The organism is Nocardia sp. NPDC058058 (assembly GCF_042885355.1).
Taxonomy (GTDB): domain Bacteria; phylum Actinomycetota; class Actinomycetes; order Mycobacteriales; family Mycobacteriaceae; genus Nocardia.
In genome coordinates, this window is record NZ_JBHVSA010000003.1 from 626,502 (window position 1) to 857,187 (window position 230,686).

General features: G+C 64.0%; 216 protein-coding genes and 2 pseudogenes (2 of these 218 only partly in view). 92 read left to right on the top strand and 126 right to left on the bottom strand.

Going from position 1 to position 230,686, the window contains the following annotated elements; translation table 11 throughout:
- Together ACFVUS_RS26435 and ACFVUS_RS26440 are read right to left on the bottom strand one after the other, a co-directional pair.
- A protein-coding gene (locus ACFVUS_RS26435) for a hypothetical protein (protein WP_387771811.1) crosses the window boundary here: on the bottom strand, window positions 1-180 show its beginning. 213 nt of this gene lie to the left of the window's left edge; the window shows 180 of its 393 coding nt (coding positions 1-180); its start codon is at window positions 178-180; its stop codon lies beyond the left edge, outside the window.
- 517 nt (window positions 181-697) lie between these two features.
- The gene (locus tag ACFVUS_RS26440) at window positions 698-1,279 is read right to left on the bottom strand and encodes an HAD family hydrolase (RefSeq protein WP_387774705.1); all 582 of its coding nucleotides are present in this window, start codon (window positions 1,277-1,279) and stop codon (window positions 698-700) included.
- Between ACFVUS_RS26440 and ACFVUS_RS26445 the strand changes: the two genes are divergently transcribed.
- The 4 genes from ACFVUS_RS26445 (at window position 1,235) to ACFVUS_RS26460 (ending at window position 3,144) form a co-directional block, all read left to right on the top strand.
- Window positions 1,235-1,384, top strand: coding sequence for a hypothetical protein (locus ACFVUS_RS26445; RefSeq protein WP_387774768.1), 150 nt, complete (start codon window positions 1,235-1,237; stop codon window positions 1,382-1,384). The genes ACFVUS_RS26440 and ACFVUS_RS26445 overlap by 45 nt on opposite strands.
- 187 nt (window positions 1,385-1,571) lie before the next feature.
- Window positions 1,572-2,021, top strand: a complete 450-nt coding sequence (locus tag ACFVUS_RS26450) for a hypothetical protein (protein ID WP_387771814.1) — start codon at window positions 1,572-1,574, stop codon at window positions 2,019-2,021.
- Entirely contained in the window at window positions 2,009-2,314 is a 306-nt protein-coding gene (locus ACFVUS_RS26455) for a transcriptional regulator (protein WP_387771817.1), read from the top strand. Before ACFVUS_RS26450 ends, ACFVUS_RS26455 begins: the two co-directional genes overlap by 13 nt.
- A gap of 152 nt (window positions 2,315-2,466) precedes the next feature.
- Window positions 2,467-3,144 carry an HNH endonuclease family protein gene (locus ACFVUS_RS26460; protein ID WP_387771820.1) on the top strand — a complete coding sequence of 226 codons (678 nt, stop codon included), beginning with the start codon at window positions 2,467-2,469 and terminating at the stop codon, window positions 3,142-3,144.
- 18 nt (window positions 3,145-3,162) lie between these two features.
- Here the strand turns inward: ACFVUS_RS26460 and thrS are convergent, their stop codons facing one another.
- Together thrS and ACFVUS_RS26470 are read right to left on the bottom strand one after the other, a co-directional pair.
- Window positions 3,163-4,380, bottom strand: a complete 1,218-nt coding sequence (thrS, locus tag ACFVUS_RS26465) for a threonine--tRNA ligase (protein WP_387771823.1) — start codon at window positions 4,378-4,380, stop codon at window positions 3,163-3,165.
- Window positions 4,381-4,592: 212 nt separating this feature from the next.
- Window positions 4,593-5,273 carry a hypothetical protein gene (locus ACFVUS_RS26470; RefSeq protein ID WP_387771826.1) on the bottom strand — a complete coding sequence of 227 codons (681 nt, stop codon included), beginning with the start codon at window positions 5,271-5,273 and terminating at the stop codon, window positions 4,593-4,595.
- A 335-nt stretch (window positions 5,274-5,608) separates the two neighbouring features.
- On the opposite strand from ACFVUS_RS26470, the gene ACFVUS_RS26475 reads away from it, so the two are divergent.
- The gene (locus tag ACFVUS_RS26475) at window positions 5,609-6,052 is read left to right on the top strand and encodes a hypothetical protein (protein ID WP_387771829.1); all 444 of its coding nucleotides are present in this window, start codon (window positions 5,609-5,611) and stop codon (window positions 6,050-6,052) included.
- A 71-nt stretch (window positions 6,053-6,123) separates the two neighbouring features.
- On the opposite strand, the gene ACFVUS_RS26480 is transcribed toward ACFVUS_RS26475, so the two are convergent.
- On the bottom strand, window positions 6,124-6,411 hold the full coding sequence (locus ACFVUS_RS26480) for a hypothetical protein (RefSeq protein WP_387771832.1): 288 nt from the start codon (window positions 6,409-6,411) through the stop codon (window positions 6,124-6,126).
- A 109-nt stretch (window positions 6,412-6,520) separates the two neighbouring features.
- Window positions 6,521-7,174: a TetR/AcrR family transcriptional regulator gene (locus tag ACFVUS_RS26485; protein ID WP_387771835.1), complete on the bottom strand. Its 654-nt coding sequence runs from the start codon at window positions 7,172-7,174 to the stop codon at window positions 6,521-6,523.
- Window positions 7,175-7,371: 197 nt separating this feature from the next.
- Here ACFVUS_RS26485 and ACFVUS_RS26490 point away from each other — a divergent pair, with 197 nt between their 5' ends.
- A complete protein-coding gene (locus tag ACFVUS_RS26490) occupies window positions 7,372-7,968 on the top strand; it encodes a class II aldolase/adducin family protein (RefSeq protein ID WP_387771838.1) in 597 nt (198 codons plus the stop codon).
- Between the two features lie 57 nt (window positions 7,969-8,025).
- Here ACFVUS_RS26490 and ACFVUS_RS26495 read toward each other — a convergent pair whose 3' ends face one another.
- Window positions 8,026-9,360 (bottom strand): lipase family protein, encoded by a 1,335-nt coding sequence (locus ACFVUS_RS26495; RefSeq protein WP_387771841.1) that lies wholly within the window; start codon window positions 9,358-9,360, stop codon window positions 8,026-8,028.
- A gap of 292 nt (window positions 9,361-9,652) precedes the next feature.
- On the opposite strand from ACFVUS_RS26495, the gene ACFVUS_RS26500 reads away from it, so the two are divergent.
- Complete coding sequence (locus tag ACFVUS_RS26500) at window positions 9,653-10,975, top strand: lipase family protein (protein ID WP_387771844.1); 1,323 nt, start codon at window positions 9,653-9,655, stop codon at window positions 10,973-10,975.
- Window positions 10,976-11,049: 74 nt separating this feature from the next.
- Here ACFVUS_RS26500 and ACFVUS_RS26505 read toward each other — a convergent pair whose 3' ends face one another.
- Window positions 11,050-13,092 (bottom strand): CocE/NonD family hydrolase, encoded by a 2,043-nt coding sequence (locus ACFVUS_RS26505; protein WP_387771847.1) that lies wholly within the window; start codon window positions 13,090-13,092, stop codon window positions 11,050-11,052.
- Between the two features lie 702 nt (window positions 13,093-13,794).
- Between ACFVUS_RS26505 and ACFVUS_RS26510 the strand changes: the two genes are divergently transcribed.
- A complete protein-coding gene (locus ACFVUS_RS26510) occupies window positions 13,795-14,556 on the top strand; it encodes a TetR/AcrR family transcriptional regulator (protein WP_387771850.1) in 762 nt (253 codons plus the stop codon).
- A gap of 14 nt (window positions 14,557-14,570) precedes the next feature.
- Here the strand turns inward: ACFVUS_RS26510 and ACFVUS_RS26515 are convergent, their stop codons facing one another.
- The gene (locus ACFVUS_RS26515) at window positions 14,571-14,990 is read right to left on the bottom strand and encodes a Dabb family protein (protein WP_387771853.1); all 420 of its coding nucleotides are present in this window, start codon (window positions 14,988-14,990) and stop codon (window positions 14,571-14,573) included.
- Between the two features lie 139 nt (window positions 14,991-15,129).
- Window positions 15,130-15,852, bottom strand: coding sequence for an SDR family oxidoreductase (locus tag ACFVUS_RS26520; protein WP_387771856.1), 723 nt, complete (start codon window positions 15,850-15,852; stop codon window positions 15,130-15,132).
- A 102-nt stretch (window positions 15,853-15,954) separates the two neighbouring features.
- On the opposite strand from ACFVUS_RS26520, the gene ACFVUS_RS26525 reads away from it, so the two are divergent.
- A complete protein-coding gene (locus ACFVUS_RS26525) occupies window positions 15,955-16,785 on the top strand; it encodes a helix-turn-helix transcriptional regulator (protein ID WP_387771859.1) in 831 nt (276 codons plus the stop codon).
- A gap of 12 nt (window positions 16,786-16,797) precedes the next feature.
- Here ACFVUS_RS26525 and ACFVUS_RS26530 read toward each other — a convergent pair whose 3' ends face one another.
- Both ACFVUS_RS26530 and ACFVUS_RS26535 read right to left on the bottom strand, forming a co-directional pair.
- Window positions 16,798-17,115: a DUF222 domain-containing protein gene (locus tag ACFVUS_RS26530; RefSeq protein WP_387771862.1), complete on the bottom strand. Its 318-nt coding sequence runs from the start codon at window positions 17,113-17,115 to the stop codon at window positions 16,798-16,800.
- A gap of 63 nt (window positions 17,116-17,178) precedes the next feature.
- The gene (locus ACFVUS_RS26535) at window positions 17,179-17,826 is read right to left on the bottom strand and encodes a TMEM175 family protein (RefSeq protein WP_387771865.1); all 648 of its coding nucleotides are present in this window, start codon (window positions 17,824-17,826) and stop codon (window positions 17,179-17,181) included.
- 164 nt (window positions 17,827-17,990) lie between these two features.
- Between ACFVUS_RS26535 and ACFVUS_RS26540 the strand changes: the two genes are divergently transcribed.
- The 3 genes from ACFVUS_RS26540 (at window position 17,991) to ACFVUS_RS26550 (ending at window position 20,199) form a co-directional block, all read left to right on the top strand.
- Complete coding sequence (locus ACFVUS_RS26540) at window positions 17,991-18,758, top strand: GNAT family N-acetyltransferase (protein WP_387771868.1); 768 nt, start codon at window positions 17,991-17,993, stop codon at window positions 18,756-18,758.
- Entirely contained in the window at window positions 18,755-19,600 is an 846-nt protein-coding gene (locus tag ACFVUS_RS26545) for a GNAT family N-acetyltransferase (protein WP_387771871.1), read from the top strand. Before ACFVUS_RS26540 ends, ACFVUS_RS26545 begins: the two co-directional genes overlap by 4 nt.
- A 251-nt stretch (window positions 19,601-19,851) precedes the next feature.
- Complete coding sequence (locus ACFVUS_RS26550; protein WP_387771874.1) at window positions 19,852-20,199, top strand: HAD domain-containing protein; 348 nt, start codon at window positions 19,852-19,854, stop codon at window positions 20,197-20,199.
- Between the two features lie 63 nt (window positions 20,200-20,262).
- Here the strand turns inward: ACFVUS_RS26550 and ACFVUS_RS26555 are convergent, their stop codons facing one another.
- Both ACFVUS_RS26555 and ACFVUS_RS26560 read right to left on the bottom strand, forming a co-directional pair.
- Window positions 20,263-20,721, bottom strand: a complete 459-nt coding sequence (locus tag ACFVUS_RS26555; RefSeq protein WP_387771877.1) for a DUF6228 family protein — start codon at window positions 20,719-20,721, stop codon at window positions 20,263-20,265.
- A 22-nt stretch (window positions 20,722-20,743) separates the two neighbouring features.
- Window positions 20,744-21,079 (bottom strand): hypothetical protein, encoded by a 336-nt coding sequence (locus tag ACFVUS_RS26560; RefSeq protein ID WP_387771880.1) that lies wholly within the window; start codon window positions 21,077-21,079, stop codon window positions 20,744-20,746.
- Window positions 21,080-21,283: 204 nt separating this feature from the next.
- On the opposite strand from ACFVUS_RS26560, the gene ACFVUS_RS26565 reads away from it, so the two are divergent.
- On the top strand, window positions 21,284-22,483 hold the full coding sequence (locus tag ACFVUS_RS26565; RefSeq protein ID WP_387771883.1) for a helix-turn-helix domain-containing protein: 1,200 nt from the start codon (window positions 21,284-21,286) through the stop codon (window positions 22,481-22,483).
- 9 nt (window positions 22,484-22,492) lie between these two features.
- On the opposite strand, the gene ACFVUS_RS26570 is transcribed toward ACFVUS_RS26565, so the two are convergent.
- From ACFVUS_RS26570 to ACFVUS_RS26590, 5 genes are all read right to left on the bottom strand, one after another.
- Window positions 22,493-22,894 (bottom strand): hypothetical protein, encoded by a 402-nt coding sequence (locus ACFVUS_RS26570; RefSeq protein WP_387771886.1) that lies wholly within the window; start codon window positions 22,892-22,894, stop codon window positions 22,493-22,495.
- Between the two features lie 288 nt (window positions 22,895-23,182).
- Window positions 23,183-24,580 (bottom strand): WD40 repeat domain-containing protein, encoded by a 1,398-nt coding sequence (locus ACFVUS_RS26575; RefSeq protein ID WP_387771889.1) that lies wholly within the window; start codon window positions 24,578-24,580, stop codon window positions 23,183-23,185.
- A 142-nt stretch (window positions 24,581-24,722) separates the two neighbouring features.
- Window positions 24,723-25,055, bottom strand: a complete 333-nt coding sequence (locus ACFVUS_RS26580; RefSeq protein ID WP_387771892.1) for a hypothetical protein — start codon at window positions 25,053-25,055, stop codon at window positions 24,723-24,725.
- Between the two features lie 179 nt (window positions 25,056-25,234).
- Window positions 25,235-25,906: a pyridoxal 5'-phosphate synthase gene (locus ACFVUS_RS26585; RefSeq protein WP_387771895.1), complete on the bottom strand. Its 672-nt coding sequence runs from the start codon at window positions 25,904-25,906 to the stop codon at window positions 25,235-25,237.
- Between the two features lie 64 nt (window positions 25,907-25,970).
- Window positions 25,971-26,891: a phosphotransferase gene (locus ACFVUS_RS26590; protein WP_387771898.1), complete on the bottom strand. Its 921-nt coding sequence runs from the start codon at window positions 26,889-26,891 to the stop codon at window positions 25,971-25,973.
- Window positions 26,892-27,036: 145 nt separating this feature from the next.
- Here ACFVUS_RS26590 and ACFVUS_RS26595 point away from each other — a divergent pair, with 145 nt between their 5' ends.
- On the top strand, window positions 27,037-27,846 hold the full coding sequence (locus ACFVUS_RS26595; RefSeq protein ID WP_387771901.1) for an HAD family hydrolase: 810 nt from the start codon (window positions 27,037-27,039) through the stop codon (window positions 27,844-27,846).
- Here ACFVUS_RS26595 and ACFVUS_RS26600 read toward each other — a convergent pair.
- Both ACFVUS_RS26600 and ACFVUS_RS26605 read right to left on the bottom strand, forming a co-directional pair.
- Window positions 27,833-28,495 (bottom strand): TetR/AcrR family transcriptional regulator, encoded by a 663-nt coding sequence (locus ACFVUS_RS26600; protein ID WP_387771904.1) that lies wholly within the window; start codon window positions 28,493-28,495, stop codon window positions 27,833-27,835. The genes ACFVUS_RS26595 and ACFVUS_RS26600 overlap by 14 nt on opposite strands.
- Window positions 28,496-28,575: 80 nt before the next feature.
- Entirely contained in the window at window positions 28,576-29,733 is a 1,158-nt protein-coding gene (locus ACFVUS_RS26605) for a cytochrome P450 (RefSeq protein ID WP_387771907.1), read from the bottom strand.
- A gap of 140 nt (window positions 29,734-29,873) precedes the next feature.
- Between ACFVUS_RS26605 and ACFVUS_RS26610 the strand changes: the two genes are divergently transcribed.
- Window positions 29,874-30,668 (top strand): ATP-grasp domain-containing protein, encoded by a 795-nt coding sequence (locus ACFVUS_RS26610; protein WP_387771910.1) that lies wholly within the window; start codon window positions 29,874-29,876, stop codon window positions 30,666-30,668.
- 17 nt (window positions 30,669-30,685) lie between these two features.
- Here ACFVUS_RS26610 and ACFVUS_RS26615 read toward each other — a convergent pair whose 3' ends face one another.
- Complete coding sequence (locus ACFVUS_RS26615) at window positions 30,686-30,859, bottom strand: hypothetical protein (protein ID WP_387771913.1); 174 nt, start codon at window positions 30,857-30,859, stop codon at window positions 30,686-30,688.
- An 18-nt stretch (window positions 30,860-30,877) separates the two neighbouring features.
- Between ACFVUS_RS26615 and ACFVUS_RS26620 the strand changes: the two genes are divergently transcribed.
- The 3 genes from ACFVUS_RS26620 (at window position 30,878) to ACFVUS_RS26630 (ending at window position 33,466) form a co-directional block, all read left to right on the top strand.
- Entirely contained in the window at window positions 30,878-31,534 is a 657-nt protein-coding gene (locus ACFVUS_RS26620; protein WP_387771916.1) for a hypothetical protein, read from the top strand.
- A 52-nt stretch (window positions 31,535-31,586) separates the two neighbouring features.
- Window positions 31,587-32,501: a D-alanyl-D-alanine carboxypeptidase family protein gene (locus tag ACFVUS_RS26625; protein ID WP_387771919.1), complete on the top strand. Its 915-nt coding sequence runs from the start codon at window positions 31,587-31,589 to the stop codon at window positions 32,499-32,501.
- 83 nt (window positions 32,502-32,584) lie between these two features.
- Window positions 32,585-33,466 (top strand): alpha/beta fold hydrolase, encoded by an 882-nt coding sequence (locus ACFVUS_RS26630; RefSeq protein WP_387771922.1) that lies wholly within the window; start codon window positions 32,585-32,587, stop codon window positions 33,464-33,466.
- A 24-nt stretch (window positions 33,467-33,490) separates the two neighbouring features.
- Here the strand turns inward: ACFVUS_RS26630 and ACFVUS_RS26635 are convergent, their stop codons facing one another.
- Window positions 33,491-34,393, bottom strand: a complete 903-nt coding sequence (locus tag ACFVUS_RS26635; protein WP_387771925.1) for a hypothetical protein — start codon at window positions 34,391-34,393, stop codon at window positions 33,491-33,493.
- A 54-nt stretch (window positions 34,394-34,447) separates the two neighbouring features.
- On the opposite strand from ACFVUS_RS26635, the gene ACFVUS_RS26640 reads away from it, so the two are divergent.
- Window positions 34,448-35,053, top strand: coding sequence for a hypothetical protein (locus tag ACFVUS_RS26640; RefSeq protein ID WP_387771928.1), 606 nt, complete (start codon window positions 34,448-34,450; stop codon window positions 35,051-35,053).
- An 18-nt stretch (window positions 35,054-35,071) separates the two neighbouring features.
- Here the strand turns inward: ACFVUS_RS26640 and ACFVUS_RS26645 are convergent, their stop codons facing one another.
- The 4 genes from ACFVUS_RS26645 to ACFVUS_RS26660 form a co-directional block, all read right to left on the bottom strand.
- Entirely contained in the window at window positions 35,072-35,611 is a 540-nt protein-coding gene (locus tag ACFVUS_RS26645) for a TerD family protein (RefSeq protein WP_387771931.1), read from the bottom strand.
- An 82-nt stretch (window positions 35,612-35,693) separates the two neighbouring features.
- Window positions 35,694-36,878, bottom strand: coding sequence for an MFS transporter (locus ACFVUS_RS26650; protein WP_387771934.1), 1,185 nt, complete (start codon window positions 36,876-36,878; stop codon window positions 35,694-35,696).
- A gap of 75 nt (window positions 36,879-36,953) precedes the next feature.
- Window positions 36,954-37,433 (bottom strand): RrF2 family transcriptional regulator, encoded by a 480-nt coding sequence (locus tag ACFVUS_RS26655; RefSeq protein WP_387771937.1) that lies wholly within the window; start codon window positions 37,431-37,433, stop codon window positions 36,954-36,956.
- Between the two features lie 146 nt (window positions 37,434-37,579).
- Entirely contained in the window at window positions 37,580-37,933 is a 354-nt protein-coding gene (locus tag ACFVUS_RS26660) for a gamma-glutamylcyclotransferase family protein (protein ID WP_387774708.1), read from the bottom strand.
- A 365-nt stretch (window positions 37,934-38,298) separates the two neighbouring features.
- Here ACFVUS_RS26660 and ACFVUS_RS26665 point away from each other — a divergent pair, with 365 nt between their 5' ends.
- The 5 genes from ACFVUS_RS26665 to ACFVUS_RS26685 all read left to right on the top strand — a co-directional run bounded on the left by ACFVUS_RS26665 (window position 38,299) and on the right by ACFVUS_RS26685 (window position 42,692).
- Complete coding sequence (locus tag ACFVUS_RS26665) at window positions 38,299-39,486, top strand: nitric oxide synthase oxygenase (RefSeq protein ID WP_387774711.1); 1,188 nt, start codon at window positions 38,299-38,301, stop codon at window positions 39,484-39,486.
- Window positions 39,487-39,519: 33 nt separating this feature from the next.
- Window positions 39,520-40,089: a molybdopterin-dependent oxidoreductase gene (locus ACFVUS_RS26670; protein ID WP_387771940.1), complete on the top strand. Its 570-nt coding sequence runs from the start codon at window positions 39,520-39,522 to the stop codon at window positions 40,087-40,089.
- A gap of 141 nt (window positions 40,090-40,230) precedes the next feature.
- Complete coding sequence (locus tag ACFVUS_RS26675; RefSeq protein ID WP_387771943.1) at window positions 40,231-41,031, top strand: SDR family NAD(P)-dependent oxidoreductase; 801 nt, start codon at window positions 40,231-40,233, stop codon at window positions 41,029-41,031.
- 66 nt (window positions 41,032-41,097) lie between these two features.
- Complete coding sequence (locus tag ACFVUS_RS26680; protein WP_387771946.1) at window positions 41,098-41,577, top strand: DUF6461 domain-containing protein; 480 nt, start codon at window positions 41,098-41,100, stop codon at window positions 41,575-41,577.
- Window positions 41,578-41,666: 89 nt separating this feature from the next.
- A complete protein-coding gene (locus tag ACFVUS_RS26685) occupies window positions 41,667-42,692 on the top strand; it encodes a fused (3R)-hydroxyacyl-ACP dehydratase subunits HadA/HadB (protein WP_387771949.1) in 1,026 nt (341 codons plus the stop codon).
- Between the two features lie 36 nt (window positions 42,693-42,728).
- Here the strand turns inward: ACFVUS_RS26685 and ACFVUS_RS26690 are convergent, their stop codons facing one another.
- The 4 genes from ACFVUS_RS26690 to ACFVUS_RS26705 all read right to left on the bottom strand — a co-directional run bounded on the left by ACFVUS_RS26690 (window position 42,729) and on the right by ACFVUS_RS26705 (window position 47,273).
- Window positions 42,729-43,112, bottom strand: a complete 384-nt coding sequence (locus ACFVUS_RS26690; protein ID WP_387771951.1) for a hypothetical protein — start codon at window positions 43,110-43,112, stop codon at window positions 42,729-42,731.
- 981 nt (window positions 43,113-44,093) lie between these two features.
- The gene (locus ACFVUS_RS26695; protein WP_387771954.1) at window positions 44,094-44,657 is read right to left on the bottom strand and encodes a GNAT family N-acetyltransferase; all 564 of its coding nucleotides are present in this window, start codon (window positions 44,655-44,657) and stop codon (window positions 44,094-44,096) included.
- 33 nt (window positions 44,658-44,690) lie between these two features.
- The gene (locus tag ACFVUS_RS26700) at window positions 44,691-46,277 is read right to left on the bottom strand and encodes an L-lactate permease (RefSeq protein WP_387771957.1); all 1,587 of its coding nucleotides are present in this window, start codon (window positions 46,275-46,277) and stop codon (window positions 44,691-44,693) included.
- Window positions 46,278-46,460: 183 nt separating this feature from the next.
- Window positions 46,461-47,273: an AraC family transcriptional regulator gene (locus ACFVUS_RS26705; RefSeq protein ID WP_387771960.1), complete on the bottom strand. Its 813-nt coding sequence runs from the start codon at window positions 47,271-47,273 to the stop codon at window positions 46,461-46,463.
- Between the two features lie 132 nt (window positions 47,274-47,405).
- Here ACFVUS_RS26705 and ACFVUS_RS26710 point away from each other — a divergent pair, with 132 nt between their 5' ends.
- Complete coding sequence (locus tag ACFVUS_RS26710) at window positions 47,406-48,275, top strand: alpha/beta hydrolase (RefSeq protein ID WP_387771963.1); 870 nt, start codon at window positions 47,406-47,408, stop codon at window positions 48,273-48,275.
- 65 nt (window positions 48,276-48,340) lie between these two features.
- On the opposite strand, the gene ACFVUS_RS26715 is transcribed toward ACFVUS_RS26710, so the two are convergent.
- Both ACFVUS_RS26715 and ACFVUS_RS26720 read right to left on the bottom strand, forming a co-directional pair.
- A complete protein-coding gene (locus ACFVUS_RS26715) occupies window positions 48,341-49,369 on the bottom strand; it encodes a helix-turn-helix domain-containing protein (protein WP_387771966.1) in 1,029 nt (342 codons plus the stop codon).
- A gap of 38 nt (window positions 49,370-49,407) precedes the next feature.
- Entirely contained in the window at window positions 49,408-49,944 is a 537-nt protein-coding gene (locus ACFVUS_RS26720; protein WP_387771969.1) for a hypothetical protein, read from the bottom strand.
- Between the two features lie 145 nt (window positions 49,945-50,089).
- On the opposite strand from ACFVUS_RS26720, the gene ACFVUS_RS26725 reads away from it, so the two are divergent.
- Window positions 50,090-51,139 (top strand): helix-turn-helix domain-containing protein, encoded by a 1,050-nt coding sequence (locus tag ACFVUS_RS26725; RefSeq protein WP_387771972.1) that lies wholly within the window; start codon window positions 50,090-50,092, stop codon window positions 51,137-51,139.
- Window positions 51,140-51,257: 118 nt separating this feature from the next.
- Window positions 51,258-52,364, top strand: coding sequence for an alanine dehydrogenase (gene ald, locus ACFVUS_RS26730; protein ID WP_387771975.1), 1,107 nt, complete (start codon window positions 51,258-51,260; stop codon window positions 52,362-52,364).
- Window positions 52,365-52,368: 4 nt separating this feature from the next.
- On the opposite strand, the gene ACFVUS_RS26735 is transcribed toward ald, so the two are convergent.
- Together ACFVUS_RS26735 and ACFVUS_RS26740 are read right to left on the bottom strand one after the other, a co-directional pair.
- Entirely contained in the window at window positions 52,369-52,857 is a 489-nt protein-coding gene (locus ACFVUS_RS26735) for an Lrp/AsnC family transcriptional regulator (protein ID WP_387774714.1), read from the bottom strand.
- Window positions 52,858-52,945: 88 nt separating this feature from the next.
- Entirely contained in the window at window positions 52,946-53,779 is an 834-nt protein-coding gene (locus tag ACFVUS_RS26740; RefSeq protein WP_387771978.1) for an alpha/beta fold hydrolase, read from the bottom strand.
- A 105-nt stretch (window positions 53,780-53,884) separates the two neighbouring features.
- On the opposite strand from ACFVUS_RS26740, the gene ACFVUS_RS26745 reads away from it, so the two are divergent.
- Window positions 53,885-54,550 (top strand): TetR/AcrR family transcriptional regulator, encoded by a 666-nt coding sequence (locus ACFVUS_RS26745; protein WP_387771981.1) that lies wholly within the window; start codon window positions 53,885-53,887, stop codon window positions 54,548-54,550.
- 160 nt (window positions 54,551-54,710) lie between these two features.
- On the top strand, window positions 54,711-56,270 hold the full coding sequence (locus ACFVUS_RS26750; RefSeq protein WP_387771984.1) for a flavin-containing monooxygenase: 1,560 nt from the start codon (window positions 54,711-54,713) through the stop codon (window positions 56,268-56,270).
- Between the two features lie 28 nt (window positions 56,271-56,298).
- Here ACFVUS_RS26750 and ACFVUS_RS26755 read toward each other — a convergent pair whose 3' ends face one another.
- From ACFVUS_RS26755 to ACFVUS_RS26775, 5 genes are all read right to left on the bottom strand, one after another.
- Entirely contained in the window at window positions 56,299-56,631 is a 333-nt protein-coding gene (locus tag ACFVUS_RS26755) for a VOC family protein (protein ID WP_387771987.1), read from the bottom strand.
- Window positions 56,632-56,717: 86 nt separating this feature from the next.
- Window positions 56,718-57,287, bottom strand: a complete 570-nt coding sequence (locus ACFVUS_RS26760) for a hemerythrin domain-containing protein (RefSeq protein ID WP_387771990.1) — start codon at window positions 57,285-57,287, stop codon at window positions 56,718-56,720.
- A gap of 62 nt (window positions 57,288-57,349) precedes the next feature.
- The gene (locus ACFVUS_RS26765) at window positions 57,350-57,493 is read right to left on the bottom strand and encodes a hypothetical protein (protein WP_387771993.1); all 144 of its coding nucleotides are present in this window, start codon (window positions 57,491-57,493) and stop codon (window positions 57,350-57,352) included.
- A 76-nt stretch (window positions 57,494-57,569) separates the two neighbouring features.
- Window positions 57,570-58,235 carry an HAD family hydrolase gene (locus ACFVUS_RS26770; protein WP_387771996.1) on the bottom strand — a complete coding sequence of 222 codons (666 nt, stop codon included), beginning with the start codon at window positions 58,233-58,235 and terminating at the stop codon, window positions 57,570-57,572.
- A gap of 305 nt (window positions 58,236-58,540) precedes the next feature.
- The gene (locus ACFVUS_RS26775; RefSeq protein ID WP_387771999.1) at window positions 58,541-58,861 is read right to left on the bottom strand and encodes a DUF6191 domain-containing protein; all 321 of its coding nucleotides are present in this window, start codon (window positions 58,859-58,861) and stop codon (window positions 58,541-58,543) included.
- 396 nt (window positions 58,862-59,257) lie between these two features.
- Between ACFVUS_RS26775 and ACFVUS_RS26780 the strand changes: the two genes are divergently transcribed.
- Entirely contained in the window at window positions 59,258-59,713 is a 456-nt protein-coding gene (locus ACFVUS_RS26780; protein ID WP_387772002.1) for a hypothetical protein, read from the top strand.
- On the opposite strand, the gene ACFVUS_RS26785 is transcribed toward ACFVUS_RS26780, so the two are convergent.
- Together ACFVUS_RS26785 and ACFVUS_RS26790 are read right to left on the bottom strand one after the other, a co-directional pair.
- A complete protein-coding gene (locus tag ACFVUS_RS26785) occupies window positions 59,631-61,121 on the bottom strand; it encodes a wax ester/triacylglycerol synthase family O-acyltransferase (protein WP_387772005.1) in 1,491 nt (496 codons plus the stop codon). The two genes, ACFVUS_RS26780 and ACFVUS_RS26785, sit on opposite strands and share 83 nt — an antisense overlap.
- Entirely contained in the window at window positions 61,118-61,573 is a 456-nt protein-coding gene (locus tag ACFVUS_RS26790; RefSeq protein ID WP_387772008.1) for a 4-oxalocrotonate tautomerase family protein, read from the bottom strand. The genes ACFVUS_RS26785 and ACFVUS_RS26790 overlap by 4 nt, the downstream gene beginning before the upstream one ends.
- 186 nt (window positions 61,574-61,759) lie before the next feature.
- On the opposite strand from ACFVUS_RS26790, the gene ACFVUS_RS26795 reads away from it, so the two are divergent.
- Together ACFVUS_RS26795 and ACFVUS_RS26800 are read left to right on the top strand one after the other, a co-directional pair.
- Window positions 61,760-62,335 (top strand): TetR/AcrR family transcriptional regulator, encoded by a 576-nt coding sequence (locus ACFVUS_RS26795; protein WP_387772011.1) that lies wholly within the window; start codon window positions 61,760-61,762, stop codon window positions 62,333-62,335.
- Window positions 62,336-62,537: 202 nt separating this feature from the next.
- Window positions 62,538-63,791 carry a helix-turn-helix domain-containing protein gene (locus ACFVUS_RS26800; protein WP_387772014.1) on the top strand — a complete coding sequence of 418 codons (1,254 nt, stop codon included), beginning with the start codon at window positions 62,538-62,540 and terminating at the stop codon, window positions 63,789-63,791.
- On the opposite strand, the gene ACFVUS_RS26805 is transcribed toward ACFVUS_RS26800, so the two are convergent.
- The 3 genes from ACFVUS_RS26805 to ACFVUS_RS26815 form a co-directional block, all read right to left on the bottom strand.
- Window positions 63,788-64,054, bottom strand: coding sequence for a hypothetical protein (locus ACFVUS_RS26805; RefSeq protein WP_387772017.1), 267 nt, complete (start codon window positions 64,052-64,054; stop codon window positions 63,788-63,790). The two genes, ACFVUS_RS26800 and ACFVUS_RS26805, sit on opposite strands and share 4 nt — an antisense overlap.
- Window positions 64,055-64,253: 199 nt before the next feature.
- On the bottom strand, window positions 64,254-65,687 hold the full coding sequence (locus tag ACFVUS_RS26810) for an alpha/beta hydrolase family protein (protein ID WP_387772020.1): 1,434 nt from the start codon (window positions 65,685-65,687) through the stop codon (window positions 64,254-64,256).
- Between the two features lie 17 nt (window positions 65,688-65,704).
- Window positions 65,705-66,262, bottom strand: coding sequence for an ArsR/SmtB family transcription factor (locus tag ACFVUS_RS26815; RefSeq protein ID WP_387772023.1), 558 nt, complete (start codon window positions 66,260-66,262; stop codon window positions 65,705-65,707).
- A gap of 283 nt (window positions 66,263-66,545) precedes the next feature.
- Between ACFVUS_RS26815 and ACFVUS_RS26820 the strand changes: the two genes are divergently transcribed.
- Both ACFVUS_RS26820 and ACFVUS_RS26825 read left to right on the top strand, forming a co-directional pair.
- Window positions 66,546-67,751, top strand: coding sequence for a lipase family protein (locus ACFVUS_RS26820; protein WP_387772026.1), 1,206 nt, complete (start codon window positions 66,546-66,548; stop codon window positions 67,749-67,751).
- 27 nt (window positions 67,752-67,778) lie between these two features.
- The gene (locus tag ACFVUS_RS26825) at window positions 67,779-68,756 is read left to right on the top strand and encodes an alpha/beta hydrolase (protein WP_387772029.1); all 978 of its coding nucleotides are present in this window, start codon (window positions 67,779-67,781) and stop codon (window positions 68,754-68,756) included.
- 55 nt (window positions 68,757-68,811) lie between these two features.
- Here the strand turns inward: ACFVUS_RS26825 and ACFVUS_RS26830 are convergent, their stop codons facing one another.
- A complete protein-coding gene (locus tag ACFVUS_RS26830; RefSeq protein WP_387772032.1) occupies window positions 68,812-69,483 on the bottom strand; it encodes a GPP34 family phosphoprotein in 672 nt (223 codons plus the stop codon).
- Window positions 69,484-69,617: 134 nt separating this feature from the next.
- Here ACFVUS_RS26830 and ACFVUS_RS26835 point away from each other — a divergent pair, with 134 nt between their 5' ends.
- A complete protein-coding gene (locus ACFVUS_RS26835; RefSeq protein WP_387772035.1) occupies window positions 69,618-70,952 on the top strand; it encodes a TerD family protein in 1,335 nt (444 codons plus the stop codon).
- 93 nt (window positions 70,953-71,045) lie between these two features.
- On the opposite strand, the gene ACFVUS_RS26840 is transcribed toward ACFVUS_RS26835, so the two are convergent.
- Both ACFVUS_RS26840 and ACFVUS_RS26845 read right to left on the bottom strand, forming a co-directional pair.
- Complete coding sequence (locus ACFVUS_RS26840) at window positions 71,046-72,638, bottom strand: oleate hydratase (protein ID WP_387772038.1); 1,593 nt, start codon at window positions 72,636-72,638, stop codon at window positions 71,046-71,048.
- A gap of 41 nt (window positions 72,639-72,679) precedes the next feature.
- The gene (locus tag ACFVUS_RS26845) at window positions 72,680-73,651 is read right to left on the bottom strand and encodes a LysR family transcriptional regulator (RefSeq protein WP_387772041.1); all 972 of its coding nucleotides are present in this window, start codon (window positions 73,649-73,651) and stop codon (window positions 72,680-72,682) included.
- A gap of 128 nt (window positions 73,652-73,779) precedes the next feature.
- On the opposite strand from ACFVUS_RS26845, the gene ACFVUS_RS26850 reads away from it, so the two are divergent.
- Together ACFVUS_RS26850 and ACFVUS_RS26855 are read left to right on the top strand one after the other, a co-directional pair.
- Window positions 73,780-75,036 carry an MFS transporter gene (locus tag ACFVUS_RS26850; RefSeq protein WP_387772044.1) on the top strand — a complete coding sequence of 419 codons (1,257 nt, stop codon included), beginning with the start codon at window positions 73,780-73,782 and terminating at the stop codon, window positions 75,034-75,036.
- Between the two features lie 73 nt (window positions 75,037-75,109).
- Window positions 75,110-76,372 (top strand): SGNH/GDSL hydrolase family protein, encoded by a 1,263-nt coding sequence (locus tag ACFVUS_RS26855; RefSeq protein ID WP_387772047.1) that lies wholly within the window; start codon window positions 75,110-75,112, stop codon window positions 76,370-76,372.
- 220 nt (window positions 76,373-76,592) lie between these two features.
- Here the strand turns inward: ACFVUS_RS26855 and ACFVUS_RS26860 are convergent.
- A pseudogene (locus ACFVUS_RS26860) lies at window positions 76,593-78,726 on the bottom strand ((Fe-S)-binding protein); the annotation flags it as partial.
- Window positions 78,727-79,067: 341 nt separating this feature from the next.
- Between ACFVUS_RS26860 and ACFVUS_RS26865 the strand changes: the two are divergent.
- Window positions 79,068-79,916 (top strand): hypothetical protein, encoded by an 849-nt coding sequence (locus ACFVUS_RS26865; RefSeq protein WP_387772050.1) that lies wholly within the window; start codon window positions 79,068-79,070, stop codon window positions 79,914-79,916.
- Here the strand turns inward: ACFVUS_RS26865 and ACFVUS_RS26870 are convergent.
- Together ACFVUS_RS26870 and ACFVUS_RS26875 are read right to left on the bottom strand one after the other, a co-directional pair.
- Entirely contained in the window at window positions 79,864-80,814 is a 951-nt protein-coding gene (locus tag ACFVUS_RS26870) for a hypothetical protein (RefSeq protein ID WP_387772053.1), read from the bottom strand. The genes ACFVUS_RS26865 and ACFVUS_RS26870 overlap by 53 nt on opposite strands.
- Before the next feature lie 63 nt (window positions 80,815-80,877).
- Entirely contained in the window at window positions 80,878-81,699 is an 822-nt protein-coding gene (locus tag ACFVUS_RS26875; RefSeq protein WP_387772056.1) for an amidohydrolase family protein, read from the bottom strand.
- A gap of 39 nt (window positions 81,700-81,738) precedes the next feature.
- Between ACFVUS_RS26875 and ACFVUS_RS26880 the strand changes: the two genes are divergently transcribed.
- A complete protein-coding gene (locus tag ACFVUS_RS26880; protein ID WP_387772059.1) occupies window positions 81,739-82,182 on the top strand; it encodes a MarR family winged helix-turn-helix transcriptional regulator in 444 nt (147 codons plus the stop codon).
- Window positions 82,183-82,229: 47 nt separating this feature from the next.
- Here the strand turns inward: ACFVUS_RS26880 and ACFVUS_RS26885 are convergent, their stop codons facing one another.
- Window positions 82,230-83,060 carry an SAM-dependent methyltransferase gene (locus ACFVUS_RS26885; protein WP_387772062.1) on the bottom strand — a complete coding sequence of 277 codons (831 nt, stop codon included), beginning with the start codon at window positions 83,058-83,060 and terminating at the stop codon, window positions 82,230-82,232.
- A 21-nt stretch (window positions 83,061-83,081) separates the two neighbouring features.
- Complete coding sequence (locus tag ACFVUS_RS26890) at window positions 83,082-83,972, bottom strand: helix-turn-helix domain-containing protein (protein ID WP_387772065.1); 891 nt, start codon at window positions 83,970-83,972, stop codon at window positions 83,082-83,084.
- A 147-nt stretch (window positions 83,973-84,119) separates the two neighbouring features.
- Here ACFVUS_RS26890 and ACFVUS_RS26895 point away from each other — a divergent pair, with 147 nt between their 5' ends.
- Window positions 84,120-84,335, top strand: a complete 216-nt coding sequence (locus ACFVUS_RS26895; RefSeq protein WP_387772068.1) for a hypothetical protein — start codon at window positions 84,120-84,122, stop codon at window positions 84,333-84,335.
- Window positions 84,336-84,392: 57 nt separating this feature from the next.
- Here ACFVUS_RS26895 and ACFVUS_RS26900 read toward each other — a convergent pair whose 3' ends face one another.
- Together ACFVUS_RS26900 and ACFVUS_RS26905 are read right to left on the bottom strand one after the other, a co-directional pair.
- Window positions 84,393-85,352: an oxygenase MpaB family protein gene (locus tag ACFVUS_RS26900; protein ID WP_387772071.1), complete on the bottom strand. Its 960-nt coding sequence runs from the start codon at window positions 85,350-85,352 to the stop codon at window positions 84,393-84,395.
- Between the two features lie 242 nt (window positions 85,353-85,594).
- Complete coding sequence (locus ACFVUS_RS26905) at window positions 85,595-86,485, bottom strand: glycosyltransferase family 2 protein (RefSeq protein WP_387772074.1); 891 nt, start codon at window positions 86,483-86,485, stop codon at window positions 85,595-85,597.
- A gap of 304 nt (window positions 86,486-86,789) precedes the next feature.
- On the opposite strand from ACFVUS_RS26905, the gene ACFVUS_RS26910 reads away from it, so the two are divergent.
- The 3 genes from ACFVUS_RS26910 (at window position 86,790) to ACFVUS_RS26920 (ending at window position 87,533) form a co-directional block, all read left to right on the top strand.
- A complete protein-coding gene (locus ACFVUS_RS26910; protein ID WP_387772077.1) occupies window positions 86,790-87,134 on the top strand; it encodes a hypothetical protein in 345 nt (114 codons plus the stop codon).
- A complete protein-coding gene (locus ACFVUS_RS26915; RefSeq protein WP_387772080.1) occupies window positions 87,124-87,255 on the top strand; it encodes an FHA domain-containing protein in 132 nt (43 codons plus the stop codon). The genes ACFVUS_RS26910 and ACFVUS_RS26915 overlap by 11 nt, the downstream gene beginning before the upstream one ends.
- Before the next feature lie 71 nt (window positions 87,256-87,326).
- Complete coding sequence (locus tag ACFVUS_RS26920) at window positions 87,327-87,533, top strand: hypothetical protein (protein ID WP_387772083.1); 207 nt, start codon at window positions 87,327-87,329, stop codon at window positions 87,531-87,533.
- Between the two features lie 394 nt (window positions 87,534-87,927).
- Here the strand turns inward: ACFVUS_RS26920 and ACFVUS_RS26925 are convergent, their stop codons facing one another.
- The 3 genes from ACFVUS_RS26925 to ACFVUS_RS26935 all read right to left on the bottom strand — a co-directional run bounded on the left by ACFVUS_RS26925 (window position 87,928) and on the right by ACFVUS_RS26935 (window position 90,869).
- Window positions 87,928-88,446: a hypothetical protein gene (locus ACFVUS_RS26925; protein ID WP_364650944.1), complete on the bottom strand. Its 519-nt coding sequence runs from the start codon at window positions 88,444-88,446 to the stop codon at window positions 87,928-87,930.
- A 20-nt stretch (window positions 88,447-88,466) separates the two neighbouring features.
- Window positions 88,467-89,306, bottom strand: coding sequence for a hypothetical protein (locus ACFVUS_RS26930; RefSeq protein WP_387772086.1), 840 nt, complete (start codon window positions 89,304-89,306; stop codon window positions 88,467-88,469).
- 138 nt (window positions 89,307-89,444) lie between these two features.
- Complete coding sequence (locus ACFVUS_RS26935; protein WP_387772089.1) at window positions 89,445-90,869, bottom strand: hypothetical protein; 1,425 nt, start codon at window positions 90,867-90,869, stop codon at window positions 89,445-89,447.
- Window positions 90,870-91,038: 169 nt separating this feature from the next.
- Between ACFVUS_RS26935 and ACFVUS_RS26940 the strand changes: the two genes are divergently transcribed.
- The 3 genes from ACFVUS_RS26940 to ACFVUS_RS26950 all read left to right on the top strand — a co-directional run bounded on the left by ACFVUS_RS26940 (window position 91,039) and on the right by ACFVUS_RS26950 (window position 93,250).
- On the top strand, window positions 91,039-91,929 hold the full coding sequence (locus ACFVUS_RS26940) for a Scr1 family TA system antitoxin-like transcriptional regulator (protein WP_387772092.1): 891 nt from the start codon (window positions 91,039-91,041) through the stop codon (window positions 91,927-91,929).
- A 24-nt stretch (window positions 91,930-91,953) separates the two neighbouring features.
- A complete protein-coding gene (locus ACFVUS_RS26945) occupies window positions 91,954-92,778 on the top strand; it encodes an SAM-dependent methyltransferase (protein WP_387772095.1) in 825 nt (274 codons plus the stop codon).
- A 64-nt stretch (window positions 92,779-92,842) separates the two neighbouring features.
- On the top strand, window positions 92,843-93,250 hold the full coding sequence (locus ACFVUS_RS26950) for a hypothetical protein (protein WP_387772098.1): 408 nt from the start codon (window positions 92,843-92,845) through the stop codon (window positions 93,248-93,250).
- Window positions 93,251-93,283: 33 nt separating this feature from the next.
- Here the strand turns inward: ACFVUS_RS26950 and ACFVUS_RS26955 are convergent, their stop codons facing one another.
- Window positions 93,284-94,330 carry a hypothetical protein gene (locus ACFVUS_RS26955; RefSeq protein ID WP_387772101.1) on the bottom strand — a complete coding sequence of 349 codons (1,047 nt, stop codon included), beginning with the start codon at window positions 94,328-94,330 and terminating at the stop codon, window positions 93,284-93,286.
- A gap of 53 nt (window positions 94,331-94,383) precedes the next feature.
- Entirely contained in the window at window positions 94,384-95,439 is a 1,056-nt protein-coding gene (locus tag ACFVUS_RS26960) for a phage tail tip lysozyme (RefSeq protein WP_387772104.1), read from the bottom strand.
- 888 nt (window positions 95,440-96,327) lie between these two features.
- Here ACFVUS_RS26960 and ACFVUS_RS26965 point away from each other — a divergent pair.
- The 5 genes from ACFVUS_RS26965 (at window position 96,328) to ACFVUS_RS26985 (ending at window position 101,886) form a co-directional block, all read left to right on the top strand.
- The gene (locus ACFVUS_RS26965) at window positions 96,328-97,344 is read left to right on the top strand and encodes a helix-turn-helix domain-containing protein (protein ID WP_387772107.1); all 1,017 of its coding nucleotides are present in this window, start codon (window positions 96,328-96,330) and stop codon (window positions 97,342-97,344) included.
- A gap of 150 nt (window positions 97,345-97,494) precedes the next feature.
- Window positions 97,495-98,466 carry a helix-turn-helix domain-containing protein gene (locus ACFVUS_RS26970; protein ID WP_387772110.1) on the top strand — a complete coding sequence of 324 codons (972 nt, stop codon included), beginning with the start codon at window positions 97,495-97,497 and terminating at the stop codon, window positions 98,464-98,466.
- A 135-nt stretch (window positions 98,467-98,601) separates the two neighbouring features.
- On the top strand, window positions 98,602-100,572 hold the full coding sequence (locus ACFVUS_RS26975) for a gamma-glutamyltransferase family protein (RefSeq protein ID WP_387772113.1): 1,971 nt from the start codon (window positions 98,602-98,604) through the stop codon (window positions 100,570-100,572).
- A 146-nt stretch (window positions 100,573-100,718) separates the two neighbouring features.
- Complete coding sequence (locus ACFVUS_RS26980; protein ID WP_387772116.1) at window positions 100,719-101,039, top strand: hypothetical protein; 321 nt, start codon at window positions 100,719-100,721, stop codon at window positions 101,037-101,039.
- A 412-nt stretch (window positions 101,040-101,451) separates the two neighbouring features.
- On the top strand, window positions 101,452-101,886 hold the full coding sequence (locus tag ACFVUS_RS26985) for a hypothetical protein (protein WP_387772119.1): 435 nt from the start codon (window positions 101,452-101,454) through the stop codon (window positions 101,884-101,886).
- Window positions 101,887-102,625: 739 nt separating this feature from the next.
- Here the strand turns inward: ACFVUS_RS26985 and ACFVUS_RS26990 are convergent.
- The gene (locus tag ACFVUS_RS26990) at window positions 102,626-103,105 is read right to left on the bottom strand and encodes a hypothetical protein (protein WP_387774771.1); all 480 of its coding nucleotides are present in this window, start codon (window positions 103,103-103,105) and stop codon (window positions 102,626-102,628) included.
- A 99-nt stretch (window positions 103,106-103,204) separates the two neighbouring features.
- Window positions 103,205-103,381, bottom strand: a pseudogene (locus ACFVUS_RS26995) (MerR family transcriptional regulator); the annotation flags it as partial.
- 183 nt (window positions 103,382-103,564) lie between these two features.
- Here ACFVUS_RS26995 and ACFVUS_RS27000 point away from each other — a divergent pair.
- Window positions 103,565-103,918, top strand: a complete 354-nt coding sequence (locus ACFVUS_RS27000; RefSeq protein ID WP_387772122.1) for a DUF1707 domain-containing protein — start codon at window positions 103,565-103,567, stop codon at window positions 103,916-103,918.
- Window positions 103,919-103,923: 5 nt separating this feature from the next.
- Here the strand turns inward: ACFVUS_RS27000 and ACFVUS_RS27005 are convergent, their stop codons facing one another.
- Together ACFVUS_RS27005 and ACFVUS_RS27010 are read right to left on the bottom strand one after the other, a co-directional pair.
- Window positions 103,924-106,338 (bottom strand): tetratricopeptide repeat protein, encoded by a 2,415-nt coding sequence (locus ACFVUS_RS27005; RefSeq protein ID WP_387772125.1) that lies wholly within the window; start codon window positions 106,336-106,338, stop codon window positions 103,924-103,926.
- A gap of 86 nt (window positions 106,339-106,424) precedes the next feature.
- Window positions 106,425-107,957 (bottom strand): amino acid permease, encoded by a 1,533-nt coding sequence (locus ACFVUS_RS27010; protein WP_387772128.1) that lies wholly within the window; start codon window positions 107,955-107,957, stop codon window positions 106,425-106,427.
- A gap of 202 nt (window positions 107,958-108,159) precedes the next feature.
- On the opposite strand from ACFVUS_RS27010, the gene ACFVUS_RS27015 reads away from it, so the two are divergent.
- Window positions 108,160-109,194 carry an SPFH domain-containing protein gene (locus ACFVUS_RS27015; protein WP_387772131.1) on the top strand — a complete coding sequence of 345 codons (1,035 nt, stop codon included), beginning with the start codon at window positions 108,160-108,162 and terminating at the stop codon, window positions 109,192-109,194.
- A 74-nt stretch (window positions 109,195-109,268) separates the two neighbouring features.
- Here the strand turns inward: ACFVUS_RS27015 and ACFVUS_RS27020 are convergent, their stop codons facing one another.
- The 16 genes from ACFVUS_RS27020 to eccA form a co-directional block, all read right to left on the bottom strand.
- Entirely contained in the window at window positions 109,269-114,110 is a 4,842-nt protein-coding gene (locus tag ACFVUS_RS27020) for an NAD-glutamate dehydrogenase (protein WP_387772134.1), read from the bottom strand.
- A gap of 97 nt (window positions 114,111-114,207) precedes the next feature.
- Complete coding sequence (locus ACFVUS_RS27025; RefSeq protein ID WP_387772137.1) at window positions 114,208-114,705, bottom strand: hypothetical protein; 498 nt, start codon at window positions 114,703-114,705, stop codon at window positions 114,208-114,210.
- Between the two features lie 182 nt (window positions 114,706-114,887).
- Window positions 114,888-115,901: a discoidin domain-containing protein gene (locus ACFVUS_RS27030; protein ID WP_387772140.1), complete on the bottom strand. Its 1,014-nt coding sequence runs from the start codon at window positions 115,899-115,901 to the stop codon at window positions 114,888-114,890.
- 75 nt (window positions 115,902-115,976) lie between these two features.
- Window positions 115,977-116,330 (bottom strand): helix-turn-helix domain-containing protein, encoded by a 354-nt coding sequence (locus ACFVUS_RS27035; protein WP_387772143.1) that lies wholly within the window; start codon window positions 116,328-116,330, stop codon window positions 115,977-115,979.
- Window positions 116,331-116,352: 22 nt separating this feature from the next.
- On the bottom strand, window positions 116,353-118,014 hold the full coding sequence (gene eccE, locus ACFVUS_RS27040; RefSeq protein WP_387774717.1) for a type VII secretion protein EccE: 1,662 nt from the start codon (window positions 118,012-118,014) through the stop codon (window positions 116,353-116,355).
- Between the two features lie 50 nt (window positions 118,015-118,064).
- Entirely contained in the window at window positions 118,065-119,198 is a 1,134-nt protein-coding gene (mycP, locus tag ACFVUS_RS27045) for a type VII secretion-associated serine protease mycosin (RefSeq protein ID WP_387772146.1), read from the bottom strand.
- Window positions 119,199-119,419: 221 nt separating this feature from the next.
- Complete coding sequence (gene eccD, locus ACFVUS_RS27050) at window positions 119,420-120,943, bottom strand: type VII secretion integral membrane protein EccD (protein WP_387772149.1); 1,524 nt, start codon at window positions 120,941-120,943, stop codon at window positions 119,420-119,422.
- The gene (locus ACFVUS_RS27055) at window positions 120,940-121,851 is read right to left on the bottom strand and encodes a MinD/ParA family protein (RefSeq protein ID WP_387772152.1); all 912 of its coding nucleotides are present in this window, start codon (window positions 121,849-121,851) and stop codon (window positions 120,940-120,942) included. The genes eccD and ACFVUS_RS27055 overlap by 4 nt, the downstream gene beginning before the upstream one ends.
- A 703-nt stretch (window positions 121,852-122,554) precedes the next feature.
- Window positions 122,555-123,412 carry an ESX secretion-associated protein EspG gene (locus ACFVUS_RS27060; RefSeq protein ID WP_387772155.1) on the bottom strand — a complete coding sequence of 286 codons (858 nt, stop codon included), beginning with the start codon at window positions 123,410-123,412 and terminating at the stop codon, window positions 122,555-122,557.
- 51 nt (window positions 123,413-123,463) lie between these two features.
- Complete coding sequence (locus ACFVUS_RS27065) at window positions 123,464-123,751, bottom strand: hypothetical protein (protein ID WP_387772158.1); 288 nt, start codon at window positions 123,749-123,751, stop codon at window positions 123,464-123,466.
- Window positions 123,752-123,790: 39 nt separating this feature from the next.
- Window positions 123,791-124,144: a hypothetical protein gene (locus tag ACFVUS_RS27070; protein WP_387772161.1), complete on the bottom strand. Its 354-nt coding sequence runs from the start codon at window positions 124,142-124,144 to the stop codon at window positions 123,791-123,793.
- A gap of 38 nt (window positions 124,145-124,182) precedes the next feature.
- Entirely contained in the window at window positions 124,183-125,520 is a 1,338-nt protein-coding gene (locus ACFVUS_RS27075; RefSeq protein WP_387772164.1) for a PPE family protein, read from the bottom strand.
- Between the two features lie 27 nt (window positions 125,521-125,547).
- Window positions 125,548-125,865, bottom strand: a complete 318-nt coding sequence (locus ACFVUS_RS27080; RefSeq protein WP_387772167.1) for a hypothetical protein — start codon at window positions 125,863-125,865, stop codon at window positions 125,548-125,550.
- A gap of 113 nt (window positions 125,866-125,978) precedes the next feature.
- The gene (gene eccCa, locus ACFVUS_RS27085) at window positions 125,979-129,983 is read right to left on the bottom strand and encodes a type VII secretion protein EccCa (protein ID WP_387772170.1); all 4,005 of its coding nucleotides are present in this window, start codon (window positions 129,981-129,983) and stop codon (window positions 125,979-125,981) included.
- Window position 129,984: 1 nt separating this feature from the next.
- On the bottom strand, window positions 129,985-131,532 hold the full coding sequence (gene eccB / locus ACFVUS_RS27090; RefSeq protein WP_387772173.1) for a type VII secretion protein EccB: 1,548 nt from the start codon (window positions 131,530-131,532) through the stop codon (window positions 129,985-129,987).
- 29 nt (window positions 131,533-131,561) lie between these two features.
- A complete protein-coding gene (eccA, locus tag ACFVUS_RS27095; protein WP_387772176.1) occupies window positions 131,562-133,259 on the bottom strand; it encodes a type VII secretion AAA-ATPase EccA in 1,698 nt (565 codons plus the stop codon).
- 230 nt (window positions 133,260-133,489) lie between these two features.
- Here eccA and ACFVUS_RS27100 point away from each other — a divergent pair, with 230 nt between their 5' ends.
- A complete protein-coding gene (locus ACFVUS_RS27100; RefSeq protein WP_387772179.1) occupies window positions 133,490-133,930 on the top strand; it encodes a hypothetical protein in 441 nt (146 codons plus the stop codon).
- A 274-nt stretch (window positions 133,931-134,204) separates the two neighbouring features.
- On the opposite strand, the gene ACFVUS_RS27105 is transcribed toward ACFVUS_RS27100, so the two are convergent.
- Window positions 134,205-134,753, bottom strand: a complete 549-nt coding sequence (locus ACFVUS_RS27105) for a threonyl-tRNA synthetase editing domain-containing protein (RefSeq protein ID WP_387772182.1) — start codon at window positions 134,751-134,753, stop codon at window positions 134,205-134,207.
- 74 nt (window positions 134,754-134,827) lie between these two features.
- Between ACFVUS_RS27105 and ACFVUS_RS27110 the strand changes: the two genes are divergently transcribed.
- From ACFVUS_RS27110 to ACFVUS_RS27125, 4 genes are read left to right on the top strand one after another with little or no spacing between them, the layout of a single operon-like run.
- A complete protein-coding gene (locus ACFVUS_RS27110) occupies window positions 134,828-135,079 on the top strand; it encodes a hypothetical protein (RefSeq protein WP_387772184.1) in 252 nt (83 codons plus the stop codon).
- A gap of 33 nt (window positions 135,080-135,112) precedes the next feature.
- Complete coding sequence (locus ACFVUS_RS27115) at window positions 135,113-135,493, top strand: hypothetical protein (RefSeq protein WP_387772187.1); 381 nt, start codon at window positions 135,113-135,115, stop codon at window positions 135,491-135,493.
- A 9-nt stretch (window positions 135,494-135,502) separates the two neighbouring features.
- Window positions 135,503-136,183, top strand: coding sequence for a hypothetical protein (locus tag ACFVUS_RS27120; protein WP_387772189.1), 681 nt, complete (start codon window positions 135,503-135,505; stop codon window positions 136,181-136,183).
- A 41-nt stretch (window positions 136,184-136,224) separates the two neighbouring features.
- The gene (locus tag ACFVUS_RS27125; protein WP_387772192.1) at window positions 136,225-137,541 is read left to right on the top strand and encodes an MFS transporter; all 1,317 of its coding nucleotides are present in this window, start codon (window positions 136,225-136,227) and stop codon (window positions 137,539-137,541) included.
- Here ACFVUS_RS27125 and ACFVUS_RS27130 read toward each other — a convergent pair.
- Complete coding sequence (locus ACFVUS_RS27130) at window positions 137,532-139,103, bottom strand: hypothetical protein (protein WP_387772195.1); 1,572 nt, start codon at window positions 139,101-139,103, stop codon at window positions 137,532-137,534. The genes ACFVUS_RS27125 and ACFVUS_RS27130 overlap by 10 nt on opposite strands.
- Before the next feature lie 18 nt (window positions 139,104-139,121).
- On the bottom strand, window positions 139,122-140,045 hold the full coding sequence (locus ACFVUS_RS27135; RefSeq protein WP_387772197.1) for a C40 family peptidase: 924 nt from the start codon (window positions 140,043-140,045) through the stop codon (window positions 139,122-139,124).
- A gap of 186 nt (window positions 140,046-140,231) precedes the next feature.
- Here ACFVUS_RS27135 and ACFVUS_RS27140 point away from each other — a divergent pair, with 186 nt between their 5' ends.
- From ACFVUS_RS27140 to ACFVUS_RS27155, 4 genes are all read left to right on the top strand, one after another.
- Window positions 140,232-141,308 carry a hypothetical protein gene (locus ACFVUS_RS27140; RefSeq protein WP_387772200.1) on the top strand — a complete coding sequence of 359 codons (1,077 nt, stop codon included), beginning with the start codon at window positions 140,232-140,234 and terminating at the stop codon, window positions 141,306-141,308.
- 131 nt (window positions 141,309-141,439) lie between these two features.
- Window positions 141,440-141,829: a hypothetical protein gene (locus ACFVUS_RS27145; protein WP_387772203.1), complete on the top strand. Its 390-nt coding sequence runs from the start codon at window positions 141,440-141,442 to the stop codon at window positions 141,827-141,829.
- Between the two features lie 33 nt (window positions 141,830-141,862).
- Window positions 141,863-142,234 carry a type VII secretion target gene (locus ACFVUS_RS27150; protein WP_387772206.1) on the top strand — a complete coding sequence of 124 codons (372 nt, stop codon included), beginning with the start codon at window positions 141,863-141,865 and terminating at the stop codon, window positions 142,232-142,234.
- Window positions 142,235-142,313: 79 nt separating this feature from the next.
- A complete protein-coding gene (locus ACFVUS_RS27155) occupies window positions 142,314-144,383 on the top strand; it encodes a hypothetical protein (RefSeq protein ID WP_387772209.1) in 2,070 nt (689 codons plus the stop codon).
- Window positions 144,384-144,573: 190 nt separating this feature from the next.
- On the opposite strand, the gene ACFVUS_RS27160 is transcribed toward ACFVUS_RS27155, so the two are convergent.
- Together ACFVUS_RS27160 and ACFVUS_RS27165 are read right to left on the bottom strand one after the other, a co-directional pair.
- Window positions 144,574-146,406: a type VII secretion target gene (locus ACFVUS_RS27160; protein WP_387772212.1), complete on the bottom strand. Its 1,833-nt coding sequence runs from the start codon at window positions 146,404-146,406 to the stop codon at window positions 144,574-144,576.
- Window positions 146,407-146,538: 132 nt separating this feature from the next.
- A complete protein-coding gene (locus ACFVUS_RS27165; RefSeq protein ID WP_387772215.1) occupies window positions 146,539-147,576 on the bottom strand; it encodes a hypothetical protein in 1,038 nt (345 codons plus the stop codon).
- 951 nt (window positions 147,577-148,527) lie between these two features.
- Here ACFVUS_RS27165 and ACFVUS_RS27170 point away from each other — a divergent pair.
- Window positions 148,528-149,331, top strand: coding sequence for a hypothetical protein (locus tag ACFVUS_RS27170; RefSeq protein ID WP_387772218.1), 804 nt, complete (start codon window positions 148,528-148,530; stop codon window positions 149,329-149,331).
- On the opposite strand, the gene ACFVUS_RS27175 is transcribed toward ACFVUS_RS27170, so the two are convergent.
- From ACFVUS_RS27175 to ACFVUS_RS27205, 7 genes are all read right to left on the bottom strand, one after another.
- A complete protein-coding gene (locus ACFVUS_RS27175) occupies window positions 149,286-149,630 on the bottom strand; it encodes a hypothetical protein (RefSeq protein ID WP_387772221.1) in 345 nt (114 codons plus the stop codon). The two genes, ACFVUS_RS27170 and ACFVUS_RS27175, sit on opposite strands and share 46 nt — an antisense overlap.
- A 43-nt stretch (window positions 149,631-149,673) precedes the next feature.
- The gene (locus ACFVUS_RS27180; protein WP_387772223.1) at window positions 149,674-150,333 is read right to left on the bottom strand and encodes a hypothetical protein; all 660 of its coding nucleotides are present in this window, start codon (window positions 150,331-150,333) and stop codon (window positions 149,674-149,676) included.
- On the bottom strand, window positions 150,330-150,668 hold the full coding sequence (locus ACFVUS_RS27185; protein WP_387772226.1) for a hypothetical protein: 339 nt from the start codon (window positions 150,666-150,668) through the stop codon (window positions 150,330-150,332). Before ACFVUS_RS27185 ends, ACFVUS_RS27180 begins: the two co-directional genes overlap by 4 nt.
- Window positions 150,665-152,122 (bottom strand): hypothetical protein, encoded by a 1,458-nt coding sequence (locus tag ACFVUS_RS27190; protein WP_387772228.1) that lies wholly within the window; start codon window positions 152,120-152,122, stop codon window positions 150,665-150,667. The genes ACFVUS_RS27185 and ACFVUS_RS27190 overlap by 4 nt, the downstream gene beginning before the upstream one ends.
- A gap of 26 nt (window positions 152,123-152,148) precedes the next feature.
- Window positions 152,149-153,717, bottom strand: coding sequence for a hypothetical protein (locus ACFVUS_RS27195; protein ID WP_387772231.1), 1,569 nt, complete (start codon window positions 153,715-153,717; stop codon window positions 152,149-152,151).
- Window positions 153,714-154,148 carry a hypothetical protein gene (locus ACFVUS_RS27200; protein WP_387772234.1) on the bottom strand — a complete coding sequence of 145 codons (435 nt, stop codon included), beginning with the start codon at window positions 154,146-154,148 and terminating at the stop codon, window positions 153,714-153,716. Before ACFVUS_RS27200 ends, ACFVUS_RS27195 begins: the two co-directional genes overlap by 4 nt.
- A 194-nt stretch (window positions 154,149-154,342) precedes the next feature.
- Window positions 154,343-155,551 carry an FxsB family cyclophane-forming radical SAM/SPASM peptide maturase gene (locus ACFVUS_RS27205; protein ID WP_387772237.1) on the bottom strand — a complete coding sequence of 403 codons (1,209 nt, stop codon included), beginning with the start codon at window positions 155,549-155,551 and terminating at the stop codon, window positions 154,343-154,345.
- Between the two features lie 309 nt (window positions 155,552-155,860).
- On the opposite strand from ACFVUS_RS27205, the gene ACFVUS_RS27210 reads away from it, so the two are divergent.
- A complete protein-coding gene (locus ACFVUS_RS27210) occupies window positions 155,861-158,146 on the top strand; it encodes a hypothetical protein (protein WP_387772240.1) in 2,286 nt (761 codons plus the stop codon).
- A 23-nt stretch (window positions 158,147-158,169) separates the two neighbouring features.
- On the opposite strand, the gene ACFVUS_RS27215 is transcribed toward ACFVUS_RS27210, so the two are convergent.
- The 10 genes from ACFVUS_RS27215 to ACFVUS_RS27260 all read right to left on the bottom strand — a co-directional run bounded on the left by ACFVUS_RS27215 (window position 158,170) and on the right by ACFVUS_RS27260 (window position 169,993).
- Window positions 158,170-159,111: a C40 family peptidase gene (locus tag ACFVUS_RS27215; RefSeq protein WP_387772243.1), complete on the bottom strand. Its 942-nt coding sequence runs from the start codon at window positions 159,109-159,111 to the stop codon at window positions 158,170-158,172.
- A gap of 497 nt (window positions 159,112-159,608) precedes the next feature.
- Entirely contained in the window at window positions 159,609-159,866 is a 258-nt protein-coding gene (locus ACFVUS_RS27220) for a hypothetical protein (RefSeq protein ID WP_387772246.1), read from the bottom strand.
- Between the two features lie 697 nt (window positions 159,867-160,563).
- On the bottom strand, window positions 160,564-162,801 hold the full coding sequence (locus tag ACFVUS_RS27225) for a hypothetical protein (RefSeq protein WP_387772249.1): 2,238 nt from the start codon (window positions 162,799-162,801) through the stop codon (window positions 160,564-160,566).
- A 263-nt stretch (window positions 162,802-163,064) separates the two neighbouring features.
- Window positions 163,065-165,581 carry an ATP-binding protein gene (locus ACFVUS_RS27230; RefSeq protein WP_387772252.1) on the bottom strand — a complete coding sequence of 839 codons (2,517 nt, stop codon included), beginning with the start codon at window positions 165,579-165,581 and terminating at the stop codon, window positions 163,065-163,067.
- Window positions 165,581-166,075 carry a hypothetical protein gene (locus tag ACFVUS_RS27235; RefSeq protein WP_387772255.1) on the bottom strand — a complete coding sequence of 165 codons (495 nt, stop codon included), beginning with the start codon at window positions 166,073-166,075 and terminating at the stop codon, window positions 165,581-165,583. The genes ACFVUS_RS27230 and ACFVUS_RS27235 overlap by 1 nt, the downstream gene beginning before the upstream one ends.
- The gene (locus ACFVUS_RS27240) at window positions 166,075-166,338 is read right to left on the bottom strand and encodes a hypothetical protein (RefSeq protein WP_387772258.1); all 264 of its coding nucleotides are present in this window, start codon (window positions 166,336-166,338) and stop codon (window positions 166,075-166,077) included. The genes ACFVUS_RS27235 and ACFVUS_RS27240 overlap by 1 nt, the downstream gene beginning before the upstream one ends.
- A gap of 17 nt (window positions 166,339-166,355) precedes the next feature.
- Window positions 166,356-167,372, bottom strand: a complete 1,017-nt coding sequence (locus ACFVUS_RS27245; protein ID WP_387772261.1) for a conjugal transfer protein — start codon at window positions 167,370-167,372, stop codon at window positions 166,356-166,358.
- A gap of 85 nt (window positions 167,373-167,457) precedes the next feature.
- The gene (locus ACFVUS_RS27250; protein ID WP_387772264.1) at window positions 167,458-168,594 is read right to left on the bottom strand and encodes a GAF domain-containing protein; all 1,137 of its coding nucleotides are present in this window, start codon (window positions 168,592-168,594) and stop codon (window positions 167,458-167,460) included.
- Between the two features lie 162 nt (window positions 168,595-168,756).
- Window positions 168,757-169,647 carry an ROK family protein gene (locus ACFVUS_RS27255; protein ID WP_387772267.1) on the bottom strand — a complete coding sequence of 297 codons (891 nt, stop codon included), beginning with the start codon at window positions 169,645-169,647 and terminating at the stop codon, window positions 168,757-168,759.
- A gap of 49 nt (window positions 169,648-169,696) precedes the next feature.
- Complete coding sequence (locus tag ACFVUS_RS27260; protein WP_387772270.1) at window positions 169,697-169,993, bottom strand: hypothetical protein; 297 nt, start codon at window positions 169,991-169,993, stop codon at window positions 169,697-169,699.
- A 404-nt stretch (window positions 169,994-170,397) separates the two neighbouring features.
- Between ACFVUS_RS27260 and ACFVUS_RS27265 the strand changes: the two genes are divergently transcribed.
- On the top strand, window positions 170,398-171,075 hold the full coding sequence (locus tag ACFVUS_RS27265) for a MerR family transcriptional regulator (protein ID WP_387772273.1): 678 nt from the start codon (window positions 170,398-170,400) through the stop codon (window positions 171,073-171,075).
- A 29-nt stretch (window positions 171,076-171,104) separates the two neighbouring features.
- Here ACFVUS_RS27265 and ACFVUS_RS27270 read toward each other — a convergent pair whose 3' ends face one another.
- Window positions 171,105-172,025 (bottom strand): replication protein RepA, encoded by a 921-nt coding sequence (locus ACFVUS_RS27270; protein ID WP_387772276.1) that lies wholly within the window; start codon window positions 172,023-172,025, stop codon window positions 171,105-171,107.
- A 1,338-nt stretch (window positions 172,026-173,363) separates the two neighbouring features.
- On the opposite strand from ACFVUS_RS27270, the gene ACFVUS_RS27275 reads away from it, so the two are divergent.
- From ACFVUS_RS27275 to ACFVUS_RS27290, 4 genes are all read left to right on the top strand, one after another.
- On the top strand, window positions 173,364-173,822 hold the full coding sequence (locus ACFVUS_RS27275; protein WP_387772279.1) for a YbaB/EbfC family nucleoid-associated protein: 459 nt from the start codon (window positions 173,364-173,366) through the stop codon (window positions 173,820-173,822).
- A complete protein-coding gene (locus tag ACFVUS_RS27280) occupies window positions 173,819-177,295 on the top strand; it encodes a hypothetical protein (RefSeq protein WP_387772282.1) in 3,477 nt (1,158 codons plus the stop codon). Before ACFVUS_RS27275 ends, ACFVUS_RS27280 begins: the two co-directional genes overlap by 4 nt.
- A gap of 130 nt (window positions 177,296-177,425) precedes the next feature.
- Complete coding sequence (locus tag ACFVUS_RS27285) at window positions 177,426-177,722, top strand: hypothetical protein (protein ID WP_387772285.1); 297 nt, start codon at window positions 177,426-177,428, stop codon at window positions 177,720-177,722.
- Entirely contained in the window at window positions 177,706-178,212 is a 507-nt protein-coding gene (locus tag ACFVUS_RS27290) for a hypothetical protein (RefSeq protein WP_387772288.1), read from the top strand. Before ACFVUS_RS27285 ends, ACFVUS_RS27290 begins: the two co-directional genes overlap by 17 nt.
- Before the next feature lie 848 nt (window positions 178,213-179,060).
- On the opposite strand, the gene ACFVUS_RS27295 is transcribed toward ACFVUS_RS27290, so the two are convergent.
- Entirely contained in the window at window positions 179,061-179,738 is a 678-nt protein-coding gene (locus ACFVUS_RS27295; protein WP_387772291.1) for a hypothetical protein, read from the bottom strand.
- Complete coding sequence (locus tag ACFVUS_RS27300) at window positions 179,738-180,616, bottom strand: ParA family protein (protein WP_387772294.1); 879 nt, start codon at window positions 180,614-180,616, stop codon at window positions 179,738-179,740. The genes ACFVUS_RS27295 and ACFVUS_RS27300 overlap by 1 nt, the downstream gene beginning before the upstream one ends.
- A gap of 6,183 nt (window positions 180,617-186,799) precedes the next feature.
- Between ACFVUS_RS27300 and ACFVUS_RS27305 the strand changes: the two genes are divergently transcribed.
- Window positions 186,800-187,741, top strand: coding sequence for a replication protein RepA (locus tag ACFVUS_RS27305; protein WP_364649929.1), 942 nt, complete (start codon window positions 186,800-186,802; stop codon window positions 187,739-187,741).
- Window positions 187,742-187,795: 54 nt separating this feature from the next.
- Here the strand turns inward: ACFVUS_RS27305 and ACFVUS_RS27310 are convergent, their stop codons facing one another.
- From ACFVUS_RS27310 to ACFVUS_RS27325, 4 genes are all read right to left on the bottom strand, one after another.
- Entirely contained in the window at window positions 187,796-188,779 is a 984-nt protein-coding gene (locus ACFVUS_RS27310; RefSeq protein WP_387772298.1) for an LGFP repeat-containing protein, read from the bottom strand.
- The gene (locus ACFVUS_RS27315) at window positions 188,776-189,036 is read right to left on the bottom strand and encodes a hypothetical protein (protein ID WP_387772301.1); all 261 of its coding nucleotides are present in this window, start codon (window positions 189,034-189,036) and stop codon (window positions 188,776-188,778) included. The genes ACFVUS_RS27310 and ACFVUS_RS27315 overlap by 4 nt, the downstream gene beginning before the upstream one ends.
- Window positions 189,037-189,074: 38 nt before the next feature.
- Window positions 189,075-189,968, bottom strand: coding sequence for a YsnF/AvaK domain-containing protein (locus ACFVUS_RS27320; protein ID WP_387772303.1), 894 nt, complete (start codon window positions 189,966-189,968; stop codon window positions 189,075-189,077).
- 124 nt (window positions 189,969-190,092) lie between these two features.
- Window positions 190,093-190,374, bottom strand: coding sequence for a hypothetical protein (locus tag ACFVUS_RS27325; RefSeq protein WP_387772306.1), 282 nt, complete (start codon window positions 190,372-190,374; stop codon window positions 190,093-190,095).
- Between the two features lie 184 nt (window positions 190,375-190,558).
- On the opposite strand from ACFVUS_RS27325, the gene ACFVUS_RS27330 reads away from it, so the two are divergent.
- The gene (locus tag ACFVUS_RS27330) at window positions 190,559-191,434 is read left to right on the top strand and encodes an NAD(P)H-binding protein (RefSeq protein WP_387772308.1); all 876 of its coding nucleotides are present in this window, start codon (window positions 190,559-190,561) and stop codon (window positions 191,432-191,434) included.
- A 235-nt stretch (window positions 191,435-191,669) separates the two neighbouring features.
- Window positions 191,670-193,721, top strand: coding sequence for a hypothetical protein (locus ACFVUS_RS27335; protein WP_387772311.1), 2,052 nt, complete (start codon window positions 191,670-191,672; stop codon window positions 193,719-193,721).
- A gap of 31 nt (window positions 193,722-193,752) precedes the next feature.
- Here ACFVUS_RS27335 and ACFVUS_RS27340 read toward each other — a convergent pair whose 3' ends face one another.
- Window positions 193,753-194,433, bottom strand: coding sequence for a DUF2510 domain-containing protein (locus ACFVUS_RS27340; RefSeq protein WP_387772313.1), 681 nt, complete (start codon window positions 194,431-194,433; stop codon window positions 193,753-193,755).
- An 879-nt stretch (window positions 194,434-195,312) separates the two neighbouring features.
- On the opposite strand from ACFVUS_RS27340, the gene ACFVUS_RS27345 reads away from it, so the two are divergent.
- On the top strand, window positions 195,313-195,684 hold the full coding sequence (locus ACFVUS_RS27345; RefSeq protein ID WP_387772316.1) for a hypothetical protein: 372 nt from the start codon (window positions 195,313-195,315) through the stop codon (window positions 195,682-195,684).
- A gap of 368 nt (window positions 195,685-196,052) precedes the next feature.
- On the opposite strand, the gene ACFVUS_RS27350 is transcribed toward ACFVUS_RS27345, so the two are convergent.
- Entirely contained in the window at window positions 196,053-196,643 is a 591-nt protein-coding gene (locus tag ACFVUS_RS27350) for a TetR/AcrR family transcriptional regulator (RefSeq protein ID WP_387772319.1), read from the bottom strand.
- Between the two features lie 87 nt (window positions 196,644-196,730).
- Between ACFVUS_RS27350 and ACFVUS_RS27355 the strand changes: the two genes are divergently transcribed.
- The 3 genes from ACFVUS_RS27355 to ACFVUS_RS27365 all read left to right on the top strand — a co-directional run bounded on the left by ACFVUS_RS27355 (window position 196,731) and on the right by ACFVUS_RS27365 (window position 204,402).
- Window positions 196,731-197,624, top strand: a complete 894-nt coding sequence (locus tag ACFVUS_RS27355) for an NADP-dependent oxidoreductase (protein WP_387772322.1) — start codon at window positions 196,731-196,733, stop codon at window positions 197,622-197,624.
- A 176-nt stretch (window positions 197,625-197,800) separates the two neighbouring features.
- Window positions 197,801-202,042, top strand: a complete 4,242-nt coding sequence (locus ACFVUS_RS27360) for a HAMP domain-containing protein (protein WP_387772325.1) — start codon at window positions 197,801-197,803, stop codon at window positions 202,040-202,042.
- The gene (locus ACFVUS_RS27365) at window positions 202,042-204,402 is read left to right on the top strand and encodes a SpoIIE family protein phosphatase (RefSeq protein WP_387772328.1); all 2,361 of its coding nucleotides are present in this window, start codon (window positions 202,042-202,044) and stop codon (window positions 204,400-204,402) included. The genes ACFVUS_RS27360 and ACFVUS_RS27365 overlap by 1 nt, the downstream gene beginning before the upstream one ends.
- A 16-nt stretch (window positions 204,403-204,418) precedes the next feature.
- Here the strand turns inward: ACFVUS_RS27365 and ACFVUS_RS27370 are convergent, their stop codons facing one another.
- A complete protein-coding gene (locus ACFVUS_RS27370; protein ID WP_387772331.1) occupies window positions 204,419-204,760 on the bottom strand; it encodes an STAS domain-containing protein in 342 nt (113 codons plus the stop codon).
- Between the two features lie 153 nt (window positions 204,761-204,913).
- On the opposite strand from ACFVUS_RS27370, the gene ACFVUS_RS27375 reads away from it, so the two are divergent.
- Window positions 204,914-205,492, top strand: a complete 579-nt coding sequence (locus ACFVUS_RS27375; protein WP_387772334.1) for a hypothetical protein — start codon at window positions 204,914-204,916, stop codon at window positions 205,490-205,492.
- Between the two features lie 7 nt (window positions 205,493-205,499).
- Here ACFVUS_RS27375 and ACFVUS_RS27380 read toward each other — a convergent pair whose 3' ends face one another.
- The gene (locus tag ACFVUS_RS27380) at window positions 205,500-205,829 is read right to left on the bottom strand and encodes a plasmid stabilization protein (protein WP_387772337.1); all 330 of its coding nucleotides are present in this window, start codon (window positions 205,827-205,829) and stop codon (window positions 205,500-205,502) included.
- Window positions 205,830-205,955: 126 nt separating this feature from the next.
- Here ACFVUS_RS27380 and ACFVUS_RS27385 point away from each other — a divergent pair, with 126 nt between their 5' ends.
- The gene (locus tag ACFVUS_RS27385) at window positions 205,956-206,453 is read left to right on the top strand and encodes a DUF6328 family protein (protein ID WP_387772340.1); all 498 of its coding nucleotides are present in this window, start codon (window positions 205,956-205,958) and stop codon (window positions 206,451-206,453) included.
- Window position 206,454: 1 nt separating this feature from the next.
- Here ACFVUS_RS27385 and ACFVUS_RS27390 read toward each other — a convergent pair whose 3' ends face one another.
- Together ACFVUS_RS27390 and ACFVUS_RS27395 are read right to left on the bottom strand one after the other, a co-directional pair.
- Window positions 206,455-207,639, bottom strand: a complete 1,185-nt coding sequence (locus tag ACFVUS_RS27390) for an AI-2E family transporter (protein ID WP_387772343.1) — start codon at window positions 207,637-207,639, stop codon at window positions 206,455-206,457.
- A 34-nt stretch (window positions 207,640-207,673) separates the two neighbouring features.
- On the bottom strand, window positions 207,674-208,087 hold the full coding sequence (locus tag ACFVUS_RS27395) for a low affinity iron permease family protein (protein ID WP_387772346.1): 414 nt from the start codon (window positions 208,085-208,087) through the stop codon (window positions 207,674-207,676).
- A 167-nt stretch (window positions 208,088-208,254) separates the two neighbouring features.
- Here ACFVUS_RS27395 and ACFVUS_RS27400 point away from each other — a divergent pair, with 167 nt between their 5' ends.
- Both ACFVUS_RS27400 and ACFVUS_RS27405 read left to right on the top strand, forming a co-directional pair.
- The gene (locus ACFVUS_RS27400; protein WP_387772349.1) at window positions 208,255-208,659 is read left to right on the top strand and encodes a hypothetical protein; all 405 of its coding nucleotides are present in this window, start codon (window positions 208,255-208,257) and stop codon (window positions 208,657-208,659) included.
- Between the two features lie 97 nt (window positions 208,660-208,756).
- Window positions 208,757-209,590: a SigB/SigF/SigG family RNA polymerase sigma factor gene (locus tag ACFVUS_RS27405; protein ID WP_387772352.1), complete on the top strand. Its 834-nt coding sequence runs from the start codon at window positions 208,757-208,759 to the stop codon at window positions 209,588-209,590.
- Here the strand turns inward: ACFVUS_RS27405 and ACFVUS_RS27410 are convergent.
- The 3 genes from ACFVUS_RS27410 to ACFVUS_RS27420 all read right to left on the bottom strand — a co-directional run bounded on the left by ACFVUS_RS27410 (window position 209,568) and on the right by ACFVUS_RS27420 (window position 211,643).
- Entirely contained in the window at window positions 209,568-210,272 is a 705-nt protein-coding gene (locus ACFVUS_RS27410) for a PAS and ANTAR domain-containing protein (protein ID WP_387772355.1), read from the bottom strand. The two genes, ACFVUS_RS27405 and ACFVUS_RS27410, sit on opposite strands and share 23 nt — an antisense overlap.
- 29 nt (window positions 210,273-210,301) lie before the next feature.
- The gene (locus ACFVUS_RS27415; protein WP_387772357.1) at window positions 210,302-210,691 is read right to left on the bottom strand and encodes an ATP-binding protein; all 390 of its coding nucleotides are present in this window, start codon (window positions 210,689-210,691) and stop codon (window positions 210,302-210,304) included.
- Window positions 210,692-211,190: 499 nt separating this feature from the next.
- The gene (locus ACFVUS_RS27420) at window positions 211,191-211,643 is read right to left on the bottom strand and encodes a hypothetical protein (protein WP_387772360.1); all 453 of its coding nucleotides are present in this window, start codon (window positions 211,641-211,643) and stop codon (window positions 211,191-211,193) included.
- A 206-nt stretch (window positions 211,644-211,849) separates the two neighbouring features.
- Here ACFVUS_RS27420 and ACFVUS_RS27425 point away from each other — a divergent pair, with 206 nt between their 5' ends.
- The 3 genes from ACFVUS_RS27425 to ACFVUS_RS27435 are packed head-to-tail and all read left to right on the top strand — an operon-like array spanning window position 211,850 to window position 214,211.
- Window positions 211,850-212,986: a YbdK family carboxylate-amine ligase gene (locus tag ACFVUS_RS27425; protein ID WP_387772363.1), complete on the top strand. Its 1,137-nt coding sequence runs from the start codon at window positions 211,850-211,852 to the stop codon at window positions 212,984-212,986.
- Window positions 212,983-214,041 carry an iron-containing redox enzyme family protein gene (locus ACFVUS_RS27430; protein ID WP_387772366.1) on the top strand — a complete coding sequence of 353 codons (1,059 nt, stop codon included), beginning with the start codon at window positions 212,983-212,985 and terminating at the stop codon, window positions 214,039-214,041. Before ACFVUS_RS27425 ends, ACFVUS_RS27430 begins: the two co-directional genes overlap by 4 nt.
- Window positions 213,996-214,211 carry a CDGSH iron-sulfur domain-containing protein gene (locus ACFVUS_RS27435; protein WP_387772369.1) on the top strand — a complete coding sequence of 72 codons (216 nt, stop codon included), beginning with the start codon at window positions 213,996-213,998 and terminating at the stop codon, window positions 214,209-214,211. Before ACFVUS_RS27430 ends, ACFVUS_RS27435 begins: the two co-directional genes overlap by 46 nt.
- Before the next feature lie 3 nt (window positions 214,212-214,214).
- On the opposite strand, the gene ACFVUS_RS27440 is transcribed toward ACFVUS_RS27435, so the two are convergent.
- Window positions 214,215-215,663, bottom strand: a complete 1,449-nt coding sequence (locus ACFVUS_RS27440; RefSeq protein WP_387772372.1) for a cytosine permease — start codon at window positions 215,661-215,663, stop codon at window positions 214,215-214,217.
- Between the two features lie 106 nt (window positions 215,664-215,769).
- Between ACFVUS_RS27440 and ACFVUS_RS27445 the strand changes: the two genes are divergently transcribed.
- A complete protein-coding gene (locus ACFVUS_RS27445; protein WP_387772375.1) occupies window positions 215,770-217,341 on the top strand; it encodes a PucR family transcriptional regulator ligand-binding domain-containing protein in 1,572 nt (523 codons plus the stop codon).
- Between the two features lie 103 nt (window positions 217,342-217,444).
- Here the strand turns inward: ACFVUS_RS27445 and ACFVUS_RS27450 are convergent, their stop codons facing one another.
- The gene (locus ACFVUS_RS27450; protein ID WP_387772378.1) at window positions 217,445-217,996 is read right to left on the bottom strand and encodes a CGNR zinc finger domain-containing protein; all 552 of its coding nucleotides are present in this window, start codon (window positions 217,994-217,996) and stop codon (window positions 217,445-217,447) included.
- A gap of 93 nt (window positions 217,997-218,089) precedes the next feature.
- On the opposite strand from ACFVUS_RS27450, the gene ACFVUS_RS27455 reads away from it, so the two are divergent.
- Genes ACFVUS_RS27455 through ACFVUS_RS27465 form a run of 3 tightly spaced genes read left to right on the top strand, consistent with a single transcriptional unit; the run spans window position 218,090 to window position 220,915 of the window.
- On the top strand, window positions 218,090-219,184 hold the full coding sequence (locus tag ACFVUS_RS27455) for an AMP-binding protein (RefSeq protein WP_387772381.1): 1,095 nt from the start codon (window positions 218,090-218,092) through the stop codon (window positions 219,182-219,184).
- Window positions 219,184-220,602, top strand: coding sequence for an aldehyde dehydrogenase family protein (locus ACFVUS_RS27460; RefSeq protein ID WP_387772384.1), 1,419 nt, complete (start codon window positions 219,184-219,186; stop codon window positions 220,600-220,602). Before ACFVUS_RS27455 ends, ACFVUS_RS27460 begins: the two co-directional genes overlap by 1 nt.
- A gap of 1 nt (window position 220,603) precedes the next feature.
- Window positions 220,604-220,915, top strand: a complete 312-nt coding sequence (locus ACFVUS_RS27465) for a VOC family protein (RefSeq protein WP_387772387.1) — start codon at window positions 220,604-220,606, stop codon at window positions 220,913-220,915.
- Window positions 220,916-220,936: 21 nt separating this feature from the next.
- On the opposite strand, the gene ACFVUS_RS27470 is transcribed toward ACFVUS_RS27465, so the two are convergent.
- From ACFVUS_RS27470 to ACFVUS_RS27480, 3 genes are read right to left on the bottom strand one after another with little or no spacing between them, the layout of a single operon-like run.
- A complete protein-coding gene (locus ACFVUS_RS27470) occupies window positions 220,937-221,302 on the bottom strand; it encodes a VOC family protein (protein WP_387772390.1) in 366 nt (121 codons plus the stop codon).
- Entirely contained in the window at window positions 221,253-221,621 is a 369-nt protein-coding gene (locus tag ACFVUS_RS27475) for a hypothetical protein (RefSeq protein ID WP_387772393.1), read from the bottom strand. The genes ACFVUS_RS27470 and ACFVUS_RS27475 overlap by 50 nt, the downstream gene beginning before the upstream one ends.
- A gap of 27 nt (window positions 221,622-221,648) precedes the next feature.
- Window positions 221,649-221,930 carry a DUF4242 domain-containing protein gene (locus ACFVUS_RS27480; RefSeq protein ID WP_387772396.1) on the bottom strand — a complete coding sequence of 94 codons (282 nt, stop codon included), beginning with the start codon at window positions 221,928-221,930 and terminating at the stop codon, window positions 221,649-221,651.
- 116 nt (window positions 221,931-222,046) lie between these two features.
- On the opposite strand from ACFVUS_RS27480, the gene ACFVUS_RS27485 reads away from it, so the two are divergent.
- The 4 genes from ACFVUS_RS27485 to ACFVUS_RS27500 all read left to right on the top strand — a co-directional run bounded on the left by ACFVUS_RS27485 (window position 222,047) and on the right by ACFVUS_RS27500 (window position 227,669).
- Window positions 222,047-224,623, top strand: a complete 2,577-nt coding sequence (locus tag ACFVUS_RS27485) for an ATP-binding protein (RefSeq protein WP_387772399.1) — start codon at window positions 222,047-222,049, stop codon at window positions 224,621-224,623.
- 235 nt (window positions 224,624-224,858) lie between these two features.
- On the top strand, window positions 224,859-225,620 hold the full coding sequence (locus tag ACFVUS_RS27490; RefSeq protein WP_387772402.1) for a trypsin-like serine peptidase: 762 nt from the start codon (window positions 224,859-224,861) through the stop codon (window positions 225,618-225,620).
- A gap of 83 nt (window positions 225,621-225,703) precedes the next feature.
- Window positions 225,704-226,918, top strand: coding sequence for a hypothetical protein (locus tag ACFVUS_RS27495; protein ID WP_387772405.1), 1,215 nt, complete (start codon window positions 225,704-225,706; stop codon window positions 226,916-226,918).
- Entirely contained in the window at window positions 226,902-227,669 is a 768-nt protein-coding gene (locus ACFVUS_RS27500) for a hypothetical protein (protein WP_387772408.1), read from the top strand. The genes ACFVUS_RS27495 and ACFVUS_RS27500 overlap by 17 nt, the downstream gene beginning before the upstream one ends.
- Window positions 227,670-227,691: 22 nt before the next feature.
- Here ACFVUS_RS27500 and ACFVUS_RS27505 read toward each other — a convergent pair whose 3' ends face one another.
- From ACFVUS_RS27505 to ACFVUS_RS27515, 3 genes are read right to left on the bottom strand one after another with little or no spacing between them, the layout of a single operon-like run.
- Window positions 227,692-228,555, bottom strand: coding sequence for a polysaccharide deacetylase (locus ACFVUS_RS27505; protein WP_387772411.1), 864 nt, complete (start codon window positions 228,553-228,555; stop codon window positions 227,692-227,694).
- Entirely contained in the window at window positions 228,552-229,673 is a 1,122-nt protein-coding gene (locus ACFVUS_RS27510) for an NADH:flavin oxidoreductase (protein WP_387772414.1), read from the bottom strand. The genes ACFVUS_RS27505 and ACFVUS_RS27510 overlap by 4 nt, the downstream gene beginning before the upstream one ends.
- Window positions 229,670-230,299, bottom strand: coding sequence for a DUF1989 domain-containing protein (locus tag ACFVUS_RS27515; protein ID WP_387772417.1), 630 nt, complete (start codon window positions 230,297-230,299; stop codon window positions 229,670-229,672). The genes ACFVUS_RS27510 and ACFVUS_RS27515 overlap by 4 nt, the downstream gene beginning before the upstream one ends.
- A 119-nt stretch (window positions 230,300-230,418) precedes the next feature.
- Between ACFVUS_RS27515 and ACFVUS_RS27520 the strand changes: the two genes are divergently transcribed.
- Window positions 230,419-230,686 carry the beginning of an amidase family protein gene (locus ACFVUS_RS27520; protein ID WP_387772420.1) on the top strand. Its footprint extends 1,031 nt past the window's final position, so 268 of the gene's 1,299 nt are visible here — the first part of the coding sequence; it begins with the start codon at window positions 230,419-230,421; the stop codon falls past the right edge of the window.

The window sequence follows — 230,686 nt, forward strand, 5'->3', positions numbered from 1 at the left end:
GGTCACCGGCAGGATGAACACTCCCCAGAAGACCGTGTACTGACCGCCTTCGAAAACCGCTCCGAGGTAGATCGCGTACCCGATGAAGCCAACTCCGATGAGCCCGTTCAGAACTCGCCGCACCAACGCCAGACCGGATGCGGCGAACGCCAGCCCGACCAGCACAATCCCACTGAGCACCAACAGAATTACGTACGGACCGAACACACATCCCCCGATCGAGCAGAAATAACGCCGCCCAAAATTACGACATCCGCGGCAACGGCGCTACTCGACCTCGATCAGTCTCCCACCACACCATCACCGGACAGCTCGAGCCGAAACTGACTCCCACTCGCATCCGGCCGCCACCCCCGCGCGAGCGCCTCCCGAATGTTATCGGCAACCTCACCGGGCAACACCGGCCGAACCTCCGCCGCACTCCACGCACTCGGATGCGGACGATCCGTGGTCACCAACAGCGTCGTCCCACCCCGCCCCGGCCGAGCAACCGCATAAACACACGGCGACCACCCCATCGCCTGGTTATAGGTCCCACGCCCGCGCAACCTCCACCGATAATCGACACCATCAACCGTAATAGGTCGTGATCCCTTGCGGCTCAACGTCATTACGCCACCTCCAACTCCCTACCGACCTTCATCGTGCCAGTCAGGTATACGGCGACCCCGCAATCAATTCCACCGAATATCCGCTCTCAGACGGCCCGGGTCGGCGCGGGCAACCCGGCGAGGGCGGTGCGCAGGTCATCGATTTGGCGATAGTGGACGCCGATCATGCCGAGTTCACGAGCCGCGATGACATTGGCTTCGGAATCGTCGATGAACAGACAGCGGTGCGCGGGAACTCCGATTCGCTCACTGGCGATCCGGTACACCGCGTGATCCGGCTTGATGTAACCGATACGGGCGGTATTGATTACGACGTCCGCGAGCTCGCTCAACCCCTGCCGAGCCAAGTCGTGCTCCAGCCGTGTGGTCCCATTCGAGACCAGTGCGAGGGGCACGACCGCGCGCACCTGCCTCAGCAGTGTGACAACCTCATGATCGACATGTGGCTCGAGTCTCGACCATTCGGCCACCGCACCCAGTGCACGTGACTGCGATCCACACCGCTCCGCAATCTCGGCAGCGATAGCCGAACGCCACTGTTCATCGGTGATCTCCCCGGTAATGGCCGGACGCAAGCGATCCGGGGCAAACGCCACCGCAGCCAGAGTGCCCCGCGGAAGGTCGTGACCGCGTTCGATCCGATCGGCCGATGGCCAAATCCGCAGCACACCATCGACATCGCAAAGTACAGCGTCGAATCCGCTTGCAGTCATGGCTATCTCCTCGAAATTGCCCAGCTGATCGGCCGTCGTAAGCGCTTCGCGCGCGAGTGACGATCCACTACATGATGCCGTGTTGGATTCATGTCAAAGAAGATCCGTGACCGCGTCATGGGCTGGGTCGCCGGACATCCAAACTTCGTTCCGCCTCAGGAGGGCCGTCTCGCACCGAATGGATCCGGCTTCGGTCTGCTCGGGAAACTGGTTGCCGAATGGAAACCAGTTGATGTACGGTCAGGGTATGCACGACATGCACACGCCGGAGCAGGCGCTGGAAATTGCCGCGGCGACCACTCGCCAGGCGCACGAGGCCGCTGAACTGCCTACCTGGGGACCTGTCGCCGCAGGTGTGCTGGCAGGGCTGGGTGTCGCGCTGTTGTGTGCGGCGGAGGCGGACTTCATCAGTGGGTTCAGCTGGATCGCGTGGATTGCCGGAACCACTTCTATCGCAGCGGCTTTGATGGTTTCACGCTGGTTGGGCAAGGTGCGGCGGGATCGCGGGCTTGTCCCGGCTCCGGTGTCGGAGTGGAAGCTGTTGCTGGTCGTTGTGGTGCTCGCGCCGTCGGTGCCTATGCTTGGTCTCGCGTTTCCGGCCTGGTATGGATTGCTGTGCGGAGTGGCCGGAGTGATTGCGGGTGGATGGATTTGGATGACGCAGGCACGGCCCCGGACCATGCCGTGGATCAACTGAACGAGCTATTCGCCTCGCTGCCCCGGCTCAAGCTCGTGGCATTCCTCGACGGGTGCGCCGAGGCCGAATTCCTGGTCATCACCGAGCTGTGCGAACTGAACAAGTCGACACTGTCAAAGTCGATGACACTGCTCGAATCCGCCGGATACATCAAGGTCACCAAGGGCTACGACGGCCGTAAACCGAAGACCTGGCTTGCCCTTACCCACAAGGGCCGCACCGCGTATCACGCCCACCTCGCGGCCCTGACCGAACTGACGCGCAAAGCGGGCGCAGCGGGCACCCATACCTGACAGCCATCGAACCCACCGACCTCCGTCGTTCCACAGAGCGAACTTCGTTGAGGTACTGCATACTTGGCAGCCGCCAGGGGTGCACCTCACTGGCATCCATGTGTTGAAAGCTCTATCCGGCAGTGATTTTCACTGCTTTCGAGGAATGCCAGATGAGAACGACCAGGCTTGCCGCGAGTGTGCTCGCGGCCCTGTTTCTGCTGTGCGCGTGCAAGTCCACCACGCCGCCGATGGGGCCCAATACCGCTGGGGGACAGGAGGGGACGCTATCGGCGGGCGACGCGATCAAGGCGCTGGCGAAGCTGCCGATCAAGGAGAGCGCGCCCATGACCGGGTATTCGCGGGATCAGTTCGGTCAGGCGTGGACCGATGAGAATGACGCGCCGGGTGGGCGCAACGACTGCAATACCCGCGATGACATTCTGCGGCGGGATCTCACCAAGGTGAAACCCGCCAGCGGATGCCAGGTGGAGACGGGAACGCTGAAAGACCCGTACACCGGCAAGACCATCAACTTCGATCGCGGGCCGAAAAGCAGTGCGGTGCAGATCGATCACATGGTTGCGCTCGCCGATGCGTGGCAGTCCGGTGCGGCGAAGCTCAGCGCGGACAAGCGCCGCGATCTGGCCAACGACCCACGCAATCTGATAGCCGTGGACGGGCCGACCAATGAGTCCAAGGGCGACCGGGACGCGGCTACCTGGCTACCGCCCCAAACCTCCTTTCGCTGCACCTATGTCGAGCATCAGGTACAGGTGAAGACGCTGTACGGACTGTGGGTGACGCAGGCCGAGCACGACGCGATCGAGGGCGTTCTGAAGAGTTGCTGACCGGGCCGGGAGGCGCACTCAGTCGGTCCACAAGGTGATGTCGTGGGCCTGGATCCGGGCTCGGACCCGGGTGAGGGCATCATCGACGGATTGGGCGGGCAGGCGGCGGCCGTCGCGCAGGCGGATCGCCACCTCCCCGTTGACGACCTCGGCCGCGCCGATGATGAATTGGTATGGCACAAGGCGGGTTTGGCGTACTCGCGCCGCCAGACTCCCCGCGTCGGCGGTCACCACCTCGACGCGCAAATCCGAGTTCAGGCATCGGTCGCGGAGTTCGGCGGCGGCCGACTCCTGGGCCTCGGAGACGGGCAGTACCGCGATCTGAACTGGGGCCAGCCAAGCCGGGAATGCTCCGCCGTGGTGTTCGATCAGGTGTGCGACGGCGCGTTCGACGCTGCCGATAATGCTGCGGTGCACCATGACCGGGCGATGCTTGGCACCGTCCGCGCCGATGTAGTGCAGGTCGAAGCGCTCGGGTTGATGGAAGTCGACCTGCACGGTGGACAGGGTCGATTCCCGCCCGGCGTGATCACTGACCTGGATGTCGATCTTCGGGCCGTAGAAGGCCGCTTCACCCGGAACGGCCTCGTAGGGCACGCCGGAGCGGTCGAGCACCTCGCTCAGAATCTTGCTCGCACGCTGCCACATCTCCGGCGCCGCAACATATTTCCCGCCCGGCCCCGGGAGCGAGAGCCGATAGCGGGCACCGGTGATTCCCATCGCCGCATAGGCGGAACCGATCAGTGTGAGTGCGGCAGCGGCCTCGTCGGCGACCTGATCCAGGGTGCAGAAGATGTGCGCGTCATTGAGCTGGATGCAGCGCACCCGGGTCAAACCGCCCAGCACGCCGGATAATTCGGAGCGATACATAGCGCCGAGCTCGGCCATGCGCAGCGGCAGCTCGCGGTAACTGTGCGAACGGGACCGGTACATCACCGCGTGATGCGGACACAGGCTGGGCCGCAACACCATCTGCTCACCGCCGACGTCCATCGGCGGATACATGTCCTCGTCGTAATGTGCCCAGTGACCGGAGATTTCGTACAGTTCACGCTTGCCGAGCACGGGCGAATAGACGTGCTGATAACCCGCCCGCCGTTCGACGGTGCGGATGTATTCCTCGAGACTGTGCCGCACAATCGCTCCGTCGGGCAGCCAATACGGGAGCCCGGCCCCGATCAGTGGGTCGGTGTCGAACAAGCCGAGTTCCCGGCCCAGTTTCCGATGGTCGTACATGTGCGTCTTCCTTCCGGTAGAAGGCGGATGACCACATGCGAAAGCCCCGGGCATCCGCCCGGGGCTTTGATCAGAACAGCATCAGCGCGCCGGGAAGTACTCCGGCGTCGTGGCGAGGTGGGCGCGCTGCATGGCGAGGACGGTACCTCGCACCGAATGCGGGACGCAACGACATATTCGCGTCACCGCTCGAGGATCGGCGCACCGGTCCGTCAGATCCGCTGTTGGTGTGGCACTTTCGCATCCTGACCCCAGGCCGCTTTCCGAGCGTCGATCTCATCGGCGTGGACGTACTCGCGGAACAGCTGATTCGCCCGGTACCCGACGCTTTCCGCGGCACGACCGAGTTCGCCGAGATCCTGCCATCGGTGCGCGCGATCGAGCAGTTCGGCCGCGAGCAGGGCCAGCACGGGAATCGGACCGGCGGTGGCCGTGGCGATCAGAGCCTCCGCACCAACGGTTCCGGCCCACACCCGGCGCAGCTCATCGGCATCACAGCGCCGCACGAATTCCAGGACACTGCCCGGCTTGTGCTGCTCGGCGCAGTCCATGATCAGCCTGATCGCGACCGACCGCTGCCGATGGGCGAGATAATCGGTGACCGTGAGTGCCGGCGGGATGGTGTCCGCAACCGGAACCTCGCGGCGGACAGCCCGATTCGCGTTCCCGACGCCGCTGTAGTCGAGCATCTTCTGCATATCGGATCCGGACAGCGTGAACACCCAGGCGGGCAGACGCGGGCAAACGCGCTTGGGCGGCGCCTTCTCCCCCACCGGTTCGGGCGCCGCCGGTACCGGATCAGCGCCAGCAGCCTGTTCGATCGCCGTGCTGCCCTCGGAGCCACGCCGCAGCAACTGCCGCAACCGCGCCGTTCGAGAAATATTGTCGGACACTGCGAGTCCCCCCTTTGGACCGGACCCCGGCGCACACACGCCGCGGACTCTCCACGCTAGCGCCAGAATCCATCGCCGCCCATCACGTTAACGCCTCAGTTCCGATCGACCGCGGGTCCGGCGCAGCCGCGACGACAGCGACTCGCATGCCACGGCTAAATGATCTTGTGCGGCTTCCGCTCCGAGTTGTCGGACCATCCGGGTAGGTTCCTTCTTGTCGCGGCAAAGGTGTTGCGATGCTTTATATTTCGAGGCCCCAGAGTTCGGGGTGGATAGTGGGTGACGCTGTGGGATCACAGGGACGACGGCCGATGCATATGGTCGTCAAGTGTGGAATGGCCGCTGCGGTGGCGGTCGCCACGGTCACGGTGGGTGGCACGATGGCGACGGCAGGCGCCGACCAACCGACTTCGGGATGCACCTATTCGTCGGGGTCGATACCGGCCAACCAGCCGGCGGTGTCCGGCACCACGTTGCAGGTGAATTCGACCTACACGGTCAGCGCCGCGGTGCTGAATCCGAACACCACCATCGCCTTCAGCGCCGTCGCCCCCGACGGCACCAGCGCGGCGATCGGCTCCCCGATCGTGGTCGCGGACGGCGTCGGCACCTCCGTCAGCGTGCAGTGGACTCCTAAAACCGCAGGCGCACACCGTCTTTACGCGGCCGAATCCGGCCCCGGCTGGAACTTCACCTACGGCCCGACCACCTGCACCGTAGCGGCAGCGCCCTCGGGATCCGGTTCCGCCAACGGCATTCCATTCCTCAGCGGACTCTGATCGCTGACATGCCGCCGCTGTCCCGCACTACGGGCAGCGGCGGTTCAGCTGATTGCGACGGGCATTGCTTATCACTTGGGGGCGCAGAGGAAGGGGCTGCTGGAGCCGAGGGCTTGGCAGACGACCAGATCGAAGACCTTGAAGAAGACTTGGCTGGAGCCCTGGCTCACGGAGAAGCCGACGTCGCCGCCCGCGAGGCGGTCGAAAGAACCGTCACCGCCCGCGATCGCGGGGGCAGCCGGGGCTTCGGGGGCGGGTTGCAGCGTCAGGGGTGCCGCGGTGGCGGTGCCGGCCGTGGCGGCGGCGATCAGACATCCCGCCGCGACGGCGAGAATGCGGTGGGTGGCAATGGCTTTCATGGGTGCTCCTGACGATCCGTGATGTCGCTGGTCACCCTACGCATGTCTGAAGCGTCAGAATTTCAAATGGTTGCCCCCAGTTATGTGGTCAGCACACCACCAACCGGCGTCACTCCGCTTCGGAGAACGAGAGCACGACACGCATGAACAGGTCGGCACGACGTTCCCGAATCAGCGCCTTATCCGGCTCCATCAGGCACTGCGTCATCGTGCCATCCTGCACCGCGACCAGCGCCTGCCCGAAAGCCTCACGGTCCGTGACCTTTCGGCCCACGCGTTCGAGCAAGGTCTCGACCACCGGCAGCAATGTGGCGATGATCGCCTCCTCGCGCGCGACCATCACCGGCCGCAGCTCCGGATTGCGCAGGGCATGCGCGGCGAATTCGAGAGTGATGCGAAACCACTTCTCGTCCATCGGAATCGCATCCAGTACGTGATCGACCATCCGACGCACTTCGCGAATATCGGTGACCGGTTCCCGATCCAGCACCGCGGTCACATCGGCCAGCAACTGTGCGGCCTTCTCCTCCCACAGGGCCAGGAACAGTTCGTCCATCGAGTTGAACTGCGAGTAGAAAGCGCCCCGCGTGTAACCCGCGCGCTCGCAGATCCGTTCCGGCTTGGACCGTCCGAAACCCACCTCGGCGAGCACCTCATAGGCGGCATCCAACATGCGCCGTCGGGTCTCACCGCGCCGCTTGGTGACACGAGGCCCCGCCGGGGGCGCGGAGTCGGACGCGGCGGCTTCGATCGACTCGGTCACTTCATCCCTTCGATTGCCGGTCGCCGTCGCGACCTGCTGAGACCATACCCGCGCATCAGATCCGAAACCCGATCGGATACAGCGATGCCGACGCCGAAGATGAGCAGAAATTAATGTCGTACAAGGGTAAAGGCTTCCGCGTTACCTCGACTTACGCTCCGATACCGACCCCCATCTCATCGGTTCGAGGAGTAACTGTGCAGCATCAGGCGGAGCGGGAAGAGATCGTGGATGCGGTGGCCGACCTGTTCGCATGTGGGGTAATCCCGCCGTCACGGCAGGCGACCTTCTCGGTCCGGTTACCCGACGGCGACATCCTGATCACCAGCGGTGAGAGCTCGCACGGGTCGCCCGCGGCGCAATTCGGACTGCTCGCAGCGGACGGGACCCTGAAAGACGGCAGCTCGAGTGCCCTCTCGGCATCGATGATTCCGATACACCTGGCGATATTCGCGGCCCAGCCGGGATTCGACGCCATCGCGCACACCTATCCCCCGTTCACGACGGCCTTCGCGGTGGCCGACCGCCCGCTCGTCTCTCGCTACGAGCCGCTGCTGCGCGCGGGCCAGCGCAACGAAATCAGTGTGGTTCCGTGGTCCCCGGAAGGCGGCGACACCGCTGAATCCATCCGGAAGATCGTGGCCTCCGAGCCCGGCAACCGGGCGACGTTGCTGGCCAACAATGGGATCATCGCGTATCACTCGACACTGCACGAACTCGTGCAGTTGCTCATCGCCATCGAGGAATCCGCGGCTCTCGAACTCCGCGCGGCCCAGCTCGGCGGAGTTCGCTAACCGAGCCCGGCGGTGTATGTGTGCACCCCCCAGCGGCGCACACATACACCGGCCTCGTCAGGACTCGGGCAGCGGTCGCGGCAGGTCACCCGGCGGCAGCGCACCGCAATTCTGTGGTGCCGGAACACCATTGAAGCGATCGGCGAGCCACCCGATGGTCTTCAATTCCCACACCGAGCCGGCAATGCCGTGACTGCCCGGGTACTGCTCGTATTGCACCGTGACGCCCCGGTTGCAGTACTCCTGCGCCAGTCCGGCGGTGTCTCCGGCGAGCATGATGCCGTCGCCCGCACCGAGTTCGGGTTTGGTCAAGGTTCCTTCGAGTTCACCGATGGTGCCCTGCGCGATGTAGAGCGGAATGGTCGGCGTGCCCCCGGTGCTCATGATCAGCTTGTTCGCCACCCGCACCAGCGCCGGAATCGACTCCGGCCGAGGATATTCCGGCTTGACCATCTGCCCCCACTGCAACAACGGGCCACCGTTCAACGCGGCACGATCCAGGCACCCGTTCTGAACCGTGTTGGTGATGCGCTGCCCGTAATCGGTCAGGTACGGCGTCATATCCACCTCATACGCGCGGGAGATGCCGACCAGCGCCATCGGCAGTACCGTCGACCAGAACAGCGAACCCTCGGCATAGCTGATATTGCGAATCGGATTGGCGGGCAAGCCACCTGACGCCGCACCCACCAGATGAGAGTTGACATCGGGTGCGTACTCCGGAGCCAGCTCGCTGGCCCATTCGGTCCCGATTCCACCGCCCGAATAACCGATCATCCCGATCGGCACATCCGCGGGCAGTCCCACCTCCGGCGAGTTCATCGCGGCCCGAATGCCGTCCAGAACACCCATCCCGGCTTGCGGTCCCACCCCGAAGTCCGGACGCTGACCCTCGAAGTCCGACACGACCACCGTGTACCCCGCGGTGAGCAGCGCGATCACACCCGCCGCCTCGGCCGTGAACGCGGAGCCGAGCGGTTCGTCGAACCCACCGGCCACGTTGTAGGAGGGCTGGCAGGAACTGCTCAGGCTGTCATACGCCGACTGATACGAGACCAGCCGGGTTTGCGCGGTGGGCACGATCGGTTTCATCACCGAGGCCGCTGTCACCGCGGGCGCCCCCAGCGCGCTCGTGGTGCGGTACAGGAGCTGAGTCACCTTGATAGGCAACGGGATTCCGGCCACATGGAAATCCACGGTACGGGTCTTCAGCACCGCGCCCGGCGATACCTCCGCCAATGGATCCGGCCCGTCGTAGGAATAGAAGGGATCGGCCGAAGCCGGTGCCGCCGACGCCATCGGCGCATCGACGACCTGCGCCGACACCGCCACCCCCGCCATGGCCACCACGGCCGCCACCGCACATCGGCTGGCCACATCGAACAACTGCATAGAACGTCCCACCTCACGAACATGACCGAATGACAGAGTCCCCTGCCCGACTGAAGAAGGCCAGGCATCACATGCACTATCCCATCCGATACGGAAGTGAACTGAGTTTTCGGATGGACGCCATTGTGACATGGAGCACTCCCCTATGCGTTCACGCGGTGTCGCGCGTCACATGCTGACGAAAGCGCGGCCCTGTACCAGCGCGGATGAAATATTGAATTCGATACAGACTCGGATCTGATGAGCATTCGGCGATCCGGCATCCAGACAGGTACGTGAGGTGGGACGTTCTATGCGATTGTTCGATGCGGCGCGCCGGTGTGCGGCCGCGGCCGCGGTGACTGTGGCGATGGTGGCGGTGGTCGATCTCGCGCCGGGCGCATCCGCATCGCCCGCCGCCGACCCGTTCTACTCCTACGACGGGTCGGTCCCGCTGGGCGATCTGGCCCCGGGAACCGTGCTCAACTCTCGGACGGTCGACTTGCACCTCTCCGGAAACGCGTTGCCTATCACCATGACTCAACTGCTGTACCGCACCACGAGCGCGCTGGGCGCACCGGCGGTGACGGTGGCCTCGGTCATGAAACCGCTCGCGCCCGCCGCCCAGGCCCGACTCGTTTCCTACAACTCGTACTACGACAGCCTCAGTGCGAGGTGCGAACCGTCCTACCTGCTCGCGGGCGGAGCCGACGCGCCCACCAGCACCGGCTTCGACGCCGAATCGGCGGCGATGATCGCGTTGCTCACCCAGGGTTACACCGTCGTCACGGCCGACTTCGAGGGCCAGCGACCGGATTTCGGGGTGGGACCGCAGGCCGGTATGGGCGTGCTGGACGGCATCCGGGCAGCCCTGAACTCGCCCGATGTCGGATTGCCCGCGGATACACCCGTCGGGATGATCGGCTACTCGGGCGGCGGGATCGGCACCGAATGGGCCAGCGAGCTCGCCCCGGAGTACGCGCCCGAGGTCAACGCCCGGCTCGTCGGCGCGTCCGAAGGCGGCTTGCCCGCCAACCCGATTCGCAGTGTCGCCTACGCCGCCGGTTCACTGTCCTGGTCGGCGATTCTCCCGATGGCGCTGGTGGGCATCTTCCGCGCCTACGACCAGGATCTGACCCCGTACCTCACCGACTACGGCAGGCACATCGCCGACAGCCTGCGGGATGGCTGTGTCGAGCAGTCGAAACAGTATGGCGGTCCGGCGCTGACCTGGCAGGCCATGGTCAAGCCGGAATATCCTCGGCCGGAGTCGATTCCGGCGCTGGTGCGGGTGGCGAACAAGCTGATCATGAGCACCGGTGGCACGCCGACCATTCCGCTCTACATCGCGCAGGGCACCATCGGTGAACTCGAAGGAACCTTGACCAAACCCGAACTCGGTGCGGGCGACGGCATCATGCTCGCCGGAGACACCGCCGGACTGGCGCAGGAGTACTGCAACCGGGGCGTCACGGTGCAATACGAGCAGTACCCGGGCAGTCACGGCATTGCCGGCTCGGTGTGGGAATTGAAGACCATCGGGTGGCTCGCCGATCGCTTCAATGGTGTTCCGGCACCACAGAATTGCGGTGCGCTGCCGCCGGGCCAGCTGCCACAGCCGCTCTCCGAAAACTGACCGAACCCGGTTGTGGCACTGACACCGCCGGCGCTCCCGTTTCCAGGAGCGCCGGCGGCGTGCTATCGGTGCGGTCACAAACCCGCGTTGGGTCCGAGTGGAATGTTCACCCAGCTCGGAGCATTCGGATCCAGTTGCAGATGCTGGGGCGCGAGCTGACTGTCCGCCAACGTCGTTCCCATGGGCACCGATCGGGGGAAGTTGGCGGCGTAGATGTCAACGCGCAGCCGGTGCCCGGGTTGCAGTACCGCGTCGGTGGCTCTCGCACCGATATCCAGGGTGGTCGCCTGGCCCGGTACGGTCGGCTGCCGATCCGCAAGCGTCAGAGTCGGATACGGGTCGATGTAGTCGCCGTTCGCCGAACGGGTGGAATGCGCGTCGTCGATCTTGCGCAGCGACGAGACCAGCTGCCCGGAACTGATCGCGGTCGATCGGCCGTCGGGGGCGACATCGTTGATGCTCACCACCCAGAATCCGTCGTTCGTGTCGTGAACCGTATTCAGGTGCACCGCAATCGGTCCCGACACCACGGTCGGTCCCGCGACCGGCGCGCTGGTGAAGGTGAGCGCACTGACCTCCGCGATCCGGCTGTCGTACGCGCAGATATCCAGGACCGCTGTCGCGCCCGCGGTGATCTGGGCCGAGTCCCGCGAGCAGATGGTTGCCAATCCCGGTGCGACGGTGAGCGTTTGAGTATCACTCGGCACATTCGCGGTGAGGCTGCCGTCGTGCGCGACCAGTGCGGTGGTCCCGCTGGGCGCTCCCGAGAGATACAGCCGCCGATAGTCGGCCTCCGGCCGCGGGAACTGATCGACGCCGGTCCAGCCGCCACCCTGCTGATACAGGGTGTACGGGTCATAGTCGTCGATCCCGTTGTCAATTCCCTTGAGCCACTTGTCGAACCAGGCTCGCTGCAACACATCCAGCCGCGGCGGAGTCCCCGGTTGTCCATTGCGACCCAGCGGGGTGGCGTGATAACCGTCGCCCATGATGAGCTTCTTCTGACTGGACGGCAGTTGAATGTTGTTGAACGCCTTTACTTCCGAATACGCGAACAGGTCGTACCAGCTGCCCACCAGGAACGTGGGCACCTTGACATTGTCGACGCCGCCCAACCAGGCCTTGTACCTGGCGTTGTCGGCGGTCATCAGGCTTCGCGTCGACTCCGGAATCATGTCGGGCTTCAGGCTGAACAGATAGCCGATCAAGGTGTCGATCATGGTCAACGGGCTGCTCACCCTGTCGTTGAACCACTTCCAGTCGAACTGACCGGTGAAAATCGATTCCAGGTCGGGAATCAATTTCGCCATGTTGACCGCGAGCAGCCAGGGCGCGAGGAAGCCGACGCCGAACTCGCCGCCTGTGTTGGCGATGTCGTGCAGGATGTCATTGCCCGGATCGACCGGGAAGATGGCGGCCAGCGACTTGGAGCCCTGCTGTGCCGCGTGCAGCTGATTGATGCCGCAATAGGACACCCCGGTCATGCCGACCTTGCCCGTCGACCACGGCTGCGCACCGGCCCAATCCGCGATCTCGGCCGTGTCCTGCTGCTCACGAGGCCCGAATACATCCCAAACTCCTTGGGAGAAGCCGGTTCCGCGCGCATCGACCACGACCATCGTGTAGCCGCTCTGGATCAGCTTGCGGTCCACGCCGGCGAAGATGCGTCCCATGCCCGCGGGCGCGGTTTGAATCAGATCCGATAAGCCTTTGAATCCGAACGCGGACAGATCGATCATCGTCGCGAGCTTGGTGAGAACGTCGTAGAGCACCGGCATCGAGATGGCGGAGTCCGCGATATTGGACAGCAGCTTCGTGTAGGGCGTCACGTTGACGATGGTCGGCAGCTGCTCGGTGATCGGGCCGTTGGCGTCCGCGGGCCGGTAGACGTTCGCCTTCAGCACCGTGCCGTCACTCATGGTGATCGGGACATCCCAATCGATGTGCACCGCAGGATATTTCGGCGCCGACTCGTAGTCGGCCAGCCACCGGGCACCCGCCGCGCCCCCATCCGGTTCCGCCACCGCGGGCGGAACCGACAACATACCCGCGACGATCACCGCGGGTAGTAGCACGCCCGCGCCGCGCATGAGGCGCCGCCAGCCCTTCATAAGCATTGTTCCCCGTCCCTGCTCCAGTTACGCCACATTCTGCGTCGAATGAGACGCCCGACACAGTATCAGATCAGATCCACAACTACATCCAATGCAGAAGTGGATCGAGTGGTCGAGCGGGTGGGCACTCTCCGAGCAATCCACAGGTGCTGCGACCTCACGCAAAGTTGCTCTCGAGTGCATTTCGACCGCTATCGAGCCTTATGGAGCCCGCCGCAATGAGAATGGACAATGCGGTATTTCTCGCAAGACACTCTCGACTGTCGCATTCGCAGTGCACCTGCATCGCACGATGCGCCTCGGCGACAGATGTCGGGATATGCGAAGTAGCATCGATGACCTTCGACGGCCACGCCTGACAACTTCCCCGTGTCGCGGCCGGTCGGAGCCGCAAAGCATGAAACAGCAGCACTCCCAACACAACCAGCAGCGCGTACACGACCATCATGGCAATGCCCCGGACCATTGGGACGCCATCGATTGGGCGGCTCCCTGGCCGATGAACGGATACAGCGCAATGAATACCAGCATCGACATTTGTGGTTGCTCCTCGGACTGATGCGACGAGGGAATGCATTCACCTCTTATCGGATCGTAGGTGAGTCGATACCGAAGCTTTTTATCTCCCGGCGACGTTTTATTGCACATACAGGAGAAGGAGCCCATGGTTTCGCTACCGGTCAGCTACGCGCGGCAACAGGTTCCATGCCGTCAAGCATCGGATTGCATCTTGAATCTGATGCAAGCGGGGTAACCTGGCGCCGAAGCATTTTCGACAGTTCGACAGAAGGATTCAGCGTGCAACCGACGAGCATCGCCGATCCCACCGCGTCCGTTCCCCCGGCCCCGGGCCGCCGGGTGACCAAGCGGCGCGGCGAAACCCGCCAGCGCATGCTCTCGGCAGCCTACGAGGTGTTCGCCGAAGCCGGTTTCGGCCGTACCAAGCCCGAGATGATCTGCGAGCGCGCCGGTTACACCCGCGGCGCGTTCTATTCTCAGTTCTCGTCGATGAACGAGCTGTTCCTCATACTGTGGGCACAACGCTCACAACAACTTCTCGCCGATATCAACGCGGTGCTGGACGCCGAGCCGATCGCCCAGATCCACGACCCACGCGAGGCCGTGGACCATGTGTTGCGCGCGGTTCCCATGGACGAGAAGTGGTTTCGCATCAATTCCGAGTTCAACGCGCATGCCCAGCGCGATCCGGAACTGCGGCGGATAGTAGTCGCCCAGGAAAAGGAGAACCTGGCCGCCCTGCTCCCCGCCATCGAGACTCTGTTGCATCGCGCCGGGCGGACCATCATCGACCGCGACGAGCTGGGCCAGGCCCTGGCCGCGGTCGAAGACGGAACCGCCATCCAATGCATGATGGAGCCCGACCGGGCGGATCTGCGGGAGCGCCGCGCCAAACTCTTTCTGCATGTCGTGCTCGCCTATACCGCCGAGGTCGATTCCTCACGGTGATCGATTGCGCGGCTTCAGTTTTGGCCGTGCCGACCCGGGGCCGCGCTGCCGTGGTATTCGCCGAGGTCGGCTACCAGCTGGGTGACTTCGGGGTAATTGTCATAACGACGCTGGTGTAGCGCGGCGATTTTCGCGCCGAGTTCAGGATCGAAATCGTCGGCGATATCGAAGGATACGAACTTGTCGACCAAGGGTAGCCCGATGCGGTCCGTATGCAGGTGGGACGGGTGGATGAGGTATTCCCAGTAGCCGTCGAGGTCGTCGATGACATAGACGGCGCCGTAGTCGTATTCGCCGCCATGGTCGGGGCCGACCGTGAAGTGTCGTACCGATGGGATTTGACGGCCCTGATTGCGCAGGCTTTCCAGGGCTTCCTCGAGCTGCGCCGCGGAGACGCCGGGCTTGATGGTGAAGCGATTGCCATGGTAGATCATCGTTTTCAACCTTCTGATCGGTGTTCGTATTGCGAACCTTGCCAGTGTGTGACTGTTCAATCACTCACGTGAGTGACTGTACACTCACTCACCGGGGGCTGTCATCTGTTCCGACGGATATTCATTGCGAGCGCGGCCGTCACCGCTGCCGAGTCGGCCGCACGATGATCTCGTTCACGTCGACATCAGCCGGCTGATCGATCGCGTACGAGATCGCCGCGGCTATGGCGTCCGGGGTGATCGCGTGCGCCCGGTAGGCGCGCATCGCCTGTGCCGCACCGGATTCGGTGATCGAGTCCGCCAATTCGGAGGTGACCACGCCGGGCGAGATGGTCGTGACCCGGACCGAGGGATCGCACTCCTGGCGCAGCCCTTCGGTGATCGCCCAGGCGGCGTACTTGGTGCCGCTGTACACCGCGCTGGTCGGCACCACCTGGTGTGCACCCACGCTTGCGATCGTGATGAAGTGCCCCGAGCCCTGCGCGGTGAAATACGGTAGCGCCGAGGCGATTCCGTGCAGGAGACCGCGAATGTTCACGTCGATCATCCGGTTCCACTCGTCGACAAGGAGCGAGTCGAGCCGGGATAGCGGCATCACCCCGGCGTTGTTCACCAGCACGTCGACGCGGCCGGTTCGATCGTGGGCGGCCTCGACGAATGCGGCGACGTCGGCCGGATCGGTGACGTCGAGCCGGATGGGGTGCAGATCGCCGTTGGTGCGTTCGGCAAGTGCGTGCAGTCGGTCGATGCGCCGGGCGCCCGCGATAACGCGATGTCCCGCATCGGCCAGCCGGGCGGCGACCGCTTCGCCGATTCCACTGCTGGCACCGGTGACCAGCACTGTCTTCTGTTTCGTAATCATGCCGACAACGGTGACCCCGATGCGACCGCGGCGGCAGGCCGCCGTTCTCCTCGGAGTGGCGCACCCAGGATCACCGTGCCGCCGCGGCCTACGATGACCGATATGGCAGCTACCGAACTCGGCGACTACCTGCGCGCCCGCCGCGCGGAACTACGCCCCGAGCAGGTCGGGCTCCCGTCTGCCGGACCGCGCCGGGTTCCGGGTCTGCGGCGCGAGGAGATCGCGCTGCTGGTCGGGGTGAGCGTGGACTACTACATCCGGCTCGAGCAGGGCCGTGAGCGCGGCCCGTCGGCGCAGGTGGTCGATGCCCTGTCCACGGCGTTGCGGCTCGACTCCGACGGGCGGGAGCATCTGTTCCGACTGGCCGGGCTCGCCCCGCGCGCCCGCACTTCCGCCGTGCCCGACCGCGTCGACCCGGGCCTGCGGCAACTCATGACGGCATGGCCCGACAATCCGGCCATCGTCTACAACCGCGCGTGCGATGTGCTGGCCTCCAACGCGATTGCCGACGCGCTCTTCCACGACTGGACCCACTCGCGCAATCTCATGCACATCGTCTTCACCGATCCGGTTGCCCGGCAGTTCTATACCGATTGGCACGACGTCGCGCACAACGCGGTGGCCGGATTCCGGTTCGGCCACGGCGAAGCGCCCGACGACCACCGGATCCGGGAGGTGCTCAACGAATTGCTCAGCCACAGCCCCGAATTCGCGAAACTTTGGACTGCCCAGGATGCTCGGGGAAAGTCCCTGCAGAGCAAGAACTTCCATCACCGCGACGTCGGCCCGCTCACTTTGACGATGCAAACCTTCGATGTCCGTTCCAGTCCCGGACAAGCACTCGTCGTCTACCACGCCGCCCCCGACTCCCCCAGCAGTCATGCACTCACCCTGCTCGGCTCCCTCGCCGCGACCGGTCACCAGGGTTTCTGATCGGGTAGGGATTCAGCTTGCCGTCGCAAGCACACGCCAGACTTTTCTGGAACGCGAGCGGATCTGCGGGGCCGCGTATTCGATTCGGCGACGCGCTTCATTGGCGCTGATCCGGAGCAGGTCGGTCAATAGCTCTACGGTGTCCCGGTAGCCGGTATCGGCGGCGAGGCCGCGACGGTCGGCTTCGGCGACGGCGGCGCGCATGGCGGCGTCCAATCGCCTTCGGCGGCGTTCGGTTTCGACGAGGGTGCGCAGCAGGTCGACATCGGTCAGGTCCGGCCATCCCGGCGCTGGAGCATCCGGCGCCAGCGCGATCGAATGTGAGTTCACGCGAGCCAGACTACCCCAGGATAGAACATATGTTCGACTATTCATCGTGCCGGATCTGCTCGATCAAACCGCCCGCGCGCGGCGCGGCCAAGCCATTGCCGGTAGGGCATAGCCAACCACCGCGATCAGGTAGATGGCCAGCGCGGCGATGGGCACGAACAGGCCCAGCACCGCGATCGCGGCGAGTGCCACGAATCCGATGATCGCCTGGCGAGTCTCGGTCCGGGCCACGTCGGGCGAATAGCCCGGCTTCAGCAGTGTCGGGTCTCGGCGCACAGCCATCCACATGACGATCCAAGCGCCCGCCTGAACCGCGGCGGTGAGGAAGTAGAAAGCGGTGGCGACCCCGGCATTCCAGCCACCATCTTCGAGATGATGGGCCAGCACCGTTGTAGGAAAAGGCAGGAACGCCACGCAGAGCAGCACCAGCAGATTCCCGGCCTGGAGCGGGCCACTCACCTGCCGGATGCGGGCGAAGAAGGCGTGGTGCGTCAACCAGATCACCCCGATGGTGGCGAACGAACCCAAGTAGGCCAGGTAGCTCGGCCACAGCCCCAGGAGCTGCTTCAGCAGGTCGCCTTCGGTTTCCGGCAGGCGAATCTCGATGACCAGCAGGGTGATTGCGATTGCCATGACGCCGTCGCTGAACGCTTCCACCCTGGAAGGGTTCAGGGTCCGAACGGGGACTTCCTCGATCGGCGCGTCGGTCATGGTCAGGACTTTACGAGCACGACTCCGTTCTGTGAGTTCAGCCGCGCCGAGGCCGCGCACCGCTCATCGAGCATGGCCCCGGCGTAACCGAGGGTCATCCCGACCTCGTATTGGGGGCGTGCGGTTGGATGTATCGAGGTGGCGGCGGTTCCGGGAGGGGTCTCATGATGAATGCGAACGAATCGGTTCTCGATGACCGTGGAGTTCCGTGCGCGTTCTTCGAGCGAGACGAACGCGACGGCACGCCGTGGGCTGACGAAATCACCTGTGCGCCAGGCTATTCAACCGACATCGCAGCAGCCACGGTTGTGCGGGCGCTGGCGGGTTGGTGCGGTACCGCTGAAGGGGCATTCGGGTCGACTCTCCTGGACGCGGGTGCACAGCGCCTGCGTGCGTTCCACACCTACACGCTGCCGCTCCCCCGACCCGAACCCGAGCCGCAACTGCCCGCGGGGCTGCGCGCCGTTCCCGCCGCCGAGGTGCGACCCGCCGCTCTGCACGAGGCATTGCTTGCGGCATATCCGCCGAACCATCCCGACCATGATGACGACGCCCTGCAAGCCCTCGACGGACTTTACGACGGGACGCTCATAGGTCCGATGCTGCCGTGCAGCACCGTGGCATTGGACGGCGAGCGGGCCGTTGCCGTAGTGCTGGTCCAAGACTACGAGGGCGAGCCGCCACTCGGAGGCCCATGGATATCCGAGGTCTTCCGTCAGCCCGGCCCCGCCTACGCCGGGATGGGCACGCTCCTGCTGCGCCGCGTGATCGCCCGCGCGAGCACCTCGGGTCTCACAACCCTGGGCCTGGCCGTCACCGAAACCAACCCGGCCCAGGCGGTTTACGAACGACTCGGCTTCACCCGAACCGCCACCTGGACAAAGATGGCATTCCCCGGCAACAGCTTTGATCCGAGTACGGTCGAGCAATGACCCGCTACACGGTCGAAGTGACCAGCGACCCAAAGCAATTCAAGGAACAGGCGTTCGGATTCCTGATGCGCGATCCGCTACGCCACACGTTGATTCTGTCGATTGTGCAGGATCGAGTGGCCGGGATCGTGGTTGATCCCGAACCGTCGTTCTTCGCGGTGGTCCGCGTGGACAGTCAGGTTGTCGGCGCGGTCATACGAACACCGGGTCGGCGCATCCTCCTAGGCGAATTACCCTTCGCCGCAATAGAAATGGCAGTGGCTTCGTTAGCCAAGGTGATCTCGGACGCGCCGGGCGTCTACGGTCCGGGTGAATCGGCCGCAGAGTTCGCACGGCAGTGGACAGCGCTGCGGGGCAACACGTTTCGATTGACCACACGCATTCGCGCCTACTCGCTCGGCGACCTCCGGCCCGCGCAAGCGCCCGGTCACGCACGTCGCGGCAGACCGGATGATCTCGAACTATGCCTGCACTGGACCGAGGAGTTCGCCGCGGAAATAGCCGAACCACCGATGACCCACACGGATGTCTCCGCCCGCCTACAAGCCGGACGTTGGTGGCTCTGGGAACACGAAAACCGCCCAGTGAGCTTGGCCGGACACTCGGTAACCCTCTTCGGCACAACCCGCCTCGGACCGGTCTACACACCACCACCCGACCGCAAACACGGCTACGCGAGCGCACTGACCTCCCATGTATCGACCCACATCCTCACCGAAGGTTCGCACCCATGTCTCAACGCCGACGCGAACAACCCAACCTCCAACAAGATCTACCAGGCATTGGGCTACAACCCTGTCGCCGACTACGTCAACTACGACTTCGCACCACCCACCCGCTGACCGATCCGGTTGTCGTAGTGGCGATATAGCGTGTCGTGATGTGATCCCGCTTCGGCGGGCACACCGCAGAGTTGTTTTCAATTAAGGGATTTCATGTCGTTCGATACCGAATGGGATGCCGCCGAGCGCGCGGTCATCCGGCCTGTCGGTATTGGGTATCCCTGTCACCTGACTTCTCCACTTGATCGAATGTCTTCGTCAGGAGCCGTCGCCGCCGTGATCGGCGGATCAGCGCGGAGAGAGGAGGGCTGATGCCAACAGCCGGTAGCGAATCATTCCGAGCCGCACTGCTGCACGACGTCGACGGAGTGCTCAATCCGATGCGGAGTTCGGACCGGCCCCGACCGGCCAGATATGCTCCACAACTGCTGCGGCCCAAGGTTTTTCCTGGAGTTCCCGCATCCGCAGTCGAGGTGTGGATCGATCCGGACCACGGCCGTCTGCTGCGCGAGCTCGCCGACGCGACCGATGCCGAACTGGTCTGGGCGACCGCATGGGAACACGAAGCCGCACGTCTGCTGGCCCTCATCCTCGAGTTGCCACCACTCGACGTAGAACCCCACCACACCGCCCTGGCAAAGGACTTCCTGTTGCGGTGAATCCCGCATTTGACAGTGGCGGATAGTCTTGCGCCACAATCGATCTAGCAGTCACCACTCGGTCTAGGCGGGCAGCAGGAATCGATGGATGGCGGACGCGAATTGCCGGAGCTGCTCACCTGCTTCCAGATCGGTCACGACTGTCGCGGTCGACGAGATGGATTGGCTCGCATGGCGGTTCAGGCTCCATACGAGTCGAACGTGTCCCAAGGTCAAGTGCTGCGCCTCGATCCGCAATTCGTGATCCATGCTGTCCCACACCCGGATCCCTTGCCAGCCTGCGAAATCCCGCTCCAATGTGTCGAGAAAGCTTGGGAGCGAGCGGCCCGCAACGTAATCGAGCATGAGTCCACGCATTGAGGCCGCCAAACCCTCGGCAGAGAACTCCACGCATACCGCGACAAAGTCGTCGTCGTAAGGCTCGGTGCGATGCCACAACCGAACCCGAGTACCGAGCAAACGATCCACGACCTCGACCGCATCATCTCGGTCGACCATCTCACTGTCGAATTCGCAGGCCACCTGTCGAGCCTAGCCACATCGGTCACCGGCCTCGGTTGGGCCGGTGGTCTGTGACGGTGGTACCTGCGGAAAAGGTCCACCGATGGAAAGACAATCGCGGCAGCACAGTTTCGACGTCGACCACGCTGAGCAAGGCATTCAACGCAAGCGCGTCAAGATGATGCGGTGCCGGAACGATCAAGGCGTCCACGTCGGCCTCGCGAACCACGTCGACCAGCGGAATCGCCGAAACCTCCGCCGCCCAGATCAGCCCAAATCCGAGATGACGGGCAAGCCGTCGAATTCGGGCCCGGTCCCATTCCGGCGCTTCGGTCACACCGATATCGAGCCATCCCAGTGCCGTCGGTTGTTTTCGCATCGCCAAGCCCCCTTTGGTTGTTGGCGGGGTAAGGCTGACCGTACGACCGACACGTAGCTCACTTCATTCCGTCATATTCAGAAACTGCTGGGATATACGAGAATCGGTATATGCTGCGCTCAGCAGCGAAAAACGTTGGTGCTCAATGGCCAATCTGATATCGACCACGAACGCAACGCCTACGTAGCGGGGTATCGAATGCCTATGACGACGGGCGCGGCCATCAGGCGGATACGTGTATCCAACGGAATGACACAGGCCGAGCTCGGTGCCCTCATCCATTTCACACAGCCAGCGATCTCCCAGCTGGAGCACGACGGGCCAGCCGCTTACGACGTCCGGGTTCTGCGTCGGGTAGCCAAGGCGTTGCAAGTACCGTTGTCCATGCTGGTTGTGGAATCGGACGAGGAGGCCGACACGGACCGCCGCAAGTTCCTGAAGGGAGGCCTGGTCGGTGCCAGCGCTGCCGTCGGTCCGCGACGGGGCAGCACGGCAACGACTAGCAACGGGATCGCCGTTGGCCTGTCCGATGTCGAGCGAATTACGAACGGCATCAACCAGATTCACAAGATTCAGCTCATGGTTGGCGGCGACCGACTCTGCGAGCTGGCCGTCAACGAAGCGCGCTACGTGGAGCAGCTACTCGACCATGGCAACTACACGGACAAAGTCGGGAAAGCACTGACTAGCGCAGGCGCAGAGATGATGACCGCAGCTGGGTGGATTCACTACGACGCGGGCAAGTGGAATGCGGCCAGAAGGTACTACGCCGATGCTGCCCAAGCCGCGACGGCTTCGGGCGACGGTATCGCCGCGGCTCACGCTTGGATCAATGCGTGCCTGCTGTCATATCGAGAAGGCTCGCGACCGAAAGAAGGGGTCAAACTAGCCGAAGCGGCTCAACTCGCGGCGAGGCGCGAAGGCGGCCCGAAGTTGCGCGCGTTGGCGGCTATCCGGGAGGCCGAGGCCTACAGCGTGATCGGCGACCGATCAGCCATGGTGAGTGCAGTCCGTCGTGCCCATCGGGCGTTCGATTCAACCCGCGGTCACGATCCAGGGTATCTGGCCTTTCTGTCAGCGGCGCAGCTCAGTGGCCTGACCGGGCTTGCATTCATGAGGATCGGAGACCACGCAGAGGCAACGAATTACCTCGAGCTGGCAATCAGCGGCACGTCCGCCTACCCACGTGAGCGCACAGCGTGGCAAATTCGCCTGGCACAAAACAATGTACGGGCAGGCAAGGTCGCCGACGGATGTACCTTGCTGCTCAACAACTTTGAGGACATCAGCACTGTTGCCTCACAGCGGCTACGGACGGCGATGACCGAATTCGCGGCGGACGTACGACCGTACCTTGCTGTTCGTGAGGTACGCGGCTTTCTGGAGCTGTGGACCGCGCGCTGACTGGCGACCCTAGGCCCCGCCAGCGACGTAATCTGCGATTCGCCTCGCCAGCCTTCGGTATCGCCGCATCATGTCGTCGTACGACAGGCAATAGTCGCGAGTCGACGGAAAGCCCTTGGTTTTGGGCGCCGGCTCAGAAAATTCTGTCCCAGAAGGGAACTGCCGCTCGGTGAGATCAACGCGTCGACCGTCAATGACGTTGAAGTAGTGGGAGACCGTCTCGCCGCTGGGCAGCGTGGCGACTGAATTCAGGATGTCGCCGCCAAGGTAGTCCTGGACCACGCATGCCGTGACCGCACACTGCCCCTTCGCGCGATTGCCTTCACTCCACGAAGCAGAACTGCTTGTATCCGCAGACCAGGACTGCTCGAGCGCGCCCCTCAGGGCTTCAACGGTGACAGTGCCGCTCATATCTACACGATACGTAGATCTGGCCTACGACAACGGCCTCAGTCCACCCGTTTGCCGTGAGACGCATCGCGGCGAACCTGTGACAGTGTTCGTGAACAATTTCCGAGTGATAAGCGGTGATCGACGCTCATCCGTTCGAGTGCCCTGGTCGACCAAATCCAGCACCAACCAGGGCACGGCTCCGTCCTTTGAATCAGAATCACACGATCATCGGCGCACGTTATCGAGTCGAGAGTCGTTCGGCCAGTACATCTTCCGCATAGCAGCGTTGGCGATGTCGCTGCCTGCTCAGCGTGTGAGGCTCCACATCCGGATGGCTCCATCGATGAAAGCGGCGGTGGCGAGCATCGTGCCGTCGGGGCTGAACGCCATCGCTTGTGCCGATGTCGCGATGGTGCGTGTGCAGGTGCCGGTGGCGATGTGCCAGAGCTGGACGCCGGTGGTGTCGGACGAGGTGGCGAGCACGGTGCTGTCAGGGTGGAACGCCATCGTCCTGACTGCGGGCGTGGGTATTTCACGGATTACCTCGTCGGTAACAGTCGAATGCAGCCGTAGCCGCTCTCCTGTGCAGACGGCACGGACGGTGCCGTCCGGTGTGGTCAACAAGCGCCGCACAGGCTTTCCGGGCAGCTCGTCGAGCGTCCCATCGGGCCGGAAGATCACCCCGCGCAGCCCCAACATGGACAGGTTCTGCACGTACAGCTGCGTACCGGAGTCGATGTCCCACACAGCGGCCTGCGCCGATCCGGACCTGAGGCCCCAGACGGCGAGCGATGTACCGTCCAGGTTGAACGCGATCCCGTACATATGGATCGGATCCGGGTGGTCACCAATCTTGATCTCCCGCTGGGGCCGCTCCATATTGAGAATCGTGGTCAAGTCTCGCTGCGCGGATCGGTCGCCGTTCGCGAACAGCGACCGCAGCAAGGTGATTGCGGCGTCGCGCTGGTCTTGCTGCATCAGCAGGGCCGCCCGGGTGCGATGGTAAGCCGCCATCTCAGCAGGCGCGAGAACGTCGATGGCAGCCGCGCGGAACTCGCCGCGCCACCACCCCTGCGAATGACGCACCAGACGCTCGTGCAGCCACTCGTTCGGCCCGATCTCGGGTAGGAGGGCGGCAGCGTCCTCCAGCCGGGGTCGATACGAACCCCACCACAGCAGCACGATCCAGGAAAGTTGTTGTCTCGCATCAATATCCCCCACGGCGACCTCGCGACGGAGTGCATCAATGTACTCGCGGCGCACACCCGCCCGACCGCTGCCCCTGTCGATCAGACCGCGTGAATTCAACCAGGCTTCCACCCGCATCTCATCGAGCGTGCACGGCGGAGCCTGCGCCAGCGCCGCCATAGCCTCCCCATGACGTCCCAGCCCGGCCAGCAGTCGAGCCAAGCGTAGTTGAGCGCCCGGGATCCCGAGCGCGGCCAACGGCCGCAACACATCGACACCTTCCGATATGCGACGATGCCGAACGAGCCAGTCCGAGTACGCCCGTCGCGCGAACCGGTCACCGATGGCCATCCGATCCTGCAACTCGTCCAGACGGTCATCTCGCGCCAGCCAGACCGCCAGTTGCTTCGCCGCATGTACATCGCCGACATCCGCACACGCGCGCAACTCGTCAACGCGTCCCGCGCGCGCCAGCCGCTTCGCGGTTTTCAAGGGATTGTGTCTATCGATCTGCACGCCGATCATTGTGCCGCGCAGGACAAATCGCAGGAAGCGAATATCAGTCCACCCGCAATTCCGTGCTGACCGGTTCGACAAACAACGAAGTGGTGTTTTCGCTCAAGCCCGCACAGATGGACTCCATTGGATGGGAAATACATCAGTTGGTGGAGCGAAGCCGCTCCACGGCGGCATTCAGTATGTGTCGCGTCGGGCTCCATAGGACAGCGGTCTCGTTGCGGTGCGGGAGGTCGATGAGCAAGGAGACGCCGACGCCCTCCAGCGCGGCCGTTCGTGATCGGCCTTCCTTGTGGCTCAGCACCAAATCCTGCGGTGGCTCGGTGGGCGCCTGCCAGGCGTAGAGCCAGCCCTGGTCGCTGTTGTCCAACTCTGGTCCGGCTTGGATGGCTTCTTGCGGAGTCATGCGCAGGTCGAAGCGGATTCGCCGAACCATTCGTGTTTGAAGGGATTCACCATTGCCGGTCAAAGCCATTGGCAGACTGTGCCATCCGGGTGCAGCCGGTGAATGACCTTCGATCACGACATACGGCAGGTCAGGATCGAAGGCTCGGACCAACCTGGACGGTCGCGCGCCGTGGACGGCTACGGACCAGCCCCCATTCGGTTGTTCGACGGGCGAATCAGAATGCACGCACGCAATCTACCGAGCGGTCAAGGCCACAGCACGGCTCTGGACCACTCACCGCCACTCGCGGTATACCGCAAACGCTGGTGCCGACGCTGTGAATCGCCTTGCCAGAACTCGATCTCCAGGGGGCGAACCGCATACGAAGTCCATTCCGCCGGAACCAGATCCGGCGTCAACTCCAACTCGCGCCCGGCCTGTTCGAGCGCGGCGTCCAAGTCACCACTGTCGGCCAGCACCTGACTCTGACGGCGGGTCAGCGCCATTCGCCTCGACCCGTCGGGCCGGGCAAGAAAATCCGCAGCCGCGACTTCGGGCGCATCAGCGACCACCGAGCCGCAAACCCGCACCTGGCGAACCAGCTCCGGCCAATAGAACGTCAACGCCGCCACCGGGCACTCCGAGAGCTCACGGCCCTTCCGGCTCGCGGCATTGATCGCGAAATGCCAACCGTCGCAATCGACATCTTTGAGAATCAGGACCCGCGCGGAGGGCTGTCCTGTCGGGGCAACGGTGGACAAGGTCATCGCGTGCGGCTCACGAACTCCGGTATCCACCGCGAGTCGAAACCACTCGGCGAACAGCGCAACCGGGTCCTCGGGTGCATCACTCGGATCGAATGCGGGCGCGGTGCCTTTGAGGACCGGCAGTCCCCGCAGAATCTCACGCAACCCATCGACAGCAGCCGACTGATCCACCCCACACCCCGATTTCCTTTGGCGTCCAAGATCTTCCGACCACCCTAGCCGCCGGGATCCCCGGTTATTCGGCCTCTGCTAATTCCTCGAGAAGGCCGGAGAAGGCGGTGTGGTCGTCTTCGGTGCCGGTGTGGGGGGCGGCGAACCAGCGTGCGTATTCGGCGATTTCGGAAAGGCGCCAGTCGAGGGTGAAGAGTTCCAGCATCGCGGGGTCGGGGGGCGGCAGGTTGGGTGGCGGGGAGGGGAGGTCTGCGTAGTCACGTTCGCGCGGGGCGAGAGTCAATGACTCCCAGTCGACCAGTCGGATGCCCTCCGGGGTTACGACCTGGTTGTCGTTGTGTGGTTCGCCGTGCGTAGGCACCCAGGAATCCCGTTGGGAGAGTGCGGTTTGCGACAGCTCCAGGTAACGGTCGGTCCAGTCTCGGACAGCGGAAAGATGTGTGGTGAGGGCGAGTCGAGCCTGCTCCGCCAGTGGGCCGCTCGTCCAGGGTTCGGCCGTGTGGGTTCGCAGCTCGTCGGCGAAGCCCGCACCGACCTGCGGGGTCCACGACCGCAGCCCAGCGGGTGGAGCGGCGCGATGCAATTCATCCAGTGCGAGAGCGACTTCGCGCACATGTCCAGGCTCACGCGCCTGCGCCTCGGTGGGACTGTGGCCTTGCAGCCAGGGCGTCACACTGAGCGCACCGGCTCCGATACCGACGGTGAACTGCCCGGAGTGCGTGGGCGTCGGAGCGCACACCGCAGTCAAACCGGAGGCGGCCAGGGTGGCGGCACCCGCGTACGCAGCCTCCAGAGATGCCGCGGTGTGCCGGGGCGCCAACTGGTCCAAGGTGACGAACACGGTTGTGTCCCTGCCGATCACCCGCCAGTGGTGTGCGCCGAAACCCCACGGCAAATAGCTGATATCGCTGATCTCGGGCAACCAATGCGTCGCGACCGCGTGTGAGATCGCCTCATCGGTGATGAACTCGGGACGGGAAAGCACAGGGCCGAATATAGAAGGCGTGCGGGCCGGACTGCACCGGGTTTTCGACCGTGTCTCCTGCTCTGACCGCGCAGCTCGACTGAGATTGGCTGGCGGTGAGTCATATTGCGTCGCCATGTCTGGAAGGTGTCCCTAAAGTGGATCGATGACGCTGCCCCGGCTTATCGCTACCGATCTTGATGGCACACTGTTGCGGGGGGATGGGACGATCTCGCGGCGGACGCTGGATGCTTTGCGGACAGCCGCTGAGGCCGGGGTGGAAGTGGTTGTGGTTACTGCTCGCCCAACGCGTTACGTTGATGCGCTGGCTTCGGTGACGGGGCTGAGTGGGACTGCGGTGTGCAGTAATGGGGCGGTTGTGTATGACATCGCCTCGCGCACGGTGGTGGAGTCGCGGGTGCTGTCCGTCGGTGCCGCGCAAGCGGTGGCGGGCGCGGTCGCAAAGGTGATCGAGGAAGTCGGATTCGCGGTTGAGACAGGCGGTTCGGTGATTTACGAGCCGCGCTATCGGATGCGGTTCGCGGAGCTTCCCGGGTTCGAATCACCGGTGCAGGCTCTGGCTGATCTGTGGGCGCTCACCACTCCCATCGTGAAACTGCTTGCGCATTCGGAGCGCCACGACGCGGACTTCCTGCTGGCGGCCGCCGAGGAAGCCGCGCCGGGGCTGGCGCAGTTCACCCACTCCGGCGGGCCGGGACTGCTGGAGATCAGTGCGCCGGGCGTCACCAAGGCCGGGACGCTCGCCGCACTGTGCGCTGAACGCGGTATCGATGCCGCCGATGTGCACGCCTTCGGCGATATGCCCAACGATCTGACGATCCTGAATTGGGCCGGGACCGGGTATGCGATGGGCAATGCGCACGCGCGGGTGCTGGCGGCGGTGGCCCGGCATACGGTGTCCAATGACGAGGACGGAGTCGCGGTCGTCATCGAGCGACTTTTCAGCGGACACTAGTCCCGGGCTCGCGCCGCCACCGCCAGGCGAATTCGGCCGGTTCGGGTGGGGGGCCGGGCAATTCACCGTCCACGGTCAGGCCCGCCAGCAGCATGGCCAGCACTCGGCGACGCAGTTGCGCGGTGCGCTGTGGGTCGGGCGTGGAGATGGCGGCGCACGATTCAAGGATGAGACCCACATCTTGCGAGGTGACTCCGGGACGCAGGCGACCGGTGGCCTGGGCACGGCGCATGATTTCGTCGTTGGCGGCGGCCGGGCACGTCACTGCGGGCAGGATCGATTCATCAGGGGCGAAGGTGCCCGCGAGGTGCACCGTCAACGAGTGCACGTCGGCGTCGACGACACGTTCGAGGAAGCCGACCAGACTCTGCCAGCCGTCCGAATTCCGCAGTGCCGCATCGGCTTCCAGCTGATAGCGGTGCAGGCCATCGTGGCAGAGCGTGCGCAGCAGGACTTCCTTGCTCGGATAGCGGCGATACAGCGCGCCGATACCCACGCCCGCGCGCTCGGCGACGGCGGCGATCGGGGCATTGGCATCGGCCAGGAATACCGCGCGTGCGGCGTCCAGGATCAGCTCGTCATTGCGGGCCGCCTGCGCTTTGCGGCCGGATAGGGCCTGTCGAGCAGGCGCATCGGGTATTTGCGTCATGATTCAGGCTAACACTTGAAACGGAATACTCCGTTCTGTTCTCCAAACTCGCGGCTACCTCCGCCAGTTCTCGGCCGAGATCAGCTGAAGCGGGCAAGCCGGGCGACCGCTACCCGATCCAGCAGGCCGGGGTCGCGTCGCCAATCGCGGATGGTGACGGGGCCCAAGGTCTGAGCGAGCGCCCTTAGCGCCGTGCGCATTTCGAGGCGAGCCAGGCTGTCGCCCAGGCACCAGTGCATGCCCAGCCCGAATGCGATGTGCGAGTGCGGACGGCCGGGCCGGAAGGTGTCGGCATCGGGGCCGAAGACCGCTGGATCACGGTTCGCGGCGGCGAGCGCAAGTTGAATCGGTTGGGCGGCTTGGAGTTTCGCGCCGCCGGTCAGCGTGATATCGCGGGTGGCAAACATCGGGACCAGCGTGAATGGCGTCGCGTAGCGCAGGGTTTCATGGGTTACCGCGTCGAGCCATTGATCGTCGGCGACGGCTGCCGCCGGGAGCAGGTCGAGTTCGATGCCGAGACCGATAAGCAGACAGATGGCGGTCGCCGTGGTGCTCAGCCCGGCTGCCCAGCAGCCCCACACCAGGGCGTCGCGCTCGTCCAGATCTATGACTCCAGCCTGGTGCGCGGCCGAAAGATCCTCCAGCAGGCCACCTTTCAGCTCCCTGTCGAATAACCCCTGGAAGAACGACCGCAGCGCGGGCGACTCCGGTTCGAGCGCCTCGAACCCCGGACGTTGCTCGTAGGCCTCCACTTCCTCGCGGACAATGGCGGCCACGTCCAGCGGCAGCCCGAGCAGCGAGGAAACCGCTCGTGAGGACAAGGTGCCGGTGAACTCCACCAAATCGAGTTCGCCCGAAAAGTTTTCGACTCCCTCCCGCAGTCCCCTGGCGGCCAATTCGCGGACTGTCGGTTCGAGCCCGGCGATCGACCCCTTACCGAAATGCCTGGCAAGCAACTCGTGCAGCACCGCATGTCTGCCGGGTGACCCATCCACCCGCGTCTCGCCGCGCGTCCACGGAAACAACATGTTCAGATGCGGGCGCTCGGGCATCGGCACGCCCAAACCCCCGACGAACTCGAGCAGATAGCTGAAATCCGTGGTGAACGCGCCCTTCTTCTCCCACCGGAAGATCTCCACGACGTCCGCCATACGGGTGAAATGCAACATCCCCTGCTCCTCGAACGGCTCAGCCGCCGTGTAGAAGCGGGAATCGCGGGGCAGGTCGGACGGCTTCACGGGCATCTCTTTCCAACGCGGCCTGGCCGGCGTCGCGGCCCTTCACCCATATTGCCGCCTCCGCGCTTCGAGCCGACGCTGATTCGGCCCATCGGATAACTCCAGGTCGGCCGGTCCGCATTGCCATTACAGTCGCAATGATGTCGACCTTGATCTTGTCACCGCGCTATTCGGAAGATTCGCGCGTTATGCGGGCGGCCGCTATCCGGGCCGGGTGGAATGTGTTGCGACTGTCGGGCTGGCGCGTTCCCGAGGACGAAACAGACAGTGTGGGAGCGATTTACGGGGAGCCATCGTTCGCAGAGGTGATTGCGGGTCAGCTGGGGATCGCACTGCTGGACGCGCCGCAGGAGTGGCTGCCGGAGCTGCCGTGGTCGTTGCGACAGAGGGACATTCGGGTGTCGACGCTGGGTGAGGCTCGACGGTGCGCTGAGGCAGCGTTCGTGAAACCGGCAGATGGGCGTAAGGGGTTCGCGGGGGCGGTTTATCAGGGCGGGCGGGGGTTGCCGTCGGTGCAGGCATGCCCGGACGAGACCGCGGTGCTGATCGCCGAACCCGTGCGATGGGAGGCGGAGTTTCGGTGCTTCATCAAAGATGGTGCCGTGCTTACCATGTCGCCCTACCTGCGGGATGGTGAGCTCGCGCGCGCCGATGACGGCAGCTGGCCGATGACCTCGGCGGAGGCCGACGCCGTAACCGCCTGTGCGGAGCGGCTGTTCGCGGAGGTGCCGACGCCGCCCGCCATAGTTGTCGATATCGGCCTCGTCGAAGGCCGCGGCTGGGCGGTCGTCGAGGCCAACAGCGCCTTCGGGGCCGGGGTTTACGGCTGCGACCCCGAATTGGTGCTCGAAGTGCTCGCTCGCGGGTGCGTTGCGCGGACCGAGCTGTCCGGCAACGATATCCGCTGGGCACCGCCGAGTGCCGACATCATCTGACCCGGCGAAAAGTCGGGTCAGCGCTGTTCGTCGCCGGTCGGCTCGGATTGGTCGCTCAGGCGCGCGTGCAGCCGGTCCCGGACCTGGTCCGGGGTGTATGCGCGGCGTTTTCGTTCGGACCTGACGATGATGACTCCGGTCGTCGCGACACCCGCCGCACCTGCCAATCCGAGTACCTTCCACCAGCGCATCCGCCTAGGCTAGTCGCTGTGTCACGCGAAGCGCTGTCGAGTATCGGTTTGGATGAAGCGGTCGAGCTCACCCGGACGGGTGATTTGTGGTTGTTCCGTGGGCATTCCGGGGCCGACCGGGCAATCCGCGGGTTGACCAACAGCCCGGTCAATCACGTCGGGATGGCGGTGGTCGTCGATGATCTGCCCGCGCTGATCTGGCATGCCGAGCTGGGGCGGGCGCTACCGGATATCTGGTCCGGAAACCACCATCGCGGTGCGCAATTGCATGATCTGCGGGCGGCGGTGATGCGGTGGTCCAACGAATACGAGCAGCAGGCGTGGATGCGCCAGTTGGATCGGCCGGTCACCCGCGAGATGGAGGACGCCGCGTTGCGCACGGTGGCGCGGCTCGACGGGATGCCGTTCCCGTCGACCAGCGCGCTGGCCGGGCGCTGGTTCCGGGGACGGGTGCCGTGGCCGAAACGGGCCGAGGCGCGTCCTGCCGACGCCGGTCTGGAGAACGCGTACTGCGCCGAGATCGTCGCCATGACGTATCAGGCCATGGGCTTGCTGCCGGAGAAACGGCCCAACTGGTATGACCCGGGCAGGTTTTGGAGTGGCGACAATCTGCAGTTGGCCGATGGATATCACCTCGGCGGCGAAATCGGGGTGAAGGTGCCCGCGGCTCGCTGATCGGGCCGATCAATCCCGGCGATGGGGCTGCGGCGGAGGCACAATATCGCGCATGCGAACATTTGCCCCCTTGTTGCGGGCTGTCGTCGTCGGGGCGCTCGTCGTGGTGGCCGGTCAAGGGGTCGCGGCCGCGCCCGCCGCGAGCGCCCCGCACACCCAGTTCCCTTGGCCGACATCCGAACCCGCCGGTGTGCAGGCGCCGGGAGCGGCGCTGGCGGATGGCGTCACCGGGACGATGCTGTGGTCCCGGGAGGCGAACACTCCCGCACCGATCGCCAGCATCGCCAAGGTGATGACGGCGTTGATCGCGATCAATTCCGGCGATCTGGAGCGGGCCATCACCGTTCCGGCGGAAGCCATCTCATACTGCATCAGCTACGACGGCAGTACCGCCGGACTGGGCGCGGGCGAGGTGCTGACCACGCGGCAGCTGCTCTACGGCTTGATGTTGCCATCGGGTTGCGATGCCGCCTACACCATTGCCGAGGCCTACGGTCCCGGCCAGGATGCGTTCATCGGCAGGATGAACGATACCGCGCGTCAAATGGGCTTGGCGGCAACGAATTTCACCGATCCGAGCGGATTGCCCAATCCGACCGACGGCTCCACCTATTCCACGCCCGCGAATCTGGTGAGTCTCGCGCTGCGGGCCATGATGTCGCCGGTGTTCCGCGAGGTCGTCGGGACGCAGAACTATCACCTGCCCGCCGGTCCGGGCAACCGCGATCACCTTTGGGAGACCACGAATCTGCTGCTGCGGGCGTACCCGGGGACGCTGGGCATCAAGACCGGATCCACCGACGCCGCCGGGGCCTGCCTGCTGTTCGAGACGGTCAGGGCGGGCATTCCGCTGATCGGGGTCGTGCTGCACAGCTCGCCGGGTAGCGGGCGGGCGGCGAAGGAAGATGCCGAGCGCATGCTGAATTGGGCCTACAACCCGATTCTGAGCGCGCTGCCGATCGGCTAGGGCGTTTGTCAGATTGGTGGTTGCGTCGCCCCCGGAACCGCCTTACTGTCTGAGACAGTATTCGTTTCGGATAGGGGCCGCGCATGTCATCGACGCTGTTCTTCGCTCACGAGGGCAACCGGCTCGCCTATACGCGGACAGGATCGGGACACCCGATCCTGTTCCTGCACAACGGCGGAGCCGCGAAGGAGATCTGGATCCGGCAGGCGACCGCGCTCGCCGATCGATACGAGGTCATCTGCCTGGATCATCTGGGATTCGGCGAATCCGATATGCCGGAAACCGGGTACACGATCGGTGAATACGTCGAGAGGCTGTCGGCATTCATCGACCATCTCGCCGTCGACCGAATCTCCATCGTCGCCAACTGTATGGGCAGCGCCATGACGCTCCTGCTCGCTGAACGTCGTCCGGAGTTGTTCCGCGCCTTGGTCTTGATCAACCCGCTATCGGAGAACACCGCGCGCCGCGGCGTAATCGGCCTGGCCATCCCATTCGCCACCCGACTCCCCCGCTTCTCCCGTTGGTTCGCACGGCAGGCGAGCGTACCGAAGCCGTTGACCCGCTTCGTCATAGCAGCCCAATACGGTCCGCGCGGCTGGCGGCGAGGGATTCTCGCACCCCTACCGGGCGCGGTGGACGCGGGTGGCGGCTGGAATGTGCGCGGCCGGTTGGTCTCGATGGTCGAATTGTTCACGGACGTCGCAGCATTGGGGGCAGTGGACCGGCTGCGACCGGGCCGTGAATTCCCTCCACTCGCGGTGGTGTGGGGCAATGCGAACCTCGGATTGTCACCGCGCGCCGGCCGAGTGCTCAACGAAACGCTGCGCCCGGATCGAGCCGAATTCCTGCCCGGCTGCGGACACCTCCCGATGATGGAAGTCCCCGACGCCGTCACCGCGATCATCGTCGAATTCGTCACCAATCCTCCTGTGCGCCTGGCTGATACGACCGTGTCCGCATAGGATTTGGCAGTTCGGATCCGGAGATCACGGGATGGCATGCACGCGCTGGCCCGCCGCCGCGGTGAGTTCGTTCAGGCTGTCCACCCGATCAGAGGGTATGAACGTGATGGCATAGTCGTCCCCTTCCGTGACAAAGGAAACCAGCGTGAAACCGAGCGGACCACACTGCTCACCCACGCGGTTGAGCAACGCCTCGGTGGCATCGCCCGGATGCCAATCGGCCGCAGCGGCGGCGAACTCGGGGAACCATTCCCACGACAGGCCCTGCGGATGGAATATCGAGCGCCGCAACCTGTCTCGAATCACGTCCGCTTCCTGCTTCCAGTGGAACTGCGCGAAGGCGCCGATTCCGCCGTTGTCACAATCACCGAGGCAGTCGAGCAGACGACTCCACGCACCGAATCCACGATCCGTCGCGGGATCGCGCAGCATGTATCGAAGCGTGTCAACCAGCCATAGGTGATCCCCCAACAGCGCCTCCGCGATCGTCACCAGCCGATCGGGCGCACCGTCGTCCACCGCCGTCCCCAGCAATTGCTCGAACGGCACCTGCCACTCATTGCACTCGACCCATCCGTCCAGCGCCAGATCAGCCGGTGAATCAACACCGAAAACCTCGCGCAGCACCGCCACTACCTCGAGCGCGATCCACCGGTAGTCTTCCGGCCCCGGCTCTCTCAGCTCCCGCCCCCAAACCAAATCATCGGGTCCCGGCGCAGACCACCCACGATCGCGCAAATACGTCCGCCCCGAATCACCGATGTCATCGCATACATGAACGCTGAGGTCATGCCCCGCCGTCCTCTCGCCCTTGCTGAAATCCAGGAACCTGTTGCCTGACGCGAGAATCAACGCGGTCCCGATTGGGCATCGACACAACACCCCCGCAAGATTCCTCGCGAACACATCCCAACCCTGGTCACCCATCGATACCCCTCGATTTACCAACTCGACTGCGCCCCAGCATGATCGCATCGACCAATGACAATCGATGAGCCGGCGCCAAACCTGTCGATTACTGTTCCAGCGGTGGAAATCGGCAACCGTTACGAGTCATATGAGATCGAGCTCTGGGAACGGTTGGCGGGGCTGCTGCCATCGGTCGAGGATGCGGCGAATTTTCGGGACTGCCGGGAGATCGGCGAGCAGGAGGCCGGGCTGTGGTTGTTGACGCAGCGTCTGCTGGACCATGGGGTGCCTGTCGATGACCGCACGCGGGCAGAGATCGAGGTGCTTGCCGAGCATTGGGGTGAGCGATACGCCAGACATGACGAGATCGCCTCATGTGTAGGGGATCCCGCGCCCGAGGTCTCCATTCGATTGGTTCCTGATGATCGCGCCGAGGCTATCGAAGCAGCGATCACAGATGCGGTCTTCGCGGGCCGAATTCTTGTGCCGTGGATCGAATGCCCGCGATGCGGGCGCGTGCTCAGCCGAGTTCACTCGAAGCAGCCCTGGGGTGGGCTTTCTGCTGCGGCGGAGCACTACATCCTCTCGCTTGGCCAGCCCAATCTCGATGATGCTCGCCAGATCTTTGACCGAGACGACCTATACCGAGCGTGGGAGTCGTTGATTGCCTGCGATTGAGTCCGGGATGATGAAAAGCTAGAGGTGGTTGGGGATTTCGGTGGTTGCTTCGACGGGGTGTTTGGCGGCGATGCCCTGGTTGATTTCGCGGAATTCCCAGGTGCCGGTGGGGCGGAAGAGGCCGCCCATGATGAAGCCGGTGCCGGAGACCGTGGCGATGTCGTAGCGGGTGAGTTCGGTGGCGGTGGCGCTGTTCACCATGCGGCAGAAGGCGTTTTCGACTCGGGCGAGGGGTTGGCCGGTGTAGCAGGTGACTACGAAGACGATGGCGGTTACCGCGGGTTGGACGCGGGACAGGTCGACGGTGATGATTTCGTCGTCGCCGGGGCCCTCGCCGGTGAGGTTGTCACCGTGCAGGCGGACGGAGGTGTCGGTGGAGAGCATCTGTTCGTGGTAGACGACGTCGATGAGGTCGGTGTCGCTGTAGAGCATCGCCGCGATATTCAGGTCGATTTCGGAAGTCTTGCCCCAGAGTTTGCGGCGGGCGGGATCCCAGCCCAAACCGAATCGGAGATAAACGATTTCGGTGCCGTGCTCATCGCGAAGCGGTTGTGTCACCATTGCAAAGATGCCGTAGGACGGCCGTGTGCGCAATTCGATATGCGGGGCGCGGCGGGCGCGGGAATACCGGTGGGACTGGTCAATTCGGGGTGTGTGTCTTTCGGGAGCCGGTGAGCAGCAGGTACGCCGCGGCCGTGATCGCCAGCGCCGCAGCGGTCGCCGCCATCGTTGCCACTCCCGAAGGGGTGGTCAAACCGCCGAGCAGCGTGCCCGCGCCAATGCCGAGGTAGATGGCGGAGGCGTTCAGGGCGATAACGAGTGGCGCTTCCTGCGGGGCGGCGGTGATCAGGCGGTGTTGCTGGGGTGGGGTCTGGCACCAACTGGACGCACCCCAGGCAATCATCAACCCTCCCATGAGGATTGGGGCTTGGGTGTGCGTGGAAGCCAGGGCGGACCAGATTGCCATCGCCGCCGCCATCGTGAAATAGCCGATAGCCAGTACCCGTGTCGTGGACCAGCGATCGGTCGCGTACCCGCCGCCGAGATTGCCTGCTATGGCACCGATTCCGTAGAGGCCGAGCATCCACGCGGTGCCGGATCCGGTGATGCCGACCGCGCTCAGAGCGGGCACGGCATAGGCGTAGAGGATGTAGGCCGCGGCCATGCCGAGCAGGGTCAGCGGGAGGACCGCGAGCACCGCGGGCTCGCGCAGCACCGCGAGACGGGTGCGCAACGGCACGCGGGGACTGCCGGGCAGATCCGGCATGACGGTGGCGACGCCGGCGGCGACCACCAGGCACACCAGCGCGACCAGACCCAGCGCCCAGCGCCAGCCCATCCAGGCGCCGATCAACGTACCCAGCGGCACACCCAGTGCGGTCGCGATCGTCAGGCCGCCAACGACCACGGACAGGGCACGAGCGCGCAGATGCGGGGCGACCAGCGAAGCCGCTGCCGCACCGGCATTCGGGGTGAACGCGGCCGCACCCGCGGCCGCCACCACCCTGGTCACCAGCAGCACCGCGAAGGTCGGCGACAGTGCCGATCCGAGGTTGGCCAGCGCGAGCACCAGCAGCGCGCCGACCAACAGTGGACGCCGCCCGAATCGCGAGGTCAGTGTCGCCACGATCGGTGACAGCAGCGCGTAGGCGGCGGCGAACACCGTCACCGACTGTCCTGCGGTCGCGGTCGAGACATCGAGTGAAGCCGCGGTATCGGGCAGGAATCCCGCCAGCACGAAGGCATCCGTACCGACCGCGAAAGTGCCGAGGGCCAGAATCAGCGTCGAGCCGAGTCCGTGTTGCGGGGCAGAGTCGGTCGCCACGGTCCGGCGCTTAATCGGGATATTCAGCATCCCGGTTCTCCTCTCGAAAAAACCCGGCCGCAGCCGGGTCGGGTACTACCTACCGAGGCGCTCGTAGAACGCCAGGGCGCGACGGCGTGCGGGCGCGGGGGTCTCGGCGATCACGTCCGCCAGCGTGGTGGCGGCCAGCTCGCGCCGCCAAGCCAGCTCGGCGCGGCGCATGGCGGTGGAAATGCCGCAGGGGCGTTTGAGCTCCGCCGGATTCGCCTCGACGCCCGCGCCGCGCTGGCGAATCTCGGTGCAGCGGAAGGCATCCTCGCGGCCGTCCATCGCGGCGACCACATCCATCAGCGTGATGCGATCGGGCGGGCGGGCCAACTGGTACCCGCCTTGTGCGCCGGGGATGGATTCCAGAATTCCCGCGCGGACGAGAGTCTGCAATCGCTTCTTCAAGTACTCGGGGGGCAGTTCGAACTGGGCCGCCAAACGAGCGGTGGGCGCGGGCCACTGATCCTCGAGCCAGTGCAGCATGACGCAGCAGTGCAGCCCCCACTCGACGCCCTCGCTCATCCGCATAACCGGGACATTACATATCCCGGTTGGTCAACTCAAGGCTTGGAGTGCCGACCGAAGGGAAGAATCTGCGATATCGCAGACCGCGACGCCAACGTCACGTCCGACCGGTCGGTACTTGCCAAGGCGAAATGTATTGCGCCCCTGAACTATCCAGGCGAGTCCGTGGACGCGAGCACGTAAACCCACGCCTTGTCGCCGGAGCGCAGCGGTACCAGCACCCGCTTGTAGTCCGAGACCTCATAGGCATCGGCCGCCGCCAGCTCGGCGGCCGAGACCGCGAACACCGTGCCGGGGACACCGGCGGAGTCGGTGCCGGGCACCAGCATCGGGTGCACTGCACTGCCGCTGGTGGCGATCACCTGCGGATCCGTGATGGTGACCTCGCCGAGTTCATACCCGATGATCTCGTCGGGACGCCCCGGAAGTTCGCGGCCGAAAATCGCACGCTGCACCTCGGGCTGCCGCAGGGTGCCGTACGAGAACAGCAGAATCTCGCTCATGAGGGCCATGGATACACCGCGGAATCCGATCTTGTCGAGCCGCCGCGAGGTGATTTCCGCACCCGGGAAACCGACTGAGTTTCCGTCGCTGGCACGACTGGTCATGACAGATCGCCTGTGTCGCTAGAGATTTGCCAACCGTAGTTCCAGTTCTTATCGGTGATTTCGGGCAAATCTCAGGCACAGCCGTGCGATATTGGTCTGCGGGAGGGGGAAGGTGAAGCAGGCGGTCATGCATGCGGGCCGCCACCGGCACAACCCACGGAGGCACCGGTTCGATGACGACCAATACCGTGGCCGCGCAGTCCGATCTCGTAGCTGCGGCCGAACTTGTTTGCCCGTACCGCAACACACCGGCGCACACGATGCTGGCGCGCCGCGTTACACCCCTCGACGACCGCGTCGCGGAATGCGCACGCTTCTTCGCCGAGCCCGAACTCGTGCACCTGGAGCCCGGGCGGGGGGCCGATGCGACCCGCCGGTTGCGCGCCGCCGGGACCTACTGGCACACCCTCGACGAATTGCGGATCGGCACCAAACTCGCCTGGCGCAACCACGATCGATGCGTGGGCCGAAGACACTGGCGCGCGCTCGACGTCCGCGATGCGCGCACCGCCACCAATCCGGCCGAACTCGCCGCCGAATGCTGGGAGCATCTGCGCCAGGCGACCAACCGGGGTGCGGTCCGCTCCATCATCACCATCGGGCCGCCCGCGGATGCCGACGGCACCGGGTTTCGCATCATCAACTCACAGCTCATTCGCTACGCGGGATATCGCACCCCCCAGGGCATCGTCGGCGATCCGGCCAATCTCGATCTCACCGATCTCGCGTACGAGCACGGCTGGCGCGGAGACGGCGGCCGATTCGATGTGCTGCCCTTGCTGATTCAAGCTCCGGATCTGAGCGTTCAGGTCTTCGATGTGCCCGCCGAACTCGTCCTCGAAGTCCCCCTGCACCATCCGGATCTGCCCTGGTTCGCCGACCTCGACCTGAAATGGCATGCGGTACCGGCGGTTTCGAACATGGACCTCGAAATCGGCGGCCTCACTTACGCTTGCGCGCCCTTCAACGGCTGGTACGTCTCCTCCGAAATCGGCCGCAACCTCGGCGACACCAACCGCTACAACGTGCTGCCCGATATCGCCGACCGCATGAACCTGGACCGCAGCAACGAGCGCACCCTCTGGCGCGACCAGGCCCTCATCGAACTCAGTCGCGCGATCCTGTTCAGCTACAAGCGATCCCGAGTCCACCTCGTCGACCACCACACCGTGGCCCGCCAATTCCTCGACCACGTCGACCGCGAACAAGCCGCCGGCCGCGCCTGCCCCACCGACTGGACCTGGATCAATCCCCCACTCTCGGCCAGCCTCACCCCCACCTTCCACCGCTACTACGACCCACCCAACCCCGACCTCCGCCCCGCCTTCGTCCGCCGCGACACGCCACCGCCCCCGCCGGACGAGCATCCGGAGCCGAGCGACGCGACCACCCGACGCGCACTGTGGCGCAATGCGGTTCGCAAGCTGGGCCTGTCGAACAAGGTCTAGCGGCGAGCTCGTTCCTCGGTAGGGTCGATTCCCATGACGACTGTGCGCCGCCGCGCGATGTACCTACTGGCCGCGATTGCGATCACCGCGGTGCCCGCATGCTCGTCGACGGACAGCGCCGCGGCGCCGTCGACCACGCCCAGTTCGTCCACCGTGCCGACGGCGCCGATCGGCGGTCTCACCATTTCGGGCGCGGTCCCGCATCCGGTCACCCTCACCGCCGACCAACTGCGCGGCTATCCCGTACAAACCCAGGTGGTCACGTTCGACAGCAGCAAAGGTAAGCAGTCACATACGTACCAGGGCGCGGCCGTCGCCGACCTGATCAACGACGCGCATCCGGTCGTGGACCGGGCGGCGAAGAACCCGGAACTTCGACTTGCGTTGGTGGCCAGCGGATCCGACGGATACCAAGCCGTGCTCGCCTGGGCCGAGTTTTCCCGGGACTTCGCCGCCAAACCGATCCTGATCGCCTACACCGAGGACGGCCAGTCGCTACCCAAACCCCGCCTGGTCGTACCGGGAGATATCAAGGGCGGCCGGTATGTCAGCGACCTGACCGATCTTCGGATCGTGGACTTGGGCATTACTCCGGCCAAATAGACTGTGTCCCAATGTGGTTGGCTGGTTCGCGCCATCAACTACGGGATGATCCGACGCAATGGCTCCGGACAATAAGTTAATGTTCATTCCACACTGATCGAGCCGCTCGCCACCGTCGCCGACGGCGTGGAAGGAGCTTTCATGTCCGGAATGTCCTTGGCGTCCGCGAAGATCCTGCTCACCGGAGCTACCGGTGGGCTCGGACACGCCATAGCTCGCGAACTTGCCAGCCACGGAGCGGAACTCACCTTGACCGGTCGCCGCACCGCACCGCTGCACGCGCTGGCCGACGAACTCGACGCCACCATCATTGCCGCCGACCTCGCCGACGCCGACGGGGTGGCGCGTCTCATCGACAAAGCGGGTCCCGTCGATGCTCTCGTCGCGAACGCGGGCCTGCCCGCCAGCGGTCCCCTCTCCGGATTCACCGACGCCGATATCGACCGAACCCTCGCCGTCAACCTCCGCGCCCCGATGATCCTGGCGCGAAACCTGGTCGGCGGCATGCGATCCCGCGCCCGCGGCCACCTCGTCTTCATCGGCTCGGTGGCGGGCTGGGTCCCCACCCCCCGCGCCACCGTCTACAACGCCACCAAATTCGGCCTCCGCGGCTTCTCCCTCGCCCTGCGCCACGAGCTGCACAACACCGGCGTCGGCGTCTCCATCGTCGAGCCCGGATTCGTCAGGGACGCAGGCATGTTCGCCGACAGCAAGATCACCCTCCCACCCCTGTACCGCACCTCCACCCCCACCGACGTAGCCCGAGCCGTCACCCGCGCCATCCGCGAAGACATCGGCGAAATCCTGGTAGCCCCAATAGAAATGCGCCTGGGCGCCGCCCTGTCCTGCCTATCCCCCACCCTCATGGCCCCCATCCAACGCCTCGTCGGCGCAGACCGCATCAACACCCGACTCGACAGCGACTTCCACCACGGGAGCTGATGTGTTGCGGGCTTCGGCTACCGTCCAGTTCGCGGTTGATCACGATGGGCGAGAACGGAGTTCGGCATGGGCTGGAAAGTGAACGGGCTGATTGTGGAGGGAACGCTCGATCCGGGTCGACTTCCAGGTCGACCACGCGATACCGGTGAGTCCGTCGACATCGATACCGTGCACGAGCGCCCCTGCGACTACGGGATCGCCATGGTCGGTGGATGGACACTCATCGCCGACCCCCAGTTTCTGGCGAGCTTCAACGACGATGCGGTACGGGAGATCTCCGATCACGGTCGAGCCCTGGCATGGGTGACCAACAGTGTCTCCACGCTGCACGGGTTCGCCTGGTATGTCGACGGAGCGCCGGTGCGCCGAATCGTGTACGCGGAGGGGGAAATCGTCGATGAGATCGGCGAACCGATTGCCGAAGAAGCCGCTGCACCGGAACCTCTCGATGAGGACTATGTCTTCGAGATGATGACGCGGTTGACCGGACAGGGCTGGGGCGATGGCGCCGATGCCCGCTATCGCGTCTGGAGTCGCACGCAATAACGCAGCCGTCCCGTGAAGAGTTCGCTCGCTCGGTTATTCGGGTGTGTAGGTTCGGGGCTGAGTTCGGTTGGATGATGAAGGGTTGGTTGATGGATACGGCGTTCGATGGTGCTGGGTTGGTTGGGTATCGGTATCGGGTGGATGACTACTACGAGGTGGGGCGGGAGAAGGTTCGGGAGTATGCGCGGGCCGTGCAGGATTTTCATCCGGCGCATTGGAGTGAAGCCGCTGCTCGTGAGTTGGGGTATGCGGGGTTGATCGCGCCTACGACGTTCGCGTCGATTGTGGCTATGCGGGCCAATCGGGTGCTGCTCGAGAGTGTGATGACCGGGTATGACATGTTCGTGCATACGGACCAGGTTTTCGAGATGCACAAGCCTGTGATGGCCGGGGATCGACTGACCAGTGACGTCGAGTTGTCGGCGGTGCGCCGGGTCGCGGGTAAGGATCTGCTCACGATCACCAATACCTTCAGCGATCAGGCCGGTGAGATCGTCCACGTCATGCATACGACGGTCGTGGGGATCACCGGGGATGACGTCGGAGCCGATATCGGCGATGCCGTCGACGGTGTGGTGATGAGCGGGCTGGACGGGTCGTCGCCTGCCTCGTCGGTGCCGCACACATTGATCGACGAGCCGGTACAGGCGACAGCCCGGCACTCGCAGGAATCGCGAACACGGTTGCCGCGCACCGCTATCCGGTTCGAGGACATCGCGGTCGGTGACGAGCTACCGGCTCGGACCGTCAAGCTGACCCGGGGCGATCTGGTGAATTACGCGGGTGTCGCGGGCGATGTGAATCCGATTCACTGGCATGAGGACGTGGCCGCGCTGGCCGGACTGCCCGATGTGATCGCGCACGGCATGCTCACCATGGGTCTGGGAGCGGGGTTCATCACCGACTGGCTCGGCGACCCCGGCGCCATCATCCGCTACGGAGCGCGGCTGTCGAACTACACGGTCATCGAGGCCGCCTCCGCCGGTGACGTCGAGTTCAGCGGCAGGATCAAATCTGTCGACCCCGAAACCCGCACCGCCACGGTCGTTCTCATCGCGAAGTCCGCCGGACGCAAGATCTTCGGTCTGGCGACTACGGACGTTCGCCTCGGGTAGCCGGGCGGCTGATTCCCAATACCCATCCGGGACAATTCATCTGGGCTCGGCGTCGTTCACCGACCGACGAGCCCAGATCTCGCGGATCGCCACGGCGGTGAGCACTCCGAGTACCGAGATCGCCAAACTCGGCTGAAATCCCCAGCGCCCGTCCGGAAGAGCGACCGCGACCAGGCCCAGGCATACGAAGGGCACCGCGATCGTCACGCCCCGACGCCACCACGGGCCGATTGCCGCGGCCTCCACGACCGCCGCCGCAGCGACCACGATGAACGACACCATGCCGAACGCGGAGATACTGTCCAGCGATCCGAACCAACCGTCACCGGTCGGCAGGTAGTCGGCATATCGGCGGACTCCGTCGCCCGTGCTGTAGGAGATGGTGCCCCCGGACCGGTTGCCGATGAAGGCGAAATCCACCTGCCGAGTCGAGCTGTCGGGCAGCCACCACACCCCGCCGAGCAAGCACGAAACTACGATGAAGCACCACCACCCGGCGCGACCGAAAGCTCGGGCACCGCGCAGCAAACGCATTCGGCTCACGATGGTTGCCGGACCGCAGCAATCGGCGGCAGGGGATGAAATCGCTGTACACCGACCATGACTGCCCTCTTCTCACTCAGCGTTCCCGAACGTCGACATCCTGATGAGCTTGCAGGCAAATTATCGGCTATCCGGTAGCACAGTGCGCGCGCAGTGACATACATCAATCCAGTCCAATGTGCCGCACCCAGGACGGCTGAATGAATTGCCCGCACCGCGGGAGGGTCGAGCCGAGGTGGTCGAGGGTTGAAATGCGGTGCCGGAGTGGGATTCCTCCGGCACCGCTCGAAGCATCGCCGCTTTTCACACGGGGCAGCGCGTCCAGCGAACGACCCTCGGGTCCGACCCCTGCCGTTTGCGGGTCAGCAGGGCATTTTTGGTCGAACAATGACTAACTTACAGCGATATATGACGCTGTCAAATCGATACATTACTTGAGAATAGTCATACACATAGCACCATCGGCGGGAGAGTCCGGACATGCACTCCCCCGCCGACGGCCGGGCAACCTCATACTCGGTCACTTCCATGGCTGGCAGAAGGACCATCAGGAGCCGCAGGGCAGGCGGCCCCGGGCATCCGAAGTGGATGCGGTCAAATAGCCAAACGACCACATCCGGTGAGCGCGAGACCAACGCTCTCCCTCGAATCCCCGAGTGCGACAGTAATTGTCATCGCTGGCACAAGCCATACTCAACGCGATCGACGGCACGAAAAGTCGGTCGCCGTGCACTCCCCGTCACCGATCCCTATGCGATAGCTCGGCGCTCGCCCGTGGATTCGGGACTGCCATGGATGTCGCCATCCCTGCGAATCCACCCCAATTCGTCAGTGAGCCAACGACATTGGCCTGCCGAGTCAGGGTTTGAACGAGTGCAGGCTCGCCAGACAAAGCGTTTGGTCGGCGTCGAACCAATCGAAGGTGGTGAAAGGTTCGAATCCCAAACGGGCCGCGAGATTGAGCGAGCGCTTGTTGGCGGTTCGGGTCACTATCAGGACCGGTTGATCGGGGAGTTCGGCGGCGGTCGCACGTAAGGCAGCGGTCGCGGCCTCGAATGCCAGTCCGGCGCCCCAGGTTTCGCGGCGCATCAGATAGCCGAGTTCCAGTTCGTTTCCGGCGTCGAGGACGTGGCCGGGCCAGTCGGGGGCGCGGCGCTTCACCTCGAAGGTTCCGAGCAGAGTGTCGGTGGCCTTGTCCGCGATGACGAAATGCCCCGGGGTGGTGGTCGCATTGGCTGCGCCGCCGATCGCGGCCAGGTGGTGTTCGACATCCTCCCGGCGGCGTGGGGCCTTGAGGTGGGTCCAGATTTCCGGGTCGGTCTGCAGCTCGATGAGACCGGCGTGGTCGGCGGCGCGCGCCTTACGGAGCAGGACCCGGTCCGCTGCGATCGCTACAGCGGACAGCATTGGCAGCTGGTTCATGTGATCCTCCCAGTGCGCGAGGGTATCCGACGGTTACGCGATGAGCACGACTGCGACGGCCGTCAGTGCGAGCAGGAGGTAGATCACGGCGGCTACTCGTAATCCGAAGCGCAGCAATTGGTTTTCGGTGATGCCGGTTGCGCGGTCTCCGGCTACGGCGAGGATGAGCATGATCATGGGGAGGGAGGTGAAGACGGCGTGGCCGGCGGCGCTGTTCTGGAGGGCGGCGAACCAGGTGTTGAGGCCGGTGGGGGCGAGTTGCTGTTGGAGAGACATCATCAGGACGTTGCCGCCTACGTTCGAGCCGGTGACGAAGCCGCTGAGCATGCCGAGGGCGGGGGCGGCCAGCGCCACAACGAGTTCGGGGGCCGTGGCGACCGCCGCGCCGAGTCGAGCGATCATGCCGCTGTCGGCCATGAGGCGGCCGAGGATGACGAACCCGGTCAGGGCGAGTAGGGGGCGGGTTACGCGGGTCAGGGCCGCGCGGGCGTCGGGCAGGTGCGGGCGGCCCCGGTCCAGGAGTAGGGCGGAGGCCAGCAGCGGCAGACCCGGTGAGGTCAGGAGCGCGAAGCTCGCACCGCCCGCGTGCAGAGCCAGGGTGGGTGCGCCGGCGGCAGTGGCTACGCGCAGGATTGCGATGCCGCCCAGGACAAGTCCGTAGGCGCGAAGCACGGTGCCGGGCGGGAGCAACCGGCCCGCCGGCTCGGCCTCAACCGTGACATCGAGGGCGACACTCTCCACGGGAGCACTGCTGCCCGCACGGCCGATACCCTTGTCGGGCACCGCATCCCGCGATCGCATCACGCTGGACGTTGTCGAACGCGGTCGCACCGTTCCTGCCTGCGATTCGGCGCGGTGCGACCTTCGCACCGCGCTCAGCGCCAGCCCCACGGTGGTGCCGAAGAGCCCGGCCAGCACACCGGCGGGCGGAACGACGCCCAGGCGATTCGTGATCAGCAGCCCGATGGAGAGTAGTGCACCCGCACCGGCGGCGAGAAGTGCTGTGCGCAAGCGGTTCTCGGGCTGTGACAGCAGTGCTGCCCAGACCGTCACCAGCGGGAAGATCATGGCACTGGTGACCGCGGTGGCGGTGCCGAGGGTGGCTACGGGCAGCTGAGTGAGTGCGGCGCCGATGACGGTGGCCAAACCCAGTGTGCCCCAGGGGATGATGTTCATGCCGAGCATGGCTTGTCGCAGCGCTGTCGCGGGCGGCGCGAGGGCCAGCAGTACCGGGACGGTGACCAGGAGTGAAACCCCGAATCCGGTGAGCGCCTCCACTGTTGGAGCGATTCCAGCCACGACCAGTGCGATCTTGGCCGGACCCGAGAGGGGAAGCCCGCGCACCCATTCCTGTAGAGAGTGGTGCACGCCCTGGCGGGTGAGTACCTGGCTGAGGTAGACGCCGGGCAGCATGACCGCTGCCGCGTTGAGAACCAGCAGCCCGGCTCCCCCGGCACCCGCGGCCATCGCGTCACCGGAGAGCGTGAACTCCGGACGCCACCAAATCAGCAGTGCCGCAACGACTGTGCCGGTCGCCGCAGCCCAGTGCGCCGGGCGGCGCAATCCCATGATCATGCCCAGCACCACGATGAGCGGCGATACCGCTAATGCCCACATCATTGCCTCCCACGGCGGTCGATCGCTTGCTACTGCGACACAGCCTGACCGTCGGGGTGGGTCGGGGTATTGAACAAAAATCTCATCGGGTGCCGGGCCAATTGGTGATTGCCAATGTCCCGCAGATCCCGCCAGCCCTCACCATCCCCGCATGATCGGCGTGCCCCTCGATCGATCGCACCGAATTCAGGGGCGGATCGCTCCGGGCGTTACACCGAAGTACCGCTTACAGATTCGCGTCAAATGCGCCTGATCGGCGAATCCGGTCTCGGCCGCCACCGCCGCGGGTTGCCCACCGGTCAGCAGCAATCGGCGAGCGTGGTTTGCGCGCAGGCGCAGTAGATAGGCGTGCGGAGGCAGACCGTAGGCCTGACGGAAGGCGGGGATCAGCGTCGCTCGCGAAATCCCGGACACGGCAGTGAGTTCGGCGACGGTGACGGCCTCGCGCCATCGATCGTGCAGCAGTTGGCGCGCCGCCTCGACTCCTTGGCGGGGCAGCGGGATGCCCGCGCGGTCGCGCCCGCCGCGCGCGTGCCGCCCCAGCACCGCACCGAGTCCGGTGAGCAGCAACGATTCCGCGCTCAGCGGATCGGTCGCCCGCTCCTGCGCCTGATGCACGATCCGCAGTCGCGCGAACAACTCGTCATCGCGCACCGCCGTTTCGGGAAACCACACCTCGCGGGTGCCCAGCTGCGCGCCCGCCAACTCCTCGACCAGGTCGGTGTCGAAATAGAACATTCGATAGCGCCAACCGGATTCGACGGCCGCGAACCCGGTGTGCACCTGGCCCGGATTGATGATCACCAGCTGGCCCGCCGGAATCACCACCTTGCCGCCCGCCATGTGCAGGCCCTCCGCACCCTGTTCGATCATCCCGACCGACAGCTGATCGTGGCTGTGCTTGTCGAATTCGAAGGTTTCGAACCGGGCGGCCAGCAAATCCACCTGGGGGCTGGCGTCGGCGGTCCAGAGTCGAGCGTGCTCACCTGCCGATCCCACTCGCGCAGGCTAGCAAATCCGGGGCGGCGCGAACGGCGGCAATGATTCCGGATGGTGTGGTTGGCGTTCCACGTCCCCCCATTGACGCGTGATGACCGTTTGGGGTGACCGAACCCGCCATAGGCTTTCGGCGTGAGAACCGAACACTTCACCTTCACCAACGACGGCGATCAACTGGTTGGCGTCCTGCATCTGCCCGAGGGCGAACCGCTCGCCGCGATCGTCACCAGTGGCCCGCTGACCTCGGTCAAGGAGCAGGCAGCCGGTGCGTATGCGCGGGCGATGGCCGAACGCGGTTTCGCCGCACTGGCTTTCGATCACCGTACCTTCGGTGAGAGCGAGGGCCAGCCTCGGCAGTTCGAGAATCCGATCGGCAAGGCCCAGGACATTCAGCAGGCGGTGACCGCGCTGCTCGCCGATGAGCGGACCGCCGGACTGCCGGTGGTCGCGGTCGGCGTGTGCGCGGGCGCGGGCTACATGGCGCGTGCGGTCGCGGACGATGCGCGGATCCAGGCGTTCGCGGGCGTGGCCGGGTACTACTCCGACACCGCCGACGCCCCGCCGAGCCAGGAGGCGATCGCTCGTGGGCGTGCCGCCGAACAGGTGTGGCGGGAGACCGGTGTCGCGGAGACGATTCCCGCGGTCGCGCCCGATGGCGGCGATGTGGGTATGCCGCTGCGCGAGGCGTACGAGTACTACGGCACCTCCCGGGGCGCGGTGCCGAACTACACGAACGGGTACGCCGTCCAATCCTTCGCCTACTCAGCCGATTTCGACACCATCGAAGCCGCTGCCCGGCTGGCGGTGCCGTTCACGATGGTGCATTCGGAGAACGCGCTGGTGCCTCCGTTCGCCCGCAAGTTCTATGCGACGGTGTCCAGCCCCAAGTCCGAGCTGTGGCTCGACTCGGTCGGGCAGATCGACTTCTACGACGATCCTCGGTTGATCAATGCCGCCGCCGACGCCGCCGCCGAACTCTTCCGTTCGACGCTGGCTGGCTGAACCAGGCGATGAGCCGCCTCGTGTCATTGCGAGGCGGTGTCGCCCGGTTGTTCGGTTCACCGCTGTCAGAGGGGTCCGCGGTGGACCTGAACCGGTAGGCCGGTGCGGAAGTCGGCCGGGCTCTGTCCGGTCCACTGCACGAAGGCGCGTCGCAGCGCGCGGGCATCGGAGAAGCCGACGCGCGCGGCGATCGCCTGCACGGTGAGGTCGGTCTCGCGCAGCAGGTCCATGGCCCGCTGCCGTCGCACCCGGTCGACTTCGTCGCGCCAGCCGGTACCCAATTCGGTCAGCCTGCGCTGCAATGTGCGCGGGCTGGTGAGCATTCGAGCCGAAACCGTGCCGAGGCTCAGATCACCGGACGCGATCGCATCCGACACGGCACCGTGAAAACGGTCGAGCCAGGACGGTAGTGGCCGTGCTCCGGCGAGCGTGAGGCGCGCGTAATCGCAGAGCAGATCTCCCAGGTGCGGATCGCGACCGGTGGGCAGGTTCGCGATATCGAGGAAGCTGATCTCCGAATGTGAGGCACCGAAATCGATTCTGCTGGTGCCGAATTCGTCGATCAGATGCGCGTGCCGCCCACTGGCGCGATGGGTGAACGCGACCCGAATCGGAATGATGTGCGCACCGGTGGCCTCGCGAACCCGGCGCAGCACCAGCGCGAGCACGAATTCCTCGACCGGCACGAATACCGGATCGGCCTCCACCGCCACCCCGACCCGGACGGTCAGCACCCCGCCGTCCTCGAGCACCTGCCAGTCGACCGACGGGTCGGTCACCGCCGAACGCAATTCCATCACCGTGCGCAGACTTTCGCCCAATGTCGCCCGGCTGGAAAACAAATAGTCCCAAACCCCCAGGGACCCGCGCCCGGCCGCGGCACTCGCACACAGCCCCGCACCCGGCCCGCCGGCGAACCCGATCATCTCCCACATCCGCCACGCCGATTCGATCGGCACCCGCACCCGATCGTCCCCCAACGCGACCGAATCCATCTCCACCGCGCCGGACAGATGAGTCGGGGACACCCCGACCGTCAATGCGGTCTGCTGGAGCACGAGCGCGGTGCGAGTGGGGATGGTGCCTTCGATCACCGGCGGAGCATATCGGCAATTCAAGACCGACCGGTTTGCTAGGGATATCCTCGCAACTCTTCAGGGGCGTTCGTGCTCGGGCGCGGCGGCAACTCATGCCGAAGGATCAGCTCGGGTTCGAGGCGAGCGAGCTCGTCATGGCTGTATACCTGGCAACCGCAGATGGTCGCAAGAACTGCTCGCTGACGCGCGGACAACTCGTTGGAGAAAACGACGGCCGCCGCGTTTGCCCGGGTACACGCCTCCGCGATCTCGCGCACCTTGCCGGTGCTCATCAGCGTTCTGGATGAATACGGTTCGGACATGGCCGGTACGCCGCCGGGAGCGTTGCCCTTCTTGCCGCCGGAGACGCCGCGGCGCTGAATGAAGGTCTCGACGACGTGGCCTCCGAGACGAGCGACCTGGGTCGCGACCTCCGCCATCACCGCCAGGTGATCCTTCCGTTTGGCCGAGAACAGGCCAGCCACAATCACATCGGCACCGGCAATGACCTGCTGTGGGTCCACTATTCCACCGGCGGGCCCGGCGCGCCGACGGTTGCGGCCACCATCTCGTGGAGACCGCTTGCCGCTCATGCCGCCCACCGTACTGATAGCCCCTTGGGGCAAGCCAGCAGATTTCCGGCGTCGTGATCGCATCGGGCGCATGGGGTTCGAGAATGGTTGGTGGGCTGGGTGAAACGACCAGGTGGAAGGAAATGGGTGGGGATAGGGTGCTTCGATGATCGAGAACACCATCTCCTCGCGGTTGGCTTCGCTGGTGTGGGAGACGGCGTTGCGGGCTGGGGTGTGCCGGGCGCAATTGGCCGGTGGGCTGGGGGTGGATGCGGGGGTGCTCGGGGATGATTTGGTGAGGGTGCCTACCGAGTCCGCTTGGCGGATGTGGGAATTGCTGTATTCGGTGGTGGGGTATCGGTCGGGGGCGCGGATGGCGGCGACCGCGACGCGGGGGCGGCTCACGGTGTGGGATTACCTGTTCACCAGTGGCGCTACGCTCGCGGAGAGTTTGCGGACGGTGACCGAATTGCGTGCGGTGGTGGCTGATCCGCGCGGTGGGGCGCAGGTGATCGTCAGTGGCGGGTTGTTGACGGTGCGGGATTTATCGTCGGTGGAGCCCGGGCCGATTCTGGGGATGGTCGACGAGTTCACGCTGTCGGTGATGTTGCGGCGGGCGCGGGAGGCCACCGGGCAGCATTTGGTGCCCATTCGGGTGAGCTTCCGGCACGGGGCGCCGCGCGAGCATCGGCATCTGAAGGAGGTATTCGGTACCGGCCGTATCGAATTCGACGCACCGTATGCCGAGATGACGTTTCTCGACGTGGCCGAGTTGCCAACCGGTAGCGATCCGGAGCTAGGGCGCATTCATCGGCGGCATGCCGAATTGCTGATCACCGAGGCGAAACTGCCACCGCACCAGGGTGATCGGCTGCGGATGGCGCTGCGGGAAGCGGTTCGGGGCGGCGAATATCGGCTTGATCAGGTCGCACTGCGGTTGTCGATCAGTCCGCGCACGCTGCAGCGGCGACTGCGGGAGCAGGGCACGAGTTGGCGCGATGAGATCGACTTCATTCGCCACGAGCAGGCAGCTGAACTGTTGCGGGAGACCGATCTTCCGATTCGGTCTATAGCGACCCGCCTCGGCTATACCGACCCGCGCGCATTGCAGCGGGCCTTTCAGCGGCAGACCGGTCGCTCGCCGGGCGAGTTCCGGCGGACGGGCGAAGATCCTTCAGCTGAGCTGGTGACTCGCGCCACAAATTCGCGACTTTGAATGATGGATTCTGTGTTTACAGAATTATGTTCAGAGATATAGCGATTGATTCGAATCATATTCATACTCTCCGTGAGCGGTCGATCGGCCGCAGTCGCTGACGTTCAGGGAGTGCTGAATGAGGATCGGAATCCCCCGCGAAGTGAAGAATCACGAGTACCGGGTCGCGTCCACGCCCGCGGGCGTGCGGGAGTTGGTGCATCGCGGACATGAGGTCTACATCGAGAGCGATGCCGGGATCGGATCCTCGTTCGACAATGCGGCCTATCTCGATGCGGGGGCCCGGGTGCTGGACTCGGCCGATGAGGTCTGGGGTGCGGCGGATCTGGTGCTGAAGGTGAAAGAGCCGGTGGCCGAGGAGTATTCGCGATTGCGGGCCGGACAGGTGCTGTTCACGTATCTGCATCTGGCCGCATCGCGGGACTGCACCGATGCGCTGCTGGCCTCCGGCATCACCGCCATCGCCTACGAAACCGTCACGGGCGCGGACGGTTCGCTCCCGCTGCTTGCTCCGATGAGCGAGGTCGCGGGGCGATTGGCGACCCAATCCGGGGCCTATCACCTGATGCGCAGCGGCGGTGGGCGCGGTGTGCTGCTCGGTGGCGTGCCGGGTGTGCGGCCCGCGAATGTGGTTGTCATCGGCGCCGGTGTGGCGGGGCGCAATGCCATCGCCATCGCGCACGGCATGCGCGCCGATGTAACCGTGCTGGACCTGAATGTCGCACGGCTGCGCGAGATCGACGATCTCTATCACGGGCAGGTTCGCACCGTGGTGTCCAACCGCACCGAGATCGACAATCTGGTGCTGGAGGCGGATCTGGTGATCGGCGCGGTCCTGGTGCCGGGCGCCAAGGCGCCGACACTGGTGTCGAATGCCCTTGTCTCACATATGAAGCCGGGTTCGGTGCTGGTCGATATCGCGATCGATCAGGGTGGTTGCTTCGCGGACTCGCGGCCCACCACCCATGACGAGCCCACCTACCGGGTGCACGATTCGATCTTCTACTGCGTGGCGAATATGCCGGGCGCGGTGCCGCACACCTCGACCGTCGCGCTGACCAATGCGACCCTGCCGTATGTGGTGGCGCTGGCAGATAAGGGCTGGCGTGCTGCGACCGCCGCCGATCCCGGCCTGGCGGCGGGTTTGAGCACCCATGCCGGTGCCCTGCTTTCGGAATCGGTTGCGGCGGCGCACGATTACGCCGTCGAGCGGGTGGCGGTCTAGCGGCTCAGGATGATTCGCGGCCTGCGGTCTGGATGTGTTCGAAAATCAGGATGGTCTCTGTCGAGGCGACCGCGGGATGGGCGCTGAGATTGTCGAGCACGAACCGCCGCAGGGCGTCGGAATTCGCCGTGGCGACGTGGATCAGATAGTCGTCGGCTCCGGCGATGAAGTAGACGTTCTCGACCTCGGGCACCGCGGCCATCTGCTCACCGAACGCGGCGAGCTGGCCGCGAGCGTCCGAATGCACCCGGACCGCGATCATCGCTTGCAGATCGCGGCCGAGGGCGGCCGGATCGATATCGGCGTGGAACCCGCGAATCACCCCGCGCTCGACCAGGCTTCGCACCCGCCCCAGGCAGGTGGAGGGTGCGATACCGGCGGCCGCGGCCAGCGCGCTATTGGTCATGCGGCCGTCGCGCGCGAGTTCATCCAGCAGCACCAGGTCGACGGCATCGAGCGCCGGTGCGGTTCGCGACGGGTCCAACGCTGTCATCGGCACCAAGGGATCGTTTCGCACCTCCGCACAGTATCGAAGATCGTTCGGCGTCGAGCCCCGATGTCATTGGAAGATTCGGGCCGGATCAGCTCTCGCGCAGCACCGCGCGTAGCCGAGTCGCGAATCGGTCGGGATCACCCACGAATCCGGTATGGTCGCCGGGGAACAGCGTGGGTTCGATGCCCAGCGCCTCGGTGAGTGCGCGGGACGAGCGATCACACAGCTGACCCGCCGAATCCTCGCCGATACCGATCACGATGCGGGCCCGCGCGACCCGCAATGCCTCGATATCGGGCTGAAAATGTGTGGTCGCGCGAAGTTCGCGGGTGAACCAGCGATGCTCGTCGGCGACCTGGCGCGGGTCGCGGTCACCACCGAACATCATCTCCAGCAGGCCCTCGGGCAGCTGAATATTGGCCTGGCTCATGAACTTCGCCCAGGCGCCGAGGGTGTCGCCGGTCAGGTGGGTGGCGATGATGTCCTCGGTACCGGCGTGCAGTTCCGCGCGGTCGCCGAGTAGTTCGATCAGCGGCGGCTCATGCGCGATGACGGTGTGCACCTGCTCGGGATGGGTCTGGGCCAGCGCCAGCACCGTGACCGCGCCACCGCTGGAACCGAATACCGTGGCCGGTCCGGCATCGATATGCGCGAGGAGCCGGGACAGATCCCGGGCGCGCAATCGCGGGGTGGATTCCTGCTCGGGATCGTGGACCGGACTGCGGTTGATACCGCGTGGATCGGTGGTGAGCACGGTGTGATCGACCGCGAGCAGCTCGGCCAGCGGCACGAAGGCGGAGGCGTCCATCGGCGCTCCGACCAGGGCGATCAGCGGGCCGGAACCGCGCAGTTCGTAATGCAGGCGCGCATCGTCGACCTCGACGGTGTGGGCGGGCGTGGATACAGCGGATTCGGAAATCATTGGGCACTCCTGTGCGTCAAGCCATGCTGTCCGGCTAACTTAACTGAACGGTACAGGACAGTTGATCCGTACTCAAGAGTTCAGTTGGGGAGTACGATGGGATCCGTGACGACCGATCAGGAGCGGGTCCCCGCCGTGGCCCCCACCGGCAAGCGCGCCGAGCGCAGCCGCCAGGCGATTGTGTCCGCCGCGCGGGAAGCATTCGTGCGCAATGGATTCGACATCGGCATGGACGCGATCGCGGCGTCGGCGGGCGTCTCCAAGGTGACCGTCTACAACCATTTCAAGAGCAAGCAGGACCTTTTCAGCGAGGTCATCGGTGAGGCCATGGACGAGGCCCACGCCACCCTGGCCGATGTCCGGGCCGATCTCGCCGATTCCGAGGACACCCGCGAAGCCCTGATTCGCATCGCCTGGGCCATGATCAATACCGCGAACGATCCCTCGCGGCTGGGGCTGCGCAATGTGGTCACCGCCGAACTACATCGTTTCCCCGAGCTCGGCGACGCCTGGCAGCAGCGCGGCCCCGCACGTTCCGCGGCCAACCTGGCCGGCGCGCTCCAAGACCTATGCGACCGAGGGCAATTGGCCATCCCCGATCCAGAGGTTGCCGTCATCCAATTCTTCGGACTGACGGTCTACCCCCACCTGATCATGGGTTCGTTCGGTAGCTCCATCGACCCCGACCTCACCGACCGTCTCATCCGCGATGGTGTCGATATGTTCCTGAGCCACTACCGCCCCGAGCGTTCCGGGGCGGATTCGGTGTAGCCACCGAACAATTCGTCTCGCACACCCTTGCACATCTGTCTGGGACAGCTTATTTTGATGACATTGCTGTCCGGTAATTGACTGCTGCTCATTGCGCGCATTCGTGCTCGGACACCTACGACCGAGCCGCTGCTGAAACCGATCCCCTAGTGAGACACCCATGAGCACGAAGAGCACACCCTCCTTCGACGTACTCGTCATCGGCGCGGGATTCGGCGGGATCGGAACCGGCGCGGCCCTGCGCCGCGCGGGCGTCGAGAACTTCCTGATCATCGACAAGTGGCACAGCGTCGGCGGCACCTGGAACGCCAATACCTATCCCGGCGTCGCCGTCGACGTACCCTCGCCGATCTACAACTTCTCCTTCCAGCAGCGATCGCGCTGGTCACGATTCTTCGCGCCCGGCAACGAGATTCAGCGGTACGCGGAGGAAGTCGTCGATCGGCAGGGTCTGCGCGGCAAACTGCGCCTGGGCTGCGGGGCGAGCGAGGCCCGCTTCGACGAGGCCGCGGATCTGTGGCGGGTGCGCACCACCGACGGTGATGAGATCACCGCACGCTTCCTGGTGAGTGCGGTCGGCGCGCTGGAACAGCCCAAGCCACCGGCGATTCCGGGCATCGACAGCTATTCCGGGCGGCTCATGCACACCGCGCGCTGGGATCACTCCTATGACTACAGCGGTAAGCGGGTCGCCGTCATCGGCACCGGAGCCACCGCGCTACAGGTGATTCCGAAGCTGGCCGCCCAGGTCGAACAGTTGACGGTGTTCCAGCGCACCGCCATCTGGGTCGCGCCCAAACCCGATTTCCCGATGGGCGCGGTCAGCAATCGCGCCCTCGACTTCCCACCCGCGCAGCAGGCGGTGCGGTTCATCGGGAATGTCGCGGTGAACGCGTTCCTTGGCATCGGCTTCGCATTGTCGGACTATCCGCGACTCACCTCCGCGGTGCTCGGCACCGGCGAAACGGCGCTGAAGGCCTACCTGTTCACCCAGATTCGCGATCCGGAGCTGCGTCGCGCGCTCACCCCGACCTATCGGCTGGGCTGCAAGCGGCCCTCGATCTCGAACACCTACTTCCGGACCTACACCCAGCCGCACGTGGATTTGGTGACCAACCCGATCGAGAAGTTCACCGCCGACGGTATCGCGACCGAGGACGGCACGCTGCGCGAGTTCGATATGGTGGTGACGGCCACCGGCTTCCAGGTCATGGACAAGGGCGCGACTCCGCCGTATCCCGTATATGGTTGCGGCGGAATCGAATTGGGTGAGTTCTGGGATCAGAACAAGTACCAGGCCTACGAAGGGGTCTCGGTACCCGCGTTCCCCAATATGTTCCATATCTTCGGCCCCTACGGCTATGCCCCGGGCTCGGTTATCCCGCTCATCGAGGCGACCGCCGCACATAGCGCCCGGGCCATCAAGGAAACGTTGCGCCGCAACGCCACTCGCGTCGAGATCCGGCAGCAGCCGCACGACGAGTACTTCGCGCGCATGTACGCCCGCAACAAGAACACCTATCTGTTCAAGCAGGGCTGCGCCGAATCACGCACCTACTACATCAACTACCAGGGCGACGGTCCCGCGTTCCGGGCCACGACCCAGGCCGGAATGTATTGGAGCAACCGGCATTTCCCGCTGGACCACTACCGGTACACCACTCGCCCGACGCTGCTCGCCGCCGCCGATCCCGCCAGGGCGTTGGCCACCCACCCCTGATCAAGGGAATTCAGCCGTTCGTTGAGACTCACCAGACCAGGCAGAAAGGATGCCCGGCCGGGTCACGGAAGACCCTGAAGTTCTCCTCCCCCGCGGCGTCGGTCACCCGAGTCGCGCCCAGCGCCAGCACATCTCGCTGGGCGCGCTCGATCTCGTCGACCTCGATATCGAGGTGGAACTGTTGTGAACCGTGGGGGTCCGGGAAACTCGGGGGCTCGTATTCCGGTGCGAGCTGGAACGCGAGCCGGCGGCCGTTCGCGTCGGTCAGGACCGACCAGGTGTCATCGTCGGTCTTGACGGTGCCGCCGAGTACGCGCTGATAGAAGCTCGCCAATGCGGCGGGATCCCGGCTGTCGAGCACTACCGAACGAAGGTTTCCGATCATGTGAGCCGGGTTGCCGATTTGCTCCCAGGTAAACGGGACCACTTGCACACTTGCCAGAAAGATCAGTTCCGTTTCATGCTGCCGACGCTCAGCGATCCACTCGCCGCGCTCCGCTGCCCCTGCTCCACTTCACGGACATACGTTTCCGGATCCTTGTCCACGGGCTCGACACCGGCATAGTTCCTGGCCTCGAACGCCGCGAAGGACACCGCGAGCTGATGACGAGCCTGCAACCCGGCCAAGCGCCGGAAATCGGTGAGCCCTTCTCGCTCTTCCTCGGCCATGTGATCACTATTGGCCAGGTTCGCCGCCGCGACAGCCGCGTACCAATCGTCGGAACCGACCTTATGAGAGGCCACCTCGGCGATCGCGTCCCGAATCTCGTTGTGATCGTGGATGGCGTCGAGCGTCTCGTCCTCGACCCCGGCGGTACGCTTGGCCGCGATACCTACCCGCAGCAGTGCGGGGTAGAAGATCTCCTCCTCGGCAAGCGCGTGCAATTCGAGGAAGGTGGCGAGCCGCGCCCATATCGCCGACAGCACGCCGGTCTCCCCACGATCGATCTGCTCCAGGATCGCGAAGAGCCGCCGCTGCTCCCGATGGTCGTCGAGGATCAAATCGGTGATATCCATTGAGTTCCTCCCTGGCAGGGCATCTCAGGCCAGGATGCCCGATGGGCCATCAAACGCACGGCTCAATGGGGAGTGTCGCCCTCGTAATCCATGTTCGCGGCTTGGTCTTCGGTGGTGCCTTCCGGGTCCCGCTCCGCCGACCGCTTGTCGTCATCGCGCTGGGATTCGTGCTGCCGCTCCCGCTCATTCGTCGATTCCTTGGGCATTTCGAACCTCCTCCGGTGATGTGATTTCGATGCACCAGCGCCATACCCGGGCTCTGGCACAGCAAACCCGGATGCCTCACGCCAGCGGAGTGTCGCCCAGCGCCTCGGCCAGATCGCCCGGGGTGTCGTAGAGCGCCACCGCCCCGGCATCACGGAGTTCGTCATCTCCGAAACCGCCGGACCGCACGACGATCGCCGGCATCTCGGCGCGCTTGGCGGATTCGACGTCCCACACCGAGTCGCCGATCATGACGCTCGGCGCGTCCTGCGGTGCGGACAGCTTCTTCAGGGCCACCTGCAGCAGATCCGGTGCGGGCTTGGAGTTCTCGACATCATCGCTGGTCGTCCATCCATCGACGATGTCTCGGGCCGCGAGCTTGTCGAGGAAGATCTCGACGTGGCGTTGCTGACCGGAGCTGGCGAGCACCAGACGATGGCCGCGCTGCTTGATCGCGATGAGCAGCTCGCGTGCGCCGGGCAGCGGCACCATCTCCTCGATCAACGCGTCAACCTGCTTGCCCTGCTCCTCCCTCACCCGATCGCCGACCCGCCGCTCGAGGTCCGGACCGCCGAGCTCGGTCAGCAGTTGGTCTCCGCCCATGCCGATCAGCCGATGCAGCCGCCAGATCGGATACGTCTCCCCGACCGAGCGCAATGCCCGGAACCAGGCCAGCGCGTGCTGATAGTTGGAGTCGATCAGCGTCCCGTCGATATCCAGAACCGCGATGGTGGATTCGGTCATCTACGACGGCTACCCGCTCATCGTTCCCTCAACCGCCCCCGCGACAGCGGCGGGCAAGCGCGGATCACGCGCCGGGCACTCCGAACAGTGGCAGGCAGCCCGCCACCCCGGTCACTTCCACCGGCACGGTGCGATAGTCCTGCCACCGGGCGATCATTGCCCTCGTGCGGTGTTGCCGGCCATGGGATTTCGGTTCGCTGGGCTGAGCAGCGGTTCGGCACGGTAGCCGTCAGCCGGTCCGATCGGTGGTCGCGGTGCATCCTTCACGCCCGCAATGGGTTTCGTGACCGCTGGCCGTCGGGGCTTCAGTTTTCCGGGGGGTCCGTTCGGTTCGGGTTCGACTTCGCGTCCGGTAGTCGGACGATGCCGTTGGCGAGGTCCACTCCCAGGGGGTCGGCCGTGGTGGCGATTTGTTCGCCACGTAGTTCGCGGCTGCGCCGTTCCTGCTGGGTGTGCTGACTCGACGGGGCCATCAGCGCTTGCAGTTCACCGAACATGCCTGCGGCGCCGCCGCCGGTGGTCTTGGTGCGCGAGGCGATCCACCCGCGGCGCTCGGCTATGACGAAACCGCGGTCCAGGACCACACCGAATACGACGATGCCGACAATTACCCACACCAAGGGCATATCTACCCCTTCCGCCTTCCGTCTCGACGGTACGCCGTCCGGAGATCCGAGATGCGGGTGAGCGGATCGTGCGGCGGCGGGCTCCAATTTCAATACGGCCGGGAAGCAGGTTTAGCTATGAGATAGCTATCTCTTTCCTGTGCAGACCATTGGGCATAGAGAGGCATTTGTGACACAATCTAGCAATCATTTAGCCAATAGCTCGATCGCGGCCGGGGAGCCAGGAGGGGTGGTGTACATAACTTGGACGCTGGTTACTGGTATGGCTGGATCGGAGTTATCGCAATCGGTGCGGCGATAGTGATCGCATTCGGAGCTTTGGTGATCCGACCTAGAAATAGCTTACGGGCACAAGCTGATTCGCATACACCGGCGACGAACGAGCGCATTCAAATTGTGCGCGAACGTATTCGGGCTGTGTTGCGCTGGGCGTGGGTGGCGCTACTGGGGCTGTACGCGGTGTTCTTCGTGTACGCCGGAGTCACCGGTACGCGCGGCCCGGGCGACTCGGTTCATGATCGGGTGTTGTGGGCCGCGCTGTGCCTCTCCGCGGCGATCGGGTTCACCGCCGCGGCGCTGTGGATTCGCCGCCGCGGTACGCCCGAGGCCAGGCCGTGGCGCGAGGGCCTGCGCAACGCGCTGAGCTGGGTGTTGACCTGGCTGCTCGCGATCCTGTCGTTCACCATGCTGCTGAACGTGGTCCTCCCTCTGCGAAGTGACCCCGACCAGTCGTGGTACCTACGACTGGTAGTGAGCGTGATTTATCTCGTCATTGCCTTCGCGATTGGCCTTGGCGCCGTGTGGGTTCGGCGGAAGACCCGGACACCGGAAAGGCCGCTTCCAGTTCGGTGAGGGCTTCGCCGCAGTACGGGGCGAGGCGCTGGATGTGCGGGAGGGCGGTGGCGCACGCGGTGATACAGAGGTTGAGGCGTCCCGCGTAGGACATGATGGTGATGTTGAGGGCTTGGCCGTCGAGCGGAATCGATACGGCGTGCCACTCCTCGAGAGTCATTCCGTTGTAGTGCAACGGGGTTCGAGGACCCGCGAGGTTGGATACGACGACGTTGAACATCGGTTTGACGCGGCTGCCGAGGCCGAGGACCAGGCCGGTTCCGAAGGGGGCCATCAGCATTGCGGTGTACGCCATGACCGCGGTGGCGGACATACGGCTCATATGTTGTTTCGCGTGGACGGTGGAGGCGACGATTGTGGCGAAGCGGGTTCGGACGTCGTCGATATCGGTGGCCAGGGTGGCCAGCGCCATGGTTGTCGCGTTGCCTTCGGCGTCGTCACTGTCCTTGGGGCGGAACGACATCGGCATGCCTGCGATCAGGGCGGCGGCGGGGAGTTCGCCGATTTCGGCGAGGTAGCGGCGCAGGCCACCGGCGCACAGGGCGAGGATGACATCGTTGACGGTGCCGCCGGATCTGGCGGCCAGATCGGTGATGCGCGCGAGATCGAATGACTGCGTGGCGATTCGGCGATCGGCGGTGATCGGGCCGTTGAGGATGGAGCGGGGTGCGGTGTAGGGCTTGATCAACGGGTCATCGTTCGCGCTCATGCCGGGGATGACCTCGCGGACCGTCGCCTCGGCCAAACCGCCGTACATGCGGGTGAGCGCTTGCAGGCCGGTGAGTTGTGCGCGCGCCATGTCGAACGGTGCGCGAAGCATCTGCGAGATCGAATCCATTTCGGTTGCGGCAGAGTCTGTTCCGGCCGCACGAGGCCGTTGCGCACGGGTCTCGCGGTATGCCCAGATCGCGGGCCTGTCGCGCTCGTGGGGATCATCGGACATCACCTTGCGGGCGAGGCGTACCGTCGCGACGCCGTCCAACAGGGCGTGGTGGCCCTTGATGTAGAGCGCTATGCGCCCCTCGCCGATACCCTCGATGACGTGGACCTGCCAGAGCGGATGGGTGCGATCCATCCGGATGCCGTGCAGGCGCGAGACCAGGATGCCCAGTTCGCGTTGGCCGCCCGGCGCGGGCAGGACATGGCGTTGCAGGTGGTAGTCCAGGTCCGGCTCATCGACGCGCTCCCACCGCGGCAGTATGCGGCTGATCCCGGACGACGCCAGTCGACGGTCGAAAGGGGTTGCGGCACTGGTGAAAGCGCGCAGATGATCGATGACCTCGGTGACGTAGCCGGGTCCCGCGTCCGGTGGCAATCGGAAGATGTCCAGGTGCGCGATGTTCATCAGATCCGAGTCCGATTCGCCCCACAGGAACGCCGCGTCGAGCGGGCTCAGCATGGTGGTCATCGGGGGCTGTCGATGCGCTCGTGCTCGGCGGCCGATGCCTGCTTCAGTTGCGCGAAGGCGACCGGGGCCCCGGCTACGCCCCAATTGCCCTCGGGCACTTCACGTATCAGCGTCCAGACGTGCATGGCCTGCGCACTGTGCGGATCCAGTTCAGCCGCGGCGACAACGGTGGCGTGCACATCGGCGATCAGTCCGGTCTTGCGGCGTTCCGATAGCGCGCCCGCCGGGACCGTGATGTCGATCCGGAATCGGGGAGCCCCGCCGGGACGGCCGCCGACCGCGAGCCGGTCCGCGTCGATCTCGTGCAGGTAGACCCAGGTGACCTCGCGGAAGAACTCCGTATCCGGGGCTCCCTCCCAGCGCAGCAGGGTCGTGGCGAGGTCGTCGAGCAGGGCCTGGGTCTTCGGCGGTGCGATCGACCCCCGCACCACTGTCACATCGATCATCGGCATGGCGTCCGTCCTCTCTCGAAGTTATACCGAGCGATATAATTTTGAGGAAGGCTAGGCTGTGAGGTAATTGGTGTCAATGTCCGTCACGGCAAGCTGGACGCGGGGTTAGCGGGGCGCTGCTGTACGCCGCAGGCCAGAAAGCTATGCTGAGCGACATATTTCCGGGCGGCTGGACGAGGAGGCGTGATGACGCAGCGCGGCGAGAGCCGAGACCGGATGCTGACCGGCGCGGCCCTGCTGTTCCGCGAACGCGGGGTGGCGGGCACCGCCCTCGCGGACATCATGGAGCGCACCGGCGCACCGCGCGGTTCGGTGTACCACTACTTTCCCGGCGGCAAAGCGCAATTAGCCGAGGAGGCAACCGATCTCGCCGGGCGCACGATGGGCCGCATGATCAGCGCACTGCTCACCGCCGAGGGACCCGCGGGAGCGGTGAGCGCGTTCGTCGACTACTTCCGCAGCCAACTCCTCGACAGCGACTACATGGCGGGCTGCCCCGTGGCGGCCGGCGGCATGTCCGGCGCGGACACCCCGGGTGCGCGGGAACGCGCGGGTGAGGCGTTCACCGAATGGGAATCCACCCTCGCATCCGCACTCTGGCAGCACGGCATGGCAGTCGGCGACGCCGAGGACACCGCCACCACGGCGGTCGCCGCGATCGAAGGCGCACTTGTGATGGCTCGCGCACAGCGCAGCACCCGGCCATTGGACCGGATAGAAACATTCATGCTCCGCCAGCTGAGTACGCTCGCCCAGCCATAGACAATCACCGATGCGTCCGCAGCATCAATTTGGCAACTCGAGCGGACATTCGGCTCTCGACGGAACCACCAAGGCCTGTCACACCTCGATGTAAACCCCCATCGAAGAATCGGGTTGCCAGTGGTCAGGGCGCGATCCAGCGGTCCGACTCGCCAGGGCGATCCGTGCCACTGTGACAGTCCGGGCTCTAGACTTCGCAGCTGTGGACCATCGCGAGCAGGGGCGCGAAGCGTTGGCGCAGGAGTTGCGGCAACTGCGTGGCGAACGTCCGGAGTTGAGTCTCCGGGCGATCGGTCAACGTGCGCAGGTCAGCCATACCACTGTCTCGCGAGCGTTCTCGGTCGAGGACAAATTGCCCTCGTGGCCCTCGATCGCGGCTATTACCGAAGTCTTGGGCGGTGCGACCGGGGAAATCGAACCATTGTGGTTGTGGGCTTCGACCGGTACTCCACCCACGCGACTCATCACCGCTCCGTTGCCGCCGCGGCCCGCGCCGCGACCGTGGTTCACGCCGGTGTGCGCGGTCGCGACCGTCGGGCTGATGATTCTGGCTATCGCACACAGCGCGATACCGCCGCAAACGAGCGCGGATCGCTGGCTCGGCGACATCGTGCAGGCCGTAATCGCGACCGCGGCCGCGATCGCATTCGGGGTGCGCGCACGGCAAGACCGGGGATCCGATCGCCGATGGCTGATATTCGCCTGCCTGGCGACGGTCTGCTGGACCGTGGGCATGGCGTGCTGGATTGCCGTGCACGAGATCGGCGGTGATCACGACCGTGGCACCGCGATCACCGAACTCGGCTTCCACGCCTACTCGCTATTGATGATCGGCGCACTCTGGCTGCGCAATGCCTGGCCTACTCGGATACCGAATATGACCACGATGCGTTCGGTCGCGCTGATCGCGGTCGCCGCGCTATCGGTTCCGTCGCTGATCTGGTTGCTCGCCGCATTCCTCGACACCGTGTCCACCGGCACCGACGATGCCCAGATCCGGCTGACCTACCTCTACCCGATCGCCGATGGCGCCATGCTCGCCATGGCGTTGTTCGGTGCGTTGACCGGCACCCGGATCATCCAGTCATGGCTTTTCGCAACGGCATTCGGCGTGCACGCGGCCGCGAGCATCCTCGCCACCACGTACATCACCGAGGACGTGTCCACGGACCTGGTCGCCAGCTCGGAGTTCGGGTTCACGACCTTCACCGTGCTGCTCGCGCTCGCGGCGATCGCACCCATGGACAGTCGCACCCGGCCCGAGCGCCATCTCGACCTGGCCATCCGGGCACTACAGGCGGGCGGTTTGATCGCGATCGCGATCTATATCCTCGCCCTCGCCACCGGCCATCTGCCGCCCGCCATCACCTCATACATCGCAGCCGCGCTGATACTGCTGCTGATCGTGGCCCTGGTCGCCGGATTCAACCATCGACTCGGTTCGCCGCAGCGTTAACCGCCCTGTGTCAGTGCGAGTTTGACCGTGATCGGCTGTTGCTCGGTGACCGGGGTGCCCGCGGCCGGGGCTTGATCAATGACGAAATACGTTGGGGTGTCGCCACTGTCGAAGAGCACATTGTGGCCGTCGGGTGCGGTTGCGGTGGTCACGTGGAAGCATGCCCCGTCGCCCTGGATCGCCGAGTCGAAGCGTTGCCCGCGCCAGTCCGGTAGCGCGATCGGCCACGGTTTGGCATGGCATTGATCAGCGACCGATGCCACCGTGGTCGCCACGGACGGTGCCGGTGACTTCGATTCACCGTCTGTCGATCCCCCGCAAGCGGTTACCCCGACCATCAGTCCCGCGCATACGATGCCGACCCCTGCGAATCTTGCGGACACCAAGTCTCCCTTGTCAATTGAGCATTGAACGCAGCGCCATCCTTGCATGCGGGGGCCCGGTCGGATCGCGGACGGGCCGTCAGACGGAGAATAGGCCCCACATGATTGCCCATGCGAGCCAAAGACATCCGGCCAGCAGCGGGACGGACTGTGCGATTCGGTGCCGGGTGGGCAGGCCGGGGCGGGCCGCGGTGATCGCGGTGGCCGCGAGGAATACGGTTGTGAGCACGGCGAGTGATTGCAGGATCAGCCATATCAGGGAACGGGACGCGATGGTCGGACCGGTTGGCTGCGCGTTGAAGACGAGGATCGAGAGCGTGTACGTGAGTGTCGCGAGTATCGATACCACTGCGGTGCAGGACAGTAGGCGGCTGAGCCGGGTTGCGCGGGTGGTGCCGCCTTTCGTCGACGTTCGAAGCGGGTACGCCGTGAAGGCGAGAATCGTTGCGATACAGAGGGCTATCTGTGTTCGCGCGGATGTCGACCAGCCGTGGCCGGGATCGGTACTGGTGACGGTTTGTGAGGGTGGTGCGGCAGCCGATGACGGCGGTGGGGTTCCGTCCGCTGTGCGGTGAATCCATGTGGTCATCGTGTCGAGGTAGCCGGGGGCGAATGCTCCGGGTGGGGCGGCCGCGCCCGGCGCGACGCCGAGTCGATCGAATCCATTGCTGGTCGAGCGACCGTTGTGGGCGGCGTCAGGGAGAAAGTCGATGGTGACCGAGGGTGATGCGGTGAGCGTATTCCGCAGTACCGCAGCGCTTTCGGCGGGCGGGACCTGCATGTCGTACTGACCCCATAGGGCGAGGACGGGAATCCGCAGGGCGGTGAGTGCGGGCAGCGGGTCGAAGTCCGCCGCCGGGAATGCGCCGGTGTCACCGAGTAGGCGGGCGGTGGGACCGGCGATGGTTTCGGGCAGCGATCCGCGTGCGCCTCGATGACGCAAGTTCATTGCCAGACTCCACGTTTGCGTACGAAGTGGACTGAAACCGGATGCGCCGAGGGTGATCAGGAAGGCGATATCGGCCGAGTGCGATGCGGCCAGCGGCGCGACCCAGCCGCCCTCGCTGAATCCCCACAAGCCGACCTTATCCGCGCGGACGCCTGCGGTATGTCGCAGGGCTCGGGCGGCAGCCAGCGCATCGTCGGCCAGTAATGCGAAGTCCCGGTGGGTGAATGAGTAGCCGTCGGTGCGTTTGTCGTAGATGAGCGCGGTGATTCCCGCCGCGGCGAAGGCGCGGGCCTCGAATTGGAGTTGGGTGCGAGGCACGGGGCCGGAGCCGCCCACCAGCACAACGCCCGGCGTCTCGGAAGGCGTTCCGGCCGGGCCTATCACCGTGCCGTGCAGGGTGAGTCCACCTCCACCGGTGAAGGCAACGTCGGTGCAACTGAAGCTCTCGCAATCGACAGCCGTTGCGGCAGTGGCGAAACCGGTGATCGGGAATGTGATGACGGCCAGGAGCACGGTGAGCACGCCCGCGGCGAAGAAGCGGCGGACGAATGAGAAGTGGAGCACGGTAGAACCTCGGCTCGTCAGATTTCGGGAAAGCCGAACATGCGCAGCAGCACAGCTTTTCGGCCGGGATCGGAGTTGTCGGCCAGGCCGTAGCGCTGAACGAGTTGGATGTACTCCTCGAAGAACTCGCGAAGCTGCGCCCGATCGACGCGAATCGTGGCCCGGGAGAACAGGAATGCGTCGGCCCACGGGCCGAGGTCGGGAGCCGCCCGTTCGTACGCCTCATAGAGTTCGACCAGCTCGGCGAGGTTGTGCCGGGTCATTTCCGCTGTGGCCGTGCGCATCTCGTCGGTTTGTTCGCTGTAGGACGGATAACGCAGGTCGCCGGGGACCGCACGCCACCAGCGTTCCTTACCGTTGGCGAGCTCGGGAATCTCCTCGATGAAGCCGTGCTTGGCCAGCTGACGCAGGTGATAGCTGGTGAGCCCGGTGCTCTCCCCCAGCGCCTGCGCCAGCGAGGTCGCGTTCACGGGGCCTTTGCGCAGCTGTTCCTCGATCCGTCGGCGCAGGGGGTGCGCGAGCAAACGGAGTGCGGCGACATCGGTGATGGTCCGAGCGCGAGGTTGGTCTGCCATGGCATTGACGATAGCGCTTGCAAAGATGGTTTGCAAAGAGTCTTTGTACGTATCCGCCTGTGCGGCACGGCAACCGATCTAGCGAGCCGCGCCGCGAGATCAATGGCTTTGATCGAGAATGGCAAGCGATCAGCAAACGGCAAGACCTTCGATCGCAATACGCATAGACGTGTTCAGTTTTCACCTTCCAACCGGTTGGTGTGGTGTAGATCACATTTATTGGCCAACCCTTGGCTACCACCTGGACGAAGTCTTACTCGGGGGGTCACGAACCGAAGGGACAATGATGCTCACCTCGGCTCTACCCAGGGCACTGATCCGGGTGCTGGTTGCCATGGCGGCAGCGACGACGGCGTTCGCCATTGCCGCTCCGGCGGCGCACGCGGGCGCGATCTACCCGATAGCCGAACCCGACGGGTTCTACTACGGTCCGGGGAATCTCGCCGACTTCGCGCCCGGCGACATCCTCGGTTCCCGGCCCGTGGCCGCGCATCCGTGGCCCGGAGCCACGGTGTGGCAGTTGTCCTTTCGCTCCACCAATTCCGCGGGCGCACCGATTCCCGCCGTCACGACCCTGATCATTCCGGCGGGCGGCGGCGCGAACCGACCGCTGCTGTCGTATCAGCCGTTCGTCAATTCCCTGGGCCTGCAGTGCGCCCCCTCGCACGCGCTGTTCGACGGTGGGCTCAAGGAGGCGGGCGCGCTCAATATGCTGCTGGCGCGCGGCTGGGCGCTGGCGGTGCCCGATCATCTCGGACCCACCAGCGCTTACGGTGCGGCGCGCCTCGGCGGACAGATCACCCTCGATGGCATTCGGGCGGTCAAGCGCTTCGCTCCGGCCGGGCTCGCGGGATCTCCGGTCGGATTGGCCGGGTATTCCGGTGGCGCGATGTCCACCGGTTTCGCCGCCGCACTCGCTCCCGAGTACGCGCCCGAACTGCCGATTGTCGGTGCCGCACAGGGTGGTTTGCCGGTGAACCCCGGCAAGATGGCCATCGCGGTGGGTGATACCCCGCATCCGTTGTTCGGGCTCGGATTCGCGGTCGCGATGGGTGTGGAGCGCGAATATCCGTCCGCGCTGCCACTGGATCAGGCGCTGACCCCGGCCGGATTCGCGCTGCGCGATCGTATCGCCAACGCGTGCACCGACGACATCATCTCCGCGGGCGCGGGCCACTCGATCGGCGAAATGTTCAACCGCGGCATGGAGAACGACCCGACCATGATCGCCGCGATGCATGACAACGCCCTGGAGATCGCCCCCGAGATTCCGCGTGCGCCGATCTATCAGTGGCACGGCGGCAGCGATCAGGTGCCGCTCGATCAAGCGCTGGCCACCGCCGGACGCTATTGCGCCGCAGGCACTCCCGTGCAGTTCGACGTCATCGGCGGCGATCACGCCACCGCGATGCTGCCGGGCGCGATGCGGGCCATGAACTACCTGTCGGACCGCTTCGCGGGCATTCCGGCACCGTCCAACTGTCGCTGACACCCTCGAATTCAGAAGGGAAACAACATGACTCGCCGCCTGCTGCGGGGTCTCACGACAATGTGCATGCTGTTGGCGGCATTGCTGCCCGCGGTATCGCACGCCGATCCGGGCGGGGGTCCGGCGCTATTGGGCGTGCGACCGCTCGGCGGCAGTCAATATGAGGCCACCGTCTATTCGGCGGCGATGGATCGGGTTGTCCCGGTGTGGATTTCCCACCCGGGACATTCCGCGCCCGCACTGTATCTACTCAACGCGATCGACGGTGGTGAGGCCGGCGGGCCCTGGACCCAGCGCACCGACGCGGCGGCCTTCTTCGCCGATAAGCCGGTGACTGTGATTCAGCCGATCGGCGGTCGCGCCTCGCTGTACACCGACTGGGTCGCCGATGATCCGGTGCTGGGACGCAATAAGTGGTCGAGCTTCCTGCTCGATGAGCTGCCCGCCGTCCTGGGCGATCGATTCGCGCTGAATGGCGCCAATGCCATTGCGGGCACCTCGATGTCGGCGGGATCGGCCTTGGCGCTGGCAGCCGCCGCGCCGGGCAGGTACGCGGCGGTGGGCTCGTACAGTGGCTGCCCACGCACCGATGATCCGGTCTCGCGCGCGATGGTGCGCGCGCAGCTGCGGCTGTTCGGCGCGAACCCGGACAATATGTGGGGTCCCGCTGATCCCGCCTGGGCAGCCAACGACGCGGTGCTCAATGCCGAGCGGTTACGCGGTGTGGCACTGTACATTTCGGCGGGCAACGGTGCGCCCGGCATTCATGACACCCTCGCCGATCCCTCGATCGGCGGTGATGTCCCGCGTCTGACCGACCGGCTGGCCATCGGCGGCAGTATGGAAACGGTTGTGCACGACTGCACTCGGTCGCTGACCGATCGCCTTGCCGCACTGAGCATCCCGGCCACCACGGTCTATCGCAACGGCACACACGCGTGGCCGTACTGGCAGGACGATCTGCACGACTCCTGGCCGGTGTTCGCCGCCGCACTGGGTGTGTGATCGCGTCCGCTCGGTGCTGATGAACCAGGCACCGAGCGGACGCGTGACGATCCGATCAGGCCGCTCCCGTGAACAGGCCCGCCTGCGTGGTGTGCACGGCTCGTTCGATCACCTGCACCACGGCCGTGCACACACCCTCGCACCGCTGCGCGCGGGCGTGCTTTTCCACCACATCCGGTGCCCAACCGGCACATTGGGCCCCGGTCGCACGCACCGACGACAGCAGCGCGAGCAACGCCGCGATCCGCGCGTCCGCGGGATGGTGATCGAGCAGCACCCGCTGCAACCGCATCCGCAACTGCCGCTTGCCCGCCACATCGACGGTCGGCCAGGTGTCGACACCGAACACGCCCAGTACGCGCGTGCGCTCACACCGCACCCGGCCGCGCGCGGTCAGCCGGGCCAGCAGATTTTCGCGCAGGCCCCGCCCGAGCCCTTCGAGCACTTGCGCCGGAGTCCGCGGCCTCCCCGCGATCGCGGCCCGCGCCGCGAGCAGGATGGCATCGGTATCCGCGAGCGGCGTATCGAGGTTCGCCACCGCGCGGGGTACCCGGCGATTCTCGACGATCCGCACCGCGGGCACCGGCCGATCCGGTGCGACACTGGTCAATTCGAGCAGCACCGCCCCGGCCAGCAACCGATCCATGACCGGCCGAGCGAGCATCGGCTCCCCGGTCCGATCATCGTGCAACAGCCACAGCAGGTCCTCTGCGATCAACGGTGTCATGGCCGCAACCCTGCCGCAGCCCCGCTGTGGACACGCTGAGAGACACAGCCACTCCCCCGGACCGTTATCCACCGGATTCGGTGGCCGGTTTCTCCTACAGTGGCAAGTAACACCGATGCAGCGAAGGGGCGCTCATGTCCGTAACCCTCGTCAAAGGCCAGAACGGTCCGCTCACTACCAATGATGTGGTGATCTCGGCGCAGATCGCCGCGCCCGCGGAGCTGTCCGCGCTATTGGTCACCGCGCAGGGCCGGGTTCGGACGGACGCGGACTTCGTATTCTTCAACCAACCCAGTGGTCCGGGGGTGCGGTTGCAGCCCGGGGCGGCGGGACAGCCTGCGGCGGTGGCGGTTTCGCTCAATCAGGTGCCGAGTGAGATCGATCAGATCAGGGTGGTGATCACGCTCGATCAGGCGGGCGCGACCTTCGGTCGGATCGCGCCGCCGAGCGCGGCGGTCAGTGACGCGATGGGTAATCGATTGTACGAGTACCGAATCGACGGGTTGAGCACCGAATCGATCGTCATCGCGCTGGAGCTGTATCGCAGGCAGCACACGTGGAAGGTGCGTGCGGTCGGGCAGGGTTATGCGGGCGGGTTCGCGGCCCTGGTCACCGATCACGGCGTAACGGTCGAGGACGCGCCGCAGGCGGCACCGGCAGTCGCGCCTGCGCCACCTCCCGCTTCGCACTATCCGCCGCCTCCCCCGCCCACCGCGTCGCACTATCCACCGCCTGCGCCGCCCACCGCATCGCACTATCCACCGCCCGCCCCGGCCGCATCGCCGGCTTACCCGCCGCCTGCCCCGCAGCACAGTTATTCCCCACCGGCACAGGGGTTTCCGCCGCCCCCACCCGCGCCGACGGGCGAGGTGAGTCTGGCCAAGGGTCGCCCGGTCAACCTGGCCAAGGGCCAGCGGGTGACACTGCGGAAGGAAGGCGGGGTCGCGCTGACCCGTATCCGGATGGGGCTGGGCTGGGACCCGGTCAAGAAGAGTGGACTCTTCGGCAGCCGGACCGTGGATATCGACCTCGACGCCTGGGTGGCGATGTTCGCCGACCGGAACCTGGCTGACGTCTCGTACTACGGTCAGCTCACTTCCAAGGACGGGTCTATCCGGCATCAGGGCGACAATCTCACGGGCGCGGGTGAGGGCGACGACGAGGTGATCCTGTTGGATCTCACCCGGGTGCCCGCCCACATCACGACGCTGCTGTTCATCGTGACCTCGTACCAGGGCCAGACTTTCGAACAGGTCAGCAACGCCTACTGCCGTCTCGTGGACGAGACCACCGGCGCCGAACTCGCCCGGTTCGCGCTGGCGGGCGGCATGCCGTTCACCGCGCTCTCGATGGCCAAAATGTATCGGGTACAGGGTGATTGGAAGCTCCAAGCGATCGGCGAAGGGTTCCAGGCGAAGCATCCCGGTGAGGCGGCACCACAACTGGGACGGTTCGTCACCGGCAACTGAATCCATTGCCCGAGAACGGCTTCCAGACACGGCTTGGGCCTGACGCGCGACACCGGGCACGCGAAGACGCGCCCGGTGTCGACAAGCGGTGAGCTATGCCCCGGCGTGAGCGGGCTTATTGCCGTGGCGGTGCAGGGTTTCCAGCGCTTCGACGAGCACCTTCGGATTGTGCTGACCCTTGTAGACCGGCTGGGGCTGGGTATCGAGCCCGAGCAGGGTCGCGACCGCGACTCGTGCGGTGCGTACCGAGTACTCGACGGTGAATACGACATCGTCGGGGACCTCGGCGTACTGGCCGATGAAGGCCAGGTTGGTGGAACCGGCGGGCACCACGTCGGGGCGGTCGCCGTGCGAGCGGACCAGGAATTGGCTGGTGATGTAGGGCATGATCGCCGGGATGACGATCGAGTTGTTCAGTATTTGCTCGCGGTTGTCGATTGCCAAGTGCGACAGCACTTCTCGCAGGATCTCCTGCCCGGTGCAGGCCGACATGGGCTTGTTGACGTTGTCGCCCTTCTTGTCCGGGAACAGGGCATAACCCCACCAGACGAAGGTGTCGGCGGGCTGCTCACGGAAGTGCGGTTGATGGTTCAGCACGATTGTCAGCAGCCAGTTCGAGTCCTTGAGCGTGATCAGGCCGCCCTTGCCCGCCTCGCTGCCGCTGAACTTCTCCATCTCCCGGAAGAATGTCGGATCCTTGGTGGTCACGGTGAAGGACTCCCAGGTGGAGTCCTTGATCGAGGAATCGAAGACCGCGGGGTTGCCCAGGCCCGAGCGCTTGGCGGCGAGGGTGCGCCACAGCTGCCACGCACCGGCGGAACCCGAGGTGTCCAGTGTCGGGGCGGCATCGGTGGAGCCCAATGTCGAATCCGCGGTCATGGATCCGTTGGTGATCATGACCAGATCGTCCGCGCCGACCTCGATCTCCTCGGTCTTGCCGTTGCTGACACAGGTCAAGCCGGTGGCGCTGAACGCCTTGCCCTCGGTGAGCCGCACATCGGTGACCCGGCAGCCGAGCCGGATGGTGACGCCCTGTTCGGTGAGCCATTTCAGCATCGGGCGGACGATCGAATCGAACTGGTTGTATTTGGTCCGGTAGATCCCGGACATGGTGTCGAACGTCTTGAACAGATGCACGAAACGATTGAGGTAGCGGCGGAATTCGATCGCCGAATGCCAGGGTTCGAAGGCGAAGGTCGTGCACCACATCCACCAGAAATTGGTGGTGAAGAATTCCGGCGAGAAGCAATCGGTGATGCGCTTGCCGTCGAGCAGTTGTTCGGGCGTCGCGACACATTTCACCAATTCGAGGCGGTCGCGTTCGCTGAAGCCCATCGAATGCGCGTCGATCGGGTGACCGGCGGAGTCGATCAGCCGGGCGTGATCGTCCCAGGCGAAGTCCCGGTGGAAGGCGAAGGTGTCGTCGGTGACCGATACCGCGGGGTCATCCAGCGAGGGGATCGAGCGCAGCAGGTCGTAGGTGCAATCGAAGTGGATCTCGAACATGCGGCCACCGCGCATGGTGTATCCGGTTTCCGGGGAACCGGCGGCATCGAGACTGCCGCCCTCACGTCCCTGTTCTTCGAGAATTACGATGTCGGATCCGGAGAAACCACCGTCACGAATGAGAAATGCCGCGGCGGACAGTGCCGCGATACCACTTCCGACCAAATACGCCTTCGCCATGATCTACCTCTTCCAGGATTGTTATCGCCGTCAGGGTGTTTCTATGGGAGGTGCACCGGAACTACCGGCGTCTTCACTGTAGGCCAGGACAGATTTGCCGGTAACCAGACGTCGGTGTCGGGTGTGAGCGGGCGTCTGGATTCGAGGTAGGCGCGCAGGGTGGTGAGCCCGGGGTGCGGGTTGTCGGCGCGCCAGATGATCGAGAGCGGGTAGATCGGGGAGGGGTCGCGCAGTGGAATGCGGCGCAGGTCGTAGCTGTCGGGCCAGAGGAATCGCGTGCCTTCACCGATCAGGGTGGCGAGGTCGGTTGATTCGGAGATCTCTTCCAGCAGAGCCTCTTTCGCGAAGACCGGGCCGAGTCTGTCGATGGTGAAATCGAAGGCGGCGGTGAATTCGCTGAAATAGTCGGCTACTTCGCCGTTGGCGGGCAGGCCCGGCATCCAGATTCGGTGGCCGGACAGTTGATGGGGGCTCAGGACGCGGGCGTCGGCCAGCGGGTGGCGCGGGCCGACGAGGAGTTGGTGCGGTTCATCGATTATTCGTGCGGAGCGGATCGACTCGGGAAGGCGGCGGGCAGTGGCGACCGCGTGGAAAGTGGCGTCGATGGTGCCGGCTTCGACCGCGGTGATCGCGCCGTCGAGATCGGCGTCGAGAGTGATGACGTCCAGGTCGATGGCGGGGTGTGCGCGGTGAAAGTCCCGCAGCAGTGTCGAAGTGATGATGCGGCGGGCCACGATATCGACGCGCAGGGCGCGGCGGCCCGGGCGTACGGAGGCGTCGGCGCGGTCCGCGACGCGGAGCAGCTCGCGAGCGTGCGGTAGGAAGGCCTGACCGTCGATGGTGAGTTGTGCGCCCCGGGCGGAGCGGGCGAACAGCCGCACATCGAGGTATTTCTCCAGTGCCGCAATGCGTTTGGATACCGCCTGCTGGGTGATCGACAGGGCGGCGGCGGCTTCTTGGAATTGACCCGCGTCCGCGGCGGTGACGAAGGTGCGCACGGCATTGAGATCCACGGGGTCAACCTAGTCGTACAACCGATGGTTGTGGCTCGCCACCGGTGCCGTTGTTTGATTCCGGCCCTTCGCCCTTGCTTTGATCACTGCGATCAACGGCGGGTTGTTCGGTGGGAGAGGTGGAGATCGTGGCTGGCAGCGGATCCCTGGGCCATCGGTTCCACTGGTTGTGGACCTCGTATGCGGTCAGCGCGTATGGCTCGGGGCTGGGGTTCGGAGCGTTGCCGCTGATCGCGGTATTGGCATTGCACGCCGATCCGATCGAGGTGTCGGTGTTGGCGGCGGTGGGACCGGCGGTGGGTGCGCTGCTGGCGTTGCCGCTCGGGCCGTGGGTGGAGTTTCGGCGTAAACGGCCGGTGCTGGTCGCGATGGATGTGATCCGGTTCGCGGCCATGATGTCGATTCCGGTCGCGTATGCGTTCGGACGGCTCGGATTCGTTCAGCTGCTCGGTGTTTCGGCCGTGGTGGCCGCCGCCAAGATCGCGTTCAACGCGGCGAGTGGGGCGTATCTCAAATCCATTGTGCGGCAGCAGGATCTGCTTGTCGCCAACGCGCGATTCGAGTCGACGAATTGGAGTTCCATCGCCGTCGGCCCGCCGCTGGGTGGTGCGGCGATCGGGGTGTTCGGGCCGGTGATCACCGTGGTGGCGGATGCGGTGAGCTATCTGCTCTCGGCTTTGGCGCTCAGCGTGATTCGCGATCGAGAGGAAGTACCGGCGTGTACCGGAGCTGTCCGGCGTGGCGAGCTCCTCGACGGCTGGCGGCATCTGCTCGCGCATCCCGGGCTGCGGGCGCTGTACCTGAATCAGCTGCTGGTCAGCGGTTTGATCATGGCGACCGAACCGCTGTTGGCGGTACTTCTGTTGCGCGAGTTGGGTTTCGCGCCCTGGCAGTACGGTCTCGCCTTCGCCGCGCCCTGCTTCGGCGGACTCATCGGCTCACGGTTGGCGAGTCGCGTTGTCGCGCGGTACGGCCGGGATCGAATCCTGCGGACGGTGGGAACGCTGCGGGCGGTGTGGCTGATCGGGCTGGTCGTCGTCCAACCGGGGGTCGCCGGTCTCTTAACCGTGATCGGCGTCGAGCTTGCGATCATCATCGGCATGAGCCTGTACAACCCGGTGCTGGCCACCTATCGACTCGAGCACACCCCGAAAGAGCTTGTCGCTCGTACGCTTTCAGCCTGGTCGATCGGCAGCGGGGTCGCCATCGCGATCATGAGCGCACTCGGCGGAGTGCTCGCCGCCGCCATCGGGCCACGCAGTGCGATCGCGGTCGCGGGCGTGCTGATCCTCGCCGGCCCGCTGCTGCTCCCCCGCGCAGGTTCCGGACCTGCGCAAGCGGGTGGTTCAGAATTGATCAAGCAAACGGGAATGAAGTCCCATTAGTCGCGGTTACCCCTCCTGTCTCCACTTAACGGAACTACAGAACCGTTAAGGGATAAGCTGGAAGGACAGATCGATGAAGAACACCTGGTGGGTACGCTTGGCCGCCGGAGCCGCTGCCGTAATCGTCGCGGGCGGAGTGGGATTGGCGGCCACCCGCGCGGATGGGGAACCCGCCGTCACCTGGGATGCCGCGTGGTCCGCCGCACCGCAGCTGCCGAGCATCGGATTCGAACCGAACTGGGCCGAACAGGGTTTCGACAATCAGACCGTGCGGCAGGTCGTACGGATCACCGACGGGGGTTCGGCGGCCCGGATCACCCTGTCCAACCGCTACGGTGCGCACCCGCTGCGCATCGGGCGCGCCACCGTCGCACGCACCGCACAGGGGGCGACGGTCGACCCGAATTCGCTGCGGGACTTGACCTTCCACGGCGATAAGACCATCGATATTTCGGCCGGCGCCACTTTGACCAGCGATGCCGCCGATCTACCGCTCGCGCCGTTCGATTCGGTCACGGTAACCCTGTACCTGTCCGGTGCGACCGGCCCGGCCACGTTCCATTCGCAGGCGTACTCGAGTAGTTATCGCGCGGACGGTGATCACGTCGCCGACGCGGCGGCCGATGCCTTCACCGCGGTTACCCACTCCTGGTACTACCTGACCGATGTGCAGGTCAGTGGTGCGACCGATACCGAAACACGCTCCACGGTGGTGACTTTCGGTGATTCCATCACCGACGGCTTCGGATCGGACAATGACACCAACACCCGGTATCCGGATGCGCTGGCGCAACGACTGGACGCCGCCGGGATTCCGCGCACCGTACTCAACCAGGGCATCGGCGGCAATCTGATCCTGCACGACTCGGCCTGGTTCGGCGAGAGCGGTGTCGCGCGCTTCGAACGGGACGTGCTGTCCAAGCCCGATGTGAAGAGCGTGATCGTACTGGGCGGGCTCAATGACATCGGCTTCTCCGAAGTCGATCTGCCCACCTACAAGCCCAATCCGCAAGTGTCGGTGCAGCAGTTGATCGACGGACATCGCAGCCTGATCGCCGCCGCGCACAACGCCGGTGTCCGGATCGTCGGAGCCACCCTGCTGCCGATGAAGGGCGCGGAGTACTACACCGCGACCTCCGCGGCCAAGATCCGCGAGTTCAATCACTGGATGCGCACCAGCGGCGAATACGACGCGGTGGCCGATTTCAATGCCGCGGTCGTCGACCCGTTCGATAGCGAAAAGCTGAATCCCGCTTTCGATTCCGGCGATCACAAGCATCCCAATGGAGCGGGTTACCGGGCGATGGCGGCGGCGGTCGATCTCGCGGCACTCTGAACCGGACGGCGTCAGCTCTTCTTGCCGGGCGCCTTGGCCATACCCTTCATCGCCAGGCCCGTGACCGTTGCGGGCCTGGCGATGGTGGTGTTCGCGACTGTCGGAGTGGGGGTTTCGCTCGGCGGGGTGGGGATGGGTGCGGTCGGCTCGGGCTGCGGAGTCTCGCGGCGGACCGTCAGGTTCTCGGACAGGGTGGCGGGGTCGATGCGGGTGATCGCGTCGAGCATGAGCTGGGCGACGTCGACCACTTCGACTTTGTTGTCGGCGTCGACTCCGTCCTGGCGGGCGGTGACGCCGTCCGAGAGCATGACTCGGCAGAAGGGGCAGCCGGTGGCGATTTTGCCCGGGGTCGAGGCGGCGGAGAGCGTGGCGAGGGCTTCGTCGGCGCGGTCGATATTGATGCGCTTGCCGAGTTGTTCTTCCATCCACATGCGCGCGCCGCCCGCGCCGCAGCACATGGAACGTTCACCGTGGCGGGGCATTTCGGTCAGCTTGGAGCCCGAAGCGGCGAGCAATTCGCGGGGGGCGTTGTAGATCTTGTTGTGGCGGCCGAGATAGCAGGGGTCGTGGTAGGTGATGTCCTGCGCCACCGGGGACACCGGAATCAGTTTCCGTTGCCTGACAAGTCGATTCAGCAATTGCGTGTGGTGTACGACCTCGTAGGTGCCGCCCACCTGCGGGTACTCATTGTTCAACGCGTTGAAGCAATGCGCACAGGTGACCACGATCTTCTTCTTGGACGCCTCGACACCCTCGAACACCGAATCCAGCACCGCGATGTTCTGCATCGCCAACTGCTGGAACAGGAACTCGTTACCCGCACGACGCGCCGAGTCACCGGTGCAGGTCTCCTCCTGACCCAGCACCATGAACTTCACACCCGCGGTCGCCAGCAACTCGGCCACGGCCTTGGTGGTCTTCTTCGCACGGTCTTCGTACGCACCGGCGCAACCGACCCAGAACAGGTACTCGTACCCGTCGAAGCTATCGGCGTCCTTACCGAAAACCGGGACCTCGAAATCGATCTCGCTGATCCAGTTCAGGCGATCCTTGGCGTTCTGACCCCACGGATTGCCCTTGTTCTCCAGGTTCTTGAACAAACCCGCGAGCTCGGACGGGAACTCCGACTCGATCAACACCTGGTAGCGGCGCATATCGATGATGTGATCCACATGCTCGATATCGACCGGGCACTGCTCCACACACGCACCACAGGTGGTGCAGGACCACAGCACCTCGGGATCGATGATGCCGCCGGATTCGCGGCCTTGCGAGTCACCCACGAGCGGTCGTTCTGCTTCCGCGCGTTGGGATTCCGAGAGCTTGTCGGTGTCGCCGCTCAGCAGGTACGGCGCTTTCGCATAGGTGTGATCGCGCAGGGAGGTGATGAGCAGTTTGGGCGACAACGGTTTTCCGGTATTCCATGCCGGGCACTGGCTCTGGCAGCGGCCGCATTCGGTGCAGGTGGTGAAGTCCAGCAACGCTTTCCAGCTGAAGTCCTCGACCTTGCCCGCTCCGAAGGTGTCCACATCCGGGTCGGCGGCCTCCATATCGAGCACCTTGCCGCCGGACATCATCGGTTTGGCCGCTCCCAGCGCGACACCGCCGTCACCCTCGCGCTTGAAGTAGATATTCACGAACGCCGAAAGGCGATGCCAGGCAACACCCCAGGTGAGATACCGTCCGACGAGATACAGAAATGCCGCGCCCGCAAGCATTTTCACAAAGGCGAAGCAGGAGATGAGCACCGGGCTGGCGGGCAGCAATCGGGCGACCTGCATCGTCAGCGGATCGGTCGCGATATGCCCGCCGCCATAGGTGGCGATCCGCCCCGCCTTGACCAGCACATCACCGAAACCGTGTGTGACAACGATTGTTTCGATCGCGTACGCCGCCAGGAAGTTGGAGCCGCTGAACCGTGACAACCGATCGGCGCGACGCGGATGATTCAGCTGCCGGATGGTGATCAACACTCCGATGCCGACCACGGTGCCGATACTCAGGATCTCCTCGAGCAGGTGATACCCGAAGGTATCCCCCACGATCGGCCATCCGAACTCGGGATCGAAAGTCTGCCCGTACGACTCGAAGTAGAACACCATCCCGAGCAGGAATCCGACCATCACCAGCCAATGCGCCCACCCCACCGTGCGGAACCTATTCATCCGCGTATGGGCCGCCACCTCGACGAATACGGTCTTCAATCGCGGCAGCACCGGCCGCCACCGCGACCGATCCGCCTGCCCCGCCCGCAACACCCGAACCATCCGCGCCACCCCGACGCCGAGCACTCCCCAGCAGTACAGCGTGATGAGCGCGCCGATGATCCCCAACGTGATGGTCGCGGTACCCACACCGACCCCCCGGTCTCGAGAAAGCCCCTGAACAGCAACAACACTCAAGTTACTGCCCGGTAACTTAAATCCAATTTCAGCCATCATGACACCGGCAACCGATTTCGGCAAGATCAGCTAAGCCCCGAACACCGCTGCGGCAGAGCACATATCAGCCCCCGAGCGCTAAGACACTCGGCAACCGTGGACGACACCGCCTCCGAGGCTTCGAATACACAACCGGCACAGCGCCCCACGCGAATACGAACGCCACTCCGACGGCCACTCCGTGTGCGCCAGAAAGTTGCTGATGACTGTAGCGTCGATGTCGGGCCCAATGGTGCTGACATGGGAGCGGCTGCGTGGACGAGAACAAATTGCGTACGTGGCGGGGATCGGTGGCTTATGTCAGGGCTGCGGGGGAGCGGGTGCGGGGGACGGCTTGGGGGCGGGCGGGGTGGCGGGTGGTTGATGGGCTGGTGGAGATTCAGCTGGTTGATCGGTCGTTGGCGTTGGCGGCGCAGATTTTTACTTCGGTGTTGCCGGTGATTATCGCGGCGTCGGTGTTCAGTGGGTGGCGGGTGGCGGCTGTGACGTTGGAGGATCAGTTTGGGTTCGACACTGGGAAGTTGGGTGGTGGGGAGGAGTACAGTTCGTCGGATTCTTCGTTTGCGGCGTTCGGTGCGGTGGGTTTGCTGATGGTGGTGCTGAGCGGTACATCGTTCGCTCGGGCGCTCGGGCGGGTGTATGCGTCGGTGTGGCAGACGCCGGGGATGGGGCCGCGTGATGCTTGGCGCTGGGTGACCACGCTGTTGGCGGTGGCCGTCGCGGTCGGGCTGGTCGGACAGACCCGGGGGCTTTCGGATATTCGATATGCGGGGCGGCCGCTCGCCTTGGCCGGGGAGTTCGTTGTCTGGACCCTGGTGTGGGCGCTGTTGCCGTTCTGGCTGACCAAAGGCGTGTTGCGCGGGCGGCGGCTGTGGGCGTCCGCGCTGCTGACCGCGGTCGGGTTGACCGCGGTGCATGCGGCGGGGCGGATCGCGCTGCCGCGGATCACGGCCAACGCGCAGCAGCATTTCGGGCCGCTGGGTCTCGCATTCACTTCTGTGAGTTGGCTTTTCGTGATGTCGATCGTGATTGTCGGTGCGGCTACGGTGGTCAGGGCGTTCGATTCGGACGAGACGTTCGTGGGCCGATACCTGCGCGGCTGAGGGTTCGGGCGCAGGCGGCGCGAATCGCGATGGCGGAGCGAGCGGAACCGGCGAGGTAGCCGGTGAGCGCAACCACCAGTGCGAGCACGAATACCGTGCACAGGGCCTCGCGCAGGTGAACGAGAAGCGCATCGATCACCGTCAGTGCCGCCCGTGTGGAGAGCGCGTCCGCCGATGCCGGTTGCAGATACACCGCTCTGCCGACCGCCAACGCAATCGCCAAGAACGCCATCGCCACGGCCAGCGACAGTCCGACCAGCGAAACACCTTTCCGCCGTGCGCCTTTCGGCGTCAGCCAAACTGCGCATGCCGCGACGAGCAGCGTTATCCACGGCAGCAGATCGGCGGCTCTGTCCAGGATCGACACCCACCGCTGTGCCCGAACCAACTCGGGCGCGTTGAACAACACGACCGACCTGTCGATGGCGGGGATCGATTCGGCGGCGCTGAATCCTCGATCGATCAGTGCCTGACGGACCCGGGCGATCATCGTGGTGAGCGAAATGCTCACCGCGCCTTGATCATCCATTCCGATCGCGGCCGGCGTGTCACCGGTCAGCACCGCGACCACACCCTGATGGGCCTGCCGATTCACCTGCACCCACAGCGTCTCGAATTGATCCGATGTCAGCACCGACATCGCGGTGTCACGCACGAGGTTTCGACCCTGCGCGGCAATGGCCGGCGCCCGAGCGATGATCGCGTCGGTGATCCGGTCGGCGAGTTCGCCGAGTACTTCCGGATCGGATCCGACGGGCGTGACGGCTTGCAGGTAGCGGTCGGTATCGAGCAGATCATCGCGAGCGAACCGCGCGAGCACCGACGACATCCCGAGTACCGCGACCAATATCAGCAGGAAGGTGGCCGTGACCGTCCGAAGAACACCCCAGCTCGGCATGGCGCGCCTCCCGAAGTCAGCGAATTCCCGGCATACACCCGACCGATTGATTCAAACACAGTCTCAGAGGTTGAAGATTCGCGCCGCGTTGCCGCCGAGGAACAGATCTTTCGCCTCGGCGTCGAGCTCGAGTTTGTCGAGGTGTTGCAGACAGCGGTCCGCCGAGAGCATGGGCCAGTTGGTGCCGAACAGGACCCGGGTGCGCCCGTGGCCGCGCATGTAGTCGATCAATGCGGTGGGCAGCCGGTGCACCGCGTAGGCGGAGGTGTCGACGTAGAAGTTCGGGTATTTGGTGGCCAGTGAGATCACCTCGTCGATCCACGGATACCCGACGTGGCCGCCGATGACGACCAGGTCGGGAAATTCGAGCAGCACATTGTCGAGGTACGGAATGGGACGACCTGGTTCGGACGGGCACAGCGGTCCGGTGTGGCCGATCTGCGTGCAAAAGGGAATCCCCAGCTCGACGCAGACGGCGTACAGCGGGTAGTAGCGGCGGTCGTCCGGCGGCAGGTTCCAGAGCCAGGGCACCACTCGCAGTGCGACCATACCGAGATCGGTTACCGCACGGCGCAATTCGCGAACCGCCTCTACCGGGTAGCGCAGGTCCACCGCGGCAACGCCGCTGAATCGGTCGGGGTGCGCGCGCACGGCGGCGGCGACCTCGTCATTGTCGATGAGCATGCCCTGCGGGCTCGACCAGGCGCACAGCAGCGCGCGGTCGACACCGGCGGCATCCATCGCCGCCAGCGTCGCATCGGCCATGGAGGACGCGGCGAGGGCGCGGTCGTCCTGGCGGGTCCAGCGCAGCAGGGTGGCGAGCCAGGGCTGGCTCAGGAACAGCTCATTCGGTTGCTGGGACCAGGCGTCGATGATTCGTGTCATACCCGACGAACATACTTCACTAGTGTAGTGTCGTCAATCATGGACTCCCCCAGACAATTTCGCTCGGGCAATCGACGCGTGTATTTCAACCTGCAAAAGGTCGCACAGCGGTTGAAAGTGACGGCCGATGAACAGTTCCGGGTGGCCGGGGGGATCACCACATCGCAGGCGGCGGCGCTGGCGATCGTGGTGCGCAATCCCGGCTGCGCGCAGCGCCTGCTCGCTGACGAACTGGGTCAGCGGGAGTCGGCGATCACCACGATGGCGGCGCGGCTCGAAGCCGCCGGCCTGGTGGAGCGCCGACCCAGCGCGGCGGATTCACGGGCGTGGGAGCTGTGGCCCACCGACGCGGGGCGGGCGGCGATGACCGGCTTGCAGCAGGCGCTCGCGGTGATCAACGAGTTGTTGGAGGACGCGATCGGCGCGGATGAGGTCGATGACTTCGCCGACGCGCTGGAGCGACTCGGACGCTCGCTGGACTGACCGCCGATCCCGGCGGCCGATCCAGCGCGGACCGGGCCTCGATCACATCAGGGCTTGCGGCCGATACCCGCCCAGTACCAAGCGCTTTCGGCCTCACCGACCGCCACCGGACGGTCGGTGAGATCGGGTCGCCACGACGCCACCGGCACCAGACCGGGATCGACCAGCGTGGTGCCGGAGAACAGCGCACTGGTGTCGGATTTGCTGCGCGGATGGAACTCGATACCCGAAGCCGTCGCCGCGCCGACCACCCCGGCCATCGCTTCGGGCGCGAAATCCGCTGTGGGATGCGTGATTACGATATAGCTGCCCGAGGGCACCGCGTCCAGCAATGCGGCGACGATGTCCTGCGGGCGGTCGTCGTCACCGAAATACATCATGATCGCGACCAGCATGATCGCCACCGGCTCGGAAAGATCAAGCGTGCCAATCAGATCCGGATGATCCAGGATCGAGCGCGGCTCATGCAGGTCGGCGTGAATGAACCGGGTGCGCCCCTGCGGTGTGCTGTCCATCAGTGCCCGCGCATGCGCCAGCACGATCGGATCCTTGTCGACGTAGACCACCCGCGCATTGGAGTCGAGCTGCTGGGCGACCTCGTGCGTGTTTCCGGCCGTGGGGATTCCGGTGCCGATATCGAGGAACTGGGTAATTCCGGCGTCGGCGACCAGATGCCGGACGGCCCGCGACAGGAAGGCGCGATTGGCCCGCGCCATGGTCTTGATGGTCGGGACGTGTTCGGCGATGGCGTCACCGAGCGCCCGGTCGGCCGGGTAGTTCTCCTTGCCGCCGAGCCAGTAGTCGTAGACCCGGGCCTCGTGGGCGATGGTGGTGTCGATCTCGGTCGGTAGTTCGGTCTCGAAAGCGTTGTCGGGCATGGGATCTCTGTTCCGATCAGATCAGGGGCGGATGGTGCGGAGCGTGTCGAGGTACTGGGCGGTGCGGTCCGGCGCGGCGGCGCACACGCATAGACGCGCCCAGATGGCATTGAATCGATCCACATCGCCGGGCCGGTCCAGGAACTGCGGTCCCGACGGATGCGGAAAGTGCGCGAGATCGCTCAGTTCGGGGGCGGCGAATCGCAGCATGGTGAACGCCGTACCGCTGATGGCGGGACCGCCGATGTGGTCGGGCATGACCTGGACGGTGATATTCGGGCGGGCCGCCAATTCGGCGAGATGCTCCAATTGCCCCTGCCAGACGGCATTTCCGCCGATCGGGCGGCGCAGCGCGGCCTCCTCGATGACGAACCACGCCTTGGGTGCGCCGGGGCGGGTGAGCAGTCGCTGACGACGGGTCAGCAGTTCGATGCGCCGCTGGATGACAACGGCGGATTGCTGATCGGCGATGGCGAATACGGTGTGCGCGTACGACGGTGTCCAGACCAGGTCCGGCGGCAGGCTCGGTGCGTAGCACCGGATCAGTGCCGAGGAATCCTCGAGCGCCAGGTAGGTATCGGGCCGGGCGGTGGTCAGATCCGCACCCACCTGCCAGCGGCCGACCGCATTGGCGCGCCGGGCCAGATCCCGGAATTCGGTGCGGGTGGCGGTATCGCGCACACCGTACGCGGTCAGCAGGTCGTCGATGTCCTTGGCGCGGAAGCTGACCCGGCCCGCCTCGAGTCGGCTGATCTTGGAATGCGAGGCGCGGATCGCTCGCCCGGCCGCTTCGCCGCTGATCCCGGCGGTTTCGCGGAGTCGGCGCAGGCGTACACCGAGCACTCGGCGTAGCAGTGCGGGGTCCTCACCCGGATCGTCTTCGGCGCAGGTTTGGGTCAAGTCCTCGATCACTGCCACTCCTGTCGGCGTCGGTGTCGCGAACACGAGTGTGCCACAACCTATTCCACCGCACCTCAGAAAAGTGTGCACGTGCCAATGCACGTGCATCGAGGTATGATCCGAACGGGCGTCTGCCGGGATTCCCATTTGGGGGCCACCATGGAGAAGAGTCACACCGCCACCGGACGCGGCATGAGCGCATATCACCCGCTCGGAATCGCCGATATCGTCCGATCCTACGGAATCGATTCGGTGCGTCACCGGATCGAGCAATTGCATGTCACCGGAATGCACTACGCCGCAACGGCTATCGAACGTGAGCTGGCGGCGACACAACTGGCCGGATCGCAGGAATTGATCCCTCGATCGGCATGAGCGTAGCTCTGTCGTACTCGCCCGAGTACGACAGAGCTACGGCCCGGCTATATCGCCTCAGATCAAGGCGGCCTGTTTACGCATGCGGCGCTGCACATCTCGCATCATCGACTTGGTGCCCGCGAAACGCAGGAATTTGGGCACGAACCGATTCACGAATCCGACGAACACGAACAGGTGCTCGAAGCGCCGCTGATCGGTCGCGGTCCACTCCACCCCCATCGCCTCCCGGAAATACGGCGCGAGATATCCGGCGGTGAGGAATCGCAGCAGGCCGCCGAAGATCAGCCGCAGGTACCAATGGATCATCCGCAGATGCAGTAGGTCGTCGATGTACGCGCGCACTTCGGGGTCGACCGCGATGCTTCTGCACGCCTCATTCCAGAACACATCGAATTCGGCGCGGGTCTTGGGCCACATATCCTCGGTGACCTGCAATGTGGTGCCCAGCGTCGAGGACGTCGAATAGAACGACTCCGCCTGCTCCGGGCTCATCCGGCCGTGCAGCAGCTGATACGAATCCTCGAAACCGACATAGATACTCGCCGCCACCCAGCGCTGTAGATCCCGGTTGAAGGCGTTGTACTTCACCTTCGCGCCGGGTTCGGACTTCACCTGCCGATGCGCGACATTGACCGCCTCGCGGAAGACCGCCTTCTCCTCGGGCGACCCCAGAATCGCCACCGCAAGATAGGAAGCGGTGGTGCGCAACCGTTTCCATGGATGTGCCATCAGCGAACCGGATTCGACCTTGCTCTCCAGCACCCCGCGCCCGACACCCGGATGCGCCAACTGCATGGCGACATTGGCGGCCGCGCCGGAGAACTGCCAGAAGTCCAACGCGTCCTGCAATTGCGGCGGCCGCTTGGTCTCGGACCGGTGGATCGAGGGAATCGGGATCCGGGTCTGCGCGGTGGTCAGGGGCGGACCGGCCGCGGCGATCGGACCGTCGGGAACAACCGCGAAGCGGCTCTTCGGCACATCCTCGTACTGCGGTTCGGGGTCAGCGGTCATCATGGTTCCCTTGGTCGTACGGGCAGATCGGCACAGCCGAGAATGGCTATTAACTTAATCGGCGCCTGCGACCCACGTCAATGGTCGTCGATTCAAAGCTGACTCGGTGTGGTCCAGCTTCACAAGACAGCTGCATGAAGATTGATCAGTAACATGACCAGCTGCCCGCCGCCGACTCTTCACAGGCAGTGCCACATCGGGCTATCGGCCCGCCGCGAGCCGCTGAAGCAAAGGCTTGACGGTAGTTACTCACCGACGGCGGATATGCGCTCTTCTCCGGGATGTAGGGAGAACCGACGGCGGTCGAAGTCCCAGAGTCGGTAGATCGGCCATTGCGCTGTATGAGAGGTCCACGCTCCCAACAGGACTACTCGATCCACCCACCGAGGTTCGATGCCATGGTCCCTGATGGTGCGCAATCCCGCCATCTGAAACCGCCAGAACCGATGGGGGCTGGTGCGGCGCCTGCGCGCGGAGGTGCGAGCGCGCAGCTTCGTCAGCTGATCAATCCGGAGACCACGCATCGATAGGCAGATAGCCAGGTCGAGGTCCTCCACGACGTCGATGCGCACCCGAGTGTCCTCCCGAATCTGTAGCCACGCGTCGCGTCGCACCGCCATATTCGGTCCGTACATATTGCCAACTCGCCCGCCGAGTTTGCCGAAGCGAATCATCACGGACTGGCCGAACTTCAGCATGAATCCGATCGGAGAATCGAAGTATGTACAGAGACCGGTCACCGCCGCTGTGTCCGGGTGCGTAAGAAGGAAATCGCGGATCGTCGCACTCCAGTTGACATCCACAATCGTGTCCGCATCGGTTCTCGCTATGAAATCGCCACGCGCCTTGTCGAATCCGGCGTTCCGCGCCGCGGCGATGCCGCGCGTCGACTCGTGGATCAGTTCGATGTTGCCGTGAACGGCCGCGATCTCGCTGACCAAGCGCGGGGTGTCGTCGTCGCTGCCGTTGTCGACGACAATGATCTCGTCGATCTCTTCTTGGGCCAGCAACACTCTCAGTGTGCGCTCGATCGAGGCGGCTTCGTTCAAAACCGGAATAACTACCGATAGAGTCGGGGAAGTGGGTTGGGGCGCCATCAGTCTGTTCCAGTTCGCTAAATTGTGATCGGGCTTCATTCGCCCGACACACTATTTCCGAATTCTCTGCGCCAATCGAGACCCGTTCCCAATGCCGGGAAGGCATGGTCGAATCTGCGCCTACGCGTATCTCGGGTTCCGCGACCATGACCAGCGTAACCCGATCGCCGACAGTCATTAAGCGCCAACACTTTTCATGGTCGACACCTCACGGTCCAGTCGCCGTCACGCTCCTTTCGGAGCGGCGGTGCCGCGCCCTGTTCTCGCACGCTCCCCACCGACCACAAGCAATTCTTCCCAGAGCCGGGAACAGTCGTTCGCGCTCGTCGTCACCGGAATTGCGTTGGGGGCACAACTCACCTACGACACGCTACCGTTCTCCCAGGGCGGCGGAATGAAGGCGCTGTCGGATCGACTCACCGCAGCGGCGTCGATGCGGGCGGCGGTCAAGGCCTTCACCGCGGAGATCGCCGAACAGGCGGCGGCCAGCGCGGCACAGCGGATCGCGTTGCACGGTGCGCTACACGTGGCGAAGGTCGGCGTCAGAACTTGCGCGGTGACCAGCGTCGACGCACAGGTATGGGATATCAAGGCCGGACGTCACCGGGCTTCCGCTGCGGTTGATTCCCAGTCGGGAGTAGGTACTGGGCCGAGGCACCGGCGCGCTGCTCGAACATATGGCGAATAGCGGAGTCTCCCGCTCACATGAAACGATACGCGTCGACGATCGGGGCCATGCCTTCTTGCGCGACAACGGTTCCCTGAACGGCATCTTCCTCGGTGGCAAGCAGATCGCCGCTCATCGGTAGGTACGAGTCTTCGACGGCCAGGGCCTGAGGCTGGGGCACGAATTCGATCTGGGTTGAACTTCCAGCAGCAGATGGCCGAGGATATCGGCCGCGAGAAACTGCCGCCCGACGCGGTCGGGCGTTCCACCATGACTCGCGCACATCTGAAGGTGGGCATGGATCAGGACGGGCGTGTATGGATTCAGGACACCAACTCCTCCAACGGAACTCGGGCCTCACACAGCTTCGCGGACTCGCCTGCGGTGACGAGCGCATCGCACGGGAACTGGAAGAAGTAGTTTGAGCAGCCCTTCCAATAACACGGCGGCACCCACCTTTCTCGCATCGGATGGTGTGACCGTCCTGCAGCGCATTGGCGGGACCGGCCCGGACGGCATACTTTTCGACGGCGACGAGGATTTCATCCAGGTGACCCGGAATACGACGAGATGCTCGCGATCGCACACGTGCAGGCGACAGACGACGAGCCACCCGAACGACCGGTGAACAATGACACCCTGGCTCGAATCCTGCGTGAACGGGGTTGAGCGGACGAGATTTCGAGTAGGGGTGAGTCGGGTCCAAGCATGGGCGTCGGCAGTGGCGGGCCGACCAGATTGCCGACAGCCGTTGAGCACTAACACTTTTCATGGTCGAGATCTAGTCGCCGCCCCGGCGAACGCTTCCCCTCCTTCAGGTGGGTCGGATTCCGCTCCAGCCCAGTGGAAGGGCGACGCGCAAGGTACGGATCTCCTCGACCAGGTCGGCGTAACCCTCCTGGATTTGAGCGAAACGCAGGGCGGCGTCGTGCTGTTGCTGGGCGCTGGAGCTGTGCCGCAGGGTCCACTGCATCTGGGCGTAGGTGGCGGCGACGTGGCTGATGACCTCGCCGAGCGAATGGGTATGGCGGCGGCCGGTACTGGGGCGCGGGAGGTGGAAGGCGGACCAGTCGTCGATGAGGCCGATCAGGATATTGATGCGGCCTCGGGTGACGGTGGCGTCGAAACCGGTGGGGCGGCGAGTAGGTGACACCGAGGCGGTCAGGAGGGTGGCGTGCAGGTCGGCCAATTCGCGGGACCACCCGATGAGCGGCGAGCCGCCCTGCAACGTCCCTGCCACGGCCAGCAGTAGGTGACGGGATTCGAGCAAACCCTCGGTGGGGCGGGCACGTTCACTATCGGATCTGGTGTCTTGGGAGGGGGCTGCGCGCATAATCGGTCTGGCTCTCGGTCTCATGTCATGACGTCCGGGGTGGAAATTTCCAAGGGCAGGGTGCAGCGGGTGAAGGTGCGGCCGCCGTCGACGAATCGATGGGTGGACTCGCACAGGGTGGTCAGGCGGGTGGCGACCTCGTCGTCGCGCGGTTGGGGCTCTTCGAGTTCCACGACCAGGCGGCCGCTGGGTGTGCCGAGCAGGCGGATGACGGCGACATCGGCGTCGGGGGTGGCCGGGCGGATGGCGTCGTTGATCAGCGCCGCGTAGATCATGTCGACCGATTGAATGGCCGCGATGCGGCCCAGGCGGAAAAGTTCGGTGGCCGCGTCGAGTTGGGCAACGGCGGGGATCGCGCCGATCTGTGATTCGACCAGTATGTGCACCTGGTTAGCATCGGGCCGAACCAGCGGCTCGGTCGGGTGGGGCGAGTCGAGGTAGTGAATGGCGGTGCCCGCGCGGGCGAATTGCGCCAGCAGCGCCCGGCCGGACGGGCCCAGCGCCATCAGATGCTCCCGGCTGGGCACGATCAGGTGCGTCTGCACCGAATCGTCGAGGGCGTCCAGGATGTGCCATAGCGTGTCGGCGCGGGGCCACGGGTTGAACAGTCGTGCGAGATCGACATTCCACGATTGCGCGACGTGTTCGAGCTGACGCAGCAGGGGCGCTGCGGGATTGCCACGATCTATCTCGCTGAGCATCTCGCGTAGTAGTACTTCCGCGGCAATGGGCTCGAAAATCACAGTGCCATCACTGAACCCGGCGGCGGCGGCGTACTCGCGGATCGCGTGCGCCACCGCACCAGGGGCATCCGCCAGCAACTCGAGGCGGGCGTATCCGAACCACATATATCGAGTCAAGCGGGAACCTGATTCTGCGGCAATGACATTCGATAGGGCAGATGCGATGTAGGCGGATGCGGGGATGACATAGGCCGGATCGGGGCATGACACTTCGAAATGTCATGTGCGCGCGGCCGTGTCATGCCGGTCACCCTCCTACGCCGAGGCGAGCCGGTGTTCGATCGGTGAATACGGTGCGGGCGCCGGAGTTTCGAGGATTTGACGGATCTCCTGACAGACATCACGCACATCCGAGCGCGGTGAGGACAGGGTGGCCGCACGCACCATCCGGCCGAGCCGGTCCGCGGCGCGGCCGCTGTCCACCTCGCCGGTCAAAGTCAGTGAAGCGCTGGCGAATTCCACCGCCTCGTCGATCTGACGCAGCCGGAAAGCACCGGTGGCGAGGGTGATGTTGTCGAAGAGCACGCTGCGAGCGGGGCGTCCCGGCGCATACGCGGCAAGCGAGGCGCGGGCGCTGTCAACGGCTTTGAGCGTGTACTGCTCGGCCTCATTGCCATCGGCGGTCAGGGCGTATTCGTTGTAGATCACCGACTGCATGCCGGTGAACTCGCCCGGGCTGAAGAAGACCCTGGTCCACGGATCGATGAGGTCACCGACGCGTGCGATCTCCTCCTCGGCACGGGCCAGCGCCAGGCGCATGCGACCGGCATCGTTCATCATCGCGTGTGCCCAGGCCTCATTGGCGTACAGGCGAGCGGATTCCCCGCCGTTGGCGGCGTCCTGTGCGGGTAGCTGGCCGAGCTGGAACATGCGCAGCGCGGTGCGCGGATCGCGTTCGATCAGGCTGATTCGGCCCAGCACGTACAGCACCGACGCGACCAGACTGTCCGCACCCGCACGTCGCGCGAAAACCATTGCCATGGTGGCGTATTGGCGGGCGCGGTGTTGGTCACCGACATCGTGGTTGGCCCAGCTGGCCAGGCGGGCCAGATCGGCCGCCGCGACAAGCACGGCATGCTCGCGCGCTTGGCCGCGGCAGCGGGACAGCAGGGTCGTCGACCATTTGAGCAGGTTGGCGGCGGCGGCCACGATGGCGGAACCGCCATGGCGCTGGTCGATTTCGCGCAATCTGGCCGTGGTGGCACGCATGAAGTCCAGGTCGGGTTCGGTTGCGCCGAGCGTTGTCTCGGGATCCCCCAGGGATGGCAGCCAGGGCAGCAGAATGTCAGGTGAACCGACCACCGCGGTGGCCAGAGCCTCCAGAAAGGTGGAATTCTCGGCGTGCAGGGTGTCCGGCGCGGTGGAACATGACATCGGGCCGGAGTCCGACCTGACATTCGAATCCATTGTGGCGGACGCCGAATCAGGCTCCGGCGCGCCGACCGCGGCCAGCAGGTCCCGATATGTTTTGTTCGGTCTGCGCACCTCACCGAGCTCCCAGCGCGCGATATGCCGCTCCGAACAGGCGGCGTTGATGCCGAGGCGGCGCGCGTGCACGTTCACCAGTTCGGCGAAATCCCCACGGCTGAGCCCCAATTGGCCGCGCCGATAGCTGCGTAGTCGTCGTCCCCAGTTGGTCGTGGCTCCCGCGTACGGGTCTCTGGGGTCCGTGACGTCCATGAGTCGCCCCGCCCTTCACCGGCTCACTTACCCGCGACGGCCCGGTCACGGTTCGGTTTCCCGTTCGGGCTTGTTCGCGGAATTATCGTGCCCGATAATCTATCCTGATAATCAGGATTGCGAAACTTGAAGCGGCCCAAGGTGTCACAGCCCGATACGGTGGGGAGCCATGCCTAGAACCGCGCGAAAAGTACTGCTGGGACGGGAAATCGACGCGATGCTCCGGCGCGCGCGGACAACCCAGGCCGAGGCGGGCAAACTCATCGGCGTCAGCCAATCCCGGATAGCCGCGGCCATCGCCGGTACCGGCAATCTCACCGCCGAGGACCTCGGCGAGCTGGCTCGCAAACTCGGCGTCTCCGATGAGGGATACCTGCGAATCCTGTTGGACCTGCGCGAGGACAGCCATCGTCGCGGGTTCTGGAACTCCGGATATCGCCGCGCCTACATCGAGGAACTGCGGCTGCTGGTCGATCTGGAGAATGTCGCGGATCGGTTGCGCGAGACCGGGGCCGAGATCGTGCCCGGACTGCTCCAGCACCCCAGTTACATTCGCGCGCTCCATGAACCGCTGCAACCGGATCCGGACGATCCGGACGCGGTGACCGTCGAGGATTACGTGCGGGCGCGGTCCGCGCGGCAGCAGATTCTGTTCAAGAAGGGCGCGCCCGAGTTCCACGCCATCCTGTCCGAATCCTGTCTGCGCCGCACTTACGGCGGCGACAGCGTGATGCTCGATCAGCTCGGGCATCTCATCGAACTGACCCAGCGCCCGAATATCCAGCTTCAGGTCATGCCGTTCACCCACCAGGCTCCCGGCGCGGGGATGGAGGACCGCTACATCCTGGTTCGGGTCCCCTCCCCCGGCGCGGCGGGCGATCTGGAGATGGTGGTCGTGGAGGCGCAGGGCGAAATCCGTTATATCGACGACAAACCCGCGGTCGGCATTCGCGACCGCATCTTCAACCGACTCGCCATGACCGCCCTGTCCCCCGCCGACTCCCGACAGTTCATGGAACACCTCGTGCGTGGACTGCGCAGCCGCCCCACCGTCCGATGACACCCCAATTGCATAGGAAACACGATGTCCAGCAGTGACTTCGAGCCCCGCCCCATCGACACCCACAAGCCGAGTCCGGCCCGCATCTACCATCACATGATCACCGGCGAGGTGATCTTCGAATCCGATCTGCCGTTCATTCACCGGCTGTACAACGAGATTCCGTTCTATCCCCTCTGGGCGCAACACAATCGGCGCTTCCTGGGCCGCGCCGTCCAGCACATGGTCGACTCCGGAATCCGCCAATTCCTCGATATCGGTTCGGGTTTGCCGACCGGCGGCAATACCCACGAGGTGGCGCGGCGGCTGGCCCCCGACACCCGCGTGGTGTACGTCGACAATGACGAGGAAGCCATCAACCGCGCCCGCGACCTGCTGCGCCAGCAGGATGTGCTGGACAGCACCGCGATGGTGGACGCCGATCTGCGCGAACCGGCGCGCATCCTGGAACATCCCGACACCAAGCGGCTCATCGACTTCTCCGAACCGGTTGGGCTGCTGCTGATCTCGGTACTGCCCTGGATTCCCGATGCCGCCGATCCCGCCGCGCTGCTCGCGCGATTCCGCGACGCCGTGGTACCCGGCAGCCAGCTCGCCATGACCCACGTCTCCCTCGAGGACGCGGGTACCGAAATCAAACAGCAGGTGGCAGCGGGCGCGGCGGTCTTCGGCGACGCCAGTACCCCCGTCACCCTGCGCACCCGCCACCAGTTCGAAACCTTCTTCACCGGTTGGAAATTGGCAGATCCGGGCATCACGTACGCCACGGACTGGCATCCCGAAGCACCGGTGGACACCACCGATTACGCCCGTCCATGCAACTTCGCTGCTATCGGAACCCTCCCCTAGCGCGAATAGATAGGTGCGCGGTGCGGCCGCCGATGTCGCCGGCGCACGTTCGAAAGGATCCACCATGCTGTCGACACCGACCGTCGGACAATTCCGCAAGGCCAGCTCCAGCTCCCCCCAACAGGCCTGCGTCATGGTCTACCGCGACGACCACCGCACCCTGATCTGGGACGACAAACTCGCCGCCACCGTCGACACCCCGCACGTCCCACCGGGACAGTGCCTGAGCTTCGACCACGAGCAATTCGAAGTGATCCAGGAAGCGATCCGAGCGGGTGAACCGGTCGAACGCTTCCTGGTGATCACCCGAAGATTCGACGGGCTCTACGAATTCAGCGCGGACGCGGATTGCGCCGACTCCGCCGGAGCCACCCGCCTGTACTTCGACCACCGCGAGTTCACCGCGTTCGTGCGCGCGGTCGCGGGGGGCGAGTTCGCGCGAGCGTTGTTCGCGGCGGTGGGGACGCCATAGCGAGCGGCTTTCGACAGAAGGGAACCCTCGGCGCTATGGGGTGCCCGGCGGGATTACCGTTGCCCTGAACAGGTATTCGACTCCCGTGTAGTGCTCGCCCGGCGGGTTGCGTACCACCTCGTCGATTCGGTATTCCAGGTCGCGGGGCAGGATCAGTTCGCGCTGAAAGCAATTGCGGCTGCTCGTACCCATCCATAGGCCGTTCGATCCGGCGGGCAGGTCCAGTTCGAGTCGATAGCCGTTCGCGTAGTAGTCGGGGGGTGCCGCGCCCAGGCTGGCGGAGGAGCAGCCGGGTTCGCGTTGCAGGACGCCGCGGAGCAGGGCGGGGTCACGCGCGCCGAGTGGGACGCCTTGACCGTCGACCAGGTGGCCGATGCTCTCGAGTCCGCGTACCGCGCGGACGGAATCGGGCAGTGGTTGCGCCACCGCACGGTCCAGTCGCGCTATTCGCTCCTGCGCCAAAGGCAGCGACGGCCGGGCTTGAAGTACCTCCCAGAAGTGGTCGTAGTTGGCGTAATTCACGTACAGCTGCTCGACTCGCGCCATCGGAGCGGCGTCCGCCAGGATCGATTCCAGGAGTGCTCGGTCCGAGGCGGCAAGGGCGGGATTCCGGAGCACCGCGGTCAAATCCTCGGTCTCCGGTAGATAGGAGTCGGTGAGGGTGCGTAGTCGACCGAATCGCTCATGGTCGATCCGCAGCCGTTCCAGATCGGCGGCGGGATGCTCGAATCGCAGAATCCGATTGAGAATCGGATCGGAGGTGTACGTCAGTGCCTCCTGGAACTCGCTGCGGGGCAAACGATCCCGGATCGGTCCCAGGACCCGCTCGCCATACTCCGCGCCGGCTTCATCGGTGGCGTGGGAAATAACCGCTGGCCGGGTGGATTCAGCCGAGTCCGCGATCCGCCGAACAGCGGCACTCTCGACGCCCTCGACCTCGGCGCACATCGAGCGCATGCGTTCACTGACCTGCCGGTTCACCAGGCTGGGGGCCGCGACCGCGTGTTCGGTCTTCTGAACGAGCTCGCGCACCACGCCGAGCGCCGCGTTCGACAGATTCGGGGAGAACTCGGCGGCCATCAGGATTGCGCGGGAATCCGACTGTCCCGGTGTGGAAGTCGGTCAGTACCGGGTCAGACCGAGATCGCGCTCATGGAGGAATAGATGCTTGCCGCGTTGGCCATGCGCTGGCCGCGGGCCTCGCCGGAGCTGCGTTCGTAGTACTGGTCGAAGACGCTGGCGGCGCTGGCGGCGTCGCCGGTGGCTTTGAGGCGGGCGTAGGCGCCGGATTCGCCGCCCTGCATTTCGCGCATCATGTAGTCGACCTGGACCTGCCAGTCGGTGACGGGTTTGCCCTGGGAGGCGGCGAAGCGTTCGAGCATGGTGCGGCGGCCGCCCTCCCACTGGCAGAGGCCGATTGCGCCTTCGCCGGGATTGTATGCGGCGGTGTTGAATTCGGATTCGACCTGCATATTGCCGAGGATGCCGGCGGCTTGGGCGGGGGTGAAGCCGTATTTGGTGATGAGGTAGCGGTAGATGTCGCTGGCTTGGGCCTTTTTGCCACCGGAGATCGGCTGGGCGTTGGCGGGAGTGCCGGAGCCGGGGGCCGAACTGCGGTGTGACTGACTGAAGTTCGCCGGGTTCGAGCCGCCACCGGAGCCGAGGCCACCCGAAGCCGTATTGAAGCCCGACGGGCCCGAGCCGCCTGTTTCCGGGCTATTCCGTTTGACATTCTCGGACTGGGTGTTGTTCTCGTCCCAAGCATCGGCCACTTCCTGCTTGGCTTTGTCCACCTTCTCGCCGATTTTGTCGATGTAAGCCATCTGTGTGTATATCGGCGGCTTTTCCGGAACGGTATCGAGGATGGAATTTATCGTGTCCCGCAGCCCGGTGACCACGATGCGCGCCATACCCGTGACGTCGGCGGACTTCTTCGCTATAGCGGCGATATTGGTATCAAACGAGTCGAGGTCTTTCTTGTATCGATCTTTCTCGGCATCAGCGACCTGGTAGCTGGCCGCTGTATCGCCACTGCCGACCGACTGCGGCGGCGTGCCGGCCAGCGACCCCACCACAAGTTGCTGGGCTGTGCCCGCACCTAAGATTCCCATCAGTTTTCGCAGGGCGGACTCAGCGTGCACACGGAAGGATTCCAACAGTGGCGCGTCGTTGACGGAGCGCAGCGTCATGTCAGATGTGGTGGGAGATATCGTCAACTGGGTTACCATCACCTTCCTGCGCCGCAACATATTTCGAGTCGGCCTGGTCCGAAGGCTCCGGTCAGAGCATAACCGGCCATTCGCACAGGCCGGCAGTTTGATGATTCCCCACACCTGGGAATCGGGTTCGACCCGAACTGCGGCCTACCCGCACCCCAGTGCATAAGACCCGGAACGTTGACCGACGCTAGAACCCCAACCGCGATAGTGGTGAGTGTTCCCACCCGGGGGAATTGGAGATCAGAGAATGAGCCCGTGCCGGGTAATGTGCCACTGGCACGGGATAAATCCTCCCCACAATTCCGTCCCGTGCCGTCACGGTATGTCTTCGAGCGAACCGAAAACCACGGGATTCTCCCTCATCCCCCATCCTGTGGACGCTCGACGAGCAGGGTGGCCAACTCGAACACCTGCTGCTTAGCGTGGCGCACCACGTTTCCGGGCTCGGAGACTTCAGACACCTCCGAGCCCGGAGACACCCGTACCGCTGGCTGGAACCGACTTCACCATTCGTACTTCCGAACTCGACGATAGCGTCGAATCTATTTGGGTACGCTGGCGATTCGCGGCCGACCAGGAGGATCACGATGGAAGCGGTGGTTAGCCCGGCACCCGCCGAAGCCGACCTAACTCCGAGAGGTTGGACGTGCGCGCGGTCACGCACCCGATGGCGCAAACTGTTCCCATTCGTCCAAGACCAACTTGAACAGCTAGTGGCAGGCTCGCGCCATGACAGAGTCAGCCACTCGGCAGCCCCCACAGATCGGGGTTCGTCTGCGTCGAGATCCGATGCCTTTCCCGGTGGCGAGAGATCGTCGAACTACACGACCGGCGCCCGCACAAACGGCAGGAGCAGTCTTGTCCAACCTCGAGGGCACCGTGTCGTCGCACCTCACGCGTTGGGTACTCGAGGCAGCCGTCCAGGCTGGTGTCACCGACGATGAGATCTCACGAATCGAGGGCCTCGGGCGCGATCTACTCGGCGATGATTTCCTTCGGGTTTCCTCGGCGGCATTGGCCGGTTTGTGGGAAGCGATGTACACGGCCGGTGGGCCCGAAGTCGGTGTGCGGGCGGCCGAGGTGGCGCGTCCAGGGCGACTCCACATCTGGGACTATCTCATCATCGGCGCGTCGAACCTCGCCGAAGGTTTCTCCGACGCGGCGCGATTCGCAGCCGTCATGGCGGACCCGATGGTCGCCCTCATTGTGACGGAAGAGGACGGCCGACTCACCATCGAGTATCGTGGAAAGCGTTACCGCGCCAAGGTATTTGCGGCTGTGAGTGAGTTCGCTATGACCGTGCTGCTGCATCGGGCACGTGCGGTTGCCGATTCCGCCGCCGATCCAATCCGCGTCGAATTCACTCATCCCGCGCCGCCAGATCGTCGATACCTCATCGACACTTTCGGTACCGAAACTATCTATTTCGACCAGGACCGAACTGCTTTGATATTGCCCAATGCCGAACGGGCACCGGGCAAACGGCCATATGATCCGGAAATGCGGCGAATTCTGCATCGGTACGCCCAGTTGATCATCGGCACCGCTCGGCCGGTGCCGACGTGGGCGGACACCCTGCGCGCGGAGATCACCGCCGCACTGGCCGAAATGCAGTTTGTAGAAATAGAGGTTATCGCGCAGCGGCTGGAACTCAGCCCACGCACCCTGCAGCGTCGGCTGGCCGACCGCGGAACATCTTGGCGGCGAGAGCTTGAAATCGTTCGCTGCCAGCAGGCATCTCGACTGCTGCGGGAAACACAGCTGTCTGTCGAGTCCATTGCCACTCGGATGGGGTACAGCAATCAGCGCGCGTTGCGTCGCGCATTCCAGCGGTGGACCGGGCAGACCCCGGACGCCTTTCGACGCGGTTATTGAGCCGACGAATTCGCATCGTGAAAGGACCCGATGAACCCACGTCACGTGACGTTGAAAAATGGGGTTGAACCAAATCCCAAGCAGGCCAACGCGCTCGCCGACACCGTATCGGCACACCTCGTGCGGCTGGTGCTCGATGGAGCTGCGCGCGTGGGTGTTTCACCTCGCGAGATCACTTTGATCAGCGAATTCGCCTCAACCGCAATCGAAGACGATCTCAATCGCTTTCCCACGGTCGCACAACATCGACTCTGGGAACTCATCCAGGGCTCCGGCGGCCCCGGAGTGGGCCTGAGGGTGGCCGGACTCGCCGAGATGGGCCGCCTACACGTGTGGGACTACTTGATCGCCGGGGCGCCCACACTGTCCGAGGGTTTCCGCTACGCCTCCGAGTTCCTGGCTACCGTCGCCGATCCCGCGTTGGTGATAAACGTCGCGCCCGATGGACCACTCCTGACCGTGGGCTATCGAGGGTCCCCATACTCCGAGGCGGTGGACGGGCAGATCAGTGAATTCGTCATGTCGATCCTGATGCGACGAGCCTGTGAGGTCAAAGGTGCCGCCGCTATACCGGTTCGCGTCGGATTCGCACACCGCGCACCCAAACGGCACGGCTATCTCGCCGACGAATTCGGTACCAGCAATATCCATTTCGATCAGGACTCGGACACGCTGACGTTTCTGGATCCCGACCGAACCCCACCGGTCTTGTCACCGGATCCCGAATTGGGACGCATCATGCGGCTCTACGCACAGTCGATCATGGATTCAGCCAGGCCCGTACGCACCTGGATCGAGAACTTTCGCGGTGTGCTAATCACGGTGCTCACCGCAGGCACCCCCGCCGGGAACGTGCTCGACGAAGTCGCACAACGATTGTCGGTGAGTTCGCGCACGCTTCAACGCCGTCTCGCCGAACAGGGGACGAGCGGGCGAGCGGAGATCGAGGTGGTTCGGCACGAGCAAGCCGTACGGATGCTGCTGGATACCGAGATGCAGGTGAGCTCGATCGCCGGACACCTCGGCTACAGCGACCACCGCGCTCTGAGTCGGGCGTTCAGGCGCTGGACCGGACTTACCCCCGATGCCTACCGCAGGCGCACGGACCTGAGCGCGACGTAAGGTATAGACACAAGGACCCCCTGGGAGATCGACTATCCGTATTCCGTTGTCTACAAATTGATTTCGACCACCTGATGGCAACGAACAAACGTGGTCGAGTTCCCAGCCGTGGCCACACCGATAGTGTCCAAATCTATGAGGCGCACACGAGCGCAGATCTGGGGCGCCGCAGGCATCGCCCCGCTGCTGCTGATCGGAATGCTAACCGCCTGCTCGTCCGAATCGGACCCGAGCCGGGCTTCCTGCACCACCATCCCCAACGGCATCGCTCACCATCCAACCCACATGGCCGAACCCGCCAACACTGATCTGTCCCTACATCCCGAGATCGCCACCGGCTACCGCTCGGGAATGGCACCGGTCCGAACAGGAACATACGCGGTCTCGACAGCCAATCCAGTCGCCACCGAAGCGGCGTGTGCGGTGCTACGAGATGGCGGGTCCGCAGCAGACGCGCTCGTTGCCGCCCAGACCATGCTCGGTTTGGTCGAACCACAGGCCTCCGGTATCGGTGGTGGAGCATTTCTGCTCTATTACGACGCCGCCACGGCGAACATCGATGCCTACGATGGTCGCGAGACCGCCCCTGCTGCCGCGAGCCCGGACTATCTACGCTGGACCAGCAAGTCGGATCACACTGCACCACAACCGAATACACGCGCGAGCGGGCGGTCGATCGGCACACCCGGGGTACTGCGGTTACTCGAACTAGCTCATCGCGATCATGGCAGACAGTCCTGGCGCGAACTTTTCAGGCCCGCCACCGAGCTCGCCGACCAGGGGTTCAGGATCAGCCCCAGACTGGCAGCCCAGATCGCGGATTCGGCCTCCGATCTCGCTAAAGATTCCGCGTCCCGCGCCTATTTCCTGCGACCTGACGGCAGCCCCAAAGCCGCAGGAACCACATTGACCAATCCCGCCATGGCCAAGACGCTTTCGGCGATCGCGTCGGATGGGGCGGACGCGTTCTACACAGGGGCTATCGCCGCCGACATCGTTGGCTCGATCAACGACGTCTCGGGTGGGCGGTCTCCCGGACTGGCAACGATGGCTGATCTCGTCGCCTACCAGGCCAAAAAGCGCACCGCCCTGTGCGCGCCATATCGAACACATGAGATCTGCGGGATGCCCGCGCCGTCCTCGGGCGGCACTACAGTGGCGGCCACCCTGGGTATTCTCTCCACAATCGATCTGGCCTCGATGAAGCCCGAGCACACCGGAGGAGACAGCGAGGCCGCCCGCGATGGTGGCAAGCCCACTGCGACCGCGGTACACCTGATCTCCGAGGCGGAGCGTCTTGCCTACGCCGATCGCGACAAGTACATCGCCGATCCGGATTTCGTACCGTTGCCCGGCGGTTCACCGCGTACGCTAGTCGACCGCGAGTATTTGACCTTGCGCGCCGGGCTCATCGATCCCAACCACAGTATGGGCACTGCCAAAGCGGGAGACTTCGGCGCAGTATTGGTCGGGAACGGCACCCAGCAGGTTGAACACGGCACCAGCCACATAAGCATCATTGACAGTTACGGAAGCGCCGCGAGCATGACGACCACGGTCGAATCGGCCTTCGGCTCATTTCATCTGGTCGACGGATTCATTCTGAACAATCAGCTCACGGATTTCGCGGACGAACCGGTGGACCCTGAAGGCGTACCGATGGCAAATCGTCTCGAAGGGGGTAAACGTCCACGGAGCTCCATGGCGCCAACCCTGGTCTTCGATCGTACTCCCGATGGCTCTCGGGGTTCATTGTCCCATGTCACCGGGTCGCCCGGCGGTTCGGTCATCATCCAGTTCGTAGTGAAAACCCTTGTGGCCATGCTCGATTGGAATCTGGACCCACAACAGGCGGTATCGATGATCGATTTCGGCGCCGCCAATTCCGCTACCACCAATGTGGGCGGTGAACATCCTTCCGTGGATGTCACCGGCAACGGCGAACATGACGTGTTGGTACGCCGACTACGCGAACTCGGTCATCAGGTCTCGATCGCACCACAGTCGAGCGGGGCGTCGGCCCTCGCTCGCAACGGCAGTGGCTGGATCGGCGGCGCGGACCCGCGGCGCGAAGGCGCGGTCCTCGGTGACGACGCACCGCGATAGCGGTGCACTGGTGCGCCGACTGCCTGGTCGGACACCGACCAGCTCCCCACCTATGGAAATAGCGCGAGCCTCGAAGCTTGGTCGGCGGCCATAAACTCACCGCTCGCGACCTGTTGCGAAACATGGTCCGATAGAAGGGAACTCCGATGTTCGACACCAAGACACCCGCGATCCGCAGAATTGCGGCGCGGATGTGCGTTCTTGCCGCATTGGCGGCAGTACCGGTCGCCGCGATCGACAGTGCAGCTATCGCACAGCCCGAGGTTCCGGCCACCGGAATCTCCCTCGACCGCCCGCACCATGGCAATGACGGCTGGGAACGAGAAAAATCCGACTGGAGCGGTCGCCTGCCCGGCCCGCCCATCCCGGGCTTGTTTCCCCCTTCATGGGACGGCCCGCGTGACTATCGTCATGGTCGCCCGTTCCTGCCACCACGTGTGTGCAGCGGATCCTTCGGAAGCTGCTGAACCATAGAACATTTGGGTGCGCGGTGGACCTGCCGCGTACCCACAACACATACTCGATTCACCCTCGCACGCCGGGTGTGCCGTAACAACGGCCACCCGGCGTTCGTCGTTCTATCTCGCGGCCACAGGACCGCACTTTGCCGACTCGGCGCCTATGGCGGTCCGCTGACGCGCGTCCGCGCGGCTCCCCAATAGGCCATGGCAGTGGAACCTTCTGCTTCCCAACCGATTTCAGAACAGCCGTTACAACCTTCCCCGACGGGCCGAGGCCTTCTCGTCTCGGGGAATAGTTGGTACACAGATAGTGGAACACTATTTGATGTAACGCTACTCAACGGCCCGTTAGGTGTGGAATACCAACGCTGTCGAGGTGCGTGTGAATTGAGAACCGACAGCATGTAAGGAATCCGCGATGCGCGTGCACACCATCGGTAAATTCTTCGCCTTGGCCCTGCTCACCTGCGCGGTAGCGGCGACACCGGCCCTAGCCGCGACCCCGGCAACAGCAGCCCCTGCGAATCCACTTGCCGTGGTCGTCAGAGAGGGAGGTGGCCACGGCGGTCATGACGGCGACCATTCCGGCGGCAAGAACAACGGCGGCCGGACAGGTCGAGGGCCGCAGGCGAGCGCTAACGCGGACAATCGCCGTACCGACGGCCAGAACAGGAACTCCGGTAGTACACAGGGACGACGAGTCGACGAGCAGACCGTAGATTCGGACACCACCGACAATCGGCGCGGCAGTGACCGCGATCAGCCCGCAGGGGCCGGGGAGGCGCCCTGGGACAACGGCCATAGCGACGATGCGGAAAGCTTGTCTCGGGTGCCGCTTTATCGCGGTCGCTGAGCACCTACGATCGTGCCGGGAGATGATCCTCTCCCGGCACGAGGTGAACTGGCTTCAGCTCAGCACACCGTCGTAACACATGCTGGAGGACCTCCATGTTGGTGTGGGGCGGATGACCGGGGAGTCGAACACCCAATCCGAGATCGGGCCGACCGCACGCCAGAGCAGCACACCGCCAACCGCGAACAGTTCGTAGACGTCATCGGTACCTGGGATGAGCTGACTCCCGACGCAGTAGTCGTTGTAGTCGCTCCCGGGCTGACGAGCTCCGGGCGTGAATTGGCCGGTCGGATTGCCGGTACCCGGGCTGAAAACGGTATCCCCGTGACGGCCGCTCGCAGGACCGCGGAACCAGCGCGCCGCGCCGAAACCATCTGTGCCGCAGGTAAAAGGCGATCCGCCAGCATACACCGTACCTCCCTGCCGATACCCGGCACCGTCCCATAGGCATGAGGCTCGGGCAGGTTGCGCCTGCGCGGGGGCGGCCGCCAGTACGACAGTGAACGCTCCGACCGCCGCCAAGGCCGTAGACAGCAATTGCGGTCGTCGCGGCGAGCGAGGGCGGGCACTGGTTCGAATGCGTGGTGTGCTTTTGAACATCGATGTCTCCGTAACCGTCTGCCGCCGGGCACCGAGCTTCGACCAGTTCCGCGGCACTGTTGCTGACATCGAATAATGTACCGATGAATAACGGCACATTACGTGCTAGCGTGCAACCAGAGCTGGGAAGAAACGACCCTTAGGAATCGGAGCGCAACGTACTGCTTATCTCGGCGTCCTGAGCCAGGTATTGATCGATGAAGCGGTTCACCAGCTCCCCGGCCGTACGGCGGAGGATAGACCGCAGTACATCAACCCGAGCGGTGAATGCTGAAAGATCCTCCTGGGTACGATCCGAGTTCGCGAACGGTTCCCAGGCATTTTCGCGCACCATGTCCACCACTCGCCGGGAAAAACGATCCGAGTCGGCCTTCATTCGTTCGACCTCGTGCAGAGCATCGGCCATAGGCACACCCACGGCCTCGAGCCGGTCGAGCAAACCCGACAGTTCCGCTCCAACGACCCGGTAGGTCGCGGCATCCACCGGCTCGAACACCCCGGCGGCTACCACTCGCGCGAACCCATTCGGCACTTCCGCGAAACGGTTCTGCAGATCGGTAGCCGAGATGATCGCATCGTTCACATCGGACGACTGCGCCAACTGGGCCGCTTCGGGCACACCGAGCAGATCACCCAGATCATCCCCACGATCGAAAGCCGCCAGCAATTCCTTGATGCCGTTGAGCTTGATACCTCGATCGAGCAGACGACTGATAGTCCGGACTCGATTGAGATGTTCCGCGCCGTAGTATCCCGTTCTGCCGCGTACCACCGGAGGCGGTAGCACACCCCGTTCGTGATACACACGGACGCTACGCACAGTGCTGTCCGCAGCGCGCGCGAGCTCGTCGATCGTGTATTCGGGCCCTCCGGTCATACATACAGGAAACCACATCGAGGCCGGGCCGGCTCTACGCCCGGTGTCGCGCTATTCGGCGTGCCGTCACACGACGGGCTGCCGACGATGTCGCCGACTGGAACTCGATCCCGTCTGGATGTCAGGTGTTCCTTGGAACCCCTTCCCGCCGTTGGCAATTCATGCTCAGACTGGGATTCGAACCGGTTCTATTCTGTCTCGATGGATGAATCACCGCATGCACGGGTGAGCGATAGCGAACGTGAGCGCGCATTTCAGGAACTATCTAGGAATTTCACTATCGGACGCTTGACCGCGCCGGAGTTCGACGAGCGCAGTGCAGCGGTCTGGGCGGCGGACACGCGGCGTCAACTGGCCCAAACCTTCGCTGATCTTCCCGCCTCCCCTGCGGTTGTTCCAGGTTCCGAGATCGGCCCGATACCCCAATCAGTGGTGCGCGTTGGAGCGATCGCAGTCTTCGCGCTCACGTTCTGGCTGGTGCTGGACAACACCATGTGGCTATTGGCGCTCGGCGCCATCCCGATCGTACTTTTGCTCTGCCCCCACCAGCGTTGACCTTGCTACCAGCGGGTATTCGGTCGGACATGATTCGCGAGGTCCACGAGCCGGTAACGATGGAATCGATTGGAAACGGTCCGCGCCAGATCGCGCAGGTTCGACTCGAGACCCAGCCGCAACCCCGACTCTGTGCTCGGGTACCCCAGTATCATGGTGTCGGGCCGTTCCGGGCGGCCACTGCCACGAAGACATTCGAGCGCCGCGCCCAGCACAATCACCCGAAGCTGCGCGGCGCGCGGTTCCTCGGCCAGCTCCTCCAGGCGTGCGGCGGCCGCGGCCAGATCCGCGTCGGTGATCTCGGCGACTGGCCGGGAGACAAGTAGCAGACACCCGGTCAGCCGCGTGACAGTGAAATGACGTGATGTTTCCGGTACCTGATCGAGGACTTCAACCGCGCGCAGCTGCACACCATCTGCGACCAGTCGCCGGGCGACACCAACGGCAGCGCTGAGCACACCGTGGTTGACCTGCCATACAGTGCTGTAATGGTCCAACGCGGCAGACCGCCAGAACGACGAATCATCGACGGCGGGAACAGCATCCGCGGTCAACTCGGAACTGGCGGCCAGCGCCAGCAGCGGCGCGAGCTCACCCGGCAACATGGATGCCACCATCTCGAAATGTCGGTACGCACGATCGGGGTGGCGGTCCAACAGAGCCGCCACCCCGACAAACCACTCGATGCGCCAGTCGCGGACATAGCGCGGCATCAAATCGGCGAGCAGTTCACAGGCGGGCAGCGTCTGCCCCAGGTCGAGGTGGGCACGCACTGCGGTCAACGCACCTTCGAGCTCATAGGAATCCGGGGCCATGATGGTGCCGGCCAGAATCCGGCTGTGAGTGCGCCGCAGTGCGTCCAGGGCGTGCCGCGGTTCGCTGTGTAGCAACGTCGAGAAGAGGTCCGCCGAGGGATCGTCACTGTCGATGAGCGGCACGGGAAGCGCGGCGACGATATCACCGGGGTCGACACCGGGGCCCCGTACCGCACCGTTCACGATGCCGTCTGTTTGGGAGAGGAGGGTATTGATCCCGAAATCACCACGCATGGAACCGAATTCGACAGATGGCTGTGGTTGCTCGGTGCCGGAGTCAGTGGCGAGCACCATACGTAGCACACCTGCCAGCTGACAGTACATCGAGTAGGCGGAAGGAAAGCGGCGCTCCGGCACGGTGGCGGTCGACCGAAGCAGCAGACGGTACAGCGCCGGATACCGACGTAGTACCAAGCGATCACCGGGTTCGGGTATACCGGGCAAGTAGTTTCCGTTCTCATCCCGGCCCAAATCCAGCACCAGCGCCGCAAGAGTGCGGCCGACCGAATAGATATCCGAGGCAATCGTGGGGCCGGTGTCGGTTATCTCGGGCGCCTGGTACCCAGGCGTGCCGTAGAGACTGCCGAACGAGTCCATCGCGGCAACCGCACCGAGATCGATGAGTTTCACCTCGTCGTCGGTGACCATCACATTGTCCGGCTTGAGGTCGTTATAGGCGAGCCCGAAGGCGTGCAAATAGTCCAGCGCCGGAAGGACCTCCATCACGTAAGCAATGGCCTCAGCGGCAGGCAGGCGATCACCACGGAGCTCGAGCAGGGATTTGAGCGATCTGCCGCCGAGGTACTCCATCACGATGTAGCCATCCGGCGTACCGGCGCCGGTGCGGTGCTTGACAAAGTTGTAAATCTTGACGATCCCGGGATGCGCTACCTCGGAGAGAAACTGGCGTTCGGCCAGGGCCACCACATTGGCCTCGAAATCGAGTGGGTTCTGTAGACCTTTGAGCACTACCGGACGATCGCTCACATTGTGGTCCACGGCCAGATAGATCCATCCCAAGCCGCCGTGGGCAAGACAGCCCTGCACTTCGTATTGTTCGGCGATCAGGTCGCCCGGTGCGAGCAGTGGGCGAAAGTTGAAGGGAGAGTGGCAATGTTCGCATTCACCCGTTGCCACCGCGGGACGGTCCCGACTATGGCGACCGACCGGCCGATCGCAGTTCCAGCAGAAGCGTTTGTGTTCGGGAACCTCGGGATTGTCCAATACCACTCGCAGGGGGTCGATGGGATCGACCCTGGGTAACTCCACCAAACCACCACCGAGACGACGAACGCTGGGACGTGATCTTGCGCTGCGACCAGAGAATCCGGCAGCATCAAGGTCCCGGTCGGGCAGGCCCGCCGTGATAGCCGTCGAGTTCGAAAACCACTGCGAGACATTGCTTCTCGCTCCCGCAATAGGATTCGGGGCAGACGCGATTTCCGTATGGCCCGGTCGCCGGGTCGCCCAAGGGTTCACCATCCGCTGTGGCACCTCCGTGCCCCGCACCCGCCGATCTGCCCACGGGTTGGTCGAGCGACGATCGGATGTGCTGGGTTGGTCCGGCATGGATACCTCTCGCCCACCATAGAATCGAGGTCCCATTCTGGGGTCTGCGGGAACACCATGCGCACAGCGCATTCCCCACCGTGGGAAGGGATTTCGCCACGATGGGGTACGCGTCGCCGTTACTACTCCTGGTCGTCCTTCGGCTCCGCTGTCATGAGTACGGCGGGCGCGTCCTGCAAGCGAGGACGTCGCTCGACCACCACCGGATACTGGCCGGTGAAGCCCTCGCGCTCGGCAGCCAGGCGCCGAACACGCTTGCGCACCAGGAACCATCCGCCGACCAGAACCGGCGCCATCACCAGCAATGTGCCGAGCACCGCGCCGCGCTGAACCTGATCATCACCGAAAGCCATCAGCGCGACCACGCCTGCCAGGAAGACCAGGGTCGCGACGCTCGTGTACGGCGCACCTATCAAGCGGAATGCTGGTCGCTCGACTTGCCCGGCCCGCCATTGCCGCCACAATTGCAACTGGCACAGAATGATCGCGGTCCACGATGCGACAGTTCCCAACGCGGACATGTTGAGCACGATCTCGAACGCCTGGTTCGGAACCACAGCGTTGAGCACCACACCGATCAGCGCGATCGCCCCGGTGGCAAGGATGCCGACATAAGGAACACCGGTGCGAGACATGCGGGCCGCTACGACGGGGGCGCTGCCATTCATCGACATCGAGCGCAGGATCCGCCCTGTCGAGTACAGACCAGCGTTGAGGCTGGAGAACGCGGCTGTGAGTACCACCATGTTCATGATCGAACCAGCCGCAGGCACACCGAGTTTAGCGAAGAAGGTGACGAACGGGCTCACTCCAGCGTGATAGGCAGTATACGGGAGCAGCAGCGCCAACAGGACCAGCGAGCCGACGTAGAACAGGGCAATACGAGCGATCACCGAGTTGATTGCCCGGGGCATGATCTTCTCCGGGTTCTCCGCCTCACCAGCTGCGGTACCGACCAATTCGACTGCCGCATAAGCGAATACGACGCCTGTCGTGACCAGCACCAAGGGTGTCATACCAACCGGGAATAGCCCGCCATGGTCGGCGATAACGCCGAAGCCGGTGGCCTGGCCATCAACCTTGAACCGCCCCACCAGAATAACCGAGCCGATTATCAGGAACAGGACCAGCGCGATTACCTTGACCAGGGCAGCCCAGAACTCGAGTTCGCCGAACCAGCGCACCGAGATGAGGTTGATGCTCACGACGATCGCGAGTGCGATGAGCGCGATCAACCATTGCGGAATCGCCTGTAGCGCACCCCAGTAGTGAATGTACGTCGCGACGGCGGTGATATCGACGATACCGGTCATACACCAGTGAAAGAAGTACATCCAGCCGACCGCGAAAGCCAGTTTCTCCCCGTAGAACTCACGTGCGTAGGAGACGAACGAACCCGAGGAGGGGCGGTGCAGTACGAGTTCGCCCAACGCCCGCAGTACGAAGAAGACGAACACGCCGCAGATCGCGTAAACCAGGAACAGACCAGGCCCGGCACCGGCCAGTCGCCCGCCCGCGCCCAGGAAGAGTCCGGTGCCGATGGCTCCGCCGATCGCGATCATCTGCAACTGACGCGGGCGGAGCGACTTGTGATACCCCGCGTCCTCGTCGGCCAAGGCGCTACTGGGCGCATCGGGCGGGTGAACGGTAGTCATGTGGAGACCTTTCAGGTGATACGGCTCATATCGCTACATAACGTACCGCTATATAGCGGTACGTACAATAGGTATGGTGAGTTGATGTAACACCGAATCCGCCGTTCAGCGATCCCTCCCCCTGGGAACTCGGGCCCTTGACAAGTGGACCTAGCCGCTATATATCGATACATTCATTGAGTCACATAGCCCGGAGGCTCGCATGTCATGGTTCGAACGCGAGTTCATCGCGGTCCCCGAGACCCAGAAGAACCAGCTCGTTTATAAATGGCCGGATCTGAACATCCGGCGATTCAGCCGCGTCCTGGTCAATGCGGATGAAACCGCGCTGTTCGTCCGATCCGGCAAAGTGATCGCGACACTGGGTCCGGGCCGACATCGAATCGACGCGGATGAACTGCCGGTCCTGGGCGCACTGATGGATACGCTGACCGGTGGCAACTTCTACCGTGCCGAAATGTACTTCGTCTCCGCACGAGAGTTGCCCGGCATCAAGTTCGGCGGACGGCTCACCGATATCGTCGACCCACTCAGCGAACAGGTGGTCACGTTGCGGGCCTTCGGTGAGTTCGCGCTGTCGGTCCGCGATCCGGCCGAATTGATCACCGGGCTCGTAGGCACCGCTGACCCGGCCGATCCGACCGCGGCACCACGCTGGTGCGCAGACCTTCTTCTCAAATGTATGAAAATATTTATTGCACAAGGTATTTCGCGCCGCGACTGGCCGGTGCTCGGCCTGTCTGGGCATCTTGCACAGATCGAGTCCACGGTACTGCGCGAGACCAATGTCCTGCTCTACGATTACGGCCTGCGTGTACCGCGTATGGGCAACTTCGACATCACCCTGGCCGCCGAGGATGCCGATCGACTCAAGCGGCTTGCCAAGGACCGCACCTACGTGCGCCTGACAGGCGACTTCAATCGGTACGCAGCGGGAGAAATGGCTATCGGAGCGGGCCATGGTATGGCGCGCGGCGGAGGAGGCAGCGCGGACATCGGATTCCTCGGCGCGGCATTGGGATTGAACGCTCTGCAGCAACCCACCGGCACGCGCGTGCCGCTCCCGGCCAAGGGATCTCAGGTGTGCCCGCAGTGTCAAAGTCTCAGGTCTGCCGACGCGCGGTTCTGCGGCGACTGCGGTACCGAACTCAATGCGCACCCAGCCTGCCGGAATTGCGCCGCGGAGTTACGAGATACCGCGAAATTCTGCGGTAACTGCGGCACCGCACGGCACTGATCACCGACTCTTGTTTCCCACCAACCCGATTCGCTGTCCGAGCCGGTTTCCCAGCCCGGACAGCGCACCTCATTTCATTCCTGAGCGGCCGAGGTGGCGGCGACCGAATCCGCACCGCCGGCCATGCTGCGCACCTGTCGCGCCGCGACCGAGAGCGTAGCCAGGTCCAGGACACCGGTGGCGAAAATCTCCGCGAGCGCGGCACGTGCCCTGACCAGACGGGAACGGTTGATCGACTCCCAGTACGCGATCTTGTCGGCGGTGCTGTCCTCGGTGGCGGTGGTGTTCAGCACGTCGAGGGTCAGCGCACGCAGCGAGTCGTACAGATCATCACGAACCGCGAGGCGTGCCAGCGTGCGCCAGCGATCGCTGCGCTCCAAACCAACCACCGCATCGAGCAGGCGCTGGATATCGAAGTGCTGGTCGAGGGAGTAATAGAGCGATACGACATCACGCGCCTCACGGTCGGCGAGTTCGGCGACATCGATGACATCCAGTAGCGGATAACGGTGAATAAGCAGATATACCTGCTCCGCCAGATCTCGTGGGGCACCCCGGGTGATCGCGGCCTGGGACCTGGCAAGCAAGGTATCGGCGATACGTCCGGGCTGCCAGGCGGGCACCATCGGGCTCAGCGCTCGCACGCCAAGCCGATAGCGTGCGATATCAGCGCCGATCGCGATCGGCTGCGGCCGGTTCGTCAACAACCAACGCGACGCGCGATCCAGGGTGCGTTTGGTCTCCAACTCCAGTTCATCGCGCACCTTTGTCGGCAAAGGCGTGGTGCGGATGCGATGCCAAAGTGCGTGCAGATCGAAAATCTCCGTGACCGCGGTGAACGCGCGTATCGCGTCCTCGGTCGTGACGCCCATCTCCTCAGCGAGCCGAAAGACGTAGGTTGTGCCGCCGTAGTCGACCACGCGGTTGACGATTGTCGTGGCGATGATCTGCCGGCGTAGCGGATGCCGTTGCAGGGCAACGCCGAACCTTTCGCGCAACGGCTCCGGGAAATAGCCGAGCAGTGCGGCCGAGAACGCAGGATGATCCGGCAGACTACCTGCCAGCAGTTCGCGCTTGATCGAAAGCTTCACATGTGCAAGTAGGTTTGCCAGTTCTGGCGAGGTCAGGCCGGTACCGGACGCGATTCGCCGTTCCATGTCCACGTCCGTCGGGAGCGCCTCCAAGGTGCGGTCCAACCCGAACCGAGTTTCCAGATCGGTGAGCACTCGCCTATGTACCGCGGCCATCTGCGGGGCATGCGCACGCGAGATCCCGAGCCGAAAGTTCTGCGAGATATTGTCGCGCAGAACGAGTTCGGCGACCTCCTCCGTCATCGAGGCCAGCAGTAGATTTCGTTCGGTGATCGGCATCTCGCCGGCAGCGACCACACTGTCCAGTAGGACTTTGATATTGACCTCGTGGTCAGAGCAGTCCACGCCGGCGGAATTGTCAACCGCATCGGTATTGCATTTGCCGCCGCCCAGGCTGAACTCGATTCGACCCAGCGCGGTAATACCGAGATTGCCGCCCTCACCGATCACCTTGACACGCAAATCTTTCGCGTCGACCCGCACCGCGTCGTTCGATTTGTCGCCGACCTCAGTGTTGTTTTCTTTGGCAGCCTTGATGTAAGTTCCTATACCGCCGTTCCAGAGCAGTTGCGCCGGGGCCTTCACAATGGCGCGAATGAGTTCGAGCGGGGACAACATGGCGACTCCGGAATCCAAGGCCAATGCCGTGCGCACAGCGGTGGTGATCGGAATGGACTTCACCGTGCGGTCGAAAACGCCGCCGCCCTCGCTGATCAGCGCGCGATCGTAATCCGCCCACGAAGAACGCGGCAGCGCGAACATGCGCTCGCGCTCGACGAACGAGCGTTCGGCGTCGGGATTGGGATCCAGGAAGATATTGCGATGGTCGAACGCGGCCACCAGGCGGATATGCCGGGACAGCAGCATGCCGTTGCCGAATACGTCGCCGCTCATATCGCCGACGCCGACCACGGTGAAATCCGTTGTCTGGGTGTCGATATCCATTTCGGCGAAATGCCGCTTCACCGATTCCCAGGCGCCGCGAGCGGTAATGCCCATGGCCTTGTGGTCGTAACCCACCGACCCGCCGGAGGCGAATGCGTCACCCAGCCAGAAGCCGTACCGGTTCGCCACATCGTTGGCGATATCGGAGAAGGTGGCGGTGCCCTTATCGGCCGCGACCACCAGATAGGTGTCGTCCTCGTCGAGGCGGCGCACCCGCGCGGGCGGAATCACCTGTCCGGTAGCGCGATCCACATTGTCGGTGACATCGAGCAGACCGGAGATGAAGGTGCGGTAGCACTCCACGCCCTCGTTCTGCAGGGCCTGGCGATCGTTGACCGGATCGGTGGTGGCCAGCGGCGGCTGTTTCACCACGAAGCCGCCCTTGGCCCCGACCGGCACGATGACCGCGTTCTTCACCGCCTGCGCCTTGACCAGGCCCAGGATCTCGGTGCGGAAATCCTCCAGGCGGTCGGACCAGCGCAACCCGCCGCGCGCCACCGGACCGAAGCGCAGGTGCACGCCCTCGACCCGGGGCGAGTACACGAAGATCTCGAATTGCGGACGGGGCTCGGGCAATACGGCGACGCGGCGGGGATCGAACTTGAATGACAGATAGTCCCGCCGGCCGCCGATCCGATCGGTGCGAAAGTAGCTGGTGCGCAAGGTCGCGCCAATCAGGCCGAGCAGGGCACGCAGAATCCGGTCGGTGTCGAGGCTGACCACCGCGTCGATCTCCGCATTCAACTCCTCCTCGAGGGTGATCCCCCGGATAGTGGCGAGCTCGCCCGCCCGAGCTGGATCGAAACGAGCCTCGAACAATTCGGTGAAGGCGCGCGCGATATGTGGATGGCTCTGTAGTACCCGGGTGATGTTGCCGTAGGAGTACGCGAAACCCGCCTGCTGCAGATAGCGAGCGTAGGCGCGCAGGAACGCGATCTGCCGCCAGGCCAGGCCCGCGCGCAATACAAGTTCGTTGAGTCCGTCGATCTCGATAGCACCGAACCACATAGCGGTCACCGCATCAGCGAACCGCTGCCGAATATCGTTGCCTGGCAAGGAATCCTGTGTGTCGATGTCGGCGGCAATCCGCAGCCCGAAATCGTAGATCCAGCGCCGCGAGCCGTCCGCCAGCACCAGCGGGTAGGGTCTTTCATCAAGCACCTCGACGCCGAGGCTGTGCAACATGGGTAGTGCGCGACTCAGAGAAACCTCCGCACCGTGGACGTAGAGCGTAAATCGCCACTCTCCCGCACGTGCGTCCGGAAGCCTGTCCAGGTGGGTGTCGATCTCGCCATCGGCCAGGGCGCGTAGACGCCGCAGATCGGATAGTCCACGCACTGGCGAGAATTCCTGCTGATATGTGGACGGTAAGGCGGCGGCATAGTCGGCGGCGACCTCAGGCGGCACTCCCGAGCCTCGCGCGGCTTCGGCGACTAGTAGATCGGACCAAGACCGGGTGGTGGCGAAGAGCAATTCCTGAATCCGCGCCCGGTTTTCCTCCGAGACATCAGCCGCAGTAGCGCCGACGGGTCGATGCACAGTGAAATAGACAACGGCGAGCTCGGACTCGGTGGCCCGCGCTGAATAGTCGATCTTTTCGCCACCGAACTCAGCACTTAGCACATCGCGCATCCGCAGCCGTACCTCGGTGGAGTAGCGGTCCCGAGGCAGATAGACCAGGCAGTACACCGCACCGCTGCGGGGCTCGGGCCGCAGGAAAAGCCGTACCTGTCGGCGCAGGCCCAGATCCATGACCGCAGACACTGTTTCGAACAAGCGGCTGGCGTCGGTGGCGAACAACTCGGCACGCGGGAAGGTCTGCAACAGTTCAAGCAACTCCTGGCCGGAGAACGAGCTCAGGCCGAAACCCGCCCATTCCATCACCTGGTGCACGCGCCGCGAGATCACTGGAATGTCCAGGATGTTTTCATGCTGGCCGGCAACCGTGAAGGTTCCGATGAAAACGTGCGTGCCGCGACTCGACTCGGTCGAGGCCAGATCCGTGACACTGACAATGTAACCATCGGGGGAACCGGGCAATACTCCATCCAAGGAACCGTTGGCCACGCACAGAACCGGTCGGCCAGGGGTGGCCGCAGGGATGTCCAGCTCCGCGTCCACTCGATCGTGCAGCACTCCCAGTCCAGCCTTGCGCAACAATTCGGGGTGCCCGCTTGCTATGGGATCTTTTGCGGCACTGTGATATCCGTATCCCAGCAGAGTGAAGCGTCCGTCAGCGAGCCAGCGCAGCAGGGGCGCGTAGTCGGTGATCTCGGCGTCGCTTTCGCGGGTTGCGGATCGGTCGAGCGTCGCAGCCACGGTGGACAGCGTTGTCGCCATGGCGGCACTGTCGCGGGCTACTCGGCGGATTGTAGCGAGCAGACTTGGCAGAGCGTGTTCGATGCGATCGAAGAGGGCTTCGTCGATCGCCGAGCTGAGTTGCACATGAATCCAGGATTCGGCGACTATTTGGCCGCTCGCTTCGGGGTGAGCGCCGGTGCCCGGGGCGATAGCACGCAATCGGCCCTGGTTATCACGCAAGACATCGAAAACCGGGTGGATAATCTCACTGACGACGATTCCGAGTCGGCGCAGCAGGGAAGAGACCGAATCGACCAACAGCGGCATATCGTCGTTGACGATCTGGATGGCCGCGCCGAGTCCACTGTCGTCGCCGGGACGGTAGACGCGGGTGACCGCTTTGCCCAGGCGACGTGACGCCGCCAGCTCGAGATGCTGACGGAAGATCTGCCCGGCACGGTCGGTCACCATCGCGACCGTCGCGTCCGGTCGTATCCAGCGAAAATAGACCGCCTCGAGGTCCGCTGGGTCTTCACGGAGCTTCCGCCACGAAAGCATTTGCAGCGTGGTCGCCACCATGGTCCGCACCTTCCCGAGATTCGAGCCGCACCCTGCGGTCACAGCACCATTTCAATGTACCATTATTTAACGGCTCGTTATTCACTGTAACATGCCGTCATCGGAGCAACCCGGATCGCAACAGAAAGCCACGAGCGGCAGCAGCACTGGGTAGCGAGCCAGTCTCGAGTCGCAGGCCCGACTGGGTATCCGCGTACCAGATATTCCAGGTGAGACTGATCGCGATGAATGCCGCGCCGTCGGCTACCACCGTTGGCCGGGCAGATCGCCACTGCCGCACATCATTCGAAAGTTGATCGGCACCCACTACCCGCACCGCGAACGCCAGCTCATGGCCCCCACCGATTCCCGCGGCCAGGAGCGGATCCCCGGCCGCGATCACGCACAGTTCGCCACCTTGTCCGGATTCATGACAGGTCGCGGCGGAGCTCAAGGTCTGCGGCAATGTCTGGACCGCTGTTGTCCAGCCAGCTGGATGCAGGTCCGGCCCCCAGAACCGCATCAGGCAGATGACCACCGCCGCCAACGCCACCACGGCCACCAGCGCGGCGCGCCACTGCTGAACCGGCGAGCTCGCGCCGGTGGCCGCCTTCACCAGGTCTCCAACGGACCTCCCCGCTGGCCCTATCACCTTCTCGGCGCCAGCGATGGCAGGTCCGATCAGGGCCAGAGGATCGCCGGCCACCGCCTTGGCCAGGGGCGCACCGCAGTGCACGCAGCTGGCCGCGCCACCGGGGCTGCGGTGCGCACAGTAGTCACAGATCAGATCAAGAATGGTCAATGTCCCGTGACCACCATCGAAGACAGCGCGATCGAATTGATCGCCGGATCACCCTTGGACTCCAGGACCGTCACCACGATCTTGGTCGTGCTGATCTCCGGGTTTACTTTCGTGACAACCAAAGCACGTTGATCCAGAGTTTGCTGGGTATAAGTGGTCGCATTGGCGTCGTCGAATTTATACGAAATCCGGCTGGCAGTACGGTATTTCGCCCACTGATCCGCACCATCCGAGCCGATCGAGTCCCAGCCGGGCACCATTCCGATCGAATCGACCCGGTAGGAGCGGCCCAGATCGATGATGAGGACCTGACCGTCGACCCTGTAGGCCCGCGGGCACGACCAAGCCTTACCGGTTCCCACGAACGCGTCCATAGCCGGCGTGCCACCGGGCGGACAGTGCGATTGGGCGGATTTGATTTGGATGGCGGAACCAGCAGTCGGGGTGGTGGATGTGGACGGGGTTGGACCAGCCGGGTTCACCGGGCCGGTAGCAGTAGCGATCACGGTCCGATTGCCCGCAGAATCGGGCGAGCCGCCGGAGGTCAGAATCGCCACCACTACCACGAGCAGCAGCGCGCCCCCGATTGCCAACGCAACCTTGGGTTTACGCGCCCGCAAGACTAGATCGCGAATCGGACTGGCGAACCGCGCGGCGCCGGGATCGGAGGCTCTGGACGAGGCCGACGGCTCCGTGTTCTCCTCGGCGGATGGTGCGGGCGCGAGATTCCCTGCGGGCGGCGGCGGGGCATAATCCGGCCAATCGAACCCCGAGTTCGCGCTCTCCCCATTCAGTAGAGCGAGAATTCGCTCACTGGCCTTCGGGCCGCTACCAGAGTTGACCGCCGCATCGGGGAACGCCTCGGGAGCGAACGGATGATCGTCATCGAGTCCACTGAGCGGATCCGCTGCAGGCGGACCCGCCCAACCCAAAGATGGGTCGGACAGCAACGCCTCCAGGACCGCTTCCCGGTGTTGGAGAAAGATATCCGCCGGGTCCGTGTCGGGCATGGCTCGGATCGTATCCAGGCGAACCGCGAATTAGAATTCACGCTATTCCCGCTGCCGAGAAGTTCCTTTCGGCATTCAGCCTCTCCGCTCTCCTGTGACGAAATACTCCGGAGGCACGTCGAATACCCGAGCCAGCGCGATAATCAAATCGAGTCGAGGAATGGCATCACCATGAATAAGTCGATACAGACCTGATTGGGATACAGGTACGTCGGGATACGCGAGCTCCAGGTGCTGTGCAAGTGAATACAAGGTCAGCGATCTGGTGGCTCCGTCCTCTGTCGACACCATCGATTCGGAGATCAACGCCGACAGCTTGCGCGAGAATATCGCCGCAGCCGCCTGACGTGGACTCGGTTCATCGTCCTCGCCGACCGACCGGCCGTCACCATCACGTGATTGAGAATCCGCTACCACGCCCAAGGACACTACTTCCCCACCTCGATTCATTTCATGGATTAGGGACCGAAGCCGGTGAACCCACCGGCGTCGGCAACACTGCGGCAGAGTCGGGCCCGGCGATCGGGAGACCCGGCGGCTGTTCGAAGTACCTGGTCTCGCCGCGAGGCTCGATCAGGTCGACCCGCACCGTACGCATCGGAATACCGATCTCGACCGTGGCCTCATCGACCTGCTCGATCGCCAGATCCGCAGACCTGCGCGGCCGGGTACCCGGATCACCGATGGTGACCGTGGCATTGGCCCCGGAACCGCGCGGTGACATCCGGTCGAACACCTCCAGGGTGGCCGGCGGGGTATCCGGATCTTCCTGGAGGTCACCGGGATCGGCCGCCAACCGTAGCGACAGCGGATCACCAACAGCGCTGACCAGCGGGATCCACGCGTGCGGGCGGGAGGAGTGCACCCGCACGCTGGCCCCTACCACCATCGCACGCAGGACAATCTGCTGCGCGACCGGCAACGCCGCCCGGATATCGACCGACCGGCGCCGCGGGTGATACGGGACCGGATCGAACAATGGCAGCGCCAAGGTGTGCTGTGGCTGACCGCTGATCGCGCCCAGGATCTGGCCGTTCGGGCCGATGGGCACAACGAGTTCGGCGAGTACCTCCGCAGGGGCAAGATCACCGCCTCGATCGGCGCGAGGCAGTTCACGGATCGATCTCTCCCCCGGCAACGTGGCCAGGAAGGCATCGGACTGGCGGCCGATCAGCGGGCGAAGGTACCCGGGCAGTGGACCCTCCGGCTCGGGGCCCAAAAATCGAACCAATCCGCGCGGCCCGTGCTCGCCACTGGACAGTCCGATCACCACGGTGGTCCAGCCACGATTCCAACTCCAGCAATCGTCGAGAACCGCATCGCCGAGACGTGTCCAGTCGACGAGGAAGCTGGCCACCTGCCGTCCCGAATTGCCCATAGCGAGGTGATCCCACTCCTCCCGCAAGTCTGGTAGCCGAACCCCCGTATGCAGCAGCAACGTCGCCTCATGGACCGCGGCGGCGGGCAGCGACCGAGCTAGAATCCCATGCTCGCGCAGCCTGGTCGCGATCCGATGGGTGGCCGCCGCCAAGGCTCGTGGAGCCGTCACCTCGCACGAGCCGCGCCGGGTCAGAGTCTCCAGATTCCGATGCTGATCCAGGCGTACCACCAGCCAAGTCAGCCGGTCACCGATCACCGGATGCGAGCCGATCAACTGGTCGTACAACATGCTGTAGTCGCCGTTCGAGCGGGCACGACGGCCCGTGGTCACGATATCGATATCGACGGTGATGCCGTACTGCTCCAGCAGTGGGAGTAGCAGGGCGATCGGGAGCGTGTCCTCGGTGTATACAGTCTGGTCGGTGATGATTGTCGGCAGATCGAGATTCGGCACGAGTTGGATCATCGCCACCAGTACGGTATCGCCCACACGAATACCGCACGGACCGGCTGCGGTCTCGACATCGATCACCTCGGCCATTGCGGCGCGGCGGGTTACCCGTGCGGCGCGCCCGAAACGATAGCCCCCCCAGATCACCAGCCACTCCACTGGTGTCCGGGAATGCACACGCAGCACGGTCGCCGCCATCGCGACCGAAGCCACGATCGCGATCGTCCACCATGGCGTTCGGGCCGACATCGCGGCCAGCACTGGACCGCCGCCGATAACCACGACTGCCAATGGTGTACGGCCGATCCCACCGACTCCTATACGTGAATCGCTCAACGCCGCCTCCGGTGCGTGCTGAACACCGCGTTCGAGCCAACACCGAGCAGCACAGCCACAACGATGACACAGAGCGCGGTGATGCCGGGACGCTGGTCCTTGGCGCGCGGCGGCGCCGGAATGTCCAGTACCGCACCGCTATACAGCCCAGCTGGTGCGACAGGCGCTATGCGATAGCTCAGAGCCGCGAGCGGATCGATCAGTCCTGCGCCGACACTGTTGTCTATCGTCCGCGCGGGAGCGTGCGCACTGGCTTGCAAACGAGCGGCGATGTCGGTGGGGGATTCGTTCGGGAATCGGGAGCGCAGCAGGGCCGCCACACCACTGGCGTAGGCAGCGGCGAACGAAGCGCCGCCGACCGCCGCGAGTTTGCCGGGCTCACCGCGTCCGTTGATCAAACCACCGCCACCCGGCCCGAGTGACTCGACGCCGGTGCCGGGCGCAGCGACCGACACCCACGGACCGGCCAGCGATTCCGCCATGGCCTCGCCGGTGGCGGTGGTGCAACCGACAGTCAGCACAGCGGTCGAGTACCAGCCCGGACTGGAGATCGTTTTGACACCGTTCCAATTTCGCGGGTCGGCGGGGCGGCCAGGATCGATTTCAGGATTCTGTTCACAGCCGTTGCCCGCGTCGCCGGCACCGGCAACGATAAGCGCCCCCTTGACCTGTGTGGCGTAGTTGATCGCGGCGGACAGCGTGGACTGGTCAACCCCGAGGCCGGCAGGCACACATACCGGCAGCGCGATGGTGATTACGTCCGCGTTCAGCTCGGCCGCTCGCGTGATCGCCCGCGCCATAATTCGAATTTGAGTCGATAGTTGTTGCGCCGCATCGTAGTTGGTGTACCCCTCAGCGGCATACGCCCCGGAGCGGTACCGAATAGAGATGATGTGGGCATCGGGAGCCACACCACCGAAGGCATCAACCGCATCCGGTGCGGCGCCAATGATTCCGGCAATGAGCGTGCCGTGCGCATCGCAGTCTGACAGACCATCACCGCCGGACTGGACATAGTCACCACCACCCACCAAATTGGGCAGCCGGGTGTTCGGGTCGACCCCGGTGTCGATGACCGCGACGGTGACCCCGGTTCCCGAGCTCAGCGCGCGAACGCGCCGCAGATCCAACGCTCGTTCCGGCGGCGGGACCTGGGCCGGATCGCTATCGGGTAATACCCCGACCTCGACGCAGGCCCTGTTCTGTTTGGTTGCGTACTCCGGACCCGGCCTATCATCGTGCGGCGGTGGGGTGACGAGCAATTCGGGCGGCTGAACCGCCGCAGCCGGGGCCGCCACCACTGCCACTGACAACACCGCGGCGAACAGCGCGGGCGCGCCACGCCGTCTCATCACAGCCCTCGCATCGCTGTGTAGATGCCCATGATCCAGCAGGCGAGCACTGGCACGGTGAGAACGAACGCGTACTCGATCAGATCGATGACGCGGCGTATCACCGGTGAGAGGCGCACCGTAGGCAGCCGCGCGCCGGCAACACAGCCAGCGATGGCCAGCGCAGCGATCACTACCACGACCACCAGTCGAGACGGCGCGGTCGAATACGCACCCACCAGCACAAATCCGACGCCGAGGACTATCGTGGCGGCCGCAGTGATCAAAGCCATGGCCTGAACTCGGTCCGGGTACCAGCGGGCCCGCAGGATCAGCACGCCCGAAACGGCCACCGCCAGGACGATTTCGCGAACGCTGCCGGGGCTCTGCCAAGCCGAGAGCACGGCCGCGCCGGCAAGCACGATCGAGGCGGCGACGATCAGTCCGCGCAGCCCGTTGACCGCCAGCCGGGCGCGGTTCTCCAGTGACAGCGTCGCCCGGTTACGCTGTGCGGCAGACTGTTCCTCCTCACCAGGACCAGCGGCCTCGGCGTCGAATATGTCGGTCAGAGTGCCATGGTCGACCTCCCGCCCCGGATCAGGCAGGTCGGGTGGACGAATCCGCGCCACCAATACGGCCAGGCGCGGCGCGGCGGTCAGCAACAACAACCCCGCCAGGACCGCCGCACCGGAAACTTGGCGGACCGAAAACCCAAGGGCGGAGGCGAACCCCGCAGCGACAGTCAGTAGCGATCCGAGGACCGCGGTCCCTAGTAACACGGGCAGACCGACCCGGGTCGAGCGCAGTCGGATCGTGGCGACAACGGTGGCCACGGCCGCACCTGTGGCCAGATTCGAGCCTTCGAAGAGGCCGTGCCGTCCGTAGGGCAAAGGCACCAGCATGGCCGCGCCGGCGGCGAGCAGCGGTATCGCCGTCAGAATCAATCCGAGCCCGAGCCGGGGTGATTGATAGCGGCGCTGCGTCGCGCCCGCCGCGAGCACACAAAGCAGACCCAGCACGAGCGCGGGTAGCGCGCACCAGAGCACCGAGCCGGTGCGCATCCACGACCACGACAGTAGCGCTGTGATCACCAACGCGCCGGACCCGAACGCCGACAATCCCGTCAATGCGGCTGTCCTCGAGTCGAATTCGGCGAACTCCCGGTCATTTACCCGGGACAGGGCGTCGGTAATGTCTTCCACCACCGGGTCGAATACTTCAGCCGACTCGGTGGTGGTCAGCATTAGCAGCGCGCCATCGGCAACATCGTGCTCGGTCAGGGTGCTCCAGCGCGGCAGCGGTGCCTTGCCCGGCCGGGCCAACGTCCAGTGCCCGGTGGCGGCAGTGAAATCCACAATCGGGTCGTCGATAATGGCTGCCAGCACCGACAGCAGATCATCCATGAAGGTCTCGATGCTGAACTTGGTCGGTAGCACCACATCAACCTGGTGCGTAGCGACCATGATCGCGACGCGCGCGCGGGCGACCTCGGCGGGCTGTGGTACCGCGGCGGGGGGTGCGGCCACAGCCGACGGGGCGTTCACTGCCGTCCTCCTCGTTCGGTCCGGCCGTAGCCGGACATCAGATTGTCCGGAAATCCATCGGATACGGTGGCCGCGAGTTCCTCGAACGCCAAGGCGGTATCCCGCTCCAGCAGTCGCAGATCGATCTCGCCACCCTCTGCCAGATGCTCGTCATAGGGAATGACGAAGGTGGGCCGTCCGGCAGTAGCGAATAATTCCTCGATGCGCGAGACCTCCACCACCGGTTTGGCGGGATGCTGTAGCACGATCGCGACAATCGAATTGGCGGCCAGGTTGTGCTGTCCATGCGCGTTCAGCCATTCCATGGTGGCCACCGCACCGGTCACCCCACGCACGGTCGCCGGAGTGGCCAATACGACGGCATCACTGGATTCCAGTACCGCACCTGCGGCCGAACCGAGCACCCCGGTACCGCAGTCGACCATCAGCAAGTTGTAGTGCCGGCGCAGGATATCGGCGGCGGCCAGATATTCCGGACCCGAGAGTGGATCGACGGTAGCGGGCGTCCAGGGTGACGCGACCACAGCCAGATCCGAACTCGTGATCGAGGCGAAGGACTGCACGGAGGAGAAGGCATCCAGGTAACGTTCCTGAGCCAGGTCGCGGAGTGTGAGTCCGTAGGGGTGGCGGCTGGTGCGCGCTGCCAGGTCACCGAAATCGGGGTTGGCGTCGATGGCGGCGACCCGGTCGGGTCGCAGTGCGGCAAAGGTCGCGCCCAGGGTGGCTGCGGTGGTGGTCCGGCCGGCGCCTCCCTTCACATTCAACACCGCGACCTGATACGCCGCGCCGAGTTGACGGCGAATGCGGGCATGTCGGTGCTCGGTGCGCTGCTCGGTGGGAGACAGGCCGATATTGAACCCGACCTTGTTCAAAGCACCACGCATTCCGGTGGTCGAGCGCAATTGCACCTGTCGACTGGCAGCGATATCGGCCAGCAGTTCGTTGGAGGTCAGCGAGATCGGCAGGGCCTGATACCCACTGGATTCGGGATGGGAGATCCAATGTGGCGTCCATGCGACTGGCGGCGCTGGCTGCTGGAACGAATTCGGAACGGGAAGGCGGGGAACGGAAGCGGGATGTGAAGCTGGGTTGGCCGACGATGTTCGTGCGGCGACAGGCGGCCCGGGGGCGGCCTGGACGTCGTGATCTGAGGGTGGAGCGCCAGGCGAGCGACTGCCGTAGACATGGTGTGGCGGAGGCACCGCGGCGGGCGCGAAAGCCGCACTGGGCGTTACTTGTTGGACCGTTTCATCATTGTGTTCCAGATTGGTTTCACGGCCGTGAGCCCGACGCGATTCGCCGCCGATGGCTGGGTGCTCCGACGCGGTGCCGTGGCGGGTGTCATGGGGCCCGGGCGCGAAATCGATGCCGGAATTGGGTGATTTGCTACCCCCCGGTTCGGGCGGGAGGGCCCGGCCCGATGCCGGGTTCGGCTGGTGATGACCGTGCCCCGCGACCGGCGGGCGACCGCTGGTGCCGGTATCGCTCTGCTCCGATGACGCGAAGTAGGCGTCGTAGCCGCCTCGAGCGCGCACCGATCTGGTGGTATCACCGCTGCCGCCCGGTGCAGTGCTCATTTCCCTCATCCTCTCGAAAATCCCAGAGGGACAATCACGTTCGACTGGTTCGGAACCAACTGCCGCCGGGTAGCAGCTCGGCTAGTGCCCGGACGCCGGCACGCAGATTCGCGTCGTCCCCCGGGCGGTAAGTAGAGCGCAACTGAGCGCTCAAATCCCGACTCGGCACGACCGCGATCCGGCCGGAGTGGGTGTCCAGCACGGTCATACACAATTCGGGGGTGGCGACTATGCCGTCATGGTGTTCGATCATCACTACCTCGGCACGCCGAACCACCTCGTCCAGTGCCCGGGTGAGTACGGCGGCGGTCCGGGGTTCCGCACCCAGTTGCACCAGGGCCGAGAGCCGGGACTCCGCGTCGGAGGGAACAGCGGCGAACTCCTCCTGGGTGGCGGTCAGTGGGCTGAAATCCGGTGCGAACGCCGGGCCGATCGCGGCGAGCAGCGCCGCCGCCACCGCCTCCAGCCGCTCCCCCTCGGTGAACACCGATTGGATGACAAGATGGTCGTCACAGCGCACCGCGAGCACGTGAGTGTCCACGCTTCGCACAAGTGAAAGCCGCAGCATTCCTTTGACCTCGCCGGTCTCGTCCCTGTCGATGATGCGGGCAGCCAGTTCCACATCCGGCCGCTCCAGACAGCGCAGCCAGCGCACGATCACCGGGTGGACGCCATCGTCGCCGAGAATGCCCGCCTCGGCGAGCTGTGCGGCGACGACAGCGTTGACCCGGTCCCGATCCTGGATGCTCTCGATATTCGGTAGTACTACCAGCACTGCCGGAAATGCGTCGATACCGACTATGGCCTTCAGCAGTAGAGCGGCATCGATATTCAAGTCGATAGCTACAGGATCGTTATTCAATTCTGCACCGAAACTGGAAGTGGCGCGCATCTCAGCATTCTAATCGGAAATGAGAATTAACCAGGATGGAAGCCAGCGGAATCAGAGAAAGGAGTTCCCGCCATTTCGATCGACTACGTGCATGAGTTGCGCAGCCTCATTAGCCGCTTTCTGGGTTGCACTCATCGTTGTGAGATATTCATCCAGATTCCGGTCCAGTTTTTCCATCGCTACCTTCCAGCCCTCGGCACTATCTCCCGCGAACCCGCTCTCAAGCAGCTGTTTTCTCACCGAGGCGGCACGTGAACCGGTGCCACTCATCGATGCGATGATTCCTCCAAGCTCTGTCGTGTGAACATCGATCAAATCGCGGTCATGAGCAATACGCATCTTTATCTACCTTCCGAACCAAAACGAATTATGAATATATTAAAAATCTCGGAATTTATCACTGGGGGCCCAGGAACTTCCCCCACTCGCAGCGGATGCCGCGTAAATTCGGCTTACACTGTCGGAGTCGGCCGCGTCAATCTTCACTCCGACAACCTGCATTTGAGTGACAATTTCAGAAAGAGTCGCGGACAATTTTCTTCCCGACTCGAAGGCCGTGCCGAGGACGGAATAGAGAGCTCTACCTCCTAGGCCCTGCATGGCCTGGTTCAACTCATTTTGAACATTAGAAAGAGCGGTGAGCCGATTCTCCAATTCAAGGTGACATTCGAATGCAGATTTACCTGCTGCTTGATATTTCGCCTGATCTATTTCTGTTTGATTCATTGGCATTTGCGTATCCTATCGATATCTAGTTCGACCCAGGCAACTTACCGAGGACGTATCGGAGTGTTTGATTCGAGGAGCTCGGGGGAGTTCGTACCGGGACCTGCGTCCGGGTTCTGGTACCCAAGAATCTGTTCGGAAGCGGAGTCCTGCTCGCTCTCGCTGTTGATGTACCCGTTGGCGACCAACGCATGTGGCACTTCAAGAACTGGGACATCTGACGGCGCACCAGGTACGAATACCTTTTCGGGTCGGCGTTCATCTTTTTCACGTCGACGCTGCCGAGCCTGTGGCGCACTGACGCCTCTGGATGAAGTGCGCTGGGCGACCGGTTGTGTGGCAGAAGCTCCCGCACTCATCCCGAATGTCTTAGGAGGCATAGCTGACCAACTGGACGGCATGCGGAATCGGGCCGCGCCGCTCGGCATGGCGCCGAGACCACCGGTCATCATGCCGAGCGTGACCAGACTGCCCACACCGCCGTTGAGTCCTGCCAGAGTCGGAGAACTCGGCGATGTTCCCAGCAATCCGCCTTCCGAAGTTGGGAGCTGCGTAATTCCTTCGTTACTGTCAGCCGACATGGCCGGAATGTCGGGTACAGGCTGTTCAATGGCGGGCGGCTTGGGTTGGCCGCCCGCGCCGCCCGGCTGGCCGGTATTGCCTGGTTGACCACCGGTTCCCGAGGCGGCCGTTCCTCCAGGTGCAGGCGCAGGCGCAGAGCCGACTGGGCCGTATCCCGTCCCGCTGCCAGTGCTGCCAGATAGATTGATCCTTGGATCACCTGCACCGAGGCCATCGGCCGGAACGAGTGCGGTCACATCCGGAGGTTGCCCGAGACCGCCGCTCACAATCGGCGGCGCGGCCGCCGGAGGAGGCAGCTGGCTCAGTAGACCGGTGGCTGTCGCGGCGTACACGAACATGGTTGTCGTCGCTATCGCCGCCAGCGACAGGTAGGTCGCTTCAAGTGCAAAGATGGTGGGAGTATTCTGCGCCATCACGTTGGTGGCTATGGCTGTCGCATGGGCTGCCTGAACCGCGAGTATTTCCGGAAGCTTCGGCATGGTGGCCAACGCCGCCGCGTTGGCGGCAGCGATCTGATTCGCGACGGTAGCGGTGGCTGCGGCCGCCGCAGCCTGCGTTCGCAACCAGTCCGCATGGGTGCGGAAGGCTTCCTGGGCACGATCAGCCGAAGGGCCTCCCCAAGCACCCGCCATCTGGCTCATGCTGCCATCGGAACCCGCCGCGGCGGCGTTCAGGCCATTTGCCATAGCCATATACGCGGCCGCGGTCGCCTGTAGCGGCGCTGGGCCTGGGCCGCTACAGAGGCGGGCAGAATTCACTTCCGGCGGTAGCGCCGCGAAGTCGAGTAGCAAGGGAAACATGGCGTCACTCCGACCTGGTGCCGTAGTTCACCAGGTCGGGCCGGAGCTGGTCGCGGAGATCAAGGCACTGCCGTCGGCATCGCACAGCGCGGTAGCGGCACTCACCTCCGCGAGCTTTTCCGCGCCGGGCAGAAGCTCGGCGCCGCCCGCGATGGTGTCCGCACAGAAGCGGAAGCTATGGCCGCAGATGTGCATGGCTACCGTAAGTCCTACCGAATCAGCTCCGGCTGGAACGGGTGCCGCGAGCGCCTCCGCCGAGGCGACAACAGAGGAGAGGCCCACCTGTATCGCTTGGAGTTGCCCGCCGATGGCTGCAAGCTCCTCGGGAATCATATGAAAAGACACGGTCGTCTCCTTGCAGATATTCGAGGATTCGAATGGAGAGTTACATAAGGAACGTTATGGCATTCCCAAGCCTGGGAATATGACGTGAACTTCGTGGTCCGCAGCAGCGCTGGTCACTCACGCGCATTCGTTATCGCCGCCTGCACGAGGTCGCGGCGGGCGTGCAGGGGTTCAACGAATATGCCGCGGCCCAGAGGCTGCTTGACGGCTTTCACATCGCCGATCAGCATGCCGTCCAATCTCGAGCCATCCATGATGAAGCCCGAGCAGTTCAGATTCTTCATCTGCCCGAGAATGTTGTCGTACATGGCAGAATCGGCTTGTGCGATATTGCGGGCCGCGATGAGATGCAGGCCGGTATCGCGTCCGTCGACAATGAGATCCTTCAACGGATCGAGTGGGTTCATCTGACCACGCTGGGCGACCATATGGTAGTCGTCGATGACAACGAAGATTTCCGGCCCACTCCACCAGGAACGGTCCTTCAATTGTTGTGAGGTCACCCCGTCAGGTGCGCGACGTTCGCGCATGCGAGCGGCGAAGCCGCCGAGCCCGTCGATCAGATCGCGTTCGCTCGTCAAGTATCCGATCGAATGCTCTTCCGGGATGGCGTCCATGTGCTGCCTCCGATAGTCGATCAGCAGGACGCGCGCCTGTTCGGGGGTGAATTGCCGGTGGATGGATTCCAGGAGCGCTCCGACTACCGTCGACTTTCCGCATCCGGACGAGCCGAGTATCACCAGGTGGGTTGAGACGCCGAAGTCGACAGTGGCAGGGGTGAGGTCGGATTCGCGCAGGCCGAAGGGGACTACGAGGCGTTGGGCCGGCGTGGCGGGTGCGGGTAGTCCCGCGGTTACCTCGGCGAGGGTGATGTGGGCAGGCAGCAGTTTCACCTCCGGCGCCCGGCGACCGGGGTACTGGCGGGTGAGCGCGTCGATCGCCGCAGCCAGCCCCCCACTCGCGGATTCCACCTCCGATAGACCGTCGATGCGCGGTAGCGCGGTGAGCATATGCAGCGCGTCGGTGGACACGCAGCGTCCGGGTCTGTTCGCGGGAATGGCGGCAACAGTGTGCCGGTGGGCGGTGAATACGGTGTCGGTGAGATCACCGAGGCGCATCTCCAAACGGGTCTGCAGCATATCCTTGACCGAAGGCCGGATGGCCGCCCAGCGGGAGCTTGTGACGACCAGGTGAATGCCATAGTTGAGACCTTGCAGCGCAAGAGATTCCACGACCGGCTGGTATTCGTCGAAGTACGGGCCGCTGTGTGAGAAACCGATATCCCAGCCGTCGATGACGAGAAAAACGTCGCCGTGCTCATCGCCATAGGCGTCGAGCTGAGCTGATTCCGGCGTGGAGGCGCGGCGACGGCGGAACTCGCGCATCGAGTCGATCCCCAGTTCGCCGAACAGATTCTGCCTCTGGGCAATCAGATTCGTCAGCAGAGCGAAGGTACGGCGGACGCGGTCCACATCCCGAATCGAGGCGATCGAGCCCACGTGTGGCAGTGCGCGGAGACCGGTCAGGCCACCGGAGAAGTCAAGGCAATAGAACTGCACCTGTTCGGGCGAATGTGTCAGCGCGGCGGACAGGATCAGAGATTGCACGGCGGTCGATTTGCCCGACTGTGGTCCGCCGACAATCGCGACATGGCCGCCCGCACCGGACAGGTCGACCGTCCACACGTCCTGGCGCTGCGAACGGGGCTGGTCGACGATCGCCCAAGCCAGCTGCAGGCTGCCCGGTGTCGCATGCTGCACGAGCCGATCAAGAGTGGGCGCGGTGTTCAGCGGCGGTAGCCACATACGGTGCGCCGGTCGCCCACGTCCGGCAAGCTGCTGGAGTACGGTCTCCATCACTGTTACCGGCTCGATCTCGATGACCTCAGGGTCCGGGGCGAGCGAGGGTTCGGGGATGGTGGAACGGGTTTCGGCGATGGCGGCGGCGGTGAAACGCTGCGGCATCCGATAGCCGCCACTGGCCCGGCGCGCACGGTGGGTGCTGGCGGCGACGGTCTGCATTGGTGGGGTGTAGGACGAGCCGACGTAGGCCGCCTGGAAACGCTGCAGATCGCCGGCGCCCACACGCAGGTATCCCGCGCCGGGTTTCTTGGGTAGATGGTAGGCATCCGCGGTGCCGATGGCATCGCGTGAATCGCTGGTCTGGTTGGTGCGCAAGGCGATTCGATATGAAAGATGAGCCTCGAGTTCACCCATTCGACTCGAGGGCACCTTCTGGGACGCCAGCAACAGGTGGATACGCAGCGAACGCCCGAGGCGGCCGATGGCGACGAAGAGCTTGGCGAAGGAGGGATGCTGTTCGAGTAGTTCGGCGAACTCGTCGAGAATGATCAGCAGGGTCGGCATCGGGTCGAACTGCGCGCCCTGCTCGCGCGCCCGCTCGTAGTCCGCGACGCTGGCGAAGTTGCCCGCGTCACGCAAAATGCGTTGCCGCCGTGTCATTTCGCCGTTGATCACGTCCTCCATACGGGTCACGAGATCGGCTTCCTCCTCCATGTTGGTAACCACCGCGGTCACATGGGAGAGTCGGTCGAAGCCGAGAAAGGTCGCGCCGCCCTTGAAGTCGACCAGCAGCAGATTCAATAGGTCGGGTGAATGTGTGGCGACGGCCGAAAGGACAAGCGTGCGAAGGAATTCCGATTTTCCCGAGCCTGTCGCGCCGATACACATGCCGTGCGGGCCCATACCCTCTTCGGCGCTTTCCTTGATATCGAGGTGAACCAGGCCGCCCACCGGGTCGTACCCGAACGGGACATTCAACCGCGACCGGTCGATGTCCCGCCGTACGCGCCAATATCGTTCGATTTGGATATCGCCAGGATCGGTGACCCCGACCATCTCTTCCCACGAGGTGCCGCCAGCCTGTTCGGCAGCGACGGCTTCCACCACGGTGGATAGTCGGTAGGGGGCGAGACTGCGAGCCAGGGCGGTGCTCGCACTGATGGACATGGCATCGGCCCACCCCACCCGGCGCTTACCGCGGGCCGATACTTCATGCAGTGAGCGGTCCTCGTCCACGGCGAACCGTAGAGCACGTGGTAGTGGTTGCTCGGCGACGCCGAGCCGCAGCCAGGTACAGCCGTCGACACCGGAGATATCGCGTTCGTTCGCCGCGCCGCCGACCCCTACGATCAGTAGGAAATGCTTACGCTCCAGGGACGGCTGGCTGTTGGCCGAGAATGGTCCACGGTTGAGTCCCGCCAGCACTTTGGCTCGAAGTTCGCCGACGCTGCGATACACCATCCGACTCGAACCGATTGCGTCCGTATCGCTGGGGTGCTGGGTATGCGGCAGCCATTTGAGCCACGCCCACTCGGGGGCGTCAGGATCCGGCAGAACCGCGGCGATTCCGACCTGATCCGGTCCATGCAGCACAACGACTTCCGCGAGCACCGCGCGGACCAGCGCCGCTACGACGGCGAGATCCCCGTCCAGGCCGATCTCGGGGGCGGACAGCAAGTTGATGGCCACGGGCATGCCGCCGACAGTGGAGTAAGCCTTGGCGAACCTCGTCACCTCTACAACACCGACCGGGTCCAGGTCCGCCAGCGGCGCGGCCTCGGGCACGATGACCCGAACCTGGTTGGCTATCCGCCCACGGCCGACGCGAATCCGCAGGAACTGCGGACTGGCCACCTGCACCTCCCACATCCGCGGACTGCCAACCAGGCGGGCGATGCTATCGGGGCCCGGATGGGTGTGCGCGAGATAGGTCTGAAGCTCGGTCTCGCTGACGCGCACGGATTTACGGTGTTCGGCGATGCTGCGCAGATAGTCTTTGCGCTCCTCGTTGAGGGAAGCCGCACCGCCGGCGCCATTGCCGCTGAGGCCGCCGCCAAGGGTGCCGAACATCGACACCACCATCATGAGGGGGAAGAACAGCGACGTCGGGTTCATCGCCCCACCGCCGCGGAACATCATGACCATCATCCCGGCCATGCCTGCCATCATCACCACGGGCATGATCATCTTGAGCCGGGACGGCGGAACCGGTTTGGGTAGTTCGGTTGGGGGTTGCAGACGTAGTTCCGCCACCGCAGGGGCTTTGGGGCCACGCACCATGCGGGCGGGGCGGACGAATCGGCGCGTGGTGGTCACGTTATCCTCCGGGCAGGGGTGCCGCCGCGCGATCGGCGGCGATGCCGTCGTGCTGGATGCGGGCATCGCGTTGCGATAGGGCTGGTCCAACGGCGAAGAGCGAGACGACATTCCATGGGGCGGGAACAGGATTGCGCAGGGCCAACGCAGTGAGGGTGGGGTCGCCCGTCGCACCGACACGGGCGTCGATGCCGTACCGCACCCCGCTGTCGGAGATCCAGAACAAGCCCTCGCGCAATGGTGAGGCCGAGTCCATTCCGGTGACGCGCACGAAGCTTCCGGTATCGCGGGGCAGATAGGCGGCATCTGCGGTGGCACCGCGCGAACCGTTCGCGGTGACGAGCGGGACTGTACGGCTGAGCTCGTCGGGCGCGAGCGGTAGTTGTCGCCCGACCAGCAGTTCGGTGGTCGCGTTCGGATCGGCGGCGCCACGCGACCAGTGATAACAGGTGGTGCCCTCGCGTTCGGGATCGGCGATCCGCAGAGTGGTCGCGGGATAGCTCGTGGTGCCAGGCCAGCCGCCGGGACGCAGGTTGGCGGCGATGACGTCCGGGCCGACCGCGATCGTGGCAACCGCGCCATGAGAATCAGTATTGCGGACCATAGCCGCCAGCACCGGGCTGATCTGCACCACCCCCTGCTGCGAAACGAGGTAGTAGGCGATGCCGTGGTCCACGGTGGTCACCGAGAGCACCGAACCTACGACCGCAGAGAGCCCTGACGCCAGGATGCTGCTCTGCCCGGATCCTGGTACTGCGGGCACCCGCAAGGGTGGCACCTGGGGAATGGCACGGAGTAGGCCCGGAGAAGCCGGCAGCACCGGTGCGGTGGCATCGATGCCCAGCGCGAGGGTCACGGCGGAGTCACCGAGACCGATTGCGGCCCGCACGATTCCGCGATCATGGTCGCGGTACACCAGCCAGGTGATCCCACCCTCGCGCAGCAGGCGGGCCTGGGTGTCGCCGAGTGGACGGATGGCCTCGCCGTCGACGGTCAATCGACTTCCGATAGCGACGGTGCGGACCGGCGAGCGGCTGGTGGTGGGCAAGCCGGTGGCCGGATCGATCGGACCGGACGCGCCCGTGGCTGTGCTGTCGCACACCGCCCATGAAGAGTCTCGGTCGTTGCCGTCGGAGATGGCGCCGGGTGCGCCCGCGATGCCCACGATCGGGCCTCGCGGGTATTTCGCCAGTTCTTCCTTCGACACCTGCACCGGGTTCTCCGGCGCGCCGATGACCAGTCGTGCCGAGGTCAGGTTCAACGCTGGGTGTAGTCGCCCACCTACACGCACATACAGTGCGCCCGTGCCCTTCTCGGCGACGATGCGTGCGTCGCCGATCGGTTTGGCGGGTTTCAAGAAGGCCAGCACTGCCGATCCGGCAATGATCACGCAAGCCATGGCGATGCCGATCGACAGCGCGGTGGAGCGGCCGCGCTGCGGGTCGTCGATCATCGAGGCATCCCGCCGGACCAGCGCATGTTCGATACGCCGGAACAGGAAGCGCCAGCCGGATATCTGGTGTTTGGTTACCACCCGGAAGCGGGCCACCGTCCTATGTTTCCTTCCCTCGCGCCCGGTCAACGGGTGGCGGCCGGCGCCAAACCCTCCAGGGCCGCGGTGATATCCGCTTCGGAGATTGTCATGAGTTCCACGTCGGTCATCGTCGACACATTGACGCGCTCCCGAGTGAAGCGGTAGTCGCGTTCAGCCTCGGCCGCCTCGACGACATTGCGAACGAAGCGGCCGTTTCCAGCCAGATCGATCAGGCGGCGGCCATTGCGGGCCTGCCCGGATAGCCGTTCACAGCGATCATGCAGCGCACGACGGGCATCATCGGAGAGTATCGAATCCTTGTGCTGGGCAATATGTTCGGCGATGCGCACCAGTTCGTTCGCGTCATAGCTGGCGAAACGGATGCGTTTGGTGAAGCGCGAGGCGAGGCCGTCGTTGGAGGCCAGGAATCTGTCGATCTGGTCTTCATAGCCAGCGATGATCACCACGAGTTTGTCGCGGTCGTTCTCCATCCGGGCCAGCAGCGTGTCGACCGCCTCCTTACCGAAAGCGTCGCCGCCGGAAAGCCCTTCCTGGATCAGGGTGTACGCCTCATCGATGAACAGCACCCCGCCGAGCGCCGAGTCGATCAGAGCATTCGTCTTGGGCGCGGTGTGCCCGAGGTGAGTGCCGACCATATCGTTGCGGGAGACTTCGACGACGTCGGCGTTCTCCACCACACCGAGGCCGGCGAAGATCTTGGCGATAACTCGGGCAATGGTGGTCTTCCCGGTGCCGGGCGGCCCGGAGAAGATCAGGTGGTGGGATCGGGAGTCCACTGCCAAACCGCGCTTTGCACGGATCTGGTCCATCAGCACCCCGGACTTGAGCCGATCCACCTGTTCTTTGACCGAGTCCATTCCGATCTGCGCCCGCAGCAGGTCCGAGGCTTCGGTGAGTAGTGATTCGCGTTCGTCGCGCGCGGCCGAGGCCGCCACCTCCGCCGGATCGTCGCCCGAGCGCGGATCCCATTGGTCTGTGCGAGTCGAGATGACCTCTGCGGTGGTAATTTCGAAGCGGTAGTTCTTGTCCGCGACCGCACTCTGCCAGTCCGGGTGGTGCTGCCACAGGGCGGATCCTTGGAGTCCCTTGAGAACTCGGTCGGCGCCGTCGTGATCATTGTTGTGCCGCAACACCATTCCGAGCAAGAAGTGCGCATCGGCCCAGATGTAGGACAGGCTACCGGAGGAGCTGTCCTCGACGATGCGGTGCGCCCTGGGCATCGCCTCCCCGAAGCGACCCAGATGCGCAAGTGATTGCGCGGCCATCAGTTCGGCGGCGATATCGAGCAGGCTGTCCTGGATGACCGGCTTACTCGCTCGGAGTTCGATGACATCAGGCCAGCGGCGGGTGCGGAAGTACAGTGAGAGTCGCACGAAGTCGGCGACATCGTCACCAGGCAGCTGATCGAGAATGGCTGCCGCTTCGTCCCATTCACAACCCTCGGCGTATTTGCACGCCTGCGCGAGCGCGATCTGATCGCGGTCGGACATCGCCACCCGCAACCCGTACATACCGATCTCGACTTGGCACCATAGCGACCTGTCCGGCATACCGGCTCGCTGTTGATCTCGATAGAGATTGTGTACCGAGCGGTAGGCCCCATAGACGACCTCCGCGGTGACTTCCCCCGCCATGGCCAACCCGAGCCAGGCGTCGCACATATCCGGATCCAGGCCGGTGGCCGCGCGGAATGCCGCCAGGGCATGTTGATCGTTGCGCACTCCCCCGGAAACCAATCCGAGACTTTGAACCCCTGTATAGAACGCGTCCTCGGCCGCTGACAACTCGGACTTCCCTTCCACCGATCTCGTCTGCACGAAGGGTAGAGGTGCCGTCGACGGCGCCTTTCCCATCACTGGGAATACGCTCGGGCTGCCAGCTGGGGTTGGGTGCGATTGTGGGGAGGCATCATGGGTCATTGCCCACTCTCTGATTCCGAAATGGCGGAACAATGGCCATACCAGCGCATATCGACCACTTTCATTCGGTCGCGGTGGCGATCGCCGCTATTCCTGGGGATATGACGCCGGAATCGATCGCCTCCGCGTGTGGCGTAGAACTCAGCGAGATCGCCTGCGCGATACCGGGCGTGCGGGAGTTGCAGGGCTACCCAGTAGGCGGCGCGTTCTCGATTATCTCGCTTCGCGATTCGCTCACCAACCGAGCCGAGCCACCAGCACTGACGTTGACTCCACGGGCCGGGGTCCGGCTCTATCAATCGGATCTGGAGCGCGATTTCACGTTTGGTCGAGATTTGATTCACATCGATCCTCACGTCCCACCGGAGGGCACCGTGACATTCCTGGTGCAGCGCGGCAGTAAGGACCTGCGGTTTGAGTTCACCCGAAAATCGAGAGTGCTGCGCGAGCTGACCGTCCGTCCGTGCGTCTGATCCTGATCCCACGCACGGACGGCTTCCCAGCGGAGGGAATCCCTGATCGTCAGGTGGCGATTTATATGTCAACATACATTGTGCCGTTAAATAGTGGCACAATGGATTGGAGCCACTACTTCCTCATCAAGTGGTGACAGTCCGGCGGCTGTATCCCCCGCGATCCGGTATGCCAGCCGCCCCAGGATATGGCTCGTCGATCCCCTCATCTGACAGCCATGACCACAGACGGCCGGTGGCGTGGGACACCACCGGCCGTTCGGCTCACCGCCCCTCAGGCGCAAGTCGGACTGAAGGTCGGCGCCTTCTCGAGCCGAAACCGTTGCATTGCGGGCACATCCAGCGCTGCGACCACTCCGCCTCCGGCGCCAAGATCGCCGGCATGCAGGCGGAGGCTGTGTTGTGCGTGCGGCCCCTCGGTCACTTCGGCCTGCGCCTTTGAATGCCAGCCGAAGGGGAGCATATGGACATTCTCCCCACTGTGCGTCAGGCGTTCGGTGACCTCGGCGAGTAGATCGAGCGAATCTGCCAGATCGGTAAGCAGATCGATACGCGGGGAGCTGCGCTCGCGATGCGTTGGTAGCCGGAGGTAGCCGTCGATGACAACCGACGTCGCCTTGGTGCGAGCGCCGAGTCTGCGGATGATCTTCGCCGCCGCCGCGCCGAGCACCAGGTCTCCGTGTTCGAGCGCGATGGATACCACCAGGCACTCGGTGAATCGATGCGGCTTCCCGAGCTCGCTCTCGGCCACACCGACCGCACAGGCCGACGGTTCAGTCACCGCATATTCGAAAGTGCGGCAACGGCTACTCTGAATCAGCATGGCGTATGCCCTCTCCCGCGGACAACGAACCTGGGCGGCGATCGACCGGTAGGACGTGCCACCGAATTCGGTTCGTGCTGGTCAACATCATCGAATCTCCGAACCAAGTGATCTGGATCACCTCGCTGACCGGGTATGGCACTACCCAGCATCCGATCAGCGAAGTGTGCATCGAACTCTATGACCACCGCGACCGGCCTTCAGGTACCAGAAGCCGCCACCTCCGGGTCAATTCGCGCCATTCCGACCGCGCGACAACCCATCACCTGCGGTTCGAGCCGGAAACGGGATGGTGCGATCCACGACATTCCCACGCCGGGGAATGAGGATTCCGACAAGGGAGACCGGGCTGGGATCCAATGCTCGACAAGAGCGAGGAGTCGAGCCATCCCATGAACAACACGCATTACACCCCGACGGTGGTTTCGATCTATGAACTGGACCTGCGGGAATGGTATCGGGTCGCCGAATTTCGGCTCACCACAAAGGATTCGGTCGAGCTCACACTGTTCAGCGACAGCAACTGTCCGCTGGCTCTGCACTGGTACCGCCACGGCATCGAGACACCAGCGACAGAGCCGCTGGTAACCTGCGCCAACGGCCCGGAATTCATGCGAGCTCTACTGCGTCCGTTTCAGATGAGCTACTGCCAGCTCGTGGACGAGAGCCCCGGACGGACGAACGTATCCGAGTCGGTCACTCCCCAGTGGTGGCAGTACCCAGCGCTTCACACGCCTTAGGTTGTTTCGATGGTGCAATCGACACCGTCGACGCCCGCCGGCGCGCCCAACGAGCGTGCCCCGCGTTCTACTGTCATCCGCCCGCTCACCGAGAGCTGGCCGTACATCGTCGTCGCGCTGGGGAATACGGTAGTGCTGTTCATGATGTTTCAACCCTGGCTCAGGGCGCACGGATGGGACGGCAGCGCCACCGTCAACGCCTTCGGGCGGTTCAGGCGGTCGACCCGGCACCTGAACCTCTGGTCACAATCTCCGCCGGCGACCCCTGAGCTCGACAGCACCTGTGCGGTGCTGGCGACCGCGGCGATTCTCGTTACGGTCATCGCCGCGTTCCGGGTCATTCGACAACGCGATACGGTGGCCGAGATCGTCACCGCAGCAACAGCTTCGGCGGTAGCTATACTGCTGCTCGTTGATGTGCACAACCTCGACAACAGCATTCCGCAGGTGCGCGCGGCAGTGGGAATGAGCAGTGATTTGACCGCTCAGCTCGGCTTGGCGATCGGTGCACTGCGAGGAACCAACAGCTATCCCTGGCCGGGCCGGGAGTCGACGATAGCGGCTTCCGACTTGACCCCATGGGCTTTCATCTCGCTCGGCATCTCTCTCGCGTCGGCCGCGGTCATGCTGACGCGTTCCTGGCGAGGCGTGGCGCGTGTGCTCGCCGCGCTGATCAGCAAGATTGTTTGAGTGCCGGGCGAATCGATTCGATTCCTACGGAAGTGATTCCGATGTTTGGATCAACCGTCCTGAGAAACCGGGACTTCGTGCTGCTGTGGACCGGCAACGCCGTTTCCCATATCGGCCTGCAGGGTGTACGCATCGCCTATCCATTGTTGACGCTCATCCTCACCGATTCGCCGATCTCGGCGAGTATCGTGGCGTTCGCTATCGCCCTGCCGGGCTTGATCTTCGAAATACCAGCGGGCGTGGCGGCGGACCTTTGGGATCGTCGACAGACTCTGATGTTGTGCCAGCGAGTCGGTTTGACCGCGACCCTCATCGCGCTGCTGGTGATAACGGTCCGGCCGCCTGGACTGACGGTGTTTCTCGCTGTGGCCGCGTTCGCGGAAGGGTCAGCCTACGTATTCTTCCAAACCTCGGAACTGGTGCTCGTTCGTGACGTCGTCACCGAGAGCGACCGGGCCGCGGCATTCTCATTCTTGGAGGTGCAGCAACCGATTGCCAACATGATGGGCCGGATTCTCGGTGCGGCGACCCTCGGTCTGGCGCGTGGCTTGCCCTTTCTCACCAATGCCGCGTCGTATCTCTACTGCCTGTGGACCCTGTCCAGAATTCGTTCCCAGGGCCAACGGGCACCGAAGGCAGAGAGCATCGAGTCGGAGAGCATCTGGGATTGGCAGCAAGCCCGGATCGGTATTCGGAGTCTGTGGTCCGATCAATTTGCCAGAGAGACAACGCTCCTGATAGGTGCGACGAACGCGATCATCCAGACCTTTATTCTACTGCTCACCCTGGAGATCAGAGCGAGCGGGCACTCGGCGTGGGCGGTCGGGCTGGTACTCGGCGCCTCGGGTTTGGGTGGTGTGCTCAGCGCGATTCCGGCGGCAGCGCTCAGTACCCGCATCCCTGTGCGAATCGCTCTCCTGGTCATGCTGTGGGGCTGGGCCCTGCTGTTCATTCTGATGGTCCTGACCTCCAACACGGTGATACTCACCGTGTGCTGGATGGGTGTCGGCTTTCTCGCGGCGATCGGCGGTATCCCGCTTACCCTGTACCGGGTGCGTGCCTTCCCGGACGCGATCATCGGCCGAATCTTGGGAGCACACAAACTCATTGCCCATGGCGGCACCGCGTTGGGGGCGCTCGCCTCCGGATGGCTCATCTCGACGCTGGGCACCGCTACCGTTGGGTGGGTGTTGATTGTGGTCATGATGTTGCTGGCGCGACGGGCGCGACGGCTTCCCGAGCCTCAGCCACCGGCGGCCGTGCGGTCGCGATCTCCCGTGCCTCCGGCAACCTGGATCGTGAGAGTTTCTCGTAATAGTGGGGGGATGGATAACGCCACCGGCCGGAGTCAGTCCTGACCACGTCTGGCTTCGTTTCGCTCCTCGGTCGTCGCGTTCTCCGGACCGACCCTGTTGCGAGGAGGTTCTCCGGGACTGCTGGTTCGGCCCTCACGCACGCGTCGCCGCGCCCCGACCCATGAGGTAGGTAGTGGGGTGTCCGGAGTGAAAACCTTTGCCACGATCTCGGGTTCGTGACCGAGTGACGACCAGGGCGTCGGAACGGCCGGTGATTCCGGTGGCTCCGCGCTCGAAGCTGAGGCAGGCCGCCGGTCGCGCTCGCCGGCTGAGGCCACACGCTTTCGTCGCCTGCCTCGCCCTGGGACGCCATGCCACAGACTCGCGCCGGTACCGCCGCTCGCGGGGCCTGCCATGACCTGCGGATTTGGTTGTCGCGCAACCGATTCGATGTCTTCGCCGATCGGCGAGACAGGATCGGGAGCAGCCAGGGCGACGATGGTCGGCCGGGAACTCTGCCCCGGATCGAATGGTGCTGTTACAAAGTGTGGCGGACCCTGTAATGCGACGGGACCGGTAGGTCCCCCAGTGGAAGCCTGAGCCGGTTTGGCGGATTCTTCCGGGTGGGCCCCGTTGAACTGCCATGGCGACGAGTTCGTATCAGACGCTCTGGTACTCGTAGCGGAGGCAACGGATGAAACACCAGTCGACGGATCCGAGGAAGCGATCGACCTCGACGTCGAAGGCGCCGGTTGAGCGAGCCCCGGCCCGCTTCCCGCCGATATCGCGGGTGCGGCGGCACGCGGCGGAGCCGTTGGGCCCGTGGGCCTTTCGGGCGGGACCATCGGAGTCCGCGAAGAGTCGGTGGCGGTGTCTGGGCGTTCCCGGCCCCTGGCCGTGGTGAAGTCCAGTTGCCCCATCTTGCTCGCGAAATCGGCTGCGTGCCAATGCATTTGGTCCGCGTAGTCGTCCAGTAGATCCGCGAGGCGCTGGACCTCGTCCGGTTCGATCTGTAGCGATTGGGTTGCCGAGCCGCTCGGCGGCGGAATATGGAGGACACCGACGACCATCGAGTGCAGCGCGCCACCAACCATGCGTTCGATGGCGTGCTCCAGTGGTTCGATCGCCTTACCGACTACTTCGGAAAGAAGGTACGCGATGAGCGCCTCCTCCATGGTGGTGAGCAGTTCGCGGGCAATCATAGGTAGCGCTTGGCTGACGACCGCGGCGAGTCCACCGGTTGCAAACGCTCCCGCCAGGGCAGCGAGATACGTATAGGCCAGGGCAACCAATTCGGCCAGCACCACCGCCTTGGTCACAGAGATAACCTCGGCGGCGACGTCCAGCGCGGTCGCGACGCCCTTGCAGGCGCCGTCGAGCTCGGCCACGTGGGTGACGCTTATGCGGGACCAAGCCACGAGCAGCTGCTCATAGGAGTAGCCGGACCAGACCTCGTTCATGTCCTTGATCGTGCCGTTCGCGGCGTCCTGCGTGCCCCGCACGCTGGCGGCGAAATTCCGCACGTGCGTGGCCAATTCGCGGACCTCGTCCTCGTTGATATCGGGGTAATTCACCCCCGCGAAATTGAGGAACAGCGCCACCTCGTGGGGCAGTTCGATGGGCATATCCGTGTGTCGCGCGGATCAGAGCACGCGTACGACGACGGCCTCACTCGACATGCGCGACCATTTGACGGTCGAGCCCGAGTAGGGGGCCTCGATGACCATGCCGTTTCCAGCGGCAAGCTGGACATGTTCCGGACCGCGCGCGCTGAACGAGCCGGCGGGGAACACCAGATCGCCCGGCCGGGCGTCCTGTACCGGGATCCGAACCCCGCTGTGGATTTGCTCATAGGTGGTGCGCGGCAAAATCACCTGGCCCTGGGAGGCCTGGGCGATGGCGTATTGGGTCAGACCCGAGCAGTCGAAGCCGCCACCACTGGGACCGCCCGCGCCGCCGCCGCCCCACACATAGCGGGTACCGAGCCAATCACTGGCCGCCCGAACAGCGTTGCTGCCCGCAGTACCGTTCGAGGGCACTCGGGAGCGTCGGCGGGTACGCAGTCGTGGTCGACGCCTTTTGGTCGAATTCGACCGGTTCGCTATGGATTTCGGCATGGCCGGCGGCATGATCCGCTCAGCAAGCTTGCGCGCGGCGGTGGTGTCCCGGTCGACCTGCTGGGTGGCTGTCGCGATTGTAGTACGCACCGCGTCCAGCAGGGCCGGACCGCTGAATCGAGTGTCGCGGATTCCCGCGATCGCTTGGATACGCGACTGCAGGTCGGAGATCTGATGACTCAACCGATGCCGACCATCGGAGGTTGTGTCGCCGGACACCGCGACCACCTGTCGCACCACGATGTCCTTGCCCTCGTGCGCCGCCGCGATCGACATATGATTGCCGCGTGCGTCCATGTACGCGGACGTACCCAAACCTGCACCATGACTTGTATCTTGTTCCAGCGCAACAATTCTCGAGCCATGCATGGGGTCCGGCGCACCCGCCCCATATAGATTGAGCAATGATTTCAGCACACCGCTCAGGTCGTCGGCCAGAACCGTCACCATTCGCGTCACCCGCCTTCGCGCCTCACCGAGCGTCCGACATTTTCCAATCATCGTGCCGCCCAGTCGATTTCGGGCAAGGGGCGCCGAAGCCGGCCACGGCCGTGTATCGACTATGCCTCAACGCCCCGGCCGCGCCTTCCCGCCCCGGGGAACACCCGACAATTGGTCAGATCAACGAGAAGGTGGGTGACGGCGCAGATGACGACGGACATGGTGGATACGACGAACGCGTCAGACACCGCATTCTCGTCCGCGGTGAGTTCCGATGGAACAGCCTCGACAGATACCGATGATACTTCCTTTCTCCCCCCTGGCCGCAGCAAACCGAGCGGAGCGAAAGGGCAACACTATTGGGCGCTCCCTCCGCTTCCGGTCCCCTCGGGTGCGTCGACAGCGCTCAAGAGCTTCATTGCCATGGCCGAGGCCGCATTGCAGACCGCGATCGATCTGCTCGGGCGTGGAACGACGTTTCCACCGCCTCAGGTCGACGACCTGCTGACCACTGTCGTGTACACCAACCTCGGACAGGGCGAGACCACCGAGCTGTACCAGAAGACACTCGCCGCAGTGGAGGCCCGCCAGGCGTCCCTGCTGACCATGGACGACAAGGTGCTCCAGGTCGCGAATGTGATGTCGGCCGACAAGGACCGCGTGCTGGCCACAATCAAAAACAAGGTCGCCGATCTGACGGCTGCCCTGGGCAGACAGACATCGGCCAAGTTGAAACCCGCTGAGGAAACGGCCCTCATGGACACGATCGCCAAGACGATCGAGGCGGTGTACAAGCTTGTCACCAAGGTCGCCGAGGACAATTTGCGAATGTCGGGCGGCGGCTCGGAAGGTGGCGACCCCGGTAACCCTGGCCCTGGTAACGCCAACCCCGGACCTGGCGTACCAGCGTCAGGTGGTTCAGGTGGCGGCGATGGCGGCCTGGGTTCGATTGCCATGATGATTCCGATGGCGCTGGTCGCGCTGGCACCCACCGTCGCGCCTCTCGTGCAGAAAGCCATCGAAAACCTCAACGGCAAGCGCGATCGGAACGATGATCCAGAGCATCCGGACGGTTCTCACCCCGGCACTCAAGGTCACAGCAGTCCCACTCCCGGCACTCCGGCTCCTCAGCCCGGGCCCGGTGGGGTTCCCGCCGGTCCAGGCGACACTCCGACGCCCGGCCCGGACACCAGCACCCCCGCCCACACACCTCCCGCGCCTCCCCCACCACCACCGCCGCCACAGCCATCTACAGGTTCTGCGGATATATGACGGCGATGGGATAGCTTGCACGGCAAGCTATCCCATGTTTGATTCCAATGAAAGCTCTTCCCACTCAGGGGAAGTCCCACTGGTCCTGGTGTCGCATCCTGAAGAGCAGGCCACCTACGAGTGAGGATCCAATGAGTGAACTACATCCCGACGTGCAAGCGGGGTTCGCCATGAAGCGGGAGTTACGCCAGCGCATGGACGAAACGCTCGAGCGCGCCGAGGGAATCGTCGCCCGTCGACCCTCCCCGTCCGGTCTGGTCATTCCTGAAGTTGACGTGATGAGCCGACTGCGGACCCTGTACCTTGCACCCGGAACCTGCGGCCGCTTCGGCAATCAGGAACTGATCACCGAGATAATGGTCGCCATCGCGGAAAGTGCCGCCGATGTGAAGCGCCAATATGACCTTGCGATGAACGAAACCAGTCGCCTACCCAGACCACTCAGGGAGGCAATGCGGCAATGGCGGACCGAAAGCGGCCCTGAATTCCGTACCCCCAATTTCGGGAGGGCCGAAGATTAATTCGAAATCAGCAAGTGGAAGGACACAGCCGACATGGCCGAATACCTCAATATCGAGCCAGACGAACTACGCAGGTCCGCTGAACAATACAGGCAGATCGCGGCTCAACTAAGGGAATGGGGTAAGATTCCGCAAGCGTACCTCGACGACTGTGCTGCGGCCTTTGGCACGTTCTACCACCCGATGCATAGGACACAGACCGAGTACTACACCGAACGCCGTGAACAAATCGAACGTGACGCCCAGAAAAACGAGCACGCAGCCGAACAATTAACCAGGATGGCGAAAGAGTTCGAAGAAACAGACGACCTCGGCGGTCGGCAGATCACGAACATTAGAAACAATGGCGTCGATCCCGACCGTTCATCGACGCCGACTACTACCACCACTAACCCCTTGGCATAGTTTATTTGCCCATACCGATCAGCCAAATTGTCGGAATTCGCGACAAAATCCGAAACCTCCACATAGACAGGAGTGGCTGATGACTCAGCCGGTCAACAACGCGAGGGTCGACTCAGTAGTAAATAGTTTGAAAAGAATGCGGGAGCGCGGGATCTTCGGCGCCCATTTCACGGCCGACGAGGCTCGGGCTTCATTGAACAGCCTACTCTGTCTCACTTCAGCGGAGTTCGTGGAGGCCTGGAACAGGCTTGATACCAACTTTTGGTATGAAACCTACCTGAGCACCCTAGGCAAAGATGCTCGTTCCCACAGAATCGAAGACCCACAATTCAAGGATCTCTTATATGCTATCGAACATCATGATATGGATCGATACTATCGCGCAAAGAAGGAGCAGGAGACCTCCACTTCACCGGAGCTAGCCAGGCAAACTGGACCGGATCCAGACCTGAGGAAATTCACGCATCCCGAATTTGGATTTACCGGTTTAATTCCACCGGCTGGATGTAGCGCCGAGATGAAAGCCATGGTCGACGATGTCTCGAACACCATGCTGTTCGATCTCAATACACTAGGGACCTGCAAACCAAACGAAGTACCGCCCAAGTTTGCCCCAGACCTATGGGCTACAACCACGAACGGCGACTCGATATTTTTAGGTAAGATTGATGAGTTTGAGAAATATTCGCGTGAAAAGAAGAATTCCTATCTCAGCACACATTCAGATATGGGAAACGCCACGTCCAACTCTGCAATAATACATAGCACTCTATTCATCAAACTGATAGACCTATCGCGCAAACTTCAAGAAGTTCTCAGTACCAAACTAACCGATGGACTAATGCGAGAAGGTTTGGATAAATGGGTAAAAGTCACAGAGAACAAGGATAACCCTCACATCAAACCGAATGGCGGTCTGGTGCCCGATGGCGACGGTGAATGGGTAAGGTCAACAATAACCGAGGAGGGGCCAACGCATATAAAGAGAGAGACAATTTTCGAGAAGAAGGAGGATGGTTTTCACCTGGTCCCACAGGTGGAACTAGAGGTCTACTACAAGCCAATGACAGAGATCGTCAAACAGTGGGCCGCGCTGTACGACGAAGCAACAACGAAATTGCTGCATGAGGCGAAGCCGCCCGGCAACGGCGGAACCACAACCGGCAACAGCGGAACCACAGGAACCACAACCGGCAACAGCGGAACCACAGGAACCACAACCGGCAACAGCGGAACCACAGGAACCACAACCGGCGTGCAGACCAACTATGAGGATCTGATCAACCAGGCACTTGGGGGCAGCTTGGGAGACGGAAACATGGGGGGTACGACTACCGCCGACAATAACGCGGCGAAGCCCGGCTCCGACGGAGCCATTCCGCCACCCCAGGGCATGAACAACACCCCGGCCAATGGCAACGGCTACGACCCGATGACGCAGATGGCCATGCAGCAGGCAATGGGGAACCTTGGGAACCGGAATCGGGTCGATGGTGGAGACCAGATCGGCGAGCGCCGATCGAGCCCGCGCCGCGAACCGAACACCGTCACACCAGTTTCCAACGCACAGACTCCTGCGGCGGCGACCACGACTGGCAGCCCGACAAGCCCGCAACTGGCAAACGGCCTGAAGTCCATCACGATTCCCGGTCTCGATGGAACCCTGAAAGTATCGCCGGTGGTATCCAATGCGGTGGAGTGGCAAATGCGTCACCCGGAGGGCAGCGATGCGCGCGCCGCCTATGAGGGCACCCCGGGCCAGTCCACGCCGAGTACGCCATGGCAGCAACTCCCTCCCGGGGAAGGCAATGCGCCACCGAAGGAACTTCGCACCGGGGATGTGGTGCAGTGGGCAGATCACAGCGCTCTGGTGGTCATGAAGGACAACGATCCATACATTATCCTCGACGGCCGGCCTATCCGATTCGATCCAGCCCATCCAGAGAATCTACCGCCCGACTTGATAGCCGCCTTCCCGAAAATCGACTACTTCCATCCGAGCGGCGTCGACATGATTACCTCTGGGCAGGCTGCCACCGCGCCGAAAACCACCGATTCGCACGCGAATACGCAGCAGCCAGGGACTGCTGAAAGCGTCCCCACGGTGCCCCCAGCGACGGTAACCACCACTCCTGCAACGGAAATCTGACTGTGAGCCTGCCGCGCGGCAACCTGTTTGGTCGCCGCGCGCGGCTGACATCAAGTAGCAGCGCGGCAGTCACGCACCGAATCACCCGGATTCGCCGAGTTGGTGTCGGCACCGAAAAGTGCGGGTTTCGCCGATTGCGCACCAACGGGCTCGGGACCGTCTACCGCTTCCGACAGCCACATCGTTCCCATCATCCGCTCACCCGATCGTCAAACGATGTCACTGTAACCCCGCTGGGCGGACCCGCCACTATCGCCGGCGGTGCCACCCCGGTAGGGGCCGTGGTGGTCGAACTCTCTTCTGCTGCAGTGGTTTCCAGCGAAAGTGGCAGTGCCGTAAACAGCGGATGCCGGACGATCTGCTCGTGGGCGTACAAAGCATCTCGCAGGCTCTGACGGGTGGGCTGGTCCGCGAGCAGCAGAGTCAGCTCGGTGCATCGGCGCTCGAATACCATGGCGCGCAACGCTTCCGACTGATCCTCGACTCGCAGTTGCCCCAAGTCGACTCGGCCCGCGTCGACCCGCCGGGAGAGCATTCCGGCCGCCAGCAGATCGTCGGCGTCACGCAGTTCCTGCCATAGCTGTGCGGGCACCTGCTGCCCAGCGTGCACCAGAGTGAGAATTCGACCGCGGAGAGCGCGGACCCCAGCCGCCTCGACAGGGCTCGAGATAGCGCGGCCTACTTCACTATGCGCCTGTTCGGCCAACTGGACGCGGTGCCCGAGGATAGCCGAATCCGCTATCGCGCCAGAACTTTCCAACGTGGAGAGGGAGGCGGCGAGCGCGAGCCTGTCGGCGGTCCCCGCGGAGGCGATTCGCAGATCGACATCGTAGGCCGGGGGCACCATTCCCTCGACCGCCGTATCGGGCAGTTGCGTGCGCAAACTCGAATCGATCGCGCCAGAGGACACCAGCGCGGTCAGTGTCGACTCGGTCCCGGGCCCCCAGGCCAGCGCGAACTCGGCGAGGACGCGTGCGGGATCGGCGACGCCTTCCCACGGGTCGGTACGCCCGGACTCGAGCATCTCGTCCCACAGCCACGGAGTGGACACCTCTCGCGGCAGATAGAGACCGGCGGGGAGCCAGCCGCGCCCCTCATTGCTGGTGAGGAACAGTCCGATTCCGGAGGGCCCGCGCATCACAGAGACCGCCCAGGTCAAGCCTATGATCGGCTCGTCCATCGCCCCGAGCACCGCCGCGAGCAGGGTGCGAGCGATCACCAGATCCTCGTTGACAGCCTCGTTCACCACATGTCCCGGACCGGACTCCCGGTTCGTCGCGGCGGCGACGGCCGCCGCGAAAGGAGTTGGCAGGAGCGGTGGCACGTTGTCGGCGAACGCACTTGTTCCGCCCGCAGGCGTGCTGTTATGTGTCGAGTCGCCCTGCGTGGCCAGGATCGGCGCGGACCGTGCCATGTCAGCGGCGCCGACCGGGACGTCACGCCCGGACACGGAGCTCGACGTCGGCTGGTCCAGCGCCGTTGTGGCGGGCACAACCGGTGTTGCGGAGCCGGTCGGGACGCTGCCGACGCCAACGGTCGTTCCCGAAGCGGAATCCCCCCGGGAAGGTACTGGCGCAACAGAGTCTGGAGTACCCGCGATCGGGCGTGTGTCGACCGGAAGTCCGAGGGCCGACATCCCGGTACCGCCTGTATCGCCACCGGCGCGTCCTATCGCGACCATGCTGTCGCGGTCGGCGCGCTCGTATTCGTCTGCGGCGGCATCGAGATTGTCCGCGGTTCGATAGTGCTGTTCCGCGAGGGCGATGCCGGCCTGCTGCCTGGCTTGGTAATAGTTCTCCAACGCTCCGTAAACGGGGCTGGCGATGGATCCGTAGGTGTCGGGGAAGGCTTTGAGCCAATCCTCCGGCGGCTTGGCCCATTCCTTGGTGTCATCGCCGACCTGCCGATGCTGGACCGCCAGTCGACGGAGTACCGCAGGGTCGATATGCAATTTCTCGGCCACGTTGAATCGAACTCCCTTCCGCCCTAAGCGATTTGACAATTGTCGAGCCTTCTCACCCACGGGAACGCTCTGAACCTCTGGCGAAGTTGACGCGGAACGGTTCGGCGCCAAGCCTTTCGGTTGGGATCGGTGTGGAATCCGATCGTCAGGCATGCAATCATGCGCTTCGAAGCGTCAGGATCGGCCCCACGATCAGGGGCCTGCCCGCGAGATCGGTATGTTCATCGGCCGGATGACCAGCGGATGTTCGGTGATCTGCGCGTGGACGTACACCGCGTCCCGCAGGCACTGCCGATCCGGGGTGCGGGCCAGCAGCAGCACCAGCTCGTCGCAGCGGTGGTGCAGCTGCATGGCGCGCAGCGCCGCGAGCTCCCCATCCTGTGCGAACCTCAACTCTCCCAGTGGTACTCGGCTGGTATCGAGTCGGCGAGACACCATGCTCGCGGCAAGCAGATCGTCGGCGTCTCGAAGCTCCTCCCACCAGTGCTCCGCGGGCGGAGTGCGCCGCCGTAGGGCGGTGAGGACGCGCTGGCGCAGTTCGGGTGTACCCATCGAGTACGCGGGATCCGGTATTGCCTTGCTGATTCGGATGTGGGCATCGCGGGCGAGGTCGACGCACCGCAGCGCGAGCGCGGGATCTGGTACCCCCGCGACCCGGTCGAGTAGCCGCGCCGACGCGGTCATCCCAAGGCGATCCAACCGATCCGGTGCCGGCACACTGAGATTCAGCTCCGTTGCGGCGACCACCTCGCCATCGAAGCGGACCGCGGGTAGCCCGCCGCGAAGAATCGAATCGATTGGCGCCGACGAGGCCACCGCGGAGAGCTCACCTCCCGAAGTCCGTCCCCAGGCACGGCCGAACTCGACCAGCACGCGAGCCGGGTCGGCCACTCCCTCCCACGCGTCGTCGCGGATAGCTTTCCACACCCAGGGTGTGGAAAGCGCTCGCGGCAGGTACAAACCCGCCGGTATCCAGCCGCGGCCCTCGTTCGAGGTCACGAAGGCACTGACACCACTGTGATGTCGTACCACCGCCACCGACCAGGCGGGCGCGAGAGCAGAGGAGTCGACCACCGCGAGGATGCTGCTCAGCAGCGTGCGCGCCAGGATGGAGTCACCGTCGACACGGTCGCCCAGTACGAACGTGGGGGCGGCAGCGGCGGTCATCGCCGCCCCGACCGCTGCCTGGAACACTCCGGGATCTTGCTCGGTCGCGGTGGCATCTTGCACACCGGCACCCCCGACGCGCGAGCGCGAGGAGTGATCCGTACCGGGCGCGGATACGGTGGTGTTCCCGGGCGGCATGAGTGCCGAAACGGTGACACGAGGTCCACCGCCAGTCGGCGCCGAGACCGAACCAGGACGGCCACTCACCCCCGGATGGGCCGATATCGATTGCGTCGCAACGGGTTGGTGCACCATTGATGGCGCCATCCGAGCGCCGGGTACGGTGGTGGCCATTGGCATGGTGCCGCCCACCACGGCGGGATCGCCGAATACGGGTGTGTGCGGGCCCGGACCTGAGAGCGCACCGTCAACGGCCTGGTCCGCAAAGGACAACACGCCGATATCCGATGTTCCCTGTGTCTCCACGACGGTCCGCGCCCCAGCGTCCGGTACCGGATGCCGGGAGTCAACGATCCCGCGGGTGGCGTTGTTCGCCGACTCGCCCACCGGTCCGGGTGAATCCGCCACGCTGCCAGGATCCCCCGTGGCCGGTCGAGATGAACCCTGTTGCGCTGCTGCGTCGCTCGGCCCATCATCGAGAGGGCCCGCGACCGAGCCGATCCAGCCAACGGCGAGCGTCCGATTTCCTTGTGTTCCCGCACCGTGGGATTTTTCCTGCTCGGACGAAGGGTTTATCCGGTCGTGCCCAATAAGGTCTGTTGCCGACATGCCACCCAGCAAGTGAGCACGTGAACGGGTGGACCGGTCGGACGTGGAGCTGCCCCCGGTGGGAGCACCCGACCCGGTTCGATCCCAGTTCGATTCCGGTCCGCCGGACTGTGGGGGCCGACCTGCGGGTGCGTCCCCGCGCCCTGAGTCACCTGTGTAATGCCCGATACCAGGTTGGCCCAGCAAGGCCGCGAGCGCGGGCAGTTCCGGAAACCCCTGTGCCCCAGCACTATGCGTGGCCCTGGCCAGTACTGTGGCGACCTCGTCACGGGCCCGCTGGATGATGTGGGCGACCTGCGCCCGCCGTCTACTATCCTGACGCTCGGACTGCTCGGCGGGCGGCGCAGTGCCGATTTCGGCCACGGCCTCATCAACGATGTCGTGGATCAGCGAGCAGGTTCGTTCTACCAGCCGCGAAATTTCGCCGAAGAGGTCAGCGGCCAGATGCAGAGCATCGAAGAGCACCCACAACCTGCCTTGCTCCACGCGCAGCGCTTCCTGGGCTCGTTGCAATGCGGCGCCTGCCCGGATGTGCTCGTCGAGGGCTCGGCGCGCCTGTTCGAATCCGGTGACGTCCATGCCCTGTGCCCCGGTACGCGCGGCGAATTCAAGCGACCGCCAGGCCCGGGCGTCGATACCGGGCCAGTTGTCGCCGACGATGACATCCCAGTAGGGGTGGTCACCCCGCAGCTCCATCCGCGTTCAGTCGCGATCGACGGACCGGTCCACGGCGGCGCGACCAAGGTCGTCGGCCGTCGAGAGGGTCTGTGCCGCAAGCGAAATGAAGCGTTGGGTCGCGGTCGAGCTCGCGCTGGTGGACGTGGCCGCGGCGGCACAGCTGTCACGGAACCACCCCAATATCCCGAGCAGGGCGTGGTCGAGATCGCACTGCGCCGCGCCTACCGGTACCAGGTCACCGATCACGGACGTCACGCGTCCGGTTACCGCAGCGGAGGCGGCTTCGACCTGGCCTGCCGCTGTGATGATCTCATCCGGGTCGTCGATGTCGAGCCTGTCGCTCATGGTTCGGTCCTGTCGGCGAGTCAGCGCTGGGCGGTGCCGAACTCGGCGGCCTCGGCGGCGCGGTAGGTGGCCTCGTTCGGAAGATCGAACGAGTCGATGGTGTGCGAGAGGGTTCCGTTGAACTCCATCTCGGCCCGCAGCGCGACTCGTGATTTGAGGTGTGCCAGCCGGGCGAGCCGCAGAATCTCGGCGGCCAGCCAGATATCGCCGTTGTCACGGGCTTCGTCGGTGATGTGTAGGCCGACGATCTCGCCATCACGGTTACAGGCCACGCCTGCGGTGTGATCGGGGTTGAAGACCTCATGGGTCATGCCGCGCCAGTCCGGAACTTGCGGTTGTGCTGTGTCGTAGTCGATGTCGTCCATGGATGCTCCTGTGGTGGTCGTTCGATATCGGCGAATCCGGTGGTCATTCCGGCGGTTCCAGCTGAGCGGTGAGGGCGGCCCAGGTAAGGTCACCAATCCCCATTACGTGCCGTAGCTGCCAGAAGCGGCTGCCGAGGTACAACTCCGCGGAGCCGTCCTGAGCCACCTCGAGTTGATCGATCCCGTCGCCGGGCGGGTTGAGCATGACGGTGGTGACGGGTGGCCGTCGATCGTCGACGGTGAGCAGTGTTCCACCACCGGGGATGAAGGTATGCCGACATCGATTGCCGGCCGGGACCGCAAGATCGGGGCTGTTTGTAGTGATGCTGACCTCCGGATCGAGCAGCAGTTGCGCCACCCAGGCTCGCGCTGTGGTCTCCGGGCGGTCGGCGGTTATACCGAGGGCCGGAATCGCCGCCAGATCCAGTATCAGCACCGACTCGGTAGCGGTAAGACCAACCACCACAAGGCGTTTCGCGGTTTCCGCCGGGGGCGGCAGATCATCGGCGGGCAATGTCAACACATCGGTGCCAGGCCCGGCGACCGCGGCCGGGAAAGCGGTTACGGTACCCGTGGCAACCTCCACGGTGAAGGCCACCATAGGACTGGGCGCGGTACCGCCGACGACGGCCAGGCGTGCCAGGCCCTCATCGTGTAGCCATTGCACGGTGTCGGCGACGGTGACTTCGTGAGCGCCGGTCACGCCGGTCCGTTCGTTGTGCTCTGGGCTGCCGGTTCCGGCCAGGGTTCGACATCCATGATCGCCCGGTATTGGCGGCCGGCGTCAGCGGTGCTCTCGCCGATGGCGGCCATGATCTCGGCGACCAGTTCCGCGTTGCCGAAGCGCTCGGTGGTGCCCGGCGCGAAGTAGAGATCGGTGAGTCGTCCCATGGCATCGACCTCGGGAACCACCGCGTCACCGGGGGAAGGTCTGCGAGCGCGGATGCCGTTGATTCGCTCGCGCAGATCGTCTATGCGATGGCGCAGGTCACGCGCGGCGTCCAAGGCAGATTGCACGTCGGGATGAATATCGGTCATGCGGAGCCTCCGGTGTTGGTCGGCGCCTGATTGGCATGGGTCGGCGTCGGGGGTGTCACGGTCGGGGCAATGGTTGGCTTCTCGCCGATCACCGCATCGGTATGAGGTGTGTCGTCGACATACATGAGCCGGTCCGGATGCCAGGCGACCACCCGGGCGCGATCATTGCCACCGCCCCCCGGCGCACCAGCGCCCATACCGGGAGTTGTTGGCATATAAGGCATGTACGGTGAACCGGCCGGGCGGGCTGCCGGATTCCCCGGCGACAGGTTGGGTACGGCTTCGATGACTGGTGCGCGGGGCAGACCGGTGTTGCCCGGCCCGCCGGGCGCACTGGCGCTGGGCAGGCGGCCCACGTTGTAGGCGGTGAGATCGGGGACAGTCGGCGATCCGAGGTCACCACCGCCCGGGCCCGCGCCGCCACCGGTGAACGACGGTAGTAGCGGTAGGTCGGAGGGATACTCGAGCTCTGTGTCCGGGTCCTCGCTCTCAGTCGAATCATGTTGTGACAGTGAATTAGCCGAGTTCGTGAGGCCGCTCAGCAGGCTCGGCAGCATCTGCATCAACATGCTCATGTCGCCGCCGCTGCCCTTACCAGCGCTGCCCTTCGCGCTGGTCCCATCCTGATCGGCGACTGTCTTTCCGACCTCACCCGTGTAGGTGGTGTGCGTCTGCGCGGAAAGCGCGTTCTGTTCGTTGAATTCGGCGAGCGCCTCGGCAAGGGCGGCGGAGTCCTTCGAACGGCTGGCGGCAAGGAGGCGCTTGCGGGTCGCCACTATCTCCTGCGGCGTCGGATGTTGCGCCTTGGCCGTCAGAAACGCGTCGGCGTAGCCGTCGACGTTGGCCGCCAGTGCGCCCATACTGACGCCGATTTCGCTCAACTGCCGACCAAAGGTGTCGAGGTGGCCGGCTACGGTCGTTCCCACCGGCGTCCAGTTGTTCATGACCGGAATGAGATCCCGGAAGCCGTCGACCGCGTCACGGTGCGGACCGTCCAGATATTGCCGGATCGAGTCCGCGTATGCTCTCGCCGGTGCGGGACCGGGACCCGCGTGCAGTTGCTGCGCGAAGGTGAGCGGATCGACCGCACCCGCAGTGGTGACCGACGGTGGCGGAGCTTGGCGGAATCCGAACTGTTCTGTCCCGGCAATGGGATTCGCGGCGATCGCGCCGCCGCGACCACCGATCATTCGACTTCCCTCATCATCGGCAAGGGTGTAGTCGACTGCGGCGGAACCGATTCGCTGAGCGTGCGCCGCGGCGCGGTTGGCGACGCCGATCACACCGTTGAACGTCGACTCCGCGTGTGCACTGTGCACAGCGGACGCGACGGTGGAGGGCAGGTCGGCACCAGCGGGCGGTACCCAACCGGAAGGCAGCCCCGCATGGGCCTCCTGGACCAGGCGCCACAGCGTGGCGGCCGCCTCGACCAATTCGCCGGGCTCGACATTCATTGGCAATTGGCACCTCCTTTCCGCAGTCAGCTCGCCGGAGCCGCGTTCAACGGCGATGTCCCTGCGCCGATGCTCGTTCCGGGAGCCTGGTTTACCCCGGGTGCGGAGTTCTCGACACGTCCCGAACTCATGCTGGTCATCTCTATTCCGCGAGGATGCGCCCATCCGGCGAAAGTGCCGAAGTCCCCAGTTGACTCCGAAATCTCGTCCGGATATCTGCGCAGTTCGCCATTGACGATGAGATCGAGCGAAGCCTCGGAATCGGAGCCCATGGCGCGCACGATGACCACCCTGTCCGGGTTCTCCCAGATTCCGACGTCGCCGGTCATGAGCTCGTAGGGATCGACCGATCGGCCGATCTGCTTGATGTCCGACCATTTGGCCGGGGTGTCCGCGTACGCCGATTGCGCGTCGCTGTTCTTCTTATCAGCAAACGCCTTATCCAGCGCCTTGGCCACTACGACCGAAACCCGCTGAACCTTGCCGTCAGGGAACTGATAGTCCACTCCACCGTCCGGACCGGGGGTGAGCGTTGCCGCTTGGTTGCTGTTCGGCGCCTGGTTGACGGGCTTGTCAGTAGCCGAGGGCGGGGCCGGGGCCGGGGTCTGTTGGATCACTGCAGGCGGCGCCCCCTGCACGACGGGCAGCATATTCCGCGGATCCTGGTCAGAGGGATCCCGACCATAGCGGCGATCCAACCGATCTGGATCGGCCAGGTTCCGGTTGTACATCTGGCCCATCAGCATCGGCAAGAGGGAACTCATCATATCCATACCCAGGCCCGAACCTGAGGATGTAGGCATAGAGGGGTATTGCTGCTGCCCCGGATCTCGCTGCGAAGTGCCCGGCGGCCTCGAAGGATCTTTTATGTCCGAACTCTTTCCGTTCGCACCGTTCCCCGCCGCCATCCGGGCAAGCATGGCCTCGAGATCGGAGCTCGACAATGTCTTCGTCGGGTCGGCGACGCCACTCGTCAATCTGTTCTCGATCGCCGCCAACCTATCAGCCAGGCCTTTGGGCAACGTCGTGTTGCCATTCGCCTCATCCTTCAGCGAATCATATATTTGTTTCGCCTGCTCGATGGTCGTCGCTGCCTTGTCCGCGGCCTCCCCAAGGAACTTCAGCACCCAGTCATCTTCTTTACCGGACGGGACCATCCCAGCGTTTTTCCGCATTGTTTCGATCATGGTATTCATTGCTCGCTGCGCTTCATGGGACACGTCCGCAGTCTGCTTTGCCAACGGAGCTATTTTCGCATCGGCCGCCCTTAGACTGCGAAATGCAGCCTTGAGCTGTTCGGCGTAATTATTATACGCGGATACACCTACACCGAGCCCCATTAGCAGAGCGTTCACTTCTGGTGGATCAGGCTGAACCGGCGGGGGCTTCGCGGGCCCGGCGCCAAAGCTGTCATAAATTTTCTTATAGTTCGCCGGTAGGGTTCTATAATACGTATCCACCACCTTCGAAAGACGATAATCTTTATACAGGCCCGGCTTTTCCTGTTCTTCGATAGTCATACCCTTATTGCTCGGCATGTAAATGTCGAGCATCAGCTCACGTTCGACCCCTCCGTCGTCCGAGGTATCACTCATGCCGGCAGTGTGGCGAGTTCAATCGGAATGTGGTTGGGCTTGTCGGGAACACCAACCGGCGTCGAGCCGGACCCACCGTTCGAGCTTGATCCACTGAAAATGCTTCTAGCGAGGAAATCAACTCCTGTTGTAGCACCGCTCCTCAAGGTAAAGGGACGCAAGAATTTTCCAGCCCCTCCGGTCGCTCCAGCCCAGGTGGCGACCCCATCGATAGCACCTACCGCAAGAGCTTTCCAGATTCTATTAGAAAGAGAGCTTTCATGATTCGTATTAAACGCAGTGATTCCACCGATCGCTCCGCCGATCACTCCCATAACGGTTCGTCCGACCGGGCTCAATGAACCAAATCGCATAATAGCTGATGGGAGGATGGCAGCAGCCGCACCAACAATCGTACTGGTGGGTATCTTGTTAAAGTCGAAGGAAAACATCTTCAAACCTCACCGGCCCGGAAATAGCGAACATGTTTCCATCCAGAAGCTACAAAACGAATCGGTTTCTGGATGCATCATGTTTCGATTATCCAGGATTCCCAGGAGTGGGGAAACCTACGGCTGAAGCGCGAAAAAGTCTCGACCAGCCGTAGGTCGTCACAGCGCCACAAGCTGTCCACCGACCATGCTTTCTACTGCAGGGCGAGATCAGCACGAACCCGGCGCTCGATATGGGCGATGAGCTTCTTCAGATCGGCGCAGTACACTGACGGATTTCGAAAACCGGCCCCCTCCCGATACCTATGCACGTAATGCCCGCCACCGCATATGTTGTGGATCGAGCAACACCGGCAGGTGTCGTCCAACGCGGCGGCACCGATTTGACGAGCTATGATCGAGGGCTCCCACAGCGCCAAATCGAGCGGACTTCCCTGGCCCCGAATGGGGATTCGAGCAGCATCTTGGAAGGCCGACTTGAGTTCGTCGACTTGTTCGAGCGAGCCGTCGGTTTCGACAACCGCCAGTCGCACTGGTTCAAGCCCGACAATCTCCGATCCAACACGGCCACCGAGCAACAACTCCATGATGTCCCCGAACAGCCGCACCGCGGTTTCGTGTTCGGGCGAGTCATACCACCTGTCAAACACGGCGATCAACCAGTCACCGTAGGGAGCGCGACCCAGGTCCTCGGTGCGCTCCGGCGGCGGCGCTGCCCAATTTCCATGTGGCAGTAGGAAATCGACCATTGGCGGCTCGAACAGCAGCATCGCCTCGTAGGTTCGCACCGGGTCGTTGTCCAGATCGATGGTGCACAGCAGGCCCGAGAAGAGCTGCCGATATCGTGGAGCCAGCAACTCCTCCAGGCCCGCCACGACCCTGGCGTAGCTACCCCGGCCACGGCGGTCGAGGCGATGCCGATCGTGTTCGTTCTCGCCACCGTCAATGCTGACTCCGATCCTGATATTCCACCGATCGCAGATCCGCAGTACATCCTGGTCGATGAGTACACCGTTGGTTTGCAGTCCGATACCCAGATTAACGACCGGATCCAGCATGTCGCGAGCGGTGCGAGCGAAGTATTCGAGATTGCTGGATCCGACCAACAGCGGCTCGCCGCCATGCAAAACCAGATTGACCGTCAGAAGAGAGAAGCGAACCGCATGATCCTTGATCATCTGGCAGGTCTCATCAAAGATTGGCCGGGTCATCGCCTTCGGCTTGACTCGCCAGCTCTGATCCGCCATTTCATAGATATAGCAATAGTCGCAGGCCAGATTGCAACGACCCTGAATCTTGATGATAAACTCGTTGAACGCCATTGGCCGCCATCCGCCGCGACGGATTTCCGCGAAGTCGAGCCCCCAGCCAGGCCACGGCAATTCACCGACGAACTGATCCACGAGACCGACCCCCCTGGGGTTGTATGAAATTGAGCCGAAGCGCATCGCGAAATTGATACCCGAAGTGAAGTTGGACCCTCAGGGGGAATCTCAAGTAGTTGAACGCACTACCATTTCCCAATGATCGTAATGCACTGGAAAGAATCTCAGATCGTGATCTACTCCCAAACGTGGGAAACAGCAGGTAGCGATACGTTTCGGCTGTCGACTACGTGGTGAGCAACAACAGAATCCATGGTTACCAAACGGCAAACAGGAGTTGTCGAAAAGGGTTGAATCGAGGGGCGACCCTCGTCTATCGTCTCCCCTATGGCCACAAGCTTGCGCGGTCGACCATTCCGAGCGCGTCAAAAATCGTCAAAGTCGACGGACTCGGGCATTTTCAACCAATTCAATAGGCGCTTCATTATACAGATTTCTGCATTTCTACGTGACCATCGACACCTGATTTGGATTTTATTGATCCTATTTGCGTTGTTCATTTTTCCCGGCCTGATAGTTGCGGCGGCAAATGCGGCAAATGGATCTGATATCGGCGAATCTGGAATTGATGCCCTGAGCTGGATGAATGTGCGAGACTCGTATGGGACGCCTCTGGTCAACTACCGTTTCGTCGCCGATCACGGGAGCGTGGCCGATCCCGGCGCTGTAATACTCTGGACGCTGGTCTCGCTGTTGTTCATGATATATATGGTGATTGCCATCACGGCGATCTGGGCTATAGGTGAGGCCTTCAGTTTCGAATGGCTACACATCTTCTCAACTCCGCTACGCACCATGGCACGTGCTATGACCACCATGATCGACACGCCCCTCATGCTGGTGACCGCAGCGACGGCCGGCGCGTTCTTCGCTGGGTGGTTCTACTTGCGCGGGTACCCCAAGAAGGCCACCTGGCAGGTGGTGACTTTGATTGGAGTGGCTGTTCTCGGGCCTATGTTCCTAGCCGACCCTCTCTCGGATGTGCTCTCGTCCGACGGATTGCTCATGCAAGGGCGAGACCTGGGAATCTCGGTCGCAGCAGGGCTGAACGGTGACTCCGATCCGATTCCAGCGCAGGTCGTGCCGAGGGTGGAGGGTGAACTGGCCACCAACCTCGTGCGAGGGCCGGTTCAAATCTGGAGCCTCGGGCGGGTTGTAGACAGCTCCCAAGTCTGTAGAAATGCCTGGTCCACTGGTAATGACAAGCAGATCCGTGCTGGATTGGAAATCTGTGATCGGGTCGCATACGAGAGATCCAGAACGATAGGGCTGGGACAAGTAGGCACAGGTTTGGTATTGCTGCCGTCAGCTGGTCTCGAGCTGTGGCTCGCATTGCTTTTGGCGTTGCGTGTGGTCAAGGCTGGGACACGCTCGATCGGGCAGGGCTTCGCAATAATCGCGGGATTCACAGTGGGTGGCTTCATCTACGGCCCGACTCAGACCTTCCTGGTGCGGAGCCTGGTAGATAGCCTGGTAGCAGCTGCGGAGATGACCGCGTACATGATTTTTCTGGGCTTCTACATGATGTTCCTCGGGGAGATCTTCAAAGGGGCAGAGGGACATACGATGTCGGTCCTGATCACCGCCGCCGTCGTCGAATTCGTCGCGATATCACAACTGCAACACCTCAGCGCTGGTATCAGAAGGGGCAACGACTGGATCGCGAATCGGTTCGCTGTGGCGATACAGAATGGAGTACCTCGAACGGCCGATGGTAGCGCCGGGGGTGGCAACGCTCTGGGGATGGGAGCGATGCGCGCGGGTGGCTCGGCAGGAAGCGGCCTGATACCCAAACTCGGGATGCTCAACACTATAAACTCCTCCCCAGTCGCGGCCTGGCTGGCCGGCGGGGTGGTGAGCCCGTTCCTCCCCCTGTCGAGGCAGCGCAGAAGGATGGACAAACGAAACATCGCGGCCGCGGAATGGAACGCGCTCGAACGCGACGGCCTTCTCATCAAGGCCGGGCTGCGTGCCGATGTTCCTTACGGCCCCAGGACCGACTTGGCCGTGGCTAACATCCTGGATGGGTTCGGTGACAGCCAAGCAACCCCGGGTACCTTGATCGCCGCGCTGGTCAAGGCGGGTGCCACACAGGTCCAAGCGAATCAAGCCCTACGAGCGAGTGCTGTGGCCCGAAGCAGCAGGATGAAGTCCCTCGAGGGCGTATCTTCACTGCAAAGTGCGGTTGCGGCGGCCCTCGCTGTCAACAGCCATAACGGGAATGGAGACCCGCGAAGTGTCTTCGCCAGTCACGCTGTGGTGGCCGCCGACAACTTCGCCCGGCACGCGCGCGCCCTTACGCCGCCTGGACCGTTCAACCCAGCACACCAACCTTTTGTGGACATGTGCCTGGATGCAACGACCTCCTTGGATGATCTGCGCGCGATCACCCCCGCGCAATGGCACGCAGTTGGGTTCAACACGCGCATACACATCGGCAATCAGCTGGCACTACAACACCAAACGCTGGCCAAGGACTACCACAGTGCGTTGACCGCCTTCCGCCCAAATCAGGCGCGAATCGACGGCCTCCGCGGTGACCTCCTGAACTCAGCCATGCGAATGTCGGCGATGCACAGTGGGAATCCACTGTCGCCGTGGCACCACCCATGAGTCGGCGACACGCCAGTCGGCAGCTATTTCCACCGAGGTCTGGTAGCGAAAAAACTGGTCGGGAGTCCGGATTTCGTGACCACCTGGCCCGGTTGCGGTGCTTCGATGCATTCCCCACCGCCCAGGTACATCATGACGTGAGTGGGTTCACCACCGTTGTATTGCTCGGCGGGGAAGATCAGGTCCCCGGGCTTGATATCGGCAGAGTTCACCTTGTCTCCCAAGCGATACTGTTCCTGTGACGTGCGCGGCAGGATCACACCGGCTGCTCGGGCCGCGTACTGGACCAAACCCGAGCAGTCGAAGGTCTCGGGACCTACCGCACCGAACACATATGGTTTGCCGAGTTGTTCGGTTGCCACCGCTATCGCTTTCTGGGCGGCGGCGGAAGCACCGGTCCCGATGGTGCCGGCGTACCTCCTGCCGACAAGGTTGTGGATGTACTGCGCGGTCAAGCCATCGATGGCCGCGGCGGTCTCGGCGGCGCTTACCTGCCCGGCACCAGTCAGCGCGATGCCCTGTTGCAGGGCGATGGTGAGGATGTCGTGTACACGTTGCACCCCGGCAGTGGAGTAGGCCGCCGGTCCGAGCGTGATCAATGCCGAATCGAGCTCCCTTATCAGCGACGTCAGTGCGGCCTGGTCGATCCGGTGGCTTCCGGCTAGGCCGGTGAGATATCCGGCGAGCTTGTCATCGAGATTCAGGAAGGAGGCATGGGCGTTGCTCTGATAGAGCTGTGCAGCTTTGAGGGCTGCGGTGGTGCCGCCCTTGGTACCCGGACCGGCCACCGTCGGAGTTCCTCCTGCGGCCGACTTCGTACCGGGACCGGTACTTCCGCCCGCGCCGTAGGCGCCCCGCAATCGGTTGAGTGCACCCACCGTGGCCTGCGCATGGGACGATGGGGATCCGTCCGCCGCAATGGCGCCGCCCCCCGTCCCCGCGCCACCCAATGCGGATGCGAGCATCGGGAGCATAGTCAGTCCGGAGATCAGAGCCGGCATGATATCGGGGAGTCGCTTGGTGTCGTTGTTCGCTGATGTATCGGTGTCACCGCCACCGTGCCGTTGCGGGCCCGGATTCGACAGGGCACCATTCGAATCCGATCGCGCGGTACGAGAATCCCGCTGTGATTCCGGCGCATCGTGCCGCACGCCAGCGGCGCTCGGTCCAGTCGCTTGTGCCGGACCACCGGCGACCGGAGTCTCAGGCGGTCCTGGCACGGCCTTCGTGAGCCCATCGACAATGAAAGGCGACGCCCCGCGCTCGGTTGTAGGCGTGCCATCCGACGTTACGTCGGGCGATAACGGACCGCCGCTCATGCTCGGCGTGCCGGGCAGATCCGAGGATGTCCGCCGACTCCACGGGTTGATCGATTCAGGCAGGAGCTCTTGTTCCGCGGCAACGACTTCCGACTCCGCCGCTACGTCGGCAGCCTCTGTCCCTTCCACCTGGGCAGCCTCCGTCACGCCGCCCCTCCGAGCATCCGTTTCACTCGCACATCCCATCCACTCGGCATGGGTAGCTGAATAAGTCTGTCCGAGCCCGGATCCCAGCTCACCACAAGCACGTCCACAGCGCGTGCGCGCCCGGCGGAGACCGGTCCGGTCTCCTCGACTATGCCTACTCGCGTGGGCGCGTTGTCCCGATAGTCCCAGAACACCAGATCACCCGGCGATTCCGCCCCGGCTGCGACCAGTCGACCGCAGAGGCTTTGTGCCACAACGTTATCCGGCAGATCGACCGCAGCGCGCGCGCTGGGGAGGGGACATCGGTCGGGCTTCCGACCCGATCGGACAGAGACAAGTGCGTCGACCTCCGCATCGGTGAGCGGGCGGCAATAGCCCTCCGAAGCCAAACCCGCGGCATGCGAAAGGATTGCGGCCGTAACCGCGGCGGGCTCTACCGTTGTGGCTCGAGTGGCGGAACCAACCTCACGGCTGGTAGCACCCGAGCTCCGGCTCACGAGCACCGCGAGTATTTCAGCCACGCATCGTGTTGCCGGACCGGTGGCACGTGCGTTCAACGGCGGTCCTTGTTGGTAAGCAGCGGTCCGCATAGTTTCCGCGCATGCCCGCTGCCGCTCGGAGACCGAGGTGTCATCCGGCGCGAAAGTCAACTCCGCATAGGGATTGGAGTCAAGCGGCGGGTCTTCGGGTATCAGCCTCGATCCCTGGTGCTCGAACACCTTCGCGCTCGATGATGGGTTCGGGGTCGCCACGTCGCACTGATAGTCGAAGTCCGACGCGACCGCTGCGTCGATCCCACCACCGATCACGACCACGAACACGACCGCAAGTCCCATCACGGCTACCAGAATCGCCATGGCCAGACGTAGTCTCACCGGTGTTCCCTTCTCGGAGTCGAGCGAGTCCACCGCAATAGTCCGTGTCCGTGCCCGCTGTCCAAGTGCTGAGCTATCAGAGCAGGTCCTTTACCTGGTCCATCTTCGTCCAGTCGCCGTCTGGCAAACGACTTCCGGGTCGTGCCAGCTGTTTCCACGGCGAATACGCCAACTCCTTTGCCAAGACCTCTGTGTCCTGTGTCTCCGCCAGGTGTTCACTGACAGCGCGATGGAAATCACGATTCGTCGGGTCTTTGATGAGCTGTTCCACTGAGCCATGGATGTCCATCGCGTGCTTGTTTCCGATCCATGCCCACATACGCTGGGCATCTGCCAGTTGCACGTTTGCATCCAGCAGTTCCTTCGCTATGGAACCGTCGGGAGGGGTTTCCTGGCCCAATGTCCCCGTTGTTAATATGGTTCCCAGTTGTTCGATGCGCTCACGGGGCCTGTCGCCGGCCATATAAGCGTCAACAAACTTCCTCTGTGGCCCCTGTTTGTGGCCGTCGTCCAGCGTGATATCACCCTGGTTTGCTCGGCGGAATCGATAGGCCGCCGCCTGCAGAGTCGCCAAGTCCGCCGCGACCCCATGGGGATTGTGGGGCTCCCGCCCTCCCGATCCGCCACTCACCAGCCCGTCGGAGCTGTACTCCACCCGTGCCATCGCCGCGACTGTACCGGCCAAGCGCTCGTCGGATATCTTGCGGTCGTTCACATTGCCCATGACAATTCCCCACGAATTGATTGCTCGCTGCACGAGCGGGACATCGGTGAAGCCCGCACCTTGCAACGCACCGTTCAGATCGCCGGGGCTGGCACCTTGGTCAACAGCATGCTGGATCGCCATGGCCGCACCACGGACGGTATTGATACCGCCGGCCATCAGCGCGCCCTCTCGTGCCGCCCCTGCCCACAACTGCCGGTTGAGCGCGGCCTGGATCTGCCAGCCCATCGGACCGCCCAGACCCGCCACACTCCATACACCCCATTGGGCACGTGAGGCTATCGTCTCCGCGTTGGCATCGAGCCGAAGCGGGCTTCGCTTCCCCAAAAGGCGCTCGGCGACAATCGAATTGCCAACCGTATTGATAGCACCAAGAGTGGCAAGCATACCTAAGCCGTTATGGTGCGTACCGATCGTGCCCATTCCTGCTGTGGCTCCACCACCAGAGATCCGGGTCGTATCAACACCGTGCAACGTTTGCGAGAATCGGTTGGCCACCCAATCGTTCCCGCGATCCAGGCTCGCATTCAGTCGCTTCAGCTGCGTGATCGCAAGAAACTCCAGAATCACAGCCATGATGAGGACAGACATCTCGTGTCCGCGCGCATGCTCGAAGATGTTGCCTAGAAAGAGCACATACACGCCGAGGAATGTCACCAGCGCGGCCATCCGCAACGCGGCGAAGAAGGCATGCACGACGTCGCGCACCAGCATCGTCTGCGTTGGTCCGTAGATGAAACCGCCAGCCGCGAAGCCAAGTATGACCTTGAAAGCCCGAAGGCTCACTTCCACGACCGAGCCGACAATGCTGATCGCGAGCCTGACACCGAACCCTAGCAATCCCGCTCCGGAGATCAGAAAGATCAGACCCGCACCGAACTGCAGAGGGCTGGGCTTACGGGTCGCCGCATAGGCTTGACTGTCACCGCATGAGTGGATAGCCTCCCTGACTCGTTCGCCATCGCCGGTGTTGAGGGTGGTCGACCATGCAGCCCCACAGACGGGCCGCTCATCGATCAAATGCTCGAAGTTCCATAGATGTAACTCCTTTCGTCCGAAGTTGTCGGCAAGTATTACGTCCACGGACTCCACCACCGCGTCGGGTTGCGGACTTCGATCACCGTTGAGGCCGGCTGCGATCGCGATACCCAGATCGCGACCCTGGCTGAACCAACCATCCGAGTCCAGAACATCCGCCAACGGATCGGCGAGGAACATCGGGCCGAGCACCGCGACCGCGATCATTGTCACGATCTGTATCACCGCTTTTGCATGTAGCCCGCGTATGACAAACCATGCCACACAAAATGCACCGATCGAGGCCCCTGTGATGAGCACTATCGGAATGCTCACCTGCTCCGAAAATCCCCTGGCGATCGCCCGCAGGGGAGTGGCGAACAGGGCCATCCAACGGAAACTGAGCACGAAGCCGATCAGCCATATGCCGGTGACCACGATCAACATCCAGCCGGCGAATTCCAGCTGGATAGCCATGGCGAGCCCATAAGTGTCTGGGGGCATGAATCCACTGGTATGGGTGACAAACATGTAGTTTGACAGGTTCACCCCAGACGAGTCTCGAATATTCATCCAACCGAGCGCTCCGCCGGTGGGCGAGGAACCCGACGGACCGCTCTCGGCTGTCGCGACCGCACCCAGACAACCGGGAATGACGGCGAGCCCCAGAATTATTCCGACGATCACAACAGTGCGGTGGCGGCGCCGCGACGCTCGGACCCAGTCTCTGCCTCGGTTCAGCATGATCCCAGGCCTCAAGAGCCCCAAAACCAATTCTGTTCCAGCCTCGAGAGACCGTGTCAAGGCGAATAGACCACGTTGCGCGGCAATATCGTTCACAACGTTGCCGGTCCATGATGGATCGCGGTCTTGCCGGCGCCCGGTGTGCTGGTAATGGCAGCCGCGCGATCGGCACGCGCCGGACCGAGAATCTTGCCGCGTCCGATCCGATTCAACGCGTCCCGCATGAACATTTCCCCACGCCGCTCCTCCGGAACCTGACGCCCGGGCCCGATCGGAGGTGAGGTGTCCTCGCGCAGGATCTGCAATAGGTAGGGCGCCTCATCGAGATCAACTCCCAACCATTCGAGGCTATTACGCGCCAGGATTTCATCCCGCTGCCGGAAGACGAAGCGATTCGGAATGAGATTGTGTGCGGCGCCTTGGAAGTCGGTTGCCGGATCATGGGAAGCCAAACCGATCGCGGCAAGATGTTTGCGGCCGTCCCGGCTGAAATCCGAGGTCACCGCCGCACCGACCTGTGTCTGGGTGAAATGGTGGGCCTCATCTCCGATGAGCAGTCCGAAGCGGCCGTTGTCGCGCAGGAACGCTTCTCGCGCGGCAACTCCCACGAGTTCGTAGAGCGCCGTGCCCAGTCGCTTGGTGAGCGGGAGCCGGTTGTATAGGTGTGGGGTGGTCAGTTCCTCGGCCGACGGCAGCGCCACCTGGTGACTACGGATCACCGTGGCGGCCGCGTCAAGCCGCAAGGGTGCCAATGTCGGGTCGAAGAGCACCGGAACCCGGTCGGCGACCGTACCCAGCCTCGATCCCAGGTCCGCGTACTCCTCACCGATTCCGGGCGTATCACGCAGACGCAGCACGACCTGAAACAGATCCACCAACGATCCGATCCGATGTTCGGCCATACCGCGAGGGGTGAGTAGTGAACTCGCCGCAGCACCGGCGCCCGAGGTCGGCGAGAGATCGAGCAGTGGCAGAATCGAATCCAGAGTGCGTTCGCCCGCGATACGTGGATCGAACAAGCGCAATGGGTCGAGGGAGACAGTTGGATTCGCCAGATCGATGACCACCGCGTCATCGATGGCGGAGGCGAAGTGCTCCCACTCCCCCACCTGACTGCGGTCGATAGCCAGGAACTGCCCGCCCATGTCATTTACCAGCGCGGCAATTAGTTTCAGCAGGTACGACTTGCCCGATCCCAACTCACCGGTGACCGCGAACGAGGCTGACAAATCGTGCAGCGCGGCCTCCATGATGCCGAAGTGGATCGGCTCGAAATGCCCCGACATCAGGTTCACCCCGATCACCGGACCGCTGTCGTCCCCGATCTGGCTGCTGGTGAACGGCACGAACCCGGCCCACATATCCGAGGGCACGATGTGGGCGAAATCGTCATACGCGCGACGCTGAGGACTTCCGGGGACCAGCATGGACCACAAATCAACCTGCGCGCCCAGTGGTGCGGTGAGTTCGACCTGGAACCGTCGGTACCGGCGCTTGAGTAGGTTCACGGCGTCCATGGTCGCCTCACGAGTCGAACTTCCGACCGCGATGACCGTCGTGAACGACACCTCTGACTCCGCGCCGTTCACCTCGAAATGGCTGTTGTACTCGCCGAGCATCTGCGCCTTGGACATCAGCGTGTTCTGCGCGAACGAGACTTCCTGGTCGCGTTGGTCCATCTGCTCGCCTAGACGGCGCAGATTGGTTTCGTTGTTCTTGAGTACCTGATCCGCAGGCCGGGTGGAGACCCGGATCCCCCAATCCACGGTGACATCGCCGAGACCCTCGATCACATTGAGGAATTCGCTGCCACCGGGAAAAGTCATGCCCGCGTAGGGAAATGAGTGTGGAGTGAGCATCGCTTGATAGGACGGACGGAACTCGAACTCTGGCTGCACCACCTTGATCACCGGCACGAACGAGGGCCGCAACCGCCGGCCACTATCGGCCTGCGCACCTTCGTCCAGTGCTGCCGACCGAAAGACCGCCGCGGTCGCGTCATCGAGCGCGCCGGCCCGGGTGGGGGCCACCGGATCCCCGGCCGCGCCTCGGGAAAGATAGTGCTCCCACAACCATTGGAACAGCGCCGCCGGAACCGGAAGCGGGTCGAAGTCCCCGCCGATCCTGGACAGGATCTCCGTGGCTTTCTCCTCGTAACCCTCGAGATCGGCACGAGTCAGTCCGGACAGGTCCGCCGGGCTACCGCCACGCCACATTCGACCCAGCGACGACATACCTGGGTTGGCGGAGCCGACCGGCATGGATAGCAGGAAGATTCGCGTCTGCGGGGCGATCGCGCGTACTCGCTCGTACGCCGCGACGACCTCGATCGCATAGGCTTCGGATTCGTCGAGATCGACGCCTTCGACCATTTTGCTCAGCACATCGAGAGTGTTGAGTCCAGCCTGGATCCCCAGCAACAGTGAGCCGTTGGGCAAGCTGTTGATGAGTGCATGGTGGGAGGCCTTGACGTCGAATTTGTCACTGGCCTTGCGCAATCCGTAGCCGAGCGGATTGATGAAGTAGGTAGCGGTCACCAGACCCGCATGCGTGAACTGGAGGTTCCCGCGGATGGCAGCGGTCGGTTGCAGATCGCGGTCGAAGGCCATCAGACGCGCCCGCCGGGAAGTAGTGCTCGGCCGCCATCGGTTGCCGCAATGAGGCTGAGATTCAAGGCCTCGGGACTAGCATTCGAGCCCGCGTTCTGTTCGTGCGAAAGAATGATTACCACGGTCTCCTCGATGAACAACGTGTGCCGGACCGACTCCGCATCGATCGGCATCCCGGAGGCGGACACAGGTTTACGGTGTGTGAGCAGTCGGCCGACCCATAGCGCGCGAGAGGTCATCCGAACGCCGGTGTACGGAATCAGACCCACGGCGAACACGCTCAGCACGGTCACTACCAACCCAGCCACGAAAGTGATCGCTGGATTGATCGGCAGATTCATCGAGCCCACCGCGGTAATCGACAGCAGGCCGGCGGCCGCTGCGATCTGCGGCAGCGTATAGGGACCGAAGGGCAGCTTCTGACCGTTCTGTGCCTTCCCGATCATCGTCGGGACGCGTTTGATCGGAGTGAAGACCTTGATAACCGAAGTCATCAGTGGTACTTACCGATCGGGAAATCCGGCACGATAACGCGAGAGTCCTCGCGGGCGTAGTTGACGATGGTCGGTAGGATCCAAAATAGTACCGCCGCAACGATTGCCGACCCGGTGACGGCGAACACCCTGGCAGGTGAAAGCTTGTTCTTGGTCGCCTCGGAAATGAGAATCGCCATACTGGCGATGGTCAGGATAATCAAGCCGATCCAGCGGAAGATGAGCAGTATTCCGTAAAGAATATTGCCGAGTTGCGTGCCCATGCGGATTCCTTTCCCGGTCAGTTCTGTGTTGCCTGCGGGACCTGTGCCGCGCTCACTGGGCTCTTGGATGTTGCTGAAGTCGACGGAGCAGCGGCGCCGCCGGGTGACTGCATCGATCCCGCGGTCAGCGGAAGTTTGAGTGCGGGAACCGAATCCACCGACCTGACCTGCCACTGCCCGGCTGCGAGAATCATGGCCAGCGGGTAGGTCAGCGTGGGGGTGCCTGTACCGTCGAGCTTCGGATTCACCGAGACGAGTATCCGCGCCGTGGAACCACTCGCACCACAGGAAGAGTTGTCAGCATTGACCATGGTCGTCTCCACGGAGGTGAATGGAGCGGGACGCAAGGTCGCGATCCCTGAGTTCGGCGTGGTGTAGCGGGCGATATCCCCCGTGCCGGTCAGCAACGCCTGCAGGAATCCAGCGGCCACCTGTGCGAGCGGGGTGTCCGCGGCACAGGTCGCGCGGTAGTCCAATGCCAAATCGGGTCCATGGCTGGGTGGTTCGACGACGGCGGGAAGCGAGAGAGCACGTAGCCTGCCCTCGATCACTGCGACCGCTACCTGATAGCACTGCCGTGAATCATCAGCTATCGCACTGGTTTTGCGGACGATACGGATCGACACCGTCACAGACCACACGTCCACCCCGCCGCTGGCTGCCTCACGACTCACATACACCACGATCGGATCCACCACCTGGCGTCCGGTCGTCGGCAGGGTTGCCTGCGGCGCTCCTCCGACGAACTCCAAGATCCGATCCTGTTGTCCGGCAGCGGCACTCAGATATCTGACGATGAATTCCTGCGCAAAGGATTCAACCAGCTGCGATCTGCCGATCAACGATACTGTCGAATTCTCGGACGGACCCGATGGCGGCTGGGAAAACGCATCCACAATCGCGTGCCCACCGCCGAATACCGCAAGAATCGCGAGTACGACTACGACTACATTGTCCCGGCGTCGGCGTGCGGCCATCCTGCGGAGCAGGGCCTCACCTGATTCTGCTCGCCTGCCACTGGATACGCTCACCATCGGAATGGTAGAGAGCAAGTGGCGCACAGCTACTCAGCCGCACTCCCAGCAGTGGGAATGATTTCAGGTGACGACCTTGTCGTTCTCACCCGATCAGCCGATAGCGTAATTGTTCGTCATAGCCGATCGGTACACTGGCCACTGGTGCCCCTGGGCTATCGCACAGCGGTCCGGGCATCGCGGAACGATCTGCGGCGCAAACAAATTGCGCGATCGCCAAGGGACTACTCGTATACCCGGGGTAGGGATACAGCAGTAGAGAACTGGGCGTGTAGCCCCCGCCGTAGTCGAGAGTTCGCACCGTCGCCCCTACTGCGTATCCCGCCCGAACCTGGCTTCCGAGCTCGGCCACCTGAGCACGATCGTTGGGATGGAAGACATCGCTGGGCCGGAACAGGTAGTCCCATCGAATCCACGGGGCCGGATCGGTCAGCCAATGCGCGATAGCAGCGTGTTCGAGCTGGATCACGGCCAGACGAGTGCCCGCGCGGCGGTGCGCTTCACGCAGGGCAGTGTTCTCCAGCGCGCGACCGGTGTTCAATTGGTGCTCGGCGGTGACATCCTCGATCAGCCACCACGCACCCCTGCCCTGCTCATCATCTCGACCGCGAATGCTGAAGCGCCATCGGCCCGCACGTCCTGTGCCACTGGTGATGGTGGCATCGAATTGCAGCTTGGCCCCGGCCTTCGCCTCATACAGCAGATCCAGGACCTCGACATGACGATCGAACCCACAGGCCCGGTGGAACAGCTCCGCGATCGACGTCCTGGGCACGTATTCCTCGGCGGACATCCCGGTCAACTCGGTGATGCCACTGGGCAGGGCGATCGTCTGCGATTCGAGATCCCAGAATGCCCCGATAGCCGCGGGCGGTGCCGGGGCGGGTTCGGCCGCAGGACCCATCCACAGCTGTACCCCGTGCACGTCACCGGCGGGCCCGAGAACCGGTCGCGCCCATAGTATGTGCGGGCCGGATCGACTCGGGACCGTCAGTTTGAACTCGGTGGCCTGCTCGCGAACCGCGAGGACAGCGGTGGTGATGCCGTGGGGTGTCATACCCTCGTAGAGCGCGGGGGTCTTGGCCAGCTGCCGCTGTAGTACCCGCTGCCAGGCAGCGAAGTCGCGTGCTTGGTGACCGACAGAGGAGACCGTGAGGGCCTCGGGCGTCAGGGTTTCCACCGTCAGCCAAGGGGTCGAAGGGGTGCTTCGCATGTCGCCCATTTGCCCCAGCCTCGTCTCAGGACCCGAAGCCTCAGAAGATTTACCCACTCTTTCAATGTACCGTTATATAGCGGCTCATTCAATGTAAGTTGACTTTGAGTGTCCGAAAAGTGTCTGGTTGACCGTTCGGCAGCTGATTCCGCGCGACATGCCCACTGGTGATTACTTGCTCGCGAGGAGAGCCAGCACACCCGCACCAGCCAGTACGCCCAGATCACCCAGTTGCGAGGGCAACACCCGCAATCCGGCGAGATAGCCCGGCCTGGAAGATCCCGCGACCGCCTCACCCAGGGGTTTCCACAACGCTGGGCCCGCCGACGCCATACTTCCACCGACAATCACCAGGTCGATATCAAGTAATGCGGCCGCCGACGAGATCGCCTTGCCGAGCGTGGTTCCAGCTCGGCCGAGTGCCGCGAGAGCGATATCATCCCCTTCCCGGGCGGACGCCAGGAGCGCGCTCAAGGAGTCGCCCGACCACCCTTGTCCACGTGCCCAGCGGCGGATCGCCGCACCGCTGGCCACGGCCTCCACACAACCCCGCCCACCACACTCACATGGTTCGTCGAAGCCTGGCACCAGCATGTGCGCGATGCTGCCGGCATTTCCGGTGCGTCCTACCACCGCGAAGCCTCCGACGGTCACACCACCGGCGATATGGTCCGAGAGTGAGATGGCCAGCGAGTCCATCGCGTCCTGAGCGCCGCCGAAGCTACGCTCGGCCAACGCCAGGCAGACCCCGTCGAGAGCCATACTCACCGCAGCGGTGGGAAAGAGTTTGCGGGCGGCTTCCGCAATCGCGAAACCCGTTCGCCACTGCGGTATTTCGACCGAAGCCACTACCCCGGCCGCCATATCGATCGGCCCCGCGCAGGCGATGCCCAACGCGGTGACCTCGGTACCCGCCGCCACCTCGAGCAGCAGATCCCTACATCCTTCCCAGGGTTCTGAGTCCGGCAAAGGAATGCGCCGTATCGCGTCGGAACCGATATCGTCATCTACCTGGCCGGCAGCGAATCCAGCGGCGCCCACTTCCAGAGCCAGCACGGTCATGAGTTACCCACGATCATGGGGATATTTCCAATCGATCAGCGGAAGTGCACTAGTCGGTGCCGGTGGGCCGTAGCGGCTGGCCGAGCACGAGGTGCCGACGCGGTGGGGGCAGGGCGGACGCACTCCGGTCGGGGCCGGCACCGGTGCGAATAATTCGCATGGGTCGATTGCGATCGACCGATGCGATGCGATGGCGATCGAGATTCTCAACCACCTTGCCGGCGTTGTCGTAACCGACCCCGGCCCAGATCATCGCCCTGGGCGCATCGCCCCTGGCGATGAAAGTCTCTGCCAGCAGCGCACATTGGGTCAGCAGCGGGCAGGTTTGGCAGATCTCCACGGCCATTCGCCATGATTCGGGAGTGCCGATGTCGAGATCCCAAGCATTCGGAACATCCGCGCACGGCGGGTGATTGGATCGGATCGAAGCCGCACTGGCCGTCGAGGTCGCGGGGGAAACCCTGTTCAGGGCAGGGATATGGGTGATACTCATAGCCGTCTCCGGAAAATGCGGGGGCACAGCATGATTCGCTCGTGTCCCACTGATCGGGCGGTCGTCGGGGCTGATCGAGCAGTCCCCGGAAGCGGCTGCAGTAGCCGGTAGAGGCACGTTAACCGAGATGTGTCCAGCCCGCAAGGCTTATGCCGTTACATAACGGGACATTGACTTAGGTTCAGCGGTGATGCATCGTTGTATAGCGGCTCGATAGTTTCGGAACTGCATCCCAGCCCGAGATCTGGATCCCGAGGATGATCGGCAACTTGGAATACACAATCGATGAACTGGCGCGGGTGGCCGACACGACCGTGCGCAGCGTCCGCGTGTACCACGAACGCGGCCTCCTACCCTCGCCCGATGTACGTGGCCGAATTGGCTACTACGGCGTCGACCACCTGAGCAGGTTACAGACAATCAGTCGGCTGCTGAATCGCGGAATGAAGCTAAACGGAATCCGCGAGCTTCTGGAAGCCTGGGACCGCGGTGACGGACTCGCCGAAATCCTCGGCGTGCCGGAGCAGCCCGACGATACGACGCCGGAAACGACCACAGCCAAGGCGCCTGTCCCGCAGCTGCCGGAATACATGCGCAAGGCATTGGCGGCCACTGATCCGCTCGAAGGCTACCGGCTGGCCAATCCGCATTGCTCTGATCTGGCGACCCGGCTGGTCGATGCCGGTCTCTCTACTACGTCCGCATTCGGTCTGGTCGAGCGTTTCAGAGCGGATGTCGACGAGGCTGTCGATCGCTACGCAGCCGAGCTGTTTTTCCATATGGCGGGCAAACCATTCATACAGTCCGCCCGCGAAGTTGGTGACCGCAGTGACTTCGAGACCAATGTCGCCATCGCCCGCCTGATGACCAATCGCGCCGCTGCCGAACTGGTAGATCAGGCCCTGGCCCGGCATACCGAACCACCCACGGTCTGACGGAGTTTCGTCACTGTGGCAAATACCGCTCATTTCGCGCGAGCCAGTATCCGAAATCTTGGCGATATCGGAATGTGCGGCAAACCGGGTCGCAACACGACTCCCCCGTCGATGGTGTCGACATTCGCCTGCGGATACACGACTACCACTTGCCTGAGCGCCGCGGTGAAATCTCGGCGGAACTGGTGCCGCTGGCGCCGATCGGATGTCGCGCCCGCCGAACCGAATTGCATCATCAGGGACTCCCACGGCACCATGGTCTCCTGTTTCACCGAGACCATACGATAGGTGAGCCAGGCATAGATATCCAAGCGAAGCGCCGAACCACCCAGAGCCTTGATCGCGTTCATATCCAACGGGACCGGGTGCGTGGTGACCTCGCGAAAGAACTCGTCGCTCAGGTGCACGGTGGAGGCGAACAGTGAGCGATGCCCATTCTCCGGCCCGCTCCCGCACCAGATGTTGTAAGCGCTGGCCACCGACAGTTTCGCGCCGATACGGCGGTTCGCGTCACCCTGGTATTCGATGGTCAGAGTAGCGTTGAAGAGGCGATGCGACTGATTACGCATCCGAGTGAGCGATCCGTTTCTCCCGCCGGTCGCCGTCAATCCCATCGAGCCCATGAAGTCGGTCAGACTGTCGCCGAGCACGATGTCTTGCGAGCCGGTACGCACAGCCTCCGTGGACAGGAATGTCAGGATGAGCCGAGGCATGGTTCCGAAGGGATATCCGATCGATTCAGGCTTGTTGTTCTCGCATGTGGTCATACCGGGTTGCACTGTCAGTGAGAGATCGCCATTCCGACGACCCCACGCTGGCACATCCCCCGGATCGCGGTAGGGCAACGAGGTTTGGGTGAACACGCGAGCCAGATAACCTACTTCTTGCTCGCCATCCCAGACTTCGGTCGCAGTCCGGATGTCCAGCGGACTGCGTTCGGGTCGTGACACGAGCTCAGCATTGCACGCACCAGCGCACTTCCCATTCATGGGAAGCGTCGAGCGATGGCCGGGCAGTGCGCTTTGCGAATACAGGCCTCATTTCTGCAGGAAGATGCTCAAAATCCGAAACCATGACTTTTCCATGGAATGAATACTTTCACACCTGGCCACGGCTGTGAAAATTCCTGGACAGAGTGACGTTTCCCCGACAGACCTTCCCTGCCGTGGGAATGACCGACACTGGCGGGACTATGTGTCGAGTGTTCAGGGTGGTCTGATGAGCGCGGAGTTTGTGCTCGAATCGGATGAATTCACCAGTCAGGCAACAGCTTTCGCGGCCGGAGGCGATGGCCTCGCACATGTGCTGGATCAGCTGGTACGCACGATCGCAGATGAGGGTCCATGCTGGGGCGACGATGAACCCGGCCGACAGTTTCAGATGACATATCATCCGGATGCGAATCAGACCGTCGCGAATCTGCGAAGCCTGATCGCCACCTTGCGCCTCACCGGAGGCGCTATGAACAATTTCGTAAATGATGCCACGCACATCGATAGCACGAGCCGATCTCTTTTCGCAGATTCGAGCCGCGACACTCTGGGTTCCTCCTCGAACTCGCCGGCGATGCGGCTTGCAGAGAATGCACCTACACGGGCGATCAACCACTCGGATCTCTATACCGCTACAGCACAGGCTGAATCCGGAAAGCCCGCCGAATCGTCCAGGGTGCCGACGTCGGCAGTAGCATCGACCGCGGGGCGCGATCGTAACGAAACATATTGGGCACCAGCGCAGTCCGGTCAACCTACAGCGACACTGCCGCCAAACACGGCGCCAGCGATCCCAGAGGCAGCCACCGCGCGTCCGACAATTGTGGATCCATCGTCCATGACAATCTCTGCACGACATCCGGTGAGTGCTTCAGCGAACCGGACGCCCACCGACCTCGCTGCGAGCGTATTGCCGCCCGTCGATTCGCCAAGTGGCACCCGTTTGAGCGGGGCACAAGTGGCAAACTCTCCTGACCGGGTTCTTCCGCAGCCGCAAGGGCGTCCGTCCGACCCATCGGGTTCAGACAGTCAGTCGCCACGTCTACCTGGAGTGAGAGCGACTCCACCAATCTACCGACGACAGCGGGAAGCACGAATGGGTCTATCCGACACAGCCGCGTTCAGCCCCCGGACAGATTCCGTGCCATATGTGGAACCGGAAATTATCGATGACTCTTTACAACCACCGCCTATGGATCGAGATGGGGGGCACACCACTCCCTGGTCGAATATCCCTCGTATACCAAGTACGCCCAAAGACGACCTGCGAGGAAGCAATCGATGGAAAGACCCAGCATGGAAGATTTGACCGCCACGAACTCCGAGCTGAAGCGGTTGGTCAACTCGCTACTCGACGGTCTCGACGCGCAGAGCGCGGACATCCCGGATATCTGCGAACGTCTCTCGAAGTCGCAATGCTCGGGATATTCCGAAGACAAGCTGGTGGAGATCACCGTCGACGCTTATGGGGTCGTCATAGACACCAAACTCGCTGCTCAGGCGTTGCAGTCCAGATCACGTGAACACCTGGCCCAATCGATCACACAGGCCGCACGTGCTGCGGCCGCAGCTGCCGAACAACAACGCACGGAAATCATTTCGCCGTTAACCGCTACCGTCGAAGGACTGCCCGATCTTTCCGATCTGTTCCCTGGCGCACCGAGCCTGCGTGAGATCAGAGGAATAATCGGCATGGCGACCACACCCGAGACCATCCGCCGAGACCACGATTCGCACCCTGCTGATTTGCGGTGACGTTGGAGATTCCCCCCGAGATCCCGGCATGGGTGGTATCCGCGGTGGCCGGGCCGTGGCCGAAGGGTGATGAGGACGGGCTGAGGCGGCTCGGACACGCCTGGATCGTGTTGGGAGAAGCGATAACCGCTATCTCCTACACCACGGGCCACACGCGACGACGCGCCATCGCCGCGATCGAGGGCCAACTCGCACACGAACTCACGCAACACGGAATCGACCTCGAAGCCAACCTCAACGACGCCGCCAAAGCATGCCACGGCCTCGGCGAACAATGTATACGCGACGCGCTATACACCGAGTGCGGGAAATACGTAATCATCGGTTCGCTGGCCGCGCTTGCCATACAACTGGCAGCGGACCTGTTTATCCCCGGCATCGGACAGGTCCAGGCCACAGCCGCGACAGCCGCCACCCGATTGACGGTGCGCGCGGCTTTTCGCGATCTGATCACTAGCCTCGGCACTGACGGGGCCCGGGCCGCCGCAGCCCGAATGGTGAAAGTGGTCGTGTTCAAAGGCGCCACCATGGGCGCGATCCAGGGTGGATTGATCCCACTCGGCGCCGATATCGCGCAAATGATGCAGGGCAGTCGCCGAAGTGGTGACTTCGATTGGGACCAGATCGGGCTTGGAGCCGTCACGGGTGCCGCGGCCGGCATCGCGGGCGAATTCGTGGGTGCCCGAGCGATGACGCGACTGGAAAAGACCATATCCACCGACCGATTCGTCGGCCGAAGCGCGGTGCGCCTGGTCGGTGCCGCCGCCGGTGGTAGTGCGGGCACCGTATCCGGCGCGGTAGCGACTGTGCCTTTCACCGGCGAACTCGATCTGGGATGGAACCACGTCCTCATGGGCGCGGTCGGCGGGGCACTGGGCAGTATGCCCCACGCCCTCCTAGGACCCACCAGATCAGCAATACCCACCAACACGCACGCACCGGCACAGTCCAAACCATCCATTGACAACGGCCGGGCAACCGTCGCCGGTCCCATCGATCCATCAGGGGTCGGACCGCAGCCGAAAGCCCAAGCACCACAACCGGAATCCTCACCACCCCGCGAGGCCACAACACCGCCGGACGCCCCGAAGGCCACTCCTCGAGTAGAAACTCTCCCAGTAGATAGCGAACCGCGATCGGAAAACCGCACACCCACGAAAACCGAAGCACCACAATACGCGACGAGCACTTCGCGAGAGCAAGCCACCCAGCACCCTCTCACGGGACAACGCCAGGACATCGGCCGCCCAACCCCGATCGACCCTGCGAAGAACCCACAAAGCCGAACCGAAACCACTATCACGCCCACCGCCGAGCCAGACAAAACCAACTTTACGGTTTCCGCACCACAGATCAACCCCCACGAAATCCCACCCGCTGCCATCCACACCGAGTCCCGAACCGAGACCACCAACACCCCAGAGCAATTCGATTCAGTCGCGAACCACGACAACTCGACACGACACAACACAACACCGCGAAGTGAGGGATCTCAGCCGGGGGAGACATCACACCGAGCGGACACTGCCGGCCATCAAGGCGAGCCTCCAAGTTCCGGACGACGTGGTTATCAAGCGGCAAGCCATGGCCAGGTCCCACGTCACGACGAGGGTACCCGTGCGATGCACCCCCTACCGGGAGACCGGGCCGCCTCAAATACCCCAGCCCGTCATCTGCCCAACACAGAGGTGACAACTTCCGCCACACCGAGTCGAGACCGCACCGCCGCGGGCGAGACCAAATCCATGATCACCCCTCGCGACCACGAGCGATTACCGGAGTCTGCGGATATACCACCGACACGAACGTCGGGGTCTCCGCACCTTGCCAGTAGCACGGAAGCTGGAGTCAGCTTCCATCTCAGCGACCCCGTCCTCGCCGAGCTTGCCGCCCAAATTGCCAGGGACCCCAACTACTTCACCGTAGACGTCCACATCACCGCAGACGGCCACGCCCGCGTTGGAGACCGCATCTACACCCCGGAAGAATTTGCCAACCTCCTGCACCGGACCAACTGGGGCGGCGAAAATTCCATCCGACTTATCGGCTGTGAGGGCGCCACCAATGGCTTCGCGTCCCACCTGGCCCGGCACCTCGGCGTAGACGTCTTGGCACCTACCAGGCCCGCCTGGTCGGATACCCGTGGCCGCGTCTACACCAGCAGCGCCGAGATCCAACCCGACGGCACTCGGCGCCCGCGCATTCCACCAGATGGTTTCTGGGAAATCCACCGTCCCGATGGCACCAAATACAAAGCCACAGAGGATGGTTTCGCCCCGGGTAGCCGGGAGAGGGACACACAGAACCTCATCGCGGACGAGCCCAAAGACCGCGGGGACGGTTTTATCTCGGAAGATCCCGTCGCGGGGTATGACCAGGTCGAAAAGGACAGGGTCCTCGCGCAGGACGACCTGGACTTCAATGAACGGTTCGTGGAATGGAACCGCCCCACGCACCAGCCCCAGGACCCGAATAACCCCCATATACCCCGCGAGCCGATCGCTGTTCACGATGTAATCAAGGCTCCACACCGCGAGCGGGATACCGTACCGGACGGCAATACCAACCCTGAAGAGCTCCGCCCGAAGGTTCCTGACACTATGCCTGAGCCGCTCCGGGGGCTTACTGACCATGAACCGCTGAGGCCATGGACGGCATATCCGGTCGAGAATGAGAATACGACACGCACGACATTCTTTACCGATGGTAATGGAACGGTGAAGTGGGTCGAGGCGACCGCTGGCTCTAAGAGCCAAGCTATAAGCAATATGGGAAAGTGGTCCGGATTCAACCCTGACCTGAGCTACCCGTTGCTACCGGAAGCAACGTACAGGGTTCCGAACTTTCGCGACGTAACGAAGATGCTCGACTTCCATACCGATAAGTATGGCCAGACGGACTCGATGACTGGCGACGTTGAGGTGGGTGGACAAGATAGAAACCACCGCGACGATGATCCTCGCAAAGGTGCACAGCAACGCGCCTATCAGGAAGGTGAGGCAGCATATCCGAGCAGGCCGGGAGGCGTAGCGCCTACCGATCCGCAAGCGAAAGCAAATGCGCAGGTCAGATGGGCGGGTGGCCACTTGCTGGCGAATGCACTCGGCGGGCTAGGCGAATATCTGAATATGCATCCACAAATGGCTGCGTCCAACTCCGGCAATGCCCGAGATCGCTGGATCCATGCAGCCTCCTGGCGCGCTAAGGAAGATCAGCTTATTGCCTTTGCCGCTGTTGAGTATCAGAGCATCGGTAACTATCAAGTCAAGATGATCCGCAGGCATGATGGCGTCCCGGATGAGGTAGTCATGCGTTGGCAGGAGATCACATATGAGCGAAACCGGGATGGTGGCGTGCGATGCGATGACGATGGCAAACCTGTGGTCGAGTCCGTTGTGACGAAGGAACGAGTATTTCCCAATAATCCGAATGAGGTGAATTTTGGACCAGATACTCGCTACTCGGGTCGCTGACATCTGCTCCGAACTACGGTCCGTAGCCCCTGCCGGGTGGGCGCTCCTCACGTTGGATGTGCGTGCGAACGTTACGGCCTGTGAGACGGCAGTTTCAGCACAGAACGCCAATGGGCGGTCAGCAGGGGCAATGGATACGCCACTTCTGGTCGATCAACTATGCGCCCTACGCGCGGAAATGTATGAGGTGGACCGTGGCACATGGCTGTCCGCCCGGGTCACACTGCCTCGTGGTGAGCAGCCGCAGTTCTCGTTCAATTATGACGAAAATCCAGGCTGGTTGCCCGATCTGAATCCTATTGCGTACGTGCGTGACCTAGAAGCATTTCCGCGGGCACCACATTACGTTCCGCAGTGGCTGCGCGAGAAGCTCGACCGAGCTCTGCAACTCGAGCGTCAGCATGATGCCGATGAAACAGATCGCTAGACTTGCATCCAGTCATCTGATTTCGAGAGGAACTTACACAGTGTCAAATCTGGTACCATTCAGCCCTATCGAGCAAGAGGCTCGGCTCCGGGCGATCACCGAGGAAGTTCTGCCGACTCTGCCGATAGGGTGGACACGTTTCATTATCCGTGCCAAGGTGATCGGCAGGCACGTTGAGCGGGAAACCGGAGTGAAGCTCCCTGATGGCTCTGTAGTAGGCTGGTTATTCGATCCTGAAGTGTGGCGGATGTTCATGGAGTTAAGGTCCGGAATGTATTTTCCCGACGTCGGCACCTGGGTTGAGTTCAAATTCATGATGGAACCACCTGGACGTTTCAGCATTAAGTACAACCGTGATCAGGCGCCGCAATTCGAAACATATCCGAGCCGCGAGGACTTCGCACTCGATAAAGAGCGATACTCCCGATCGGACGCGAATATGCCCGACTGGTACCGACGCGGCTTGAACGGCGAAGCACCGCAAGACTGACTCTTATAAGAGCTGCGCGATAGCCAGGTGTCCCGTCGTCGAGCAAGTGCAACCGACCGCCTGATATTTTAGATCGGCAGTCAATCGATGCAATTCCAAACACTGACATATCAGCAGAAACTCTTGGTTCGCACCTAGCTCATGCCCGATGAAGGGATGTGTTCGGGACGTCCAGGCACTCGACCCAGCGGACCTTAACTTGTACGCCACCTCCCCTGGGGGCCTCGCCTCGGGTTATAACTGGATGGCCAGGCCGCTGGGACTGGCCAATTGAAAGGCTTTTACGTGTCACATGCCCTATTCCGTCGTCGGTGTCGGAGAAATTGTATTCAGATTTATAGGTATCGATCACAGCCTCTGGAATTCTGGGGTGGGCAACCGCGTACAGTATGTGAGCTTTTTCATTGAAATGGGTATTTACCATGAGAGGGCCGTCTGGTCCATTTTCCCAGCCACCACCATCGTTGATCACCAAACCCTCGTGATGGGCACATCGACCGAAGATGAAACGCACCATAGGTCTCGGATGGTGGTCGGTCCGAGGCCTTCTCAGCACCGGCCTAGATTTATCCCGACTGTCTACAGAATAAACGTACCGCTGTTTAATAGCCCGTTGAATGGAAAATACGATACGCGCAGCGCGGTCCGCCTGGCCGTCTTACGCTGCCTGAGGCAGATGCGGCATGGGCCTCGGGGCTGGATATGCGCGAACGTGAGACCGAACGACGAAGCAGACCCTGAAGCTCATATTTCATCACAGTGACGTTCTAGCCGTCCGGGACACTTCGCGTTCGTCGCTCGGTTTAACACGACCACTAACAGTCAGCGAACAGTGTGTGGCCGTCAATCTACTCGTCGACTAGCTCATCCTCTTCAGGTCCCTCAACGGTGAGCTGGGCAATATCCTCGGCCAGGTACAGCTTGAGCGCCTGATCCACGAGGGCGCTGCGGCTACCCGTCTGCCAGGTTTCGACGAGGTCGTCGATCGCGGCCATATCCTCGGCGATGATGCCGCTGAGGGCGATCTTCACCTGCGGTTCGGAGTGGCGGCGGCGGCGCGGGCGGGCCGCGTCGACTCGTTTGAACAGGCGGCCTGCGGGTTTCGCGGAGGCCGCCGTGGTGAAGTGGTTTTGGAGTTCGAACTCGTGTGCTTCGATCGCGTCCAGGACCACCGCGCCGTAGCTGCGGCCTTCGCCGCGCTGCTGCTTTTCGGTGTGCGTCAGTTGGCGCAGTACCTCGGCCACGACGCCCGCGACGTGTGCCTCGGGGACGGATTGGCCGTTCTTCGCCCTGGTGCGGGGACGCTTGGTCGGCTCGGCGACCGGGCTCGCGGCGGCCTTGGGGGCGGCCTTCTTGGGAGCCTTGGGGGCTACCTCGGGCGAATCCGCCACCGGGGCAGGGACTTCGGCGACATCGGGCACCGCGACCAGCGGGGCCGCGTGTGCGACGGGGCGCGGCGCCGAGGGCGGCAGCAGGTCGTCGATGTCGGTCAGGTCGTCATCGTTGAATGCGCCTTTGCGTGCCATTATGCGGTCTCCTTCGCTCGCTCACCGGTGGCCAGTCGGACCAAGACTTCCTTGGTCAGCTTCTGATAGTCGGTGGCCAGCGGTTCGGTATCACGTGACCACCGCTTGATCACCTCCTCGTCGGAACCCTCGGGGCGCGAGGGGGTGAATCCGACCAGCTCTTCCGCCGTGAGGTGGAAGGCGCGCGCGTCGATCGCCGCGGCCTTGTCATGGCGAATGAAGTTGCGGAACGGCTCGATACCGGTGCCGTCGAGCAATTCCATTATCTTGCCGAGGGTTTCCTCGTTGCGGCGCACCGCGCGCGGATTGCAGTCGAAGAGCACCATGCCCATCAGTTCGACGAGGGCGCCGTTCTTGCGGGCGTGCAGGTAGCGACGGGCCAGGAGTTCGGCGCCGTCCATGCTGCCGTCGTCCTCCTTGGTGGGCACGACGAGCCAGCTGACGATCTGCAGCAGCAGGTCCAGAACCGCACGGTCACCGGGGCCGGAATCGATGAGAACGAGGTCGTAACCCTCGGCGTCGACCAGGGTTTCGAGTGCGGCGCGCAGATTCTGCAGCGGGTTGATCCCGGTCTGCTCGGCGCTGGAGACGACGGTGCCCGCCATGGCCAAATGGCGGCCGCCACAGACGACGTCGAGACCCTCACGGACCTTGCGGACCGGCTCCAGAGCGGTGCCGTACTGCAGGGTCATCGCCAGCGAGCGGCCCTCATCGGAATCGTTCACCCCGAGGTCCCGGATGGTGCAGTTGCCCTGCTGGTCGGCGTCGATCAGCAGTACCCGCTTACCCCGTCGGGCGACGGCCACCGCGATGGCAGCGGCGATCGACGATTTGCCCACTCCCCCTTTTTGGTTGGCCAGCAGGATCGTTCGTCTCACGGCACGGATATCAGGCAGCAAACGAGAACTCGTCACGATCGAGGACAGTACCGCAGCGCACACCACCGAACCAACCATCTACAGGGGGTGTGTCGCGATCTTTTCCGAGCCCACGCATCAGGTGGACGCACCAGCCAATCCCTATCCCGTGCAGGCGATCTGATGACGAGTCGAGAGAGCTGTCTTCGGTTGTGGTTGTGCAATGCCAGGTGAAGGGGCAGCTTGGACTGTCCTGACCTGCGCATAGTGAGATGTATTGGGCTGTGCGGAGACTCGTGTCATCTGCTGTGTGATGGCTTTGCCCGGTCTACGGAACGGATTTCGTACCGATGAGATGGGTGGGGCGAAGACGGTGTCTTGGTCGCAAACCTGGTCCCGATCGCAGACAAGACAGTCCACCGAGATAACTACCCGTGCATCCACCTGATCATGAGTCAGACATGGTGACTCTGATTCGGTCTTGGTCGGTGACCTTTGAACTGCCGCAACACATACGGAATCGGCGTCCTTTGGAGCTACCACGTCAAAGCCCTGGACGCAGACCGGATGTGAGACGGCATTCAAGGCATCGGCATGATCCGAAAGCCTGGTCATCACAGTGCTCGTGAATGCGGCGCTCATAGCGGCATGAGCATCGGTCAGGTCCTGTGCGAGTGGGTCACTCATGAGAAGCGCACTCGTACATGCCCCGTTGACCGCCTTGACATCTGCGGTAGCTACGCCCACTTCGATACCCATTGCAAATGCTGTTGCAGTGGACCAAATGTTGTCCGTACTGCAGTTCCTTTCACCGACACGCTCATGTGCGCGCATGAGGGCAGTTAGCTCAACCCTGATCAAGGTGAGCGGCAAGTCCTGAGACACGAGCGATTTCATGCGCCGATGTTCCGCACTCACATCGCCCGATATCCAACCCAATGTGCAGGGGGCTTCAGATACCGAGCCAAGGGGAGTTGTTCGTGCAGTGATCCAGCCACCATGGAGGGCGCATGTCGACCCACACACACCTGCACATTTCGCGTCATTCGAATATGCCTGAGCGACTGCCGATTCAAGCGCATGCCGTCCTGCAAACATCAGGCCCACAACACCAGCCCGACCAAGAGTCGATACAGAAGCACGTGACAATGCGGACCAGTAGGCAAGTCTTGCTGCATGTTCCAACCCCATGCAATCAACCCGTGTTCGTGGCGTTGTGCAGATCGAATCATCTACCGATACAACAGCAAACCAGCAGCTCAACTCATCTGCCGTCGCTAAGGTCGTGTCGACTGTCGTCTCTAATGTCGCATCCAACGTCTTCTGGTCTGTCGTATCAAATGTCTTGCGTACGACCTTAGTAACGACAATCGCAACGGTGCTCACGTGGGTAGCAGCGTTGGTTTTGTAGTACATCACCAGTTCAGAAGATGTTTTCTCGCCAACAGTGAGTCCCGCTCGATCAGCCAGGAGAGGGGAGAGGGGACTCGATTTCGGAGCTGAGAGTTGCTCTCCACGACAGCTTTTGAGACGCCGAGGAGACGATGAATGCATCCGGTTCATGCAGAGCATTCGCGTCTCCCTTCCTCGTCAGTCATACATCTCGGTGTCGTGTTGGAACTCCAAGGAGTCTAGCGACAGTCCGTCCTGTTCGCGGTCTTCATCCGCGGCCAAGTCGCCAGGTACCGAGGCGAATCGGATGATCAGCCCTGCGTCCGAACCAAGAGTTGATAGATGGCTGATCGGTGCAGAACACTGCACGGGCCCAGCCAAGTACTCAGCCGCAGGTGGCACGTTCACAGTCCACTACCGAGATCGACAGCCCGTCCTCGCCAATCGCACGAGCCGAGACAGCCTGCTGACGTGGGCGATTCAAGAGCTGATCCGGCACGCGAACGCGACTTCCTTCGACGTGCCTTGTCATTGCGACTTCGAGAGATCCGCGGCAAGACCCTGACTCGTCGACCTTCTGCTCGGCGATATCCCCCGCCGGAGACGCATGTGCCCTACGGGTGGATTGCGAAGTATCACCGCGCAATCGATCGCCGCCGATTCCACGGTCTCGATGGAGACGTGATGTGGGGGAGTGGCACCCGCTCCCTTCCACTGCCGAAGACATCGCGCGCCAGACCGCCATAACCTCTCGTAGAGCGGCCCCTGCCCAGAGGTTCGATCCGCGCCATCCGACCGGTGTCCTTCTGGCACGCCCGATCTCGTCAGCGTCAGGCGCTGCCACAGAGACACTCCCAGCGCCCTGCATGTCATGAACATCCCGATAACCCACGACGTCCGACCCAGCGGGATCTCTCAACAGCCCCCTTTGGCCGCAGAGCGACCGTCAAATCAGTGTCGCCGCATGGGAGTCGGCCGGTTCCATCTCATGCCCGCCGAATGCGGGCCACGTGAGAGGAACCGCTCGCCACGGCGGTCCCTCTCACGCCGCTGGCGGATTTCTCCGCATGTCTCGTCAACCCGGACAATCCATCTCGTCGGGGCACCCGCGCGGCGCAGCCTCAACCTCATGACGGGAATCCCGGCTGGCGAATCGAAACCCCTGGACCGCCACACGCTCGACGTCCTTCAGATGCTGCAGCACAGCGACGAACCGAACGGGAGATGCTTCGCATTCGAGGTGTTCGACCAAGCCACCGCAGCGCCGATTCACACCTACCCGCGAAGGTGGTTCCAGCACATCCGAGTGGCTATGACGAGCGCGGAACCCCGCCAAAAGCCGATAACTGCAAGATTGCCAACTTTCCCCTGAAATCAGGTGATTTGACCCGTCTCGCCACCCTTTCAGCACCCTCAGAACCGAAACTGCCCTCCAATTTCCACGCAGATCGATCAAAACCCCATTCACATACCGATGTTCGTTTTGACCACAAAAATGCTTCTACGGACGATTTAGAGCCTGGTGGCGCATGACCTGCGGCTATGCCGCCAACGCGGCGCTGAGACCCCCGATCCCGGCTACCGCGGAGTGCGACACAGCCACTCGGCGGTCAATACCGCCGACCCTGACGCCATCTCCACCGGACCGCATCACCGCGCAGAAGCGCCGGAGAGGGGAGAGGGGAGAGGGGAGAGGGGATGAAGTTCCGGTCGGTTTGGCCGATCCTGCCGCTGTGCAGGCACTTCGTGTCGGCCTGGCACAACTTCCGCGCCGAAACCCTTAGGCTTGAAGCAGGGCAAAACCCGCCCAATCCAGATCACCCGCACAGTCACCTGATAAATATTCGTTCTGGCGCGTGATAATCGGTTCCCGTACGCATCGAAGCGATATATCAGCAGGTCAGCCCCAATTTTAGTCCCGATTGCGTCGAACACCACGCGCCACGCTGACATCATCCGCTCGCAGATCCAGGTCAGCCGAGCCGCCGAAAAAGGTGAATCTGCACGTCACGGCACGATTCGTCGCTCAGACGGCTCGCCTGCCCTCACCTTCGCGATATGGGTCGAAGAACGACCCGGAATTCGATATGCCCGAATCTCCTCGTGGATGCCCACACGCGCTACACCCATGCTCGTTCGGGTGTTGGGCTGTTTCGCACCCTCCGGCGCCTTCCAACCAGCTGGCCGAACTCCCGACGCAGGCTCGCCTCCCGACGCAGGCTCGCCTCCCGACGGGAGGTCGCCGACAGGGCCGCATGGACGACGGCCTGTGCCTCGGGCACCAATTGACCCACGGAATCGCTATGCGAGGCACCCATCGACGCATGCCGAATGCCCACGGCCGCCAAGGCCGGGGGAGTGGACGGCCCACCACCACGGAGTCATCGTGCTCGAGCCGCCGAGAACCAGCCCTGGTCGGCTTCTTATGCGTGGCTCGCGGGCCTGTCTCGGGCTGCTGACCTGCGAAATACCGATACGGCCTCGTCGCGCGCATAAGAAGCCGACTACGTGGGGCTCTGAACGGAATTGCCTGGTCAGCGCAGTGGGCTTCGGGGGAGGTCGGCTTCTTATGCGTGCTTCGTCGAGCTTCCGCATCGAACAGATCCCCCGAGAGAGTGCGCATAGGAAGCCGACTTGCACTCGATGCACCTTCCCGTCGATGGCACGCATTTCTTGCCGACCATCCCCGCGAAGAGGTCTTTGACCTGGCGATATGCCGAAGATCGAAGCCGTCATCCGGCCCGGATTCCGCCGGAATCGGCAAGATCAGCCAGCGGCAGACGCCGAGAGACCACGCATATCTTGCCGACCCGGAGCCCGGGTTCGTACCCCGTCACCCCGGGCTGGGCCGGCTGTCGGGGGAGTGGGTGCGGGACCGATATCACGGAGATCCATCCGTGAAGGCCGCCGCGGTCGGCTTCTAATGCGCACGGCCATCCGACTGCACCAGGCTCTGTATCACGCATAAGAAGCCGACCTCCCCAGGTCAGGGCATCAATTCGCATCCGCCGTCCAGTGCGCGCCCGCCACCGAGGTCGATGCGGACCACGGGATTTCCCAGTGACTGCGCATATCTTGCCGACCTCGGCCACGTATTCGGAGCCGACCGCGCCACGCATTCATCGCCGACCCACGCATTCACGACCGACCCCGCGCATTCATGGCCGACCCCAGCACGCATTGATGGCCGACCGCGCCACGCATTCGCGGCCGACCCTGGCCCAGCAGACGCGTCCGCCGGCGCGCATTTCCCGCCGACCCCGCCTCTGACGTGGCGTTTCCCCATCCCGAGACCGCGATGACCACAGCGAACGATCAAGCTTCGCCCGCAGCCCGCAGCGGGCAGTCGGCAAGATATGCGCACCGCAACCACGCATATTCGGGCGACCCTCGCCCTCGCCTTCCGTGCGCATAAGAAGCCGACCTCCCAGGTCAAGCCCCTATTTCCATGGACGAAAGCGGCGAAACAGTCAGCACCGATGCCGGCGGCCGCAGCTTCGATCCTGCGACTCGAGCCCGACCGAGCACGCATATCTTGCCGACCTGACCTTCTCAGCGCTGGGGAGATGGTCGGCTTCGTATGCGTAGAGCGGCCTGAACGCCAGGTCGGCTTCGTATGCGTGCGTGAGTGCGTACGCATACGAAGCCGACCTCGATGTTGTGGCACTTCACGGACGAATCGGCACACGCGGTAGATAAGCGCAGGTCAGACCGATACAGCTGGTCATAGCGCCAGGTCGGGTGCGCATACGAGGCCGACCCGTGCCGACTTCGCGAACGCGAGGTCGGCTTCTTATGCGTGGTCGGTGGGCTTCTTCGGTGTACACGGTCGGCTTCTTATGCGCACCCGCGCGTGCCCAGCCGTGCGCATAGGAAGCCGACCATCCCAGGTCACGCGCCTGATTCGCTCGTGCGCGCGCCCGGCCGAAGGTCCAGCGCGCAGCCCCGCCGGTGCGCATATCTTGCCGACCCGGGGCGAGATCGGGGCCACCCCGCATTCCGACCGCGGCCGAAATGCGGTCGACGGTCGGAACCCGCCGCAACGCCCCGCCGGAAACAAACTGCCTGATCAGCACCAGAATCGCCGGTTCCGCCGAATGCCCGCGACACGCGGAATTGTGCGCATATCTTGCCGACCTGAAGTTCGCGATCTACTCTTTGAGGAGCTTCCACGCATTTGTTGCCGACTCTGTGCATCAATCTGTGGATAACCCTGTGGACGGCGTATTCGGTCCACACATTTATCGCCGACCGAAAATGGCGCGATTCCGGCTCCTCCACACATATCTTGCCGACCCAGTGCGCATTTGTTGCCGACCGAGGCCTTGGATATGCGCAGGTCAAACGGCCTAAATTTGCCCCTACAAGTAGTTGTTTCTTCTTGTAGAAAAAGATAACTAGTAGTAGTAGGCCGCCGCAGCCTGTGGACAAGTCCGCGCCTCGCGCGTGCTCCGAGCGGCCGTTCGCTGGACTCTCCCCACTCGCTCACAGCTCGCGCCCACCACGCCCTCGCGCCCGCATCCCAGCTCCGATGGCGCATTTGTGACATCACGATGGTCATCATGAGTCAGCATGGTCGGCTTCTTATGCGCACGAGTTGGCTATTGTCGCTGGTCGAATTCCTCACGCGCCCCAACAGTCCGAGTAGTTGCGCATTTCTTGCCGACCGTGGCCATTATGAGAATCTCCCTCGCGCACATATCCTGAAATACGACTTCAGGGGCTATGAAGTCGGCTTCGTATGCGCAACACCACCGACACGCCGATCTCGTCATTGCGAGTTTTGAGGGGGAACGTGGAATGCTAACGCCCATGGCTCGGCCGAAACGAGATGACGCGGAACTCGCAGCAATGGCTGCTGAGCTCCAAGCGCAGCGTGAACGGGAGCTCCAGGAGGTTGGTTACCTGGGGCGGTTGTTCACCCAGTTCAGCCTGCCCTACAAGGATCCCGGCACCGATCGCACGGCGTGGGGTCGCGAAAGCGGTCCGGTTCGCATCACGGTCCAGCCCGGTCTGCGGGTCGAGAACGGTGTCACCCGCTCCTACGGATTCCCCTTCGGTGGCGTTCCCCGCCTGATCCTGGCTCATATTTCGACCGAGGCCGTGCTCACCGGCGAGCCGATGATCGATCTCGGCAGCTCGCAGTCGGAGTACATGCGCAAGGTCGGCCTGGGTCGTGCGACCGGGGGCAAGACCGGCACCATCGGCCGCTTCCAGAATCAGACCGAGCGTCTGCTGCGCGCGACCATCACGATCGACTTCAAGGACAGCTACGCCGAACAGCGCTCGCGCGCAATCAAGCTCAGCGTTGCCAGCAACTGGGACCTGTGGTGGACCGGCGAGCGTCGTGAGGGCCAGCAGTACCTGATGCCGAGTTCGATCACGCTGTCCCCGGAGTTCTTCAAAGAGGTCATCGACCATCCGGTCCCGGTGGACATGAACGTGCTCAACCTGCTTCAGGGCGCGCCCATGGCGATGGATATCTACATCTGGCTCACCTACCGCATGTTCAAGCTCGAAGACCCCGTGCAGCTGTCCTGGCCGCTGCTCATGCTGCAATTCGGCTCGAACCTCGCCGATACCAAGCAGGGCCGCTTCCAGTTCCGCAGGGACTTCTCCAAGCATCTCGAGTCGGTCCGCGCGTTCTACCCCGATCTGCGGGTGACCGTCGACGACAAGGCCGGTCTGACCCTGTACCCGAGCCCGACGCACGTGATCAAGAAGGTCTCGCGCCGACTACGCGCGATCGGCTGAAACGGCAAAGGTGGAGCGCCCACGATCGTGGACACTCCACCCTCGCAAGCCAACTCAGGCGCGCTGACCGCCCGGACCACCGAATGTGAACGAGCGGGCACGCTCACCCGCGGTGGCCATATGCGCTCCGGCAGTGTGAGCCATACCGCCCGCACCGGCGGCCATATTGGTCCCAGAGCGCGGCGCTTGCGGCATACCGGTACCGGATCCCGGAGTCGAATGTTTGCTCCGGGCAGGGCTCTTCGTCACCATCGCGGCGAGACCGCCTGCGATAGCCGCAATTACGAGCCCCAACGGTAGCGCCCACCACTTCCAACCCGAACTGGAACTGGAAGCGGCCTCGGATCCAGTCGCCACGGCCTGTCCGGGCGGCGCACCCGGAACCGAGACATCGAGACCGCTGAGTTGAGTCGCGATCTCAGCCGGAATGGTGGTGAAGCCGCCGGCCTGATTCCAGCTGATCTGAACCGGATCAGCGCCCTGCCCGCGGAACGTCTGGCTGTAGACCCCATTCGCGACGCTGGTGTCGCTCATGGGCGCACCCAGCACCCCGTCTGTCGCACGCAGGTGCGACCACGCGGTGCGAATGGGTCCCTGCACCAGCCATGCGCCGTTCTGCGGACTCCATTCGATGGTCGCGCCCTCGGGTGCGGAGAACTCGCTGAATCGCGCGGTGCCCGCGACCGGGGCATCGGATTCGTCATTGGTCGGATACCCGACGGCGTTCGCGCCGCCGAGTGCCAGGTACTTGTCCAGGATCGCCCCGTACATCACCTTGGCACCGGTATCGGCGGAGTAGATGATCTTGCCGCCCTGATAGTCCTGTGCCGCGCCGTCGGCACCGAATGCGTAGACGCCTCCGGTCTTCGCTCCGAGCGGGGAGGACGCGCCACCCTTGTCCTGGTAGTGCGAGTCGATCGCGTTCTGAGCATCGGCCGGTTGCGCACTCGCCATCGGTGCCAGAAAACCGTTGCCACAGGCCATGATCAATGCGAAGGCCAGCGTCGCGCCGCGCAGCGGCTTCTTCCAGTGCGTCATCGCGCCACTCCCGTCTTGGGTTTGGACGCGATGCCCAGCACCGCCGAGAACAACGCGCCCACCGCGCCGCCACCGGCGACCTGAGCGAGGATCTGACCGAAATCCAATCCGCTACCGGTGGCGGATTCGATGATCGCGCCGGTGATCCCGCCACCGACCGCCCCGGTGACCCCGTGTACGAGCGGACCGAATCGGCTTCGCGCACCGCCGATCCCACCGCCGACGACACCCCCGAGCAAACCTAGCAGCCATTCCATGGTTCCTCCTGGTCTTGATTCGGATAGGGGACGAAAGACTATGCACCGCCACGCTTTTCGGGATTCTCCGGCTCGAAGCCCTCGGTTTCGAAGCGTTCCTTGCGCACCGTGCCCGAGACGGCCTGCTCACCCGCGACGTCCTCGACCTCCAGGCGCACTCGTTCCACCGGGACGGCCTCGGTGTCCATACGTACGCGATCGGCGTGCAGGGTGACCTCCTGGACCGCTTCACCGATATCGGCGCGTCCGGCGGCGCTCGGATCGGTGATGGGCTCGCGCACGACCCGCACTTCCTCGTGGCTCACCGGCACGCTCACCGTCTGTTCTTCCTCCACGACGTACTTATGTAGTCGCGCGGTGCCGACCTCTTCCCGGTCGGTATTGACCACGAGGCGTTCTTCCGAGCGCAGCAAAGATTCGGCATCGCCGTAGCCGTGGGTCATCGGCTCATCCATCGCGGGCTGGATACGCGTGCCCGCGACCGACGCCGCACCGCGACGCTGTCCGCCGCCGTAATGGGCGATCAGTTGCTGTTCGGCCTGCGGGTCGATACGTCCGTCATGGTCGAGATGCGGTGCGGTGGATACCATTTCGCGGTTAACGCGCAAACGAACAGAATTATCCTCAGGCCGGTACTCAGCACCCGCGAGCGGGGCCAGGGCCGCCTGTTCGCCCCTGCCCATCGATACCGCCGCCCAGGTCGGCGCACCGGATTCATCGTCGAGAAAGAAGGATTTGATGCGCCCGATCTCCACACCCGCCGCATCGCGCGCAGTGCTACCGATCAGGGATTCCAACGTCGTTTTCGCCATGATCTCTCCTCCGCTAAGGGGGTGACCATGCCCGGAGCCCGGACATGCCACCGCGTGGGAACGATCTGCTGTCAACGTGCTGCGTGTACGCACATACCCGCAACAATCGCCGTCAAACACCCAGCAAACCTTCACCCCGCTCAGCGTCGGGAATCACCGGCGAACCATCGCTGGCTACGGCGCGGTTACATGAGCGGAGTCGGTGGCAACGATGCCCACCGACTCCGCTCAGTACCCCGAGCGATCAGCTGATCTGGCAGAGGATGGGGTTGGGCAGGTTGCACGGCTTCTGCATGCTGCCGGTGGGGGCTCCCAGGAGGGTCAGCAAGTCGAGTGCGGCGCTGCCGGTGGTGGTTGCCCAGATGGATTCGGCCTGGGTGGGCTGGGCCGCGGGGGTCGCGACCTCGAGGGGGACACCGCCGGTCGTGTCGGGGGTCGCGGCCGATGCGAGTGCGCCGCCGGTCACCGTCGCGGCGATGGCCGCGACCGCTACACCGGTGCGCAGAGCAGAAACAAGCACGTGCATTCGTGAATCCTTTGCTCGAGAGAAAATCCTCGGCAACAGTGTCAAGCTCCGATTGTCTTGAACAGACACGGATTTCGATGCCCCCGGTGCCCGGGGCTCCACGGTGCGGTGGTTATCCCACCGGGTGCGGCTCGGCGCGGATGATGGTGCTCAGTACGCCGGGGAAGCGTTGTTCGATACCTTGATGATCATCGAAGTATCGGAGAAGGCGAGTGCGGGCGTGATTCTGGTGATCGGGGCGACCGGCAAGGTCGGCAGGCAGGTGATGGATCGGCTGATGAGCCTTGGGACGCATCCGCTTCGGGCGCTGGTGCGCTCGCGCGAGCAAGCGAAATTACCCGCGAGCGTCGATATCGTCGAAGGCAGCCTCACCGATCAGGCCGCACTCGCGGCGGCGCTGGTCGACGTCGATACGGTGCTGCTGATGTGGCCGTTCCTGACCCTCGACGACGCCTCCGCCGTGCTGGATTCGATCGAGCAGCGCGCGCGACGAATCGTCTACCTGTCCTCGGTGGGGGTGGGTAGCGCCGAGGAACTCGACGATCCGATCTTCGCCATGCATGCGGCGATGGAGCGGCTCATTGCCCGAACCTCGCTCACCCCAACGATTCTGCGTTCGGACACCATCGCGAGCAACACCCTCGGCTGGGCCGAGCAGATCCGCGCGACCGGTGTGGTTCGTGGTCCGCTGACCGCTCCCACCGCCGTCGTCGACCCGCGTGATCTTGCCGCGGTTGCCGCAACGGTTCTCACCGACGATGCGCACGCGGGCCGGACCTATCTGCTGACGGGCCCGCGTGTAATCAGTCGTCCCGACCAGGTCGACGCGATCGCCGCTGCCCTCGGACGTCCACTGCGCTTCGAGGAAGTGGCGGTGGACGACGCGCGACGGCAGCTGCTCGACGATGGCCGTCCGCCCGCGCTGGTCGACGCGTTGCTGGCGGCCGCCGAGAAGCGGTCTCGCTCAACGCTGCTCACCTCGACCGTCGAAGACCTCACCGGCAGGCCCGCGTCGTCGTTCGAGCAGTGGGCCACCGATCACGCGGCCGCATTCCGCTGAACCGGTTGGCAGCCTCCCAGATCAGCACACCTCTCCGCGCCTTGCGGCCTTCAGAGCGACCGGGTGGCTAAGCTTTCCGGGCATTGACCTTCGGACGCGGGAGCTTGGGTTGCGGGTCGATCGGCAGACCACCACGGAATCGAATACTCGGCGCACCTACGGCTCTGCGTGGCGTCGGTTCGAAAGCTGGTGTGCGGCGAACGGGCACTGCGCATTTCCTGCCGACCCTGCGACGGTGGCGAAGTATCTGACCGAGGCGGCGCGGGAACGCGCGGGTGCGGAATACCGGTATCGGGGTGGGACATTCACCGTCTGGTTGGCGGCGATCGGTGAGCGGCATATGAGCGCGGGATATCCGCATCCAGGGATCGATCCGCTGATTGTCGAGGCAATGCGCAAGATTCGTGGTCGGCGCACCGGTGAGACCGGCCCGGCCCGGGCACCGGAGCCGTTGACCCGTGCCCATCTCGAGATCCTGGTCACCGATATCCAAGCCCGAGCGCGAGGTTGGATCGCGCAGGTCACCGCGCGGCGCGATATCGCGCTGCTGACCATGGGATTCGGCGGTGGATTGCATCGCGATGAGCTCGCGCGGCTGGCCTTGCATGATGTCGCGCCGGTCGGCGCGGGGGAGCGGCTGGCGGTGCGGCTCGGTCAACCCGATAGCGGCAGTATCGAATACACGTACCTATCCAGGCCTGAATCAGCTCACCTGTGCCCATGGTGCGCGTACCTGCGATGGCTCGCGGTGATCATCACCTACGACAGTGCCGTCCAGCAGACCCTGCACACGGCCCGCTCGGAGGCCGACAACGGGACGATCGCGAATTGGGAAGCGATGCGCGAGAACGCCGCCGACGACGGCGCGACAGCGGTGATCAGGCTCATCCACACCGCAACCGATGATCTCGAACAACACATCTGCGATGATCCGCGCCCATCCGCCCCGACCCCGGACGCTCCGCTGTTCCGCGCGGTACGCAATGGCCTGCCGTACGAAAATAGCTCTCTCACAGCAGGTTCCATCACTCGCATCGTGAACCAACGCGCCATCGCGGCAGCTCTCGATCCGTCCGCCATAGACCTGTTCGGCACGCGCATCCGACATCCACGCACCGAACTCGTGCCCGGTGTCACCGCCGAGATGCCCATGCACGAGCCGAACAGCGCACCCCACTTCGTTTGGGCAAGCACCCGACGTCCGGCCGATCATCGACATCCACCCGAGCGGGTAAGCGACCCAGTCGCGCCCCAACGCGGCGTCTCGCCCGAGTATCCGAGCGTGGATCGCCGACCGCCCCTGGGTCTCCCGACGCGCTACCAGCGCCCGTGGGTCCTGTTCGCGCGCTGGTGCGCTGCCACCGATCACGCGCCGCTCCCCGCGTCGCCGCTAACGGTTGCCGCGTTCCTCGACGATCATCCCGGCAGCCGTGCCACGCACCGCACCCGCCTGACAGCGATCAATCAGGCGCACCTGGTCGCCGACCTGCCCGCCCCCGGGCGCGCGGCGACGCTGCGGACCGCGCTCAACGAACTCCGGTCCGAGCGAGGCGAGCGAATCGCCGCGCGCGTGAATTCGATTGTGCGCCAACTGCCCACCCGAGGCTGGACCCGCGGCCTATTCGGCCGCCGCAATGCCGCCCTGCTGACGCTGTCCGCGGCCGGCCTCACGTATACGCAGATCGCAGACCTCGTCCAAGGCGATCTGACCCTCGCCGACGACCACGCGATCATCGCCGACGGCCTGGCATCCCTCGCCGTGACCGGCGATCCCGACACCTGCCCGGTCGCCATCCTGCGCCGCTGGACCGACGTCGTGCGCCTGGCCCCCCACCCGGCCGGTCGTGGCCTGCTCGAGCATCACCTCAGCCGAAACACCCTGCCCACGGACGGATTCGACCCGGCGCACGCGAACCTGCCCCTGTTCACCAGCTTCGACGCCCGCGGCTACACCGCCATGGACGACAACCTGACCACCTGGCTGCGCCCACTGTCGGCCACCTCGATCGCTACTATCGTCGCCGCACACCTGACCGGCCCGCTCCCGGTCTACCGCACCCGCGCCACCGTCCCGGTCCGCGACCGCCCGTCCGCTCCGCCGGTGTCCGAACCCATCGAACTGGAAGACACCTTCGCCGCCGGTGTAGCCGCCCGCCATCGAGATCATCAGCGCCTCAACGATGTCGGCTCACTCTGGGACGACTTCGACGATCGAGCGGACGAGGTGACCCGCATGCTCGAACGCGCGCTGGCGATCGCGGATGGCACCCATCAACCGGGTGCCTGATCGAATCACCTGCTCCTTGCGACGGTTCCGATCAGCTCAGCATGGACCGTCGGCGGATGTCGCGATAGGTCCGGGGTATCGCCGCGAGAACCAGACCGGCAAGAGGTTGGGTGAGTGGGTGATCCAGGTGCACCCACATCTCGTAGCGATCGATCACGTGACGGTTCAGCGGTACGACCTCGTAGTCGATCCGGCCGATCTGCTGATCCTCTGGATCGCGGATGATGAAGCGCTTCGACCACTTGTCCGCGCATTCGATCGTCGCGAGCACCCGCTCATCCTCCGAGCTGAGGGTGAATTTGGTTCTGGCCGACCAGCCTTCGGTGACTTTGCCCAGCCCCGCGATGCGATGAACCGTCTTGAACCGGACCACACCATCGGTGATCGTATGAATCAGCGCCCCCCGCTCATCGCGGAGTTCAACCGTCCCCCCGGCCAGCCGCTCGAGCGTCCTCGCCCCGATCGGCACCAACGCCCCGATCAGAACCCCATGCCGGTCGGTAATGGTCCACTCATGATGCTCGACCAGCTCGGCCTTGTGCCGAAAAACAAAATTCCGCTCATCGAGCAGTCGCGGATCAACCGAAGCCTGCTGTGTCGCTGTCGTTCTCACCGGTATCGGCTGAGTGTGCTCAGTCCACCGAAACCCATCCCACCACCGCAACACGGTGCCATTGGGATACCAGCCCGCGGCTGACGTCGGCTGTGTCATCACCTCAGGGTAAGAACCACCGGCGCCGGTTCCTACCCACCGTAGGTGTGGGAATCCCCCACCCGACCCCGCAACGAACGCAGTGGCCGACCAATCGCCCTTTCGGCCTGGAGGCGGCGTTCCTCGAGCTGCTCAGGAGTGAGCTTGACACGGATGGGTCGCCACGGCTCATTCAATGCGCTCATCGGTCACCGTCCAACACGATCGCGTACATTACGCGTTTCATCATGACCTTCCGGTGCGAACTCGGGGCACGATTCGAACGCGTGCGGCCCGAAGTTCAACTGGCCGTGGCTGATTCCCCGGGGCGATCCGGGCTACCGTTGGTGAGCATGACGCACTCCGATATCGAAGTCACCGCGGAGTTGGTGCGGGATCTTTTGCGTGAGCAGCATCCTGATCTGGCTGAGCATCCGATTCGGCTCGGTGCGCGGGGGTGGGACAACCAGTTGTGGCGGCTCGGTGCGGATTTGGCTGTTCGCTGCCGTGGGCGACGGAGTCGGCGGATGAGCTGCTGATCAAGGAGTACGCGTGGGTGCCTGCGCTGGCGGCGAATCTTCCACTGCCGGTGCCTGTTCCGCGGCGGTTCGGTGCACCGTCCGAGCGACGGTCGACCAATGCCCTGGCGTCGCTTCTCACCGCATCGCATCAACCCGCGCCCGCCGATACACGTGTCGGCACTGCCCGCTGGCCGCCGGTTTCGCCTGGTTTGACCGACAGCTCGCGTGGCCACCGATCGGGGCCGGATCCCCGATCCCGCTGCGGTGTGCAGTGTTTGGGAGGACGCGCTAGCCGTACGCAAAAGTAGGGCCGCACCCGCCACCGACGGCTTGCCATCAAGGGGAGCCATGAGCGTGCGTTCGCCCGTACCGTGTAACTATGCCCAGCTCTACATCGGTACTGTCACACAGTTTCGACGGAACCTTCTATTGTGTCCAGACGACATCGTTCGATGTCACCTTCATTATCGGCGCGAACGAGAATCCTGAATTGCTGGAGAACGTCGACATCGAGGTGCGGTTGCCCGATGGCTCACGGTGGAGCGCAACGATGTTCACAGTGGCTGAGGTCCAAAGGCTTTTGACGCGCTGGTCGGAGACCGGAGAATGCATGGGCGGGTCGTACTTTTGGTGCAGTGACGGCGTCATCGTCCGTGATCCTGGAGTGAAGGCCATGACTGGGGTACTCATCGGGCTTCATGACGATGAACATGCGCTCGCATCGGTTCTCCAACCTCTCGACGAAAAGTGACCGCCCGGCATGTGCGTGTGGTCGAGGCGAGCGGTCGTGACGCGCTGTGCGCCAGCGGAATTCGGTGGCCGTCAACTGCGGTCTCGGTGAATATTAACCAGGCAAGACTCTGATGGCACGAGCGGGCCTCGTTCATAGGCGTTCATCCTCGCGTTCTTCCTGCTGTGGTCGGTATGGCGTCGCCACCACACCTTGATCTACGAGGTGTCACTGCTCACCCTCGCCTGGGTCAGTCCGTGCATGTGGTACGCCTGTTTTCTTGCACCGCTGTCGGCCACGTTCGTCGGCCGCTTGATCTACCGATGCGCGGGGGCGCATCGACTGACTGGGATCTGTTGCCACCGTCCGCCATTCGGTGAGGGTGACCGTCAGATTTTCGTCGCGCCGGTTGATCCGACGGCCCAGGCGGCTTCGATCATTCGGAAGACTTCGTTCACCGTGGCCTCGGGGGTGGATGAATCGCGGCCGAGGGAGTAGGCGTCGATGACGAATCTGGCGATTGCCCGGCAGGGGGTGGGGTCGGGTGGGTTGCCGAGGGTGGCGGCGATGGCGGTTGCGAGGGAATCGGCGTGGCGCAGGCGCATTGATTGCTCGTACTGCCGCAGGGTGGGGGATTGGTCGATCATGCGATAGATCGGCGCGGCTCCCTCGGCGGTGCAGTGCGCGACCATGGCTTGAATCTCGTTGCGCAGCAGGGGGATCAGGGGTTCGTCGGGCGATCGGTCGGTGACCGCGCTGGTGAGGCGGTGTTCGAAGTCGGTGTCGTGGGCGAAGACCAGGGCCTCTTTCGAGGGGAAGTGCGCGAAGAGCGTGGTGACGGCGATATCGGCTTCGGTGGCGACGTCGCGGATGCCGACCGCGTCGTAGCCGCGTTCGAGGAACAGTCGCAGGGCGGTGTCGGCGATGTTCTGGCGGGTCGCGGCCTTTTTGCGCTCCCTGCGGCCGGTGGGCGCGGTCATAGTGCGGATGCTAGCAGATATGAACACGAAACCGATACCAAAAACTATCCGTTGCAAAACACTAACCGTTAGGGTTAGTTTCGAAATATGAGAGCTGTGCGCTTCGCCGAGTTCGGCGGCCCGGAGGTACTGGAACTGACAGAGACGCCCGAGCCGCATCCCGGCCCGGGTCAGATAAGAATCGCGGTGCGGGCGGCGGGGGTGAATCCGCACGATTGGCGAGTCCGCGAGGGCCAGTTCGAGCGAATCCGCCCGCTGCGACTGCCCGCCGGTCTAGGGCAGGACGCCGCCGGTGTCGTCGATGAAATCGGCCCCGGCGCAACAGGTATCGAGGTCGGGGATCATGTGTTCGGCCGCGGCTCCAGCACCTACGCCGAGTTCGCGGTGCTCTCGTCCTGGGCGAAACTGCCCGGCGATCTGACGTTCGCCGAGGCCGCCGGATACCCCTCGGTCGTCGAGACCGCACTGCGCATCATCGGCCTCGTCGGCGTGCAGCCCGGCCAAACCCTGCTGGTCAGCGGTGCGGCAGGCGGAGTCGGGTCGGCGGTATTGCAGATCGCCCGCGACCGCGGCATCACCGTGATCGGCACGGCGAGCCCCGCGAACCAGGATTACCTGCGCGAACTCGGCGCGCTCCCCACCACCTACGGCCCGGGCTGGGTCGACCGCGTACGCGAACTGGGCCGAGTCGATGCCGCACTCGACCTCAGCGGTGCGGGCGTCCTGCCCGGACTCCTGGACCTGACCGGAGACCCGAACAAGATCATCACCATCGCCGACCTCGAAGCATCCATGCTCGGCATCCGATTCGCCGGCGTCGGCGGCAGCATGCCCGAAGCCCTCGCCGAAGCCGTCGACCTCATCACCCGCGGCCGCCTCCGCATCCCGGTCGACCGCTCCTACCCGCTCACCGAAGCCGCAGCGGCACACGCGGATAGCCAATCCGGCCACACCCGCGGCCGCCGCGTCCTACTGGTCTGAACCCGCACCAAGATCGTTTGGCACGGATTGCCTGTGCGCCAATGGATTCACAGATGAATGTCAAGGGCCGTAGAGTCAGCCGCTGGTGGTTGTCCTTATCCTGCAACTCATCGCCCGTCACCGCTCTAGCCCAAGGGTGTTGCGACGCGGTTCGGCCGAGCGGAACGAGGATGGAAATGACGGATACCCCACGGGGGTCGGCGAAACAGGCCGCCTCGAGTCCGGATCAGGTCGAATTGCGCAGATTGCTGGCCGGTTTGACGGCGGTGCGCGATGGTGATTTCGGGACGCGGCTGCCGACCGATGCCGATGGTCTGCTCGGGGAGATCGCGAACGTCTTCAACGGCATGGTGGATCAGCTGTCGCTGTTCACCTCCGAGGTGACGCGTGTGGCGCGCGAGGTCGGTACCGATGGCCGCCTGGGTGGTCAGGCCGAGGTGCCGGGGGTGTCCGGCACCTGGAAGGACCTCACCGATTCGGTGAATGCCATGGCGGGCAACCTGACCAGTCAGGTGCGCGATATCGCCCAGGTGGCGACCGCTGTGGCGCAGGGCGATCTGTCGCAGAAGATCGACGTCGACGCGCGCGGTGAGATTCTCGAGCTCAAGAACACCGTCAATACGATGGTCGATCAGCTCTCGTCGTTCGCGGACGAGGTCACACGCGTGGCTCGCGAGGTGGGTTCGGAAGGCCAGCTGGGCGGTCAGGCCGAGGTGCCCGGTGTCGGCGGTGTATGGCGTGATCTCACCGATTCGGTGAACTTCATGGCCGGAAACCTGACCGCGCAGGTCCGCAATATCGCCCAGGTGACCACGGCGGTCGCGGGCGGCGATCTGAGTCAGAAGATCACGGTCAGCGCGCGCGGTGAGATCCAGGAGCTGAAGAACACCATCAATACGATGGTCGATCAGCTGTCCTCGTTCGCCGACGAGGTCACGCGTGTGTCGAGGGAAGTTGGCACCGAAGGCATTCTGGGTGGTCAGGCCGATGTGAAGGGTGTTTCGGGCACCTGGCGCGACCTCACCGACTCGGTGAACTTCATGGCGGGCAATCTCACCGCGCAGGTGCGCTCGATCGCGCAGATCTCCACGGCCGTCGCCGGCGGCGACCTGACCCAGAAGATCCGCGTCGATGCGCGCGGTGAGATTCTCGAGCTCAAGAACACCATCAATACGATGGTCGATCAGCTTTCCGCGTTCGCCGATGAGGTCACCCGCGTGGCCCGCGAGGTCGGTACCGAAGGCAATCTCGGTGGTCAGGCGACCGTGCGCGGAGCCTCGGGCACGTGGAAGGACTTGACCGACAACGTCAATGTCATGGCCTCCAACCTGACCAGTCAGGTGCGCTCGATCGCACAGGTCGCCACCGCGGTCGCCCGCGGTGACCTGAGCCAGAAGATCACCGTCGAGGCCAAGGGCGAGGTCGCCGCCCTCGCGGGCGTGATCAATACGATGGTCGACACCCTGTCCGCGTTCGCCGATGAGGTCACCCGCGTGGCCCGCGAGGTCGGCACCGAGGGCATGCTCGGCGGCCAGGCCCGCGTCTCGAATGTCGCGGGCACGTGGAAGGACTTGACCGACAACGTCAATTCCATGGCCAACAACCTCACAAACCAGGTCCGCAATATCGCGCAGGTGACCACCGCGGTCGCGCAGGGCGATCTCACCCGCAAGATCGACGTCGACGCGCGCGGCGAGATCCTCGAACTCAAGACCACCATCAACACGATGGTCGATCAGCTGTCCGCGTTCGCCGCCGAAGTCACCCGCGTCGCGCGCGAGGTCGGTTCGCAGGGCCGCCTGGGTGGCCAGGCCGAGGTCGAGGGCGTCTCGGGCACCTGGAAACGCTTGACCGAGAACGTGAATGAGCTCGCGGGCAACCTCACCCGTCAGGTCCGCGCCATCGCCGAGGTCACCAGCGCCGTCGCCGAGGGCGACCTGACCCGCTCGATCACGGTCGAGGCTTCCGGCGAGGTCGCCGAGCTCAAGGACAACATCAACTCGATGGTGGAGTCGCTGCGCGAGACCACCAAGGCCAATCAGGATCAGGACTGGCTCAAGACCAACCTGGCGCGCATCTCGGGTCTCATGCAGGGTCAGCGTGATCTGAACGTGGTGGCCGAGCTGATCATGGATGAGCTGGCCCCGCTGGTCTCGGCGCAATTCGGCGCGTTCTATCTGGCCGATGACACTCCCGAGCAGTCCGAGCTGGAATTGATCAGCTCCTACGGCAGTCCCGACGAGCCCGGTGCCGCAACACGTTTCGCGTTCGGTCAATCGCTGGTCGGTCAGGCCGCGCGCAGCCGCCGCACCATCGCGGTGGATGATGTGCCCGGCGACTACGTCACCATTTCCTCCGGCCTGGGTCAGACCGCACCGGTGAACCTGCTGGTGCTGCCGATCGGGGTGGAGGATCAGGTCCTCGGCGTGATCGAGCTGGCGTCGCTGCACCATTTCACCCGCACCCATCGCGATTTCCTGGATCAGTTGATGGAAACCGTTGGCGTGAACGTCAATACGATTATCGCCAATGCCCGCACCGATGATCTGCTGGCCGAATCGCAGCGCCTGACCATCGAATTGCAGGCCCGTTCACAGGAATTGCAGGTCCGGCAGGAGGAGTTGCAGAGCTCCAATGCCGAAATGGAGGACAAGGCCGCGCTGCTGGCCATGCAGAACCGCGATATCGAGGCGAAGAACCTCGAAATCGAGCAGGCCCGGCAAGAGCTCGAGACGCGCGCCCAGCAGCTGGCGCTGGCGTCGAAGTACAAGTCGGAGTTCCTGGCGAATATGAGCCATGAGCTGCGCACACCGCTGAACAGCCTGCTGATTCTGGCCCAGCTGCTTGCCCAGAACCCGACCCGCAATCTCACCCCCAAACAGGTCGAGTACGCGGGCATCATTCATTCGGCGGGATCGGATCTACTCCAGCTGATCAATGACATCCTCGATCTGTCCAAGGTCGAGGCGGGCAAGATGGATATCAGCCCCGAGCAGGTGCCGCTGCGCAAACTGCTCGACTATGTCGAGGCCACCTTCCGGCCGATGACGACGCAGAAGAATCTGGGCTTCCAGATCACCAGCGCACCGAATCTGCCGCTGGAAATGCTGACCGATGATTCGCGTCTGCGCCAGGTGCTGGGCAATCTGCTGTCCAATGCGGTGAAATTCACCGAGACCGGTGCGGTCGAATTGCGTCTCGAGCCGCCGGAGCAGCGCGAGCTGCCCGCCGCGGTGCGCAGGCACGGTCCGGCCATCGCGTTCCGCGTCATCGACACCGGCATCGGTATCGCCGCGCATCAGCTGGAGTCGATCTTCGGCGCGTTCCAGCAGGCCGACGGCACCACCAGCCGCAAATACGGCGGCACCGGTCTGGGCCTGTCGATCAGCCGCGAGATCGCGTACCTGCTCGGCGGCGTCATCACCGCGGAAAGCGCACTGGGACAGGGCAGTACGTTCACCCTCTATCTGCCGGTGGCCCGCCCGGACTTCCTGGAGTTGCCCTACCCCGAGCAGGAGGACACCCAGCGCCAGGACCATCGTCCGGTGACGCCGAGCTCGGCGAGCGGGCAGCCGCGCCGACTGCTGGTGGTGGAAGAGCGCGCGCAGGGCCTGCTGTCGCTGGTCGCGCAGAGCGCGGTTGCGGATCTGGCCGACAGCAATGATCCGCGCGGCCCGGTCCAGGTCGTGAGCGCGATCGGCGTGGAGGAGACGGCCGCTGCCCTGGCCTCGCAGACTTTCCACTGCGTGGTGCTGGAACTCGATATGCCCGATAACGCGGCCCTACTGTTCCTCGAGCGCATGGACGGTGATTCCGCGCTGCGCAGCATTCCGGTGCTGGCGCACAACCGCCGACTGGATCCCGATCAGGAACGGCGCATGCAGGACCACATCGCCCGCCGCCCCCTGGAATTGCTGACCAGTCTCGACGAACTGCGCGAGCGGATCGCCCTGCACATCACCGCCGAAGCGCCGGGTGATGTGCTGCCGCTGGTGCGGCGCGGGGGAGTGGCCACCAGCGCACCGCCGCAACCGAACGGTGAGCTGGCCGGTCGCACGGTGCTGATCGTCGACGATGACGCTCGAAACCTGTTCGCGCTCAGCAGCATTCTCGAACTGCACGGTATGAGCGTGCTGCACGCGGAGAACGGCCGCGAAGGCATCGACAAGCTACTGGCTCATCCGGAGACGGATTTGGTGCTGATGGATGTGATGATGCCCGAGATGGACGGGTACACCGCCACCGCCACCATCCGCGAGATGCCGCAGTACGCGTCGCTGCCGATCATCGCGGTGACCGCCAAGGCGATGCTCGGGGACCGCGATAAGAGCCTGGCCTCGGGCGCCAATGACTATGTCACCAAACCGGTCGACGCGGATGCGCTGCTCGGTTGTATTCAGCACTGGCTCGGCGCCTGATGTCCGATACTCACGACCCCGGAGAGGAACCGGGAGAGGAACCGATCGTTCCGGACGATCAGGCGCGGCCCATGTTCACCCGGCTCGCGGCGACCGTGGAACGCCTGCGCAATGAGGTCCGCCATGCGCAGGCCACCGCGGATGGGCGGGCGCTGATCGAGATGGCCAAGGGCGTGCTGATCGAGCGATTGCGTTGCGGCCCAACCCAAGCCGCGTTGCAGTTGGACATCCTGTCCGAACAGGCGGGTATCAGCCAGCTGGAATTGGCCGCCGATCTGGTCAACCAGGCCGCGCGCGATCGGGTCAGCGCGGCGGTGGGCCAGTTCCTGCGGCGCACCGCCGCCCCGGAGGAGGCCGCGGCCGCCGTGCGATTGCGCACCGCCGAGAGCGGATTGCTCGCGGCGAGCGAGACCCAGCGGGTAGCCGAATCGGTGCTCGAGCACGCGGTCGCGCCGCTGGGCGGCACCGCGGTGGCGATCTGGTCCGCGGGCACCGACGCATCGCTCTCGCTGGTGGGTTTCGCCGGGATCGCTCCGTACGAAGCCGAGCGCTGGCGCTATGTCCCGCCGGGTGTGGCGACCCTGGCCAGGCAGGCGCTGGTGGATCGCACCGCGCTGTGGAACGAGAGCCTGGACCCCGACGGCCTGCCGTCGATCGGTGACAGAACCGGTGCGCGCGCGGCGATTCCGGTGGGCGCGGGCGGCAAGCTGCTGGGTGTGCTCGAGGTGTGCTGGCCGCATCCGATCGAGCCGCAGCCGACCCGGGTGCGGCGGCAGTTCGAGGCGCTGGCCGAGCTATGCGCGCACACCCTGGAATCGGATCTGATCGCGACACCGACGGCGTACCGTCCCGATGTCGCCGATCTGGTGCGCTTGGCGGACGGCTTGTTCGATCCGGCACTGGTATTGGTGCCGCATCTGGTCGGCGGCGCGCTCACCGATTTCCGTATCCACCATGTCAATTCGTGTTTTCTGGATCCCGCGGGCCGACCGCGCGGATTGATCAGCGGTGCGCTGCTGCTCGAGGCGTATCCGATGGCGGCCTCCGAAGGCCGGTTGTTCGAACGCATCGAGCACGTCTACGCCACCGGTGAGAGCTACCGCGCGGACCGCATGATGCTGACCGAATTGGTCGATCAGGTCCCGCTGACGGTGTCGGCCGCGTTGAGCATGGCCCGGCACGGTGATGCGGTGCTCATGGTGTGGCGAGTCGAGGATGAGGCGGCGCGACTGGCGACCCTGCTCCAGCACGCCCAGCGGCTGGGCCGGGTCGGTGGCTTCGAGGAGAGCATCTCCAACGGCGAGATCACCTGGAGCGCACAGCTTTTCGCACTGTACGGACTGGAGCCGACCGCGCATCCGATCCCGCTCGCGCAGCTGCCCGGCCATGTCCAGGAGGCCGATTCCGATGCGGTGCGCCAGTTCCTGCGCACCCTGCTGCGGTATCGCCGTCCGGCGTCGACGGCATTTCGGCTGGTGCGATCCGACGGTGTCACCCGACACATTCGGGTCATCGCCGAACCGGTGCTGGACACCGCCGGGCACCTGCTACTCATTCGCGGTGTCTACCAGGATGTTTCGGCGCAGCACTGGACCGAGATCGCGCTCTCGGCCACCCGGGACCGGCTCACCCACACCGAGGAGCAGGCCGCGGCGCAAAGCCGGTTGGCGCGCCAGCTACAGCAGGCGATCATGCCGGACTCGCAACCCTCGACCGAGTCCTCGGGGCTGAGTATCGCGGTGCGCTATCGCCCGACCGAGCAGGATCATCTGGTCGGCGGTGACTGGTACGACGCGATTGTGTTGCCGTCCAAGGAGATTCTGCTCTCGGTCGGCGATATCGCCGGTCACGGTATTACCGCCGCGACGGGAATGGTCGTGCTGCGCAATGCTTTACGCGGCCTGGCCGCCACAGGTGCGGGCCCGGGTCAAATGCTGACCTGGCTGAATCTGGTGGCGCATCACCTGACCGACCGGATCTTCGCCACCACCCTCTGCGGTCTCTACGATCCGAGCACCCGGGTATTGCGCTGGGCGCGTGCGGGTCATCTGCCGCCGGTGCTGATTCGCGACGGCGTCGCATCGAGCTTGCATCCGCTCAAAGGCATGATCCTGGGGGCCGCGACCGACGCCGCCTACGAGGAGGGCGAACTCCAACTCGAATCCGATGACACGCTGCTGCTCTACACCGACGGTCTGATCGAGCGCCGGGACCGTCGCCTGGATGAGTGTGTCGCCCACCTGCTCACGATCTCGGCGGAATTCACCGGGAGTCTGGACGACCGTCTGGACTATCTGCTCGATGTCAGCGACGCCGACACCGACGACGACACCTGTGTCGTTGGCATCCACGTGGGCTGACCGGAATCGAGTAGCGCTAGGCGTTCAGCGCCTGCGCGGTGGTGCCGTAGAGGTCGAGCAGCTCATTGATCCCGGTCAGCTCGATGGGCCGTCGCGCCGCCTCGGAAACGACTATCCGAAGTTCCTTTCCGACGGCGGCCTCGGCGACCCGCACGAGCACGCTGAGCCCGGCCGAGCCGAAGAATCCCACCTCGGACAGGTCCACCACAATCCTGGATTGATCGGTAGCCAGCGCATCGCTGATGGCTGTCAAAAGTATTGGCGCCGACACCATATCGACCTCGCCCGCCACGGCCACGACGATCGCCGCTTGCTCGATGCGGGTGTGCACGGTCAGCTCTGGCGCTTGGCTGCTCAACTCATTGCCCCTGGTTCGAAATCGCCGCGACCACACCGCGCGGATCCTGAATCCCACTGGCAGGTCACCCTATCGGCAATCCGGAACTTGGCAAAGAACTCATGGATTCGGGCCGGAACGTTTGAATCCACCCAAATCGGGAACGTAGCCGCCATGCCCAGTAACAGTGTCATCGATGCGCCCGCTCCATGCGCCCAGGTCGGGGATCTGTATGGATCGAGCCGTTCCGGCTGGACCGAGTCGGCGCAATTGCGCCTCGACGCGGACGGTCGCGGTGGCGAACTACTGGTCGTGCTGGCCGCACCCGAGCGGGCCGAGATCACCGCGATCGAGTCCGGCCGCGCGGACTTCGCGTGGGTGAACAGCCCGCATCTGGCGCTGGTGGCGTTCCGCTTCGATCAGGGCATCGATTGGTCGGACTTCCCGTACACACCGCATCGTGCGGAGCATCCGGGCGGTATCGCGATCGACGACGAGCCGAGCGAGCTGCTGTTGCGCGTGGTCCTCGTCGACGCCGACACCGGTCTCGTGCGCGCGGTCCGCGAACTGTGCTGGCCCCCGCACTTCGCGCAGGTGGCGCGCACCTGCGCCGCGCGACTGTGGGATGCCCCGTTCAGCGAGCGAGCCGCCGATCAGGACCAGGACCTGCTGTACACCCGCTACCGGACCACGGCCGATATGGTGCGCCGCCGCGCCGATGCCAGCTGCGTGGGGATGTCCACCCGATTCTGACCGAACCTCAGCCCTTACCCAGCGCCTTCGCCAGCTGCGCCTTCGTCATTGTGGAGCGCCCCTTGATATTTCGCTGCCGAGCCTCGTTATAGAGCTGATCCCGCGTCAGTCCTTTGGGCCCGTTGCGCCCGGACCGCTGCCCACCACGTTCCTGCGGCGACTTTCCCTGCAACGACGTCCGGCTAGCGGTCTTCGTCTGCCCCGCCCGAGCCCGATTCTTATTGACCGTGCGAGCCGCGATCTCCTCGGCACGCTCGGGCTTCTCCCCTCTATCTTCCGCGGAATCCCTGATGTGCTCGTACTGACGTTCCTGCTTCCCGGTCCATTCCTTGGGCATGATGTCCCTCCTGAGCTGAGCCGTATCTGACCGCCATACCCACGCCATCGACCCGCAAACCCGCCTGCGCTCCCGGATTGCCTGACCGCGGCGCGGGTATCCGGCTGGGGTGTGAGGAGGTTCGCCATGTCCGATATCCCGTCGGCCGGTGCGCAGGCCGGGGATGGTCGCAATGAGACCGAAGTCGAACGGCTGGACCGCAATTGGAACAGTTTGATGCAGGAATTGCGGGTCGTGCAGACCGGTGTTCAGTTGCTGACCGGGTTGTTGCTGACCCTGCCGTTCCAAGCCCGCTTCGCCGAGTTGTCGCATGCTATGAAGTTGCTGTACCTGCTGATCGCGGCGACATCGATCGCGGCGACGGTCTGCCTGATCGCCCCGGTGGCCGCGCATCGAGTGCTGTTCCGGCGGCATCGGATCGGCAGTGTGGTGGTGACGGCGCACCGCTATGCCCTGGCCGGGCTCGGACTGCTGGGCATAGCGCTGACCGGGGTCGCCATCTTGATCTTCGATACCGTGGCGGGTGCGGTCTGGGCGAGTGCGGCCGGGGTGTGCTTCGGACTGCTGTTCATCGTGGCCTGGGTCGTGCATCCGTGGTGGCAGCGTGGCGGAAATCGGTTGTGAATCAAGCGGATTGCTTGGTCAGTTCGACCTTGGGCTTATCCAGTCGAGGGATGAGCAATTCCTCGACCAGCAGCAGTACGCTCGCGGCGATCGGGATGGCGAGTAGTGCGCCGAGGACGCCCAGGACCGAGCCGCCGATCAGTACCGCCACGACGGTGACGACCGCGGGTACCTGGACGGTGCGTCCCATGATGCGGGGCACCAGCAGATAGTCCTCGACGGCGCGCAGCACCAGGAAGAATGCCACCGTCGCAATGCAGACGGGGAGTGAAACCGTCAGTGCGACAAGGGCTATCGCGATTCCGGCGAGGGTCGAACCGATCAGGGGGATCAGATCCAGGACGGCCACGAGCACCGCGAGCACCAAGGGGAATGGCACCCCGAACACCGACAGCCAGATGAAGGTCAGTACTCCGGTGATCACCGAGATCAAGAGATTTCCCAGGACGTATCCGCCGACCTTGGCGAAGATCGCGTCGCCGATCAGGATCGCGCGGGGGCGGCGCTCGTGCGGGAACAGGCGATACAGGTTGGCGCGCAATGCGGGAAAGTTGGCCGAGAAGTACGCCGTGAGCACCGCGACGATGACGGTGCCGGTCACCGCCCCGAAGACCACCTTGCCCGCACCGAGTAGTCCCTGCGACAGTTTCTCCAGGTCAGCGCCGGTGCCCTGCTGCACCTTCTGGTCGAGGTGGAATCGATCGGAAACATTGTGGATCACCGGATAACGATCCTCGAGATGGCGCAGCGTATCGGGTGCGTGATGCACCAGCGCCTGGCCCTGATCGATCAACGGTGTGATCGCCGCCCACAGGAATCCGGCCAATCCGGCGAGCACCAGCGCGAATATCAAGGTCACCGCGAATGCTCGCCGCAGGCCATGACGCACCAGCCACGACACCGCCGGTTCCATTCCGATGGCCAGGAACAACGCGGCCACCACGAGCAGCAATGCCTGATGCGCCGCGAGCACGATCTGCACCGCGGCCACGGTGACCAATACTCCCGCCGCGGCGTGCAGTCCGGTCATGAACGGCGATCGCCGATCGAAACGACGCCCCGGCGTACCCAGCGGATGCTGGTCGCTGGCCAGCGCGGCGGCGTCCTTCTCCGCCGCCGAGATGGGCGCGGGGTCGTCCGAGCGCGGCTGACCGACCCAATCGTTGTGCTGCCCTTCGTCGTTCATAACCGGACCGAGGTGCGGGAGTGCCGAGCGATCATCATTTGTCCTGATGCCGCGAACCCTCGCGGCGTTCGAGGCCGACGGCGTCGGCGAGTTCGGCGCGGTGCCGCTGGAGTTCGGGATATTCGGTGCTGAGCTCACCCATGAAGTCCGCGAGCGCGTCGGCGATGGCATTGAGCTTCTGCTGTAGTGCGGCATCGCTGCGGCTCTGGGTGTTCTGCAACAGCGCCACCAGCAGGAATGTGATGATCGTCGTCGCGGTATTGATCACCAGCTGCCAGGTGTCCACGCTCGGCAGGACCACGATGGAGGGCACCCACACCACGACCAGCACCACGCAGAAGACGAAGAATCCTGCGCGGGAGGCGAATTCGCTGGCTTTGGTGGCGAATCGATCGAAGACCGAGAGCCGCTCCCCGCGTTCGTCCGCCGTACCGGGCCTGTGGTCCACGTGTGCTCCTTCGTCTTCGAATACAGCCGATCGCTCGGGCGATACCACCGTTGACGCGGGGTAAACCGTCACGGCGCGGCGCGCGTCAGGCCGCGTAAGTCGCCGACTCCGGGGTATAGCGAGCGCAGGCCGGCAGACGGCCGTTCTCATACCGAAGGCGAAATATCATGCGGCGCAGTGTGATCGCACTCTTGCTCGGCTTTGTCGCGGTGGCCGTCCCGGCCTGTGACGGTACCGACGGTCCCGGCTTCCCGTCGACCTCGAACACCACACCGGCGGGTGAATCCGCTTCCGGCACTTCGGATGTGATCATTCCGCCGAAGAATTCCCGATCGGTCTCGGTTCCTTCCGCGATCTCACCGTCGGCGCTACGCCGCAAGGTCTGCGAGGACCTGCTGCCCAAGCTCCAACAGACCCGGGACCAATCCGGTCAGCCCGGGGTCGACAAGGCGGTAGCGGATGCCATCGCCGCCTATCCCACCACCGCGGATTGGTCGGTATTCACTCCCGAACAGCAGCAGGCATCGATCAATGGCGCGCAGGATGCGGGAACGGGGAAGTGTTCCACCTAGCCCGGTGGGTTCGGACCAGGCCGATGGGGGCATACTGAAAGGGTCGAGTCGGTCCAGAAGTGTGCCTGCGCGGCGACCTCTGACGCAGGAGACCGTTATGGCCGCGTCGATTTCTGCCACTCATTCCCCGGCGTCCACCGGTCCACCCGGTTCGCGCCGCGACAGTTACGACAATCTGGAGCCATTGTTCGAGACCCTGTCCGAACTCGCTCCCGAGGACGCCCGCCGCACCAGGGTCCGCGAGGACATTCTGTGCCGCGCATTGCCGCTGGCCGAGCACATCGCCCGTCGCTTCACCGGGCGCGGTCAGGAGTACGACGATCTGCTGCAAACCGCTCGGGTCGGATTGATCAAGGCCGTGGACGGTTTCGATCCGCGGCACGGCGCGACCTTCCTCGGCTATGCGGTGCCGACCATCATGGGCGAGGTGCGCAGGCATTTTCGCGATCGGACGTGGGCGGTGCGAGTCAGCCGCACGGTCAAGGAGGTTCATGTCCGTATCGGACCGGCCACCGAAATCCTGGCCCAGCGGCTGGGCCGGATGCCGACCGCCCGTGAGCTCGCCGCCGAATTGGATGTCGAGCTGAGCGAGGTCACCCTGGCCTTGATCGCGGCTAATTGCTACACCACCCAGTCCCTGGACACCGCTCCCGATGACGACGAATCCTCGAGCGCGTATTCGCTGGCCGCGCAATTGGGTCGGCTCGAGCCGAGTTACGAACTGCTCGAGAACGCGATGTCGGTCGGTCCATTGCTCGCCGCACTGCCGGAGCGGGAGCGGCAAATCCTGGTGTGGCGCTACTTCGGCATGATGACCCAGAGTGAGATCGCTGCCCGGCTCGGTATTTCGCAAATGCAGGTCTCACGCGTGCTGACCCGCACCCTGGCGATGTTGCGCAGCGAGGTGCTCAGTGAGCCGGTGCCGACTTAGCAGCGCTGGAATCGGGAATCCGAGTGTGCATGGTCAGCAGGATGTGATCGAACACCGCGGCCGTCGACGGCGGCGCTTCGGGCACCATGGACAGTTCGGCGAGCAGTTGTGTCGCCAGCAGTCGCAATTTGGTGTTGGTTTCCTGCGACCGCCACATCAGCACCTTGAACGCGTGGTCGGCGCTGATGCGATACATGCGCATGAGCACCCCTTTGGCCTGTTCGATTTCGGCGCGGGCTTCGAGCAGATCGGGCAGGGTCGCGTCGAGCGTTTCGCGTTCGAACGCCGCGCGGGTCTCACCGAGATCGATGTAGTAACCGGCCGATCCGACCGGCGTGCCGTCATCGGCGACAATGTAATCCGCGACCACCATGACGGTGTGCTCGCCGCCGCTGGTGTCGATGAATCGATGGCGGCTCGAGAATGGAATCCCCTGATCGATCGATCGTGCGATCGCGTCCGCGACGTGTTCGCGATCGTCGGGATGTTTGTGGGCCAGCAGCAAATCGGTGGTCGGTTCGATCTCGCCGGGCGTGTATCCGTGCATCCGATACACCTCGGGTGACCATTCCCAGCGCCGGGTGGCGAACCAGAATCGGAAGCTTCCCGCCGTGGGTGGATTCGTTCCCGCGTCATCGCCGGGAGCGGTCCCGGCGGCGGTCAAATCCAACGGTTCGGTCACTCTCCGATTATCGCCCTATCGGACCCGGATCAATCGGGAAGTATGGGCAGCCAGTCCCGGCTGCGCGTGAATCGCACCTGTGTCGGGTAGCCGGATGCGCGGTGGTCGAAGGGACCCACATCGGTATTCAGGTCATCAGTGATGGCTTGGAGCAAATGCCATCCCATGCTCGCGACCCGGAACGCGGCATCGGTTTCCGCCACCGAGTTGATGCGTACTTCGATCGATAGTTCGTCATAGGTGAACTCACAACTGAGTTCGGTTCCCGGCACGCGATGCGAAACCAGCGCGGTAGCCACCTCATCGAGGGCGACCCGAATATCGGTCACCATGCTGACATCGAAATCAGCGGTCAGGCATACGGTTTCGGCGAGCGCCCGCAGCATGATGAGCTGCGACGCTTCAGCCGGAACTCGCACCCCGATGGTATGTCCATGCGCATCCGCTACCGAATGACGTTCGGAAGCGCCACCTTCGGAGGAAACGATCCGTAGATGCGAGCCGCCGGTACGACTCGGTTTCCCGTTCCTATTGCTGCGTTGGGTTCGTGGTAACCCGGTCATCATCCTTTGCCCCCGGAATCTGGTCGACAGTGATCTGTATCCGATCTTCAATTGGGTCTGAATCAGATCTACCCGGCAATGCCCGCCAGAAACGTGAGCATTGCGACGATGCGACTTCCCAGCTACGCACCATCGGCTGGATCGGGTTCGTCACGGGGCGGCAGTATCGGTTCCGCGCTTTCGGGATGTCCCTGTTCGATGCGGCGACCACGGGCGAGTTCGGCACAACCGTCGATCTACCGGGTCCGATCGCAGACTTTCGCAACCGTCATACCCGCGTGCATGCATGTCAATCACGCCGAATGGTGTGGAGTTTCGGGTCCATAGGCGAAGGGCTGGCCGGATTTCTCAGCGATCAGGGGATGGGGCGATCGGTTGAGCACACCTGCCAGCCCTCGGCGGCGCGCTCGAGCATGAAGCTCACCTGCTGTGGGCCCGTCGCGGTTGAAATACGTAGTTCGGTATCGGCGATGGCGCTTTGATCGGTGATCTCCACGCCGGTGAATCGCTCGAGGTGGATCGTGCGGCCCTGTCCGGGGCCCTGCCACCAGACCACCAGGTCGACGAGGGGGCCGAAATCGCGGTAGTCCTCGGCGATCGCGCCGCATGCCGTGTTGCGCAGCGTTGTCAGATCACCGCTGTTCCTGGCATCGATGTGCCGGGTAACCGCCTGCTCGATCGCTGATCGGGTGTCATCGACAGGTGCGGTATCCGCGTGAGCCGGGACCCCGCCGAGGCATATCGCGATCAGCACCGCGGCCGAGACCAGCGCCGCATGCGGCCTCGTGAGTCGATCCAGACCGAGCATGACAACTCCTTATCGGCTGATGAGCATCATCGATATCGGCGAACGCACGCGTGCTGAGTGGTATGGGAGGTGTAGCTCCGGCTTCAGGATACGTACCGGTCCGGATGGAACATCGCGGTGCCCGATGCACAGGGGGCGAGTCCGTTTCCAAGATCGGTGTGGGGGTACTGCCGGGTAACAGCCCTGCGGCGGAAAGAGCGATGCTGATGCGAGCTATACGCACGGTGGGTTTCGAGGAAGAGTTCCTGCTGGTCGGCCCCGAGGGTGAGGTGCTGGCGAGTTCGGGTGCGGTGCTGAGTTGGCTGCATGCGAACCTCGATGCGAGTGCGGCCGCGCGGTTCAAGCCCGAACTACAGCTGGTTCAGGTGGAGGCGGTCAGCGAGGTTCATACCGATATGTCGGGACTGCGCGACGATGTGGTCTTCGCGCGAGAGCAGTTGGCGGCGGCGGGTGATGCCTGCGAGGTCGCGGTGCTGCCGATCGGGACCGCGCCGCTGGACTGGCATCCGCCGACCGAAGCGGCGATCCCCGGTCGATACGCGCGCATTCACGATCGATTCGAAGCGATGATGCGCGGATACACCGCGTGTGGCGCGCATGTTCATGTCGGTGTGGAATCGCCGGATCTCGCTGTCGCGGTGGTGAATCATCTGCGGCCCTGGCTGCCGACTTTGATTGCGCTGGGCGCGAATTCGCCATTTCATGGGGGCCGCGATACCGGGTTCGCGTCCTGGCGGGTTGCCGAGCAGAGCCGGTTTCCCGGTTTCGGGCTGCCGCCGTTCGCGCGGTCGGCCGACGACTACGACGATCGGATCGCGGTGCTGATCGACTGCGGTGTCCTGGTGGATGACCACATGTCCTTCTGGCTGGCTCGTCCTTCGGACGCCTACCCGACCGTGGAGATCCGAGCGGTCGACGCCTGCGCGTCGGTCGATGACGCGATATTGCAAGCTGTGCTGTCGCGCGGTCTGGTGCAGACCGCGCTGGGTCAGCTTGCCGCCGGAATCGAGGGCCCGCGATTCGACGCACAGCTCGGCGCGGCCGCGGTGTGGTCGGCGGCGCGCTATGGGCTGGACGGTCCCGCGGTCGACCCGGTCCAGGAGATCCGCGTCCCCGCGATCCATCTGCTCGATCGGTTGCTCGACTGGATCACCCCCGGCCTCGAGGAGCTCGGGGATATGAACATGGCGCGCGGTCTGCTCAATCGCGTGCGCCGAATGGGCACCGGTGCCGACCGACAGCGGGTGGCAGCACGTTCGGGCCTCGCCGGTGTAGTCGATCTACTCCGGCTGGAGGGTTCGGCCGTGCCGGAGCCGCTGGTCGCCGGCGGGACTCTCTCATGACCGACCTTCCCGAACCCAGAGGTGAACTGTCCCAACAACTTATCGACCTGCTGCGCGAGAGGCCCGAGCCCGATGCCGATGCGGTTACGCACCTGCTGCGGATCATCGACGCCGCACCGCCGTACGGCGATGATCTACAGCTGGCGCTGCACACCTGCTACGAATTGCATTACCAGGGTTTCGAACTCGTCGATCCCCGCTGGGAATGGGATCCCGATCTCCTACGGGTGCGCGCCGCCATGGAGCAGCGGTTTCTCACCGCATTGCGGAATGAGGTCCCGGGCGGAGTCGATATCGATGCTGAACTCGACGCGCTGCTGATCGAATCGGACCAGAGCATCGGCCGATATCTCGCCGAAGAAGGCGAATCATGGCAGCTGCGTGAGTTTTTCGTGCATCGCTCGATCTACCACCACAAGGAGGCCGACCCGCACGCCTGGGTGATCCCGCGTTTGCGCGGGGATGCCAAGGCCGCACTCGTCGCGGTGGAATTCGACGAGTTCGGTGGTGGGCGCGGCGATCGCATGCACGCTCGCCTGTACGCGGATCTACTCACCGGTGCCGGGCTGAATCCGAGCTACCTGCACTATCTCGACGCGGTTCCGGCTCCCATGCTCGCGCTGGTGAATATGATGTCGCTCTTCGGTTTACACCGTGACCTGCGCGGAGCACTGGTCGGACAGCTCGCCGCCGCCGAGATCACCTCGGCCCCGGCGGCGCGGCGCATGCTCGCCGTGCTGGCCCGCCTCGAGCCCGACCCGGCATGTTCGCGGTTCTACGCCGAGCATGTGGAGGCCGATGCGGTGCACGAGCAGGTCATGCGCCGCGAGGTGGTCGGCAATCTGCTTACGGGCGAACCCGAGTTGACTGCCTCGGTGGTGTTCGGGATCCAGGCGACGAATCTGCTCGAGGACCGCTTCAGTCAGCATGTGCTGCAACAGAATTGGCTCTCGGGACGCCGCTCGCTGCGGCGTCCCGAGATGGATGTGGAGAGGGCGGGTGAGGCATCGTGGCAACCGAATCGGATGCTGCTCGATACCGTCGTGTCACGCTGACCCGTGAGGGACCGGCGCTGATCGAAGGCCCGGTGGAAGTGGTGACCGATGACGGCACCGTCGTCCGCTCGGACCGCTTCGTTGTCGCATTATGCCTGTGCAGGAGGTCGCGAACCTACCCGTTGTGCGACACCAGCCACCGCAAACGGCGCAGACGGACCGAAACTTAGCTGTCACGTGATGTTTTGAGGGTGGTGTGATTGTATGCGCCGTGCCGAAATTGCCGTCATGAGGAGGGCGTAAATTCCACCGGCAACGAAACCTCCTGAGAGCCAAGAGAAGTCGGTATTTCCCAGCGCTCGTGCGACCGGACCCTGCATCGCGGGCACCAATCCGTACTGCCAACTCCATCCGGCGAGCAGACCGGCGGCGAGGCTCACCAGTCCGGGAATGTTGAAGCCGCCGAAAGCCGAGGAAGCGGGTTCGCGATACAGGTCCGGGATCGACAGCGCGCGGCGGTGAATCAGGAAATAGTCCACCAGCAGGATCGACATCCACGGACTGATCCACATCAGAATCGAGACCATCCAATTGTCGAACGCGTGCGCGAAACTGGTGGCGTTGATGAAGACCGCGAGCACCAGCGAGGCGATCACGCCGGCAAACAGCGTGACTTTCCATCGCGCGATGCGAATGCCGATCGTCAACGCCGCGAGCGAACACGAGTACAGGTTGAGAATGTTGGTCGCGATCGGGCCGTGCATGATCAGTAGCAGTACGGGGATGGCCAAGACGCCGAAGGTGCCGACGACCACCGTCGAGGGATCCGCGCTACCGCCCGCGCTCGCCAGGCATGCTCCGAGTGCGGCCAGCCATACCGTCGGAATGTACATACCGGTCGCCGAAGCCCAGAACACCTTGCGCGCGGACAGATTCGGGCGAACGAAGCGACTATAGTCGGCGGCGTAGGGAATCCAGGTCAGTCCCCATCCGATGCCGATGGCGGTGATGAGTTGCGTTATTGCAGTGAGCTTTTCGCCGGGGGTGTCGGTGACGGAGGTGGACCAGTTCAGATGCGTGCGTCCCAGCGCGAGCACCGTCATCACCACCATGACCGCGATCGTCAGCGGCACGGTGTACTTCTCGAATGTGCGGATGGCATAGAACCCGTATAGCGCCAACCCCAGCTGCACCGCCATAATCACCGCTGCCACAACGATTCTCAGTCCGAGCCCGCCGCTGATGCCGAGCTGATCCAATACGGCCAGCACCAGGTCCAGCACCACCCAGGTATTCACCCCCACCCAAGCCATGGTCAGCAGACCCTGCACGATCGCGGGCAGCGCCGCGCCTTTGATGCCGAACGCCGAGCGCCCCAGCACCATCTGGTTGACCGCGGTGCGATGGCCGATCACATTGAACAGCCCGAATATGGCGCAGCCGAACAGGTTTCCGACCCCGACCACGATCAGGGTTTCGAGCAGACTCAACCCGAGGGTGATTCCGAGCGCACCGAGCACCCAGTTGATCGGGGCGATATTCGCACCGCACCAGATCCAGAACAGCTCCCACGGCGAGCAGTCCCGTTCGTGATCGGGGATGGGCAGGACGCCGTGTTCATCGAAGCGCACCCCGGTCTCGGCGGGCGCGGTGCGTTCGGTGGTGTCGGGAGGTTGGGACATAGCCGCATTCCTTTGTTGTGAGGTACCTCATAACAGCAGTGCGGAAGCCCCGAAAGGGATGGAGGTTCATCCACCAACGCCACATCGGTTCTGTACATTCGACTAGATGTTGACCATCAGCCGACTCGTCGCCGATCCCGCTCTGGGCCTGCGCGTGGTGACACCGGAACTCGCCGACGCGCTGAACGCGGAGATCCACTGGCTGCACACCACCGAACTCGCCGACCCGTCCCCGTACGTGCGCCCGGGCGAGCTGGTGCTGACCAATGGCCTTTGGCAATCGCAGGTATCGCTCGATCTGTTTGTGGCCGCGGTCGCCCGCGCCGGGGCCGCCGGTCTGGTGTTCGGCCTCACCGCACAAACTCCGGTGCTGCCCGAAGAGCTTGTCGGACTGTGTCTTTCACACGATCTTCCCCTCGTGGAGCTCTGCATCGGTGTGCCCTTCGCCGCCCTGACCCGCGCCGCCGCCGCGATCCAGAACGAGGTACTGCAAGCCGAACTGACCGCGACTGTCCATCGCGGCGATGCCCTGGCAACCGCACTCTCGCGCGGCAGCGGAGCGGCGGGCGTACTCGAAATCCTGCGCGGCGAAACAGAATTGCCGCTCCTGGTGGTGGATCGCAAGGGCCGTCGCCTGGCCTCGATCGGCTGCGAGCCGACCGACGAACAGGTTCGCCTGGCCGCCGCCGCCCTCAACCGCATCCCGCCCCCACTCGAAGTCGATCTGCTCGGCACCGGCCCCGCCGCGCTGTACTTGATCGAGGGCGCGATGGGCGAGATCGACGCGGGTCTGTACTGCCTGGAACCGTCGGCATCCCTGTCCGCCGCCGATCAGGAAGCGCTGGCGCAAGCCGCCCGCTTCCTGAGCCTGGAAGTCACCAAACAGCAAGCGATCCACGCCATCGAAGCCCGTTTCGCCGCAGAGCTTTTGGAGATGATCCTGTCCGGCCCCCGCAGCAGCGCCGAGGTGATCCGCCGCCTGCGCGCCTACGGCGTCCCCCCGGATCGCCCACTGGCAGTACTGGTTTCAGCCCCCGTCCCCACCCCCGGCACCACGGCCCAACCCGACGACATCGCCCACGCGGTAGGTGCCTTCTTCGCCGCCCACGGCATCCCCGCCTTCACCGCCGCGGGCAGCCGCGACGTAGTCTCCATCTGCCTCTGGGAACGCTCCCCCGAAGACCTCACCCGCTTCGCCCGCGACCTCGCCACCGAAACCACCAGACGTTCCCCCACCCCCCGCACGGTAATCGGCATAGGCGACATCACCCCCGCCCCCGCCCTACGCGACTCCCTCGTCCGAGCCCGGGAAGTCTGCCAGGTCCTCCGCACCCAACCATCCCCCGACATCGCCACCTTCGCGGACACAGCCACCTTCCGAATGCTCCTCGGCCTCCTGGATCCCCAAGTCCGCCAACGCTTCTCGGACCAAATCCTCACCCCCATCCGCGACCACGACACCCGCTCCCACACCGACCTGGAACACACCCTCCGCACCTTCCTCGCCCACAACGGCCAATGGGCAACCACCGCCACCGCCCTCCACGTCCACGTAAACACCCTCCGCAACCGCATAACCCGCATAACCGACCTAACCGGCCGCAACATAAACCACCTCGAAGACACCATCGACCTCTACCTAGCCCTGACCGCCGAATCCCTCGACACCCCACTGTGAGCGAACCGGTTGGCAGGCAACGGATTATCCGACTCAATCGATGATCGTCACGAATTCGTGGAAGCTCTCAGCGCTGCGTGATCTCGGTCTCGGGTGGGGACGGTTACCCATTACGTTGGCGGTGGCGGCGGACGCGTTCGCGGTTGGCGCAGCCTCGGTCGGGGCAGTAGCGCATGGAGTTGTTCTTGGTGGTGTCGGCGTAGTAGCGGTGGCAGTCGCGGGCGGAGCAGAGGCGGATGCGGTCGGGGCCGCGGGCGATGAGGAAGCCCATGAGGGCGGCGGCGGCTTCGGCGGCGATGTGACGCCAGGCGGTGCTGGCGGGGGTGTGGAAGTCGATGTGCCAGGGGAGACCGTCGTGGTTGGTGAGGCGGGGGGTGGCGCCGGCTTCGGCGGCGACGTGGTTGAGGAGTGGGGCGGCGCGGTCGGGGGAGGGGTCGCGGACCGCGCGCAGGAGGTGGGGGCGGATGCGGCGCAGGTGTGGGAGGTCGTCGTCGGAGATCTGTATTCCGGTGGCGCCGTGGGCACGTAGTAGTCGGTCGACGGCGGCGGGGGAGTCCAGGGTTTCGGTACCGGCGATCTCGGGATCGCTGTTCGCCAGGGCGAGCGCCAGCCCGATTCCCCACCATTTGTAATGGTCTATCCGCACTACATCCATGTCGACAAGGGTAGCGGCTTGCTCGTAGCGTCCTCGGTGAAGGAGCCGACATCCCGCGCCGGTTCCGGATCTACTTGTGAGGGAAGGAATTTCATGGACATCGCTACGAACGCCCGTCGCCGCTACCTCGACGAGGTGAACTGGCCCGAGCAGGTTGCCTATACCGAGCACATTCAGCGCGCGATCGACTTCCATTTCTCCCCCGAGACAGGCTCGGACTTCTGGATCGAGAAGTCGAAGTCGTTCGACTTCCGCCTGAGCGATATCCGGACGCGCGCGGATCTGCTGCGCTTTCCGGATGTGAGCGCCGAATGGCGCACGGTTCCGGTAAACGTCCTCGTGCCACGAGCCATGCGCCGCAATGGGATTCAACCCTCGATCTTCGAGAGCGGCGGCACCACGGGCGCGCCGAAGCGGATCATCGATGCCGTCCAGTGGGAGAAGACCTCGGTGTGGACGGCCGATCGGCTGCGCGCACTCGGTGCACCCGTCGATGACGGCGGCATGATGTTCCTCGGCCCCACCGGGCCGCACGTGGTCGGATACAGCAATACCGTGATGGCCAGGCGGCTCGGTCTGGAACTGTTCTGCATCGATCTCGATCCCAGATTCGTACGGCTGGCCTTGCAGCGCGGTCATGATCAGGTTGCCGAGCTGTATGTCGAACATGTTGTGCAACAAGCACATTGGATACTGGAATCGCAGGATGTGCGACTCGTCTATCTGACCCCGCCGATCTTCGCCGCACTGGCGACGCGGCCCGAGGTCGCCGAATTGTTCCGGAAGAAGGTGCGTTTCGCGGTCTGGGGCAGCACCTCGATGAACCCGGACACCCTGGCCCTGCTGCATGAGGTCTTCCCGGATACGACAATCATCGGCGGATACGGCAACACCATGATGGGATCGGCGCTCGAGATTCCCGCGGCCGAGTACGAATTGCCAACGTTCCAAGCGTATTTCCCGTACACGGCGTGGTCGGTGCTCGACGAACACCGCGAACAGGTCGAGTACGGCGAGCGCGGTCTCATCGCGATCCATGTGCTGACCCCGGAAGTGTTCCTGCCGGTCAGCTATGAACGCGACGAAGCGACCCGAATCCGGTTCGACGGTGCGGAGGGTACCGATCTGGTGCAGAACGTGCAGCCCCTGCCCGTCGCCGGTGCCGCCGTCATCGAGGGGGTCTACTGATGGACGGTTACCGAATCTCGCCGTTGATCGACGGCAATTACCGGCCCGCCCACACCGGCGAACCGATCCACACCGTGCGCGGCGAGAGCATCGGCAGACTCGACTTCGCCTCGGACCTGCTGGCCGGACTGACCATGAACCGATTGCGTGCCGCCCGCCCGCAACCATTGGCGACACGGCTGCGGGTGATCACGGACGCGGCCCGTCGAATCGCCGAAGACACGGTCGACGGTCTCACACCCATCGCATACGCGCGGGCGCAATCGGCGACCTCGGGCACCCCGCTCGCGGTCGTCACCGGATTCCTGGAGCAGGTGCGACCCGCGGCCCAGCAGGTGGCCGAGATCGTTTCCGAGGAGCTGACCCCGCAGCACTACGGCCCCGACCGCCGCGTCACGGTCAGCGTGCATCGGCGCGGTGAGCTCGTGACAGTGCTCTCACCCGCGAATCACCCTGGCGTGCATGTGGTTCTGTTCGAGCTGGTTGCCCTCGGTTACAAGATCATCGTCCGCCCTTCGCGCCGTGACCCGTTCACCCCCGCGCGGATAGTCCGGGCCTTGATCGACGCCGGTTTGGCCGAAGACACCATCGCGCTCCTGCCGAGCACGCACGAGGACGCCCATCGGCTCGTTCAAGGTTCGGACCGAGCCGTGGTCTACGGCGGCCCGGATATCGCACGCCGCTACGAGAACCGTCCCGATGTTCTCGTTCAGGGCCCCGGAAACTCGAAGGTCCTGGAATTACCTGGCGCAGACCACAATCAGCTCACCGACCTGCTGATCACTTCCATCGCGGACGGTGGCGGCGGCCAATGCCTCAACGCCAGCGCCGCCCTGGTCGCCGATCCGGCCGCTCAGATGCACACCGTCGCAGCAGCTTTGGACCTCCTGACGATCGGCCGCCCCGACGACGCCACCACTCAACTCCCGGTATTCCCCCTCGCCCAAGCCCGCAGCCTGGCTGAACTCGCCGCCACCGTGCACGGCGGCCAACCCGGCGACCACCTCGTCGACCTCGCCGACGGCTCCGCCGCCCTGCGCCCGGTCATCTCGATCGCCCCACCCGAAGAACCTTTGCGCGCAACCGAACTCCCATTCCCCGCCCTCCGCCTGCACCCCACAACCCTCGACCTCGATCCCGCCGGTCTCGGCCGCACGCTATCGCTAGCCATCCTCGGCGGCACACCCGACCAAACCACCGCCTACTTGGCCGCCAACAACATTCGCAACGTCTTCACCAACGGGACGCCCACTACCAACTTCACCCCCGGCGCACCCCACGACGGCTCCATCATCGACCACCTCACCGAACGAAAAACCTCGAATCATCCACCAGCCGATGGGGGTTCACAGCCATCCCGCAGGCGATACTTGTCGGATGGGGAACCGATGGGTCGGAGTGACAATCGATTGCGTTGATGTGGAACGGGTCGCCGGTTTCTGGAGTGCGCTGCTCGATCGCGAGCGGGGTCCGTCCGAGCCCGGGTGGGTCTACCTCGGTCTGCCGGGTGATCAGCTGCCGCGCTTGGTCTTTCAACCCGTGGCCGAACCGAAGGACGGCAAGGTGCGGCTGCACCTCGATATCGCCGTGGACGACATCGGCCAGGGCATCGCGCAGGTCATCGCACTCGGCGGCAGGCCCACCGGCGAACGGCACGATTACGACGCAGGGGTGGTGGTCGTGATGGCCGATCCCGAGGAGCACGAATTCTGCCTGGTGCAGTACTACTGATCCGACAACGCATCGGGGCGCTCAATCGAGGCAGAACTCGTTGCCTTCGATGTCCTGCATCACCAGGCACGATTCGTTGATGCCGTCGGCGCGCAACAGCTGCACACGGACCGCGCCGAGTGCGACCAGCCGCGCGCATTCGGTCTCGAGTGCTTCCAGCCGCTCGTCACCGATGAGCCCGGTCCCGACCCGCACGTCGAGATGCACCCGATTCTTGACCACCTTGCTCTCGGGAACGCGCTGGAAATACAGCCGCGGCCCCACCCCCGAGGGATCGACACAGGACCGACCCTGGTGCTCGTATCCCAATACCTCACTCCAGAAACGAGCGACGCGTTCAGGATCCGCGCAGTCGAAGGTGACCTGAACCTGTTTGACCGATGGCATCGGTCAAACCTAAAGGCAACGGCGAATCTTCTCCAGATTTCGGCTCGTCCGGGGTCGAAACGAAGACGACGTAGCGCAGGTACCAGATGAGCATCAGGGCCGAGCTGATCGTGTGGAACAGGTGCAGTGCCCAGATCGGCCCCGGGGGCAGGTCCAGCACGTACACCATGTAGACCAGGTTGCCGATGTTGGCCAGGGCGATATTGGCCGGGCTGTACGAGCGCACATCCCTGGTGCGTCGCGCTTTGACCAGCATCGGCAGCGTGCTGGAGGCGAAAACCGCGCTCGCGACCGCACCCGCGATGACGGGAACCTCCATGATCGAACTCTCCTGGGAATGTGTGGGTCAGTGGGCGTTGGCGGCGGTGTGCGGGCCGAATTCGTCGGCGATCACCGTGACGAGATTCGCCGGGAAGCCGCCGCGGCGGGCATGTTCGCGGATGGCGTCCTCGTCCTCGGCCTCGTGCAGGCAGTAGAGCTTGTCGCCCGCGACATAGGTGGTGATCCAGCGATACGGCACACCCAGTGAAGACATTGCGGCATTGGACTTTTCGGCGATTACCGCCAGTTCGGCGGGGGTGAGGTCTTCCGCTCCGGGAATCTCTCGTTCGATGAGGAAGCGCTTCATGATTCGTTCTCCTATCCGGTCCGACGCTGTCGCGTTCGGTGACCTCTACGCTCGGCCATGCGGGAACGAAATTCATGGGGATCGATTCCCTATCTTGGGCCGGTAACATCCCCCAGGTGAGGCTGACCGAGCGGGAGAACGAACTGGCAGAGCTCGGTGCCCGGGCGGACCGAGCGCGTACCGGACAGGGCGGGGCCGTGATGGTGCGCGGCGAATCCGGTGCGGGTAAGACCGCCTTCGTCGAGACCTTCCTGGACAGCTGGTGCGCCGATGAGCGTGTGCTGTGGGGAGCCTGCGATCCGCTGTCCACGCCGCGCCCGCTCGGACCGCTGCACGATCTCGCGGATCGTTTCGATGACAGCACCCGCACGTTGCTGCGCAACGGCGACCAGTCCTATGACATCTTCGCCGCGGTCTTCGACGCCTTGCGCGATGTCCCCGCGGTGCTGGTGGTGGATGATCTGCACTGGGCCGATCAGGGCACCATCGATCTGTTCCGATTCCTGTTGCGCCGCATAGCGAATACCCGCCTACTGCTGATCGGGATAGCGCGTGACGACGAAGTGGGCATCACCCATCCGCTGCGCGGACTGCTCGGCGATATCGCGCGGTCCCCGCACGCCCGTACGCTCATCGTGCCGCCGCTGAGCCTGGCGGCGGTGACGACGCTGGCGGGAGATCGGCCCGTCGATCCCGCGTGGCTGCATCGGGTCACCGGCGGGAACGCCTTCTTCGTCTGCGAAATGCTTGACCATCACACCGGTGAACTGCCCACCACCGTGCGCGATGCCATCCTGGCTCGCGCCGCCGGATTGGACACCGCCGCTTGGGATCTGCTGCACCTGCTGACCTGCGCACCCGGTGCCATCGCGGATCATCTGCTCACCGATCTCGGTGTCACGCTGCCCGCGCTGCGCACACTCGATGACGCCAAGCTCATCAAACGCGATAATCGCGGGGTGGCCTTCCGGCACGACCTGTGCCGACTCGCGGTCACCAGTGTCATCCCGCCCGGCGCGGAGCCGAGTCTGCATCGCCGGTTCATCGAAGCCCATTACGCGACAGCGCAACCCGATCCCGCCGTGATCACCCATCACGCGGTGGGGGCGGGTGATCGCGCGCTGATCACCGAAGCCGCCGCACAGGCGGGGCATGCCGCGGCGCGTTCGGGTGCGCACACCCAGGCGACCGAATTCTTCCGTCTCGCATTGGAAGACCGCGATCTGCCGCAGCCGATCGAAGCTGAACTGCTCGAAGCGCTGGCCGACGAGTACTACCTGATCGATCGCCTCGATGACGCGATCATCGTGTGCCGCAACGCAATGCGCCTGCGTGAGGCGATGCGCTCGAACGCGGCGGTGAGCGCCGACCATCACGCCCTGGCGGTCTATGAGTGGTACAACTCGAATCGCGTGGTGGCGGACACCCATGCGGCCGCGGCGCTCTCGGTATTGGACGGGGCTGCCGAACCGGTGACCCGGGTGCGGGTCGGCTACGCGTTCGCACTCCAGGCCTTCCTGGCCGTCCAGTCCAGCGAACTGGGCACCGCCACCGCGCTGCTCGCCCGCGCCCGCGAAATCGCCGCCACCGCAGGCGATCCGCTGCTGAGCGTGCGGGTCGAGATCATCGAGGGTTTCTGTGGTGTGCTCGCCGGCGAGCCGATCGCCCGCGAATCGCTGCTGCGCCTGCTCTCCACCGGTCCGCGGCACATCAACGAAATCTATTCCAGCGGTTACACGAACCTGTCGTACTTCGACGTCGAACAGCGCCGACTCGGAGCCGCCACCGAACTGCTCGACACCTGCCTACCCTTGATGATCGAGCACGATCTCCCCGTTTGCCATGTCGTACAACTGGGTTCGCGCAGCCGCCTCAAACTCCTCACCGGTGATTGGCAGGGCGCGCTGATCGACGCCGACACGGTGCTGGACAGTCCCAGCGCTCCGCTGGCACGCGGCTGGCCGCTGCTGATCCGCGCCATTGTCGCCCTGCGCCGCGACGGCGACGACGGCCGCGGAATCGACCACGCCTGGGAACTTGCCTGCCGCTACGGCGAACCGGTTCGTATGCTCCCGGTGGCGGCGGCGATTGTCGAAAAGTCTTGGCTGACGGGCAATCCCGACAATCGAATCGAGCAGTGCCGAGCATTGCTCGACGCCGCGCCCACGCTCGGATTGGAATGGGCGCGTGGCGAATTGGCCACCTGGCTGCGACGAATCGGTACCCCCGTCGACAGCGATTCGCTGGCCGAACCGTATCGCCTGCTCGCGGCCGGACAGTACGACTCCGCCGCCGCGGCCTTCGAAACCCTGTGCACCCCTTACGATATGGCACTCGCCCTGGCCGACTCGGGCGAAACGGCCTCCGCCCGCCGCGCCCTGGACATCCTCGACCGGCTCGGCGCGCACGCGGTTGCCGCCAAGATCCGCTACGACCTGAGGTCGACCGGTGCTCGCGATATCCCAGCACCCCGGCGAGGCACCACGCTGGCCAACCCGATGGGCTTGACCACCCGCCAGATCGAGGTGCTGCGCCTACTCGACACCGGCCTCACCAATGCCGAACTGGCTGAGCGGCTGTACCTTTCGGTGAAGACCGTGGATCACCACGTATCCGCCATCCTGGCCAAACTCCAGGTCGCCAATCGTCGCGACGCGGTACGCCGGGCCAGGGAATCCGGACTGCTGTCTTGATCGTGCGGGCTACAGCCCTTGGTTCGAGGTGGCGCACGCGCCCGCACTCGCGGGAATTCCGCGCCCGATGGTGCACCACAGTATGCGGAACAAATCGTTCTTGCCCGACCCGGCATTGAGGATGCTGCTCCCGGTCGCGGTGCTTCCGGTTGGGGAGCTGCCGGTTTCGGCGAAGCCCGCGGTGGCGGGACCGCAAATACCGCGATTTCGCCCGCGGTTCGCTACCGTGCTTGGGGTGCAACGGATAACGGCTCTCGTGTGTGGGATTCTGCTCGGCTTCGCGGTGCCGCAGGCGGCGCACGCGGAGGCACCGGCCGCGTATGAGGTCGAGACGGTGCCCGCGGCCGGGGCGCTGTTCTATCCCAGCGTCTCGGGGGTGGGGCCGCGTATCGGCGCACCGCATTTCTGTTCGGCGAGTGTGGTCGCCTCACCGTCGCATGATCTGCTGGCGACCGCCGCGCACTGTGTGCTCGGACCCGGAGCCCTCATCGAATTCGCGCCACTGCTGCACAATGCCGAACTGCCGCAGGGTGTTTGGACGGTGACGAGCATGTATATCGACCCGGCGTGGCAGGAATCCTTCGACCCGCGTCATGACTTGGCGATTCTGCGAGTCGCCCCGCGCGACGGCAAGAAGATCGAGGACGTGGTGCCGGGCTTGCCGCTCGGTACGCCGCAGTCGGGTGCGCCGGTCACGGTCAGCGGTTACCCCATGGGCAGCCGCGGCCGGCCCCTCACCTGCACCGCGCCTCTGGAAACCGCTCCGGACGGTTCCGCGCTGCACTGCACCGGTTTCGGGGAGGGCACCAGCGGCGGTCCCTGGGTCCAGAACGGTCAGCTCGTCGGTGTGATCGGCGGACCGGAACAGGGCGGCTGCACCCCCGACGTGGAATACAGCTCGCCGTTCGGACCCGACACCCAATCCCTGCTCGCTCGCGCCGTGGCGGGCGGCAAAGGTGATGTGCTCCCGCTCGGCTTCGCCGCCAATCGCTGCTGAATCGCGACGGTCGGTCCTAACTCGGTGGCGCTACGACCTCGGCTGCGGCTATTTTCGGAGGCGCTGTAGGGGAGGATGGCCAGATGCACACGACCGAAGCTCGAATCGATGACACGGGCAATATCTTGGTTGCGCCCGAGGCATTGCGGGAGAACGCCTTGGTCGGGGAGTTCTTCGGGTCCGTGCTCACACCGGCGGAGTTCGCCAGCGGTGCAGGCGATCTCGCGGAGAAGACCGTCTACGTGTGCGGTGATGCGGCGGAGATCGATGACCGCCACCTGCGCGCGGCGGGACGCGTTTTCGTCATTCGGGAGCTGTCGCACGGTTTTCGGGAGAACGGCGACGAATCGTGGGCCTTCATCGACCTCGGCCGGGTTCCGATCCACGTGCACGAGGCCGGGGTGCTGTATCGCCGCTTCTTCGATCTCGGTGCCGACCACTTCGGGCGAATCCAGGCGGAGCACGAATTCCAGTCGCTGACCGAGTCGACCAAGCCCGGGACCGCCCACCGGAGCGGCATCTATCTGACCCCGGTCACCCGCCGAGGCACGGACCTGCACTTCCGGTTACTGCGCTGCTCCACGAACCTCTCGGGCCCGACCGAGACCTTCCGCGCCACCGATACGAGCATCGTCGAGGCGCTGAATCGTGCGGCCGCCGGCATTTTCGAAGGCCATGCACCGCTCAATCATGTGCTGGCACAGATCTATCACAACACCCGGGCCACGCCCGAACGCAAGCAATCCAAAGCGAAGATCTCGGCGCACGCCGACAAGACCAAGGATATGCCCGTCAACGGCATCATGGCCTTCTGCACGTTCTATGACGGGCTGGACAAGCTGCGGCCCATGGCCGGAGACGCGTTCGACCTCGGTGTGAAGAACGCCAGCGGGCTGACGAGTCTGCGTTTCCGCCTGAAGGATTCGGTCGAAGAGCGTGACGGACTGCCCGCAACATTCACCGTGACCCTCTATCCCGGTTCGGTGTTCTTCATGCCGCTGTCCACCAACCGCCTGTACACCCACGAGATCCGGCCCTCGATGCTGGACGCGGAGCTGTTGCCGACCCGCCTGGGATATGTGGTGCGCTGCTCGAACACCGAAGCCGTGCACAAGGACGGCCGGACCTTCCTCGCCCGGGACGGCGAGCTGGTGGAGCTCGGTCCTCCCACCGAGGACGGCATGGACGAGCTGCGCGGACTGTATGCCGAGGAGAACCGCACCGCATCCTTCATCGACTACGGCGATCGCTTTCTGTTCAGCATGAACACGGGAGACTACGTTGCTCCCCGAGCCTAGATTCCGCGACGAGATCGCCTCGTACACACTGCCTTCCGACCGGGATCTGTTCGCCGAACTCTCCGCGTCGGTGCTGTGGGAGGAGTTGGGCAAGGGCCGTCGCGGAGCCACGCTCGTCAAAACCGATGCGGCGGGCGGTATTCCGCTCGTCCGCACGACCACCCGATACGCCAGCCCGGCCCAGCGCTTCCGATCGGTGCACGAGGTGCTGGCACAACAGATTCAGGCTCGGGCGGACCTCCCGTTTGCATTCAACAACGCCCTCATCGAGACGTACACCAACGCCTACGCCACCATGGGCAGCCATTCGGACCAGGCCCTCGACCTGGCCAATGACTCCTTCATCGCCGTGTTCTCATGCTATCGGCACCCCGAACCCGACCCGCCGAGAAAACTGATCGTCGCACCCAAGGGATCCACCGAACAGCTCGAAATCCCCTTGGCCCACAACGGAGTTGTCGTCCTCTCCACCGCCGCGAATCGCCGACTCGAGCACAAGATCGTGCTGGAACCGTCCGCCCGCGCGGCGGAGAACGACTGGCTGGGCGTGACCTTCCGGACCTCGAAGACCGTCATCCACTTCCGCGAGGGACACCCGTACCTGCCGCAGGACATACCCCTCACCCTCGCCGACGACGACCAGCAGCGTGAGTTCTTCCAACTCCGCCGCCGCGAGAACAACGAAACCGATTTCACCTACCCGCCACTGACCTGCACCGTCAGCGCGAGCGACCTGGTCCCGCCCGTCTGAACTGTGCCACAAAAGGATTCGGCTAATGCGGGTAGACGGACTCGTCGATGTCGTAGGTCGGCAGGGGACGGGTCGGGGTGTCGGTGTCCTCGCGTGCCCATTCCGCTACGTCGCGGCAGCGGGCGAAGGTGACGTCGCCCTGCTCCTGCGCGTAGGCGATCAGATTGCGCAGGGCCAGCATTCGGCCCGGGCGGCCGGTGAGGAACGGGTGCATGCAGAGGTTGAACAGGCAGTGGTAGTGCCGCATACCGTCGAGTTCGGCGCGCCACATTTCCTCGACCTTGACCGGGGATTCGATGACCGAGCCGATGCGTGGTTCGGGCAGGTAGGCGTACTGCTCCCAGTCGTCGAGGGACCAGTGCACGGGTAGTTCCACCACCCGGCCGAGTGGGGTGTCCACGTGGTATGGCCGATCATCGCCCATCAGTGACGAGTCGTAATGCAGACCGTATTCCCTTACCAGGGAGTGCGTTTCGAGGCTGGCGCTCCACATGGCCGCACGATGCCCGACGATATCGATGCCCTGTGCGGTGAATACATCCAGGGCGCGTTCGAAATCGGCGCGCTCGGCTCCCGGGGGGAGCGAAGTCGGTGGCCGGTGACTGTAGGAGTGGTGCGCCACCTCATGCCCGCGCTCGACGATCGAGGCGGCCAGGCCGGGCCGCTGTTCGGCGACCCACCCGGGCACGAAAAACGTTGCGGGGATGCTCATCTCGTCGAGCAGGTCGAGGATGCGCGGTACGCCCACATCGGGCCCGTACGACTGATGCGACATCACCATCGGCTGTTCGGCGTAGCGCCGACCCTCGGCGAGGATGGGAGTTTCCGCATCCACGTCGAAGGTCAGCGTCGCCACCGCGGCCGCGCCACGGGTCCAGATGCTCATGCGCCGACGCGTTCGCGCCAGGCCGCGGTGCTGTCCAGGTTTGCCATGGGGTGCAGCATCTCATGATCGAACGCGGCCAGTTCCGCGCCGGTCTCGACGCGGCGCGGCAGGTCCGGATTGGCGAGCGCGCCGGTGCCGAGCGACAGCACATCCGCGTGCCCGCCGTCGAGCACATCGGCGGCCTGGGACAGATTGTGCATGCCGCCATTGGCGATCACCGGGCGGCCCGACACCTCGCGCGCCAACCGGGTCACGGTGGTGCCACTGGCGAGCTTGGCGGTCTCCAGGAAGTTGCGGCCCTCGCTGGCGATATGCAGGTAGCTCGCGGTACGCAAGGCGGAGAAGATGATTCGCGCGTCGGCTTCGCCACCGGGCCAGCGGTACACGAAATCGTTGACCTTGGTCTGCGAGAGCCGCACGCCGACCGGGAAGTCGCCGAGCGCCTCGCGGATCGCGTGCAGCACCCGCGCGGTGAGCCGGATCCGGTTTTCCACCGAACCGCCGTATTCGTCGGTGCGCTCGTTGGTGTAGTCGGTGAGGAACTGATCGAGCAGATAGCCGTTCGCGCCGTGGATTTCGACACCGTCGAATCCGGCCGCACGCGCGTTCCGCGCCGCGGTGACGAAACCCGCTACGACGCTGTCGATATCACTCGCGGTCATTTCGCGGGGCGCGGCCCACGCGCCGCCGGCGCCGCCGTAGTCGACCATCATCTGCCCGCGCGGTGCCACCGCGGACGGGCCGATGGTCTCGTGGCCGCGCGCATTGCCCTGCGAGATCGCCCCGGCGTGCATGAGCTGGGCGATGATCGGCGATCCCGCCGCGTGGACGGCGTCGACCACGGTGCGCCATCCGGCGATGTGCTCGTCGGTCACCAGTCCGGGCTGATTGAAGTAGCCCTGGCTATGCGCGGCGTCGGGATAGATCCCCTCGCTGATGATCAGGCCGAATCCGCCCGCGGCATAGGCGCGGTAGTACTCGGCCATCTGCTCGGTGGGCGTGCCGTCCGGGGTCGCCGAGATCCGCGTCATCGGCGCGACGGCGAATCGATTGCGCAGGTCCAGCGTGTCCAGGCCGGTCGGGGCGAGCGCGGGGTGGGTGAGTTCGGTGGTGGTCATCGCTTCTCCTCGGTAACTGGGGACAGGACGGTCAGCGCCAATGGCGTGGGCCGAGCTCCGTTGATGGGGTTGTGGTCTTGGGGGCACGCGGAAACCACCACCAGGCAATCCATTTCGGCGCGGAAGGTGATGGCGTCGCCGGGCGCGGTGGTGGCCTCGAGCCAGGTCAGGCTGTCGTCCGCCGCGACCGGAATGCGCATGAAAACATTGATGGGTTGCGGAATGACCAGCGGCGGGGCGTATCCCAGCGCTGTCAGGGCCTGTGTGAGGTTGTCCGCGCAGCTGGCATGATCCGGATCCCCGTATGCCGCATAGCGTTCCGGATCGCACGCGGCGATCAGCATGTCGTGCACACCAGGGGAGGTGTCGTCCGCATAGGTCAGGATCGGCCGCCGTCGATTGGTCACGAACGCTTCCCCGAGTGCGGGGAACAACCGTGCCGTATGGGTCCGGGTGTGCGAGGCGCTGTGATACTCGGTGAGATCGTCCGCGTTGTAGGCGAATACATCACCCACCTGTCCGCCGTCGATATCGGTGATCCGCAAGCGTTCCCCGGCCCGCACGACCACCGATCGGGCCCGCCCGGCCGGTATGGTCACCGGCTCCGGATAGCTCAGCAATGTCATGGGAGTCAGTCAACCGAATCCGCGAGCACGCCGATATGGATGAGTGCACAGCGTATGGCGCAGAGGGTGGATGTTTCACCATCACCGAGCGGGAATAGGGCTCAGTATGGTTGCGCTGTATGACCACCGCCACAGAAATGAGCCGGGCGCTCGCAGCGGGTGACACGACCTCGGCGCAGCTGGCCGCCGCGGCCATCGATCGTGCGGGGCAACCGGATGCGACGGGCGTGCTGCTCGCGCTCACCGCCGACCGCGCCCGATACCAAGCCGACGCCGCCGACCGCCGCCGCGCCCGCGGTGCGGCACGCGGCGGACTCGACGGCATCCCCATCGCGTGGAAGGACGTCTTCGACGTCCAGGGCACCGTCACCACCGCCGGCTCGGCCA

Coding starts and splice junctions, on each gene's coding strand:
- ACFVUS_RS27260 (WP_387772270.1), bottom strand. CDS start 169,993: ATGGCCGTGGAGATCTGCCAAACCTGCCCGCTGCTGACCCAATGTGCG.
- ACFVUS_RS26750 (WP_387771984.1), top strand. CDS start 54,711: ATGAGCACGAAGAGCACACCCTCCTTCGACGTACTCGTCATCGGCGCG.
- ACFVUS_RS26635 (WP_387771925.1), bottom strand. CDS start 34,393: ATGGGTGACCAGGGTTGGGATGTGTTCGCGAGGAATCTTGCGGGGGTG.
- ACFVUS_RS26790 (WP_387772008.1), bottom strand. CDS start 61,573: ATGCCGATGATCGATGTGACAGTGGTGCGGGGGTCGATCGCACCGCCG.
- ACFVUS_RS26720 (WP_387771969.1), bottom strand. CDS start 49,944: ATGAGCGGCAAGCGGTCTCCACGAGATGGTGGCCGCAACCGTCGGCGC.
- ald (WP_387771975.1), top strand. CDS start 51,258: ATGAGGATCGGAATCCCCCGCGAAGTGAAGAATCACGAGTACCGGGTC.
- ACFVUS_RS26985 (WP_387772119.1), top strand. CDS start 101,452: ATGCGCGTGCACACCATCGGTAAATTCTTCGCCTTGGCCCTGCTCACC.
- ACFVUS_RS26505 (WP_387771847.1), bottom strand. CDS start 13,092: ATGCTTATGAAGGGCTGGCGGCGCCTCATGCGCGGCGCGGGCGTGCTA.
- ACFVUS_RS27240 (WP_387772258.1), bottom strand. CDS start 166,338: ATGGGCACGCAACTCGGCAATATTCTTTACGGAATACTGCTCATCTTC.
- ACFVUS_RS27440 (WP_387772372.1), bottom strand. CDS start 215,663: ATGTCCCAACCTCCCGACACCACCGAACGCACCGCGCCCGCCGAGACC.
- ACFVUS_RS27505 (WP_387772411.1), bottom strand. CDS start 228,555: ATGAGCATCTGGACCCGTGGCGCGGCCGCGGTGGCGACGCTGACCTTC.
- ACFVUS_RS27200 (WP_387772234.1), bottom strand. CDS start 154,148: ATGTTTTCCTTCGACTTTAACAAGATACCCACCAGTACGATTGTTGGT.
- ACFVUS_RS27210 (WP_387772240.1), top strand. CDS start 155,861: ATGGCCACAAGCTTGCGCGGTCGACCATTCCGAGCGCGTCAAAAATCG.
- ACFVUS_RS27225 (WP_387772249.1), bottom strand. CDS start 162,801: ATGAATATTCGAGACTCGTCTGGGGTGAACCTGTCAAACTACATGTTT.
- ACFVUS_RS27495 (WP_387772405.1), top strand. CDS start 225,704: ATGCACACGACCGAAGCTCGAATCGATGACACGGGCAATATCTTGGTT.
- ACFVUS_RS27455 (WP_387772381.1), top strand. CDS start 218,090: ATGGACATCGCTACGAACGCCCGTCGCCGCTACCTCGACGAGGTGAAC.
- ACFVUS_RS27345 (WP_387772316.1), top strand. CDS start 195,313: ATGCCCAGCTCTACATCGGTACTGTCACACAGTTTCGACGGAACCTTC.
- ACFVUS_RS26820 (WP_387772026.1), top strand. CDS start 66,546: ATGATGCTCACCTCGGCTCTACCCAGGGCACTGATCCGGGTGCTGGTT.
- ACFVUS_RS26940 (WP_387772092.1), top strand. CDS start 91,039: ATGCCTAGAACCGCGCGAAAAGTACTGCTGGGACGGGAAATCGACGCG.
- ACFVUS_RS26795 (WP_387772011.1), top strand. CDS start 61,760: ATGACGCAGCGCGGCGAGAGCCGAGACCGGATGCTGACCGGCGCGGCC.
- ACFVUS_RS26680 (WP_387771946.1), top strand. CDS start 41,098: ATGGGCTGGAAAGTGAACGGGCTGATTGTGGAGGGAACGCTCGATCCG.
- ACFVUS_RS27355 (WP_387772322.1), top strand. CDS start 196,731: ATGAGAGCTGTGCGCTTCGCCGAGTTCGGCGGCCCGGAGGTACTGGAA.
- ACFVUS_RS27385 (WP_387772340.1), top strand. CDS start 205,956: ATGTCCGATATCCCGTCGGCCGGTGCGCAGGCCGGGGATGGTCGCAAT.
- ACFVUS_RS26950 (WP_387772098.1), top strand. CDS start 92,843: ATGCTGTCGACACCGACCGTCGGACAATTCCGCAAGGCCAGCTCCAGC.
- ACFVUS_RS26600 (WP_387771904.1), bottom strand. CDS start 28,495: ATGACGCAAATACCCGATGCGCCTGCTCGACAGGCCCTATCCGGCCGC.
- ACFVUS_RS27115 (WP_387772187.1), top strand. CDS start 135,113: ATGCTCGACAAGAGCGAGGAGTCGAGCCATCCCATGAACAACACGCAT.
- ACFVUS_RS26875 (WP_387772056.1), bottom strand. CDS start 81,699: ATGACACGAATCATCGACGCCTGGTCCCAGCAACCGAATGAGCTGTTC.
- ACFVUS_RS26885 (WP_387772062.1), bottom strand. CDS start 83,060: ATGCCCGACAACGCTTTCGAGACCGAACTACCGACCGAGATCGACACC.
- ACFVUS_RS27005 (WP_387772125.1), bottom strand. CDS start 106,338: ATGGGACCTCGATTCTATGGTGGGCGAGAGGTATCCATGCCGGACCAA.
- ACFVUS_RS26840 (WP_387772038.1), bottom strand. CDS start 72,638: ATGGCGAAGGCGTATTTGGTCGGAAGTGGTATCGCGGCACTGTCCGCC.
- ACFVUS_RS27515 (WP_387772417.1), bottom strand. CDS start 230,299: ATGACATTGCTGAGCTATCCGGAGCCGGTGACCATACCGGCCGGGCGG.
- ACFVUS_RS26900 (WP_387772071.1), bottom strand. CDS start 85,352: ATGATGACCGCTGACCCCGAACCGCAGTACGAGGATGTGCCGAAGAGC.
- ACFVUS_RS26870 (WP_387772053.1), bottom strand. CDS start 80,814: ATGCCGAGCTGGGGTGTTCTTCGGACGGTCACGGCCACCTTCCTGCTG.
- ACFVUS_RS26695 (WP_387771954.1), bottom strand. CDS start 44,657: ATGAACCAGCTGCCAATGCTGTCCGCTGTAGCGATCGCAGCGGACCGG.
- ACFVUS_RS26660 (WP_387774708.1), bottom strand. CDS start 37,933: ATGAGCGAGATTCTGCTGTTCTCGTACGGCACCCTGCGGCAGCCCGAG.
- ACFVUS_RS27195 (WP_387772231.1), bottom strand. CDS start 153,717: ATGAGTGATACCTCGGACGACGGAGGGGTCGAACGTGAGCTGATGCTC.
- ACFVUS_RS26740 (WP_387771978.1), bottom strand. CDS start 53,779: ATGATTTCCGAATCCGCTGTATCCACGCCCGCCCACACCGTCGAGGTC.
- ACFVUS_RS26565 (WP_387771883.1), top strand. CDS start 21,284: ATGACGACGGGCGCGGCCATCAGGCGGATACGTGTATCCAACGGAATG.
- ACFVUS_RS26560 (WP_387771880.1), bottom strand. CDS start 21,079: ATGCGAAAACAACCGACGGCACTGGGATGGCTCGATATCGGTGTGACC.
- ACFVUS_RS26765 (WP_387771993.1), bottom strand. CDS start 57,493: ATGCCCAAGGAATCGACGAATGAGCGGGAGCGGCAGCACGAATCCCAG.
- ACFVUS_RS26920 (WP_387772083.1), top strand. CDS start 87,327: ATGGCCGAGGATATCGGCCGCGAGAAACTGCCGCCCGACGCGGTCGGG.
- ACFVUS_RS26935 (WP_387772089.1), bottom strand. CDS start 90,869: ATGGACGTCACGGACCCCAGAGACCCGTACGCGGGAGCCACGACCAAC.
- ACFVUS_RS26630 (WP_387771922.1), top strand. CDS start 32,585: ATGTCATCGACGCTGTTCTTCGCTCACGAGGGCAACCGGCTCGCCTAT.
- ACFVUS_RS27400 (WP_387772349.1), top strand. CDS start 208,255: ATGCGGCGCAGTGTGATCGCACTCTTGCTCGGCTTTGTCGCGGTGGCC.
- ACFVUS_RS27390 (WP_387772343.1), bottom strand. CDS start 207,639: ATGAACGACGAAGGGCAGCACAACGATTGGGTCGGTCAGCCGCGCTCG.
- ACFVUS_RS27075 (WP_387772164.1), bottom strand. CDS start 125,520: ATGTTTCCCTTGCTACTCGACTTCGCGGCGCTACCGCCGGAAGTGAAT.
- ACFVUS_RS27425 (WP_387772363.1), top strand. CDS start 211,850: ATGCGAGCTATACGCACGGTGGGTTTCGAGGAAGAGTTCCTGCTGGTC.
- ACFVUS_RS26475 (WP_387771829.1), top strand. CDS start 5,609: ATGGCCGCTGCGGTGGCGGTCGCCACGGTCACGGTGGGTGGCACGATG.
- ACFVUS_RS27015 (WP_387772131.1), top strand. CDS start 108,160: ATGTCATGGTTCGAACGCGAGTTCATCGCGGTCCCCGAGACCCAGAAG.
- ACFVUS_RS27215 (WP_387772243.1), bottom strand. CDS start 159,111: ATGCTCGCATCCGCATTGGGTGGCGCGGGGACGGGGGGCGGCGCCATT.
- ACFVUS_RS27290 (WP_387772288.1), top strand. CDS start 177,706: ATGAAACAGATCGCTAGACTTGCATCCAGTCATCTGATTTCGAGAGGA.
- ACFVUS_RS27105 (WP_387772182.1), bottom strand. CDS start 134,753: ATGCTGATTCAGAGTAGCCGTTGCCGCACTTTCGAATATGCGGTGACT.
- ACFVUS_RS27420 (WP_387772360.1), bottom strand. CDS start 211,643: ATGCTCGGTCTGGATCGACTCACGAGGCCGCATGCGGCGCTGGTCTCG.
- ACFVUS_RS26700 (WP_387771957.1), bottom strand. CDS start 46,277: ATGATGTGGGCATTAGCGGTATCGCCGCTCATCGTGGTGCTGGGCATG.
- ACFVUS_RS26510 (WP_387771850.1), top strand. CDS start 13,795: ATGCCGTCAAGCATCGGATTGCATCTTGAATCTGATGCAAGCGGGGTA.
- ACFVUS_RS27235 (WP_387772255.1), bottom strand. CDS start 166,075: ATGACTTCGGTTATCAAGGTCTTCACTCCGATCAAACGCGTCCCGACG.
- ACFVUS_RS27430 (WP_387772366.1), top strand. CDS start 212,983: ATGACCGACCTTCCCGAACCCAGAGGTGAACTGTCCCAACAACTTATC.
- ACFVUS_RS27305 (WP_364649929.1), top strand. CDS start 186,800: ATGGCTCGGCCGAAACGAGATGACGCGGAACTCGCAGCAATGGCTGCT.
- ACFVUS_RS27360 (WP_387772325.1), top strand. CDS start 197,801: ATGACGGATACCCCACGGGGGTCGGCGAAACAGGCCGCCTCGAGTCCG.
- ACFVUS_RS26540 (WP_387771868.1), top strand. CDS start 17,991: ATGATGAATGCGAACGAATCGGTTCTCGATGACCGTGGAGTTCCGTGC.
- ACFVUS_RS27155 (WP_387772209.1), top strand. CDS start 142,314: ATGACTCAGCCGGTCAACAACGCGAGGGTCGACTCAGTAGTAAATAGT.
- ACFVUS_RS27065 (WP_387772158.1), bottom strand. CDS start 123,751: ATGCGTATTGCTCATGACCGCGATTTGATCGATGTTCACACGACAGAG.
- ACFVUS_RS27135 (WP_387772197.1), bottom strand. CDS start 140,045: ATGGTGACGGTTCTGGCCGACGACCTGAGCGGTGTGCTGAAATCATTG.
- ACFVUS_RS26480 (WP_387771832.1), bottom strand. CDS start 6,411: ATGAAAGCCATTGCCACCCACCGCATTCTCGCCGTCGCGGCGGGATGT.
- ACFVUS_RS26545 (WP_387771871.1), top strand. CDS start 18,755: ATGACCCGCTACACGGTCGAAGTGACCAGCGACCCAAAGCAATTCAAG.
- ACFVUS_RS27285 (WP_387772285.1), top strand. CDS start 177,426: ATGGATACGCCACTTCTGGTCGATCAACTATGCGCCCTACGCGCGGAA.
- ACFVUS_RS27125 (WP_387772192.1), top strand. CDS start 136,225: ATGTTTGGATCAACCGTCCTGAGAAACCGGGACTTCGTGCTGCTGTGG.
- ACFVUS_RS26625 (WP_387771919.1), top strand. CDS start 31,587: ATGCGAACATTTGCCCCCTTGTTGCGGGCTGTCGTCGTCGGGGCGCTC.
- ACFVUS_RS27365 (WP_387772328.1), top strand. CDS start 202,042: ATGTCCGATACTCACGACCCCGGAGAGGAACCGGGAGAGGAACCGATC.
- ACFVUS_RS26685 (WP_387771949.1), top strand. CDS start 41,667: ATGGATACGGCGTTCGATGGTGCTGGGTTGGTTGGGTATCGGTATCGG.
- ACFVUS_RS26960 (WP_387772104.1), bottom strand. CDS start 95,439: ATGACGCTGCGCTCCGTCAACGACGCGCCACTGTTGGAATCCTTCCGT.
- thrS (WP_387771823.1), bottom strand. CDS start 4,380: ATGTACGACCATCGGAAACTGGGCCGGGAACTCGGCTTGTTCGACACC.
- ACFVUS_RS27310 (WP_387772298.1), bottom strand. CDS start 188,779: ATGACGCACTGGAAGAAGCCGCTGCGCGGCGCGACGCTGGCCTTCGCA.
- ACFVUS_RS26945 (WP_387772095.1), top strand. CDS start 91,954: ATGTCCAGCAGTGACTTCGAGCCCCGCCCCATCGACACCCACAAGCCG.
- ACFVUS_RS26855 (WP_387772047.1), top strand. CDS start 75,110: ATGAAGAACACCTGGTGGGTACGCTTGGCCGCCGGAGCCGCTGCCGTA.
- ACFVUS_RS26515 (WP_387771853.1), bottom strand. CDS start 14,990: ATGATCTACCATGGCAATCGCTTCACCATCAAGCCCGGCGTCTCCGCG.
- ACFVUS_RS27230 (WP_387772252.1), bottom strand. CDS start 165,581: ATGGCCTTCGACCGCGATCTGCAACCGACCGCTGCCATCCGCGGGAAC.
- ACFVUS_RS27250 (WP_387772264.1), bottom strand. CDS start 168,594: ATGGGCGACATGCGAAGCACCCCTTCGACCCCTTGGCTGACGGTGGAA.
- ACFVUS_RS27330 (WP_387772308.1), top strand. CDS start 190,559: ATGATCATCGAAGTATCGGAGAAGGCGAGTGCGGGCGTGATTCTGGTG.
- ACFVUS_RS26500 (WP_387771844.1), top strand. CDS start 9,653: ATGCGATTGTTCGATGCGGCGCGCCGGTGTGCGGCCGCGGCCGCGGTG.
- ACFVUS_RS26450 (WP_387771814.1), top strand. CDS start 1,572: ATGCACGACATGCACACGCCGGAGCAGGCGCTGGAAATTGCCGCGGCG.
- ACFVUS_RS26825 (WP_387772029.1), top strand. CDS start 67,779: ATGACTCGCCGCCTGCTGCGGGGTCTCACGACAATGTGCATGCTGTTG.
- ACFVUS_RS26955 (WP_387772101.1), bottom strand. CDS start 94,330: ATGGCCGCCGAGTTCTCCCCGAATCTGTCGAACGCGGCGCTCGGCGTG.
- ACFVUS_RS27060 (WP_387772155.1), bottom strand. CDS start 123,412: ATGCGCGCCACTTCCAGTTTCGGTGCAGAATTGAATAACGATCCTGTA.
- ACFVUS_RS27405 (WP_387772352.1), top strand. CDS start 208,757: ATGGCCGCGTCGATTTCTGCCACTCATTCCCCGGCGTCCACCGGTCCA.
- ACFVUS_RS26535 (WP_387771865.1), bottom strand. CDS start 17,826: ATGACCGACGCGCCGATCGAGGAAGTCCCCGTTCGGACCCTGAACCCT.
- ACFVUS_RS27315 (WP_387772301.1), bottom strand. CDS start 189,036: ATGGAATGGCTGCTAGGTTTGCTCGGGGGTGTCGTCGGCGGTGGGATC.
- ACFVUS_RS27325 (WP_387772306.1), bottom strand. CDS start 190,374: ATGCACGTGCTTGTTTCTGCTCTGCGCACCGGTGTAGCGGTCGCGGCC.
- ACFVUS_RS27245 (WP_387772261.1), bottom strand. CDS start 167,372: ATGGTGAGCGTATCCAGTGGCAGGCGAGCAGAATCAGGTGAGGCCCTG.
- ACFVUS_RS27120 (WP_387772189.1), top strand. CDS start 135,503: ATGGTGCAATCGACACCGTCGACGCCCGCCGGCGCGCCCAACGAGCGT.
- ACFVUS_RS27480 (WP_387772396.1), bottom strand. CDS start 221,930: ATGAAGCGCTTCCTCATCGAACGAGAGATTCCCGGAGCGGAAGACCTC.
- ACFVUS_RS26770 (WP_387771996.1), bottom strand. CDS start 58,235: ATGACCGAATCCACCATCGCGGTTCTGGATATCGACGGGACGCTGATC.
- ACFVUS_RS27130 (WP_387772195.1), bottom strand. CDS start 139,103: ATGCCCATCGAACTGCCCCACGAGGTGGCGCTGTTCCTCAATTTCGCG.
- ACFVUS_RS26925 (WP_364650944.1), bottom strand. CDS start 88,446: ATGCGCGCAGCCCCCTCCCAAGACACCAGATCCGATAGTGAACGTGCC.
- ACFVUS_RS26665 (WP_387774711.1), top strand. CDS start 38,299: ATGCTGGCGCGCCGCGTTACACCCCTCGACGACCGCGTCGCGGAATGC.
- ACFVUS_RS27445 (WP_387772375.1), top strand. CDS start 215,770: ATGTTGACCATCAGCCGACTCGTCGCCGATCCCGCTCTGGGCCTGCGC.
- ACFVUS_RS27450 (WP_387772378.1), bottom strand. CDS start 217,996: ATGGATGTAGTGCGGATAGACCATTACAAATGGTGGGGAATCGGGCTG.
- ACFVUS_RS26460 (WP_387771820.1), top strand. CDS start 2,467: ATGAGAACGACCAGGCTTGCCGCGAGTGTGCTCGCGGCCCTGTTTCTG.
- ACFVUS_RS26725 (WP_387771972.1), top strand. CDS start 50,090: ATGATCGAGAACACCATCTCCTCGCGGTTGGCTTCGCTGGTGTGGGAG.
- ACFVUS_RS27275 (WP_387772279.1), top strand. CDS start 173,364: ATGGAAGATTTGACCGCCACGAACTCCGAGCTGAAGCGGTTGGTCAAC.
- ACFVUS_RS27375 (WP_387772334.1), top strand. CDS start 204,914: ATGCCCAGTAACAGTGTCATCGATGCGCCCGCTCCATGCGCCCAGGTC.
- ACFVUS_RS27010 (WP_387772128.1), bottom strand. CDS start 107,957: ATGACTACCGTTCACCCGCCCGATGCGCCCAGTAGCGCCTTGGCCGAC.
- ACFVUS_RS26520 (WP_387771856.1), bottom strand. CDS start 15,852: ATGATTACGAAACAGAAGACAGTGCTGGTCACCGGTGCCAGCAGTGGA.
- ACFVUS_RS26655 (WP_387771937.1), bottom strand. CDS start 37,433: ATGCGGATGAGCGAGGGCGTCGAGTGGGGGCTGCACTGCTGCGTCATG.
- ACFVUS_RS27020 (WP_387772134.1), bottom strand. CDS start 114,110: ATGGTGGCGACCACGCTGCAAATGCTTTCGTGGCGGAAGCTCCGTGAA.
- ACFVUS_RS26835 (WP_387772035.1), top strand. CDS start 69,618: ATGTCCGTAACCCTCGTCAAAGGCCAGAACGGTCCGCTCACTACCAAT.
- ACFVUS_RS26775 (WP_387771999.1), bottom strand. CDS start 58,861: ATGCCCTTGGTGTGGGTAATTGTCGGCATCGTCGTATTCGGTGTGGTC.
- ACFVUS_RS26815 (WP_387772023.1), bottom strand. CDS start 66,262: ATGGCAGACCAACCTCGCGCTCGGACCATCACCGATGTCGCCGCACTC.
- ACFVUS_RS26915 (WP_387772080.1), top strand. CDS start 87,124: ATGGCGAATAGCGGAGTCTCCCGCTCACATGAAACGATACGCGTCGAC.
- ACFVUS_RS27070 (WP_387772161.1), bottom strand. CDS start 124,144: ATGCCAATGAATCAAACAGAAATAGATCAGGCGAAATATCAAGCAGCA.
- ACFVUS_RS26980 (WP_387772116.1), top strand. CDS start 100,719: ATGTTCGACACCAAGACACCCGCGATCCGCAGAATTGCGGCGCGGATG.
- ACFVUS_RS26830 (WP_387772032.1), bottom strand. CDS start 69,483: ATGACACCGTTGATCGCAGAGGACCTGCTGTGGCTGTTGCACGATGAT.
- ACFVUS_RS26615 (WP_387771913.1), bottom strand. CDS start 30,859: ATGCGCTGGTGGAAGGTACTCGGATTGGCAGGTGCGGCGGGTGTCGCG.
- ACFVUS_RS27190 (WP_387772228.1), bottom strand. CDS start 152,122: ATGAATGTCGAGCCCGGCGAATTGGTCGAGGCGGCCGCCACGCTGTGG.
- ACFVUS_RS27185 (WP_387772226.1), bottom strand. CDS start 150,668: ATGACCGATATTCATCCCGACGTGCAATCTGCCTTGGACGCCGCGCGT.
- ACFVUS_RS27175 (WP_387772221.1), bottom strand. CDS start 149,630: ATGGACGACATCGACTACGACACAGCACAACCGCAAGTTCCGGACTGG.
- ACFVUS_RS26735 (WP_387774714.1), bottom strand. CDS start 52,857: ATGACAGCGTTGGACCCGTCGCGAACCGCACCGGCGCTCGATGCCGTC.
- ACFVUS_RS26880 (WP_387772059.1), top strand. CDS start 81,739: ATGGACTCCCCCAGACAATTTCGCTCGGGCAATCGACGCGTGTATTTC.
- ACFVUS_RS26580 (WP_387771892.1), bottom strand. CDS start 25,055: ATGGCTTTGACCGGCAATGGTGAATCCCTTCAAACACGAATGGTTCGG.
- ACFVUS_RS26640 (WP_387771928.1), top strand. CDS start 34,448: ATGACAATCGATGAGCCGGCGCCAAACCTGTCGATTACTGTTCCAGCG.
- ACFVUS_RS27030 (WP_387772140.1), bottom strand. CDS start 115,901: ATGCCCGACACGGACCCGGCGGATATCTTTCTCCAACACCGGGAAGCG.
- ACFVUS_RS27145 (WP_387772203.1), top strand. CDS start 141,440: ATGAGTGAACTACATCCCGACGTGCAAGCGGGGTTCGCCATGAAGCGG.
- ACFVUS_RS27350 (WP_387772319.1), bottom strand. CDS start 196,643: ATGACCGCGCCCACCGGCCGCAGGGAGCGCAAAAAGGCCGCGACCCGC.
- ACFVUS_RS27510 (WP_387772414.1), bottom strand. CDS start 229,673: ATGACCACCACCGAACTCACCCACCCCGCGCTCGCCCCGACCGGCCTG.
- ACFVUS_RS27475 (WP_387772393.1), bottom strand. CDS start 221,621: ATGGAGGTTCCCGTCATCGCGGGTGCGGTCGCGAGCGCGGTTTTCGCC.
- ACFVUS_RS27460 (WP_387772384.1), top strand. CDS start 219,184: ATGGACGGTTACCGAATCTCGCCGTTGATCGACGGCAATTACCGGCCC.
- ACFVUS_RS26570 (WP_387771886.1), bottom strand. CDS start 22,894: ATGAGCGGCACTGTCACCGTTGAAGCCCTGAGGGGCGCGCTCGAGCAG.
- ACFVUS_RS27340 (WP_387772313.1), bottom strand. CDS start 194,433: ATGACACAGCCGACGTCAGCCGCGGGCTGGTATCCCAATGGCACCGTG.
- ACFVUS_RS26550 (WP_387771874.1), top strand. CDS start 19,852: ATGCCAACAGCCGGTAGCGAATCATTCCGAGCCGCACTGCTGCACGAC.
- ACFVUS_RS26495 (WP_387771841.1), bottom strand. CDS start 9,360: ATGCAGTTGTTCGATGTGGCCAGCCGATGTGCGGTGGCGGCCGTGGTG.
- ACFVUS_RS26595 (WP_387771901.1), top strand. CDS start 27,037: ATGACGCTGCCCCGGCTTATCGCTACCGATCTTGATGGCACACTGTTG.
- ACFVUS_RS27100 (WP_387772179.1), top strand. CDS start 133,490: ATGGCCATACCAGCGCATATCGACCACTTTCATTCGGTCGCGGTGGCG.
- ACFVUS_RS27470 (WP_387772390.1), bottom strand. CDS start 221,302: ATGCCATCGGTCAAACAGGTTCAGGTCACCTTCGACTGCGCGGATCCT.
- ACFVUS_RS26760 (WP_387771990.1), bottom strand. CDS start 57,287: ATGGATATCACCGATTTGATCCTCGACGACCATCGGGAGCAGCGGCGG.
- ACFVUS_RS26975 (WP_387772113.1), top strand. CDS start 98,602: ATGAGGCGCACACGAGCGCAGATCTGGGGCGCCGCAGGCATCGCCCCG.
- ACFVUS_RS26670 (WP_387771940.1), top strand. CDS start 39,520: ATGACGACTGTGCGCCGCCGCGCGATGTACCTACTGGCCGCGATTGCG.
- ACFVUS_RS26525 (WP_387771859.1), top strand. CDS start 15,955: ATGGCAGCTACCGAACTCGGCGACTACCTGCGCGCCCGCCGCGCGGAA.
- ACFVUS_RS27295 (WP_387772291.1), bottom strand. CDS start 179,738: ATGGCACGCAAAGGCGCATTCAACGATGACGACCTGACCGACATCGAC.
- ACFVUS_RS26895 (WP_387772068.1), top strand. CDS start 84,120: ATGGAGAAGAGTCACACCGCCACCGGACGCGGCATGAGCGCATATCAC.
- ACFVUS_RS27265 (WP_387772273.1), top strand. CDS start 170,398: ATGATCGGCAACTTGGAATACACAATCGATGAACTGGCGCGGGTGGCC.
- ACFVUS_RS26610 (WP_387771910.1), top strand. CDS start 29,874: ATGTCGACCTTGATCTTGTCACCGCGCTATTCGGAAGATTCGCGCGTT.
- ACFVUS_RS26785 (WP_387772005.1), bottom strand. CDS start 61,121: ATGACCACCATGCTGAGCCCGCTCGACGCGGCGTTCCTGTGGGGCGAA.
- ACFVUS_RS27380 (WP_387772337.1), bottom strand. CDS start 205,829: ATGCCCAAGGAATGGACCGGGAAGCAGGAACGTCAGTACGAGCACATC.
- ACFVUS_RS26905 (WP_387772074.1), bottom strand. CDS start 86,485: ATGAAGCCCGATCACAATTTAGCGAACTGGAACAGACTGATGGCGCCC.
- ACFVUS_RS26675 (WP_387771943.1), top strand. CDS start 40,231: ATGTCCGGAATGTCCTTGGCGTCCGCGAAGATCCTGCTCACCGGAGCT.
- ACFVUS_RS27000 (WP_387772122.1), top strand. CDS start 103,565: ATGGATGAATCACCGCATGCACGGGTGAGCGATAGCGAACGTGAGCGC.
- ACFVUS_RS27255 (WP_387772267.1), bottom strand. CDS start 169,647: ATGACCGTGCTGGCTCTGGAAGTGGGCGCCGCTGGATTCGCTGCCGGC.
- ACFVUS_RS27150 (WP_387772206.1), top strand. CDS start 141,863: ATGGCCGAATACCTCAATATCGAGCCAGACGAACTACGCAGGTCCGCT.